At 70.1% G+C, this 223,481-nt stretch carries 229 protein-coding genes and 1 pseudogene (1 of these 230 running past the window's edge); 130 read left to right on the top strand and 100 right to left on the bottom strand.

Translation table 11 applies throughout. The features are described from left to right. The 8 genes from eccCb to AU196_RS22925 form a co-directional block, all read left to right on the top strand. Positions 1–1,767: the 3' portion of a type VII secretion protein EccCb gene (eccCb, locus tag AU196_RS22960; RefSeq protein ID WP_059097369.1), read on the top strand. Its footprint begins 24 nt before the window's first position; the window shows 1,767 of its 1,791 coding nt (coding positions 25–1,791); the start codon falls outside the window, past its left edge; the stop codon is at positions 1,765–1,767. 147 nt (positions 1,768–1,914) lie between these two features. After that, on the top strand, positions 1,915–2,208 hold the full coding sequence (locus AU196_RS22955; protein ID WP_059097368.1) for a PE domain-containing protein: 294 nt from the start codon (positions 1,915–1,917) through the stop codon (positions 2,206–2,208). Positions 2,209–2,259: 51 nt separating this feature from the next. Further along, complete coding sequence (locus AU196_RS22950; RefSeq protein WP_059097367.1) at positions 2,260–3,600, top strand: PPE family protein; 1,341 nt, start codon at positions 2,260–2,262, stop codon at positions 3,598–3,600. 91 nt (positions 3,601–3,691) lie between these two features. Continuing rightward, positions 3,692–3,991, top strand: coding sequence for a WXG100 family type VII secretion target (locus tag AU196_RS22945; RefSeq protein WP_059097366.1), 300 nt, complete (start codon positions 3,692–3,694; stop codon positions 3,989–3,991). A 30-nt stretch (positions 3,992–4,021) separates the two neighbouring features. After that, on the top strand, positions 4,022–4,309 hold the full coding sequence (locus AU196_RS22940) for a WXG100 family type VII secretion target (RefSeq protein ID WP_011557499.1): 288 nt from the start codon (positions 4,022–4,024) through the stop codon (positions 4,307–4,309). 105 nt (positions 4,310–4,414) lie between these two features. Next, positions 4,415–5,842 (top strand): ESX-1 associated ATP-binding protein EpsI N-terminal domain-containing protein, encoded by a 1,428-nt coding sequence (locus AU196_RS22935; protein ID WP_059097365.1) that lies wholly within the window; start codon positions 4,415–4,417, stop codon positions 5,840–5,842. Beyond that, positions 5,839–7,368, top strand: a complete 1,530-nt coding sequence (gene eccD / locus AU196_RS22930) for a type VII secretion integral membrane protein EccD (RefSeq protein WP_059097364.1) — start codon at positions 5,839–5,841, stop codon at positions 7,366–7,368. The genes AU196_RS22935 and eccD overlap by 4 nt, the downstream gene beginning before the upstream one ends. A gap of 9 nt (positions 7,369–7,377) precedes the next feature. Continuing rightward, on the top strand, positions 7,378–7,689 hold the full coding sequence (locus tag AU196_RS22925) for a type VII secretion target (RefSeq protein WP_059097363.1): 312 nt from the start codon (positions 7,378–7,380) through the stop codon (positions 7,687–7,689). Positions 7,690–7,694: 5 nt separating this feature from the next. Here AU196_RS22925 and AU196_RS22920 read toward each other — a convergent pair whose 3' ends face one another. From AU196_RS22920 to AU196_RS22885, 8 genes are all read right to left on the bottom strand, one after another. Beyond that, entirely contained in the window at positions 7,695–8,015 is a 321-nt protein-coding gene (locus tag AU196_RS22920) for a YbaB/EbfC family nucleoid-associated protein (protein WP_059097400.1), read from the bottom strand. A gap of 8 nt (positions 8,016–8,023) precedes the next feature. Beyond that, the gene (locus AU196_RS22915; RefSeq protein WP_059097362.1) at positions 8,024–9,628 is read right to left on the bottom strand and encodes a PPE domain-containing protein; all 1,605 of its coding nucleotides are present in this window, start codon (positions 9,626–9,628) and stop codon (positions 8,024–8,026) included. 50 nt (positions 9,629–9,678) lie between these two features. Further along, the gene (eccE, locus tag AU196_RS22910; RefSeq protein WP_059097361.1) at positions 9,679–11,076 is read right to left on the bottom strand and encodes a type VII secretion protein EccE; all 1,398 of its coding nucleotides are present in this window, start codon (positions 11,074–11,076) and stop codon (positions 9,679–9,681) included. Then, positions 11,073–12,419 carry a type VII secretion-associated serine protease mycosin gene (gene mycP, locus AU196_RS22905; RefSeq protein ID WP_059097399.1) on the bottom strand — a complete coding sequence of 449 codons (1,347 nt, stop codon included), beginning with the start codon at positions 12,417–12,419 and terminating at the stop codon, positions 11,073–11,075. The genes eccE and mycP overlap by 4 nt, the downstream gene beginning before the upstream one ends. 189 nt (positions 12,420–12,608) lie before the next feature. After that, on the bottom strand, positions 12,609–12,866 hold the full coding sequence (locus AU196_RS22900) for an HPr family phosphocarrier protein (protein WP_059097360.1): 258 nt from the start codon (positions 12,864–12,866) through the stop codon (positions 12,609–12,611). A gap of 29 nt (positions 12,867–12,895) precedes the next feature. Next, entirely contained in the window at positions 12,896–14,932 is a 2,037-nt protein-coding gene (locus tag AU196_RS22895) for a PTS fructose transporter subunit IIABC (RefSeq protein ID WP_059097359.1), read from the bottom strand. A 22-nt stretch (positions 14,933–14,954) separates the two neighbouring features. Then, positions 14,955–15,932, bottom strand: coding sequence for a 1-phosphofructokinase family hexose kinase (locus AU196_RS22890; RefSeq protein WP_059097358.1), 978 nt, complete (start codon positions 15,930–15,932; stop codon positions 14,955–14,957). After that, complete coding sequence (locus tag AU196_RS22885; RefSeq protein ID WP_059097357.1) at positions 15,929–16,696, bottom strand: DeoR/GlpR family DNA-binding transcription regulator; 768 nt, start codon at positions 16,694–16,696, stop codon at positions 15,929–15,931. Before AU196_RS22885 ends, AU196_RS22890 begins: the two co-directional genes overlap by 4 nt. 42 nt (positions 16,697–16,738) lie before the next feature. Here AU196_RS22885 and AU196_RS22880 point away from each other — a divergent pair, with 42 nt between their 5' ends. Together AU196_RS22880 and AU196_RS22875 are read left to right on the top strand one after the other, a co-directional pair. Beyond that, a complete protein-coding gene (locus AU196_RS22880) occupies positions 16,739–18,514 on the top strand; it encodes a phosphoenolpyruvate--protein phosphotransferase (protein WP_059097356.1) in 1,776 nt (591 codons plus the stop codon). Between the two features lie 45 nt (positions 18,515–18,559). Next, complete coding sequence (locus tag AU196_RS22875) at positions 18,560–19,534, top strand: pirin family protein (protein ID WP_059097355.1); 975 nt, start codon at positions 18,560–18,562, stop codon at positions 19,532–19,534. Between the two features lie 2 nt (positions 19,535–19,536). Here the strand turns inward: AU196_RS22875 and AU196_RS22870 are convergent, their stop codons facing one another. Next, positions 19,537–21,690 (bottom strand): FUSC family protein, encoded by a 2,154-nt coding sequence (locus AU196_RS22870; RefSeq protein ID WP_059097354.1) that lies wholly within the window; start codon positions 21,688–21,690, stop codon positions 19,537–19,539. A gap of 31 nt (positions 21,691–21,721) precedes the next feature. Next, positions 21,722–22,288 (bottom strand): TetR/AcrR family transcriptional regulator, encoded by a 567-nt coding sequence (locus AU196_RS22865; protein ID WP_059097353.1) that lies wholly within the window; start codon positions 22,286–22,288, stop codon positions 21,722–21,724. 165 nt (positions 22,289–22,453) lie between these two features. On the opposite strand from AU196_RS22865, the gene AU196_RS22860 reads away from it, so the two are divergent. From AU196_RS22860 to AU196_RS22820, 9 genes are all read left to right on the top strand, one after another. Continuing rightward, on the top strand, positions 22,454–23,089 hold the full coding sequence (locus AU196_RS22860; protein WP_059097352.1) for a TetR/AcrR family transcriptional regulator: 636 nt from the start codon (positions 22,454–22,456) through the stop codon (positions 23,087–23,089). A gap of 109 nt (positions 23,090–23,198) precedes the next feature. After that, positions 23,199–24,137, top strand: coding sequence for an SAM-dependent methyltransferase (locus tag AU196_RS22855; RefSeq protein ID WP_059097351.1), 939 nt, complete (start codon positions 23,199–23,201; stop codon positions 24,135–24,137). Beyond that, entirely contained in the window at positions 24,134–24,925 is a 792-nt protein-coding gene (locus AU196_RS22850) for an SAM-dependent methyltransferase (protein WP_059097350.1), read from the top strand. Before AU196_RS22855 ends, AU196_RS22850 begins: the two co-directional genes overlap by 4 nt. A gap of 60 nt (positions 24,926–24,985) precedes the next feature. Continuing rightward, positions 24,986–26,386, top strand: coding sequence for an aldehyde dehydrogenase family protein (locus AU196_RS22845; protein ID WP_059097349.1), 1,401 nt, complete (start codon positions 24,986–24,988; stop codon positions 26,384–26,386). A gap of 31 nt (positions 26,387–26,417) precedes the next feature. Continuing rightward, complete coding sequence (locus AU196_RS22840; protein WP_059097348.1) at positions 26,418–27,284, top strand: SDR family oxidoreductase; 867 nt, start codon at positions 26,418–26,420, stop codon at positions 27,282–27,284. Between the two features lie 6 nt (positions 27,285–27,290). Next, positions 27,291–28,256, top strand: coding sequence for an NADPH:quinone oxidoreductase family protein (locus tag AU196_RS22835; RefSeq protein WP_059097347.1), 966 nt, complete (start codon positions 27,291–27,293; stop codon positions 28,254–28,256). A 28-nt stretch (positions 28,257–28,284) separates the two neighbouring features. After that, positions 28,285–28,986, top strand: coding sequence for a haloacid dehalogenase type II (locus AU196_RS22830; RefSeq protein WP_059097346.1), 702 nt, complete (start codon positions 28,285–28,287; stop codon positions 28,984–28,986). Between the two features lie 22 nt (positions 28,987–29,008). Continuing rightward, positions 29,009–29,716 (top strand): methyltransferase domain-containing protein, encoded by a 708-nt coding sequence (locus tag AU196_RS22825; RefSeq protein ID WP_059097345.1) that lies wholly within the window; start codon positions 29,009–29,011, stop codon positions 29,714–29,716. Beyond that, the gene (locus AU196_RS22820; RefSeq protein ID WP_059097344.1) at positions 29,713–30,198 is read left to right on the top strand and encodes a DUF456 domain-containing protein; all 486 of its coding nucleotides are present in this window, start codon (positions 29,713–29,715) and stop codon (positions 30,196–30,198) included. The genes AU196_RS22825 and AU196_RS22820 overlap by 4 nt, the downstream gene beginning before the upstream one ends. A gap of 22 nt (positions 30,199–30,220) precedes the next feature. Here the strand turns inward: AU196_RS22820 and AU196_RS22815 are convergent, their stop codons facing one another. The 9 genes from AU196_RS22815 to AU196_RS22775 all read right to left on the bottom strand — a co-directional run bounded on the left by AU196_RS22815 (position 30,221) and on the right by AU196_RS22775 (position 40,840). Beyond that, positions 30,221–31,021 carry a tyrosine-protein phosphatase gene (locus tag AU196_RS22815; protein WP_059097343.1) on the bottom strand — a complete coding sequence of 267 codons (801 nt, stop codon included), beginning with the start codon at positions 31,019–31,021 and terminating at the stop codon, positions 30,221–30,223. Next, on the bottom strand, positions 31,021–32,235 hold the full coding sequence (locus tag AU196_RS22810) for an acyl-CoA dehydrogenase family protein (RefSeq protein WP_197415880.1): 1,215 nt from the start codon (positions 32,233–32,235) through the stop codon (positions 31,021–31,023). The genes AU196_RS22815 and AU196_RS22810 overlap by 1 nt, the downstream gene beginning before the upstream one ends. A 150-nt stretch (positions 32,236–32,385) precedes the next feature. Then, complete coding sequence (locus AU196_RS22805) at positions 32,386–33,525, bottom strand: acyl-CoA dehydrogenase family protein (protein WP_059097398.1); 1,140 nt, start codon at positions 33,523–33,525, stop codon at positions 32,386–32,388. A 47-nt stretch (positions 33,526–33,572) separates the two neighbouring features. Continuing rightward, complete coding sequence (locus AU196_RS22800) at positions 33,573–34,469, bottom strand: DUF4436 domain-containing protein (protein ID WP_197415875.1); 897 nt, start codon at positions 34,467–34,469, stop codon at positions 33,573–33,575. Positions 34,470–34,504: 35 nt separating this feature from the next. Continuing rightward, positions 34,505–35,926 (bottom strand): Re/Si-specific NAD(P)(+) transhydrogenase subunit beta, encoded by a 1,422-nt coding sequence (gene pntB / locus AU196_RS22795; RefSeq protein ID WP_059097340.1) that lies wholly within the window; start codon positions 35,924–35,926, stop codon positions 34,505–34,507. 38 nt (positions 35,927–35,964) lie between these two features. Beyond that, the gene (locus tag AU196_RS22790; protein WP_059097339.1) at positions 35,965–37,494 is read right to left on the bottom strand and encodes a Re/Si-specific NAD(P)(+) transhydrogenase subunit alpha; all 1,530 of its coding nucleotides are present in this window, start codon (positions 37,492–37,494) and stop codon (positions 35,965–35,967) included. A 42-nt stretch (positions 37,495–37,536) separates the two neighbouring features. Further along, positions 37,537–38,874 (bottom strand): glycosyltransferase, encoded by a 1,338-nt coding sequence (locus AU196_RS22785; RefSeq protein WP_059097338.1) that lies wholly within the window; start codon positions 38,872–38,874, stop codon positions 37,537–37,539. Beyond that, positions 38,871–39,887: a glycosyltransferase family protein gene (locus tag AU196_RS22780; protein WP_059097337.1), complete on the bottom strand. Its 1,017-nt coding sequence runs from the start codon at positions 39,885–39,887 to the stop codon at positions 38,871–38,873. Before AU196_RS22780 ends, AU196_RS22785 begins: the two co-directional genes overlap by 4 nt. Next, positions 39,884–40,840, bottom strand: a complete 957-nt coding sequence (locus tag AU196_RS22775) for a WcbI family polysaccharide biosynthesis putative acetyltransferase (RefSeq protein ID WP_231737683.1) — start codon at positions 40,838–40,840, stop codon at positions 39,884–39,886. The genes AU196_RS22780 and AU196_RS22775 overlap by 4 nt, the downstream gene beginning before the upstream one ends. A 141-nt stretch (positions 40,841–40,981) precedes the next feature. Here AU196_RS22775 and AU196_RS22770 point away from each other — a divergent pair, with 141 nt between their 5' ends. The 4 genes from AU196_RS22770 to AU196_RS22755 are packed head-to-tail and all read left to right on the top strand — an operon-like array spanning position 40,982 to position 44,914. Then, positions 40,982–42,001 carry a glycosyltransferase family protein gene (locus tag AU196_RS22770; protein WP_059097335.1) on the top strand — a complete coding sequence of 340 codons (1,020 nt, stop codon included), beginning with the start codon at positions 40,982–40,984 and terminating at the stop codon, positions 41,999–42,001. After that, positions 41,998–43,089 carry a glycosyltransferase gene (locus AU196_RS22765; RefSeq protein ID WP_059097334.1) on the top strand — a complete coding sequence of 364 codons (1,092 nt, stop codon included), beginning with the start codon at positions 41,998–42,000 and terminating at the stop codon, positions 43,087–43,089. The genes AU196_RS22770 and AU196_RS22765 overlap by 4 nt, the downstream gene beginning before the upstream one ends. Next, complete coding sequence (locus AU196_RS22760) at positions 43,086–44,066, top strand: glycosyltransferase (protein WP_059097333.1); 981 nt, start codon at positions 43,086–43,088, stop codon at positions 44,064–44,066. The genes AU196_RS22765 and AU196_RS22760 overlap by 4 nt, the downstream gene beginning before the upstream one ends. After that, on the top strand, positions 44,063–44,914 hold the full coding sequence (locus tag AU196_RS22755) for a glycosyltransferase family 2 protein (RefSeq protein ID WP_059097332.1): 852 nt from the start codon (positions 44,063–44,065) through the stop codon (positions 44,912–44,914). The genes AU196_RS22760 and AU196_RS22755 overlap by 4 nt, the downstream gene beginning before the upstream one ends. On the opposite strand, the gene AU196_RS22750 is transcribed toward AU196_RS22755, so the two are convergent. Next, positions 44,896–45,582, bottom strand: coding sequence for an SDR family oxidoreductase (locus tag AU196_RS22750; RefSeq protein ID WP_059097331.1), 687 nt, complete (start codon positions 45,580–45,582; stop codon positions 44,896–44,898). The genes AU196_RS22755 and AU196_RS22750 overlap by 19 nt on opposite strands. A 170-nt stretch (positions 45,583–45,752) precedes the next feature. Here AU196_RS22750 and AU196_RS22745 point away from each other — a divergent pair, with 170 nt between their 5' ends. The 5 genes from AU196_RS22745 to AU196_RS22725 all read left to right on the top strand — a co-directional run bounded on the left by AU196_RS22745 (position 45,753) and on the right by AU196_RS22725 (position 52,355). Beyond that, positions 45,753–47,312 (top strand): Na+/H+ antiporter, encoded by a 1,560-nt coding sequence (locus AU196_RS22745; RefSeq protein ID WP_059097330.1) that lies wholly within the window; start codon positions 45,753–45,755, stop codon positions 47,310–47,312. A 131-nt stretch (positions 47,313–47,443) separates the two neighbouring features. Then, the gene (locus tag AU196_RS22740; protein ID WP_059097329.1) at positions 47,444–48,304 is read left to right on the top strand and encodes an ABC transporter permease; all 861 of its coding nucleotides are present in this window, start codon (positions 47,444–47,446) and stop codon (positions 48,302–48,304) included. A 7-nt stretch (positions 48,305–48,311) separates the two neighbouring features. Then, on the top strand, positions 48,312–49,337 hold the full coding sequence (locus tag AU196_RS22735) for a taurine ABC transporter substrate-binding protein (RefSeq protein ID WP_059097328.1): 1,026 nt from the start codon (positions 48,312–48,314) through the stop codon (positions 49,335–49,337). After that, positions 49,294–50,097, top strand: a complete 804-nt coding sequence (locus tag AU196_RS22730; protein ID WP_157546602.1) for an ABC transporter ATP-binding protein — start codon at positions 49,294–49,296, stop codon at positions 50,095–50,097. Before AU196_RS22735 ends, AU196_RS22730 begins: the two co-directional genes overlap by 44 nt. Before the next feature lie 236 nt (positions 50,098–50,333). Then, positions 50,334–52,355: a cadherin-like domain-containing protein gene (locus tag AU196_RS22725; protein ID WP_157546600.1), complete on the top strand. Its 2,022-nt coding sequence runs from the start codon at positions 50,334–50,336 to the stop codon at positions 52,353–52,355. Between the two features lie 3 nt (positions 52,356–52,358). On the opposite strand, the gene AU196_RS25685 is transcribed toward AU196_RS22725, so the two are convergent. Then, positions 52,359–52,487 carry a hypothetical protein gene (locus AU196_RS25685; RefSeq protein WP_011557535.1) on the bottom strand — a complete coding sequence of 43 codons (129 nt, stop codon included), beginning with the start codon at positions 52,485–52,487 and terminating at the stop codon, positions 52,359–52,361. A 148-nt stretch (positions 52,488–52,635) separates the two neighbouring features. Between AU196_RS25685 and AU196_RS22720 the strand changes: the two genes are divergently transcribed. Genes AU196_RS22720 through AU196_RS22710 form a run of 3 tightly spaced genes read left to right on the top strand, consistent with a single transcriptional unit; the run spans position 52,636 to position 55,824 of the window. Then, entirely contained in the window at positions 52,636–53,295 is a 660-nt protein-coding gene (locus tag AU196_RS22720) for a TetR/AcrR family transcriptional regulator (protein WP_059097325.1), read from the top strand. Beyond that, complete coding sequence (locus AU196_RS22715; RefSeq protein WP_059097324.1) at positions 53,288–54,061, top strand: SDR family oxidoreductase; 774 nt, start codon at positions 53,288–53,290, stop codon at positions 54,059–54,061. The genes AU196_RS22720 and AU196_RS22715 overlap by 8 nt, the downstream gene beginning before the upstream one ends. Next, positions 54,058–55,824 (top strand): acyl-CoA dehydrogenase, encoded by a 1,767-nt coding sequence (locus AU196_RS22710; protein ID WP_059097323.1) that lies wholly within the window; start codon positions 54,058–54,060, stop codon positions 55,822–55,824. Before AU196_RS22715 ends, AU196_RS22710 begins: the two co-directional genes overlap by 4 nt. A gap of 9 nt (positions 55,825–55,833) precedes the next feature. On the opposite strand, the gene AU196_RS22705 is transcribed toward AU196_RS22710, so the two are convergent. Next, positions 55,834–56,946: an alcohol dehydrogenase catalytic domain-containing protein gene (locus tag AU196_RS22705; RefSeq protein WP_059097322.1), complete on the bottom strand. Its 1,113-nt coding sequence runs from the start codon at positions 56,944–56,946 to the stop codon at positions 55,834–55,836. 35 nt (positions 56,947–56,981) lie between these two features. On the opposite strand from AU196_RS22705, the gene AU196_RS22700 reads away from it, so the two are divergent. Both AU196_RS22700 and AU196_RS22695 read left to right on the top strand, forming a co-directional pair. Next, the gene (locus AU196_RS22700) at positions 56,982–57,413 is read left to right on the top strand and encodes an acyl-CoA thioesterase (protein WP_059097321.1); all 432 of its coding nucleotides are present in this window, start codon (positions 56,982–56,984) and stop codon (positions 57,411–57,413) included. A 16-nt stretch (positions 57,414–57,429) separates the two neighbouring features. Further along, on the top strand, positions 57,430–57,876 hold the full coding sequence (locus tag AU196_RS22695; protein ID WP_059097320.1) for an SRPBCC family protein: 447 nt from the start codon (positions 57,430–57,432) through the stop codon (positions 57,874–57,876). Between the two features lie 15 nt (positions 57,877–57,891). On the opposite strand, the gene AU196_RS22690 is transcribed toward AU196_RS22695, so the two are convergent. Next, a complete protein-coding gene (locus AU196_RS22690; RefSeq protein WP_059097319.1) occupies positions 57,892–58,581 on the bottom strand; it encodes a GntR family transcriptional regulator in 690 nt (229 codons plus the stop codon). A 134-nt stretch (positions 58,582–58,715) separates the two neighbouring features. On the opposite strand from AU196_RS22690, the gene fadD5 reads away from it, so the two are divergent. The 16 genes from fadD5 (at position 58,716) to AU196_RS22610 (ending at position 77,605) form a co-directional block, all read left to right on the top strand. Then, a complete protein-coding gene (fadD5, locus tag AU196_RS22685) occupies positions 58,716–60,395 on the top strand; it encodes a fatty-acid--CoA ligase FadD5 (protein ID WP_059097318.1) in 1,680 nt (559 codons plus the stop codon). A gap of 296 nt (positions 60,396–60,691) precedes the next feature. Then, positions 60,692–61,408: an MlaE family ABC transporter permease gene (locus tag AU196_RS22680; RefSeq protein ID WP_502687284.1), complete on the top strand. Its 717-nt coding sequence runs from the start codon at positions 60,692–60,694 to the stop codon at positions 61,406–61,408. 1 nt (position 61,409) lies between these two features. Then, positions 61,410–62,303, top strand: coding sequence for an MlaE family ABC transporter permease (locus tag AU196_RS22675; protein ID WP_011854201.1), 894 nt, complete (start codon positions 61,410–61,412; stop codon positions 62,301–62,303). A gap of 2 nt (positions 62,304–62,305) precedes the next feature. After that, the gene (locus AU196_RS22670; RefSeq protein WP_011854202.1) at positions 62,306–63,526 is read left to right on the top strand and encodes an MCE family protein; all 1,221 of its coding nucleotides are present in this window, start codon (positions 62,306–62,308) and stop codon (positions 63,524–63,526) included. Then, on the top strand, positions 63,523–64,554 hold the full coding sequence (locus tag AU196_RS22665; RefSeq protein WP_059097316.1) for a virulence factor Mce family protein: 1,032 nt from the start codon (positions 63,523–63,525) through the stop codon (positions 64,552–64,554). Before AU196_RS22670 ends, AU196_RS22665 begins: the two co-directional genes overlap by 4 nt. Next, positions 64,551–66,137, top strand: a complete 1,587-nt coding sequence (locus AU196_RS22660) for a virulence factor Mce family protein (RefSeq protein ID WP_059097315.1) — start codon at positions 64,551–64,553, stop codon at positions 66,135–66,137. The genes AU196_RS22665 and AU196_RS22660 overlap by 4 nt, the downstream gene beginning before the upstream one ends. Positions 66,138–66,151: 14 nt before the next feature. Then, positions 66,152–67,798, top strand: coding sequence for a virulence factor Mce family protein (locus tag AU196_RS22655; protein WP_011557548.1), 1,647 nt, complete (start codon positions 66,152–66,154; stop codon positions 67,796–67,798). Continuing rightward, on the top strand, positions 67,798–68,946 hold the full coding sequence (locus tag AU196_RS22650; protein ID WP_059097314.1) for a virulence factor Mce family protein: 1,149 nt from the start codon (positions 67,798–67,800) through the stop codon (positions 68,944–68,946). Before AU196_RS22655 ends, AU196_RS22650 begins: the two co-directional genes overlap by 1 nt. A 3-nt stretch (positions 68,947–68,949) precedes the next feature. After that, positions 68,950–70,509: a virulence factor Mce family protein gene (locus AU196_RS22645; protein ID WP_059097313.1), complete on the top strand. Its 1,560-nt coding sequence runs from the start codon at positions 68,950–68,952 to the stop codon at positions 70,507–70,509. Continuing rightward, positions 70,479–71,150: an Rv1363c family protein gene (locus AU196_RS22640; protein WP_059097312.1), complete on the top strand. Its 672-nt coding sequence runs from the start codon at positions 70,479–70,481 to the stop codon at positions 71,148–71,150. The genes AU196_RS22645 and AU196_RS22640 overlap by 31 nt, the downstream gene beginning before the upstream one ends. Then, a complete protein-coding gene (locus AU196_RS22635; protein ID WP_059097311.1) occupies positions 71,147–72,118 on the top strand; it encodes an RDD family protein in 972 nt (323 codons plus the stop codon). Before AU196_RS22640 ends, AU196_RS22635 begins: the two co-directional genes overlap by 4 nt. Then, complete coding sequence (locus AU196_RS22630) at positions 72,115–72,666, top strand: Rv1363c family protein (RefSeq protein WP_059097310.1); 552 nt, start codon at positions 72,115–72,117, stop codon at positions 72,664–72,666. The genes AU196_RS22635 and AU196_RS22630 overlap by 4 nt, the downstream gene beginning before the upstream one ends. Continuing rightward, a complete protein-coding gene (locus tag AU196_RS22625; RefSeq protein ID WP_059097309.1) occupies positions 72,633–73,523 on the top strand; it encodes a hypothetical protein in 891 nt (296 codons plus the stop codon). The genes AU196_RS22630 and AU196_RS22625 overlap by 34 nt, the downstream gene beginning before the upstream one ends. A gap of 17 nt (positions 73,524–73,540) precedes the next feature. Beyond that, complete coding sequence (locus AU196_RS22620; RefSeq protein ID WP_059097308.1) at positions 73,541–74,215, top strand: YoaK family protein; 675 nt, start codon at positions 73,541–73,543, stop codon at positions 74,213–74,215. Continuing rightward, positions 74,212–74,982 (top strand): fructosamine kinase family protein, encoded by a 771-nt coding sequence (locus tag AU196_RS22615; protein ID WP_059097307.1) that lies wholly within the window; start codon positions 74,212–74,214, stop codon positions 74,980–74,982. Before AU196_RS22620 ends, AU196_RS22615 begins: the two co-directional genes overlap by 4 nt. A 388-nt stretch (positions 74,983–75,370) precedes the next feature. Continuing rightward, a complete protein-coding gene (locus tag AU196_RS22610; protein WP_231737682.1) occupies positions 75,371–77,605 on the top strand; it encodes an alpha/beta hydrolase family protein in 2,235 nt (744 codons plus the stop codon). Between the two features lie 3 nt (positions 77,606–77,608). Here AU196_RS22610 and AU196_RS22605 read toward each other — a convergent pair whose 3' ends face one another. Beyond that, complete coding sequence (locus tag AU196_RS22605; RefSeq protein ID WP_059097306.1) at positions 77,609–79,792, bottom strand: acyltransferase family protein; 2,184 nt, start codon at positions 79,790–79,792, stop codon at positions 77,609–77,611. 59 nt (positions 79,793–79,851) lie between these two features. Continuing rightward, a complete protein-coding gene (locus tag AU196_RS22600; protein WP_197415874.1) occupies positions 79,852–80,931 on the bottom strand; it encodes a phosphodiester glycosidase family protein in 1,080 nt (359 codons plus the stop codon). A gap of 238 nt (positions 80,932–81,169) precedes the next feature. Between AU196_RS22600 and AU196_RS22595 the strand changes: the two genes are divergently transcribed. Then, positions 81,170–81,460, top strand: coding sequence for a GlsB/YeaQ/YmgE family stress response membrane protein (locus AU196_RS22595; RefSeq protein WP_059097305.1), 291 nt, complete (start codon positions 81,170–81,172; stop codon positions 81,458–81,460). 61 nt (positions 81,461–81,521) lie between these two features. Here AU196_RS22595 and AU196_RS22590 read toward each other — a convergent pair whose 3' ends face one another. Continuing rightward, on the bottom strand, positions 81,522–82,823 hold the full coding sequence (locus tag AU196_RS22590) for a PQQ-dependent sugar dehydrogenase (RefSeq protein WP_059097304.1): 1,302 nt from the start codon (positions 82,821–82,823) through the stop codon (positions 81,522–81,524). Beyond that, positions 82,801–83,565 carry a pirin family protein gene (locus AU196_RS22585; protein ID WP_082695838.1) on the bottom strand — a complete coding sequence of 255 codons (765 nt, stop codon included), beginning with the start codon at positions 83,563–83,565 and terminating at the stop codon, positions 82,801–82,803. The genes AU196_RS22590 and AU196_RS22585 overlap by 23 nt, the downstream gene beginning before the upstream one ends. A gap of 82 nt (positions 83,566–83,647) precedes the next feature. Between AU196_RS22585 and AU196_RS22580 the strand changes: the two genes are divergently transcribed. Continuing rightward, positions 83,648–84,103, top strand: coding sequence for a MarR family winged helix-turn-helix transcriptional regulator (locus AU196_RS22580; RefSeq protein ID WP_059097302.1), 456 nt, complete (start codon positions 83,648–83,650; stop codon positions 84,101–84,103). On the opposite strand, the gene AU196_RS22575 is transcribed toward AU196_RS22580, so the two are convergent. Next, complete coding sequence (locus AU196_RS22575) at positions 84,092–85,216, bottom strand: NDMA-dependent alcohol dehydrogenase (protein WP_059097301.1); 1,125 nt, start codon at positions 85,214–85,216, stop codon at positions 84,092–84,094. The two genes, AU196_RS22580 and AU196_RS22575, sit on opposite strands and share 12 nt — an antisense overlap. A 143-nt stretch (positions 85,217–85,359) precedes the next feature. Here AU196_RS22575 and AU196_RS22570 point away from each other — a divergent pair, with 143 nt between their 5' ends. Beyond that, positions 85,360–86,280: an SGNH/GDSL hydrolase family protein gene (locus tag AU196_RS22570; protein WP_157546598.1), complete on the top strand. Its 921-nt coding sequence runs from the start codon at positions 85,360–85,362 to the stop codon at positions 86,278–86,280. A 16-nt stretch (positions 86,281–86,296) separates the two neighbouring features. Here the strand turns inward: AU196_RS22570 and AU196_RS22565 are convergent, their stop codons facing one another. Continuing rightward, positions 86,297–87,322: a sigma-70 family RNA polymerase sigma factor gene (locus tag AU196_RS22565; RefSeq protein ID WP_059097299.1), complete on the bottom strand. Its 1,026-nt coding sequence runs from the start codon at positions 87,320–87,322 to the stop codon at positions 86,297–86,299. A 44-nt stretch (positions 87,323–87,366) separates the two neighbouring features. Between AU196_RS22565 and AU196_RS22560 the strand changes: the two genes are divergently transcribed. The 6 genes from AU196_RS22560 (at position 87,367) to AU196_RS22535 (ending at position 91,637) form a co-directional block, all read left to right on the top strand. Beyond that, positions 87,367–88,206, top strand: coding sequence for an alpha/beta hydrolase (locus AU196_RS22560; RefSeq protein ID WP_059097298.1), 840 nt, complete (start codon positions 87,367–87,369; stop codon positions 88,204–88,206). Beyond that, positions 88,203–89,219 carry an alpha/beta fold hydrolase gene (locus AU196_RS22555; protein WP_059097297.1) on the top strand — a complete coding sequence of 339 codons (1,017 nt, stop codon included), beginning with the start codon at positions 88,203–88,205 and terminating at the stop codon, positions 89,217–89,219. The genes AU196_RS22560 and AU196_RS22555 overlap by 4 nt, the downstream gene beginning before the upstream one ends. Before the next feature lie 62 nt (positions 89,220–89,281). Continuing rightward, complete coding sequence (locus AU196_RS22550) at positions 89,282–90,031, top strand: DUF2786 domain-containing protein (protein ID WP_059097296.1); 750 nt, start codon at positions 89,282–89,284, stop codon at positions 90,029–90,031. After that, positions 90,028–90,543, top strand: coding sequence for a TIGR04338 family metallohydrolase (locus tag AU196_RS22545; RefSeq protein WP_059097295.1), 516 nt, complete (start codon positions 90,028–90,030; stop codon positions 90,541–90,543). Before AU196_RS22550 ends, AU196_RS22545 begins: the two co-directional genes overlap by 4 nt. 10 nt (positions 90,544–90,553) lie before the next feature. Further along, on the top strand, positions 90,554–91,213 hold the full coding sequence (locus AU196_RS22540) for an O-methyltransferase (RefSeq protein ID WP_059097396.1): 660 nt from the start codon (positions 90,554–90,556) through the stop codon (positions 91,211–91,213). Between the two features lie 25 nt (positions 91,214–91,238). Then, positions 91,239–91,637: an SRPBCC family protein gene (locus tag AU196_RS22535; RefSeq protein WP_059097294.1), complete on the top strand. Its 399-nt coding sequence runs from the start codon at positions 91,239–91,241 to the stop codon at positions 91,635–91,637. Between the two features lie 75 nt (positions 91,638–91,712). Here AU196_RS22535 and ilvD read toward each other — a convergent pair whose 3' ends face one another. Continuing rightward, positions 91,713–93,443, bottom strand: a complete 1,731-nt coding sequence (gene ilvD, locus AU196_RS22530; protein WP_059097293.1) for a dihydroxy-acid dehydratase — start codon at positions 93,441–93,443, stop codon at positions 91,713–91,715. Positions 93,444–93,522: 79 nt separating this feature from the next. Here ilvD and AU196_RS22525 point away from each other — a divergent pair, with 79 nt between their 5' ends. The 10 genes from AU196_RS22525 (at position 93,523) to AU196_RS22480 (ending at position 101,413) form a co-directional block, all read left to right on the top strand. After that, on the top strand, positions 93,523–94,149 hold the full coding sequence (locus AU196_RS22525; RefSeq protein ID WP_059097292.1) for a DUF305 domain-containing protein: 627 nt from the start codon (positions 93,523–93,525) through the stop codon (positions 94,147–94,149). Positions 94,150–94,151: 2 nt separating this feature from the next. Then, entirely contained in the window at positions 94,152–94,463 is a 312-nt protein-coding gene (gene ricR, locus AU196_RS22520; protein WP_059097291.1) for a copper-sensing transcriptional repressor RicR, read from the top strand. A gap of 12 nt (positions 94,464–94,475) precedes the next feature. Then, complete coding sequence (locus AU196_RS22515; protein WP_231737681.1) at positions 94,476–94,997, top strand: GNAT family N-acetyltransferase; 522 nt, start codon at positions 94,476–94,478, stop codon at positions 94,995–94,997. A gap of 7 nt (positions 94,998–95,004) precedes the next feature. Then, complete coding sequence (locus AU196_RS22510; RefSeq protein WP_059097290.1) at positions 95,005–96,207, top strand: MFS transporter; 1,203 nt, start codon at positions 95,005–95,007, stop codon at positions 96,205–96,207. 76 nt (positions 96,208–96,283) lie between these two features. Further along, positions 96,284–97,273 (top strand): L,D-transpeptidase, encoded by a 990-nt coding sequence (locus tag AU196_RS22505; RefSeq protein ID WP_059097289.1) that lies wholly within the window; start codon positions 96,284–96,286, stop codon positions 97,271–97,273. Positions 97,274–97,371: 98 nt separating this feature from the next. Further along, on the top strand, positions 97,372–98,322 hold the full coding sequence (locus AU196_RS22500; protein ID WP_059097288.1) for a DUF4129 domain-containing protein: 951 nt from the start codon (positions 97,372–97,374) through the stop codon (positions 98,320–98,322). Then, the gene (locus tag AU196_RS22495) at positions 98,319–98,804 is read left to right on the top strand and encodes a hypothetical protein (protein WP_059097287.1); all 486 of its coding nucleotides are present in this window, start codon (positions 98,319–98,321) and stop codon (positions 98,802–98,804) included. Before AU196_RS22500 ends, AU196_RS22495 begins: the two co-directional genes overlap by 4 nt. 10 nt (positions 98,805–98,814) lie before the next feature. Next, on the top strand, positions 98,815–99,780 hold the full coding sequence (locus AU196_RS22490) for an AAA family ATPase (RefSeq protein WP_059097286.1): 966 nt from the start codon (positions 98,815–98,817) through the stop codon (positions 99,778–99,780). Then, positions 99,777–101,006, top strand: a complete 1,230-nt coding sequence (locus AU196_RS22485) for a DUF58 domain-containing protein (protein WP_059097285.1) — start codon at positions 99,777–99,779, stop codon at positions 101,004–101,006. Before AU196_RS22490 ends, AU196_RS22485 begins: the two co-directional genes overlap by 4 nt. Then, entirely contained in the window at positions 101,003–101,413 is a 411-nt protein-coding gene (locus AU196_RS22480) for a hypothetical protein (protein WP_059097284.1), read from the top strand. Before AU196_RS22485 ends, AU196_RS22480 begins: the two co-directional genes overlap by 4 nt. Positions 101,414–101,421: 8 nt before the next feature. Here AU196_RS22480 and AU196_RS22475 read toward each other — a convergent pair whose 3' ends face one another. Then, positions 101,422–103,479, bottom strand: a complete 2,058-nt coding sequence (locus AU196_RS22475; RefSeq protein ID WP_197415873.1) for a M13 family metallopeptidase — start codon at positions 103,477–103,479, stop codon at positions 101,422–101,424. On the opposite strand from AU196_RS22475, the gene AU196_RS22470 reads away from it, so the two are divergent. Both AU196_RS22470 and AU196_RS22465 read left to right on the top strand, forming a co-directional pair. Next, complete coding sequence (locus tag AU196_RS22470) at positions 103,478–104,092, top strand: hypothetical protein (RefSeq protein ID WP_059097283.1); 615 nt, start codon at positions 103,478–103,480, stop codon at positions 104,090–104,092. The genes AU196_RS22475 and AU196_RS22470 overlap by 2 nt on opposite strands. Next, a complete protein-coding gene (locus AU196_RS22465; protein ID WP_059097282.1) occupies positions 104,089–104,778 on the top strand; it encodes a hypothetical protein in 690 nt (229 codons plus the stop codon). The genes AU196_RS22470 and AU196_RS22465 overlap by 4 nt, the downstream gene beginning before the upstream one ends. Before the next feature lie 48 nt (positions 104,779–104,826). Here the strand turns inward: AU196_RS22465 and AU196_RS22460 are convergent, their stop codons facing one another. The 3 genes from AU196_RS22460 to AU196_RS22450 are packed head-to-tail and all read right to left on the bottom strand — an operon-like array spanning position 104,827 to position 108,753. After that, positions 104,827–105,255 (bottom strand): CoA-binding protein, encoded by a 429-nt coding sequence (locus AU196_RS22460; RefSeq protein ID WP_059097281.1) that lies wholly within the window; start codon positions 105,253–105,255, stop codon positions 104,827–104,829. 40 nt (positions 105,256–105,295) lie between these two features. After that, positions 105,296–105,826 carry an SDR family oxidoreductase gene (locus tag AU196_RS22455; protein ID WP_059097280.1) on the bottom strand — a complete coding sequence of 177 codons (531 nt, stop codon included), beginning with the start codon at positions 105,824–105,826 and terminating at the stop codon, positions 105,296–105,298. Beyond that, positions 105,823–108,753 carry an MMPL family transporter gene (locus tag AU196_RS22450; protein ID WP_059097279.1) on the bottom strand — a complete coding sequence of 977 codons (2,931 nt, stop codon included), beginning with the start codon at positions 108,751–108,753 and terminating at the stop codon, positions 105,823–105,825. The genes AU196_RS22455 and AU196_RS22450 overlap by 4 nt, the downstream gene beginning before the upstream one ends. Positions 108,754–109,066: 313 nt before the next feature. Between AU196_RS22450 and AU196_RS22445 the strand changes: the two genes are divergently transcribed. The 4 genes from AU196_RS22445 (at position 109,067) to AU196_RS22430 (ending at position 112,163) form a co-directional block, all read left to right on the top strand. After that, on the top strand, positions 109,067–109,546 hold the full coding sequence (locus tag AU196_RS22445) for a hemophore (RefSeq protein WP_059097278.1): 480 nt from the start codon (positions 109,067–109,069) through the stop codon (positions 109,544–109,546). A 136-nt stretch (positions 109,547–109,682) separates the two neighbouring features. Beyond that, positions 109,683–110,081, top strand: a complete 399-nt coding sequence (locus AU196_RS22440; RefSeq protein WP_059097393.1) for a heme-binding protein — start codon at positions 109,683–109,685, stop codon at positions 110,079–110,081. A 5-nt stretch (positions 110,082–110,086) separates the two neighbouring features. Beyond that, positions 110,087–110,821, top strand: a complete 735-nt coding sequence (locus AU196_RS22435; RefSeq protein WP_059097277.1) for a response regulator transcription factor — start codon at positions 110,087–110,089, stop codon at positions 110,819–110,821. 4 nt (positions 110,822–110,825) lie between these two features. Next, positions 110,826–112,163: a sensor histidine kinase gene (locus AU196_RS22430; RefSeq protein WP_059097276.1), complete on the top strand. Its 1,338-nt coding sequence runs from the start codon at positions 110,826–110,828 to the stop codon at positions 112,161–112,163. Here AU196_RS22430 and AU196_RS22425 read toward each other — a convergent pair. Together AU196_RS22425 and AU196_RS22420 are read right to left on the bottom strand one after the other, a co-directional pair. Continuing rightward, positions 112,151–112,534, bottom strand: coding sequence for a DUF3054 domain-containing protein (locus AU196_RS22425; RefSeq protein WP_059097275.1), 384 nt, complete (start codon positions 112,532–112,534; stop codon positions 112,151–112,153). The two genes, AU196_RS22430 and AU196_RS22425, sit on opposite strands and share 13 nt — an antisense overlap. Before the next feature lie 15 nt (positions 112,535–112,549). Next, complete coding sequence (locus AU196_RS22420; RefSeq protein ID WP_059097274.1) at positions 112,550–113,629, bottom strand: lysylphosphatidylglycerol synthase transmembrane domain-containing protein; 1,080 nt, start codon at positions 113,627–113,629, stop codon at positions 112,550–112,552. A 96-nt stretch (positions 113,630–113,725) separates the two neighbouring features. On the opposite strand from AU196_RS22420, the gene AU196_RS22415 reads away from it, so the two are divergent. Further along, positions 113,726–114,871 carry an AI-2E family transporter gene (locus tag AU196_RS22415; RefSeq protein WP_059097273.1) on the top strand — a complete coding sequence of 382 codons (1,146 nt, stop codon included), beginning with the start codon at positions 113,726–113,728 and terminating at the stop codon, positions 114,869–114,871. On the opposite strand, the gene AU196_RS22410 is transcribed toward AU196_RS22415, so the two are convergent. After that, on the bottom strand, positions 114,868–116,220 hold the full coding sequence (locus AU196_RS22410; RefSeq protein WP_231737680.1) for a DUF222 domain-containing protein: 1,353 nt from the start codon (positions 116,218–116,220) through the stop codon (positions 114,868–114,870). The two genes, AU196_RS22415 and AU196_RS22410, sit on opposite strands and share 4 nt — an antisense overlap. A gap of 178 nt (positions 116,221–116,398) precedes the next feature. Between AU196_RS22410 and dapB the strand changes: the two genes are divergently transcribed. The 5 genes from dapB (at position 116,399) to AU196_RS22385 (ending at position 119,448) form a co-directional block, all read left to right on the top strand. Continuing rightward, positions 116,399–117,136 (top strand): 4-hydroxy-tetrahydrodipicolinate reductase, encoded by a 738-nt coding sequence (dapB, locus tag AU196_RS22405; RefSeq protein WP_059097272.1) that lies wholly within the window; start codon positions 116,399–116,401, stop codon positions 117,134–117,136. Beyond that, positions 117,133–117,597, top strand: coding sequence for a hypothetical protein (locus tag AU196_RS22400; protein WP_059097271.1), 465 nt, complete (start codon positions 117,133–117,135; stop codon positions 117,595–117,597). The genes dapB and AU196_RS22400 overlap by 4 nt, the downstream gene beginning before the upstream one ends. A gap of 59 nt (positions 117,598–117,656) precedes the next feature. Beyond that, positions 117,657–118,058 carry a flavodoxin family protein gene (locus tag AU196_RS22395; RefSeq protein ID WP_059097392.1) on the top strand — a complete coding sequence of 134 codons (402 nt, stop codon included), beginning with the start codon at positions 117,657–117,659 and terminating at the stop codon, positions 118,056–118,058. 75 nt (positions 118,059–118,133) lie between these two features. Beyond that, positions 118,134–118,907 carry an SDR family NAD(P)-dependent oxidoreductase gene (locus AU196_RS22390; protein WP_059097270.1) on the top strand — a complete coding sequence of 258 codons (774 nt, stop codon included), beginning with the start codon at positions 118,134–118,136 and terminating at the stop codon, positions 118,905–118,907. Between the two features lie 82 nt (positions 118,908–118,989). Further along, positions 118,990–119,448, top strand: a complete 459-nt coding sequence (locus AU196_RS22385) for a hypothetical protein (protein WP_059097269.1) — start codon at positions 118,990–118,992, stop codon at positions 119,446–119,448. Here AU196_RS22385 and AU196_RS22380 read toward each other — a convergent pair. Further along, the gene (locus AU196_RS22380; RefSeq protein ID WP_059097268.1) at positions 119,445–120,185 is read right to left on the bottom strand and encodes a dienelactone hydrolase family protein; all 741 of its coding nucleotides are present in this window, start codon (positions 120,183–120,185) and stop codon (positions 119,445–119,447) included. The genes AU196_RS22385 and AU196_RS22380 overlap by 4 nt on opposite strands. 42 nt (positions 120,186–120,227) lie before the next feature. Between AU196_RS22380 and AU196_RS22375 the strand changes: the two genes are divergently transcribed. The 7 genes from AU196_RS22375 to AU196_RS22345 all read left to right on the top strand — a co-directional run bounded on the left by AU196_RS22375 (position 120,228) and on the right by AU196_RS22345 (position 126,569). Beyond that, positions 120,228–121,028 (top strand): thymidylate synthase, encoded by an 801-nt coding sequence (locus tag AU196_RS22375; protein ID WP_059097267.1) that lies wholly within the window; start codon positions 120,228–120,230, stop codon positions 121,026–121,028. After that, positions 121,025–121,516: a dihydrofolate reductase gene (locus AU196_RS22370; protein ID WP_059097266.1), complete on the top strand. Its 492-nt coding sequence runs from the start codon at positions 121,025–121,027 to the stop codon at positions 121,514–121,516. Before AU196_RS22375 ends, AU196_RS22370 begins: the two co-directional genes overlap by 4 nt. A 49-nt stretch (positions 121,517–121,565) precedes the next feature. After that, positions 121,566–122,786 carry a winged helix-turn-helix domain-containing protein gene (locus tag AU196_RS22365; protein WP_059097391.1) on the top strand — a complete coding sequence of 407 codons (1,221 nt, stop codon included), beginning with the start codon at positions 121,566–121,568 and terminating at the stop codon, positions 122,784–122,786. Positions 122,787–122,790: 4 nt separating this feature from the next. Continuing rightward, on the top strand, positions 122,791–123,555 hold the full coding sequence (thyX, locus tag AU196_RS22360; RefSeq protein ID WP_059097265.1) for an FAD-dependent thymidylate synthase: 765 nt from the start codon (positions 122,791–122,793) through the stop codon (positions 123,553–123,555). Between the two features lie 25 nt (positions 123,556–123,580). After that, a complete protein-coding gene (gene dapA, locus AU196_RS22355; RefSeq protein WP_059097264.1) occupies positions 123,581–124,483 on the top strand; it encodes a 4-hydroxy-tetrahydrodipicolinate synthase in 903 nt (300 codons plus the stop codon). Between the two features lie 4 nt (positions 124,484–124,487). After that, positions 124,488–126,164, top strand: a complete 1,677-nt coding sequence (locus AU196_RS22350; RefSeq protein WP_059097263.1) for a ribonuclease J — start codon at positions 124,488–124,490, stop codon at positions 126,162–126,164. 129 nt (positions 126,165–126,293) lie between these two features. Further along, positions 126,294–126,569 carry a hypothetical protein gene (locus AU196_RS22345; protein WP_059097262.1) on the top strand — a complete coding sequence of 92 codons (276 nt, stop codon included), beginning with the start codon at positions 126,294–126,296 and terminating at the stop codon, positions 126,567–126,569. A 15-nt stretch (positions 126,570–126,584) separates the two neighbouring features. On the opposite strand, the gene AU196_RS22340 is transcribed toward AU196_RS22345, so the two are convergent. Genes AU196_RS22340 through AU196_RS22330 form a run of 3 tightly spaced genes read right to left on the bottom strand, consistent with a single transcriptional unit; the run spans position 126,585 to position 128,071 of the window. After that, positions 126,585–126,869 (bottom strand): hypothetical protein, encoded by a 285-nt coding sequence (locus tag AU196_RS22340; RefSeq protein WP_059097261.1) that lies wholly within the window; start codon positions 126,867–126,869, stop codon positions 126,585–126,587. A gap of 43 nt (positions 126,870–126,912) precedes the next feature. Continuing rightward, positions 126,913–127,743 (bottom strand): mycofactocin-coupled SDR family oxidoreductase, encoded by an 831-nt coding sequence (locus AU196_RS22335; RefSeq protein ID WP_059097260.1) that lies wholly within the window; start codon positions 127,741–127,743, stop codon positions 126,913–126,915. A 13-nt stretch (positions 127,744–127,756) separates the two neighbouring features. Continuing rightward, the gene (locus tag AU196_RS22330; RefSeq protein ID WP_059097259.1) at positions 127,757–128,071 is read right to left on the bottom strand and encodes a putative quinol monooxygenase; all 315 of its coding nucleotides are present in this window, start codon (positions 128,069–128,071) and stop codon (positions 127,757–127,759) included. Between the two features lie 149 nt (positions 128,072–128,220). On the opposite strand from AU196_RS22330, the gene AU196_RS22325 reads away from it, so the two are divergent. Next, positions 128,221–130,773 (top strand): DNA translocase FtsK, encoded by a 2,553-nt coding sequence (locus AU196_RS22325; RefSeq protein ID WP_197415872.1) that lies wholly within the window; start codon positions 128,221–128,223, stop codon positions 130,771–130,773. A gap of 7 nt (positions 130,774–130,780) precedes the next feature. Here AU196_RS22325 and AU196_RS22320 read toward each other — a convergent pair whose 3' ends face one another. Continuing rightward, positions 130,781–131,302, bottom strand: coding sequence for an amino-acid N-acetyltransferase (locus AU196_RS22320; protein WP_197415871.1), 522 nt, complete (start codon positions 131,300–131,302; stop codon positions 130,781–130,783). Positions 131,303–131,343: 41 nt separating this feature from the next. Between AU196_RS22320 and pgsA the strand changes: the two genes are divergently transcribed. The 5 genes from pgsA to pspM all read left to right on the top strand — a co-directional run bounded on the left by pgsA (position 131,344) and on the right by pspM (position 134,588). Next, complete coding sequence (gene pgsA, locus AU196_RS22315) at positions 131,344–131,949, top strand: CDP-diacylglycerol--glycerol-3-phosphate 3-phosphatidyltransferase (RefSeq protein ID WP_059097257.1); 606 nt, start codon at positions 131,344–131,346, stop codon at positions 131,947–131,949. Next, positions 131,927–132,415, top strand: coding sequence for a CinA family protein (locus tag AU196_RS22310; protein ID WP_059097256.1), 489 nt, complete (start codon positions 131,927–131,929; stop codon positions 132,413–132,415). Before pgsA ends, AU196_RS22310 begins: the two co-directional genes overlap by 23 nt. Before the next feature lie 83 nt (positions 132,416–132,498). Then, positions 132,499–132,816: a transcriptional regulator ClgR gene (gene clgR / locus AU196_RS22305; RefSeq protein ID WP_059097255.1), complete on the top strand. Its 318-nt coding sequence runs from the start codon at positions 132,499–132,501 to the stop codon at positions 132,814–132,816. Between the two features lie 98 nt (positions 132,817–132,914). After that, positions 132,915–133,733, top strand: coding sequence for a phage shock protein PspA (gene pspA / locus AU196_RS22300; protein ID WP_059097254.1), 819 nt, complete (start codon positions 132,915–132,917; stop codon positions 133,731–133,733). Between the two features lie 18 nt (positions 133,734–133,751). Next, entirely contained in the window at positions 133,752–134,588 is an 837-nt protein-coding gene (gene pspM, locus AU196_RS22295; RefSeq protein ID WP_059097253.1) for a phage shock envelope stress response protein PspM, read from the top strand. A 3-nt stretch (positions 134,589–134,591) separates the two neighbouring features. On the opposite strand, the gene AU196_RS22290 is transcribed toward pspM, so the two are convergent. Then, a complete protein-coding gene (locus AU196_RS22290) occupies positions 134,592–135,041 on the bottom strand; it encodes a limonene-1,2-epoxide hydrolase family protein (RefSeq protein WP_059097252.1) in 450 nt (149 codons plus the stop codon). Between the two features lie 65 nt (positions 135,042–135,106). Here AU196_RS22290 and AU196_RS22285 point away from each other — a divergent pair, with 65 nt between their 5' ends. Together AU196_RS22285 and AU196_RS22280 are read left to right on the top strand one after the other, a co-directional pair. Then, on the top strand, positions 135,107–136,270 hold the full coding sequence (locus tag AU196_RS22285; protein WP_059097251.1) for a glycosyltransferase: 1,164 nt from the start codon (positions 135,107–135,109) through the stop codon (positions 136,268–136,270). Positions 136,271–136,279: 9 nt separating this feature from the next. Beyond that, positions 136,280–136,474, top strand: a complete 195-nt coding sequence (locus AU196_RS22280) for a DUF3046 domain-containing protein (RefSeq protein ID WP_059097250.1) — start codon at positions 136,280–136,282, stop codon at positions 136,472–136,474. 7 nt (positions 136,475–136,481) lie between these two features. Here AU196_RS22280 and AU196_RS22275 read toward each other — a convergent pair whose 3' ends face one another. From AU196_RS22275 to AU196_RS22200, 17 genes are all read right to left on the bottom strand, one after another. After that, a complete protein-coding gene (locus AU196_RS22275) occupies positions 136,482–136,814 on the bottom strand; it encodes a hypothetical protein (RefSeq protein WP_059097389.1) in 333 nt (110 codons plus the stop codon). 39 nt (positions 136,815–136,853) lie between these two features. Beyond that, entirely contained in the window at positions 136,854–137,600 is a 747-nt protein-coding gene (locus AU196_RS22270) for a DUF6390 family protein (RefSeq protein WP_059097249.1), read from the bottom strand. A 1-nt stretch (position 137,601) separates the two neighbouring features. Further along, positions 137,602–138,714: a hydrogenase expression/formation protein HypE gene (hypE, locus tag AU196_RS22265; protein ID WP_059097248.1), complete on the bottom strand. Its 1,113-nt coding sequence runs from the start codon at positions 138,712–138,714 to the stop codon at positions 137,602–137,604. Further along, the gene (gene hypD / locus AU196_RS22260) at positions 138,707–139,807 is read right to left on the bottom strand and encodes a hydrogenase formation protein HypD (protein ID WP_059097247.1); all 1,101 of its coding nucleotides are present in this window, start codon (positions 139,805–139,807) and stop codon (positions 138,707–138,709) included. The genes hypE and hypD overlap by 8 nt, the downstream gene beginning before the upstream one ends. Continuing rightward, on the bottom strand, positions 139,804–140,112 hold the full coding sequence (locus AU196_RS22255; protein WP_059097388.1) for a HypC/HybG/HupF family hydrogenase formation chaperone: 309 nt from the start codon (positions 140,110–140,112) through the stop codon (positions 139,804–139,806). Before AU196_RS22255 ends, hypD begins: the two co-directional genes overlap by 4 nt. A gap of 26 nt (positions 140,113–140,138) precedes the next feature. After that, the gene (gene hypF, locus AU196_RS22250; RefSeq protein WP_502687283.1) at positions 140,139–142,412 is read right to left on the bottom strand and encodes a carbamoyltransferase HypF; all 2,274 of its coding nucleotides are present in this window, start codon (positions 142,410–142,412) and stop codon (positions 140,139–140,141) included. Continuing rightward, the gene (locus AU196_RS22245; RefSeq protein WP_059097246.1) at positions 142,409–142,669 is read right to left on the bottom strand and encodes a HypC/HybG/HupF family hydrogenase formation chaperone; all 261 of its coding nucleotides are present in this window, start codon (positions 142,667–142,669) and stop codon (positions 142,409–142,411) included. Before AU196_RS22245 ends, hypF begins: the two co-directional genes overlap by 4 nt. 4 nt (positions 142,670–142,673) lie before the next feature. Next, on the bottom strand, positions 142,674–143,156 hold the full coding sequence (locus tag AU196_RS22240; RefSeq protein ID WP_082695837.1) for a hydrogenase maturation protease: 483 nt from the start codon (positions 143,154–143,156) through the stop codon (positions 142,674–142,676). 10 nt (positions 143,157–143,166) lie between these two features. Then, positions 143,167–143,286 carry a DUF6893 family small protein gene (locus AU196_RS26445; protein WP_502687282.1) on the bottom strand — a complete coding sequence of 40 codons (120 nt, stop codon included), beginning with the start codon at positions 143,284–143,286 and terminating at the stop codon, positions 143,167–143,169. Continuing rightward, entirely contained in the window at positions 143,277–144,611 is a 1,335-nt protein-coding gene (locus AU196_RS22235; protein ID WP_059097244.1) for a hypothetical protein, read from the bottom strand. The genes AU196_RS26445 and AU196_RS22235 overlap by 10 nt, the downstream gene beginning before the upstream one ends. After that, on the bottom strand, positions 144,608–145,252 hold the full coding sequence (locus AU196_RS22230; RefSeq protein WP_059097243.1) for a DUF6084 family protein: 645 nt from the start codon (positions 145,250–145,252) through the stop codon (positions 144,608–144,610). Before AU196_RS22230 ends, AU196_RS22235 begins: the two co-directional genes overlap by 4 nt. Then, positions 145,249–145,890 carry a DUF5947 family protein gene (locus AU196_RS22225; RefSeq protein ID WP_059097242.1) on the bottom strand — a complete coding sequence of 214 codons (642 nt, stop codon included), beginning with the start codon at positions 145,888–145,890 and terminating at the stop codon, positions 145,249–145,251. The genes AU196_RS22230 and AU196_RS22225 overlap by 4 nt, the downstream gene beginning before the upstream one ends. Then, positions 145,890–146,768 carry a NifU family protein gene (locus AU196_RS22220; protein WP_059097241.1) on the bottom strand — a complete coding sequence of 293 codons (879 nt, stop codon included), beginning with the start codon at positions 146,766–146,768 and terminating at the stop codon, positions 145,890–145,892. Before AU196_RS22220 ends, AU196_RS22225 begins: the two co-directional genes overlap by 1 nt. A 3-nt stretch (positions 146,769–146,771) precedes the next feature. Further along, the gene (locus AU196_RS22215; protein ID WP_059097240.1) at positions 146,772–148,568 is read right to left on the bottom strand and encodes a nickel-dependent hydrogenase large subunit; all 1,797 of its coding nucleotides are present in this window, start codon (positions 148,566–148,568) and stop codon (positions 146,772–146,774) included. An 82-nt stretch (positions 148,569–148,650) separates the two neighbouring features. Further along, on the bottom strand, positions 148,651–149,706 hold the full coding sequence (locus AU196_RS22210) for an NADH-quinone oxidoreductase subunit B family protein (protein WP_059097386.1): 1,056 nt from the start codon (positions 149,704–149,706) through the stop codon (positions 148,651–148,653). A gap of 119 nt (positions 149,707–149,825) precedes the next feature. After that, positions 149,826–150,596 carry a hydrogenase nickel incorporation protein HypB gene (gene hypB / locus AU196_RS22205; RefSeq protein WP_059097239.1) on the bottom strand — a complete coding sequence of 257 codons (771 nt, stop codon included), beginning with the start codon at positions 150,594–150,596 and terminating at the stop codon, positions 149,826–149,828. A gap of 2 nt (positions 150,597–150,598) precedes the next feature. Next, positions 150,599–150,928: a hydrogenase maturation nickel metallochaperone HypA/HybF gene (locus AU196_RS22200; RefSeq protein ID WP_059097385.1), complete on the bottom strand. Its 330-nt coding sequence runs from the start codon at positions 150,926–150,928 to the stop codon at positions 150,599–150,601. A gap of 275 nt (positions 150,929–151,203) precedes the next feature. On the opposite strand from AU196_RS22200, the gene recA reads away from it, so the two are divergent. Next, positions 151,204–152,247, top strand: coding sequence for a recombinase RecA (gene recA / locus AU196_RS22195; RefSeq protein WP_059097384.1), 1,044 nt, complete (start codon positions 151,204–151,206; stop codon positions 152,245–152,247). Next, positions 152,216–152,761, top strand: a complete 546-nt coding sequence (gene recX, locus AU196_RS22190; protein ID WP_059097238.1) for a recombination regulator RecX — start codon at positions 152,216–152,218, stop codon at positions 152,759–152,761. Before recA ends, recX begins: the two co-directional genes overlap by 32 nt. A 16-nt stretch (positions 152,762–152,777) precedes the next feature. Here recX and AU196_RS22185 read toward each other — a convergent pair whose 3' ends face one another. From AU196_RS22185 to AU196_RS22170, 4 genes are read right to left on the bottom strand one after another with little or no spacing between them, the layout of a single operon-like run. Further along, entirely contained in the window at positions 152,778–153,656 is an 879-nt protein-coding gene (locus AU196_RS22185; RefSeq protein ID WP_059097237.1) for an amino acid ABC transporter permease, read from the bottom strand. A 19-nt stretch (positions 153,657–153,675) separates the two neighbouring features. After that, positions 153,676–154,356: an amino acid ABC transporter permease gene (locus tag AU196_RS22180; RefSeq protein WP_059097236.1), complete on the bottom strand. Its 681-nt coding sequence runs from the start codon at positions 154,354–154,356 to the stop codon at positions 153,676–153,678. A 21-nt stretch (positions 154,357–154,377) separates the two neighbouring features. After that, the gene (locus tag AU196_RS22175; RefSeq protein WP_059097235.1) at positions 154,378–155,208 is read right to left on the bottom strand and encodes a glutamate ABC transporter substrate-binding protein; all 831 of its coding nucleotides are present in this window, start codon (positions 155,206–155,208) and stop codon (positions 154,378–154,380) included. 24 nt (positions 155,209–155,232) lie between these two features. Next, a complete protein-coding gene (locus AU196_RS22170) occupies positions 155,233–155,961 on the bottom strand; it encodes an amino acid ABC transporter ATP-binding protein (protein WP_059097383.1) in 729 nt (242 codons plus the stop codon). Positions 155,962–156,103: 142 nt separating this feature from the next. Here AU196_RS22170 and miaB point away from each other — a divergent pair, with 142 nt between their 5' ends. Together miaB and AU196_RS22160 are read left to right on the top strand one after the other, a co-directional pair. Then, positions 156,104–157,627, top strand: a complete 1,524-nt coding sequence (gene miaB, locus AU196_RS22165; RefSeq protein ID WP_059097234.1) for a tRNA (N6-isopentenyl adenosine(37)-C2)-methylthiotransferase MiaB — start codon at positions 156,104–156,106, stop codon at positions 157,625–157,627. Beyond that, entirely contained in the window at positions 157,624–158,217 is a 594-nt protein-coding gene (locus tag AU196_RS22160) for an Rv2732c family membrane protein (protein WP_197415870.1), read from the top strand. The genes miaB and AU196_RS22160 overlap by 4 nt, the downstream gene beginning before the upstream one ends. A 12-nt stretch (positions 158,218–158,229) precedes the next feature. Here the strand turns inward: AU196_RS22160 and AU196_RS22155 are convergent, their stop codons facing one another. Next, positions 158,230–159,606: a DUF349 domain-containing protein gene (locus tag AU196_RS22155; RefSeq protein ID WP_059097232.1), complete on the bottom strand. Its 1,377-nt coding sequence runs from the start codon at positions 159,604–159,606 to the stop codon at positions 158,230–158,232. A gap of 222 nt (positions 159,607–159,828) precedes the next feature. Between AU196_RS22155 and AU196_RS22150 the strand changes: the two genes are divergently transcribed. The 6 genes from AU196_RS22150 to AU196_RS22125 all read left to right on the top strand — a co-directional run bounded on the left by AU196_RS22150 (position 159,829) and on the right by AU196_RS22125 (position 166,263). Continuing rightward, on the top strand, positions 159,829–160,707 hold the full coding sequence (locus AU196_RS22150) for a DMT family transporter (protein WP_059097231.1): 879 nt from the start codon (positions 159,829–159,831) through the stop codon (positions 160,705–160,707). 9 nt (positions 160,708–160,716) lie between these two features. After that, positions 160,717–161,403: a class III extradiol ring-cleavage dioxygenase family protein gene (locus AU196_RS22145; RefSeq protein ID WP_059097230.1), complete on the top strand. Its 687-nt coding sequence runs from the start codon at positions 160,717–160,719 to the stop codon at positions 161,401–161,403. Continuing rightward, positions 161,400–162,317 (top strand): tRNA (adenosine(37)-N6)-dimethylallyltransferase MiaA, encoded by a 918-nt coding sequence (gene miaA, locus AU196_RS22140; RefSeq protein ID WP_059097229.1) that lies wholly within the window; start codon positions 161,400–161,402, stop codon positions 162,315–162,317. The genes AU196_RS22145 and miaA overlap by 4 nt, the downstream gene beginning before the upstream one ends. Before the next feature lie 4 nt (positions 162,318–162,321). Next, positions 162,322–163,203 carry a diaminopimelate epimerase gene (gene dapF / locus AU196_RS22135; RefSeq protein ID WP_059097228.1) on the top strand — a complete coding sequence of 294 codons (882 nt, stop codon included), beginning with the start codon at positions 162,322–162,324 and terminating at the stop codon, positions 163,201–163,203. A gap of 45 nt (positions 163,204–163,248) precedes the next feature. Next, complete coding sequence (hflX, locus tag AU196_RS22130; RefSeq protein ID WP_157546594.1) at positions 163,249–164,694, top strand: GTPase HflX; 1,446 nt, start codon at positions 163,249–163,251, stop codon at positions 164,692–164,694. A 234-nt stretch (positions 164,695–164,928) separates the two neighbouring features. Next, a complete protein-coding gene (locus AU196_RS22125) occupies positions 164,929–166,263 on the top strand; it encodes a DEAD/DEAH box helicase (protein WP_059097226.1) in 1,335 nt (444 codons plus the stop codon). 4 nt (positions 166,264–166,267) lie between these two features. Here the strand turns inward: AU196_RS22125 and AU196_RS22120 are convergent, their stop codons facing one another. Beyond that, complete coding sequence (locus tag AU196_RS22120) at positions 166,268–168,556, bottom strand: molybdopterin-dependent oxidoreductase (RefSeq protein ID WP_059097225.1); 2,289 nt, start codon at positions 168,554–168,556, stop codon at positions 166,268–166,270. Between the two features lie 139 nt (positions 168,557–168,695). Between AU196_RS22120 and AU196_RS22115 the strand changes: the two genes are divergently transcribed. Then, positions 168,696–170,750, top strand: coding sequence for a sunset domain-containing protein (locus tag AU196_RS22115; protein WP_059097224.1), 2,055 nt, complete (start codon positions 168,696–168,698; stop codon positions 170,748–170,750). A gap of 7 nt (positions 170,751–170,757) precedes the next feature. Here AU196_RS22115 and lexA read toward each other — a convergent pair whose 3' ends face one another. Continuing rightward, positions 170,758–171,450, bottom strand: a complete 693-nt coding sequence (gene lexA, locus AU196_RS22110; protein WP_059097223.1) for a transcriptional repressor LexA — start codon at positions 171,448–171,450, stop codon at positions 170,758–170,760. A gap of 206 nt (positions 171,451–171,656) precedes the next feature. Between lexA and AU196_RS22105 the strand changes: the two genes are divergently transcribed. Together AU196_RS22105 and nrdR are read left to right on the top strand one after the other, a co-directional pair. Next, the gene (locus tag AU196_RS22105) at positions 171,657–172,103 is read left to right on the top strand and encodes a LysM peptidoglycan-binding domain-containing protein (RefSeq protein ID WP_059097222.1); all 447 of its coding nucleotides are present in this window, start codon (positions 171,657–171,659) and stop codon (positions 172,101–172,103) included. Between the two features lie 161 nt (positions 172,104–172,264). Then, positions 172,265–172,729: a transcriptional regulator NrdR gene (gene nrdR / locus AU196_RS22100; protein ID WP_059097221.1), complete on the top strand. Its 465-nt coding sequence runs from the start codon at positions 172,265–172,267 to the stop codon at positions 172,727–172,729. A gap of 7 nt (positions 172,730–172,736) precedes the next feature. On the opposite strand, the gene AU196_RS22095 is transcribed toward nrdR, so the two are convergent. Genes AU196_RS22095 through AU196_RS22085 form a run of 3 tightly spaced genes read right to left on the bottom strand, consistent with a single transcriptional unit; the run spans position 172,737 to position 175,530 of the window. After that, positions 172,737–173,423 (bottom strand): PhzF family phenazine biosynthesis protein, encoded by a 687-nt coding sequence (locus tag AU196_RS22095; RefSeq protein WP_059097220.1) that lies wholly within the window; start codon positions 173,421–173,423, stop codon positions 172,737–172,739. 31 nt (positions 173,424–173,454) lie between these two features. Further along, on the bottom strand, positions 173,455–174,477 hold the full coding sequence (locus AU196_RS22090; RefSeq protein WP_059097219.1) for an alpha/beta fold hydrolase: 1,023 nt from the start codon (positions 174,475–174,477) through the stop codon (positions 173,455–173,457). A 48-nt stretch (positions 174,478–174,525) separates the two neighbouring features. Continuing rightward, positions 174,526–175,530 (bottom strand): proteasome assembly chaperone family protein, encoded by a 1,005-nt coding sequence (locus AU196_RS22085; RefSeq protein ID WP_059097218.1) that lies wholly within the window; start codon positions 175,528–175,530, stop codon positions 174,526–174,528. Positions 175,531–175,762: 232 nt separating this feature from the next. Here AU196_RS22085 and AU196_RS22080 point away from each other — a divergent pair, with 232 nt between their 5' ends. Next, positions 175,763–176,458, top strand: a complete 696-nt coding sequence (locus AU196_RS22080) for a DUF5642 family protein (protein WP_059097217.1) — start codon at positions 175,763–175,765, stop codon at positions 176,456–176,458. 96 nt (positions 176,459–176,554) lie between these two features. Continuing rightward, a complete protein-coding gene (locus AU196_RS22075; protein ID WP_059097216.1) occupies positions 176,555–177,601 on the top strand; it encodes a DUF4192 domain-containing protein in 1,047 nt (348 codons plus the stop codon). Here AU196_RS22075 and AU196_RS22070 read toward each other — a convergent pair. The 3 genes from AU196_RS22070 to AU196_RS22060 form a co-directional block, all read right to left on the bottom strand. Continuing rightward, a complete protein-coding gene (locus AU196_RS22070) occupies positions 177,598–178,290 on the bottom strand; it encodes an iron-dependent transcriptional repressor DtxR (protein WP_059097215.1) in 693 nt (230 codons plus the stop codon). The two genes, AU196_RS22075 and AU196_RS22070, sit on opposite strands and share 4 nt — an antisense overlap. A gap of 160 nt (positions 178,291–178,450) precedes the next feature. Further along, positions 178,451–179,440: a sigma-70 family RNA polymerase sigma factor SigB gene (gene sigB / locus AU196_RS22065; RefSeq protein ID WP_286141255.1), complete on the bottom strand. Its 990-nt coding sequence runs from the start codon at positions 179,438–179,440 to the stop codon at positions 178,451–178,453. Between the two features lie 117 nt (positions 179,441–179,557). Further along, entirely contained in the window at positions 179,558–179,974 is a 417-nt protein-coding gene (locus tag AU196_RS22060; RefSeq protein WP_059097382.1) for a DUF3099 domain-containing protein, read from the bottom strand. 59 nt (positions 179,975–180,033) lie between these two features. Here AU196_RS22060 and AU196_RS22055 point away from each other — a divergent pair, with 59 nt between their 5' ends. Continuing rightward, positions 180,034–180,270, top strand: a complete 237-nt coding sequence (locus AU196_RS22055) for a DUF3039 domain-containing protein (protein WP_059097213.1) — start codon at positions 180,034–180,036, stop codon at positions 180,268–180,270. Here AU196_RS22055 and AU196_RS22050 read toward each other — a convergent pair. Together AU196_RS22050 and AU196_RS25340 are read right to left on the bottom strand one after the other, a co-directional pair. Further along, entirely contained in the window at positions 180,260–181,222 is a 963-nt protein-coding gene (locus AU196_RS22050; protein WP_059097212.1) for a YihY/virulence factor BrkB family protein, read from the bottom strand. The two genes, AU196_RS22055 and AU196_RS22050, sit on opposite strands and share 11 nt — an antisense overlap. 77 nt (positions 181,223–181,299) lie before the next feature. After that, positions 181,300–181,491: a DUF7455 domain-containing protein gene (locus tag AU196_RS25340; RefSeq protein ID WP_082695836.1), complete on the bottom strand. Its 192-nt coding sequence runs from the start codon at positions 181,489–181,491 to the stop codon at positions 181,300–181,302. Positions 181,492–181,645: 154 nt separating this feature from the next. On the opposite strand from AU196_RS25340, the gene AU196_RS22040 reads away from it, so the two are divergent. Then, a complete protein-coding gene (locus AU196_RS22040) occupies positions 181,646–182,023 on the top strand; it encodes a DUF952 domain-containing protein (RefSeq protein ID WP_059097211.1) in 378 nt (125 codons plus the stop codon). On the opposite strand, the gene AU196_RS22035 is transcribed toward AU196_RS22040, so the two are convergent. The 4 genes from AU196_RS22035 to ppgK form a co-directional block, all read right to left on the bottom strand. After that, on the bottom strand, positions 182,011–182,379 hold the full coding sequence (locus AU196_RS22035; protein ID WP_059097210.1) for a RidA family protein: 369 nt from the start codon (positions 182,377–182,379) through the stop codon (positions 182,011–182,013). The genes AU196_RS22040 and AU196_RS22035 overlap by 13 nt on opposite strands. Then, the gene (locus AU196_RS22030) at positions 182,379–183,470 is read right to left on the bottom strand and encodes a methyltransferase (RefSeq protein WP_059097209.1); all 1,092 of its coding nucleotides are present in this window, start codon (positions 183,468–183,470) and stop codon (positions 182,379–182,381) included. The genes AU196_RS22035 and AU196_RS22030 overlap by 1 nt, the downstream gene beginning before the upstream one ends. Positions 183,471–183,472: 2 nt before the next feature. Then, positions 183,473–184,993, bottom strand: a complete 1,521-nt coding sequence (locus AU196_RS22025) for an RNA polymerase sigma factor (RefSeq protein ID WP_059097380.1) — start codon at positions 184,991–184,993, stop codon at positions 183,473–183,475. Positions 184,994–185,218: 225 nt separating this feature from the next. Further along, positions 185,219–186,028, bottom strand: a complete 810-nt coding sequence (ppgK, locus tag AU196_RS22020) for a polyphosphate--glucose phosphotransferase (protein WP_059097208.1) — start codon at positions 186,026–186,028, stop codon at positions 185,219–185,221. A 126-nt stretch (positions 186,029–186,154) separates the two neighbouring features. Between ppgK and AU196_RS22015 the strand changes: the two genes are divergently transcribed. Next, positions 186,155–187,015: an inositol monophosphatase family protein gene (locus tag AU196_RS22015; RefSeq protein ID WP_059097207.1), complete on the top strand. Its 861-nt coding sequence runs from the start codon at positions 186,155–186,157 to the stop codon at positions 187,013–187,015. A 4-nt stretch (positions 187,016–187,019) separates the two neighbouring features. On the opposite strand, the gene cei is transcribed toward AU196_RS22015, so the two are convergent. Then, positions 187,020–187,676: an envelope integrity protein Cei gene (cei, locus tag AU196_RS22010; protein ID WP_059097206.1), complete on the bottom strand. Its 657-nt coding sequence runs from the start codon at positions 187,674–187,676 to the stop codon at positions 187,020–187,022. A gap of 176 nt (positions 187,677–187,852) precedes the next feature. Here cei and AU196_RS22005 point away from each other — a divergent pair, with 176 nt between their 5' ends. Then, positions 187,853–188,155 (top strand): DUF4193 domain-containing protein, encoded by a 303-nt coding sequence (locus tag AU196_RS22005; RefSeq protein ID WP_041309620.1) that lies wholly within the window; start codon positions 187,853–187,855, stop codon positions 188,153–188,155. Positions 188,156–188,159: 4 nt separating this feature from the next. Here AU196_RS22005 and AU196_RS22000 read toward each other — a convergent pair whose 3' ends face one another. Continuing rightward, positions 188,160–188,639, bottom strand: coding sequence for a DUF3093 domain-containing protein (locus tag AU196_RS22000; protein ID WP_059097205.1), 480 nt, complete (start codon positions 188,637–188,639; stop codon positions 188,160–188,162). Between the two features lie 25 nt (positions 188,640–188,664). On the opposite strand from AU196_RS22000, the gene dut reads away from it, so the two are divergent. Further along, positions 188,665–189,129 carry a dUTP diphosphatase gene (gene dut, locus AU196_RS21995; protein WP_059097204.1) on the top strand — a complete coding sequence of 155 codons (465 nt, stop codon included), beginning with the start codon at positions 188,665–188,667 and terminating at the stop codon, positions 189,127–189,129. Then, a complete protein-coding gene (locus AU196_RS21990; RefSeq protein WP_059097203.1) occupies positions 189,129–189,878 on the top strand; it encodes a DUF3710 domain-containing protein in 750 nt (249 codons plus the stop codon). Before dut ends, AU196_RS21990 begins: the two co-directional genes overlap by 1 nt. A gap of 20 nt (positions 189,879–189,898) precedes the next feature. On the opposite strand, the gene AU196_RS21985 is transcribed toward AU196_RS21990, so the two are convergent. Next, a complete protein-coding gene (locus AU196_RS21985) occupies positions 189,899–190,609 on the bottom strand; it encodes a hypothetical protein (protein ID WP_059097202.1) in 711 nt (236 codons plus the stop codon). Between the two features lie 148 nt (positions 190,610–190,757). Here AU196_RS21985 and AU196_RS21980 point away from each other — a divergent pair, with 148 nt between their 5' ends. Then, positions 190,758–191,129, top strand: coding sequence for an OB-fold nucleic acid binding domain-containing protein (locus tag AU196_RS21980; protein WP_059097201.1), 372 nt, complete (start codon positions 190,758–190,760; stop codon positions 191,127–191,129). Then, the gene (locus tag AU196_RS21975; RefSeq protein ID WP_059097200.1) at positions 191,126–191,818 is read left to right on the top strand and encodes a DUF3159 domain-containing protein; all 693 of its coding nucleotides are present in this window, start codon (positions 191,126–191,128) and stop codon (positions 191,816–191,818) included. The genes AU196_RS21980 and AU196_RS21975 overlap by 4 nt, the downstream gene beginning before the upstream one ends. 3 nt (positions 191,819–191,821) lie before the next feature. Here AU196_RS21975 and AU196_RS21970 read toward each other — a convergent pair whose 3' ends face one another. Both AU196_RS21970 and AU196_RS21965 read right to left on the bottom strand, forming a co-directional pair. After that, positions 191,822–192,490 (bottom strand): potassium channel family protein, encoded by a 669-nt coding sequence (locus AU196_RS21970; RefSeq protein ID WP_059097199.1) that lies wholly within the window; start codon positions 192,488–192,490, stop codon positions 191,822–191,824. After that, the gene (locus AU196_RS21965) at positions 192,487–193,155 is read right to left on the bottom strand and encodes a potassium channel family protein (RefSeq protein WP_197415868.1); all 669 of its coding nucleotides are present in this window, start codon (positions 193,153–193,155) and stop codon (positions 192,487–192,489) included. The genes AU196_RS21970 and AU196_RS21965 overlap by 4 nt, the downstream gene beginning before the upstream one ends. 97 nt (positions 193,156–193,252) lie before the next feature. Between AU196_RS21965 and AU196_RS21960 the strand changes: the two genes are divergently transcribed. The 3 genes from AU196_RS21960 to AU196_RS21950 are packed head-to-tail and all read left to right on the top strand — an operon-like array spanning position 193,253 to position 197,015. Then, a complete protein-coding gene (locus tag AU196_RS21960; protein ID WP_059097378.1) occupies positions 193,253–195,250 on the top strand; it encodes an APC family permease in 1,998 nt (665 codons plus the stop codon). Continuing rightward, on the top strand, positions 195,247–196,461 hold the full coding sequence (locus AU196_RS21955; RefSeq protein WP_059097198.1) for a class I SAM-dependent RNA methyltransferase: 1,215 nt from the start codon (positions 195,247–195,249) through the stop codon (positions 196,459–196,461). Before AU196_RS21960 ends, AU196_RS21955 begins: the two co-directional genes overlap by 4 nt. Then, positions 196,458–197,015, top strand: a complete 558-nt coding sequence (locus AU196_RS21950) for a hypothetical protein (protein WP_059097377.1) — start codon at positions 196,458–196,460, stop codon at positions 197,013–197,015. Before AU196_RS21955 ends, AU196_RS21950 begins: the two co-directional genes overlap by 4 nt. Positions 197,016–197,030: 15 nt before the next feature. On the opposite strand, the gene AU196_RS21945 is transcribed toward AU196_RS21950, so the two are convergent. Genes AU196_RS21945 through AU196_RS21935 form a run of 3 tightly spaced genes read right to left on the bottom strand, consistent with a single transcriptional unit; the run spans position 197,031 to position 200,862 of the window. Further along, positions 197,031–198,317 (bottom strand): polysaccharide pyruvyl transferase family protein, encoded by a 1,287-nt coding sequence (locus AU196_RS21945; RefSeq protein ID WP_059097197.1) that lies wholly within the window; start codon positions 198,315–198,317, stop codon positions 197,031–197,033. Beyond that, entirely contained in the window at positions 198,314–199,942 is a 1,629-nt protein-coding gene (locus AU196_RS21940; protein ID WP_059097196.1) for an ABC transporter permease, read from the bottom strand. Before AU196_RS21940 ends, AU196_RS21945 begins: the two co-directional genes overlap by 4 nt. Further along, the gene (locus AU196_RS21935) at positions 199,939–200,862 is read right to left on the bottom strand and encodes an ABC transporter ATP-binding protein (protein WP_059097195.1); all 924 of its coding nucleotides are present in this window, start codon (positions 200,860–200,862) and stop codon (positions 199,939–199,941) included. Before AU196_RS21935 ends, AU196_RS21940 begins: the two co-directional genes overlap by 4 nt. 150 nt (positions 200,863–201,012) lie before the next feature. Between AU196_RS21935 and nhaA the strand changes: the two genes are divergently transcribed. Continuing rightward, the gene (nhaA, locus tag AU196_RS21930) at positions 201,013–202,365 is read left to right on the top strand and encodes a Na+/H+ antiporter NhaA (protein ID WP_059097194.1); all 1,353 of its coding nucleotides are present in this window, start codon (positions 201,013–201,015) and stop codon (positions 202,363–202,365) included. A 28-nt stretch (positions 202,366–202,393) separates the two neighbouring features. After that, positions 202,394–204,307, top strand: a complete 1,914-nt coding sequence (dxs, locus tag AU196_RS21925) for a 1-deoxy-D-xylulose-5-phosphate synthase (RefSeq protein ID WP_059097193.1) — start codon at positions 202,394–202,396, stop codon at positions 204,305–204,307. Here dxs and AU196_RS21920 read toward each other — a convergent pair. The 3 genes from AU196_RS21920 to AU196_RS21910 are packed head-to-tail and all read right to left on the bottom strand — an operon-like array spanning position 204,288 to position 207,941. Then, entirely contained in the window at positions 204,288–205,997 is a 1,710-nt protein-coding gene (locus tag AU196_RS21920; protein WP_059097192.1) for an alkaline phosphatase D family protein, read from the bottom strand. The genes dxs and AU196_RS21920 overlap by 20 nt on opposite strands. 44 nt (positions 205,998–206,041) lie before the next feature. Further along, entirely contained in the window at positions 206,042–207,319 is a 1,278-nt protein-coding gene (locus AU196_RS21915; protein WP_059097191.1) for an HRDC domain-containing protein, read from the bottom strand. 1 nt (position 207,320) lies between these two features. Continuing rightward, the gene (locus AU196_RS21910) at positions 207,321–207,941 is read right to left on the bottom strand and encodes a DUF3000 domain-containing protein (RefSeq protein ID WP_197415876.1); all 621 of its coding nucleotides are present in this window, start codon (positions 207,939–207,941) and stop codon (positions 207,321–207,323) included. Between the two features lie 73 nt (positions 207,942–208,014). Here AU196_RS21910 and hemE point away from each other — a divergent pair, with 73 nt between their 5' ends. From hemE to AU196_RS21890, 4 genes are all read left to right on the top strand, one after another. Beyond that, positions 208,015–209,079 (top strand): uroporphyrinogen decarboxylase, encoded by a 1,065-nt coding sequence (gene hemE / locus AU196_RS21905; protein WP_059097189.1) that lies wholly within the window; start codon positions 208,015–208,017, stop codon positions 209,077–209,079. Further along, entirely contained in the window at positions 209,076–210,431 is a 1,356-nt protein-coding gene (locus AU196_RS21900; RefSeq protein WP_059097188.1) for a protoporphyrinogen oxidase, read from the top strand. Before hemE ends, AU196_RS21900 begins: the two co-directional genes overlap by 4 nt. A 5-nt stretch (positions 210,432–210,436) precedes the next feature. After that, on the top strand, positions 210,437–211,141 hold the full coding sequence (gene hemQ, locus AU196_RS21895; RefSeq protein WP_059097187.1) for a hydrogen peroxide-dependent heme synthase: 705 nt from the start codon (positions 210,437–210,439) through the stop codon (positions 211,139–211,141). A 141-nt stretch (positions 211,142–211,282) separates the two neighbouring features. Continuing rightward, a complete protein-coding gene (locus AU196_RS21890; protein ID WP_059097376.1) occupies positions 211,283–213,613 on the top strand; it encodes a putative bifunctional diguanylate cyclase/phosphodiesterase in 2,331 nt (776 codons plus the stop codon). Here AU196_RS21890 and msrB read toward each other — a convergent pair. The 4 genes from msrB to AU196_RS21870 are packed head-to-tail and all read right to left on the bottom strand — an operon-like array spanning position 213,573 to position 217,703. Then, on the bottom strand, positions 213,573–213,983 hold the full coding sequence (gene msrB, locus AU196_RS21885; RefSeq protein ID WP_059097186.1) for a peptide-methionine (R)-S-oxide reductase MsrB: 411 nt from the start codon (positions 213,981–213,983) through the stop codon (positions 213,573–213,575). The two genes, AU196_RS21890 and msrB, sit on opposite strands and share 41 nt — an antisense overlap. 23 nt (positions 213,984–214,006) lie before the next feature. After that, positions 214,007–215,323 (bottom strand): arabinofuranan 3-O-arabinosyltransferase, encoded by a 1,317-nt coding sequence (gene aftC / locus AU196_RS21880; RefSeq protein WP_059097185.1) that lies wholly within the window; start codon positions 215,321–215,323, stop codon positions 214,007–214,009. A gap of 21 nt (positions 215,324–215,344) precedes the next feature. Continuing rightward, entirely contained in the window at positions 215,345–216,907 is a 1,563-nt protein-coding gene (locus tag AU196_RS21875) for an alpha/beta hydrolase (RefSeq protein WP_059097375.1), read from the bottom strand. Between the two features lie 22 nt (positions 216,908–216,929). Beyond that, complete coding sequence (locus AU196_RS21870) at positions 216,930–217,703, bottom strand: pyrimidine reductase family protein (protein ID WP_059097184.1); 774 nt, start codon at positions 217,701–217,703, stop codon at positions 216,930–216,932. On the opposite strand from AU196_RS21870, the pseudogene zapE reads away from it, so the two are divergent. Continuing rightward, positions 217,702–218,785 (top strand): annotated as a pseudogene (gene zapE, locus AU196_RS21865) (cell division protein ZapE). The gene AU196_RS21870 and the pseudogene zapE sit on opposite strands and share 2 nt — an antisense overlap. Positions 218,786–218,799: 14 nt before the next feature. Here zapE and AU196_RS21860 read toward each other — a convergent pair. From AU196_RS21860 to AU196_RS21835, 6 genes are all read right to left on the bottom strand, one after another. Continuing rightward, entirely contained in the window at positions 218,800–219,348 is a 549-nt protein-coding gene (locus AU196_RS21860) for a GNAT family N-acetyltransferase (protein WP_059097182.1), read from the bottom strand. Next, the gene (locus tag AU196_RS21855; RefSeq protein WP_059097181.1) at positions 219,336–219,824 is read right to left on the bottom strand and encodes a hypothetical protein; all 489 of its coding nucleotides are present in this window, start codon (positions 219,822–219,824) and stop codon (positions 219,336–219,338) included. Before AU196_RS21855 ends, AU196_RS21860 begins: the two co-directional genes overlap by 13 nt. Positions 219,825–219,890: 66 nt before the next feature. Beyond that, on the bottom strand, positions 219,891–220,493 hold the full coding sequence (locus AU196_RS21850; protein ID WP_059097180.1) for a methylated-DNA--[protein]-cysteine S-methyltransferase: 603 nt from the start codon (positions 220,491–220,493) through the stop codon (positions 219,891–219,893). Beyond that, positions 220,490–220,966, bottom strand: a complete 477-nt coding sequence (locus AU196_RS21845) for an RNA polymerase sigma factor (RefSeq protein ID WP_059097374.1) — start codon at positions 220,964–220,966, stop codon at positions 220,490–220,492. Before AU196_RS21845 ends, AU196_RS21850 begins: the two co-directional genes overlap by 4 nt. A gap of 41 nt (positions 220,967–221,007) precedes the next feature. Beyond that, positions 221,008–221,724 (bottom strand): Clp protease N-terminal domain-containing protein, encoded by a 717-nt coding sequence (locus AU196_RS21840; RefSeq protein ID WP_059097179.1) that lies wholly within the window; start codon positions 221,722–221,724, stop codon positions 221,008–221,010. A gap of 62 nt (positions 221,725–221,786) precedes the next feature. Continuing rightward, a complete protein-coding gene (locus tag AU196_RS21835) occupies positions 221,787–222,263 on the bottom strand; it encodes an SRPBCC family protein (protein ID WP_059097178.1) in 477 nt (158 codons plus the stop codon). Positions 222,264–222,337: 74 nt separating this feature from the next. Here AU196_RS21835 and AU196_RS21830 point away from each other — a divergent pair, with 74 nt between their 5' ends. Both AU196_RS21830 and AU196_RS21825 read left to right on the top strand, forming a co-directional pair. Next, the gene (locus AU196_RS21830; RefSeq protein WP_059097177.1) at positions 222,338–222,730 is read left to right on the top strand and encodes a helix-turn-helix transcriptional regulator; all 393 of its coding nucleotides are present in this window, start codon (positions 222,338–222,340) and stop codon (positions 222,728–222,730) included. A gap of 217 nt (positions 222,731–222,947) precedes the next feature. Then, on the top strand, positions 222,948–223,325 hold the full coding sequence (locus tag AU196_RS21825; RefSeq protein ID WP_059097176.1) for a hypothetical protein: 378 nt from the start codon (positions 222,948–222,950) through the stop codon (positions 223,323–223,325). Positions 223,326–223,481 lie beyond the last annotated feature (156 nt).

Below are 223,481 nucleotides of genomic sequence, written 5' to 3'. Positions count from 1 at the left end.
GAACAGAAGGTCCTGCGGGAGGTCGTACTCGACCAGCTGACGACGGGTGAGATCCGCGCCTACCGGATGTGGCTGCCGCCGCTGACCGATCCGACGCCGGTCGACGAACTCGTCTCGCGGGACCATCAGCGCCGGCCGCTGCGGTTCGGGCTGGGCATCATGGACGAACCCCGCAGGCACCGCCAGGACATCTGGGGGGTGGACGTGTCGGCCGCCGGCGGCAACATCGCGGTCGGCGGGGCCCCGCAGACCGGCAAGTCGACGTTCCTGCAGACCCTGATCCTGTCGGCCGCGGCCACCCACTCACCGCGGGACGTGCAGTTCTACTGTGTCGATCTCGGCGGCGGCGGTCTGATGTACCTCGAGGACCTCCCGCATGTGGGCGGCGTCGCCACCCGTGCCGAACCCGACCGCGTCAACCGCGTGGTGGCGGAGGTCAAAGCCGTTCAGCGGCAACGGGAACGGACGTTCAAAGAGTTGCGGGTCGGTTCCATCGCGGGATACCGGCAGATGCGAGAGGACCCGAACAACCCGGCGGCCGCCGATCCGTTCGGCGACGTCTTCCTGGTGATCGACGGGTGGCCGGCGTTCGTCGCGGAGTTCCCGGACCTGGAACCGGTCGTCCAGGATCTCGCCGGCCAGGGCCTGGCGTTCGGGGTGCACGTGATCATCTCGACGCCGCGCTGGACGGAGCTGAAGTCGCGCGTCCGGGACTACCTCGGCACGAAGATCGAGTTCCGCCTCGGCGATGTGAACGAGACACAGATCGACCGCATCACCCGCGAGATCCCGGCCAACCGGCCGGGCCGGGCGATCTCGATGGAGAAGCACCACCTGATGATGGGGGTGCCCCGCCTCGACGGGCGGCACAGCACGGCCGACCTCGTCCCGGCGATCACGTCGGCCGTCGCCCGGATCGCCGCCCAGCACACGGCCCGGGCGCCGCAGGTGCGGGTGCTCCCGGAGCGGATCCATCTGAACGAGCTCGACCCCACCCCACCGGGACCCGATTCCGACTACCGCACCCGGTGGCGCATCCCGATCGGCGTGCGGGAGTCCGATCTGAGCGTCGCCTACAACCAGATGCAGATGACGCCGCACCTGTTGATCTTCGGTGCGCCCAAGTCCGGCAAAACGACGATCGCCCACGCGGTGGCCCAGGCGATCTGCCGCCGCAACAGCCCCCAGCAAGTGCGCTTCATGCTGGCCGATTACCGGTCGGCGTTGCTGGACGCGGTGCCGCAGAGCCATCTGCTCGACGCCGGCGCAGTCAACCGCAACCACGCATCACTGGAGGCGGCAATCAAGGCGCTGGCGACCAACCTGCAGAAACGGCTGCCACCGCCCGACCTGACCACCGCCCAGCTGCGGTCGCGGTCGTGGTGGAGCGGACCCGACGTGGTGCTGCTCGTCGACGACTGGCACATGATCGTCGCGGCCTCCGGCATGGTGCCGCCGATGGCGCCGCTCGCGCCGCTGCTCCCCGCGGCGGCCGACATCGGCCTGCACATCATCGTGACCTGCCAGATGAGCCAGGCGCATCGCGCCACGATGGACAAATTCGTGGGGGCGGCCTACGGCGCGGGGACCCCGACGCTGTTCCTGTCGGGGGAGAAGACGGAGTTCCCGTCGAGCGAGATCAAACTGCGAAAACGGCCGCCTGGCCAGGCGCTTCTGGTGTCTCCGGACGGTAAGGAGGTGGTCCAGGCGGCCTACGTGGATCCCCCGGAAGAAGAAGTGTTAGCACCACCCCCACAGGGCGGTTAGTATCTACCGAGAGCGTCACAGCAACGTTGGCGGTAAACAGCCAGCAAATAAGTCGGGGGATGAGTACGGAGACGACGAGGCACCAGTGCCCGAGCCGTTCGCCATCGCTTGTCCTGCTTACGGGGAACCAGTAAAGGAGATGCGCAAATGCAACCTCTCGAGCACAATCCGGGCGCGGCGGGCATCGGAGGCCAGGTCGTCGCAAATGGTGCACGGGGTCTGGCGGGTGGTACGGCGGCGACGGCGGCGGTGACCGCGCTGGTTCCCGCCGGCGCCGACGAGGTGTCGGCGATGGCCGCCGCCACCTTCGCCGCCGAGGGTGCCGAGACCCTGGCGCTGAACACCTTCGCGCAGGAGGAGCTCTCCCGGGCGGGTGCGGCGTTCATGGAGATCTCCGGCATCTACGCCGCCGTCGACGCCGCCAACGCCGGCACGTTCTAGCAGGCGCGGCGGAAGACCCAGCGGATCTCCTAGCGGAGCCGATCACACACCATGGCACTGACGGGCATACCTCTCCCACCGACCTGGACGGCGCTGCCGCCCGAGGTCAACACCGGCCGTCTGATGGCCGGAGCCGGCCCCGCGCCGATGCTCCAGGCCGCGGCCGGGTGGGAGGCGTTGGCCCTGCTGCTGGAGACCCAGGCCGACGAGCTCGCGGCCAGCCTGGCGAACCTGTCGTCGGTGTGGACGGGCGGCGCGAGTGAGCGGGCCGTGGCCGCGACCATGCCGATGGTCGTCTGGTTGCGGACCACCTCGGCGCAGGCCATGAAGCGGGCGCTCCAGGCGACGAACCAGGCAAACTCCTATTCCCTTGCATTGGCAACTACTCCGCCGATCCCGGAGATCGAACAGAACCACATCACGCACGCCGTGCTCGAGGCCACGAACTTCCTGGGCGTCAACACCGTGCCGATCGGGGTCAACGAGTTCGACTACTTCGTGCGGATGTGGAACCAGGCCGCGGGGGCGATGGACGTGTACCAGGCCGAGACGCAGCTGAACCTGCTGTTCGAACCGATCCCGCCGATGACGCCGATCGTCATCCCGGGTGTCGGGGAGGCCACCGGTGCCGCCGCGGTCGCCCAGGCGGGCGCGCGCGCGCCGATGGGGGCGGCCCGCAACGGGCTCGTCGCCAAGGCCAGCGCCACCGCCAAGATGGAGTCCGTCGGCCTCAACGCCGGCAGGGCGATGGCGCAGGGGAACATGGCCGCCCAGCGCGCCCAGGGTGCCGTGCAGAAGGGCGAGAACGCGGCCCAGCAGGCCGGGCAGCAACCGCAGGACCAGATGCTGCAGCAGGGCGTGCAGATGGGCGTGCAGATGGCCGGCCAGGCGGGCTCGATGGTTGCCCAGGTGCCGCAGCAGTTCGGGCAGATGGTGCAGACCCCGATGCAGATGCTGACCCAACCGCTGCAGCAGGTGTCGTCGATCTTCGGGCAGATGGGCGGCGGGTTCGGTGGCGAGAAGGCACAGGTCGGTCTCATCGGCGCCGCGCCGTTCTCCAACCACCCGCTCGCGGGCGGCTCCGGTGCGAGCTCGGGTGCCGGACTGGTGCGGGCGGCGTCGCTGCCCGGTGCCGGCGGGACCGCACCGCGCACCCCGCTGATGGCCAACCTGGTCGGCGACAAGATGGGTGCCGCCCCGGTTCCCGTCGGTGCCGGCGCCGCGGCCGGGGCGACCGTGGGCGGGCTGGCGCCGATCGGCGGCGCGGGCGGCGGGATGGGCCCGATGGGGATGGCCGGACAGCAGGGCAAGAGCGGCGGCTCGAAGCCGGGACTGACCGCGCCCGCACCACTCGCACACGACCTCGACGAGGACGACGGCGACGACTGGTGAGTCGTCGCCGACACAGACTTCCCGGTCACCTGACCGGAAGACTCGCCATTTCCGGTGGTGAGGACACAGGAAAAGAAGGATGTATCCAACAATGGCAATGAATACCGATATTGCTGTCCTCGCCAAGGAGGCCAGCAACTTCGAGCGGATCTCGGGCGAGCTGCAGGGCGTGATGCGGTCGGTGGACGCCACCGCCAACAGCCTGCTCCCGCAGTGGCGGGGGCAGGCCGGCGAGGCGGCCCAGGCGGCGCTGCTGCGCTACCAGGAGGCCGCTCAGGCGCAGATCCAGACCCTGACCGAGATCTCCTCCAACATCCACACCTCGGGCACCCAGTACGGCTCGACCGACGAGGATCAGGCCGGCACGCTCGCGTCGTCCATGAACCTCTGACCACCCACAGACCAACTCAAGGAGAAATCAATGTCGGAACAGGTATGGAACTTCGCGGGCATCGAGGGCGGCGCCGGCGAGATCAACGGCGCGGTCAGCACCACCCAGGGCTTGCTCGACGAGGGCAAGGCGTCGCTGGGCGCGCTGGCGGCGGTGTGGGGCGGCTCGGGTTCGGAGGCCTACCAGGCCGTGCAGGCCCGCTGGGACAACACCTCGGCGGAGCTGAACGCGGCCCTGCAGAACCTCGCGCAGACCATCAGCGAGGCCGGCTCCACCATGGCTCAGACCGAAGCCGGCGTCACCGGCATGTTCGCCTGACAGACAGCCGCATGAAGGTGGGCGGGCCGGCCGGCCCTCACGGAACCGGCCGAACTCGCCCACCTCCTGCGCTACGGCGCGATCCCACCATCGAGAGGCACCCCCATGTCGGCCGACTATGACCGGCTCTTCCACTCCCCAGACGCCGCTCAGACGCCTGACGAGGCGACCGTGCACGTCGACCGCGACGCCCTGATGCAGGGCAGCGCCGCGGCGCAGGCACCGGCAGGCGGTTCGACCCACGCCGACGGCGCTGCGCCGCCGCCGCTGCCGATCACCCCGCCGCGCACCCAGACCGCACCGGCACCGCCCCCGCGGCACGCCGAGATCACCACCCAGATGCCGCCCACCACGTCTGCGCCGCCGGCGCAGAGCCCGGCGCCGCAGCGGCCCCCGAACGGCATGATGCGCACCCCGCAGACCAACCTGCCGGGCGGCGCCCGCTTCGAGGCGCCGCGGCAGGCGGTCGCCCCGGCCCCGCGGCCCGCCCCGGCGCCGCCGCCGTCGGCGCACTTCGCCGACGCCGCTGCCGCCGAGGCGCCGTGGCAGCAGGGACAGCCACCCGCGCAGCCGGCCCCGACGTCCGCGGCGGCGATGGGCAACCACCGCGCCATCGACGCGCTGTCGCACGTGGGCGTCAAGTCGGCGGTCAAGATGCCGTCGCAACGCGGTTGGCGCCACGTGCTCTACCTGCTCACCCGGATCAACCTCGGTCTCTCGCCGGACGAGCTGTATGAGATGGACATGCATGCGCGGATCCGCCGCAACGCCCGCGACTCGTACCAGATCGGCGTCCTGGGCCTCAAGGGCGGCGTGGGCAAGACCGCCGTCACCGTGGCGCTGGGGTCGACGCTGGCCAAGGTGCGCGGCGACCGCATCCTGGCCATCGACGCCGACCCCGACGCGGGCAACCTCGCCGACCGGGCGGGGCGTCAGTCCGCGGCGACGATCGCCGATCTGCTCTCGGATCAGGAACTGGCCCGCTACAACGACATTCGCGCGTACACGAGCATGAACGGCGCTAACCTCGAGGTGCTGTCGTCGGAGGAGTACAGCCAGGCCCGCCGCGAATTCAACGACGACGACTGGAAGGGCGCGACGGAGGTCGTGTCGCGGTACTACAACCTCGTGCTCGCCGACTGCGGGGCCGGACTGTTCCAGCCCGCCGCGCGTGCGGTGCTGTCGACGGTGTCCGGGTTGGTGATCGTCGCCAGCGCATCGATCGACGGGGCCCGCCAGGCCGCGGTGACGATGGACTGGATGCGCCAGAACGGCTACCAGGATCTGCTGGGCCGGTCCTGCGTCGTCATCAACCACGTGGTGCCGGGCAAACCCAACATCGACGTCGCCGATCTTGTTCAGCAATTCGAGCGACACGTGGCGCCGGGCCGTGTCATCGTGCTGCCGTGGGACAAGCACATCGCGGCGGGCACGGAGATCCAGCTGGAACTGCTCGACAAGGTCTTCCAGCGACGGATCACCGAGTTGGCGGCCGCCTTGTCTGACGACTTCGACAGGCTCGAACGGCGTTGACCACCACCGCCGCGGCCTCCGCCGCCTCGAGCGTCACGCCCGGGCGGCCGTCGACCACCCGGGTCACGATCCTGACCGGCCGGCGCATGACCGATCTCGTGCTGCCCGCGGCGGCACCCGTCGAGACCTACATCGACGAGACCGTCGCGGTGCTCGCGGAGATCCTCGAGGACACCCCGAAGGACGTGTTGGCGGGGTTCGACTTCGCCGCGCAGGGGGTGTGGGCGTTCGCGCGTCCCGGCGCGCCGCCGTTGAAGGCCGACGAATCCCTCGACGACGCCGGGGTGGTCGACGGGTCGTTGCTGACGCTGGTGTCGGTGAGCCGGACGGAACGCTACCGTCCGCTGGTCGAAGACGTGATCGACGCGATCGCGGTGCTCGACGAGTCGCCCGAATTCGACCGCAACGCGCTGAACCGCTTCGTCGGTGTGGCGATTCCCCTTGTGTCCGTGGCGATCACACTGATGTCGCTGATCTCGTGGGACCGCACCGGGCAGAGCCTGTGGTGGGCGCCGGCCTTGGCGGTGCTCGGACTCGGCCTGCTCGGCGGCAGCATGCTGGCGCAGAACCGGTACGCCAACCTGGACATGGCCGAGAGCCTGCTGATCGCCGCGCTGCCCGCGCTCGCCGGTGCCGCGGCGCTGGCCGTGCCGCTGCCCAACGGCGTCGGATCGCTGGGCGCGCCGCAACTGGCGGGCGCAGGAGCGGTGGTGCTGCTGTTGACCCTGGCGACCAGGGGCGGACCGCGCAAGCGCGCCGAGATCGCGGCGTTCCTGGCGGTCGCGACCGCGGCGCTGACGGCGGCAGCCGTCGCCTACGGCTACGGCTGGCAGTACTGGGTGCCCGCGGGTGCGGTGGCGTTCGGCCTGATCGTGCTCACCAACGCGGCGAAGCTGACGGTGGCGGTGGCCCGGATCGCCCTGCCCCCGATCCCCGCACCCGGTGAGACCGTCACCAACGACGAACTCCTCGACCCCGTCACGTCCCGCGAGGGCGCCGACGAGGAATCGCCGACCTGGCAGGCCATCATCGCGTCGGTGCCCGAATCGGCGGCCCGGTTGCAGGAACGCAGCGTGCTGGCCAAGAAACTGTTGATCGGCTTCCTGACCGCGGGTGCGCTGATCCTGGCGGTCGGTGCGATCGCGGTGGTCGTGCAGGGGCACTTCTTCGTCCACAGCCTGATCGTCGCCGGACTGGTCGCCGCGATCTGCGGCTTCCGGTCCCGGCTGTACGCGGAGCGCTGGTGTGCCTGGGCACTGTTGGCGGTCACCGTGATCGTCCCGACGGGCGTGATGGTCCGGCTGTGCCAGTGGTATCCCGACGACGCGTGGCTGGTGCTCGCGCTCTACACCGCGCTGGGCGCGGTGGCGCTGGTGATCATCGGAGCGACTGACGGCGTGCGCCGGGTGTCGCCGGTGACCAAACGGATCCTCGAGCTGGTCGACGGCGCGGCGATCGCGGCGGTCATCCCGCTGCTGCTCTGGATCGCCAGCGTGTACGACGTGCTGCGCAACCTGCGCTTCTAGGAGGGATCGATGAGCAGCGTTGTGCTGCAGGTGAATCCGCCCGCACTGACCGGTGCCGCGACGGCCTTCGCACAGGCCGCGGCCGGGATCGCGGGCCTGCGGGCCGATGCGCCACTGGGCGAGGCGGCGAACGCGGCGGTGGCGCTGCAGACCGCGGCGGCCTGCCGGCGGGCGCAGTCCGGCATCGGTGCGCTGACGGCCGCGGCGGCGGGCGGGGCGGACGAGTACGGCCGCACCCTGCGCAGCGCCGCCGCGCGCTACGAGGCAGGCGACCGGGCGGCACGCGACGCCATCGCCGGCGTCGTGCTACCCGGCGACTGACCCGCTCAGGTCTTCCACGACTCGGTCAGCTCGGCGACCTGGGCGTCGATTCGCTCGCGGTCGGCGTCGATCGCGGCAGACGCCGCCTCGGTGGCGTTCTGCAGCGCCTCGTTCAACCGGTGCTCGACGACATGCACACCCTGGCGTAGCAGACCCTCCTCCAGGTGCACGCCGGTCAACTGCTGATGGCCGTCGAGCGTCACCTCGACGGTCTCGGTCTCGTCGCACGCGGTGAACGTCTGGTGCTTCATCTTGTGCAGCTGCTCGTCCATGATCGACTGCAACTGCTGCGCCTGCGCCAACACCGCCGCCACCTGGGGGTGCATCTCGCCGGTCACTGCGGATCCTTCCGATCCCTCGGCGGCTTGGGCTGATAGCCGATGACGGATTCGGTGAACGGCCGATCCTCGACGTAGAGGTCCTCGTCGGGCGAAAGTCCGGGTGTGCGCTTCCTCTCCCCACCGCCCTGACCGCGGCCGGCGCCGTGGCCGCCCATCGGCATACCGCCCATACCGCCCATCGCTCCCATGGCACCGGCCGGCCCGGCCGCGGCGGCCCCGCCACCACGGCCCGCGCCTGCCGGACCGGGTGCGACGGTCTCCGCACCGACGGCGGGCTGCAGCGGAGAGGGCGGGACCCCGCCGCCTGCTCCGCCACCCGCGCCACCGCCGGCGCCGCCACCGCCGGCGGCGGCCGGCTTCAGTGCCGGATCCTCGAGTGGGGGCAGCCCTTCCGGCCCGCCGGTGGGAAGCCCGCCGGGCAGGCCACCCGGCAGGCCACCGCCGGAGGGTGCGCCACCACCGGCCGGGGCACCGCCGCCACCGGAGGGTGCCCCGCCTCCCGCGGAGGGTGAGCCGCCACCGGACTGCGCGGCTGCGGGCTGCGGTGAGCCCTGTCCGCCCGGTGCGCCGGCGCCCGTCGCGGCCGCCCGCTGCGCCCCGGCTTGGCCGCCGGGTTGACCGTCGCCGGGGTGTCCGCCGCGCGCGCCACCCGGTGTGCCCTCGCCCGCTGGGTTGCCCTTACCTTGGCGTGGGTCGCCGTTACTGCTGATCGGAGGCACCGGCGCCGCTCCCTGCGGCGGGTCGACGACCGCGGGCAGGCTCTTGCCCGCGACGTCGGCGCTGTAACTCGTCCGGACCTCCTCGGACTTTCGCTGCAGCGCAAGGTAATCCGTCATCGCCGCCGCGAGCGCGTTCTTGTCGCCCGCCTGGCCGGCCTGCGCCACCCGGGCCTCGACCGCCTCGACCTCGGCGACCGTCGGATGCTGACCCGCCCACCTGTCGTGGGCGTCGGCCATGTCGATGGCCTCGTCGCCGAGGAACTGGTAACTCTCGGCCAGCTTCTCCAGCCACTCCTTGTGCTGACGGACCGCGTCACCGGCCTTCTCCGCAGAGGTGCCCTCCCAGTTGACGCCCTCGAGGTTGAAGGACGCGGCCCTCTCGCGGAGTGTGCCGGCGAACTTCTTGGCCTGCTCGCCGTACGTCCGCATCGGGCCCGAGTTCCCGGAGTGGATGATCTGCGCGGCCGCCTTGACGTCCAAGAAGCCCGCGTCGGTCTGGCCGCCCGGCATGGCGGGCACGGTGGAGGGAAACTCGACCGCCGGGACCGACGGCGGCAGGGTCGGGTTGACCGCGACGGGTGCCACCGAGCGCGGACCGCCGGGGTACTCGAGTGCCTGGGCGGCGCGGTTGTCGATCTGCTGGTAGACGTCGGCCGCCTCGGACAGCACCGCGGCGAGCCGTTCGGCTTCGCGGTTCCCGGCGATCAGATGGCTGCGCAGAGTGTCCGAACCCGCCGCGATGCCCGCCGCCGACGCGGTGACGAACGGGAGCCCGCACGGCGGCGTGGGGCGCTGCGATTCGTCGAGGATCTCCTCGTCCAGCGCGGTCGCACGCGCCCGCAGATCCGCCGGCTCGACTCGGACTTCGTCGCCCGCCATGTCTTCCTCCTCAGGTCACCGCGGCATCTCGGCGGCCGGCACCCGGTCGGTCACTGCTCGAGGGCCATCTGGTAGCGGCTTTCCTCGCGCGGGTTGATCAACCGGATGGGCAGCTGCCGATGCCTCGGGGTGTCGATGAAGTTGTGTCGCAGGATGACTCGGCCGACGCCGGGGTGTGGACTCAGATAGGTGGTGGCGTTCGGCCACGACAGTTTGGCCTCCTGGCCGATCCGTCCGTTGACGAAGCCGGCGAACTCGCCGAACTGGGGCCCCAGCGTCACCACCGCGCCCGCCGCCGCCGACCGGACCACGAACTGGGTGAACAGCCGCGCGTCGCCGAGGTTGATGCTGACGTCGACGTCGTCGAACGGCATGTACACCGGATACCGGTCGGCGGTCTCGCCGATGAGGATCCCCGCCGATCCGATCGGCAGCTCGTAGTGCTTGTCCGTCACCGGGCTGATGCCCTGCAGGGCGGCGCGCTGGCCGCCGAACAGACACGAGAACCCGCGTGGCGTCGACGGATTCGCCAACGTCGTCAGCAACACGGTGGTCGTCGGGGCGGTGCCGGGGCGGATCCGCATCCGGGTGATGGTGTGGTCGGCGCGCGCCGACCACCATACGTCCGGTCCGCCGGGCGCACTGTAGGCCGCGGTGAAGGTGCTGCGGCCCTTGATCGCCGACCAGGTCTCCCGCTCGAAGCTGACCTCGGTCGCCCGGTCGAAGTCGTCGAAGCTGCGGCTGGGGCGGGCGTCGATCCCGTTGCCGGCCAACTGATCCGCCAGCCGGGTCGTCGAGGCCACCAGATACCGCGCCAGCCCCGCCACCCCGGTGTCGCGGCGCTGTGCGGGTTTGCGGGTCAGCTCGGGGTCCGCCCGCAGCACGATCCAGGTCCGGCGGCTCGCGGGCGCCGGATACGGTCCGACGACCTGTTCGTACAGCGCCACCAGGCTGGCCGGCGCCGTCTTGCCGACCCGGTATCCCGCCGCCACCACGTCGGCTTCCAGTTCCGGGCAGTGCGCGGCGATCAGCTTCTCGACCAGCGCACTGTCGAGTACGTCGTCGGTGAAGGACTGCCCGTTGACCACCACGGTCGGGGTGAACGGCCGTGGCACGAGTTCGATCGCCGACATCAGGTGGTCGCCCTGCCAGCGCACGGCGACGTGGTCGCCGGGCATGACCGTCGCACCCACCGCGGGCTCCGACGGGGCGCGCGGGGTGCTGCGGTGTCTGCGTCGCCACGAGAACAGCGCCGCCACCCAGCCCGTCAGCCGGCGTCCGCGGATCGTCACGACCGCGATCAGCGCGATCAACACGGACACCGCGACACCGACCCACAGCAGGTTCATCGGGATGAAGAGCGCGACGCAGGCCGGGATCAACACTGCAGCCCAGATCAGGTGGCCGGTGGTCAGGCGCAGCCCGAACTGCGCGAGGAACGATCTCATCGGCGCCTCAACGCCCGCCGGGTCAGCGCGGCGATGCCGAGGACCAGGGCCAGACCCGCGCCGATCACGACGACCCAGGTGATCGGCCCGCGGTCGGGCGGCGGGACGTACACCGGGGGCGGTAGCTGCTTGACGCGGTAGGGGATGTCGGTGGGTCCCTCGGGGACCTCCCACGTCAGCGCGGCCACCGGGTCGATCACGCCCGCCCCGACGTAGTTGTCGACGCCGCCGCCGGGGTGACGGGCGGTGGCGGTGATGCGGTTCATGATCTGTGCCGGGGTCAGGGCGGGGAAACGCTGCTTGAGCAGCGCGGCCAGCCCGGAGACGTACGCCGCCGAGAACGACGTGCCACCGATCGGGATGGGCCCGTCCTGACCCTGCAGCGCGTTGACGGGCTGACCGTCGTAGCCGAGCGCGGTGATGTTCGCGCCGGGGGCGGCCGCGCCCACCCAGGGGCCGGACATCGAGAAGTTGCTGGGCTGACCGTTGTCGTTGATGCTGCCTACGGTCAGCACCAGCGGCGAGTACCAGGCCGGGCTGACGACGGTCTGCACCTGCTGCCAGCCGCGCGGATCGGCCGGGATCGCCGGGTCCGGCGGCGGGTTCTGGGTGCAGTCCTGCCCGGTGTTGCCCGCCGCGACGACGACCACCGCGTTCTTCACGTTGACGGCGTAGTTGATCGCCGCGCCCAACCCGGTCTCGTCGATGGGGCGGGTGATCTTGTAGCAGGCGGCTTCGCTGATGTTGATCACCTGCGCGCCCAGGTTCGCGGCGTGCACGACGGCACGGGCGAGGCTGCGCAGCGATCCCGCGGTCTGCGTGGTGTTGGGGTCGTTGGGATCCTGGCGTGCGCCGACCGGCTGGAACGCCTCCGAGGTCTGGCGCAGCGACAGGACGCGGGCGTCCGGGGCGACCCCGATGAACCCGTCGGTCGGCGATCCACGTCCGGCGATGATCGACGCCGTCAGCGTCCCGTGCGAATCGCAGTCCGACATGCCGTTGCCGGCCTGGTCGACGAAGTCCCCGCCCGGTTCGGCGGGCACGCGCGGTGAACCGTTCACACCGGTGTCGATCACGGCGACGGTGACGCCGGCGCCGGTCGCGAACTTCTGGGCCTCGGCCAGTTGGAGATAGTCGTTCGGCCAGGGCTTGTCGGCAAAGGTCGAGTTCGGCAGCACGGTCGGGGCCGAACACACCCGGCGCTGCTCCGTCGGCGAATCGGGTCCGGTCTGGTCGGGCGGCAGCGCCGCGGGGTCGATGCTCGGTGGTTCGACGGCCCCCCCAGCCGGCGCGCTGACCAGCGCCAACAGCAGGGCCACGAGGATTACGCACACCCGCTGCACCGTGCTCAGCACCCCCCGTGTCGACCCGCCGACGGCTTCGCGCCTCAGTGTAGACAGCAAACCCGGAACCGCCTCGCGGGCGGCCCCTCCCATCACGCCGCGCGGACCGGTCGAATGCACGGAGCAATCCTAAGGGCACCGCGAGGGGGGTAGCTGCGGTTTCTTGTCGGAGGAACTACGGGTGGGAGATCAGGCGTCGAGGTCCTGTTCGACGAGCCCGGCGACGGTGTCGAGCGCGGCCGCATCGTCGGACTCCACGGTGACCTCGGCGCCGTTTCCCGCACCCAGCGTCATGATCATCAGGGCGGACCCGGCGTCGACGGGCTCACCACCGGCGACCGAGAGCGTGACCGGGACGCCTGCGGTGACGACGGCTTCGGCGATGATCGCGGCGGGGCGGGCGTGCAGGCCGATGGCCGAGCCGACGGTGACGGTTCGTGCGGGCATGGTGGAGATCTCCTTCTTCTTGGGTGGGGTCAGGCGTTGGCGAGTGCGGGAACGGTGTCCGCGGACGTTTCGGGTTTGGCGAACTGTTTGGCGGCGACGACCGCGGCGGCGCCTGCCGCCGTGCCCACCGCGAGCGCGACCAGGAACCACACCAGGTTGCCGATCGCGAAGAACACGAAGATCCCGCCGTGCGGCGCCTTGGACGTGACGTCGAAGGCCATCACCATCGCCCCGGTGATCGCACCGCCGAACATCATCGACGGGATGACCCGCAGCGGGTCGGCCGCCGCGAAGGGGATCGCGCCTTCGGAGATGAACGACGCCCCGAGTAGCCAAGCGGCCCTGCCGTTCTCGCGTTCCGGTTCGGTGAACAGGCCGGGCCGCACGGTCGAGGCGAGCGCCATCGCCAGCGGCGGGACCATCCCGGCGGCCATCACCGCCGCCATGATCCGCAGCGAGGCCGGGTCGGCGACGTTGAGCCCGGTGGTCGCGAACGCGTAGGCCGCCTTGTTCACCGGGCCGCCGAGGTCGAAGCACATCATCAGGCCGAGGATGACCCCGAGCACGATCACCGAACTGCCGGACAACCCGTTGAGCCAGTCGGTCAGGCTGGAGGTGAGCCAGGCCAGCGGGCGGCCGAGCAGCAGGAACATCAGCAGGCCGACGACCATCGACGCGAACAGCGGGATGATCACCACCGGCATCAGCCCGCGGGCCCACTGCGGGACGCCGATGCGGCTGATCCACAGCGCGGCGAAGCCGGCGATCAGGCCGCCGACGATGCCGCCGATGAAACCGGCGCCCACCGTCGTGGCGATGTAACCGGCCACGAATCCCGGTGCGATACCCGGCCGATCGGCGATCGCGAACGCGATGTAACCGGCCAGCGCGGGCACCAGGAAGAAGAACGCGAGGTTGCCGATCGTGAACAGCACCGCGCCGAGGTACTGGATCAGCCCGCCCGGCGGCAGGTCGGTCAGCGAGTTCGTGGTGGCGATGATCTTGCCGAGCGAATCCGTCTCGCCGTCAGGGGTATTGGCGATGTCGTACCCCGCGAACAGGAAGCCCAGCGCGATCAGCAGACCGCCCGCGGCGACGAACGGGATCATGTAGCTCACACCGGTCAACAGGATCTGCCGGGTGCGGGTGCCCCAGCCGACGTCACCCGAGGCGGCGGCGGCCGCCGGTGCGCCCGCGGCGACGCCCTCGACGCGGGCCGCGTTCGGATCGTCGGCGGCGGCCAGCGCCTCGGCGACCATCTTGTCGGGTTCGTTGATCGCCCGTTTGACCCCGGAGGCGACGACGGGTTTGCCCGCGAAGCGCTGCCGGTCCTTGACCCCGACGTCGGTGGCGAACAGGACCGCGTCCGCCGCGGCGATCGTCGCCGCCGACAGCGGTGTGCTGCCCGAGGACCCCTGGGTCTCCACCTGCAGCGTGACGCCGGCCTTCTCGGCGGCGGCCACCAGGGAGTCGGCCGCCATGTAGGTGTGCGCGATCCCCGTGGGGCAGGCGGTCACCGCGACCAGGGTCCGCTGCCGCGCCGGTTCGGGTTCGGGTTCCGGTTTCGGCTGCGCGGTGGGCGTCGGTGCCGCGGCCGGTTGCGGATTCACCACACCCTCGACCAGCGAGACGGCCTCGTCGGGGGTGCCCGCCGCCCGCAGCGAGGCGACGAAGTCCTTGCGCACCAGGGCGCGGGCGAGGCTCGACAGCAGTTTCATGTGCTCGGCGCCGCCGGATTCCGGCGCGGCGATCAGGAACACGAGGTCGGCCGGACCGTCAGGAGCGCCGAAGTCGACGCCGGGCGCCAGCCGGGCGAATCCGATGGTGGGCGTGTCGACGTACGGCGAGCGGCAGTGCGGGATCGCGATCCCGCCGGGCAGGCCGGTCGCCGACTGTCCCTCGCGGGCCAGCGCGGCCGAGACCAGGCCGTCGGTGTCGCTGGTGCGCCCGGCGTCGGCGAGCCGGGTGACGAGGCGCCCGATCACGGCTTCCTTGTCTGCGCCGGCGTCGACGTCGAGCAGCACGAGATCGGTGGTGATGATCGGCGATGCGGTGGGACTGGACATCACTGGCTCTTTCGGTCGGGTGTCAGGAGCTGGCGGGGGTCGGGGCGATGGCGCTGACGGAAACGCCGTCGAGATCGAGCTGGGCAGGTGCGGGGAGTGCGGAGCCGGGCAGAGCCGCGGCGGCGCTGCCGTAGGCGACGGCCATGCGCAAGCGGTGGGGGGCCTCGGCACCGCCCACGGCCGCGCGGACGTAGCCGGCCAAGGACGAGTCGCCGGCTCCGACGGTGCTGCGCGGGACGATAGGCGGGGGTGTCGCCGTCCACGCGCCGGTCCGGTCGACGAGGACGGCGCCCGCCGCGCCCAGCGTGGCGAGCACGGTACCGACCCCGCGGTCGACGAGTTGGCGGGCGGCGGCCGCGACCGGCCCCGGATCACCCTGCGCGGCAGCGCTTTCCAACACCTCGGCGGATGCGCCCACGAGGCCGGCCAGCTCCTCGGCATTCGGTTTGACGACATCGGGCGCCGCAGCGCCGAACCCTGCGGCCAGCGCGGCGAGCGGGCCTTCGGAGGTGTCGACGGCGACCCGGCAGGGCAGGGGGGCCAGCCGCGCGACCACCTCGGCGTACCAGTCGTCGGGCAGGCCGGGCGGCAGCGAGCCCGACAGCACCACCCAGGCGGCGCGCTCGGCGGCCGCGACGAGGCTTCGGGTCAACGCGTCGCGCGCGGCCGCGTCGAGCGTCGCGCCGCGCTCGTTGAGTTTCGTCGTGGTGCCGTCGGGTTCGGTGATGGCCAGGTTGGTGCGGACCGGTTCGGCGATCGGCACGCAGCGGAACTGCACACCGGTCGCGCGCAGTGCGGTGACGATCGGGTCGCCGTCGGCGGCGGGCAGCAGGGCGACGGCCTCCACGCCCGCGAGGGTCAGCGCGCGGGCGACGTTCACGCCCTTGCCGCCCGGCTCGCTGGTGACCGACGTGACCCGCTGCACCGCGCCGCGGGTCAGCGGCGTGGGCAGCGCGACCGTGCGGTCGACGCTGGGGTTGGGGGTGACGGTGACGATCACGCGATCACCACCTCGACGCCGCGCTCGGTGAACTGCCTGCGGTAGTTGTCGCTGATCTCCCCGTCGGTGACCAGGGTGTCGACGCTGCTGAGCGACGCGAAGCTGACGAACTCCTCGCGGCCGACCTTCGACGAATCGGCCGCCACCACCACGTAATTGGCGGCCTGCACCATCGCGCGTTTGACGGCGGCCTCCTCGCTGTCGGGGGTCGAGAGGCCGTGGCGCAGGCTGATGCCGTTGGTGCCGATGAACGCGACGTCGACGCGCATGCTGTCGAGAACCCGCAGGGTCTGCTCGCCGACGGCGGCCTGGGTCAGCCCGCGCACCCGGCCGCCGAGGAGTTGCAGCTCCACCATCGGCATGCCGGCCAGCCGGGCGGCGATCGGCACGGAGTTCGTGACGACGACGAGCTCACGTTCGGCGGGCAGCTGGGCGGCGATCCGCGCGGTCGTCGTGCCGGCATCGAGCAGCACGCTGGCGCCGCCGACGGGCAGGCAGTCGAGGGCCGCCGCGGCGATGGCGTCCTTGTAGCCGGCCCGCGTCGCGTCCCGCTCCGCGACGTCGGCCTCGACGAGGTGCAACGCCCGTGCGGGCACCGCACCGCCGTGGACCCGGCGCAGCAGCCCGGCGCGGTCGAGGGCCGCCAGATCACGCCGGACGGTCTCGGTGGTGACGTCGTAGGCCTCGGCCAGCTCCGCCACCGAGGCGCGCCCTCTCTGCATCACCAGAGAGGCGATGGCCTGCTGCCGTTCTTCGGCGTACATGATGCTCCGTATGTGTGGGAAACAACCCCAATGCAGTTGGTTATGTTTTGTTTTACCCCCGTTCGTGTTGACTTGTCAATGGTTTTGAGTAACCTGGTTCACATGACCGCTTCATCAGCGCCCACGTCACACGGGTCCGCGGACACGGTCGGCGCGCCGGCCGGCACCGTGCTGCGCGGCGTCCCGGTGGTGCCCGGGGTCCAGTACGCCCCGGTGATCCGCCCCGGTCGGCTGCCCGTCGTCGACGACACCGCCACCGACCTCGCGGAGTCCGACCGACCGGCCGAGGCCGCCCGGTTCAGCGCCGCGGCCACCGCCGTCGCCACCCGTCTGCGGGACCGCGCCGCGCACGCGACCGGCGCGGCCTCCGAGGTGCTCGCCGCCACCGCGACGCTCGCACAGGACCGGGCGTGGTTGGGCGCCGCGGAGAAACGCATCGCCGCCGGCACCCCGGCCGTCCGCGCGGTCCGCGAGGCCGTCGCGCAGTTCGTCGACCTGTTCACGAAGATGGGTGGGCTGATGGCGGAGCGGGTCACCGACCTGCAGGACATCCGCGACCGCGTCGTGGCCGAGCTCAGCGGGCTGCCCGAACCCGGTGTCCCGCTGCCGAAGGTCGCGTCGATCCTGTGCGCCGAGGATCTCGCGCCCGCCGACACCGCGGGTCTCGACCCGACGCTCGTCGTCGCGCTGGCGACCACGCTGGGTGGCCCGACCAGCCACACCGCCATCATCGCCCGTCAGCTCGGCATCCCGTGCGTGGTCGCCGTCGACGGCCTCGATGCGGTGCCCGCCGGGTCGCTCGTGCTGGTCGACGGCACGGCCGGCACGGTGACCGTCGGCCCCGACGAGGTGGCCGCAGCCGAAGCGGTCGCCACGGCCCGTCGCGAGGCCGAGCGCGCCGCGCACTGGACCGGGCCAGGGGCGACCGCCGACGGGCATCCGGTCGCGATCCTGGCCAATGTGCAGGACGGCGCCGCGGCGCGGTCGGCCCGCGAGACCCCGGCCGAGGGCGTGGGCCTGTTCCGCACCGAACTGTGTTTCCTCAACCGCGACACCGAGCCGACCGTCGACGAGCAGGCCGCGATCTACGGTGAGGTGCTCGACGCGTTCGCCGGGCACAAGGTCGTGGTCCGCACGCTCGACGCCGGGTCGGACAAACCGCTCAGATTCGCCGGACACCACGACGAGGCGAACCCGGCGCTCGGCGTCCGGGGCATCCGCATCGCGCACGGCAACCCGGGCCTCCTCGAGCGCCAGCTCGCAGGCATCGCGGCCGCGGCGGAGCGGACCGGCAACAAGCCTTGGGTGATGGCGCCGATGATCGCGACCGCCGAGGAGGCGCGGGACTTCGCCGCGGCCGTCCGCCGCCACGGGCTGACGCCCGGGGTGATGATCGAGGTGCCCGCCGCCGCCCTGCTGGCCGACCGCATCCTCGAACACGTCGACTTCCTGTCGATCGGCACGAACGACCTCGCCCAGTACACGATGGCCGCCGACCGGATGTCCGCCGACCTGGCCGCGCTCACCGACCCGTGGCAGCCGGCCGTGCTCGCGCTCGTCGCGATGGCCGTTCGGGCGGGCGCCGCGGCGGGCAAGCCCGTCGGCGTGTGCGGTGAAGCCGCGGCCGACCCGACGCTCGCCTGTGTCCTGGCCGGTCTCGGGGTGACGTCGCTGTCCGCGGCGGCCGCGGCGGTGCCCGGCGTGGGAGCCAGACTCGCCCGGGTCACCCTGCAGCAGTGTCGCGACGCGGCCGAGGCCGTGCTGACCACCGCGACCGCCGCCGAGGCGCGCGCCGCCGCGCTCGGCGCGCTGTCCTGATCGCTGCCGAGGAATGATTCGGACCGCGGTCCGGTTGTACGCGACATGCCTGCCATCACCGCCGACACCCTGACTCTGCCCCGCCTGACGTCACCTGCTCCCGCCGACACCGAGCGCCCCGTCCGCTCGATCACCACCGGTCCCCGCGGCTACGAGGGCGAGGGTTTCCCCGTCGTCCGCGCGTTCGCCGGTGTCAGCGCCGCCGACCTCGACCCCTTCATCCACATGGACCAGATGGGCGAGGTGGAATACGAGCCGGGTGAACCCCGCGGCACCGACTGGCACCCGCACCGCGGCTTCGAGACCGTCACCTACATGATCGACGGCCGCTTCGCGCACCAGGACTCCCATGGCGGGGGCGGGTTGATCACCGACGGCGCCACCCAGTGGATGACGGCCGGTTCCGGCATCCTGCACATCGAGACCCCGCCGGCCGAACTCGTCGAGAGCGGCGGGCTGTTCCACGGCATCCAGCTGTGGGTGAACCTGCCGCGCCGCGACAAGTTCGCCGCGCCGCGGTATCAGGCCATCGAGGGCGCCCAGGTCGGTCTGGTGGCGTCCGAGGACGGCGGCGCACTGGTCCGGATCATCGCCGGCGAGATCGACGGAAGGCAGGGGCCCGGTGCGACGCACACGCCGATCACGATGGCGCACGCGACCGTGGAACCCGGTGCGCGGCTCAACATTCCGTGGAACCGGGACTTCAACGCGCTGATGTACGTGCTGTCCGGACGCGGTACGGTCGGACCGGTCGGCCATCCGATCCAGCAGGGTCAGCTCGCGGTGTTCGGCCCCGGTGACCGGCTGAGCGTCGCGGCCGCCCCCGCCCAGGACTCCCACCGCCCCGCCCTCGAGGTGCTGATCCTCGGCGGCAGGCCGATCCGGGAGCCGGTCTTCCACTACGGCCCGTTTGTGATGAACTCGAAGTCCGAGCTGATCCAGGCGGTCGAGGACTACCAGGCCGGCAGGTTCGGCTCCATCCCGCCGGACGCGCTGATGCCGCACACGGCCGGCCGCTGACGTCAGCGCGCGACGGTCAGCGGTTCGGCACGGGGATAGAGCAGCTCGAGTTCGCCCAGGTTCGCCGCCACGGTGACCAGCGGCAGCGCCGCGGAGACGGCCAGGTCGTCGTCACCGGCCTCGGGGCGCAGCGCCAGGGCGAAGTCGTCGCTGATCGGCGGCCTGCGGTCGGTGTCGGGTGCAGGCCCGACCAGCCGCAGGCAGACCAGCTCGGCATGGGCTTCGAGCACCCTGCGGGTCTGCGCGTACACGCCCAGCGGCGGCGGGACCACGTCGGCGATCAGTTCGGCGGCGGCACGCAACCGCACCGCCCGGTTCGCGGCCCGCACCACGGGCGCCCGCACGTCGGTCTTCCCGCCGTTCTCCGAAAGATATTGGCGTACCGCGTCATCGAGAGTCCGGGAGGCCTCCAGGGCGGCGTGGCTGAGCGCGGTCACGCGGTCCGCGGCCTGCTCCGACGAACCGCGGGTGACGCGCAGCACCGCCGCCCGCAACAACGCCGCACCCACCTCGCAGGCGTCGCGCACCGCGGCCGCGACCGTCGCCGACGCGCCGCGCGGCCACATGAGCAGTGAGACCGTCGCGCCCACCAGGGCGCCGAGCACCACGTCCTCCACCCGGATCAGCCCGACGGACCACCCCGTCGGCTGGATGACATTGAAGATGATGAGCACCATCATCGTGAACGCCGCCTGGCCCGCGATGAACGAGGCGATCTCGGGGACGTAGGCCGACCCGAACGCCACCACCGGCAGCAGCAGCCACATCACCGTCGGTTCGACGCCGACGACCTCGATGAGCGCCACCCCGAGCAGGAAGCCGATCGCGGTGCCCGCCACCGCGCGCAGCACCCGTGTCCCGGTGGTCAGCGCGCTGCTCCGGAGCACCGACATCGCGCCGAGCACCACCCAGAAGCCGTGCTCGACGGGGAACACCTGGGTGACCGTGACGGCCAGGGCCAACCCGAGGCCGGTGCGCAGGCTGTTGCGCAGGACGACCGCCCGGGTCGCGACGAAACCCTTCGTGATGGCCGCGACCGCGGTGGTCTCGGGCATCACCCAGTCCGCCGCGCCGGTGCGCGGAAGCCGCCGTCCCAGCACCCGCGCCCAGACCGGCCGGGCGTCGGCCAGCGCGGCGTTGCGGATGATCCGGCCGGTGACACCGACCGTCGCGGAGAACGTGCGACGCCCCAGCAGCGTGCGGGAGACCGCGGCGGCGGTGGCGTCGTCGGGCACCGCGAGGATCTGTTCGATGTCCTCGCGGTAGCGGCCGTGTGCGATCGACCGCAGTTCGTCCAGTGCGGCGTCCAGGTCGGCGTTGCGCGCCGCGCGCTCCTGCCGGTCGTGGGTCCGCAGGACGGCCGCGGAATCACGCAGCACGCGCACGATCGGCGGCTTCATGTCACCGAGCAGCGCCGCGGTGTCGTCGGTGACGCGGTCGGACAGCCAGCCGAGGTCGTCGACCACCCGGACCAGCGCACGGCTGCCCGCCGTCAGCGCGACGGGGCGGAAGTCGGCGTTGACGAAGTTCTCCCACAGCGCGTTCATCGCCCGGTGCACCTCTCGCGTCGATGCGTCGCCCTCCAGGCAGTCCGCCAGTGACCGGCACACCGTCGCCGCGTGGCGCCGCAGGTCGTCGTGATGGCGGGGCGGGAACAGGAACAGCGCGGCGGGCACACACACGGCCAGGGCGATGAGCCATCCGGTGAGCCGCTCGTCGATCGGGCCGGGCGCGGTGCACGCGGGAAGGACGAAGGTCATCAGCGTGGCGCGCTGCCCGGCGGCGATGACCTCGCTGAGCACACCGGAGAACGTCACCGCGACGCCGAGCACGAACATCAGCGCGACGCCGAGCCAGGGGTGGGGCGCGGTGAGGGTGCCCAGGGTGATGAGCACCGCGCCGTTGAACCCGAGCCCGGCGTACGCCAGCGCCCGCGCGGGCCGGTTCCCGGGGAAGTCGGCCAGGATCAGCAGCGCCACCGACCCGAAGATCGTGAACATCGGCGCCTGGGTACCGCCGGCCAGTGCGAAGCTCGCCGCCGCGGCCACCGGCAGCACGATGCCCGCCCGCGCCGCGCGGCGCAGCGCGTCGTGTTCGGGGTCGCGGCGCTCGATCCGCTCGGCCGCCCGGCGCCACAGGACGGCCGGGGTCAGCATGACCGCTGATGGTAGACCGCCGGGGCGACGCTCAGCGGTCGTCGGACACCGTGCTGAAGCGGCCGGAGTCCAGCGTGTGCAGGATCTCGGCGGCGATCCACCGCAGCGCATCCTCGTCCGCGGGGATGGTGGCCTGCTCGTATCCGACGAGGATGTAGACACACCACGCCGCGAAGACCTCCGCCTGCCTCTCGTCGCCGATGACCTCGAGCGAGGACTCGCGCATGATGTCGTACCGCTGCCGGTCGACCCCGGCCTGAACGGCGTGGACGTCGCGATCGATCGAGCTCCACAACCGGATCGCGGCCTCGGCGCCGTGCGGGAGTGCCAGAGCCTCCTCGATCAGCGTCTCGATGCGGCGGTGGGGATCGCTCACCGCGCGGACCGCCTCGATGATCCGCACCGTGCGCTGCTGGCGCCAGTACTCCACGAGCTCGCGGGTGTAGGCCGACCAGTTCGCGAAGTAGTGGTAGAACGACCCCGTCGTCACCCCGAGACGGTTACAGACCTCGGCGAGTTTCAGCCCGCCGTAGCCCTGGTCGGCGAGTACGGCGAGTCCGGTCTCGAAGTACCCCTCCCGAGTGACCACGGCCCCCATGGTCCGACACAGTAGTGGTTGAGGCTGATTTTTTGGCCGACGGCGCCATATGGCTCGCCGTGACGATTCGCCGGTTCGCCGCCGCAATTTGCTGGAAATGCACCCGCGGGTGCGGGGCCGACACCACGTGCAGGTCCCCGACGTTACCTATGGCACAATTTGACTGTGCCGCATACTGCCAGCCGAGGGCCGGGACGACCGCCCGCAGCGAAGGCCGCAGAGACACGTGAGCGCATTCTGCGTGCTGCGAGAGAGGTCTTCAGCGAACTCGGTTACGACGCTGCGACTTTCCAGGCAATTGCGATACGCGCCGATCTGACCCGTCCCGCGATCAACCATTACTTCGCGAGCAAACGCGTCCTCTATCGCGAGGTCGTCGAACAGACCAATGCGTGGGTTATTAGCGCGGGCATGGAACGTGCCCACGGTGAGAGCACGCTGCTGGGCCGACTGTCGGCGTTCTTCTCGGCCGCCATGCACGCCGAGTCCGAAGACCGTTCGGCCGCCGCGTTTCTCGTCACCTCGGTGCTCGAATCGCAGCGGCATCCCGATCTGCGCAGCGACGAACACGACGCGCTGCGGATGTCACGGTCGTTCGTGTCCTGGGCCGTCAACGACGCCATCGAACGCGGTGAACTCCAGACCGACACCGACATCCCGTCGCTCGTCGAGATGCTGGTCGCGGTGATGTGGGGGATGGGTTTCTACGCCGGGTACGTGGGCGGTCAACACGAACTCGCCGTCATCGTCGAGAAGTTCGAGTTGCTCATGGCCAACAAGTTGTGGCAGCTCAGCGTCTGACCGGGTGAGATCAGACACAATCAAATAGCTTGCCTAAGCTATTTCGGTAACATCGGAGTCCAATCCGTCTGTCACCGAGCGCCGCCCTGTGCGCGGCGAAAGGACCCCGATGAGCTCTTTGCGCACCGACGACGACACGTGGGACATCGCGACGAGCGTCGGGTCCACCGCGGTGATGGTGGCCGCCTCGCGCGCCGCCGAGACCGAACGCGATGAGGCGCTCATCCGGGATCCGTACGCGAGATTGCTGGTCAGTGGGGCGGGCACCGGCATCTGGGAGTCGGTCCTCGACGCGGACTTCGTCGCGAAGGTCGCCCAGGCCGACACCGAGGCCGCCGCGATCTTCGAGCACATGAACAGCTACCAGGCCGTGCGCACGCACTTCTTCGACGCCTTCTTCACCGCGGCCGGCGCGGCGGGCATCCGGCAGATCGTCATCCTCGCCTCCGGTCTGGACTCGCGTGCCTACCGCCTCGACTGGCCGTCGGGCACCACGGTGTACGAGATCGACCAGCCCAAGGTGCTCGAGTACAAGGCCGCCACCCTCGCCGAACACGGCGTCGAGCCCGTCGCCACCCGTCGCGAGGTGGCGATGGACCTGCGCTACGACTGGCCCGCCGCACTGCGCGGTGCGGGGTTCGACCCCGCCCAGCCGACCGCCTGGCTGGCCGAGGGACTGCTGATGTACCTGCCCGCCGACGCCCAGGACCGGCTGTTCGAGCAGATCACCGACCTGTCGGCGCCGGGCAGCCGCATCGCCGCCGAGACGGCGGGGGTGCAGGCCGACGACCGGCGCCAGGAGATGAGGGAGAGGTTCGAGCGCATCGCCGAGAAGTTCGAGATGACCGCCACCCTCGACATCCAGCAGCTCATCTACGAGGACCCCGACCGCGCCGACGTCGCGGACTGGCTCGACGCGCACGGCTGGACGGCCACCGCGGTCAGCTCGCAACAGGAGATGCGCCGGCTGGACCGGTGGGCCCTGCCCGCCGACCTGACCGACGACGAGGCGTTCTCGAACTTCGTCACCGCCGAGAGGCTGTCGTGAGACGGCACGCCACCGGCGTGTCGAACCTGGCGACGCGCGTCGGCCCCGAGGTGCTCACCACCGCGGCCGTCGCGAGCGTCACCGGGTGTGACGACCCCCTGGCCGCCGTGCTGCTCGACCGGCCCAAGGTCGTCGAGGTGCTGCAGCGGTCCGCGGAGCTCATCGACCGGGTGCCCGCGCTGGCCGCCGCCCACCACCAGATCGCCGACTACCACGCGACGCGCAGCCGCTTCTTCGACGCGGTCCTCGCCGAGGCCGCCGGATCGGGCATCCGTCAGTGCGTGGTGCTGGCGGCCGGGCTGGACACCCGGGCGTTCCGGCTGGCCTGGCCGGACGGCATGACGGTCTACGAGATCGACCAGCCGACGGTGCTGCGGTACAAGGAGAACGCGCTGACCGCACACGGCGCCCGGCCCGCCGCGGACTGGCACCCGGTGGGCGTCGAATTCGACGTGCCGTGGCCGACCCGGCTCTGGGAGTCGGGCTTCAACCACAACGAACCGACGATCTGGCTGGCCGAGGGCCTGCTCCCGCTGCCGGACGCCACGCAGGACGCGGTGATCTCAGAGATCGACGGGCTCAGCGCGGCAGGCAGCCGGATCGCATTCGACGACGTGCTCGGGATGTGCCCGGGCCGATCGGATGCGCCGGGCTGGCTGACGTCGCGGGGTTGGTGGACCGACGTCGTCGAGGCGCGGCACCTGCCGGAACTCTCGGGACGTCCCGACGACGACGCACAGTCCTACACCGCGCACGCGGTGCTGGTGACCGCCGAGAAAGTGGCGTAGCTCTCAGAGCCCCCAACCGGTTGGTTAGGATCGGGTCATCTCGGTCAGGAAGGACCAGCCATGACCACTGATTCCGCCCAGGCCACCCGGGCCACCACCGATATCCCCGCGGCCGTCGACCGTCTCCGCCGGACCTTCGCGACCGGCCGCACCCGCGACCTCGAATGGCGCCGACGCCAGCTGCGCGCGTTGGAGCGGCTCATGGTCGACAACGAGACGGCCATCGCCGCCGCGCTCGAAAAGGACCTCGGCCGCAAACCCTTCGAGGCATGGCTTGCCGACATCGCCAGCGTCGCCGGCGAGGCCAAGGACGCCGCCAAGAACCTGCGCACGTGGACCCGGCGCCGCTACCGAATGCTGGAGCTGTCACAGCTGCCCGGCCTCGGGTGGGTCGAGTACGAACCCTTCGGCACCGTGCTGATCATCGGCGCGTGGAACTTCCCGTTCGCGCTGACGCTCGGACCCGCCGTCGGGGCGATCGCCGCGGGCAACACCGTCGTGCTCAAACCCTCCGAGGTGGCGCCTGCCTGTTCGGCGTTGATGGCCGAGTTGGTGCCGCGCTACCTCGACACCGAGGCGATCACGGTGATCGAGGGCGACGGTTCGGTCAGCCAGGAACTCATCGCGCAGGGTTTCGACTACCTGCTCTACACCGGCGGCACCGAGATCGGCCGCAAGGTCTACGAGGGGGCCGCCCCGCACCTGACCCCCGTCACGCTGGAACTGGGCGGCAAGAGCCCGGTGATCGTGAGCGCCGACGCCGACCTCGACGTGGCCGCCAAACGCATCGCCTGGACGAAGCTGATCAACTCGGGGCAGATCTGCATCGCCCCCGATTACGTGCTGGCCGAGGCGCCGATCCGCGACCAGCTGGTCGACAAGATCAAGGCGGCGGTCGAGACCTTCGAGTCCGAGAACCCCGACGGCAAACGCATCGTCAACGAGCGGCACTTCGACCGGCTCACCACCGCGCTGGCCGCGACCAAGGGTGACGTGGTGATCGGCGGTGGCTCGGACGCGTCGAGGATCAGCATCCAGCCGACCGTCGTCGTGGATCCCGATCCCGCCGAGCCGCTGATGACCGACGAGATCTTCGGACCGATCCTGCCGATCGTGACGGTCCAAACCCTCGACGACGCAATCGCTTTCGTCAACGCGCGCCCGAAGCCGCTGGCCGCGTACCTGTTCACCAAGACCAAGGCGATCCGCGAGCGGGTGGTCAAGGACGTGTCGTCAGGGGGCATGGTGGTCAACCACCTGCTGTTCCACTTCGCCACGCACAAGCTGCCGTTCGGCGGTGTCGGGCCGTCCGGGATGGGCGCCTACCACGGTCGCTTCGGCTTCGAGACGTTCAGTCACAAGAAGTCCGTCATGACCAAACCCACCCGACCCGACGTGGGTGCCTTCATCTACCCGCCGTATACAGAGAAGGCATGGAAGCTCGCCCGTCGTCTCTTCTAGCGACATCACAGCTGAACCCGAAAGGAAAGCAATGCCAGGAGTGCAGGATCGCGTCATCGTCGTCACCGGAGCCGGCGGAGGGCTGGGCCGGGAGTACGCGCTGACGCTGGCCCGCGAGGGCGCCGCCGTCGTCGTCAACGACCTGGGCGGTGCGCGCGACGGCACCGGTGCGGGCTCGGCGATGGCCGATCAGGTCGTCGACGAGATCAAGGCCGCGGGCGGACGCGCCGCGGCCAACTACGACTCCGTCGCCGAACCCGAGGGCGCCGAGAACATCATCAAGACCGCGATCGACGAGTTCGGCAAGGTCGACGGTGTGGTCAGCAACGCGGGCATCCTGCGCGACGGCACGTTCCACAAGATGACGTACGAGAACTGGGACGCCGTGCTCAAGGTGCACCTGTACGGCGGGTATAACGTGATCCGCGCGGCGTGGCCGCACTTCCGTGAACAGAGCTTCGGTCGCGTCGTCGTCGCCACCTCGACCAGCGGGCTGTTCGGCAACTTCGGTCAGGCCAACTACGGCGCCGCGAAACTCGGCCTCGTCGGCCTGATCAACACGCTCGCCCAGGAGGGCGCGAAGTACAACATCAAGACCAACGCGGTCGCGCCGATCGCGGCGACCCGGATGACGCAGGACATCCTGCCGCCCGAGGTCTTCGAGAAGCTGACGCCGGAGTACGTGGCGCCGATCGTCGCCCACCTCATGACCGAGGAACTGACCGACACCGATTCGGTCTTCATCGTCGGCGGCGGCAAGGTGCAGCGGACCGCGCTGTTCCAGAACGAGGGTGTCACGTTCACCGAAGGGGTGCCGACCCTCGACGACGTCGCCGCCAAGTGGGGCGAGATCACCGATCTGTCGGCTGCGCAGCAGGCCAGCTTCAAGCTCGGCTGAGCGGGCATGAAAGCGCTTCTGGCGCAGGAACTCTCCGGACCCGCCGGGCTGGTCTACACCGACGTCGATGATCCCGTCCCGGGCGAGGCGGTGATCATCGACGTCGGCGCGGCCGGGGTCTGCTTCCCGGATCTGTTGCTGCTGCGCGGTGAGTACCAGCTCAAGCTGGACCCGCCGTTCATCCCCGGTATGGAGGTCGCCGGGACGGTCCGGTCTGCGCCTGAGTCGTCCGGACTGCAACCGGGACAACGGGTTTCGGCGTTCACGATGATGGGTGGGTTCGCCCAACGTGTGGCGGCGCTGCCCGACAGCGTGATCCCCACGCCCGACGGCGTCGACGACGCGTCGGCGGCGGCGCTGCTCGGGAACTACTACACGATGCAGTTCGCCCTGGCCCGCCGCGGCGGGCTGACGCCGGGCGAGACGGTGCTGGTGCTCGGGTCGGCCGGGGGCATCGGGACGGCGGCCATCCAGCTCGCGAAGGCGCAGGGCGCCACGGTGATCGCGATGGTGCACCGGTCCGGTGCCGAGGACTTCCTCCGTGGTGTCGGGGCGGATGTGGTGTTGCCGCTGGCCGACGGGTGGAAGCAGGCGGTCATGGACGCCACCGGCGGTCAGGGGGTCGACATCGTGGTCGACCCGATCGGTGGGCCCGCCTTCGACGACGCGGTGCGGGTGCTGGCGCCGGAGGGACGGCTGCTGGTCATCGGATTCGCCGCGGGCGGCGGGATTCCCACCGTCAAGGTGAACCGGCTGCTGCTGCGCAACGTGAGCGTCGTCGGGGTCGGGTGGGGCGAGTTCGTCCGGCGCAAGCCGAGCGCGCAGGCCGCCGTCGGCGCCGAGCTGGGCAGGCTGGTCGACGCGGGACTGCGCCCGCCGCCGCCGGTACGTTACGCGCTGTCGGACGGGCCGGCGGCGCTGCAGGCGCTGGCGGACCGCGAGATCAAGGGCAAGCTGGTCCTCGAACCGTGATGACGCTTCGCGCGAAGGACCGACGACGATGACGGTGCGTGCGTTGGCGTTCGACGTCTTCGGCACCGTCGTCGACTGGCGGTCCAGCGTCATCCGGGAACTCGAGGCGTTCGGGCGTGCGCACGCGGTGTCCGCCGACTGGCCGGCGTTCGCCGACGGCTGGCGGGCGGGGTACGTCCCGTCGATGGACCGGGTGCGCCGCGGCGAGTTGCCCTGGACGAAGCTCGACGACCTGCACCGGATGACGCTCGTCGATCTCCTTGGCGCCGAGGGCATTTCGGTCAGCGACGAGTCCGTCGACGAGCTCAACCGGGCGTGGCACCGGCTCGACCCGTGGCCGGACGCTGTCGAGGGGCTGACGCGGCTCAAGCGGCGGTTCGTGATCGCCACGCTCTCCAACGGCAACGTATCGCTGCTGACCAACATGGCGAAGCGGGCCGGGCTGCCGTGGGACGCCGTGATCTCGGCCGAGCTGTTCCGGCACTACAAGCCGGACGCCGAGGCCTATCGCGGCTGCGCCGACCTGCTCGGCATCGCCCCGCACGAGTTGATGCTCGTCGCCGCGCATTCGTCGGACCTGCGGGCCGCACGCGAGGCCGGGCTGCGGACCGGATTCGTGTTCCGCCCGCTCGAATACGGCCCGGACCGGCAGCGCCGGATGCCGGCGGAGGGCGAATTCGACCTGCTGGCAAGAGATTTTCTCGATCTGGCCGAGCAGCTCGGAGCCTGACCGGGCGGCGTACCGTGGGACCGTGGACACCGCGCTGACCAGGGCCCAACGGCTGCTCGTCGACCCGCCCGAACGCCCAGACGTCGGCAAGGGGTATCTCGACCTGCTGACCGACGGCGGCGACCGCAACACCGGGACCATCCAGGCGGTGTGGTCGTCGCGGCTCGGGTCGCTGGTCTACGACGGTTCCCAGACCCTGCTCCGACGGGTGTCGGCGGCGTGGCAGCTGCCGATCGAGTGGCTGAGCGTGCCGGTCGGGGGAGTGGCCCTCGACGTCGGCAGCGGTCCGGGCAACGTCACCGCGGCGCTGGGCCGCGCGGTTGGGCCGGGCGGGCTGGCGCTGGGCGTCGACATCTCCGAGCCGATGCTCGCCCGCGCGGTGCGTGCGGAGGCGGGCCCGAATGTCGGGTTCATGCGGGCCGATGCGCAGCGCTTGCCGCTCCGGGACGAATCCGTCGACGCGGTCGTCTCGGTGGCGATGCTGCAGCTGATCCCCGACCCGGCGGTCGCGCTCGCCGAGATGGTGCGGGTGCTGCGGCCCGGCCGGCGGATGGCGGTCATGGTGCCGACCGCGGGACAGTTGGCCCGTCTGATCAACCTGCTGCCCAACGCCGGTGCCCGGGTGTTCGACGAGGACGAACTGGGCGACACGCTCGAGAAGTTCGGTGTGGTCGGGGTGCGCACGAAGATGATGGGCACCGTGCAGTGGGTCCGGGGGCAACGCCGGTGAGCGCCGGTGGCATCCTCCTCGTCGCACTGGCGATCGCGGTCGGCATGGTCGGCATCGTGCTGCCGATCCTGCCCGGCACCCTGCTGGTGTTCGGCGCCATCGCGGTGTGGGCCGTCGTCGAGCAGAACCTGATCGCGTGGGTGACGCTCGGCGTGGTCACCGCGATCCTCGGCGCGGCGCTGCTGATCAAGTACCTGTGGCCGATGCGGCGGATGCGCGCCGCCGACGTCCGCACGATGAGCCTGGTGGCCGGCGGTGTGCTGGGGGTGATCGGGTTCTTCGTGATCCCTGTGCTGGGACTGGTGATCGGCTTCGTCGGCGGGGTGTACGTGGCCGAACTCGGCGTGCGCCGCGACCAACGGGTGGCGTGGGCGTCGACGGTGCACGCGGTCAAGGGTGTCGCGCTGTCGATGGGCGTCGAGCTGCTCGGGGCGCTGCTCGCGACGGTGGCATGGGTGGTGGGGGTCTACCTCACGTCGTAGGGACCGCCCTGGCGCGACACGATCACCCGCGGAGCGTCGACCGCAGCCGCGCGAGCTCCTCGTCCGTCACGCCCGCCGCCGACAGATATCCGTGAAGCGAGCCGTAGGACTCGACGATGGTGCGGCGCGCCGCGTCGAGATACTCCTCCCGCACGCCCAGAACGGATTCCGTCAACCGGGCTTCCGCCAGCTCCATGATCTCCGGGTTGTCGGCGGCGCGCTCCCGCATGGTGGCCAGGATGCTCTCCCGCAGCCGCGGGACGGCGTCGTTGCTGCGCAGGTAGTCGGCCAGCACCGCGTCGCGGTCCACGCCGGCTGCCTCGAGGACCACCGCGACGGTGAACCCCGTGCGGTCCTTGCCCGCGAAGCAGTGCGCCAGCACCCGGCGCCCCGAGCCCAGCAGCGCCACCACCTGCCGCACGGCGCGCTGGGCCAGCGGTGCGCCGGCGATGCGGCCGTACTCCTCGGTCATGTAGCGCGCGGCGGCGGCAGCGACCGACTCGCCGTCGGGTTTGTCGGTCATCATCCGTTGGAAGGCGTGCTCGTGCGGGGCCTCCCCGTCCGAGGCGACGGTCTCGATGAACGGCAGATGGTGTATGTCGACCCCGGCGGGCACCAGGCCGGGGCCGTGCCGCTCCAGTTCGCGCAGCGTGCGCAGATCGGCGACGTCGGTGACGCCGTAGCCGGTCAGCGCGGAGCGGCCGTCGTCGTCGAGTTTCGACAACTCGCTGGCGCGGAAGAACACGCCGGGGGCGACGCCCGTCCGCTCGGAGACGTCGCGGAAGTTCCACGCCCCCGAGAGTTCGTCGCCGGCCGAGGCCACTAGCGGCACACCGCTGCGGCGAACGGTGACTTCTCGCGGCCCAGTTCCGCGCGGGCGATCGTGCGCATGTGCACCTCGTCCGGACCGTCGAACAGCCGCATCGCCCGGTGCCAGGCGTACAGGCGCGCCAGCGGGAAGTCGTCGGACACCCCGGCGCCGCCGTGCACCTGGATCGCACGGTCGATGACGTCGCACGCCACCTGCGGCGCAACGGCCTTGATCTGGCTCACCAGCACGTGGGCGGCCTTGTTGCCCTGCTGGTCGATGGTCCACGCCGCCTTGTGGCACAGCAGCCGCGCTTGGTCGATCTCATTGCGGGACTTCGCAATAGCCTCACGCACCACGCCCTGCTCGGCCAGCGGCTTGCCGAACGCGACACGCTTCTGCACCCGGTCGATCATCAGCGCCAGCGCCCGCTCGGCCGCACCGAGCGCCCGCATGCAGTGGTGGATGCGGCCGGGCCCGAGCCGGGCCTGGGCGATCGCGAACCCGCTGCCCTCCTCGTGGAGCAGGTTCTCGACGGGCACGCGCACGTTGTCGAACACGATCTCGCAGTGCCCGTGCTGGTCCTGCCAGCCGAACACCGGAAGCGACCGCTGGATGTCGACGCCGGGCGTGTCGGCGGGCACCAGGATCATCGACTGCTGCTGATGCGATGCGGCGTCGCGGTTGGTGCGGCCCATCACGATCAGAATCTTGCAGCGCGGATCGGCGGCGCCGGTGATCCACCACTTGCGGCCGTTGATCACGTAATCCGAGCCGTCGCGCAGCATCGTCGTCTCGATGTTGCGGGCGTCGGAGGAGGCGACGGCCGGTTCGGTCATCGCGAAGGCGCTGCGGATCTCACCGTTCAGCAGCGGCTCCAGCCACTGCTTGTTCTGCTGCTCGTTGCCGAACAGGTGCAGGGTCTCCATGTTGCCGGTATCGGGGGCGGCGCAGTTGATCACCTCCGGGGCGATCTCCATGCTCCACCCCGACAGTTCGGCGAGCTCGGCGTACTCGAGGTTCGACAGCCCCGAGACCGACGGCAGGAACAGGTTCCACAGCCCGCGTTCCTTGGCCAGCTTCTTGAGGTCCTCGACGACCGGCGGGACGGTGTGGTCCTTCGGTCCGGCCTCCTCGCGGTAGCGGTGGTAGTCCGCCTCGGCGGGGAAGACGTACTCGGTCATGAAATCGGTGAGCCGCTCGTGGTAATCCTGCGCCTTGGCCGACATCGCGAAGTCCATGCCGTCACGATATGACGATGCATGCGGGCACCGTTCGTCGGGCCTCGTGCACGAGGCGTTCGGCCGCTACGCGAACGTGAAGTCGTGTGCGACAAACCGCCGGAAAGTCGAGCACAAGCTCACGTTCGGCGGGCGTCCTCAGTCGCTGAGCGACCGCGAGATCACCAGGCGTTGAATCTGATTGGTGCCCTCGAAGATCTGGGTGATCTTCGCTTCGCGCATATAGCGCTCGACGCGGAAGTCCCGGGTGTAGCCGACGCCGCCGAGCACCTGCACAGCATCGGTGGTCACCTTCATCGCGGCGTCGGTCGCCACCAGCTTCGCGACGCTGGCCTGCGTCGAGTACGGCAGGCCGAGGTCACGCCGCCGTGCCGCGTCCAGATAGGTGGCCCGCGCGCTCACCACGGCGGCGGCCATGTCGGCGAGCAGGAAGCCCAGGCCCTGGTGGTCGATGATCTTGCGGCCGAACGTCGTCCGCTCGTTGGCATACGCCGTCGCCTCGTCGAGTGCGGCCTGCGCCAGGCCGACGGCGACCGCCGCGATGCCGAGCCGACCGGAGTCCAGCGCGGAGAACGCGATCTGCAGTCCCTGACCCTCCGCGCCGATACGACGCGCGGCGTCGACGCGGGCCTGGTCGTAGTGTGCGGTGGTCGTCGGGACGGCGTGCAGCCCCATCTTCTCCTCCGGCTTGCCGAAGGACAGCCCCTGCTGATCACCCGGAATCAGGAAACAGCTGATCCCGCGCGACCCCTCGCCGGTCCGCGCGAACAGCGTGTAGAAGTCGGCCTTCCCGCCGTGGGTGATCCACGACTTCTCGCCGGTGATCACATAACCACCCTCGGAAGGCCTTGCCGCACAACGCAATGCCGCCGCATCGGAGCCGGCCTGCGGCTCGGACAGGCTGTACGCCCCGATCTGCGAACCGCTGAGCATCCCAGGCAGCCAGCGCTGCTTCTGCTCGTCGGTGCCGAACGCCAGCAGCGGGTGCGACGACAGGCTGTGCACGCTGACCGCCACGGCGACGGCCGCCCACCGCGCGGCGATCTCCTCGAGCACCTGCAGGTACACCTCGTAGGGCTGTCCGCCGCCGCCCCACTCCTCGGGCTGGGGCAGGCTCAACAGGCCCGCGGCGCCGAGTTGCGCGAAGACCCCGTCCGGATAGGTCTCGGACTTCTCGTGGGCGTCGACGATCGGGTCGAGCACATGAGCGGCGATATCACGGGTCAGCGCGATCAGGTCTTCGGCGTCGCCGGTGGGGAGCAGCCGCTCGACGGGCATCGGATGGCCTCCGGTGTTGTGCTGGACGGTTGTCACCTTACGGTCGGTCAGTCCGAGCGCCGATGCCAGGCGACGAAGTACAGCACCATCGCCGCGGTCAGCGACAGCAGAACCCACAGCACGAGGATCTGGTCGATCCACGCGCCGGGTGGCGGGGCGCCGGGCATGAAGTTGCGGATCGGCACGATCGCGAACAGGACCGCGGCGTACCAGGTCCCGAAGGGCGGCATGAACTTCCTTCGTCCGCGCAGCATCTCGATCGACACGAACAGCGCCAGGGCGGGCAGCGTGATCAGCACCAGGCACAACCCCAGGTCGAAGGCGAGCGCGCCGCGGCCCCGGGTCAACGTGATCGTCTGATAGTCGCCGTCGGTGGACGACTGGGTGGCCGGACCGCTGCGCTCGCTGGTGATGTCCCAGCCGTCCAGGCCGCCGGTCACCTCGAGGCGGGCCGGTTCGAACCGCCGGTCGTCACCGGTGCCGACCAGCACATCGGCCCCGAGCGCGCCGACCGTGTACTCGTCGAACGGCCACGCGTCCGGATCGCCGGTGACCTCGATCGTCGCCTGGGTCTCGGCGGGAAGCTCACCCTTCGGGGTCCGCAGATCCTCGATGCGCAGGTTGACCTCGTTCATGAACAGCCGCACCGCGATGTCGGTGTCGGCGACGTTGAGGTCGGTGTTCATGTGGTCGTCGGCCGGGAACACCACCACGTTGACGTCGAGTTTCTTCTCGACGGTGTGCAACGCCTCCAGGGTCACCTGGACGACGGTGTCGCTGCTTTCGCCGAGATCGGGCGGTCCGAGCGTCTCGGTCGATCCCGAGAGGTAGCGGTAGCCGAGCAGCGACGCCGCGTAGACGATCAGGATGATCAGTATCGTGCCGAGGCTCGCCAGCCGTACGCGCATCCTGTGGTGATCGTTCGACGGTTCATCGGTTGGCACGCGCACCGATGCTAGTGGTCCCGGACCCGTTCGGATCAGAGCGCCGCGAGGATGTCGTTGACCCGGTCGCGGGCGTCGCCGAACAGCATCTGGGTGTTCTGCCGGAAGAACAGCGGGTTCTGCACACCGGCGTATCCCGAGGCCATGGACCGTTTGAACACGACGACGTTGTCGGCGTTCCACACCGTCAGCACGGGCATGCCGGCGATGGGGCTGCCCGGGTCCTCGGACGCGGCGGGGTTGACGGTGTCGTTGGCGCCGATCACGAGGACGACCGCGGTGTCGTCGAAGTCGTCGTTGATCTCGTCCATCTCGAGCACGATGTCGTAGGGCACCTTGGCCTCGGCCAGCAGCACGTTCATGTGTCCGGGCAGCCGCCCGGCGACGGGGTGGATGCCGAACCGCACGTCGACCCCGCGTTCGCGCAGTTTGCGGGTCAGATCGGCGACACCGTACTGCGCTTGGGCGACGGCCATGCCGTAGCCCGGCGTGATGATCACCGAGTCGGCCCCCGCCAGCAGTTCGGCGACACCTTCCGCGGTGATCTCGCGGTGTTCGCCGTAGTCCTTGTCCTCGGCCGGGCCGGCTTCGATCCCGAAGCCGCCGGCGATGACCGAGATGAACGAGCGGTTCATCGCCTTGCACATGATGTAGGACAGGTAGGCACCGGAGGAGCCCACCAGGGCGCCGGTGACGATGAGCAGGTCGTTGGACAGCAGGAAGCCCGATGCGGCCGCGGCCCAGCCCGAATAGCTGTTGAGCATCGACACCACGACCGGCATGTCGCCGCCGCCGATCGAGGCGACCAGGTGCCAGCCCAGCAGCAGTGCGAGCACCGTCACGGCGATGAGCAACCACAGTTGCGGGTCGATGACGAACCACACCGTGAGCACGGCGAACAGGACCAGGGCGCCGATGTTGAGGATGTTCTTGCCGGGCAGCATCAGGGGTGCGGACTTCATCCGCGCCGAGAGCTTCAGGTTGGCCACGATCGAACCGGTGAACGTCACCGCGCCGATGAAGACGCCGACGAACACCTCGGCGGAGTGGATGCCGAGCATGCCTTCGGCGCCGAGCGCGGCGGCCTCGGCGCCGTCGGGCTCGCCCTCGACGTGCAGGTAGCCGTTCCAGCCGACCAACACCGCCGCCAGACCGACGAAGCTGTGCAGCAGCGCGATGAGTTCGGGCATGCCGGTCATCTCGACGATGCGTGCCCGCCACAGGCCGATCGCCGCGCCGACGGCCATGGCGCCGATCAGCAGCCCGGCGCCCAGCGTCCCGATGCCGTGATCGAAGGCGAGCACGACGGTCGCGACCAGCGCCACGGCCATGCCCGCCATCCCGAAGGTGTTGCCTGCCTTCGACGTCTCGTGTTTGGACAATCCGGCCAGCGCCAGGATGAACAGCAGGGCCGCGACGACGTAGGCCGATGTGGCGGCAGTCTCTACCGTGAACATGGGATCCGTTTCAGGGTCTCGAGGGAGGGATGCGCAGGCTAGCTGCGGGAGAACATGGCGAGCATGCGGCGCGTCACCGCGAATCCACCGAAGACGTTGATGCTGGCGACCAGGATCGCGACGGAGGCGAGCGCGGTGATCGCGACATCGTCGTGCCCGATCTGCAGCAGCGCGCCGACGACGATGATCCCGGAGATCGCGTTGGTCACCGACATCAGCGGGGTGTGCAGCGCGTGGTGCACGTTGCCGATCACGTAGTACCCGATCACGATCGCCAGCGCGAAGACCGTCAGGTGGACCTGCAACGCGGCCGGGGACGCCGCGATCAGCGCGAACAGGGCGGCCGCAGCGGCGAAGGTGATGCCCAGGCGGCGTCCCGTCGACATCGGTTGCCTGGCCGGCTTCGCTTCGGCCGGGGCGACGGGAGCCGCCGCGGCGACCGGGGCGGCGGACACCTGCACCGGTGGCGGCGGCCAGGTGATCTCGCCGTCGCGGACGACGGTCACCGAGCGCTGCACCACGTCGTCCCAGTCGAGCGTGAGTTGCCCGTCCTTCTCCGGCGTCAGCAGTTTCAGCAGGTTGACCAGGTTGGTCGCGTAGAGCTGGGACGCCGTCGCGGGCAGCCGCCCGGCCAGGTCGGTGTAGCCGATGATCGTCACCCCGTTGTCGGTGACGATCGCCTGATCCTTGACGGTGCCCTCGACGTTGCCTCCGTTGGCGGCCGCCATGTCGACGATCACGCTGCCCGGCTTCATCGACGCGACCATCTCCGCGGTGATGATCCGCGGCGCGGGACGGCCCGGGATCAACGCGGTGGTGACGATGATGTCGACGTCCTTGCACTGCTCGGCGTACAGGGCCGCCTCGCGAGCCTTGTAGTCCTCGCCCATCTCCTTGGCGTAGCCGGTGGTCGACACCTCGGCCGCCGCCGGATCGACCGCCAGGTACTCCCCGCCCAGCGAGGCGACCTGATCGGCGACCTCCGGCCGCGGATCGGTGGCCCGGACGACGGCGCCGAGGCTGCCGGCGGCCCCGATGGCCGCCAGGCCCGCGACGCCGGCGCCGACCACCAGCACCTTGGCGGGCGGCACCTTGCCCGCGGCGGTCACCTGGCCGGTGAAGAACCGGCCGAACGCGTGCGCGGCCTCCACCACCGCGCGGTAGCCGGCGATGTTGGCCATCGACGACAGCACGTCCAGGGACTGCGCCCGGGAGATCCGCGGTACGGCGTCCATGGCCAGCACCGTGATCCGGCGGGCCGAGAGCTTCTCGACGAGGTCGGGGTTCAGCGCCGGCGAGATCACCCCGACCAGCGTCGAGCCGTCCTTGAGCGCGGCGATCTCGGCGTCGGTCGGGGCGTTGACCTTGAGGACCACATCGGCGGACCAGGGATCGCCGATCTCGGCGCCGGCCTCGACGTAGGCGGCGTCGGAGAAACTGGAGGCGGCGCCTGCGCCGGATTCGACGACGACCGAGTAACCGAGCTTGATGATCTGCCCGACCGTCTGCGGTGTGGCGGCGACGCGGGTCTCACCCGGCTGAGATTCGCGTGGTATCGCGATGAGCATCGGCACAGTTTGGCATCCTTCCGGGCCGACTGCGTGGCCGCCCTACCAGGACAGGTCGGGTTCCTCCGGCCCGCACCGGAGATTTATCGACCCGGCGTCGACGCTCGTCGTCACGCTCACCCTGTCCGCGTCGGTGGGGTCGGCGAAGCGCACCGTTCCGGTGGTCCATCGGCGTACCCGATTGAGGGCCCAGGTGGCTCGGCAGGTCACCGCAACACCTGGTGCGCTCGCTGTAACGGTGCCCGTGTTCTCCTCGGAGCAGATCCGCAGCAGCGACGCCACACCGGCACGGGACAACACGGCGCGTCCGTCGGTGGTGACGACGAACCGGCACCGCCGCAGCACGTCAGGGGGAACCGGCCCGGCGTGGAGGCGATCGTCGGCGGCGCCGACGGCGGCCAGCAGCCGGGCGGCGTGTTCGCCGCGCACCCAGACGCCGACGTCCTCGGCGAGGAAGCAGCTGATCGTGGCGATCAGGGAGCCGACCGTGTGACCGGTGCCGTCGATGTCGACGGCGATGTCGGGCAGCGCGTAGCGCAATCCGCTGCGGCGGGCGTCCGGGTCGGTGATGCGGCGCGACAGCGCGACGGCCTCGGCGTTCTTGACCGCGGCCCGGTCGGGGACGTCGCGGCCCGCCCAGTCCGGCCCGTGGTGCCAGGCGACCGCGTCGGGGGCGTGGTGCAGCACCGCTCCGTTGGCCAGCGCGCGGTGCGCGAACTCCCAGTCCTCGCCGCCGTAGCCGACGAACGACGCGTCGAAGCCGCCGGTGTCGGTGAAGAGGTCGGCACTGCAGGACATGACCGAGCTGATCACGTAGCGGTAGGACCGGTGGTCGAGGTGGAGCAGGTCCGCGGTGGCCGTGTAGGCGTCGCTGAGCCAGCGCGGCTCCGGCAGCGGCCGCGGCGCCGTATCGGAGGCGGGGGCGTCGAGGTCCGCGTAGCGTCGCCGGCCCACCACCAACGCGTCCGGCAGCTGGGCCGGCAGCCGGGTGGCGGCGCGCAGGTAGTCGGGTTCGGGAACGGTGTCGGCGTCGAGGAAGCACAGCACGGCCGCATCCGCCGCCGCGGCGCCGAGATTGCGCGCCGCTGCCGCCCGGAATCCGCGATCCTCCTGCCGGACCACCCGGATGTCGAGCGGCGACCGGGGCAGCGAGGGCGCCCGGGCCGAGCCGTCGTCGGCGACGACCACCTGGACGAGGTGGGCGGGGTAGGTCTGCCGCGTGAGCGCCTCCAGTGTCCGGTCGAGTTCGCGGTGCTGGTTGTAGAAGGGGATGACGACGGCCACCGCGACGTCGGGGGTGGCGCGGCCCGCCATCAGGTCCCACCGATTGCCCGGGACCGTGAATCGGCCGTCGCTCAGCGGGATCGGCCGGGCGGTCATGAGTGCCACCGCTGCAGCAGCACGGCGTACTGCCGTGCGGCCGCGGCCGGGGACGGCCGGCAGTGCGTGCCGGGTGGCAGCCACGTCACCGCGGGACTGTCGAGGGCGCTCTCGAGCGCGTCACGCAGCCCGGCGGGGGTGTCCGGGTACAGCAGGACCGCACCGGGGTTGCGCGCCTCGAACTCCCGGGTGTAGCGGTTGGCGGGTGCGAGCGGACGCCGCCCGGCGCTGATCCAGGAGTTGAGCGACCCGGATGCCGACATGTGGCGGTGCGGGGCGACCGGCACCGTCACGGCGCGCAGCGCGGAGCAGACGTCGGCGTCGGCGAGGTGGCCGGTGACGTGGAAACGCCTTCCGCTGCGGGCACATTCACGGGTCAGCGCGTCGGCGAGGTCGGCGTGTCCCGCCGATGGGGCGCCCAGCGCGTGGATCTCGACGTCCGGTGCGGCGCCGGCCAGCGAGGCGATCACCTCGGCGTGTCCCTTGCCCGGGTAGAGGAAGCCGAAGACGCCGACAGTCCGCGCCTGGCCGGGGCGCGGTGGCTCGGCGCGGACCGGGCCCGCGGCGGACACGGGCAGCGGAACCACGGCGACCCGGCGCGCACGCAGGCCGCCCTCGACCATCAGCGCGCGCTCGTGCTCGCTGCTGACGACGACGCCGTCGACGAGGGCGGCCACCTCGGCGTACGCGGCGCACCGCCGGCCGTGGTGTGTTCCGTCCGACGGTTGCGGGAGGTCGTGCAGGGTCACGGTGATCCGCCCACCGCACCGGCGGATGTCGTGGACGAGCGCGCGCACCGCCTCGGCTGCCTGCTCCGGCGTGCCCCCGAAGAGGCGGTCGGTGAACTGCAGGTGCACCCCGCCGGGCGCCGCCACCCGCAGCGCGGCGTGGGCGGTGTGCACCATCGGGGCCTCGAATCCGTTGTTCCGCAGCGCGCGGACGAGCTCCCTGCCGAACCTGGTGACTCCGTGCGCGCCGGGTCCGGCGACCAGGTGGGTGACGGGCGCGTTCACCGGACCGGACCCGTCGCGGCCAGCCCGAGCAGATCCAGCGTCGCGGCGTGGCGTTCCAGCGCCAAGCCGATGTAGTCGGGATTAGCCTGATACCAGCGCATCTGGATGGCATGCACCTCCTGCGGCGTCCAGGTACGTTGCCCCTCTTGCCAATTCGGCCGAGGATCGGCATCGAAGCCGAGTGCCGCCGGCACCCGGGCCTCCAGGGGCGCGCGGATCGAGCCGAGCAGCGTCCGGGTCGGCGGCTCGACCGGAAGTGTGACATTTTGGTGACGCAGAATTCGCCGGGCCAGCTCGGTCAGCACGCCGTTACCGGGATGGTTGATGGTGTGTGCGGCGTCCGCACCCTGGCGGGCCAACACGTCGGACACCCCCACATCGGTGTGCGCGCGTTCCCGGCGGGCGAGTTCCTCGCGGCTGGCGCCGGCGACCGCCCGCACCTGCTCCGCCGACACCTCGACGTCCCACACGGCGTCGGCGGACCGGCGGTCGCGGGCGGCCACGATCGTGCGCAGATCGTGGTACGGCACCGGGGGAGGCGTCACCGACCGATCGGCCGGATGGCGCACGATGACCTGGAACGGGTACAGGCCCGCGTAGCGAATGACCGGCCACCGCAAGCCTTTTGCGCCGGCCGGGAGCCGCTCGGTCAACTGCGACGTGCCGAGCGGCAGGTCGCGGTAGTCGTCGCGGATGGGCTGACAGATGAGCAGCGCGGTCTCACTCAGCAGGTCGTCGAGGTGACGCAGATCGGACCGCTGCAGTTCGTGTACCGGCGGGATGCGGGCGGTGCGGTACGGCCGCTGGGGGACGCCGTCGAGGATCACCCGCAGCGCCTCGGCCTGACAGTTGCCGACGACCAGCCAGAGCGGCGACGACGGCGACGGCGGCGAACCGGGCGGCCGGTAGAAGTCCCGGTAGTGCCTTCTGCGGCCTGCGTCGTGGTCGTTCACCACATCGAGGGTAGGCCCGGATCCGTGGTACAAATTCGTTGGCGCAATCGTCTAGCAAGCGGCGAGGGTGTGCCTCCCCTGCTTGCTCGACAGGTTGTGTGATTGATCGCTGTTGCCTCGGTCCCTGCTGCGCATCCCTACGTGCGCTCCATTACCGACCCCGAAACCGTTCTGCTGCTGGATGATCCACGCCCGGCCGGTGCGACGTCGCCTGATCAGTGGTGGCCGCCGCGGTTCCTCGAACCCGGGTATGTCGCCGAGAATTCCGGGTACTTCGACGTCATGCATGTGCACTTCGGCTACGACGCGACCCCGCCGGCGGTGCTGCGCGACGTCGCAGCTCTCCTGACCTCGCGCCGGAAGCCGTTGGTGGTGACCGTCCACGATCTGCACAACCCGCACTTCGCGGATCCCCGAGACCATCTGGCGCGGTTGGACGTGCTGATCCCCGCCGCGGACGCCGTGGTGACGCTCACGACGGGAGCCGCCGACGTCATCGCCGAGCGGTGGGGCAGGCGGGCGGGCGTGCTGCCGCACCCGTGTGTCCTGCCGCCGGCCGCCGTCGGGGCGCAGCGCGCGGTACGGGCCCGACCGGTGGTCGCCGTCCATGCGAAATCGTTGCGCGCCAACATCGATCCCTTCCCGGTGATCAACGCGCTGCTGGCCGCCGGCGAATCCGCGTGGCAACTGCGCCTCGACGTCGACGACGACGTCCACCGCTCACCACGGGCGGGCGAACTGACCGCCGTCCGGCTCGACGAGCTGAGCCGGCGCGGTGTCGATGTGCGGGTGCACGCCCGGTTCACCGACCGGGAACTGCAGCAGTACCTCGGCGAGATCGACGCGCTCGTGCTGCCCTACCGGTTCGGGACGCATTCGGGCTGGGTGGAGGCGTGCTACGACGCCGGCGTCGCGGCGGTTGTCCCCGACTGCGGGCACTTCCGCCACCAGCACGGCGATCCGGCCTTCGACCACCGTGCGGTGGGCACGGGGCTGGTGGAGAGCCTGCGGCACGCGGTCCGCGAGGGGCTGGCGCTCGCCGGACACCGGCGGTCGACCGGCGACGACCGGCGCGCGCAACGGAGACGGCAACTGCGAGAGGTCCGGCGGGAGATGAGCGACCTCTACCGCACCGTCCTCGCGGATGCGGACGCGGCGTGACCCCTCCGATCCGGGTGGCCATGATCGCCTCGGCGCGGTACCCCGTGCGCCAGCCGTTCGCCGGCGGCCTCGAAGCGTTCGTCTACCAGTTCGCGCACGCCCTCACCGCGGCGGGCCATTCCGTGACGATGTTCGCGGCTCCGGGTTCCGCGGTCGACCTGCCCTGGGACGTGGTTCCGGTGCACACCCTGGAGCTGACCGACGCCTCTCGTCAGGACACCACGGTGCCCGACTGGGTGGTCCACGAAACGCACGCCTACCTGTCGGTGATGATGAATCTGGCTGACCGGCTGAAGGATTCGTTCGACGTCGTGCACAACCACAGCCTCCACTACCTTCCGTTGGCCATGGCGCGCACGCTTCCGGTGCCGATGCTGACCACGCTGCACACCCCGCCGCTGAAGTGGCTGGAACAGGCCGTGGCGCTTCCCGGCGGGGTGGCCAGTGCGTTCACCGCGGTGAGTGCGTTCACCGCACGGCAGTGGGAACCGGTCAACGGGCCGGTGCCGGTCATCTCCAATGGCATCGACCTCGACGAATGGCGTCCTGGGCCGGGGGGCGACTACGCGGTCTGGAGCGGGCGCCTGGTGCCGGAGAAGGGTCTGCCCGACGCGATCGCCGCGGCCAGGGCGGCGGGGTGGCCGCTGCGGATCGCGGGCCCGGTGGGTGACCCCGCGTACTTCGACGAGGCGGTCCGGCCGGAGCTCGGCGGTGCGGTGAGCTACGAGGGACACCTGCGCCGCGACGAACTCAACGAGCTGGTGGGCGGTGCGGCCGTCGCGCTGGTGACGCCTCGCTGGGAGGAGCCCTACGGTCTCGTGACCGCCGAGGCACTGGCCAGCGGCACACCGGTCGCGGCCTTCGCGCGCGGCGGCATCCCCGAGACCATCGACGCCTCCAGCGGCCGGCTGGCCCCGCCCGGCGACGTCGACGCACTCAGCCGGGCGCTGGTCGCGGCGGCGCAACTGCCGCGCGGCCCGGTCCGGGCGCGTGCGGAATCGCACTGCTCGCAGACCGTGATGGTCGAGCGCTACCTCGCGCGGTACGTGGACCTGATGGCCGTCGAGGACGAGCGGGTCTCGGCGTGATCGGTTACTACGTGCACCATCACGGACGCGGGCACGCATCGCGGGCACTGGCCATCAGCAGGCACCTCACCGAGGAGGTGGTGTTCTTCTCCTCGGCGCCGCGCCCGCGTGAACTCGGCTCCGAATTCGACTGGGTGCGACTGCCTCTCGACGTAGCGGGTCAGGACACCGAGGCCGCCGATCCGACGGCCAACGGCCGGCTGCACTGGGTCCCGCTGAACGTGGGCGGGCTCGCCGACCGATCCGCGGCGCTGGTCAACGCCATCACGGACTTGCGGCCGCGCCGCATGGTCGTCGACGTCTCCGTCGAGGTGACCCTGCTGTGCCGGCTGGCCGGTGTGCCGGTGACGGTGATGGCGATGCCGGGCGAGCGCGGCGACGCCGTGCACGCGCTCGGATACGACATCGCCGACCGGATCGTGGCGCCCTGGTCGGAGGAGGTGTACCGGCCCGGTTGGCTGGCCCGCCACGCCCCGCGCACCCACTACGTGGGGGTGATCAGCCGTTTCGAGGGTGCCGCGCCGACCCCCGCGCCGGCCGGCCCGACCGGACTGCTGCTGGCGGGGGCGGGTGGGTCGGCAACGCCCGATGACGCGCTCGACCAGCTGCGGCGCGCGGCGCCCGACTGCCGCTGGGTGGCCGCCGGTGGTGACGCAGGCTGGGTGGACGAGCTGTGGCCGCTGCTCAGCGCCGCCGACGTCGTCGTGACCCACGCCGGACAGAGCGCCATCGCCGACATCGCGACGGCAGGCGTTCCCGCCGTCGTCATCCCGCAGCGGCGGCCCTTCGACGAGCAGTGCGCCACAGCGGCGGCGCTGGCCGACGCGGGCGTCGTGGTCAGCGCGCCGGTGTGGCCGCACCCCGACGAGTGGGCGGGGCTGCTGTCGGCGGCCCGGGCCCGCAACGCCGCCGATCGGTGGCAGCGGTTGCGTGGTGCGGGTGCCGCGGCGCGCGCCGCATCGGTGATCGCCGCGTGAGCCGCCCGGGGGTCGCCGTGGTGACGGTCGCGCACGGCCGCCACGAGCACCTCCGTCGGCAGAGCGCCGGATTCGACCGCTCGCGGGTGCGGCCGGACCTGCGTGTGGTGGTGGCGATGGACGACCCCGGGATCGCCGGCGCGGCGGGCGGCGCGGTGGAGGTCGTCGACTGCCCGGCGGCGTCGGGGCCATTCTCCGGCCTACCCCTGGCGCGGGCGCGGAACACGGGCGCCGAGCACGCGTTGCGGCGCGGCGCGGACGTGCTGATCTTCCTCGACGTCGACTGCATACCCGGCGACGAGCTGGTCGGCCGGTACGTCCGGGCGTGCGCGGAGACCGAATCCGTCGCGCTGTTCAGCGGACCGGTCACCTACCTGCCGCCGCCACCGCCGGCCGGCTACCCGATCGACGCCCTCGACACCATGACCGCACCGCACCCGGCGCGCCCCGATCCCCCCGCCGGCCGGCTCGTCACCGCCGACGACCACGACCTGTTCTGGTCGCTGTCCTTCGCGGTCACCGCGCGGACGTGGCGGGTCCTGGGCGGTTTCTGCGAGGCGTACACCGGCTACGGCGGCGAGGACACCGACTTCGGCGCCGTCGCGCGCGAGCACGGTGTCCCGCTCGTCTGGGTGGGCGGCGCGCACGCCTACCACCAGCATCATCCGGTGTCGGATCCGCCGGTCGAGCACCTTCACCAGATCGTCGCGAACGCCAGGATCTTCCGGCGCCGCTGGAACCGATGGCCGATGCCGGGCTGGCTCGACGCCTTCGAACGCGACGGGCTGATCTCCCGTCGTGGCGAAGAGATCGAGGTGACCGCGGGCGGTCAGGCGGTCATCAGATAGTCGGCCCGGCCGACGTAGGCGATGCTCGGCGGGTGCGGCGTCGTGGTCGCCGTGACGATCGCCTCGGCGAACTCGTCGGCCGTCGGCAGCGGGCGCATGGTCGGACCGTCGACCCGGTCTCCGGAGACCACGGTGAGGTGGACGCCGGCGTGGGCGAGGACCGTACGCATCCCGTACAGGGCGGTCTCCCCGGCGCGCTTGCTCGCGGCGACGGCCACATAACCCTTCGGCACGGCCTTGTTCGGGAAGAAGTGCGCCTGATGGCTGGTGACGAACACGATGCGGCCGCCCACCGGCATCAGGGGCACGGCCAGTTGCGCGAGACGACGCTGCGCATCCCGGTTGAGTCGCATGGCGTACCGGGGGTCGGCGCCGAGTTCCGGTCGGCTCGCGGTGTTGAGGACCAGTGCGTCGAGACGTCCGAACCGCGCCGCGACGGAATTCATCAGCGTCGCCGCCTCCGCTTCGTCGGAGATGTCCGCGGCCAGCGTGGACGCGTGACCGCCCGCCTGGCGGATCGCGTCCGCCACCGCGTCCGCGCCGCTGAAGTTCTCGCGGTAGTGGACGACGACGTGGGTGTCGGGGCCGGCGAGGTGCCGCGCGACCTCGGCGCCGACGCCCCCCGAGGCGCCCGTGATCAGGACGATCCGTTCGGGTCCATGGTGCATGTCTGGCTCCTTCCTCGACCGGACGATGCATGCCACCGTACACCCGAATTAAGGAAGTTAAGGGAAAGATAAGGTAACGGTAAGGCAGCTTATGTCACCGGCCATTCCTGGGTGCGGCGGGGCCGGAGCGGGTACAAGTTCTCGTCCGTTCCCCCGGAAGGATCACCCGCTTGGCCGCTCTCACCCTGTGCCTGGCGCTGCTGGCGGCGACCGTCGTCCTCGCCCCCGTGGCACAGCGCCTGTCCGTGCCGTATCCGGCCGTCCTATTGGCGGTCGGGTTGGCGCTGGCGTTCATCCCGGGGGTGCCGGTGCTCACCCCGAATCCCGAGCTGATCCTTCCGCTGGTGCTGCCCCCGCTGCTGTTCGCCGCCGCCCGACGCACGTCCTGGCGGGAGTTCCTCGACAACCGGCGCCCCATCACGCTGCTGGCCGTCGCGCTGGTCGGCGTCACCGCCGTCGCCGTCGGCGCGACGCTGCACGCGCTGGTGCCGACCGTCCCGCTGATCGCCGCGATCGCGCTCGGCGCGGCGGTCGCCCCGCCGGACGCCGTGGCCGCCACCGCGGTGGCCCAGAAGCTGGGCATTCCGCGGCGGTTGCGCACCATCCTTGAGGGGGAGGGGCTGTCCAACGACGCGACCTCCCTGGTGCTCTACGAGGTGGCGGTCGCAGGCACGATGACGGGCGCGTTCTCCGCCTGGGGGGCGGGTGAGGCACTCGGGCTCGCCGTCGTCCTCGGGGTGCTGGTCGGCCTGGCCATCGCCTTCGCCACCCGCTGGTTGATCAACAAGCTGCCACCGCACCCGGCGGGCAGCGGGCTCGTCCTGGTCGTCCCGTTCGCGGCCTACGCGGCGGCCGACGCCGTGCACGGCAGCGGCGTACTTGCCGTGGTGACCGTGGCGCTGGCGATGAGCCGCTACGGCGACACCCAGTCGTCGCAGACCCGGCTGGCCACCGGAACGACATGGGAGATCGTCGAACTGCTGTTGACCGGCTCCGCATTCGCCTTCGTCGGCCTGCAGATGCGCGCCGTCGCCGACAGCATCGACGCGCCGCTGCAGGAGCTGGTCGTCCAGGGACTGGTCATCACACTGGTGGTGATCGTCGTGCGGTTCCTGTGGATCTTCCCGGTGGCGACCATCGACGAGCGGCTCCACCGGCGCAAGTCGTATGTGGCGGAGCCGATCGGGTGGCGGGAGATGGCCGTCTCGTCCTGGGCCGGGATGCGTGGCGTGGTGACACTCGCCGCCGTCCTCGCGCTGCCGCCGGAGTTCCCCGAGCGCGAGCGCCTGGTGTTCTTCGCGTTCGTGGTCATCGTGGTGACCCTGCTGCTGCAGGGCCTGACGTTGCCGACGCTCGTCCGCAGGCTCGGGGTGCGGGCCTCGCCCCACGAGGAGGACGACGCGGTACAGGCGCTGATCCGTCGTGCCCGCGAGGCCGGTTTCGCCCGGCTCGACGAACTCCAGGAGCGGGAGGAAGCCGACCCGGAGGTCATCGAACACGCGCGCGACAATGCCGAACGCATGTGGCACTCGGTCGGATTCGCCCCGCCCGACGCCGAATCCCACGACGCCCACGCCGACCACGCGATGACGGTCAACGCGCTCAAGGACGAGATGTTGGCGGCCGCCCGCGAGGCCGTGGTCGAGGCGCGCTCCGAATCGGGCACCGACCCGACGATCGTCGACCGCGTCCTGCGCCGCCTCGACGCCCGCGGCAGCCAGCCCGAATAAATCACGCGGATCGCAAGTCTTCTCGCTGTCCGGTGCTGCCGGTAGCAATATGCCGGTGAACCGCGCGCTGTCCGACCACTGCTGTCGCTGAAGCCTTTTCGCCCCCTCTTCAGCCACAGAAAGTCACCACAGTGTCGGTCTTCGTCGATGTCACGCCGGACGAATCTCAACTCGACTCGCCCGCCGCCCCGCCCCGCGGACCCTGGGGGGCCCGTCTCACCCGTGCTGCGCTGCCGCTGATCTCGCTGGCGGTGTTCTTCGGGCTGTGGCAGCTCGCGGCCTCGAGCGGCGTCTGGAACCAGACCTTCGTGCCGTACCCGGCCGCCGTGTGGCAGGCCTTCATCGATGTGTCCACCACGCACGACGGGGTTCGCGGCTACGGGGGTTATCTACTGGCCGAGCACCTGTACATGACCTTGCGCCGGGTCCTGGCAGGGGTGGTCATCGGGGTGGCGCTCGGGGTGCTGCTCGGCCTGGTCATGGGTTCGGTCAGCTGGGTGCGCAGCGTGCTGGAGCCGTGGTTGACCTTCTTGCGCGCCCTGCCGCCGCTGGCCTACTTCTTCCTGCTCGTCATCTGGCTGGGCATCGACGAGGCGCCGAAGATCACGCTGCTGGCGCTCGCGGCGCTGCCCCCGGCGGCGGTCGCGACGACGGCGGCCGTGCTCGCCGCCCCCGTCGGGCTGACCGAGGCCGCCCGAGCGCTGGGCGCCTCCCGCGCCGAGGTGATCCGCGACGTCGTGGTGCCGTCGGCGCTGCCGGAGACGTTCACCGGCATCCGGCTCGCGGTGGGGATGGCGTACTCGTCGGTGGTCGCCGCCGAACTGTTCAACGGGTTGCCCGGCGTCGGCGGGCTGGTCAAGGACGCCAGCAACTACAACAACACCCCCGTCGTGCTGGTGGGCATCTTCGCCATCGGCATCTCGGGCCTGGTCATCGACGGTCTCCTGCGCACGATCGAACGTCGCGCCGTCCCCTGGAGAGGAAAGGTCTAGGAAGAATATGAGACTCAAAGCCCTTGCCGCCGTGGCGGTCGCGATGCTGGCGCTGGCCGGCTGCTCGGTCGACAAGTCCGGTCAGGACTCCCAGAAGCAGACGATTCGCATTGCGTATCAGAGCTTTCCGAGTGGCGATCTGATCGTGAAGAACAACGGCTGGCTCGAAGAAGCGCTGCCCGACTACACCGTCACGTGGACGAAGTTCGACTCCGGCGCCGACGTCAACACCGCGTTCATCGCCGAGGAGGTCGACTTCGGCGCGTTGGGCTCGAGCCCGGTGGCGCGCGGGCTCTCGGCGCCGCTGAACATCCCCTACAAGGTGGCGTTCGTCCTCGACGTCGCCGGCGACAACGAGGCGCTGGTGGCGCGAAACGGCAGCGGTGTCAACACGATCGCCGACCTGCGGGGTAAGCGGGTCGGCACGCCGTTCGCCTCCACCGCGCACTACAGCCTGCTCGCCGCTCTGGACCGGAACGGGTTGTCGCCCAGGGACGTTGCGCTCGTCGACCTGCAACCGCAGGCCATCCTCGCGGCGTTCGACCGCGGCGACATCGACGCCGGGTACTCCTGGCTGCCGACCCTGGACCAGCTGCGCCGCAACGGCAGGGATCTGATCACCAGCCGCCAGCTGGCCCGTGACGGCAAGCCCACGCTGGACCTCGGGGTGGTCTCCGACGCATTCGCCGGCGCCCACCCGGATGTGGTCGACGTCTGGCGTCAGCAGCAGGCCCGCGCGCTCGAGGTCATCAAGAACGATCCCGACGCCGCGGCCGAGGCCATCGCGGCCGAGATCGGACTGCGCCCCGACGAGGTCGCCGGCCAACTCGAGCAGGGCGTGTACCTGACCCCGGCCGAGGTGGCCTCGGCGGAGTGGCTGGGCTCCGAGGGCGCGCCGGGCAACCTCGCGGCGAATCTGGAGAGCGCCTCGCAGTTCCTCGCCGAGCAGAAGCAGATCCCCTCTGCCGCACCGTTGAAGACCTTCCAGGATGCGATCTACGCCAAGGGTCTGCCCGGTGCCATCACGCAGTGACGGCGTCCGGATCAGCGGTGTCGAACACCGCTACGGGGACGTCACCGCGGTCGGGCCCGTCGACCTGACGGTCGAACCCGGGGCGTTCCTCGTCCTGGTCGGCGCTTCCGGGTGCGGGAAGAGCACGCTGCTGCGACTGCTCGCCGGGTTCGAGACACCCACCGAGGGAACGGTGGCGGTGGCGGGCGTACCGCCCACCCCGGGTGTGACGGCGGGTGTGGTGTTCCAGCAGCCCCGGCTCTTTCCGTGGCGCACGGTCGGCGGCAACGTCGACCTCGCACTGAAGTACGCGCGGGTGCCGCGCGAGCGGCGGGCCGAGCGGCGGCAGCAGTTGCTGGAGCGGGTCGGTCTCGAGGGCACCGCCGACCGGCGGGTCTGGGAGATCAGCGGGGGGCAGCAGCAGCGGGTCGCGATCGCACGGGCGCTGGCGGCGGAGACGCCGCTGTTCTTGCTCGACGAACCGTTCGCCGCGCTCGATGCGCTCACCCGGGAACGGTTGCAGGAGGACGTGCGGCAGGTCAGCGCGGAGTCGGCCCGCACCACGGTGTTCGTCACGCACAGTGCCGACGAGGCGGCGTTCCTCGGATCGCGGATCGTGGTGCTCACGCGCAGGCCGGGCCGGGTGGCGCTCGACCTACCCGTCGACCTGCCGCGCACCGGCGTCGATCCCGACGAACTGCGGCGTTCGCCGGAGTACGCGGAGTTGCGCGCCGAGGTGGGACGCGCCGTCAAGGCGGCCGCGGCGGCCACAGCGGCGTAGCCGCGAACGCTCCCGGGGAACCAGCAACGCACGTCGGTATCGCTGAGCGCACGGCACCGACCGAGGAACACGGTGCCGGGCACAATCAGACGTCGTAGGCGAGAGGGAAACTGTGTCGAAGTCCGTTTCTAACACAAAGAGGGAGGCGACTTTCAGCAAATTGACGGAATGGTAGACAGCTACCGGATCTCCATGCCAAGCTCGGCGTGCTGTATTTCCATGGGCAAGGAGGCCGGATGCCGTCAGCGAATCATGCGTCACGGGTGAGCGCGTTGCTCTTCTCGATCGGGCTGGGCGTCGCGGTGGCCTCCACCGGAGGGATGGCCACGGCGACCGCGGCGACGGGCGAGGGCGCGGAGACGACCGTCTCGACGGGCGATTCGCCGGCGGAGAAGGCGGAACCGTCGTCACCGGCGCAGGACGGCGCGGAGTCGCAGGCCGATGAGGACAACGCGGAGGACACCGCCGACGACACCGCCGAGGAAGGCCCGGACGAGGAGGATCTCCCCGACGAGATCGATCTCCCGGAAGGGCAGGAACCCGATTCCGACGTCGTGTTGGAGCCCACGGACGACGACATCGAGTCCACCGACGGCGACACTCCGGTCCTGGAGGGGAACGAGCAGCCCGCAGCGCAACCGCCGGCCGAGCAACCGCGTGACGGGATCGAGCAGCGCAGCGCCGAGGTGAACGACGTTGCGCCGGTGGCCGCACCGCTCGTCGATGACGACGACATCTCGCCTCCCACAACAGAACTGACGCCGACCACGGAGGCCGCCGACCCGCCGCCGAGCGCCGAGACGGTGGTCCCGCAGACAGCTCCCGAGACGTCGGCGCCCTCTGCGGCGGGCCAGTCGGTGGCGGCGACCTTCGTAGCGCCAAGCGCTCCGACCGCCCGGGGTGTCGTATCCCGGCTGCTGGCGATGGTCGGCCTCGCCCTTCCGCCGTCGTTGTCGTACGGCCCCATCGCACCGACCTGGCCCTCGGTTCTGATCGGTGCGCTGGAGGCGGTGCGCCGGGAGATCGACCGGTTCTTCTTCAACGACGCGCCCGTCGTCGATCCCCGCCAGATCGTCGCGGCCCCGGAGAGCGGCGTGGTGATCGGCACGCTCAACGTGGTCGACGCCGAGAACGACCGCCTGCGCTACATCGTGGTCAAACAACCCACCTATGGCCAGGTCACGATCCATCCGGACGGCACATACATCTACCGGCCTCACGACGACGTGCCGGGCACCGTGCGCTTCGAGGGGTACGACGACGCCTTCACCGTCCGCGTCGTCGACCGCGGCATCACGATGCGCTCGATCCTCGACCGGCTGACCGGCGCCGAGCCCGGATCGGCGATGCGTGTCGCCGTCGAGGTTCCGCCTCAACCCGGCTTCGGCGGTGGCCCCATCGTGACCGTGCGGTTCCACGTCGTCAACGCCAGCAGCAAGCCGGTCACCCTGGAGAAGTACCGGGAGCATGGCATCGGCCAGGTGACACTGGCGCCGCCGGTCGCCGCGGTCCTGCAACCCGGCGAGACGCACCACTTCGAGGTGGTCTACTACTTCCTCGGGTTCGGCCAGGCCAACCCGACGTATGTGAGCGCGAACGGACTGAAGTGGGACATCCACCTCGGCGTCGACGGTGTGGCCAATCCCAAGACCTCGTGCGCCCCGGACGGCGGCGCGCAGTGCACCCCGCCCCAGTGGACGGACTGGAACCAGGAGGTGGTGCTCCTGGACGTCGCAGGCACCACGGTCGACATCCCGTCGGGCCAGGGGCAGGCCCAGGCCGAGGTGCTGAATCGGCTCTGCGCCGGCGGCCGTATCGCGACATGTTCCTTCGTCTCCAAAAAGCAGGCGTCCACCTACGCCAAGGACCGTCTGATCTGGGACTACACGACTCAGGAAAGTGCGGCCAAACTGTCGGAGACGATCGAGTCGGTGAACAGCAGTTCGCAGAGCGTCGAGGTCGGAGCCTCCGCCGGACTCAACATCAAGAAGATCGTCTCGGTCGAACTCAGCACCAAGTACTCACAAGAGTGGACCGAGAGCCTCAAGGTGAGCCGGAAGATCGAGATGACCGTCCCGCCGTGGACGCAGAAGCAGCTCTACGCCGAGCATCCGGTGACCCGCTACACCGGGGACTTCACCGTCACGATGGGGAACACGACCTGGGTTCTGCGAGACGTCTACTTCGACCAGCCGGATGCCAACCGCGCGACCCGGTACCGCGAGGTGTCCGTGCCGGTGCCGCCCAGGACCGCGTAGGGGTCAGACCGGGGGGTAGGCCGGCGGCGGGTAGCCGCCGCCGGGGCCGGAGACCCCGCGCAATCCCCAGAAGAAGTAATTGAAGAAGTACTCGATCTCGTCGCTCGCGTCGTAATCGGGATTCGGGTCCATCTCGATACCTCCGGGTGAGACGCGGGCTTTCGGTGCAGTCTAGACCAGCGGGACCGGACCTAAACAGGCTCCGGCCACATTGCCATACACTGGTCAACCACCCGGTTGATAGATGCCCGTTCGACGGGCCCGTCGATAGTGAGTCGCCATGCCTGCCGAACCCTCGCCGAACGGGTCCACTCGGCGTGAAGAACTGCTGCGGGTCGCCACCAAATTGTTCGCCGCGCGCGGCTACCACGGCACCCGGATGGACGACGTCGCCGACGCCGTCGGCCTGAACAAGGCCACGGTCTACCACTACTACGCCAGCAAGTCGCTGATCCTCTACGACATCTACAAGGGTGCCGCCGACTTCACCGTCGACGCGCTGCACGACGATCCGAGCGCGTCGGCCCGCGAGACGATCTACCACTTCACCCGCCGGCTGCTGGTCGGCATCGCCAGCGACATCGAACGCGCCGCGGTGTACTTCCAGGAGGGCCCCTACATCGGCGAGTGGTTCACCGAGGAGCAGGTGGAGTACATCCGCGCGAAGGAGGCCCAGGTCTACGAGCACGTCCGGGACGTGATCGACCGGGGGATCGCGAGCGGCGAGTTCCACGACTGCGACTCACACGTGCTCGCGCTGGGATACATCGGGATGACGCTGGGCGCCTACCGCTGGCTGCGTCCGCAGGGGCGGCGCACCGCGCAGGAGATCGCCGAGGAGTTCAGCACCGCACTGCTACGCGGGCTGATCCGCGACGAGACGGTGCGCACCGAGTCGCCGCTGGGTGTCGACGTCCGGGCCGGAGCCGCACATGACTGACCTGTTCTCCCTCGACGGCAAGGTCGCGGTGGTCACCGGCGGCGGACGCGGGATCGGCGTGATGATCGCCCGCGGGCTGCTGCAGGCCGGTGCGTCGGTCTATCTGTCGAGCCGCAAGGAGGCGGAACTGTCCGCCGCGGTGGAGGAACTCTCGCCGCTGGGGCGCGTCGAGGCGGTGCCCGCCGACCTCGGCACCGCCGAGGGTGTGCAGACGCTGTCCGACGCGCTCGCCACCCGTGAGGACCGCATCCACGCGCTGTTCAACAACGCCGGCGCCAACTGGGGCGCCCCGTTCGACGAGTTCCCCGAGTCGGGTTTCGACCGGGTCTTCGACGTCAACGTCAAAGGCGTCTTCCTGCTGACCCGCGCCCTGGTGCCGATGCTGGAAGCCGCTGCGACCGAACAGGATCCGGCCCGCGTGGTCAACACCGGCAGCGTCGACGGCTTCCACACGCCGGAGAAGGGCCGCAACAACTTCTCCTACGCCGCCAGCAAGGCCGCCGTGCACATGCTGACCGTTCACCTGGCCACCGAGCTGGCGCCGAAGATCCTCGTCAACGCGATCGCGCCCGGTCTGTTCCCGTCGCGGATGACCAAGGTGCTGCTCGCCGCGGGCGAGGAGGCCGTCGGCGCCGCGCTACCGCTCGGGCGCGTGGGCATGCCCGACGACATGGCCGGTATCGCGGTGTTCCTCGCCGGCCGTGCCAGCGCTTACGTGACCGGCACCGTGATCCCCGTCGACGGTGGCGTGAGCACGATCCGATGAAGTCGACGCTGCTGTCGCGCCGCGACCTGGACTTCCTGCTCTTCGAGTGGCTACGGGTCGACGAACTGACACAGCGGCCCCGGTTCGCCGACCATTCGCACGAGACCTTCACCGGCGTGCTCGACCTGTGCGAACAGCTCGCCGAGCGGTACTTCGCCCCGCACAACAAGAAGAGCGACGCCCACGAACCGACGTTCGACGGCTCGACGGTCACGCTGATTCCCGAGGTCAAAGAGGCCTGGGATGCGTTCGCCCAGGCCGACCTGCTGGGTATGGGGATGGACGCCGAACTCGGTGGCGCCCAACTCCCGGCGACGGTGGCGCAGGCGGCGTTCGCGTGGATCTCGGCGGCCAACCTGGCCACATCGGGCTACGTCATGTTGACGATCGCGAACGCCAACCTGCTCGCGGAATGCGGAACAGCGGAACAGATCGACAGGTTCGTCCGCCCGATGCTCGCCGGGCGCTTCTCCGGGACGATGGCGCTGTCCGAGACGCAGGCCGGGTCGTCGCTGGCGGACATCACCACCCGCGCCGAACCCCGGCCCGACGGCACCTATCGGTTGTTCGGGTCGAAGATGTGGATCTCGGGCGCCGAACACGAGATCACCGAGAACATCGTGAACCTCGTGCTGGCCAAGATCCCCGGCGGTCCGCCGGGCACCAAGGGCATCTCGCTGTTCATCGTGCCGAAGTACCTCGTCGGCGCCGACGGTGCGGTGGGGGAGCGTAACGACGTGGTGCTGGCCGGGCTGAACCACAAGATGGGTCAGCGCGGCATCACCAACACCGTGCTCAATCTCGGGGAGGGTGTCTTCACGCCGGGCGGGGAGCCGGGCGCGGTCGGCTACCTGGTCGGTGAACCGCACCGCGGCATCACCTACATGTTCCGCATGATGAACGAGGCCCGGCTGGGCGTCGGCATGGGTGCGGTGGCGCTCGGCTACACCGGCTACCTGAAATCGCTGAAATACGCCCGCGAACGCCCACAGGGCCGGCCGGTCACCGCCAAGGACCCGGCCACGCCGCAGGTGCCGATCATCGAGCACGCCGACGTCAAGCGAATGTTGTTGGCGCAGAAGTCCTATGTCGAGGGCGCCCTGGCGCTGGCGCTGTACTGCGCGCGGCTGGTCGACCGGGGCGACAACCAGGATCTGCTCGACATCCTGACTCCCATCGCCAAGAGCTGGCCGTCGCAGTGGTGTCTGGAGGCCAACAGCCTGGCCATCCAGGTCCACGGCGGCTACGGCTACACCCGCGAGTACGACGTCGAACAGCACTACCGCGACAACCGGCTCAACCCGATTCACGAGGGCACCCACGGCATCCAGAGCCTGGACCTGCTCGGCCGCAAGGTGACCCAGCGCGGCGGGGCGAGCCTGCGGGCGGCCGGCGAGGCGCTGGCGGCGACGGTGGCGGCCGCCGGCCGGTGCGGTGGGGAGGCCGCCGACCTGGCCGCGTGCCTCGACGCGCAGTGGCAGCGGCTCGTCGCCGTCACCACCGCGATGTTCGCCTCCGGCGACGTCGAGGCGGCGATGGCCAACAGCGTGGTCTATCTCGAGGCGTTCGGCCACATCGTGATCGCCTGGATGTGGCTGGAGCAGTTCGTCGCCGCCGAGGGTGACACGGGCGATTTCTACGACGGCAAACGGCAGGCGGCGCGGTTCTTCTATCGCTACGAACTGCCCAAGGTCGGCCCGCAACTCGACCTGCTCGAGAGCCTGGACCGCACCACGCTCGAGATGCGCGACGGCTGGTTCTGACCCTGCGGGTCAATCGAATTCGATCACCTGGCGGACGGCCTTGCCCTCGGCGAGGCGGTCCATCGCGGTGTTGATGTCGTCGAGTGGGATCGTCGACGACACAAGGGTTTCCACCGGGAGGCGACCGGAGCGCCACAACTCGACGAACCGCGGGATGTCCCGGGCCGGCACCGCCGAACCGAGATAACTGCCGATCAGCGAGCGACCCTCGGCGACGAGACCCAACGGCGACACCGAGACCCGCGCGTCCGGGCGGGGCAGGCCGACGGTGATCGTGCGGCCGCCCGGAGCGGTGTGCGCGATCGCTGTCTCGAGCGCGGCGGGGTGGCCGACGGCCTCGATGACCACCTCGGCCTTGAGGGTGCGTTCGGCGGCCTCCTCCGGGGTGTAGGCGGCGTTGACGCCCATCGACCGGGCGCGGTCGAGTTTGTCCTCCAGCTGGTCGATGCCGACCACGTCGACGCCGTCGTGGGCCATCGCGGTGATGATCGCCGCCATCCCGACTCCGCCCAGGCCGACGACGACGACCGTCTGGCCAGGTTGCGGTCTGCCCACGTTGAGCACCGCGCCGCCGCCGGTGAGCACCGCGCAGCCCAGCAGGGACGCCACCACCGGCGGGACCTCGGCGTCGACCGGCACCACCGAATGGCGGTCCACCACAGCGTGAGTCGCGAACCCCGAGACGCCGAGGTGGTGGTGTACCGGTCGGCCGTCGCGGTGCAGGCGGATGTCGCCGTGCATGAGCGTGCCCGCGGTGTTGGCGGCGGTGCCCGGTTCGCAGGGTGTCAGACCGTCGGTGGCACAGGCGGTGCAGTGGCCGCACCGAGGCAGGAACGTCATGACCACCCGCTGACCCTCGTGCAGATCGGATCCGCCGGGACCGACCTCCTCGACGACCCCGGCGGCCTCGTGGCCGAGCAGCATCGGAACCGGCCGCACGCGATTGCCGTCGACGACGGAGAGGTCCGAATGGCACAGACCCGCGGCCTCGATCCGGACCAGCAGTTCGTCGGGGCCGGGCGGGTCGAGTTGCAGTTCGGAGACCGTCAGGGGAACGGATTCGGCGAAGGGTCTCGGCCGGCCGATCTCTTCGAGGACGGCGCCGCGGATGGTGATCGTCATGCCCTCCAGACTGCCCCTACTGCGACACTGCAACCATGCCCAGCGAATTCAGCAGCGCCGATTTCCCGGTGCAGTGGCCGGTGACGACGCGGTGGACCGACAACGACATGTTCGGTCATCTCAACAACGCCGTGTATTACGCCCTGTTCGACACCGCGATCAACGGGTGGATCAACACCACGGTGGGTGTCGACCCGGTGGGTGCGCCGTGGTTGGGAGTGGTCGCCGAATCGGGCTGCCGGTACTTCGCGGAGCTGAGGTTCCCGGACCCGTTGGTGGTCGGTGTGGCGGTGACGCGGCTGGGCACCAGCAGCGTCACCTACCGCCTGGCACTGTTCGAACGCGACGCGGTGCAGGTCGCGGCGGTGGGGCATTGGGTGCACGTGTACGTCGACCGCGCGACCCGTCGCCCGGTGCCGATCCCGGAGACGGTCAGGTCGCTGCTGGAGACGGCGCGGGTCGAGTAGTCGATATGCTCGCCCCATGCCGCTCGTGAGCAAGACCGTCGAGGTCGAGGCGCCCGCCGAGGCCATCATGGCGATCGTCGCCGACTTCGAGAGGTTCCCGGAATGGAACCCGGAGATCAAGGGGTGCTGGATCCTCGCGCGCTATGACGACGGCCGACCCAGCCAGCTGCGGCTCGACGTCGAGGTGCAGGGGCAGGCCGGCACGTTCATCACCGCGGTGTACTACCCCGGGGAGAACCAGATCTTCACGCTGCTGCAGCAGGGCGACCACTTCGACAAGCACGAGCAGCGGTTCTCGGTCGTGTCGATCGGGGCGTCGTCGCTGCTGACGGTCGACATGGACGTGGAGACCAAGCTCCCCATCCCGAAACCCATGGTGAAGAAGGCGGTCGGTGAGACCCTCGACTACCTGGCCGACAACCTGAAGGCCCGGGCCGAACACCTGGGCGCGGGAAGCGCCTGACCTCAGGCCGCTCCGCTACCCCCAGAGCCCGATCTGCTCCAACCGGACGATCAACCGCTTCGCTCCGTCGGTGAACTGCCCCGTCGTCAACCGCACCACGGTCTCCGCGTCGCGTCTGCGCAGGGCGTCGATCAGCTCCCGGTGACTGGCCACCGCCTCCGCACCCCAACTCGGATCCGTCGCGTACAGCTGCGGAGGCAGATACCGCGCCACGTGCAGCAGGAACCACGCCAGCTTGATCCGCCCGGAGGCGTGGTTGAACGCCCGGTGGAACGCGAACTCCGCGAACGCCACCTCCTCGGCGTCCTCGTGCTCGACCGCGTCGGCCAGTGCGGAGTTGAGTTGGTCGAGCTCCTCGATCTGCGCTTCGCTGATCCGCGCGGTGGCCGCCTCCGCCAATTTCTCCGCGATGGTCGCCTGCAGCCAGAAGATGTCCTCGATGTCCCCACGCGTCAACGGCACCACCACGTGGCCGCGGTGCGGCTCCAGCCGGACCATGCCCTCGCCGCGCAGTGTCCGAAGCGCCTCCCGCACCGGGGTGATGCTCACGCCGAGCTCCGCGGCCGTCTCGTCCAGCCGGATGAACGTGCCCGGCCGCAGCGATCCGGTCATGATCGCCGCACGAAGGTGCCCGGCTACCTCGTCGGAGAGCTGTTCGCGGCGGCTGGCGCGCCGCCTCGCCGGTCGACGGACGGGGGCGTTCACGGTGCTCTCCGGTTCTTCGGCGGGATCGGACGGGCTTGTCCACGAAGCGCCTTGGCCATAGTGTGACCGGGGCCATCCAATGTTTGATCAAATATCAACGACACGCAACCCCGAGACGATGGAGCCGACCGCCGTTGACCCCCGAGCCCGACGCCTCGACGCACGCCGAGCCCTCACACACCGAGCAGCCGTATCTCGCCCGCAGGCAGAACTGGACCAATCAGCTCGCCCGGCACGCCCTCATGCAGCCCGCCGACACTGCGCTGCGGTTCATGGGTCGCACCATCACCTGGGGTGAACTCGACGAGCGCGTCACGAAGCTGGCCGGCGCCCTGAGTCGTCGCGGCGTCGGCTTCGGCGACCGCGTGCTCATCCTCATGCTCAACCGCACGGAGTTCATCGAGTCGTTCCTGGCCGTCAACAAGCTCGGCGGGATCGCCGTCCCGGTGAACTTCCGCATGACGCCGCCCGAGATCGCGTTCCTCGTCGGCGACTGCGCCGCGAAGGTCGTCATCACCGAGTCCGTGCTGGCCCCCGTGGCCACCGCGGTCCGCGACCTCGACGCCACGCTCGAGACGGTGATCGTCGCAGGCGGCGCCACCGAGGACGGGATCCTGGGCTACGACGATCTGATCGCCGAGCCCGGCGAGGCGCCCGCCCCGGTGGACATCCCGAACGACGCACCCGCCCTGATCATGTACACGTCGGGGACCACCGGCCGCCCCAAGGGCGCCGTGCTCACCCACGTCAACATCGCCGGACAGGCCATGACGTTCCTGTTCACCAACGGTGTCGACCTCAACCACGACGTGGGCTTCATCGGGGTGCCGCTGTTCCACATCGCCGGCATCGGCAACACCATCGTCGGCCTGCTGCTCGGCCGACCGACCGTCCTCTACCCGCTCGGGGCGTTCGACCCCGGCGCCCTGCTCGACGTGCTCGCCGAAGAGAAGGTCACCGGCATCTTCCTGGTGCCGGCGCAGTGGCAGGCGGTGTGCGCGGCGCAACGGGCCAATCCCCGTGACCTCAAGCTGCGGGTGCTGTCCTGGGGCGCGGCGCCGGCGTCCGACACCCTGCTGCGCGACATGGCCGAGACCTTCCCCGGCGCGCAGATCCTCGCCGCCTTCGGCCAGACGGAGATGTCGCCGGTGACCTGCATGCTGTTGGGCGAGGACGCGCTGCGCAAGCTCGGCTCCGTCGGCAAGGTCATCCCCACCGTCGCCGCCCGCATCGTCGACGAAGACATGAACGACGTCCCGGTCGGCCAGGTCGGCGAGATCGTGTACCGGGCGCCCACCCTGATGGCCGGCTACTGGAACAACCCGAAGGCCACGGCCGAGGCGTTCGCGGGCGGCTGGTTTCATTCCGGCGATCTGGTCCGTCAGGACGAGGACGGCTACATCTGGGTCGTCGACCGCAAGAAGGACATGATCATCTCGGGGGGCGAGAACATCTACTGCGCCGAGGTCGAGAACGTGTTGGCCGCCCACCCCGCGATCGCGGAGGTGGCCGTCATCGGACGCAGCCACGAGAAGTGGGGCGAGGTCCCGGTGGCCATCGCCGCGGTGCGGGGCGCAGGGGACGCCGGCAGGCAGCCGGCGCTGTCGCTGGCGGATCTGGACGCGTTCCTGACCGAACGGTTGGCCCGGTACAAGCACCCCAAGGCGCTCGAGATCGTCGACGCGCTGCCCCGCAACCCCGCCGGCAAGGTTCTCAAGACAGAGCTGCGCCAGCGGTACGCAGGCCCGCAACCGATTGACGCCGACGAAAGTTCCAGTGCGCCAACGGGTTCGGCCACAGGTTCCGGCGGTTAGCGAATGGGGGTGGGTTTGCTAACGGTTGGGTGCTCAATCCTGCCGATGCGGTGCACGGCCGGAGAACGATCGGGTACAGTCCTGTGGTCTCACTTACTACTAATGAGTAGGGAGACGGTCGTCACTAGGGTCGGGATGGGGCAAGGAGGCGGCGTGCGACAGGTTCTGCCGTTGCGCCACGGGGTCGTTGGTTCCGGCACGGGAGTGCGCGCGTGACCGCCTCCAGCGGCGGGCTGACGGGATACGTACGCGATCAGGTGAGGCCGGGGCTCGAAGCCGTCGGCGGCTTCGTCCGGATGTGCGTACTGACCGGCAAGGCGTTGTTCCGTCCGCCCTTCCAGTGGCGCGAGTTCATCCTCCAGGCCTGGTTCCTGTTCCGGGTGTCCTTCCTGCCCACCGTCGCGGTGTCGGTGCCGCTCACGGTGCTCATCATCTTCACGCTGAACATCCTGCTCGCGGAGTTCGGCGCCGCCGACGTCTCGGGCGCAGGCGCGGCGCTCGGCGCGGTCACCCAGCTCGGGCCGTTGGTCACGGTGCTGGTGGTGGCCGGTGCGGGTTCCACCGCGATCTGCGCCGACCTCGGCGCCCGCACCATCCGCGAGGAGATCGACGCCCTCGAGGTGCTCGGCATCGATCCGATCCAGCGCCTGGTGGTGCCGCGCGTCCTCGCCTCGACCTTCGTCGCGCTGCTGCTCAACGGCGCGGTGATCACCATCGGTCTGGTCGGCGGCTTCATCTTCGGCGTGTACATCCAGAACGTCTCGGCGGGCGCCTACGTCTCCACGCTCACGCTGGTGACCGGTCTGCCCGAGGTGCTGATCTCCGTGGTCAAGGCCACCACGTTCGGCCTGATCGCGGGGCTGGTCGGCTGCTACCGGGGACTCACCGTGGGCGGCGGCGCCAAGGGCGTCGGCACCGGCGTGAACGAGACCCTGGTGCTCTGCGTGGTCGCGCTGTTCGCGGTCAACGTGGTGCTCACGACCATCGGCGTGCGGTTCGGAACGGGGCGCTGACATGGCAACCACATCGGAGTCGAACGCCAAGACCGGGACAGTCCTGCGACAGCGCTTCCCCCGCGGTTATGCCCGCGCGGAGAAGCTCGTCGCGGCGCCGTCACGAGGTCTGGACAGCGTCGGCCACGTCGCGTGGTTCGTCGTCACCGCCGTCGGCTCGATCGGCCACGCCCTGCGGTACTACCGCAAGGAGGTGCTGCGGCTGATCGCCGAGATCGGGATGGGCACAGGCGCGATGGCCGTCATCGGCGGCACCGTCGCGATCGTCGGGTTCGTCACCCTCTCGGGCGGTTCGCTGATCGCGATCCAGGGGTTCGCCTCGCTCGGCAACATCGGCGTCGAGGCGTTCACCGGATTCTTCGCCGCACTGGTCAACGTGCGCATCGCCGCCCCGGTGGTGTCCGGTCAGGCCCTGGCCGCGACCGTGGGCGCCGGCGCCACCGCCGAACTCGGCGCCATGCGCATCAGCGAGGAGATCGACGCCCTCGAGGTGATGGGCATCAAGTCGATCTCCTACCTGGTGTCGACGCGCATCATGGCCGGCTTCATCGTCATCATCCCGCTCTACGCAATGGCGATCATCATGAGCTTCCTATCGGCGCAGGTGACCACGACGCTGTTCTACGGGCAGTCGACCGGCACCTATGAGCACTACTTCCGTACGTTCCTGCGACCCGACGACGTCGCATGGTCGTTCGTGCAGGCGATCATCATCTCGATCATCGTCATGCTCAACCACTGCTACTACGGCTACTACGCCAGTGGTGGTCCGGTGGGCGTCGGTGAGGCGGTCGGCCGCTCGATGCGGGCCTCGCTCATCGCGATCGTGCTGGTTGTCCTGTTGGCCTCGTTGGCGCTGTACGGCACCGACCCGAACTTCAACCTCACGGTGTAGCCATGGCCGAGCCGAACTCACCCGTCAACAAGCCGCGTACGCCGCCGTACAAGATCGCGGGCCTCGTCCTGCTGGTGATCTTCGCGGTGGTCGCCACGCTGGTCGCGTTTCAGTTCCGCGGCGACTTCGCTTCGCGCGAGAAGCTGACCATGATGGCCGCCCGCGCCGGCCTGAACCTCGACCCCGGCACCAAGGTCACCTACAACGGTGTGGAGATCGGCCGCGTCGCCGAGGTCAACGCGGTCAGCGTCGGCAACGATCCCCGGGCCAGGATCACGCTCGAGGTCGACACGAAGTACATGCAGCTGATCCCGGCGAACGTGCTTGCGGACATCTCGGCGACCACGGTGTTCGGCAACAAGTACGTCTCGTTCACCACGCCGCCCGACCCGGTCCCGCAGCGGATCAAGTCCACCGACGTCATCGACGTGACCAGCGTGACGACGGAGTTCAACACGCTGTTCGAGACCGTCGTGTCGGTGGCGGAGAAGGTGGACCCGGTCAAGCTGAACCAGACCCTGACCGCGACCGCGCAGGCCCTGGACGGCCTCGGCGACCGCTTCGGCGAGTCGATCGTCAACGGCAACGCGATCCTGGCCGACCTCAACCCGCAGATGCCGCAGATCCGACGGGACGTCCGCGGGCTGGCCGACCTCGGCGAGGTGTACGCCAACGCCGCCCCCGATCTGTTCGACGGGCTGGAGAATGCGGTGACCACGGCCCGCACGCTCAACGAACAGCGCGGCAACCTCGATCAGGCGCTCATCGCGGCGGTCGGCTTCGGCAACACCGGCGGTGAGGTGTTCGAACGTGGTGGTCCCTACCTGGTCCGCGGTGCGGAGGACCTCATCCCGACGAGTGCGCTGCTCGACGAGTACAGCCCCGCGCTGTTCTGCACGATCCGCAACTTCCACGACGTGGAGCCGAAGATCTCGTCGTCGCTGGGCGGGAACGGCTATTCGCTCAACACCCACTCCGAGGCCCTCGGCGCGGGCAACCCGTACGTGTACCCGGACAACCTGCCGCGCGTGAACGCCAAGGGTGGTCCGGAGGGGCGGCCCGGCTGCTGGCAGCCCATCACCCGGGATCTGTGGCCCGCGCCGTACCTGGTCCTCGACACAGGCGCCTCCCTTGCGCCGTACAACCATCTCGAACTCGGTCAACCGATCGCCATCGAATACGTCTGGGGACGCCAGATCGGGGAGAACACGATCAACCCATGAAAATCACCGGTACCGCACTCAAACTCGGCGCCTTCTCGCTGGTGCTGCTGCTGTTCACCGCGATCATCATCGTGGTGTTCGGTCAGATGCGTTTCGATCGCACCACCGGCTACTCGGCGATCTTCACCAATGTCAGCGGCCTGCGGCCCGGCCAGTTCGTCCGCGCCTCCGGCGTCGAGGTCGGCAAGGTCTCCAAGATCGAGCTGATCGAAGGGGGCAGCCGGGTCAAGGTCGACTTCAAGGTCGACCGGTCCCTGCCCCTGTTCGACGAGTCCACCGCGTCGGTGCGCTACCTGAACCTGATCGGCGACCGCTACCTCGAACTCAAGCGCGGCGACAGCGATCGGAAGATGCCCTCCGGCGGCACCATCCCGGTCGAGCGCACCGAACCCGCGCTGGACCTCGACGCGCTCATCGGCGGTTTCCGCCCGCTGTTCCGGGCGCTCGACCCGGAGAAGGTCAACAACATCGCCAGGTCGATCATCACGGTATTCCAGGGGCAGGGCGGCACCATCAACGACATCCTCGACCAGACCGCGTCGCTGACGTCGGCGCTGGCCGATCGAGACCAGGCGATCGGTGAGGTGATCCGCAACCTCAACACCGTGCTCGACACCACCGTCAGGCACCAGGAGCAGTTCGACGAAACGCTGGTGAACTTCGAGCGGCTCATCACCGGTTTGAAGAACCGCGCCGACCCGATCGCGTCGTCGGTCGCCGACATCAGCGACGCCGCGGGCACCGTGGCCGACCTGCTCGCCGAGAACCGGCCGCTGCTGCAGGACACGGTCGGCTACCTGGAGGCCACCCAGCAGCCGCTGGTCGAGCAGAAGGGTCAGCTCAATGACATCCTCGTCCGGTTGCCGAACGCGTTGAAGATCATCGGCCGCGCCGGCGGCGTGTACGGCGACTTCTTCAACTTCTACGCCTGCGACGTGACGCTCAAGCTCAATGGCCTGCAGCCGGGCGGGCCGGTGCGCACCGTCAAGGTGTGGGGTCAGCCCACGGGTAGGTGCACTCCGCAATGAGAACGCTCGAGGGATCGAACCGCCTCCGCGGCGGGTTGATGGGCATCATCATCCTGGTGCTCGTCGTCGGGGTCGGACAGAGCTTCGCCAGCGTGCCTATGCTGTTCGCCAAGCCGAGGTACTTCGCGCAGTTCGGCGACACCGGCGGCATCAACCCCGGCGACAAGGTCCGCATCGCCGGCGTCGACGTCGGCGAGGTGCTCAAGACCGAGATCGAGGGCGACAAGGTCGTCGTCGGCTTCACGCTGGGCGGTACGCAGATCGGCAGTGACAGCCGCGCGGCGATTCGCACGGATACGATTCTGGGCCGCAAGAACATCGAGATCGAGCCGCGTGGGTCGACTGCGCTGGAGGCGAACGGAATTCTGCCGCTGGGGCAGACGACCACGCCGTACCAGATCTACGACGCGTTCTTCGACCTCACCAAGTCGGCATCCGGCTGGGACACCACATCGGTGCGCGAGTCGCTCAATGTGCTGTCGGAGACGATCGACCAGACCTATCCGCACCTGAGCGCGGCGCTCGACGGGGTGGCCCGCTTCTCCGACACCATCGGTAAGCGCGACGAGCAGCTCAAACAGCTGCTGGCCAATGCCAACAAGATCGCCGGGGTGCTGGGTGAGCGCAGCGGTCAGGTGAATGCGCTGCTGGTCAACGCGCAGACCCTGCTGGCCGCGATCAACGAGCGCAGCTACGCCGTCGGCCAGCTGCTGGAGCGGGTGTCGGCGTTCTCGGAGCAGGTCGAGGGCTTCATCGACGACAACCCGAACCTCAACAGGGTGCTCGAGCAGCTGCGCGTGATCAGCGACATCCTCGTCGAGCGCAAATTCGACCTGGTCGACGTGCTGACCACGCTGAGCAAGTTCACCGCATCGCTGGCCGAGGCCTTCGCGTCCGGCCCGTACTTCAAGGTCATGCTGGTCAACCTGGCGCCCTACTGGATCCTGCAGCCGTACGTCGACGCGGCGTTCAAGAAGCGCGGCATCGACCCGCAGAAGTTCTGGCGTGACGCCGGTCTGCCGGCCTACCAGTTCCCGGATCCGAACGGGGTGCGTCAGCCCAACGGTGCGCCGCCGCCTGCGCCGGCGACCCTGCAGGGCACTCCGGAGTACCCGAATCCCGCGGTGCCGAGGGGCGACCCATGTTCCTACACCCCGCCGGCCGACGGCCTGCCCACACCGGGCAATCCGCTGCCGTGTGCGGACCTGAGCGTCGGCCCGTTCGGCGACAATCCCTACGGTCCGAACTACCACGGCCGGCCCAACGTGGCGACGTCGGAGCCGAACCCGAACGGCATGTTGCCCACTCCCGGCGTCGCCAGTTCCGGGGTGCCGGGTCAGCAGGCGCCCGTGGTGCCGGGTACGCCCGTGCCGCTGCCGCCGGCCCCGCCGGGTGCGCGCAACGAGCCGCCGGGACCGTTCCCCGGTCCGACGGCCGTAGGCGGTCAGGTGAACAACGTGCCGCCGCCGCCCCCGCTGCCGGGTCCGCCGCCGCCGCCGGGGCCGGGCCAGCAGCTGTCGCCCGCCCAGACGGGTCCGCTGCCGGGCAATCCACCGTTCCTCCCGCCGGGATCTCAACAATGACGGGGGCCTGATCAATGTCAACGATCTTCAACGTGCGGAACATGAAGATGCCGACGTTGTCACGCGCTTCGGTGATCATCGGCACGCTTGTCGTGGTGCTGGCGCTGGTGGCCGCGTTCGCGGGCTGGCAGCTGTACAAGAGGCTGTCCACGAACACCGTCGTGGCGTACTTCTCCGACACCCTGGCGCTGTACCCCGGCGACAAGGTGCAGATCATGGGTGTGCGGGTCGGCACGATCGACAAGATCGAACCGGCGGGCGACAAGATGAAGGTGACCTTCAGCTACGAGTCGAAGTACAAGGTGCCCGCGAACGCCACCGCGTCGATCCTCAACCCGAGCCTGGTGGCCTCGCGCACCATTCAGCTGGCCCCGCCGTACACCGGCGGCCCGGTCATGGAGGATGACGCGGTCATCCCGATCGACCGCACCCAGGTGCCCGTCGAGTACGACGAGCTGCGTGACTCGCTCGACCGCATCCTCACCGACCTCGGCCCCACGCCGGACCAGCCCAAGGGTCCGTTCGGTGACGTGATCGAGTCCTTCGCCGACGGTCTGTCCGGCAAGGGAAAGCAGATCAACACGACGTTGAACAGCCTCTCGGAGGCGCTGACCACCCTCAACGAGGGCCGCGGTGACTTCTTCAGCGTGGTCAAGAGCCTCGCGTTGTTCGTCAACGCGCTCTACCGCAGCGATCAGCAGTTCGTCGCCCTCAATGACGACCTGGCGCAGTTCACCAACTCGTTCACCAACACCGACCGCGAGCTGGCGACCGCGCTGCAGGACCTCAACGAGCTGCTCACCACCACGCGCGGGTTCCTCGACGAGAACAGTGAGGTCCTGACCAAGGACATCAACAACCTCGCCGACGTGACCAACGCGATCCTGCAGCCCGAACCGCTCGACGGTCTGGAAACGGGTCTGCACGTGTTACCGAACCTGGGCGGCAACATCCTCAACATCAGCTCACCGGTCAACGGCGGCATCGTCGGTGTGCCGGTCATCAACGGCATGGCCAACCCGATGCAGTTCATCTGCAGTTCGATCCAGGCGGGCAGCCGGCTGGGCTACCAGGAGTCGGCGGAACTGTGCGCGCAGTACCTGGCGCCGATCCTCGATGCGCTGAAGTTCAACTTCCCGCCGTTCGGGTTGAACCAGATCAGCACGGCCATGACGTTGCCGAAGATGATCGCCTACTCCGAGGACCGGCTGCGCCCGCCGCCGGGATACAAGGACACCACGGTGCCCGGCATCTTCTCCCGCGACACGTTGTTCTCCCACGGCAACCACGAGCCCGGCTGGGTCGTCGCCCCGGGGATGCAGGGCGTCGACGTGCAGCCGTTCACCGCGAACATGCTGACGCCGCAGTCGCTGGCCGCGCTGCTCGGCGGACCCGACGCGCCGATCCCGGGTGCACCGCCCGCGTTCGGCACCACGCGCGACGGCAACCTGCCCGGCCCGCCGAACGCCTTCGACGAACGCAATCCGTTGCCGCCGCCGTGGTACCCGCAACCCGGCCCGCCGCCCGCACCCGCCCCGGGTGTCATCCCGGGCGACCCCGGGGGCTCCCCGCTGTCGGGTCCGGCGCCAGGACCCGCGCCCGCCGCGCAGGCACCCGCACCGGCAGGCCCGCCGTTGCCCGCTGAAGCAGGAGCGCCGTGATGAAGCACAGGATCCGTCGTCTCGCCACCCGCACGGTCGCGCTCGCCGTGGCCGCGGTGGTGCTGACGTCGTGCGGTTCGTGGAAGGGCATCGCGAACGTGCCGTTGCCCGGCGGTCCGGGCACCGGCGGCGATGCCATGACGGTGTACGTCCAGATGCCGGACACGTTGGCGCTCAACGTCAACAGCCGGGTCCGGGTGGCCGACGTCTTCGTCGGGACCGTCCGCGCGATCGAGCTGAAGAACTGGGTCGCAACCCTCAAGCTGGGCATCCAGCCGGGTGTCGAACTGCCGTCCAACGCGCTGGCCAAGATCGGTCAGACCAGCCTCCTGGGGTCCCAGCACGTCGAGCTGGAGGCACCACCGGATCCGTCGTCGGAGCCGCTTCGCGACGGGGACACCATCCCGCTGAAGAACGCCTCGGCGTTCCCCACCACCGAGCGGGTGCTCGCCAGCATCGCGACGATCCTGCGCGGCGGAGGCATCCCCAACCTCGAGGTGATCCAGACCGAGGTGAACAACCTGCTGACCGGGCGGGCGGAGCAGATCCGCGAGTTCCTCGGCCGGCTCGACGTGTTCACCGACGAGCTCAACCAGCAGCGTGAAGACCTCACCCGCGCCATCGACTCGACGAACCGGTTGCTCAACATCGTGGCGAGCCGCAACGACACCCTCGACCGTGTGCTCACCGAGTTCCCGCCGCTGATCGAGCACTTCGCCGAGACGCGGGATCTGTTCGCCGACGCCGTGATCGCGGTGGGCCGCATCAGCCGCGCGGCCGACACCTACCTCGGCCAGGCCCAGGACCCCCTGAACACCAACCTGCAGAACCTGCAGCGTCCGCTCAAGCAGTTGGCCAGGTCGTCGCCGTACCTGATCGGTGCGCTCAAGCTGATGCTGACCGCCCCGTTCAGCATCGAGAACATCCCGAAGGTGGTGCGCGGGGACTACATCAACGTGTCGCTGAACGTGGACCTGACGTTGTCGGCCCTCGATAACGCTTTCCTGTCCGGCACCGGTGTGTCGGGTATGGCCCGCGCGCTCGAACAGTCGTGGGGCCGCGACCCGGCGACAATGATCCCGGACGTGCGCTTCACGCCGAACGCGCACAGCGCACCGAACGGACCGCTGGTCGAAAGGGGTGAGTGAGCGGTGCTGACTCGCTTCATCAAGATCCAGCTGATCATCTTCACGGTGCTGACGGTGATCGCGCTCGCGGTGCTCGGCTGGTATTACCTGCGGGTGCCCAGCCTGGTCGGGATCGGGCAGTACACGCTGCACGCCGAACTGCCGAGGTCGGGCGGCCTCTACTCAACCGCCAACGTCACCTACCGCGGCACGACGATCGGCAAGGTCACCGCGGTCGAGCCCACCGAGCGCGCCGCCAAGGCGACCATGAGCATCGACAACCGGTACAGGATCCCGGTCGATGCGAGCGCCAACGTGCACTCGGTCTCGGCCATCGGTGAGCAGTACCTCGACCTGGTGTCGACCGGCAACCCGGGCCAGTACTTCAGCGACGGGCAGACCATCACCAAGAGCACGGTGCCCAGCGAGGTGGGACCCGCACTCGATGCGGCCAACGAGGGCCTTGCCGTGCTGCCCAGGGAGAAGATCGACGCGCTGCTCACCGAGACCGCGGACGCGGTCGGCGGCCTCGGCCCGTCGTTGCAGCGGCTGGTGGACTCCACCACGTTGATCGCCCAGGACTTCAAGGACAACCTGGGTCCGGTCAACGACATCATCGCGAATTCGGCGCCGATCCTGGAGAGCCAGGTGAACTCCGGCGACAACATCGCGCAGTGGTCGCGCAACCTGAACATCCTGGCGGCCCAGTCGGCCGAACAGGACGCCGCACTGCGCAGCGGGCTGCAGCAGGCCGCGCCGACCGCCGACCAGCTCAACGCGGTGTTCAGCGGCGTGCGGGACTCGTTGCCGCAGACGCTGGCCAATCTGGCCGTGGTCATCGACATGCTCAAGCGCTACAACAAGGGCCTGGAACAGGCCCTGGTGGTGCTGCCGCAGGGCGCGTCGGTCGCGCAGGCGGGCACGATCTTCGAGGGCGAGGGCCTGCTGCACTTCGGTCTGTCGATCAACCAGCCGCCGCCGTGTCTGACCGGGTTCCTGCCCGCATCGGAGTGGCGTGCGCCGGCCGACACCAGCATGAAAGAGCTGCCGTCGGGCACCTACTGCAAGATCCCGAAGGACTTCCAGGCCAACGTCGTCCGCGGTGCGCGCAACTATCCGTGCGCCGACGTGCCGGGTAAGCGGGCGGCGACGCCGAAGGAGTGCCGCAGCGACGAACCGTACGTGCCGCTGGGCACCAACCCCTGGTACGGCGATCCGAATCAGATCCGCGACTGCCCGGCCGCCGGTGCCCGCTGCAACCAGCCGGTGCACCCGGGCCGCAACGGCGTGATCCCCGCCCCGTCGATCAACAACGGGATGAACCCGCTGCCCGCCGATCAGCTCCCGCAGCCGCCGTCGCCGGTCAGCGACCCGTTGAGCCCGCCGGGGCAGGGCCGCGTCCAGTGCAGTGGACAGCAGCCCAACCCCTGCATCTACACTCCGGCACCAGGACCACCGGGAACCGCTGTGTACAACCCAGCCAGTGGCGAGGTGGTCGGACCTGACGGCGTCAAGTACAACGTCAGCAATTCGAGCAACCCAGGAGACGACGGATGGAAGGAGATGCTGGCACCCGCCAGCTGAACCCCACCGATGCTGAGGAAACGCCGGACCAGTCGGTAGCAGTATCTTCAGACGACCCAGCCAACCCCACAACCGAATCCCCCGTCGAGGACAGCCCCGAGGCGCACACCGGTGTGCTGACCGGGGACGACGGGCGGCGCCCGCCGCGCCTGGGCCGCGGATGGCTGGCGGCGATCTGCCTCGTGCTCCTGCTGCTCGGCGCCGGTGCCGGCGTCGGCGGATACCTGGCGATGCGGTCGCACCAGGACAGCGCGGAACTCGCGTCGAACGAGGCCGCCGCCCTGGCGGCCGCGCGGGACTGCGTGGCAGCCACCCACGCTCCGGACGCGGCGGCGATGACCGAGAGCCAGGCCAAGATCCTCGAGTGCTCGACGGGCGACTTCGGCGTACAGGCCGGGTTGTACGGCGGGCTGCTCGTCGACGCCTACCGTGCCGCCAACGTGCAGGTGCAGGTGTCCGACATGCGCGCGGCGGTGGAGAAGCACAACGACGACGGGTCCATCGACGTGCTGGTCGCGGTGCGGGTCAAGGTGACCAACTCCGAGGCCGCCGACCAGGAGCAGGGATATCGCCTCCGGGTCCAGATGGCTCCCGACGAAGGCGCGTACAAAGTCGCCAAACTCGACCAGGTGACCTCATGACGGCGGTCGTCGACGCGCCGCCGGAGGCCCCGATCGCCGAGACGGTGCCCGCCGAGCCGCTCGCCAGGTGGCACGTGCGGGCGGGCGCGCTCGCGGTCGACGTGCTGCCCGGTGTGGCCGTCGTCGCGACCACCGCGCCGTGGTTCCTGGCGGGCTCGCGAATCGGGTGGTCGTGGTGGGTGCTGACGGCGGTGGCCGTGGTGGCGCTCCTCGCGGTGATCGTCAACCGGGTGTTGGTGCCCTCGCTGACCGGCTGGACGCTCGGCCGGGCGCTGTTCGGGATCCGCGTGGTGCGACGCGACGGCGGTGAGGCCGGGCTGGGCCGGCTGGTGCTTCGGGAGCTGGCCCACCTCCTCGACACCGCGGCGCTCTTCGTCGGATGGCTGTGGCCGCTGTGGGACCGGCGCAACCGGACGTTCGCGGACCTGCTGGTGCGCACCGAGGCGCGCCCCGTCGCACGCCCGGAGCGCGATATGCGCCGGTTCACCGCCAAGGTGCTGATCGGCGCGGTCGTGGTGGCCGCCGTCGCGGTGGCCGTGACCTACCTGGCGGTGTACCGCCAGGAGCAGGCTCTCGACCGCGCACGGACGCAGATCGCCGATCAGGGGCCGCGGATCGTCGAGCAGATGCTGAGCTTCGGCGTGGAGACCATGGACGAGGACTTCAGCCGGGCGCAGTCGCTGACGACCGACGCCTACCGGCCGCAGTTGGTGGCCCAGCAGGACGCCGTCCGCGAGACGGGTGCGACCACCAACGAGTACTGGGCGGTGAGCAGTGCGGTGCTGTCGTCGTCGATGGACGAGGCGGCGATGTTGTTGGCGATGCAGGGACAACGCGGCACCAAGGCCGAGGACCTCAAGTTCATCACCGCCACGGTGCGGGTGGACTTCGAGAAGATCGGCGAGAACTGGCGGGTCGACAACCTGACGGTGCTCAAGGCGCCGCTCATGCAAGGGGCCGGTCAGTGAGCCCGCGCCGCAGAGTCGCGGGCGACGAACCCGACTTCTTCGCGACGACGCCGAGGACCCCCCGGCGGTGGGGGCTTCCGGTGCTCGCGACGCTGGCAGGTCTGCTGCTCGCCGCGGCCGTGACGGCCAGCATGCTGATGCTGGTGTCGCACGAAAGCGACCGCCGTGCCGAACTGCGCGACGCGGCCGCCCTGGATTACGTGCGGAGCTTCATGACGACCTACACCACCCTGGACCCGTTCAACGCCAACGCCTACGCCGACCGCGTCCTCGCCCAGGGCACCGGGGACTTCGCGAAGACGTTCAAAGAGAAGATGAACGAGATCGTCATCCAGGTGGCCCGCGCCGAACCCACCGAGGGCAACGTGGTCGAGGCCGGGGTGCAGCGGTTGAACGACAACGGCAGTGTCGACGTGCTGGTGGCCACCACGACGACCACCAAGACGCCGGACGGCAAATCGACGATCGAGAGCGGAAACCGTTGGGTGGCGACCACGACCCAGGAGGGACAGCAGTGGAAGATCAGCCAGCTGATTCAGGTGATCTGACCACGGACCCCGCCGGGACGGGGTCTGCAGAACCGAAGCGCGGACGTAGGCGGCTGCCGTGGCGGCGAACCAAAAAGGCGTCGGCGCAACCTGATTCGCCGACCGGCGACGTCGTCGACGAACTGGCGCCTGCCGACGAACCGGCGACGGCCGAAGAGCCGGCGCCTCGGAAGCCGACCGGCAAGACGCGCAGGACGGCGGCCGCTCCGGTCACGCCCGAGGTCGCACCCGAGCCCGACGCCGACGCCGACGCCGAGGCCGAGGTCCCCGAGGCCGCGGACGCGCCTGACGGCGAATCGGTGGGTGACCCCGACCCGGAGCCCGTCCTGGTCCCCCACCGTCCCGCCGGCAAGCGCCTGCTGATCGCCGCCGCGGTGGCGTCGGCCGTGTTCGTCGCCGCGAGCGCGTTCGCCGGTGCGATGCTCCAGCCGTACCTGGCCGACCGGGCCGCGGTGGACACCAAACTCGCCATCGCCCGTACGGCGACCGAGGCGATCACCACGCTGTGGAGTTACACACCCGAGGACATGGCAACGCTGCCGGACCGCTCGTCTCGTTATCTCGCAGGCGAATTCGCGAGCGAGTACCGGCGCTACATCGACGCCATCGTCTCGACGAACGAACAGGCGAAGGTGACCAACACGACCCAGGTCATGGGCACCGCCGTCGAGAGCCTCACCCCGACGGAGGCCTCCGCCCTCGTGTACACCAACTCGGTGTCGACGAGTCCGGTCAGCAAGAACGTCCCGTCGCTGCGCTACCTGTCGTACCGGCTGACGATGGAGCGTGACGGCGCCGACTGGTTGATCACGGGTATGACCGCGGTGACCAAGCTGGACCTCACCCCGCAACTCTGACCCGGACAGACCGGGCCATGACCGTTCGCTCACCGGTCTCGAACCGGTTGACCGTCACCGCATTACTGATGCTGACGTTCGCGACGGGGTTGGTCGACGCGATCAGCGTGCTCGTCCTCGGGCACGTGTTCGTGGCCAACATGACCGGGAACGTGATCTTCCTCGGGTTCTGGTTCGTCCCCCACTCCGGCGTGGATCTGACCGCGGCGTTGATCGCCTTCGTCAGCTTCGTCCTCGGTGCGGTGGTCGGGGGCCGGCTCGCCCGTCACCTCGGATCGCGTCCCCGCCGCTGGCTCACCGTCGCGCTCGGTGTCGAGGTGGTGGCACTGACGGTGCTGTCCGTGCTGGCCGGGACCGGGGTGCTCGACTACCACGACAACCGGAAGCTGGTCCTGATCGCGGGCCTCGCAGTGGTTTTCGGCATCCAGAACGCGACCGCGCGGCAGTTCGGCGTTCAGGAGCTCAGCACCACGGTGCTCACGCAGACGATCGTCGGCATCGGCTTCGACAGCAGGCTGGCCGGCGGCAGCGGCGACCGGGAGAAGCTGCGCTACGGGGTGGTGGCGACCATGTGCGCGGGGGCGGCCGTCGGCGCCACCCTGACCCTGGTGGCGGTCGCGCCGGTGATCGCGCTCGCCGGTGCCGTGGTGGCCACCGCGGCGGCGATCTTCTGCCTCGGACCCGCGGCGTGACCGGGTTCGTGAAGCGCAATCCGGCCGCACCGCCCGGATTCTTCGCCTGCGAGGCGGCCGGACTGCGCTGGCTCGCCGCTGCCGGCGGCGCGGCCTGCGTGCCGGTGATCGCTTGTGACGCAACGTCGCTGACACTCGAGCGGTTGGCTCCAGTGACGCCGTCCCGGCGGGCTGCCGCTGATTTCGGGGCCCGGCTCGCCGCAACGCACGACGCGGGCGCCGACGGGTTCGGCGCGGGACCGCACGGCTGGGATGGACCCGGGTTCTTCGGGCCGCTGCACGACCCGCTGCCGATGTCGTTGACGCCGCACCCCAGGTGGGGCGAGTTCTACGCCGACGAGCGGCTCGGACCGATGGGGGAGCGGGCTGCCGCGCGGCTCAGCGCCGCTGGACGCGAAGCCGTCGCGTCGATCCGGGAACTGTGTCGGGACGGCAGATTCGACGACGACGACGGACCAGCGCGTCTGCACGGTGACCTGTGGAGTGGAAACCTGATGTGGACGCCGGACGGTGTGGTGCTGATCGATCCGGCCGCGCACGGCGGGCACCGCGAGACCGATCTGGCGATGCTCGCGCTCTTCGGCTGCCCGCACCTCGATGACGTCGTCGCGGGTTACGAGTCGGTGCGGCCGTTGCGCGAGGGTTGGCAAGAGCGCATCGCCCTCCACCAGCCGTATCCGTTGCTCGCCCACGTGGTGCTGTTCGGCGGCGGATACGCCCGCCAGACGGAGTCGGCGTTGACCGATGTGCTCCGCGGCGTCGGCTGAATAATTTCTTACGCAACGACAGCGAACGTGGCGGCGCGCGGAAACGAGCTTGCCGGAAGCCGGTGTAGTGCATGAATACGCAAGATTCGGAAGTTTTGGGGCAGGAGATCGCGCGCGTCGGCTAACCCCTGCCCCTTTGCGATCATCGCACTGACGTCAGCAAACGTTCAGCGACACCAGTCAAACCCGCGTGGGCGCGCGCCGCGACTCCGCGAGAACGCCTTCAACAGCGTGGAAGCGTGACAAGTTGGCGAGGACACGTGTCGGGGTTTTTATCCGATGCCGGTCATCAGCAATTTGACGTGCTCGCCGGTATCCGGTGCTACGGTGCCTGAGACCAACCTCAGAACCTGCGGGAGGATCCAGTCACGTGGCCAGGCATCGCGGTGTGAAGCGGCGTTCGAAGAAGATTGCTGTCCTCGGGGCGGCCACCGTCACCGCGACCGCGCTGACCGTTGGCGTCACGCCGGTCCCGAAGGCTTCGGCGGCCGCCGTCAGGTCGACCGACGCCGTGGACCTGACGGCCGACTTCCGGCTCTTTTCGCCGCCACAGGCGATCCCGGACCTCACTTTCGGCGCGGGCGAAGCCGCCTACGACCTCAAGAACGAGTTCGCCGATTTCGTGTTCCGGTCGATCTTCGAGAACCTCAACCTCGCCGCATTCGCCCAGGCGGCCGGGGTCGACCCGCAGAGCATCCTGGAACGGGTGCTGGAGAACCTGCCGCTGGCGCTGCTGACCGACCCGATCTTCGTCGACCTGCTCGGTGGCATCACGCTGCCCCTCGCCGCGGCGCTCGGCGCGCTGCCGATCCTCAACGAGATCCCGCTGTTGAGGGACCTGCTGACCCAGGGCCTCAATGCCGCCGGGCTCAACAGCATCGCGGGTCTGCTCGACATCGTCGGCCTCGATCTCAGCAATCTGACCGACCTCACCGGGCTCGGCGAGCGGGTGGGCGTGAACCTCGTGACGTCCGGCGACGTCTTCACGTTGCTCAAGGTGCTCGGCACCGACCTCGGCTGGGTGCCGACGCTGCCGAACTCGGTGGCCGACGACGTCGATGAGACCGAATACCTCGGCATCGGCGTCGACGGGCTGCTCGACCTGGTGGACACCGGCGTGATCAACGTCCCGGGCCTTCTCACCCAGCTTCTCGACCGGCTCGGTCTTTTCGACCTCGACCAGATCCCGGACGTCCTCAAGGTGCGCGTGCCGATCGTCGTCGGTGAGGGGGTGGGGGCCTTCGCGGCCGGGATGGCCTATCAGGACATCGTCGCCCAGCTGCCGAATCAGCCGGGTGGCACGAACTACAACGGCGTTGAGGCCAACCCGCTGCTGGGCAGCGTGACGGTGATGCCGATGTTGTTGCTGCGCAACCCCGGTCGTGCCAACGGCGGTCTGTTCGCCCGGTTGTACCCGCTGGCCGGGCTGTTCGGGATCGACACTGTCACCCCCGAGACCGAGGTGAGCAACAGCGGTGGGCTCCAGGTGCCCGGCGGCCTGTATGTCGGTGGGGCGACGCTGATTCCGGTCAAGATCGACGCCACGCTGCAGCACGACTGGCTCTCCGACGTCCCGGCGTGGCCGAACCCGTTCTCGCTGCTGAACACCCTCTCGGCGGTGGTTGCGCCGACCTACATCCTGCGGGGACTGGACACCGCCCTGGTGGCGGGCGCGGTGGGTGAGCAACTTGCGCCCCAGATCGGGGAGGTCGTCGGCGGCCTGGCCGACGATGACCCGTTGGCGCTCAACCTCTATGTCACCGTCCCGATCGACGCGCTCCCGCTGCTCGAGCCGACCTATCTCTTCTTCGATGCGATCAACCTGTTGACCGGCGCCAACCTGAACAATCCGATCGGCACCGCGCTCGGACCGGCCCTGACCAGCCTGGTCAACCTCGGTTACACCGACGTCGTGCGGCAGTGGAACGACGACGGCGACTACTGGGAGTACGTGCGCACCTTCGACGACAGCGATGTGCCGACGGCGTTCGGATCCTTCCCCGACATCAACTGGATGAACGTGCCGGGCGACATCGTCGGCGCCTTCGCCGCGGGAGTCCGCCAGGCCTTCGAGGACGGCCTCGTCAATCGCGACGGTCCGGTGAAGAATGCGCTGGCCTCACTGCTGAACCTGCTGGGTCTCGATCGGGGCCTCCCCGGCGGGATCGGGGGTCTCGGACTCGATGGTGTCCTCGATCAGATCCGCGACAGCATCGACGGCGTGCTCGACAACCTGGACGTGCCCCGCCCCTCGACGGCGGCCGTCGACTCCGTACCCGACGACTCCTCGCCGCGCATCGCGTTGCGGACCGTCGCGGACGACGAGGCGCCGGCCGAGAATTCCGACACCGAGCCCGTCGAGGAGGAGCCTGTCGACGAACCTGTTGACGAGGAGCCTGTCGACGAACCTGTTGACGAGGAGCCTGTCGACGACGAACCTGTTGACGAAGAGCCTGTCGACGACACCGATGTCGAGGACGCCGATGTCGTGGACGAGCCTGTCGATGAGGCGGAGGGCGATGAGGCGGCCGAGGCCGCGGCGCCCGAGGCCGACGCTTCGAACGACGACGCTTCGAACGACGACGCATCGAACGACGACGCTCCGGCCGACAAGGCGGCCTGACGATCAGTCGGGTGCGATTGCGCCCGAGGCGATCTCGCCGATCACCGGCGCCAGCCACCGCGCGTACTCGCCGGTGATGTGGTTGTCGTCGCGGTACACCAACGTGTTGCCGACGATGACGGGACAGCGGACCGCCGTGCAGAACAGGTCGCCGAGGTCGGCGTAACCGCCCCCGGCGGCCTGTACGGCGGCGGCCTCGGCGGCGATCCCACCGGCGTTGAGCGCCGCCGGCCGCGCGGGTGAACACGCCACCACGTCGTCCATGTGGTCGGAGACGCAGGACGGCACTGTCGACAACGGATCCGGTGCGGGGCCGAGCACGAGCACGGCCGCACCGGTCGCGCGCAGCCGCGACACCAGCCGCCCGAGCCCGTCCACCCAGGCCGGGTCGTAGCTGACGAACCCGAAGTCGCCGCCGTAGCGTCGGGACATGTCGACGACGATCAGCTGCGGGCGTTCGGCTTCCAGCCGGGCCAGCACATCGCCGCGCCACTGCTCGCACTCGCTGAAGGTGCGGCCCAGATACGGGCTGGTGATCGGCAGCTCCATCAGCGGGCAGGTCACTTTACTCATGGTGTCGAGTCGCCAGTGGTGCTGCTCGGCAACGGTTTCCAGTGCGGGTTGCCACATCGCGGCGTGCGAGTCACCGACCAGCGCGACGCGCACGGGTGAGGCCGCGTCGCCGGTCACGCATTCGGGCTGGTCGACGTCGCGCCACGACAGCACGCAGCCGTTGACGAACACCTCCGGCTTCGCGACATCGCCCAGCGGCGGCGACAGATCGGCGGGCACGCTGCGCATCTCCGCGGATGCGGCGACGGCGGCCTGCACCTGCTGACGAGGAGTGGGTGCGGCCGGGGCGCCGGACGGAGCGGCGGCACCGGAGCCCACGGCTCGGGGCGCCGGTGCGGTGAGCGCCGCCGGCGCTGCAGCGGGTCCGTCGCCCGTGGGCACCGGACGCATGACCAGCAGCACGATCGCCGCGCACACCGCGGTGGCTGTGGCGACCCCGCCGACGGCCAGGCTGCGGACCGCCGATCCCCGCAGCGCGGCGGCGAACCGGGCCGGATTCTCCACCAGGTGCAGCGTCAGGATCGCCAGGCCGAGGGCGATGACGACCATCGCGAGCCGGCTCGCCAGCCCGAGGTCCGTCCCGAACACCGCAGGCGCGAGGATCAGCACCGGCCAGTGCCACAGGTACCACGAGTAGGACACTCGCCCGATGGCGCGCGGTACCGGTTTCGACAGCAGTCTGCCGACGCCGAGATTCGGTGTGGCGCAACCGGCGGCGATGACCAGGGCCGTACCGGCGACCGGCAGCAGCGCGGCCGTGCCGGGGAACGGTGTGGCCGCATCGACCCGCGTGCAGGCCGCCACGATCAACGCGAGGCCGGTCCATCCGACCGCGGCGGCCGCGACCGGCGGCAGGCGCCGCCACCAGCCGACGCTGAGCGTGATCAGTCCGCCCGCCGCCAGTTCCCACGCTCGGGTCGGCAGGGAGAAGAACGCCCACGACGGCCAATTGCCGGTCCAGGCAAGCGACACCGCGTACGACGCCGCCGCCACCGCGGTCAGCACCGCCGCGTACGGCAGCACCGAGCGGGTGGCGGCCGTGCCGAACCGGCGGCCCACCACGAAGGCGGTCCCGACGATCAGCACCGGCCATATGAGGTAGAACTGCTCCTCGACGCCGAGTGACCAGAAGTGCTGCAGCGGTGAGGGATCTGTCGCGGTGAGGTAGTCGGTGCCCTGGATCGCGAAGCGGTAGTTGCCGACGTAGAGCGCGTTGGCGATCGCGTCGGCGAGGACGCCGCGGGCCTGCAGCGGCGGCAGCAGCAGCACCGCCCCCACGGCGGTGACCACCAGCACGAGCGCGGCGGCGGGCAGCAACCGGCGGGCGCGGGCGGCGTAGAACGCGCCGAGGCGGACGCCGCCGGCGGTGATCTCACGCCACAGCAACCCGGTGATGAGGAATCCGGAGACGACGAAGAAGACGTCGACGCCGACGAAACCGCCGCCGAGGCCCGGCACGCCGGCGTGGTAGAGCACCACGGCGAGCACCGCGACCGCGCGCAACCCCTCGATGTCGGCGCGGAAGGTCCGGGACGGCGCACTGGACCGGCCGCCTGCGGTGGCGCCGCGGCGGGGGAGGGGGCGGGATGCCCGGGGTATCGTCACATCAGTCACTTGGACCCCGATGGTCCCACGGGTGACCCGTGGAACCCGGTATTGACGTGCGCGACGTGCTAGTTGAACGCGAGCCAGCTGGGCAGCGCGCGCTCGCGCGAATCGCACAGCACCTGGCGGGTGTCGCAGCTGCCGCGCGGTGACCCGGCCCCACTCCACATTCCGCCGGTGTCGCGGCGCAGCACGATCGCCGACGACCCACCGCCGTCGAGCAGTACCGCGTGTTCGGCGCCGAGACCGCGGAACAGGTCCTGCATGTTGTCGGGGGTGTAGTTGCCGCCCTGGAAGACGTAGAGGTGGTCGGCCGCGCTGCTGTAGCCGATCGCCGTGCGCGCCGCGCTGGGGCCGGGGTCGTTGAGTTGGCCTGTCGCACCCGGGGCGAGCAGGCCGAGGCCGGCCACGGCGACGAACCGGGCGTTGCGGTCCATCAACTTCTGGATCTCCGGGGAGGCGGCGTCGAAATCCTGTGTCCCCTTGGGCATCACGACATACGGCGCACCGCCCACCGGCAGGATCATCGTCGCCAGCGCCGACCAGGTCTCGTCACCGCCGGACAGGCCCTGCTTGCCCGCGTACGCGATGGTGCCCGTGATCGGCGCGTTGGCGCGGCCCTGTCCGCGGGTGTTGTCGACGTAGGCGCCCAGCGGGGAACTGCATCCGGTGTCGCGCCAGGACCCGCCCTTCTGACCCCGGACGTCGAAGAAGTTGGCGTTGACCGCGATGGTCGGCTGCCCGAGCGCCTGCCAGGCCTGAATTGGGGTGAACGTCTCCGAGGCCTGCCAGAGCCCCTCACCGGTGCGCGCCCTGGGATCGCGTTCGCAGCGGGCCTGGTAGCCCTGATGGGTGTCGACCAGCAACCGCGGGTTGAGCCGTGACGACGCGTTTTTGATCGTCATCAGGTGGCCGCCGTTGTTCAGTGTGTACTCGCGTCCGTCGGCGGCGCGGAACGGGGCGGCGAACTCCCCGCCGAAGTTGTAGACGAGGTAGGCGCCCTTGGTGTTGGCGATGGCCCCGAGAAGCAACGCTCTGGGGTCGCTCGCCCTCGCGTGCGGTTGGCCCGTCGTGCCCAGTGCCGCACAGAGAGCGAACACGGCGACACCCGCCGTGAACCGCCGCAGGGCGTTTGCTGAGATGGGCACGGTCGCCTTTCGACAGAGGTCACCTAGCCCTAACGATATTCACAGCCGTCACTCTGTCAACTTTGATAACAGCCAGGTCGCGACCGTGCAACGGCGGGATCGCCGTTGGGGATCTTTCGGACGTGTTTGCGTGAATCGCTCCCGGGTGGGGTAACCGGGCCACGTGCCCGTCGACGACCCGACGCCGTCAGGCATCCGGACGCGTGCGTCCATGGAGATCGAGATCTAAGGAGCAGAAATGATCGGAACCATCCTCGGCGCATTGATCGTCGGCCTGATCGTCGGCGCGCTGGCGCGGTTGATCATGCCGGGTAAGCAGAACATCGGCGTCATCATGACCGTCGCGTTGGGCGCCCTCGGCGCGTTCATCGGCAGCTGGCTGACCTATCAGCTCGGGTACAGCAATTCCAACGGCGGCTTCGAGATCATCCCGTTCCTCGTCGGGATCATCGTCGCGATCGTGCTGATCGCGATCTACGTCGGGATCACCGGCAAACGCGGGTCGCGTCCCGGTACCGCCGTCCGCTAGGAACCCTTCCGGAAGGGGTGGGCTCGGGCGTCCTGCGCCTCGAGCCCACCTTGGCGTGGGGTCATCGTCCGGGCGGCGCCAATCGGTAGACCGCGCCCGCGTCGTCGTCGGTGATGTAGACCGCGCCGTCCGGACCGGCCACGGCGTCCACCGGCCGGCCCCACCGCGAACCGTCGTCGGCCTGGAAACCGCCGACCAGAGTCTGCTGATCGCCGAGGTCCCCGGCACGGAACGGATAGAACGACACTTCTGGTGCGCGGGGTGGCCGCCGGTTCCACGAGCCGTGGATGCCGACCAGGGCGCCGCGGGCGTAGGGCTCGGGGAGTTCACCGTCGACGAAGCTCAGGCCCAGCGGCGCCGAATGCGCCCCGAAACTCTGCTCGACCGGCGGCAGCGCGGCGCAGTCGAGCCGGCTGCCGTCGGCGTTCGTCTGCACGTCCCGGATGAACGGCACGTCGGCCGGTCCGCCGTCGATGTTGCAGTACGGCCATCCCAGTTCGCGCCCCGGTGTGAGCTTCGCGAGTTGCTCGGGCGGGTGGTCGTTGACGTAGGACGGGTCCACCTCGCCGGTCGCTGGGTTCGCGACGTTGTCCCTGCCGTTCACCGCCGTCCAGATCGCGCCGTCGGGGGCGGTTGCCAGACCCGTCCCGTTGCGGACCCCGGTGGCGAACGGTTCGGCCGAACCCCCGCCGGGCGGCACCCGCATGATGGTGGCCCGCGGCGGGGTGGCCTCCCGGTCCTCTTCGGAGATGTTTCCCGTGGAACCGATCGAGAAGTACACCGCCCCGTCCGGTCCGACCGTGACGCTCTTGAGGGCGTGCGCGTACGCCCCCCGCAGGTCCGGGCTCTCGGCGTCGGGCAGTCCGGCGGCCACGGTGCGACGGTTGCTCGCCCGGCCCTCGGCGTAGTCGTAGGCGGCGATCTCGTCGCTTTCGGCGATGTAGAGCGTCGACCCGGCGAACGCCATGCCGTGCGGTTGGGTCAGTCCCGTCAGCAGCGGCGACGACCGGGGACCGCTTTCGGCAGGCTCCAGTCTGACGATCTCACCGGTGCTGGGCACCGACACCAGCAGCGCACCGTCAGGCGCCCACCGCGCGAGCCGGGGCTCCGGAACCCGGGCCCACACCGAGATCGTCCAGCCGGCGGGGATCGACGCGCGGCGCGGTTCGTCGAAGGGGGCCGCGTCCAGACCGGCGGGAACCGCGACGGTGACCGAGGCGACCCCCGCTGCCTGCGGCGTCGTCGAGGGGGGTTGCGCAGCCGGCGGCGCAACGGGCTCCTCCGGAGTGCTTGTGGCACATCCGGCGAGCACCGCAATGGCGGTGAGGGCTCCGAAGGTGCTATGCGGCAGCGAGATTCGCATGCATTTCCCAGACCAGGATCTCGGCCGGTTCGACTGCCGTGACGCGCTGGCCACCGGATGACGTGAAGCGCACCGCGTCGCCTTCGTGTAGCGCACCGGCGCCCTCGAGTGACACCTGACCGCGCGGAACGAACAGGTGCAGATACGGCGCCTGGGGCAGTTCGACGCTGTCGCCGGGCTGCAGCCGCGCCCCGTGCAGCGCGGCATACCGGTTGCGGATCGAGATGGCGGTATCGCCGCGATGTTCGGGCATCCCCGACGCGATCGTGACGAGCTTGCCGTGCAGGAGTTCGTCGTCGATCTCGAGCTGCTGGTAACCCGGGTCGGAGCCGGACTCGTCGGGCACCACCCACATCTGCACGAAGTGGACGGGCTCGCGGTGGCTGTCGCCACCGGTGAGACGCCACGAGTCGTTCTTCTCCGAGTGCAGGATGCCGCGGCCGGCCGACATCCGTTGCGCCAAACCGGGATAGATCACGCCGGAGTGGCCGGTGGAGTCCTGGTGCACCAGCGATCCGCGAAGCACCCAGGTGACGATCTCCATGTCGCGGTGCGGGTGCGTCTCGAAACCCGCACCCGGAGTGACGATGTCGTCGTTGTTGACCAGCAGGAGGCCGTGGTGGGTGTTGGCCGGGTCGTAGTGGTCGGCGAAGGAGAAGGAGTGCTTGGAGTCCAGCCAGGAGATCGTCGTCTTGGCGCGGTCGTCGGCGCGCCGGATGTCGATGCGTTCGGCTTCTCTCATGCCCTCGGTCATGGTCGCTTCCCCTTGGATCCTGCGCCAGCCTAGGTGGCGGCTCTGGACACGACAACTCACATGATGTGTCATGTATTCCGTGTGGCTGTCGGCGGAGGAGCAACGGGTGTGGCGCGGCTACCTCGCGATGGTGGCCGAACTGCAGGTCGCGATGAACCGGCAGTTACAGCGCGACTGCGGCCTCTCGCTCGCCGATTACGAGGTGCTGGTGGCGCTGTCCGAGCGGGGCGCCCGACGCGTGAACGAACTGGGCCAGGCGCTGGCCTGGGAGCAGAGCCGGCTGTCCCACCAGCTGCGCCGAATGCGTGACCGTGGTCTGGTGTCGAGGCGCGACGCCGCCGACGACCGGCGCGGCGCCACCGTCGCGCTCACCGAGGCCGGGGCGGCGGCGCTGAGGGCGGCGGCGCCGGGACACGCCGCGTTGGTGCGGCGGGTGCTCTTCGACGGTATGCCGACGGCGAGGCGCACGGCGTTCAGCGACGTGATCGACACCGTCCGGGAACGCCTGCGCGGCTCACCAGTCTGATTCGTCGAAGGTGATGACGCCGCGGATGTTCTTGCCGTCGAGCATGTCCTGATAGCCCTGGTTGATGTCCTCGAGGCGGTAGGTGTTGGTGACCATCTCGTCGACCTTGAGCAGACCGGACTTGTACAGCCCGATCAGCCGGGGCGTCTCGACGTGGCTGCTGCCACCGCCGAAGATGTTGCCCTTCAACGTCTTCTGCAACATCGTGAACAGGAACAGGTTGAGCTTGACGTCGGCCTCGAACATCGAACCCATACCGGTGACGACGCAGGTGCCGGTCTTGGCCGTCAACGTCATCGCCTCTTCGACGTACTCACCGCGCATCTCGCCCACGGCGATGATCGTCTTCTCGGCCATGAAGCCGTGAGTCAGTTCGAGCACCGGGTTGATCGCCTCGGCCATCGACGAGAAGACGTGGGTGGCGCCGAACTTGACGGCCTGGTCGCGTTTGAACTCGACCGGGTCGATGGCGACGATGTTGCGCGCCCCGGCGATGACCGCCCCCTGCAGCGCTGAGAGACCGATACCCCCGACACCGACGATCACGACCGTCTCGCCCGGTTGCACCTCGGCGACGTTGGTCGCCGACCCGAAGCCGGTCGGCACCGCGCACCCCATGATGGCCGCCGTCTCGAACGGCACGTCGTGGTCGATCTTGACGACGGAGTCCTTGTGGACGGTCATGTACGGGGCGAAGGTGCCGAGCAGGTTCATCGGCGACACCTCGGTGCTGCCTGCGTGCACCCGTGACGTGCCGTCGGCGATCGCCTTCCCCCCGAGCAGCAGGGCGCCGCGGTCACACAGCGAGCGGTAGCCCCGCAGGCAGGGCTGACACTGGCCGCAGGCGGGGATGAACGCGAGGATGACGTGGTCGCCCTCCTCGATGCCGGTGACGTTGCGACCGACCTTGGTGACGACGCCCGCGCCCTCGTGGCCGCCGAGCGCGGGCAGGCCGATCGGGGTCGCGCCCGTGGTCAGGTGGTAGTCGGAATGACACATCCCGGCGGCGTGCATGCGGATCTGCACCTCGTCGTCGACCGGGTCGCCGATCTCGATCTCGTCGACGCGGAACGGCGCATTCACTTCCCAGAGCAGAGCACCCTTGGTCTTCATGGGTGGCGATCATAGAACACGTTCCAGTTCGCGGGATAACGACGCCTGTGAGCTGGGCATTGAGTGGACAGACGCCGTCCGGCGACTGTGCCTTCCGGGCGGCGACTGTGACGCGGTGGCGGATTTTCACTCGATTTCCCGCCATGGCGGCACTTTCGGCGGCGAATGTTTTCGGCATGAATGAGAAAACTGCTACGAGTCAGCTTGCCCGCGGTCGTGAAAGTGCCCGGGAATTGCTTGACGAACGGTCAAGATACCGAGCGAGCGGCGCCGGTCTGATGCCGCTGTCCGTGTCGCGGCGGGGGATCGTCATCGCCGAAGGCGACTCCTGGTTCCATTATCCGGGTCGAGACGTCCTTGCGGTACTGCAGGATGACTTTCGATGGGAAGTCTCGTCGGTCGCTCACTTCGGCGACAATCTCGAGGACATGGCTTACGCAGAATCGCAGATGGCCGACCTGTGCCGGCAGCTCGAGTGGATCGCTCAGCGTGACGAGGTACCGTCGGCGGTGCTGCTCTCCGGTGGCGGGAACGATCTGGCGGGACCGGAATTCGCGATGCTGCTCGAGCACGACAAGAGTTCGAAGCCCGGCCTCAACTCAGTGATAAGCAATGAATTGATCAACGTCCGTCTCCGCGACTCGCTGCTGTATCTGGTCGGGGCGATCCAGGAATGCTCAAGGGAGACGTTCGGTACCGGGATTCCGATCTACGTCCACGGCTATGGCCACCCCGTACCTGACGACAGGGGATTCATGGGCGGATGGGGACCTCTGCCCGGGCCATGGTTGGGCCCGGCGTTCGCCCGAAAAGGCGTGCACAAGCACGACATGGACCGGCGCAAGGAGATCGCTCGGGAGCTGATCGACGAATTCAACGTCATGCTGAGTGAGACCGCATCACTGCCCGAGGCCGTCGACCTCAACTACGTCGATGTCCGCACCGCGCTCGACAGCGGGTCCGATTACCGCCAGTCGTGGTCGAATGAACTGCATCCGACAGATGCCGGTTTCCGCGAAGTGGCGCGCCTGCTCGACGAGGCCATCACTGCGCAGCCGAACTGACCCGACGCTCGGCGACCTACAGCGTGTCCGCCAACCCGAACGGCGCGAACGTGGTCGCATGGAAAGCCACGACGTGCGACACCCCGTCGGGCGTCACGTCGAGGACATGCAGCTGAAAGGCCTCGTGCCTGCCGCTCTCCGGGTTGCGCATGTACAGCGCCGCCGCGGTCTGCCCGTTGGCCGTGGTGGGGATCAACCGCATGTCACCGGCCCGTTCGGCCGGGCAGTGCGTTTTCGACAGCAGCACGATGTCGCGCGGGCCCTGGTACCAGCCGTCGAACGGCGGCATCTCCCACACGGCGTCGGCGGTGAACAGGTCGACCAGTTTGTCGATGTCGTAGGTCTCGAACGCCGCGATGTAGCGCGTCAACAGATCCTGCGCCTCCGGCGAGTCCGGGGGACGGAGCACGTCGTCCTCACTCGGCCCGATGGCGTCGAGCTGGGCCCGCGCCCGCTGCAGCAGGCTGTTCACCGCCGCGGTCGACGTGCCGAGGGCGTCGGCCACCTCCGCGGCCTTCCACTGCAGCACCTCCCGCAACACCAGCACCGCCCGCTGCCTCGGGGACAGGTGCTGCAGCGCCGCGATGAAGGCCAACCGCACCGACTCCCGCGAGCCGACGATGCTCGACGGATCGCCGGCGTCGTCGGGCAGCGGCTGCAGCCACGGCACCTCGGCGCGCTCGTGGATGTCGTCGACCGGGTCGGAACTGGGGGCGCCGAGACCCGTCGGCAGCGGGCGCCGCGACCGGCCGTCGAGCGCGGTCAACGAGGTGTTGGTCGCGATCCGGTAGAGCCAGGTGCGCACCGACGACTTGCCCTGAAACCCCTTGTAGGACTTCCACGCCCGTAGGTACGTCTCCTGGACGAGGTCCTCGGCGTCGTGCAGCGACCCGGTCATCCGGTAGCAGTGCGCGAGCAGTTCCCGCCGATACTTCTGCGCATCGGCGAGGAACGCGTCTTCGGCGCGGCTGTCGTCACGGCCGTCATCGACGGTGCGAGCCAGGACGGTCACGGTCGCGAGCTTACGCACGATGGCCGACATCCGGCACCCCGTCATACCTGCCGCGACCGATAGTCTTTCCAGCCATGGCCAGCACCCGTAGCGAGCGACATTTCGACGGCGTCGGCGGGGTACGGATCGTCTACGACACCTGGACGCCCGACGTGCCCGCGCGCGGCGTGGTCGTGCTCTCCCACGGCTACGCCGAACACGCCCGCCGCTACGACCACGTCGCCCAGCGATTCGGCGACGCCGGGCTCGTCGTCTACGCCCTCGACCACCGCGGCCACGGCCGCTCCGGCGGCAAGCGCGTCTACCTCCGCGACATCTCCGAGTACACCAGCGACTTCCACACCCTCGTCGGTATCGCGGCCCGTGAGCACCCGGACCTGCCCCGCGTCGTCCTCGGACACAGCATGGGCGGTGGCGTGGTGTTCGCCTACGGCGCCGAGCACCCGGGCGACTACGCGGCGATGGTGCTGTCCGGGCCCGCGGTCTACGCGCAGTCGGCGGTCAAGCCGTGGCTGGTGACCGTCGCGAAGCTGCTCGGCCGGGTCGCCCCCGGGGTGCCGGTCGAGGAACTCGACGCCGACGCGGTGTCCCGCGATCCGGAGGTGGTGGCCGCCTACAAGGCCGATCCGCTCGTGCACCACGGCAAGCTGCCCGCAGGCGTCGCGCGCGGACTGTTCACCGTGGGCGAGACCATGCCGCAGCGTGCGGGCGCGGTGACCGCACCGCTGCTGGTCGTGCACGGCGAGAAGGACCGACTGATCCCGGTCGAGGGGAGCCACCGGCTGGTCGAGTGCGTGGGCGCCCGGGACGTGCACCTGAAGGTGTACCCGGACCTGTTCCATGAGGTGTTCAACGAACCGGAGCAGGCGCTGGTTCTCGACGACGTCACCTCGTGGATCGAGGTACGCCTGTGAAACGTGTTGTCCGGCAGTTTGTTTGGTGCGTAGCGGCGGTGCTGCTGGTGGCCGGGTGCGGCTCGGGTGGCGGGGACGGCAACGCGGCTCCGGCAGGGCAGACGACTGCGACCGGCTGGACCGACGACGAGGTCGCCTTCACCGCCGACGGCCTGACCATCCACGGCACGTACCGCCACGGGGCCGCCCCCGGCCCCGCCGCGCTGCTGATCTCCGAGAGCGGGCAGACCGACCGCAACGGCGACAACGCGGTGGCGGGCGCGATAGGCAACATGCGCCAGCTCGCCGAACTGCTCTCCGAACGCGACGTCGCCAGCCTGCGCTACGACAAAGTGGGCACCGGACGGACCGGCCTGGGACCGTACGCCACCAGGCCCGCCGACGTCGGCACCGCCGTCTACACCGCGGGCGCGGCCGCCGGGCTGCGGTTCCTCGCCGACCAGCCGGACACCGCACGCGACCGGATCTCGATCTACGCGCTCGGCGAAGGGACCGTCCACGCCATGTCGCTGGCCGCAGCAGGTAAACCGAAGGTCCACTCGCTGGCGCTGCTGCAGCCGCTGGCCGCCCGCTACCTCGACATCATCACCGAACGGGTGCGCGGCGAGGCCGACCCGACGGTCCTGCAGAACTGGCTGGCCGCGGTCGAGGAGATCCGCAGCAGGGGCACCGTGCCGGCGCAACTGCCCGAAGGCCTCGGCGCGATCGTCAACCCCGGGAACATCAAGGCCGTCATCGAGGCCGACAAGGTGGATCCGCTCGCGCTGGCCGCGAAGGTGCCCGCGGGTACGCCGGTGCTGCTGACGTGTTCGAACTCCGACGGGCAGGCCAAGTGCGATGCGCTGCGGCCGTTGACCGACGCGCTGCGGCACACCGCGTTGACCGTCGTCGAACTCGACGGGGTCAACCACGTGCTGCGCGACGATCCGACCGACAACGTCGCGAACTACGCTCAACAGGGTCCACTTTCTCCACAGGTGGTGGAGGCGCTGGACAGGTTCGTCACCGAGTGATGTCGGGTGAGTCGCTTAGGTTCGTGGCATGAGGGACAAGCAAGAAGCGCAGCGGATTGCGCATGAGTGACGACAAGATGCTGGCGCGCATCGCGGCCCTGCTGCGCCAGGCCGAGGGCACCGACAACGTGCACGAGGCCGAAGCGTTCATGGCCGCCGCGCAGCGCCTGGCCACCGCGACGTCGATCGACCTCGCGGTGGCGCGTTCACACACCGATCAGCGCACCAAGGCGCAGATGCCCGTGCAGCGCACCATCACGATCGGCGCGGCGGGCACCCGCGGCCTCCGGACGTATGTGCAGTTGTTCGTGGTCATCGCCGCCGCGAACGACGTCAAATGCGACGTCGCGTCCAACTCGACCTTCGTGCACGCCTACGGTTTCGCCGAGGACATCGACGCCAGTCACGCGCTGTACGCCGGCCTGGTGACGCAGATGGTCAAGGCGTCGGAGGCCTACATCGCCTCGGGCGCGCACCGGCCCACCCCGACCATCACGGCGCGGCTGAACTTCCAGTTGGCGTTCGGCGCGCGGATCGGTCTGCGGCTCGGCGAGGCCCGCGAGGAGGCGCTGGCCGCCGCGGCCAAGCAGGAGAACAGCCGGCCGGGCACCGCAATCGCGCTGCGGGACAAGGACCTCGAGCTCAAGGACTTCTACCGGGAGGCGTCGCAGGCGCGTGGCACCTGGCGCGCGACGAGTGCGACGGCCGGGTACTCGTCGGCGGCGCGGCGCGCCGGGGACCGCGCCGGGCGGCGGGCGCGGCTGGGTCCGAACCCGGAACTGGCCGGTGCCCGCCCGGCGCTGGAGACGTGACCGGCCGCGACACCCAACGCGCGAAGGTCTACGGCGCGGAGCAGTTCGTCCGGACGCTGTTCGACCGGGCGGCCGAGCGCGGCAACCGGGTGGTCGAGTTCTTCGGCACCCAGCTGACGCTGCCGCCCGAGGCGCGCTTCGGGTCGGTGGCCTCGGTGCAGGCCTACGTCGACCGCGTCCTCGCCCACCCGCGGATCCGGCACGACTGGCCCGGGGCCGGTCCGCTCACGGTGCGGGCCCGCCGGGGCGTGACGGCCGCGCACTACGAGGTCGCCGACGGCAGGGCCGTCATCGCCGTCCCCGAGCGGCAGACCACCTGGGCGCTGCGCGAACTGGTCGTCCTGCACGAGATCACCCACCATCTGTCCCGCGCGGAACCCGCGCACGGCCCCGCGTTCGCGTCCACGTTGTGCGAGGTCGCCGAGGCCGTGATGGGCCCGGAGGTGGCCCACGTCCTGCGGGTGGTGTACGCCCAGGAGGGGGTCCGGCTGGGTGGGCCTTCCACGGGCTAACGTGTGCGGCGTGAGCGAGCCCAATCCGCAGGTGGTCGACCAGCTCTTCGACCGTGTGCTGCACACCGAGGACGAGGCGCTGATCGCGGCCAGGGAGTCGGCCGCGGCGGCGGGGATGCCGCAGATCGAGGTGTCCGCGCAGCACGGCAGGCTGTTGTCGATCCTCGCCGCCGTCACCGGTGCGCGTCAGGTGCTGGAGATCGGCACCCTCGCCGGCTACAGCACGATCAACCTGGCCCGTGGCGCCGGGCCGGACGGGCACGTCGTCACCCTCGAGTTCGACCCCCGCCACGCCGAGGTGGCCCGGGCCAACCTGGCCCGCGCGGGTGTCGCCGACCGGGTCGAGGTGCTGGTCGGGGCGGCGCTCGACACCCTGCCGACCCTGCAGCACGGCGCGCCGTTCGACCTGGTGTTCATCGACGCCGACAAGGAGAACAACGTCGCCTACGTCGAGTGGGCGATCAAGCTCGGCAGGCCGGGCACGGTGATCGTCGTCGACAACGTCACCCGCATGGGCCGGATCTACGACCCGGCGCCCGACGACCTGCAGGCTCAAGCCGTGCGCGAGATGCTCGAGATGATGGGTGGCCACCCGAGGTTGAGCACCGCGGCGATCCAGACCGTCGGCGCCAAGAACTGGGACGGTTTCGCGGTCGCCGTCGTGACCTAGCCGCGAATCTGGGTATCACAGCGGCATGGGGATCTGTTTCCGAAACGGCATGCTGACCGTCGACCGGGTGGTCCACGCCTCGCCGGCGGCGGTGTGGTCGGTGCTCGTCGACCTCGACGCCTGGCCGAAGTGGGGCCCGACCGTGGCGGGCGCCGAACTGCTCGACGGCACCGAACTCGGCCTCGGCGAACGCGGGAAGGTCTACACGCCGGTGGGTATCCCGCTGCCGTTCACGATCACCGAATTCGAGCCGGTCCGACGCTGGGCGTGGCAGGTCGCGGGCGTACCCGCCACCGCACACGGCGTCGAACCGACCGAAGCAGGCACCCGCCTGTACATGAGCGCACCCGTGTGGGCGGGCGCCTATCTGCCGGTGCTGGCCGTCGCGCTGCAACGCATCGACCGGATGGTCAGCGTCGGCTGACGCCGAAAGTACGGTTGTTGCACTGCTTACGCGAGTAACCGGGTCAACAACCGTACTGTCGGTGCAACCGAAGGCCTAGCCGCAGACCGCGCCGACCGCCGCCGACCCGACCAGCTTCGTGTATTTGGCCAGCACGCCGGTGGTGTACACCGGGGGCAACGGCTCGAAACCGGCCTTGCGAGAGGCGAATTCGTCCTCGTCGACCAGTAGGTCCAGGGTGCCGTTGGCGACGTCGAGCCGGATCCGGTCGCCGTCGCGCACGAACGCGATGGGTCCGCCGTCGACCGCCTCCGGCGCGATGTGGCCGACGCACAGACCGGTCGTACCGCCGGAGAACCGGCCGTCGGTCATCAGCAGCACGTCCTTGCCCAGACCCGCGCCCTTGATCGCACCGGTGATGGCCAGCATCTCGCGCATCCCCGGCCCGCCCTTGGGGCCTTCGTAGCGGATGACGACGACGTCGCCGTGCGTGATCGTGCCGTCCTCGAGCGCATCGAGCGCGGCCCGCTCCCGCTCGAAAACCCGTGCGGTGCCCTCGAACACGTCGGAGTCGAAGCCCGCTGACTTCACGACCGCGCCCTCCGGCGCCAGCGATCCGTGCAGGATCGTGATGCCGCCGGTGGGGTGGATGGGGTTGTTCATCGCGCGCAGCACCTTGCCGTCGGGGTCCGGCGGCTCGATGTGGGCGAGGTTCTCGGCCATGGTCTGGCCGGTGACGGTCAGGCAGTCGCCGTGCAGCAGACCGGCGTCCAGCAGCGCCTTCATCACCACCGGCACGCCGCCGATCTCGTCGACGTGCTTCATGACGTGACGCCCGAACGGTTTGACGTCCGCGAGGTGCGGCACCCTCTGCCCCACCCGCGTGAAGTCCTCCAGCGAGAGCTTGACGTTGGCCTCCCACGCGATGGCCAGCAGATGCAGCACGGCGTTGGTGGATCCGCCGAACGCCATGACGACGGCGATCGCGTTCTCGAACGCCTCCTTGGTGAGGATGTCGCGGGCGGTGATGCCGCGGCGCAGCATCTCGACGACCGCCTCACCCGACCGGCGCGCATACTCGTCGCGCCGCTTGTCGATGGCCACCGGAGATGCACTGCCCGGCAACGACATACCGAGCGCCTCAGCCGCTGACGCCATGGTGTTGGCGGTGTACATCCCGCCGCATGCGCCTTCACCGGGACAGATCGCGCGCTCGATGATGTCGACGTCCTCGCGCGACATCAGCCCGCGGGCACACGCCCCGACCGCCTCGAAGGCGTCGATGATCGTGACTTCCTTCTCGGAGCCGTCGGTGAGCTTGGCCACGCCCGGCATGATCGAGCCGTTGTACAGGAACACCGAGGCCAGATCGAGCCTGGCGGCGGCCATCAGCATGCCGGGGATCGACTTGTCGCAGCCGGCCAGCAGCACCGTGCCGTCGAGGCGCTCGGCCTGCACGACGGTCTCGACGCTGTCGGCGATCACCTCGCGCGAGACCAGCGAGAAGTGCATACCCTCGTGGCCCATCGAGATGCCGTCGGACACCGAGATGGTGCCGAACTCGAGTGGGTAGCCGCCGCCGGAGTGGACGCCGCCCTTGACCGCCTGCGCCAACCGCTGCAGCGACATGTTGCACGGCGTGATCTCGTTCCACGACGAGCCCACCCCGATCTGCGGCTTGACCCAGTCGTCGTCGCCCATGCCGACCGCGCGGAGCATCCCGCGGGCGGCGGTCTTCTCGAGACCGTCGGTGACGTCGCGGCTGCGGGGTTTGATGTCGGGCTCCGCCGGACGCGGGGCTCCGGTCTCTGAACTTCCTGAGGGCATCTATCGATTATGCCTCCGGCGTTTCACCCGGCCAAACCAATTCTGATACCCCCTTGGGGTATGCGGGTAGGGTGGTGTCATGACGTCACGAACCCTCCGGCCGCTCGCCCTGTTCGCCGCGCCCCTCGTTGCCCTGTTCCTGTCCTCGTGTACCAGCACCGAACCGCAGCAGGCGGACGGCCACACCGACCACGGTCAGCACTCCGAGGCCGGCCACGACCAGGCCGCAGGCCACGACCAAGGGCCCCACAACGCCGACGACGTCACCTTCGCTCGGGACATGATGCCGCACCACGAGCAGGCGCTGCAGCTGGTCGACCTGGCGCGGGACCGCTCCAGCGACCCGGCGCTGCTCGAACTCGCCTCGGCGATCGCCGCCGCGCAGGGGCCCGAGATGGACCAGCTGGCGGGGATGCTGCGCAGCTGGGGCCAGGACCCCGAGGCCGGAATGCACCACGGCGGCCACGGCATGACGATGCCCGGCATGGTCGACGACGCCACCATGAAGCGGCTCGAGTCGCTGCGCGGCGCCGAGTTCGACACACTGTGGCTGGAATCGATGATCAGCCACCACCAGGGTGCCGTGGAGATGGCCAAGGCCGAGATCGCCAACGGCGACAACGCCGACGCCAAGTCGATGGCCGAGCACATCGTCGAGACCCAACAGGCCGAGATCGCCCAGATGAAGCAGATGCTGGAGGGTTAGCGATGTCCACAGGTGATCCCGACGACGTTGCGGTGCACGGCTATTCGGCGCAGAAAGCGAACTACGCCAAACGGCTCCGCCGCATCGAGGGGCAGGTCCGCGGCATCGCCAAGATGATCGAGGACGACAAGTACTGCATCGACGTCCTCACCCAGATCAGCGCTGTCAACAGTGCGCTGCAGTCCGTCGCGCTGGGCCTGCTCGACGAGCATCTCGGCCACTGCGTCAGCCAGGCCGTGGCCGAGGGCGGTGAACAGGCCGACGCCAAACTCGCCGAGGCGAGCGCGGCGATCGCGCGGCTCGTGCGGTCCTGACACACTGCTGAGGTGACCGATGTCGTCGATGTCGTCGTGCTGCCCGCCACCGTCGAGCACCTGACCGCGCTGCGCAGCGACAGGACGGCATTCGGTGAACTCCTCGGATGCGCCGTGCCCGACGGCTGGCCGGAGTTCCCGGAGGCGATCGAATTCACGCTCGGGAAGCTGACCGACCATCCGCACGAGGCGGGGTGGTGGATGCACTTCTTCCTCGCCGACGGGGGCTCGCTGCTGGTCGGGTCGGGGGGCTTCGTCGGGCCACCGCGCAACGGTGTGGTCGAGATCGGTTACGAGATCGCCCCGGAGTTCCGCAACCGCGGCTACGCCACCGCCGCCGCCAGGGCGATGATCGGCAAGGCGATGTCCGCGACGGGCCGGCTGAGAACCGTCGTGGCCCACACCCGGGCGCACGAGAACCCGTCGACGGGGGTGCTGCGCCGGCTCGGCTTCCAGCGGGTCGCCGAGGTCGAGGATCCCGACGAGGGACCGGTGTGGCGCTGGGAGGTCGCCGTGCCGGCCGGAGTGCGATGACGGTCGATTGACCCGGGCGTGGACGCCGCGGGTCGCCCGGCAGCTCACGGTGCTGGCGGCGGCCGCGTTCGTGTACGTGACCGCGGAGGTCCTGCCGATCGGCGCGCTGCCGGCGATCGCCGCCGACCTGCGTGTCAGCGAGGCCTTGGTCGGCACTTTGCTCGCCGGATACGCGCTGATCGCCGCGGTGGCGACGATGCCGCTGGTGCGGCTGACCGCGTCGTGGCCGCGGCGGCGCACGCTGCTGCTGACACTGGTGTGCCTGACCGGATCGCAGGCCGTCTGCGCGCTCGCCCCGAACTTCGCGGTGCTCGCCTCGGGCCGGGTGCTGTGCGCGCTGACCCACGGCCTGATGTGGTCGGTCATCGCCCCGATCGGGGTGCGCCTGGTGCCGGCCGGCCACGCCGCCCGCGCCACCACCGCGGTCTACGCCGGTACCGGACTGGCCCTGGTCGTGGGCAATCCGCTCACCGCGGCGATGAGCCAGCTGTGGGGGTGGCGGACGGCGGTCGTCGTCGTCACCGCCGCCGCCGCGACGGTCACGATCGGGGCTTGGCGGGCGCTGCCGCCGATGCGGTCAGAGGCGAGCGTTGCCGGCAGGAGAATCCCGAGGCCCCGCAACCCCCGGCTGACCACCCTGGCGGTGCTGACGTTGCTGGGCGTGACCGGGCACTTCCTGGCGTACACGTTCGTCCTCGTCGTCATCCAGGACGTGGTGGGCGTGCCCGGCGCGCGCTCGGCTTGGCTGCTGGCCGCGTTCGGGACCGCCGGCCTGATCGGGATGGCGGCGCTGGCCCGGCCGGGGGACCGCAGGCCGCACCTGGCGGTGGTCGGCTGTCTCGGGGTGATGGTGGTGGCCTTCGGCGTGCTGACCGCCCTGGCGTTCGGGCACCACAGCGGGCGGCTCCTCCTCGTTGTGGGCGCGGTCGCGGTCGTGGCCTGGGGTGCGGCGTCGACGGCGGTACCGCCGATGTTGCAGGCGGCGGTCATGCGGACAGCTCCGGAGAACCCCGACGGGGCGTCCGGGGTGTACGTGGCGGCGTTTCAGGTCGGCATCGTCGCAGGCGCCCTCGGCGGCGGCCTGCTCTACGAGTGGGCCGGTGCGGGCCCGGTGCTGGCCGGTTCCACCGCCGTCACCGCGGTGGTGCTGGCCTGCGCGGTGGGCCGGTCCGACCTTTTCAGGAGCCCTGCGGCGGCCCGGAGCCGGTGATCGTGAACCCCGACCGGGGGTGGCGGGCCCGCGTCCTGTGCGACACTGGACCTTGATCTGTGACTGGAGGTATCGGATGCCGCAGCGGACTGTGCGGAAGCTGACCACCGCGATCTTCGCGGCCGGATTGTTCGGAGGCCTGGTGCTGAGCGCCGCGCCTGCGCTGGCGCAACCGGCGCCGCCACACCCACCGCCGCCGGCACCGGTCGATCCGATCGCCCCGCCGCCGGCGCCGGCCAACCCGTTCGCGTTCCCGGCGCCCGCCGCGGCGGACCCCTACGCGGCCACCGCGCAGCCGCTGCCGATTCCCGAGGGCACCCCGGCCGGCCAGAACCCGACCCCCTACGTCGGCAAGCCGGTGTTCGCGCCGCCGACGTTCAACCCGGTCAACGGGTCGATCGCCGGCGCGGCCAAACCGATCTACATCGACTTCCAGCGCCCGATCGCCAACCGGGCCCTGGCCGAACAGGCCATCCACATCTCGTCGAACCCGCCGGTGCCGGGCCGCTTCTACTGGACCAGTGACACCCAGGTGCGCTGGCGCCCGCAGGACTTCTGGCCGGCCGGCACGGTGGTGAACATCGACGCCTCAGGCACCAAGTCGAGCTTCACCGTCCCCGAACAACTGGTCGCCACCATCGACAACAAGTCGTTGCAGATGGAGATCCACCGCAACGGCGAGCTGGTGAAGACCTTCCCCGTCTCGATGGGCAAGAAGGGCTACGACACCAAGAACGGCACCTACTACGTGTTGGAGAAATTCGCCGACATCGTGATGGACTCCTCCACCTACGGCGTGCCGGTCGACGACCCGTCCGGTGAGGGCTACAAGCTCAAGGTCCAGGACGCCGTGCGCATCGACAACAGCGGAGTCTTCGTGCACAGCGCGCCGTGGTCGGTGGGCTCCCAGGGCGAGAGCAACGTCAGCCACGGCTGCATCAACCTCAGCCCGGCCAACGCGCAGTGGTTCTTCGACAACTTCGGCAGCGGCGACGCGGTCGTGATCAAGAACTCGACCGGCATCTACAACCAGCCCGACGGTGCGTCGGACTGGCAGATGTTCTGACCTGACTCCCGTTCGGCGCCGCCCGCGCGGCACCCCGTGTCAGGATGAGGTCGGCCGGCCGTCGCACCGGCGGCCGGCCTTCTGCCGAGGGTTAGCCGATGCCGGGTGCCGACAAGGCCACAGCACGCACGGTCGCGGTGATCGTGCTGATCCTGCTCGCCGGGGTCGCCCTGCGGGGCGCACTGCCCGGCGCTGACGAACCCGCCGCTGACGAACCCGCCGACGGCGGTCCGGCACCGCTGGTCGCCGTCCTGGTGATGCTCGGTCTGTCGATGGCGGTCATCGCGATCTCGGTGCTCAGTCAGGCACGCCACCCCGTCGCGCGCCCGGGCGGCGCGGGCGAGCTGCCCCGCGACCGCGGTGGCGAGGGCAGGCGGTTCACGTGGCGGATGGCGCTCGTGATGGTCGGCGCCCTGCTGCTGTGGCTGTTGGTGGTGCTGACGCTGATGCGGATCAGCGGCTGGCTGGACGTGACGGTCGACCCACCGGACGCGCCGCCGCCCGATTCGGAGCCGGCGACCGGATCCGGGGGGGCCGAGCCTCCACCGCCCCCTCCCGAGGTGCCGGACTCCACCGCCGTGTTGGGCTACTTCGCCGCCGCGACAGCGCTTTTCGTCGTGCTGTCGGTGGTCGGCGCGATGGCGGGCCGCAGTGCGCGGCGCCGTCCCGCCGCGGAGGTGTCCGCCGCGGTCGACGACGACGCACCGGTGGTCAGTGGGACACAGTCACTGGCGCGCGCGGCCGAGCGCGGGCTGATCGAGATCGGTGATCTCAGCCGCGAACCGCGGGAGGCGATCATCGCCTGCTATGCGGCGATGGAGCGCGAACTGGGCAAGTCACCGGGCGCCGTGCCCCAGGACTCCGACACCCCCACCGAGGTGCTGGCCCGCGCCGTCGACCGCCGCCTGCTGCACGGGGAGAGCGCCGCCGAACTCGTCGACCTGTTCGAGGAAGCCCGGTTCAGCACCCACGTGATGGGGGAGGACCACCGCGATGCCGCGGTCCGGGTGCTGCGGCTGGTGCTGCGCGAACTGCAGGACGCGGCGTGACCCGCGCCGTCGCCGCCGCGCTGGTCCTGCTCCTCGTCGTGGAGATCTACGCCGTCGCGCGGCTCGACCGCGACGACGTGCTGACGGTCTCGGGTGTCGCGCTGGCCGGTGCGCTGGTCGCCGCGCGTTTCGCGTTGGCGGGCGACGACACCCGGGCGCCGACCGCCACCGACGCCGACGAGCGCGGTGCGGCACTGCGCCGGTGGGTGGACCGGACCGAGACCATGGTCGGCTGGGCGGAGGCCAGCCGCGCGGACTGGGACCGACGGCTGCGCCCGATGCTGGCACGCCAGTTCGAGCTGGCCACCGGTCAACGAAAAGCACGCGACGTCAAGGCCTTTCACGCGACGGGCCAGATGCTGTTCGGCGCCGAGCTGTGGCAGTGGGTGGATCCGGAGAACGTCTCCCGCACCGGGGCACACGAACCCGGTCCGGGCCGGGAGGCGCTCGACGAGATCCTGCGACGACTGGAACGGGTGTGACAGGGGAGCCATGAACATGCCGGCAGCGACAACCACGGCCAACTGCGAGGCCGTCCTCGACGAGATCGGGGCGGTGGTCGTCGGCAAGCGCCGCGCGCTGGCGCTGATCCTGACCGCCGTGCTGGCCCGCGGCCACATCCTGATCGAGGATCTGCCCGGGCTGGGCAAGACGTTGATCGCCCGGTCCTTCGCCGCCGCGCTCGGCCTGCAGTTCACCCGCGTGCAGTTCACCCCGGACCTGCTGCCCGCCGACCTGCTCGGCTCCACCATCTACGACATGCATTCCGGCCGTTTCGAATTCCGGAAAGGGCCGATCTTCACCAACCTGCTGCTCGCCGACGAGATCAACCGGACGCCGCCGAAGACCCAGGCCGCCCTGCTCGAGGCGATGGCCGAACGCCAGGTCAGCATCGACGGTGTCACCCACCCGCTGCCCGCGCCGTTCCTGGTTCTGGCCACCGACAACCCGATCGAATACGAGGGCACCTACCCGCTGCCCGAGGCGCAACTGGACCGCTTCGCCGTCCGCCTCGAACTGCGCTACCTGTCCGGGCCCGACGAGGTGACGATGTTGCGGCGCAGGCTCGACCGCGGATCGGCGGAGCCGACGGTGCAGCGCGTGGTCGACGGGTCCGAGCTGCTGGCCATGCAGGAGTCGGTGGAGCAGGTGACGGTGCATGAGGACGTGCTCCAGTACGTCGTGTCGCTGGCCACGGCCTCGCGTCAGCACCCCCAGGTCGCGGTCGGGGTGAGTCCGCGCGCGGAACTCGACCTCGTCCAGCTCGCCCGGGCCCGTGCGTTGCTGGCGGGCCGCGACTTCGTGATCCCCGAGGACGTCAAGTCGCTGGCCGTGCCGGTGCTGGCCCACCGGATCAGCCTGCGCCCGGAGATGTGGGTCCGGCGGGTGCAGGGCGCCGACGTGGTCGAGGAACTGCTGCGCCGCCTGCCGGTGCCGCGCACCGGGAACACCTCGTGAGCGATACCGTCGAACTGCGCTGGCGGGCATCGGCTTTGACGCGGGCGCTGGCGACATGCGCGGCGGTCGGGCTGATGGCGGCACTGTTCGCGGTGCGGTGGGAGCTGGTGGCGTTCGTCGCGCCGCTGCTCGGCGTGCTGTGCTCGATCGGCTGGCAGCCCCGCCCGCCGGAAGTCCGGGTGTCCAGCAGTTCGCCGTTGCAGCGGTGCTTCGAGGGCGAGCCCTCCGCGGTCGAGATCTCGGCGACCGCCGACGACGGCAGCCCCGTCGCGCTGACCCCGTCCACCGTCGACGGGGCGGACCTCACCACCACGGCCGACGGCGCGCGGACGACGGTGACGCTGACGGCCTCGCGGTGGGGCCGTTATCCGGTGCGCGCGCAGGTCCGCGTGGCGGCTCGCGGCGGACTGCTCGAGGGGACGGGGTCCGTCGACGCCGCGCACGTGTGCGTGTTCCCGCTCGCACCACCGCAATCGGTCACCGTCCCCCGCACCGATCTGCTCGACCGGCTGGGCACCCACCTCACCCGCCACCTCGGTCCGGGCGTCGAGTACGCCGACATCCGCGGATACGTACCGGGCGATCAGCTCCGCACGGTGAACTGGCCGGTCAGCGCACGCCGCCGGAATCTGCATGTCACCCAGCGGTTGACCGACCGGTCGGCCGACGTCGTCGTTCTCGCCGACACCTACCCGCAGCCACCGGGACCGGCCACCGCCGCCACCGAGCGGACCGCCCGCGGCGCCGTCCAGGTGGTGCAGAGCGCGCTGCGGTACGGTGACCGCGCCGGACTGGTCACCCTCGGCAGCCGCAACACCCGGTGGCTCGCCGCCGACATCGGCCAGCGGCAGTTCTACCGCATCCTCGACGTCCTGCTGGCGGCGGGCGAATCCGATGCCACCACAGGCTCTCTCGCGCCCCAGGCCGCCGTGCCACCGGGAGCGATCGTGGTGGCGTTCTCCACGATGCTGGAGACCGAGTTCGCGCTCGCGCTGATCGACCTCCGCAAACGGGGACACACCGTGATCGCCGTCGACGTCCTCGAGGGCAGTCCCCTCGAGGGTGAGCGAGATCCGCTGATCGACCGGATGTGGGCGCTGCAGCGCTCCTTCATGTACCGCGACATGGGGACCATCGGCGTGGACGTGGTGTCCTGGCCCGCCGACGCCACCCTTGACCAGGCGATGGCCCTGACCCGCCACCGGCGCACGGGGGTACGACGGTGAAGGCGTTGCCTGCCTTCGTGTTCGGCGTCGTGATGGTGGCGGCGGTGGCGTACCGCGCCGACGGCGCCGCACTCGTCGCCGCGGTGGCGGCCCTGGTCGCGGTGGCCGCTTCGGTGCGGTGGCCGGTGGCAGCGGTCGGCGCGGTGCTGCTCACGGTGTCGGCGGTTGTGCTCGCGCCCAGTGCCCCGATGTCGACCGCGCTGGCCGGACTGGCCGCGGCGGCCTACCTCGTGTTGCGGCACAACGACGGCCGCGCCACCCCGCCGACGATGGTCGCCGCCGTCGGGTTCGCGCTCACCGCCACCGCGGTGGTGGCGCTGCCGGCGTACATCCCGTGGCTACCGCTCGCGGCGCCCGTCGCCCTGCTGGCCGGCTACGTGCTGACCTTGCGGCCCTACCACCGGTGAGCGGCCGGCTAGTTCCAGATGCGGACGCGGCGATCGGGCTCCAGGTACAGCGCATCGCCCTCGTCGACCTCGAACGCCTCGTAGAACGCGTCGATGTTGCGGACGACCCCGTTGCAGCGGAACTCCGGCGGTGAGTGCGGATCGGTGGCGAGTCGCCGGATCGCCTCTGCCGAACGGTATTTCGTGCGCCACACCTGTGCCCAGCCGAAGAACACCCGCTGCACGCCGGTCAGCCCGTCGATCACCGGCGCCGGTTCGCCCTTGAGCGACAGCTCGTAGGCCAGCAGCGCGATCGACAGACCACCGAGGTCGCCGATGTTCTCGCCGACGGTGAACGCGCCGTTGACATGCGCGTCATGGTGGCCGTCGGTGTCGGCCAGCTCGCGCGGCGTGTACTGCTCGTACTGTTCGATCAGCGCCTTGGTGCGGGCGCCGAACTCGGTGCGGTCGGCGTCGGTCCACCAGTCGACCAGGTTGCCGTCCCCGTCGTACTTGGCGCCCTGATCGTCGAAACCGTGCCCGATCTCGTGGCCGATGACCGCACCGATGCCGCCGTAGTTGGCGGCGTCGTCGGCGTCCGCGTCGAAGAACGGCGGCTGCAGAATGGCTGCGGGGAAGACGATCTCGTTCATCCCGGGGTTGTAGTAGGCGTTGACCGTCTGCGGTGTCATGAACCACTCGTCGCGGTCCACCGGGCCACCGAGCTTCTGCACCTCACGGTCGGAGGCCAGCTGGTAGCCGCGCAGGTAGTTGCCGTAGAGGTCGTCGCGGCGGATGACCAGCTGCGAGTAGTCCTTCCAGCGGGCCGGGTAGCCGATCTTCGGGGTGAACTTGTCCAGCTTGGCGAGTGCCTTCTCGCGGGTCTCGGGCGTCATCCACTCGAGCCGGTTGATGCTCACCCGGTAGGCCTCGCGCAGGTTGGCGACCAGCTCGTCCATGCGCGCCTTGGCATTCGGCGGGAAGTGGCGCTGTACGTAGAGCTTGCCGAGCGCCTCGCCCATCAGGTTCTCCACCACCGAGACCCCGCGCTTCCACCGGTCGCGGATCTGTTCGGTGCCCGACAGCAGGCGTCCGTAGAACGCGAAGTCCTCGGCCACCAGTTCGTCGGTGAGCAGGAAGGCGCGGGCATGGACGAGGCGCCACCGCGCCCACTGCTTCCAGTCCTCGAGCGGTTCACTCGACCAGGCCGCGGCGAATTCGGTGAGATAGTCGGGTTGGCGCACCACGACCTCGGCCACGGCCTCCGGGCGTTCCGGCGTGGACGCGCCCAGCGCCGTCAGCCAGCCGCCCCAGTCGAAGCCGGGCGCCTCGGCCGACAGATCGGCGAACGTGCGCAGGTTGTAGGTCAGGTCGGCGTCGCGGCGTTTGACCACATCCCAGTGCGCGGCGGCCAGCTTGCGCTCCAACGCCACGACGCGCTCCGCCGCCTCGGCGTGGTCCTGGGTGGCGTCGCCGCCGTAGACCAGGGAGAACATCGCCGCGATGTGCCGCGGGTAGGCGGCGAGGATCTCGGCGTGCTGCTCGTCGCGGAAATACGACTCGTCGGGCAACCCGATCCCGGATTGGCTGAAGTGCAACAGGTAGCGGGTCGAGTTCTTGGAGTCGGTGTCGACGTACACCCCGGCGCCACCGCCGACGCCGGTGCGCTGCAGGCCGCCCAGGACCGCCGCGAGCGCGTCGGGGCTGTCGGCGGCGTCGACGAGCGCGAGTTCGTCGAGCAGGGGCTGGACACCGATCCGCGCCACCGTCGCCTCGTCGAGGAAGCTGGCGTACAGGTCGCCGATGCGCTGTTCGTCGGTGCCCTCGTCGGCGTTCGACTCCGCCGCCTCGGTGATCAGATCGCGGATCTGCTCCTCGGCGCGGTCGTAGAGCGTGCGGAACGCGCCGTCGGCGGCCCGGTCGGCCGGGATCTCGTACTCGGCCAGCCAGCGGCCGTTGACGTGCCCGAACAGGTCGTCCTGCGCGCGGGCCGCGGTGTCGAGGTAACTGAGGTCGATGCCTGATCTGATCGCTTCTACCGTCACCCCCACATGCTGCCAGAAACGCACCGGTACCCTCACGGCCATGCCCGACGAGCTCACCGACGAGCGTGCCGACGTGGCCGAATCCGCCGATGACCGGGTGTTCACCGGATTCGGTGTCGCCTCGGCCGTGCTGGCCGCCCTCTCGGTGGCCGCGGTGGTGCTGGCCGCGATGATCTGGTCGGGGCACCGCGAGGACTCCGCGGAACGCGCCTACCAGACCCGCGTGCTGCAGGCCGCCGCCGACTGGACCAGCGTGCTGGTCAACATGAACAAGGACACCGTCGACGCCAGCATGCAGCGGCTGCACGAGAACACCATCGGCGATCTGAACGCCGACTTCGACTCCGCGGTGGAGCCGTACCGTCAGCTCGTGCAGCGGCTGCAGACCCGCACGACCGGTCAGGTCGACTCGGTCTCGATCGAATCGCTGCACCACCCGGCGCCCGGTCCCGACGGCGGGCCCGCGCTCGCGCCCCCGCCGGATCCGCAGCTGTCCGCGTTCGCCTCCCGCACCGACACCGTTCTGGTGGTCGCGACGTCGATCAGCGAGAACGTCGGCAACAAGGAGCCGCAGACCGTGCGCTGGACCCTGCGCGTCGACGTCTCCGACGTCGACGGGAAGCTGATGATCTCCCGGCTGGAGCCGATCCGATGAGGAACCGGTTGCGCGTCCTGGTCTTCGACGTCCTGGTGCCCGTCGCCGCGATCGCGGGGCTGCTGTACATCGGGCTCACCCTCGGCTGGCCGCTGTGGTGGGTGTCGGTGTGTTCGGTGCTGTGCCTGCTGATCGTGCAGGCCGTGATCGTCAATGTCGTGCTGGCGCGGCGCGACGGCGTCACCGTCGGCACCGACGACGACGGGCCCGGTCTGCGGTTGGCGGTGATGGGTCTGGCGACGGTCGCGGTGGTGGCCGCCGTCGCTCTGGGCTACCAGCGCTGGACGGTGCCCGACCGCGCGTTCACCGCGGACAGCGCCGAGGTGGTGCGCATCGCCAGCAGCGTCTCGGAGGCGACCGCGACGTTCTCGCCGCAGAGCCCGACCGCCTCCATCGACCGCGCGGCGGCGCAGATGGTGCCCGAGCGGGCCCAGGCGTTCAAGGACGAGTTCGCCGGGGTGGCCAAGGAGCTGACGAGCAAGAACGTCTCCGCCCAGGCCAGCACGGTGTCGGCGGGAGTGGAGGCGATCGGCCCGCAGGTCGCGAGCGTGGCGGTGGTGCTGCGCGGAACCCAGAGCGTTCCGGGTCAGCCGGTGGACAACGCGGTGCTCGCGCTACGGGTCACGCTGTCCAAGACCGACGGGCGCTGGATGGTCGACGACGTCACGCCGATCCACGCCCGGTGATTTCGGTGTAGTTGGTCGCGCTCAGCGCAACGAACCACACCGAAATCCCTAGAGCAGGCGGGCGTAGTCGACCTTGAGGCAGCGGTCCATCACGACCTGAAGACCCGCGGCGACGCCGTCGCGCGCGACGTCCTCGTCCCACAGGCCCTGCTGCAGCCACAGCGTCTTCGCCCCGACCGCGATGGTCTCGCGCAGCACCCCGGGCAGTTCGCTGCTGCGCCGGAACACGTCGACCATGTCGGGCACGACGGGGAGATCGGCCAATGACGGATACACCGGCGTCCCGTCGATCTCGCTGACCGTCGGGTTCACCAGGTACAGCTCGAAGTGGCTGGCCGAGCGCAGGTAGTCCCACACCCCGTAGCTCGGGCGCATCGGATTCGCCGACGCGCCCACCACCGCGACCGTGCGGGTCTCGCGCATGATGCGCCGCAGGTCGTCGTGCTCCGGTTCGATCCACTCAGCGGTTTCGCTCATACCTCGAGCATTCCCTGTCACCGCCGCCGCGACGCACGCCTCAGCGCGGGTTGTTGGCGCGCTGCGCGCGGATCTTGGCGAACCGCTCCGACAGCCGGCCCATCCGGATCATCAACGAGGCCGACGGGCTGACCTCACCGTCGATGTAGCTCTGGAACTCGTCGACCGCGACACCGATGCGCGACGCGAATTCCGGAGCGCCGAGTCCCGACCGGTTGAGCAGCAGCTGCACATGGTGGCCGACCTCGGCGCGCTCGGCGGCCGCCATCTGCTCACGGGTCCGCACCAGCACCTCCGCCAGCGCCTTGGACACCCCGTAGGGCTTCGCCTTGTCGAGGACCTCCTCGACCTGGCGTGCGGTGCGGCCGTACGGATCCCGCTTGATCGCGGTGACGATCCGCTGCCACACCGTGAGGTCGTCGGTCTCGAGGGCGTCGCGGATGGCCGCCGTGGACCAGAACTCCACCGGCCTGTCGTCGATCGACGCGCGCCGGGACGCCGCCGTGAGCGGACGGGTCTCGTCGGAAGCAGCGTCGCGGCGGGTCCCCCGCGCGTCGCTCGTCAACGTCACCTCGCCTCCTCGAGCATTGCCACGGCCACCGACAGGCATCGCTGCCGCACCAGTGCCCAGTCGGACTCCGCGTCCGGGTCCGAGATCGCGGCGTCGTGCTCATCGGACGGCTGCGGATCGGCCAGGCGGCGCACCAGCTGGGTGGCCACCCACTGCTTTTTCGGCTGCTGCCCACAGTAATACCGGTCCATTCCGGACAGCACGATTGCGGCGGTCTGCGTTTCCATCGACTCCACCAGATCGGCGAATTCCGCGTAGTCGCGGCTGCTGTTGCGGCACATGATGAGGTAGCTCTTCAGGCGCAGGGTCTCCGCGCCCGTCGGGATCTGCAGCCGGTCGCCGGTCGGCAGCTGCACGTTCGTGGTCTCCACCGGGCCGCGCCGCTCCACCGGCGCCCGCTCGGTGTCCGCCTCGGTCTCCAGCGCGTCGAGCGCCACCGACAGCCGCCCGCGCCACAGCGTGACGGGGTGCACCGGCAGCGTCGTGCGCACGGTCGACCCGTTGCCGTCGGGGTGGCCGTTTCGGCCGCGGCGCCCCGGGGTGCGCAACCGGACCGTCTGGTCGCCGCCGTTGCGGGCCACCACCCGCTGTTTGATCGGCTGGCAGCCGCTGAACGCGAGGGGGTCGGCCACGGTGACGGTCTCCGGCGCCAGGTTCTTCATCCGCGCGGCGGACTTCACCATGCCCCGCAGGTCGGCGCCGGACGGGCCGAGCGCGGAGATGTCGTCGGGGATGATGACCAGATCGTCGATCTGCACCTTGGGCAGCGGCTTCTCGAAGTCCACCGAGGGCAGCAGCCGGTCCAGCCATCTGGGCAGCCACCAGTTCCACCGGTCGAACATCGCCATCAGCGCGGGCACGAGGATCAACCGCACGATCGTGGCGTCGACGGCGATCGCCACCGCGCACGCCACGCCCAGCTGGGCGACGAGCGGCATACCGGCGAACGCGAAACCGATGAACACCGCGATCATGATCAGCGCCGCGCTGGTGATGGTGCGGGCGCTGGTGCTGACGCCGTAGGCCACGGCGTCGCGGGTGTTACCGGTCTGCAGGAAGCGTTCGCGGATGCGGGTCAGCAGGAAGATCTCGTAGTCCATCGACAGGCCGAACGTCATCGCCAGCACCAGCGGGGGAATCGTGCTGTCCAGCGACGGGATCGGCTCGAAGCCCAGCGGTTCGAGCCACCCCCACTGGAACACGGCGACCAGGCTGCCGTAGGCGGCGGCGACCGACAGCACGGTCATCAGCACACCCTTGAGGGCCAGCACCACCGACCGGATCGAGATCAGCAGCATCAGGAACGCGATCAGCGCGACGAACCCGAACACCAGCGTCTGTGTCTGGGAGACCCGGTCGTCGAAGTCCTTGATCAGCGCGGTGGGCCCGCCCACGTCGACGGAGACATTCGGCCCGGCCGTCGAGGGCAGGTTGGCCCGCATCCAGTCGACGGTCTCGCGGGCACCCTTGTCCTCGGGGTCGACGGTCAGCACGGCCGACAGCAGCGCGCTGCGGTAGTCGTCGCCGAACTCCGCAGGCGACACCGTGGCGACGTTGGGCGCCTCGGTCATCTTCGCCCGCACCGCGTCGAGGGTGGGGTCCTTGGCGGCGGCCGATGCGGGGTTGCCGTCGGGGAAGGTGACCAACACCCGCACGGGCCCGAGGGCGCCGGGGCCCAGCGCCTCGGCCGCGGCGTTGACGCCGCCGCGCACCTCGTGGGTGGGCTCGAACTGGCGCTGCATGCTGTTGCCGAGCTCCATCATGAACGCCGGCGCCGCCATGCTGAGCAGGACCACGGTGGCCGCCGTCGCCGCCACCCACGGCCTGCGCATCACCCATCCGGTCCAGCGCGTCCAGAACCGGGACTGGGTGGTGTCGGGACGGCGCGAGAAATGCAGATAGGACGAGCGTTTGGCGGCGGCCCGGCCGAACGTCGCGAGGACCGCGGGGGTGAGCGTCGTCGAGGTGAGGACCGCGACCGCCACCGCGAGGATGGCGCCGGTCGCCATCGACGTCAGCACGGGCGTGTTGATCAGGTAGATGCCGGTGACCGAGGCGATCACGGTCATCCCGGACAGCAGCACCGCCAGCCCCGAGGTCGCCATCGCCGCGTCGGCGGCCTGTTGGGCGTCGCGGCCCGCGCGCAGCTCCTCCCGGAACCGCATCAGGATGAACAGCGAGTAGTCGACGGCCAGCGCGATCCCGAACATCGACACCGTCGAGGCGACGAACACCGACATCGTCGTGATCGTCGACAGCAGATAGACCAGGCCCATCGTCACGGCGACCGTGCACACGCCGAGCAGCAGCGGCATCGCGGCGGCGGCGAACGACCCGAACACGGCGAGCAGCACGATCAACACGATCGGCAGGTTCCACTGTTCGGCCTGGGCGATGTCGGTCTTGATCGCGCCCGACGCCGCCGCGCCGAGCGCGCCTTGGCCGATCACGTACATCTTGACCTTGCCGTCGCGGAACTCGCCGGGTTCCTCGCCGTCGATGCCGACCCTGGTGCGCAGGTCCTTGGCCACGTCGGTGGCGCCGGTGTTGTTGAAGTCCAGCGACAGGGTGATCACGTACGGCCGATCGGGCTGCGGCGCCGGCTGCTGCGGATTGGGCGAGATCTTGACGCTGGGCACCTCGCCCGCGATCTGTTCGAGGTGCGCGACGGCGGCGGTCATGTCGTCGTAGGAGGCGTCGGCGCGGGGCGCGGCCACCAGCGCCAGCGGTGACGCGCCCTGACCGGGGAAGTGGTCCTCGAGTTCGTACTGCACATGCAGCGACTGCGACCCCTCGACCTCGAAACCTCCGCCGGTGAGGTTCGACGAGTGGTTGAGCGCGAGATAGATCGAGGGCAGCAGCAGGAGCACCCAGGCGCCGAAGACCGCCCAGCGGAATCTGCGCAGGGTGCCGCTCAAGCGCATCATGAACTGCTGGATGGTGTCTCCTGAGTACTTTCCCGGCGTTTCGCGGCCTGCTGAGCGAGAGCGTACCGCAGCGTGCGGTAAGGTACCGCGCCCTCAACCCAGCTGCGAGCAAGCTGTGACCAAGCCTTTAACCTGCCCTGATACCGATCTCGCGCGTCGCGTCGCAGGTGTTACACGGGCCGCGGGGGCGGGATCGGCGGCTCGTCGGATTGGCGAGGTCCCTCGGGCGGATGGCAGGATGGCCGTCGGCTGTCCAAGCGTCGGGGGACCTACAGCGATGTCCGGAGACGTCCGGACCTTCTCCAGGAGTGCCATGCCATCGATCAGCCTGCGCCGAACCGCCCTTGCCGCGTTCGCCGTCACCGCCGCGGGCGGTGTCGCCGCCGCCGCGTTGACCATGCCCGCGACACCGGCGACCGCGGCACCGGACCCGTGCGCGGCCAGCCAGGTCGCCAAGACCGTCGCCGCCGTGGCCACCAACACCTCCAATTACCTGGCCGCCAATCCGGAGACCGATCAGGCGCTGACGACCATCGCCCAGCAGCAGGCGGGTCCGGCGTCGCTCGCCTCGCTCAAGGCGTTCCTCGATGCCAACCCGCAGGTCGGGTCGGACATGCAGAAGCTGCAGCAACCGCTGACGAACCTGTCCGGGCGCTGCAAGCTTCCCGTCACCATCCCGCAGGTGCTCGGTCTCATGCAGGCCGCACAGCAGAGCGGCGCGGCCCAGCCCGCCGCGCCTGCCCCGGTGTCGCCGGCGGCGGGATCGCAGGCCGTCGCGACCAGCCAGCGTTGACCTCGGCGACCCAAGATCAGACTTTTTCCCTGCTCTTTACGTTAAGACAGGAAAGTCGGCCCGGATTCTGATTAGCTGTGCTGTGCCGTCAACCATCGTGGTTTCGGCCTCTCAGATCAGATGAAGGAGCATGTCCATGTTGCTTCCTGCCCGTACCGCACGACGTGTGGTAGCTGGTGCGGCCGGCATCGGCGCGATTGCCGGTGCGATGATGTTCGGCGCGGTGCCCGCGATGGCCCAGCCGGCGCCTCCTCCGCCGCTGCCGCCGAACTGCACCGCCGCCGATCTTGCGGGTGTCGCCTCCGGCGTCTCCGCGTCCACGTCGGCGTACCTGTTCACCCACCCGCCGGTGAACGACTTCTTCACCAGCCTCGAGGGCCAGTCGCGTGACCAGATCCGGCCCCAGGTGGAGGAGTACCTGAACGCCAACCCGCAGGTGAAGGCAGATCTGACCGGCATCCGCCAGCCGCTGGTCGACCTGAAGAACCGGTGCGGCACGGCGACTCCGCCCGAAGACGAGATCGACACGCCGTAGTCGGCGTGCGGGCTGAATCCGGGGAGCAGCCCGAACACGCAGCGCAGGACACCCCCGGTCGCACGGTGCTGATGGTCGACGACGACCCCGATGTCCGCACGTCCGTCGCGCGCGGACTGCGGCATTCGGGGTTCGACGTACGCGTCGCCGCGAACGGTAAGGAAGCGCTACGGCTGCTGTCGGCCGAATCGCACGACGCCTTGGTGCTCGACGTGCAGATGCCGGAACTCGACGGTGTGGCCGTGGTGACCGCGTTGCGCGCACTCGGCAACGACATCCCCATCTGCGTGCTGTCGGCGCGCGACACCGTCAACGACCGGATCGCCGGACTCGAGGCGGGCGCCGACGACTACCTCACCAAACCGTTCGACCTCGGCGAGTTGGTGGCCCGGCTGCATGCGCTGCTGCGCCGGGCCCACCACTCCGACCGTCCGTCGGACACCATGACGGTCGGGCCGTTGACCATCGACACCGCCCGCCGCCTGGTGTTCGTCGACGGGGAACGGGTCGATCTGACCAAACGCGAGTTCGACCTGCTCGCGGTGCTCGCCGAGAACAACGGCGTGGTGCTGTCGCGTCAGCGGCTGCTCGAGCTGGTGTGGGGTTACGACTTCGACGTCGACACCAACGTCGCCGACGTGTTCATCTCCTATCTGCGGCGCAAGCTCGAGCGCGACGGTCTGCCGCGGGTGATCCACACCGTCCGCGGGATCGGGTACGTGCTGCGGGACGAGCCCTGACGCCGTGTGGTTGCCCCGCGTCCTCCGTTCGACCTCGCTGCGCACCAGGGTCGCCGTGGCGTCCGCGGCCGCCGCGTCGGCCGTCGTGGCGGCGTTCACGATCCTGACCTCCGTGGTGCTGGCCAACAACGACGCCGCCCAGCTCGACCGCCGGCTCGACTCGATCGTCGACGCGAGCATGTACCCCGAGCAGCTGCAGGACCCCCGGCGCGGCGTGCTGACCACGGGGCGTGACCGGTCGACCGGGCAGGTGGTGTTCCAGCGCGGGTTCCAGCTGCCGAAGCTTCCGCCGGGCACCGAATCCGTCCAGGTCAACGGCGTGGAGTACCGGGTTCGCACCCTCGTCGTCGAGCAGGAGGGCGGCGTGCTGGTGTCGATCGGCATCCGCGCCGACAGCATCCTGCTCAGCCGTGGCCGCATCCCCGAGTACGTGCTGGTGGGTCTGGTGACGGTGCTCATCGCCGGCGGCCTGGGTTGGCTATTGGCCGGCCCCGCGATCCGCCCGTTGCGCAAACTCACCGAGCAGACCTCGATGCTGAGCACCGGCACCGACGAGATGCCCGAGGTGCGGGGCGCCCGGGAGGCCGAGGAACTGTCCGAGGCGATGTCGGCCATGCTGCGCCGGCTGGCCGCCGCCCAGCAGGCCACGACGAACTCACTGCAGGCGGCCCAGGACTTCGCCGCGAACGCCGCCCACGAGCTGCGGACGCCGCTCACCGCGATGCGCGCCGATCTGGACACGCTGCGGATCCACGACCTGCCCGACGACGAACGCGACGAGGTGGTCGCCGACCTGTCCCGCGCGCAGCGCCGGGTCGAGGCGATCATCACCGCCCTGGGACAGCTGGCGTCCGGTCAGCTGGCCCAGGCCGCGGACCGGGAGCAGATCGACATCACCGACACCCTCGACCGCGTCGCGCGGGAGAACATGCGCTCGGCCCCGCAGGTCGAGATCCTGGTCGACGCCGAGGATCTCGGCACGGTGTGGGGGTTCCCGGACGGGCTGCGTCTGGCCGTCGACAACCTGGTGCGCAATGCGATCACCCACGGCGGCGCCGGGCGCGTGGTGCTCACCGCGCGGCGTACCAACGGGTGGCTGACCATCGTCGTCGACGACGACGGACGGGGCCTGCCCGCCGAGGAACACCAGACGGTGCTCGGCCGATTCCGGCGGGGTAGCACCGCGGCACCCGGCGGATCTGGCCTGGGCCTCGCGCTCGTCGCGCAGCAGGCCGAATTGCACGGCGGCACAATCGAGTTGGAGGACAGCCCACTCGGCGGGTTACGCGCCACGCTGACGGTGTCCACCTCGCCCGAGGGTGTGGACCCTCAGCTGCGTTGAATCTGCCTGCGCCGCAACGCCATTGCCACGCCTCGCCAGCCGAGCAGCAGCAGCGCGGTGACCAGTGACGCCACGATGATGAAACTGACCGCGACGCCTTGACCGCTCAGCTTGCGCAGCACCATGCCGACCACGATCGTGCACACCCACACGATCACGCCGGTCGGAGCGAGCGAGAGCGGCTGTCGCCAGGCCCGGGCGGCCAGCCATCCGACGGCGGTGCCCGCCACGAACGGCCACGAGGTCTCGGCGATGCCCGCGACCGTCAGTCCCTCGGCGTGGCTGCGCCGCCCGATCGTGCAGAACACCACGACGCTGACCAGATCGGCCGACAGGGCGAGTGCGGTGGTGCGGCGGTCAACGGTCGGCATGGGTGTTCACGTTCATCACTTCGGGTCGGGGGATACGGCATCGGGGTCGATGTCCTTCTCCGTGCGGAACATGAAGAAGAACACCACCCAGCCGATGGCGGCCAGGAAGATCCAGCTGACCAGCCGGTAGATGAGCATGGCGGAGATGGCGCCGGCCAGCGTCATCCCGCTCGACACCAAGCCGGGCACCAGCACCGCCTCCACCACCAACAACCCGCCGGGCATCAGGGGAATGGTGCCGACGGCGCGCGCGGCGGCGTAGGCGACGGTCAGACCGGCCAGCGAGGGGTGACCGCCCGCGGCGTAACACGCGAACGCCAGGCAGGCGACGTCGGCGATCCAGTTGAACAGCGACCACCCGAAGGCCATGCCGAGGTCGCGGCGGCCCAACTGCACGGATTCCAACTGCTGCAGCAACTCTCGCCACTTCGCCAACCCGGTGTCGACGGGTTTGTTGCGCAGCGAGTTGAACCGGGCGAGCAGCCGCGCGCCGATGCCGTCGATCAGCTCCGGACGGCTCGCGACCGCCTGGGCGAGCACCAGCAGCGCGGCGAAGCCGCCCAGCGTGAAAATCAGCGACAGCGGGTTCTTGCTGGCGCCGAGCATGAACGCGCCGCCCAGGCCCAGCAGCGCGAGGCCCACGCCCTGCAACACCCCGGACATCACCAACTGCCACGAGGCCACCACCGGGCTGGCGCCCCACAGCCGCTGCTGCCGGTAGAGGAAGGTCGCCGACAGCACCGGGCCGCCGGGCATGGTGGTGCTCAGTGCGTTGCCCGCGTAGTACGCCGCCTCCGAGCGCCACTGCCGCAGGTGCACCCCGGCCGAGCGCAGCAGGGTGCGCTGGATCTGCGCGAAGCTGTGCATCGAGGCCAGCGACGCGACGACGGCGGCCAGCACCCACCACCAGTTCGCGGAGAGCAGGCTCTTCCAGGCCTTGGCCAGCTGATCCCACACCAGCACCACCTCGACGGTGAGCACGGCGACGGCGACGGTGATGATCGCCCAGCGGACCCACCAGTACTTTACGCGGGTGGATCCGTCGGGGTCGGCCCGTCCTCGCTTGGCGTCGTTCGCCGTCGCGTCGTGGGACACGCCCTACAGAGTAACGGTGTGCCTGCGCGGTTTCGCCTGCCTGCGCGGGCGCGCCGTCACCAGGGAGCGGGCAGTGACGACGGTTACGCTCGTCGCATGTCAGACGGTGTGTTCCTGGACGACCAGTCGGTGTCGCCGCTCGTCCGCAAGGCAGCCGCATGGTCGTGGCGACTGCTGATCATCTTCGGCGCGCTCGTCGCGGTGCTGTGGGTGATCAGGCAGTTGGAGATCATCGTCGTGCCGGTGGCGCGGGCCACCATGCTCGCCGCCCTGCTGATGCCGGCGGTCGACTTCCTCGACCGCCGCGGCGCCCCGCGGGGAGGGGCGGTCGCGTTGGTGCTTCTCAGCGGCATCGCAGTGGTCGGCGGCCTGCTCACGTTCGTCGTCAGCCAGTTCATCGAAGGCATGCCTGCGCTCGGGGAACAGGTCACCCGCAGCATCGACGGTCTGCGGGTGTGGCTCGTCGAGGGGCCGCTGAACCTGAGCCGCGACCAGATCGACAACGCGGGCAACGCGGCGATCGAGGCGGTGCAGAACAACCAGGAGCGGTTGACCAGCGGGGCGTTGTCCACCGCGGGAACCATCACCGAGATCGTCACCGGCGCGCTGCTGGTCCTGTTCACGCTGATCTTCCTGCTGCACGGCGGCCGCAACATCTTCAGTTTCGTCACCAAGGTCTTCCCGCCCGAGGTGCGCGAGCGGGTGCGCGGGGCCGGCCGCGCCGGGTTCCACTCGCTCATCGGATACGTGCGCGCGACGTTCCTGGTCGCACTCGTCGACGCGGTGGGAATCGGCACAGGTCTGGCGATCATGGGGGTGCCGTTGGCGTTGCCGTTGGCGTCGCTGGTGTTCCTCGGTGCGTTCGTCCCATTGGTCGGCGCGGTGGTCACCGGGTTCCTCGCGGTCATCGTCGCGCTGCTGACCAAGGGTCTGGTCTACGCGCTGATCACCCTCGGCCTGATCCTGGCCGTCCAGCAACTCGAGGGACACGTGCTGCAGCCGCTGGTGATGGGCCGCGCGGTGTCCATCCATCCGCTGGCCGTCGTGCTCGCGATCGCGGGCGGCGGCGTGCTCGCCGGAATCGTCGGGGCGCTGCTCGCGGTGCCCGCGGTCGCCTTCCTCAACAGCGCGATACGCGTGCTGCTCGCCCGCGACCAGCAGGCCGAGGTGCAGCAGCTCGAGGCCGACGACGGACCGCGTATCCAGGCGAAGCCGGACGACGTCGAGGAGAAGGTCGACTAGCTACGCGGCCTCTCCGTCGTCCCCGCTCTCGTCGTCGGGGTCGGTGAGGTAGCGCTGCGGGTGGAAGTGGTTGTTGATTCTCGGTTGGCCGGTGTCGTGGTGTTCGGGTGGGATCCAGTGGGTGCGGCCGTTGCCGGGGCGCACGGTGGTCCATCCGGTTTTCTCGATGAGCAGGTTGGCGGGTTGGCAGGCCAGGGTTTGGGTGTCGATGTCGGTGCGGCCGCCTTGGGAGTAGTCGTCGGTGTGGTGGGCTTCGGTCCAGTAGAACGGCACGGTGCAGTGGGGGTGGGTGCAGCCACGATCCCGGGCGAACAGGGCGAGGCGTTGGGCGTGGACGCGCAGCGTTTGGCGCGGCCGAGGTAGAGGATTTCTTCGGTGTGGTCGTCGAACACCGCCAAGTAGTGGCGGGAGTGGCCGGCCAGGCGGATGAGGTCGCGCATGGGGATCCGGTTGCCGCCGCCGGTGTGGGCCCAGCCGGCGGCGCGTTCGAGCTCGCTGAGCGTGGCGGTGGCCACGATGCCGGCCGGTACGCCGGCGACCTGGGCGAGAGTACCGGAGGCGATCGCGTCGCCCATCGCGCGGGTCAGCGCGTCGTGGTGGCGTTGGCCGGGGGTGCGGTCATCGCGGCCGGTGACCGCGTCGTCATGGGGCAAATTCTGGCCGGGGGCGGCGTATTTGGCGGCGATGACATCCCAGAGGGCGCGGGCTTCGGGGGTGAGCCAGCCTTCGATGCGGCTCATCCCGTCGGCCTGTTGGCGGCCCACCCGGAGGTGGCGGCGGCGTCGCAGGGTCTGGTGGTCGGGTTCGGTGCCGTCCTGGTCGATGAACCCCAACAGGGTGTCGGCGACCTGCTTGAACTGATCCGGGCGTAGCTGCAGGGCGTGGGTGACGAGGTCGCGTTCGTAGTCGTCGCGGCGGGTGGCTGACACCCAGACCGGCAGCTTCCGGATGAAGTCCTGGATGACCCGCACATGCGCGGCCCCGATGTCGCCGCGGGCGACCGCGTCGGCGGTATGCGCCAACTCGGTCTGCACGCGTTCCCCGTGAATCGTGTAGCGCGGGCCGAGTTGGGTGGCGTCGGTGATCCGGTTGCGGGCGTCGGTGGGGGTGATGCGCAGGTGGTTGGCCAACACTTCCCGGATGGAGGTGGCGCCCAAAGCGTGGGGGTCGGCGTCGATCAGGCGTGCGGTGAGCCGGTGCTCCACGGCCGGGACCGCCCAGACGGCGTGTTTGATGCGGTCGAGTTCGGCCACCACCTGCGGATCGGTCAGGTCGTCGAGGGGGGCGGTGTGCAGGTCGGCGACCGCCGCCCGCAGACGGTCGACCGCTGCGCTGAAGTCCCCATCCATGCCTCGAACACTAGTTCGAGGGTCCGACAAAACCCGCCGCGATGTGACAGCTGAAACCACTGTGGCGCAGGTTGTTTCGAGATTGCCGCGAGCGTGCGCACACTGCTGGGCAACCCACGGCGTATCGGGTGCAAACACGCACCTTCGCGGCGGAAGGGCGGCCTACTAGGGTGAGCGCATGCGGGTTGGCGTGCTGGGTTCGAAGGGCAAGGTCGGAGCGACGATGGTGCAGGCGGTCGAGGCCGCCGACGATCTCACGTTCACCGCGGGGGTCGACGCCGGTGATCCGCTCAGCGCGCTCGTCGACACCCGGACCGACGCCGTCATCGACTTCACCCACCCCAGTGTGGTGATGGACAACCTGAAGTTCCTGATCGACAACGGCATTCACGCGGTCGTCGGCACCACCGGCTTCACCGACGAGCGCATCGCGCAGGTGCAGGACTGGCTCGCGGACAAGCCCGAATCGGCCGTCCTGATCGCGCCCAACTTCGCGATCGGCGCCGTCCTGTCGATGCATTTCGCGCAGCAGGCGGCACGGTTCTTCGAGTCGGTCGAAGTCATCGAACTGCACCACCCGCACAAGGCCGACGCGCCGTCGGGCACCGCGGCACGCACCGCGAAGCTCATCGCCGCCGCACGAAAAGACATGCCGCCCAACCCGGATGCCACCAGCACCGGCATCGAGGGGGCGCGCGGTGCGGACGTCGACGGGATTCCCGTGCACTCGATCCGGCTCGCCGGCCTCGTCGCGCACCAGGAGGTCCTCTTCGGCACCCAGGGCGAGACGCTGACCATCCGGCACGACAGCATCGACCGCACGTCGTTCGTCCCCGGCGTGCTGCTCGCGGTGCGGAAGGTGTCCGAGCGTCCGGGCCTCACCATCGGCATCGAACCGCTGCTCGACCTGACATGACCGACGACCGTCGCGCGTTGCGCACCCAGGTGCTCATCGGCCTCATGTGCGTCGCGCTGGTCGTGTACTTCCTGCTGCTCGGCCGGATCGCGTTCGCGTTCATCGACACCGGCGAGCCGGCGGCCATCGGGCTGGGCGTCGCGCTGCTGGTCCTGCCGCTGATCGGCGTCTGGGTCATGGTCAGCACGCTGCAAGCCGGCTTCGCCCATCAACGCCTGGCGCGGATGGCGCGCGAACAGGACATGGATCTCGACGTCAGCGATCTGCCGCGCCGCCCATCCGGGCGTATCGAGCGAGACGCCGCCGACGCGCTGTTCGACTCCGTGCGCAACGAACTGCAGGAGGATCCGGACAACTGGATCCGCTGGTATCGCCTGGCCCGGGCCTACGACTACGCCGGTGACCGGGGCCGGGCGCGCGCCGCCATGCGCAGAGCCGTCGAACTGCAGGAGGGTGCGTGACCGCCACCCCGGCCCGCTTGCTGATCATCCACCACACCCCGTCGCCCCATTGCCAGGAGATGCTGGAGGCGGTCGTGGCCGGTGCCACCGATCCCGAGATCGAAGGCGTGGAGGTCGTCCGGCGGCAGGCTCTCATCGTCTCGCCGGTCGAGATGCTGGAGGCCGACGGTTACGTGCTCGGCACGCCGGTGAACCTGGGATACATGTCGGGGGCCCTCAAGCACGCGTTCGACCAGTCGTACTACCAGCTGCTCGACACCGCCGCCGGCCGACCGTTCGGGCTCTACCTTCACGGCAACCAGGGCACCGAGGGCGCCGAGCGTGCCCTCGACGGCATCACCGCCGGGCTGGGGTGGGAGCGGGTCGCCGAGACCGTCGTCGTATCGGGCAAACCGGCCAAAGCCGACGTCGAGGAGTGCTGGAACCTCGGCGCCACCGTCGCCGCTCGGCTGATGGGTTAGCCCCGGTCCGCGTCGCTCGACACGAATCAGCCGATTACCCCGGCCGAAGCGCTGTGTCACTGGCACTGTTCAGCTGTGACTCAAGGACCTGGACGTCTCCTCGGCAAGTCGACGGTGATCACCGGGGCGGCGATGGGCATCGGGCGGGCGACCGCCGAGGTCTTCGCCCGCGAGGGCGCACGTCTGATCGTGACCGACATTCAACGTGAACCGCTGCTCGGGTTGGCTGACGAATTGCGCCACAGCGGTGCCGACGTCGAGACGGTCGTCGGCGATGTCTCGGTCGAGGAGGATGCGCGCCGGATGATCGCGGCCGCAGTCGACCGGTTCGGACGGCTCGACGTGCTCGTCGCCAACGCCGGCATCATCCCGCTCGGCGACGCTACGGAGGTGACGGCCGCCGGCTGGGACGAAGTCATGGCGATCGACGGGCGCGGGATGTTCCTCACGTGCAAGTTCGCGATCGAAGCGATGGTGTCGACCGGTGGCGGCGCCGTCGTCTGTCTCTCCTCGATCTCGGGACTGGCCGGCCAGAAGCGCCAGGCCGCCTACGGACCGGCCAAGTTCGTCGCCACCGGCCTGACCAAGCACCTGGCGGTCGAGTGGGCTGACCGCGGCATCCGGGTGAACGCCGTTGCGCCGGGGACGATCCGGACAGAGCGGGTCAATCGGCTCCCGGAGGAGCCGGGCGGCTCGGAATACCTCGCCGACATCCAGCGCATGCACCCGATGGGCCGACTCGGTGAACCGGTCGAGGTCGCTCGCGCCATCGCCTTTCTGGCCTCCGACGACGCCTCGTTCGTCACCGGCGCCGTGTTGCCCGTCGACGGGGGATTCCTGGCGCAATAGCGTGCGGGAACCCGGCGGCCGCCGGGGCCGCGATCGATGGAAGGGTCTTGACCCATATCGACCGAAATGAAGGGATGAACGAATGCCGGGTATCGCCGAGATCGCCCTGGGCGCAGCCCCCGTCGCCGGTGGTGCACTGCTCGGTGTCGTCGCGGGCAACCTGCGGGGACCCGACTTCCGCGGCATGATCGCCAAGGACATGGAGCTGCTCGAACGCCTCCCGGCCGAACAGGTCGAACTCCGTGAACGCCTCAAGCGCAGCATCGACCAGCGCATCGAGGACCTCGTCACCACGACCGAGCGCAGCCGTGAACTGCGCATGGCGGCCATGTCCTATGAGGGCAACTGGCGCGACATCGTGGTGTTCATCTGCGCGGTCCTGTTCACGATCGTGTGGTGGAACGTCAACCACGACCGCAGCAACTGGCTGGTGATGTTCATCGTGCTGATCGTGTTGTCGATCGTCGCCGGGGTGTACGCGGCGCGCGGTCTGCTGCGGGCGCTGGGCAGGACGTCGCGCACCCGCCGCGGCCGCGCCTAACTCGGCAGCGAACCGGCGAACAACTCCTGCAGCGCGATCCAGTGCCGCTGCGCCGCCTCCTCGTCGTACGGCGCGTTGTCCGGGACGGCGAAACCGTGACCGGCCGGATAGATCTCCACCGTGTGCTGCACACCCGCCGCGGCGAGCGCCTTGTCGAGCGTCTCGGCCTGTTCGGCGGTGAACGAGTTGTCGTTCTCGGCGCCGGCCACGTAGACCGTGCCCGTGATGCGGTCGGCCAGCAGGTGGGGGCTCGTGTCGTCGTCGGTGACCAGCCCCCCGCCGTGGAACGATCCGGCAGCCGCCACTCGCTCGGGGACCCGCCCCGCCACGATCAGCGACGTCCGACCGCCCATGCAGTACCCGCACACCCCGAACCTGTCGCCGCGCACCTCGGGCCGCCCGGCGAGGAAGTCGAAGAACGCGGTGGCGTCGGTGGCCATCTTGTCGGGGGTGACGGAGCCGATCATCCCGAACAGCCGTCGGCGTTCGGCCTGGTCGCCGAACACCGTGCGCATGTCGAACGGCGCCCATTCGCCGCTGCGGTAGTACACGTCCGGCAGCAGGACCGCGTGACCGAATGCGGCCAGCCGGTCGGCCATCTCGTGGAACGTGGGACGGACACCGCCGGCGTCGGGATACATCACCACACCCGACCACGGACCGGGTCCGTTCGGCGTGTGCAGGGTCACGGGGCAGTCGCCGTCCGGCGTCGTCACGGTCGCGGTGATACTCGGCATGCCATCCGTTCTACTCGCCGCCCTGGACGTAAGCTGGCCGACGTGCCGATCCCCACGCCCTACGAGGATCTGCTGCGTCTCGTGTTCGAGCGCGGCACCCCCAAATCGGACCGCACCGGAACCGGCACCCGCAGCCTGTTCGGGCACCAGATGCGCTACGACCTGGGCGCCGGTTTCCCGCTGATCACCACCAAGAAGGTGCACCTCAAATCGGTGGTCTACGAGCTGCTGTGGTTCCTGCGCGGCGACTCCAACGTTCGCTGGCTGCAGGAGCACGGCGTCACGATCTGGGATGAATGGGCCAGCGAGACCGGTGAGCTCGGCCCCGTCTACGGCGTGCAGTGGCGGTCATGGCCGACCCCGTCGGGCGGGCACGTCGACCAGATCAGTGCGGCCATCGACCTGCTGCGGACCGATCCGGACTCGCGCCGCAACATCGTCTCGGCGTGGAATGTGGGAGAGATCCCCCAGATGGCGCTGCCGCCGTGCCATGCCTTCTTCCAGTTCTATGTCGCCGAGGGCCGGCTCTCCTGCCAGCTGTACCAGCGCAGTGCTGACCTGTTCCTCGGCGTGCCGTTCAACATCGCGAGCTATGCGCTGCTCACGCACATGATGGCCGCGCAGGCCGGGCTCGGCGTCGGGGAGTTCGTGTGGACCGGCGGGGACTGTCACATCTACGACAACCACGTCGACCAGGTGACCGAACAGCTCGGTCGCGAACCGCGTCCTTATCCCGAACTTGTCCTCGCACAACGTGATTCGATCTTCGACTACACATACGAGGACATCGTCGTCAAAAACTATGACCCGCACCCGGCGATCAAAGCGCCGGTGGCGGTATGAGGTCTGTCGGACTCATCTGGGCGCAGTCGACCTCGGGCGTGATCGGACGCGACGGCGGGATCCCGTGGCGGCTGCCCGAGGATCTGGCCCGGTTCAAGGAGATCACGCTCGGCCACCCGGTGGTGATGGGCCGGCTCACCTGGGAGTCGTTGCCGCCGAAGGTGCGGCCGCTCCCCGGGCGCAAGAACGTCGTCCTCACCCGGCGGCCCGACTACCTGGCCGAGGGAGCGGAGGTCGTGACGAGCCTCGACGACGCGCTGGGAGACGAGGAGACCTGGGTGATCGGCGGCGAGCGCGTCTACGCGCTGGCCCTTACGCGGGCCACCCGGTGTGAGGTCACCGAGGTCGAGATCGAACTGCATCGTCAGGACGCGGACGCGGTGGCGCCCGTGCTGGGGGAAGCCTGGGTGGGCACCGCGGGGGACTGGCTGACCAGTGTCACCGGACTGCGCTACCGGTTCCACAGCTACCGGCGCGCCGACGCCTGAGGGCACTTCCGCGACACATGCTGTCGGTGCGGTGGGCGACGATGTGGTGATGGCTGCCTCCCTCACCGGCGCCCAGGCCCGCCGGATCGCCGTCGCCGCGCAGGGGTTCACCGAACCCAGACCGCGCGGTCCGGTCACGCGTGCGCATCTGCGCAGGCTGATCAACCGCATCCAGGTGCTGCAGCTCGACTCGGTGTCGGTGGCGGTCCGGGCACACTACGCACCGGTGTTCAGCCGGCTCGGCCCCTACGACAGCCGGGTGCTCGACGCCGCCGCCTGGTCGCACTCGGCTCGTGCGCCACGCCTGCTGGTCGAGTACTGGGCGCACGAGGCCGCGCTCATCGCCGTCGACGACTGGCCGTTGCTGCGGTGGCGGATGCGCGAGTACACCCACGGCCGGTGGGGCACGCACATCGTCAAGGCCAACCCCCAGCTCGTCGAGGACGTCGTCGAGGCGGTCACCGCCCTCGGACCCGCCACCGCGGGTCAGATCGAGGAATACCTCGGCGCAGACCAACGCGGCCGCAAAGGGCCGTGGTGGGATCGCAGCGACACCAAGTGGGTGACCGAGGCGCTGTTCGCCTCGGGTGTGCTCACCACCGCGACGCGCGTCGGCTTCGCCCGACACTACGACCTGACCGAGCGGGTGCTGCCCGCGCAGGTGATGGCCCGTCGGGTCGACGACGACGAGGCGGTGCGCGAGCTGTGCCTGCGCGCAGCCGGGGCGCTGGGGGTGGCCACCGAGGCCGACATCCGCGACTATTTCCGGCTCTCCGCCAAACAGGTCAAACCGGCGATCGCGAGTCTGGTCGCCGCCGGTGAGCTCGAGCCGGTCGAGGTCGACGGCTGGCCGGCGCCGGCGTACCTGCGTGCCGGGCGGACCGTTCCGCGTGCCGACCGGGGAACGGCGCTGCTGTGTCCGTTCGATCCCCTGATCTTCTTCCGGCCGCGCGTCGAACGGCTCTTCGGCTTCCACTACCGCATCGAGATCTACACGCCCGCGGCCAAGCGGCAGTACGGCTACTACGTGTGGCCGTTCCTGCTCGACGGCCGGCTGGTCGGGCGTGTCGACCTCAAGGCCGAGCGGGCCCGTGACGCGCTGCACGTGGTGGGCGCGTTCGTCGAACCGGGGGAGGACCCGGTGCGGGTGGCCACCGCGTTGACGGCTGAGCTGAAGACCATGGCGGAGTGGCTGGGGCTGTCCGACGTCACGGTCGGGGAACGCGGCGACCTGGCCACGGTCCTGCGCCGGTCCGCCGCGTTAGGGTGACGCCGTGGCCGAGACCGCGCCGCTGCACGTGCAGCTGATCGCCAAGACCGAGTTCACGGCGCCACCCGGCGTGCCGTGGGACACCGACGCCGACGGGGGCTCCGCGCTGGTCGAGTTCGCCGGCCGCGCCTGCTACCAGAGCTGGTCCAAGCCCAACCCCCGCACGGCCACCAACGCCTCCTACCTGCGCCACATCATCGACGTCGGACACCTCTCGGTCCTCGAGCACGCGTCGGTGTCGTTCTACATCACGGGGCTCTCGCGGTCCTGCACCCACGAGCTGATCCGGCACCGGCACTTCTCGTACTCGCAGCTCTCGCAGCGTTACGTGCCCGAGAACGACGCGCAGGTCGTGGTGCCGCCCGGCATCGAGGGCGACGCCGAACTCGAGGAGATCTTCACCGCCGCGGCCGATGCGAGCCGCGCCGCCTACACCGAACTGCTGGCGAAGCTGGAGGCCAAGCTCATAGGCGACGAGCCCAGAGAGAAGCGGGCCACGCTGCGCCGCAAGCAGGCCAGGCAGGCGGCGCGATCGGTGCTGCCGAACGCCACCGAGACCCGCATCGTCGTCACCGGCAACTACCGGGCCTGGCGTCATTTCATCGCGATGCGGGCCAGTGAGCACGCCGACCTCGAGATTCGCCGGCTGGCCATCGCCTGCCTGCGGGAACTGGTCACCGCCGCGCCCGCGGTGTTCGCCGACTTCGAGATCTACGCACTGTCCGACGGCACGGAGGTGGCGACCACCCCGCTCGTCACCGAGGCGTGAGGTCAAGCGGGTAATCTTGTCACCCGTGAGTATCAGCGGATTCGACGTGACGGCCCGGTTGGGCACCGTGCTCACCGCGATGGTCACTCCGTTCAAGCCCGACGGCTCGCTCGACACGGACGCCGCCGCGCGTCTGGCGAACCACCTCGTCGATTCCGGCTGCGACGGTCTGGTGCTGTCCGGTACCACCGGTGAGTCCCCGACCACCACCGACGACGAGAAGCTGACGCTGCTGCGTACCGTGCTGGAGGCCGTCGGCGACCGGGCTCGCATCATCGCCGGAGCGGGCACCTACGACACCGCGCACAGCATCCACCTGGCCAAGGCGTGCGCGGCCGAGGGTGCGCACGGCCTGCTCGTGGTCACGCCCTACTACTCCCGCCCGTCGCAGAACGGCCTGCTGGCGCATTTCACCGCCGTCGCCGACGCGACCGACAGGCCCGTCGTGCTGTACGACATCCCGCCGCGCTCGGTCGTCCCGATCGCCTGGGACACCATCCGGACGCTCGCCGAGCACCCGAACATCGTGGCGATCAAGGACGCGAAGGGCGACCTGCACGGCGGCGCGCAGATCATCGCCGAGACCGGTCTGGCGTACTACAGCGGCGACGACGCGCTGAACCTGCCGTGGCTGGCCATGGGCGCCGTCGGGTTCATCAGCGTGTGGGGCCACTTCGCGGCCGGTCAGCTGCGAGAGATGCTGTCCGCGTTCAACTCCGGAGACGTGGCCACCGCCCGCAAGATCAGCGTCGTGCTGGGCCGGCTGAGCGACGCGCAGGCGCGTCTGGGTGGCGTGACGATGTCGAAGGCCGGTCTCGGGTTGCTGGGCTTCGACGTCGGGCAGCCGCGGCTGCCGCAGATCCCGCCCACAGTCGACGAATTGGCCGCGCTGGCCGAGGACATGCGCGCCGCGGCGGTGCTGCGGTGACGCTGTGAACAACGACCTGATCGCACCCGGCCCGCTGGCGGTCGGCGGCCTGCGGGTGACGGCTCTCGGCGGGATCAGCGAGATCGGTCGCAACATGACCGTCTTCGAACACCTCGGCCGGCTGCTCGTCATCGACTGCGGTGTGCTGTTCCCCGGTCACGACGAACCCGGTGTGGACCTGATCCTGCCGGACCTGCGCCACATCGAGGACCGCCTCGACGACGTCGAGGCGCTGGTGCTCACCCATGCGCACGAAGACCACATCGGTGCCGTGCCGTTCCTGCTCAAACTGCGCCCCGACATCCCCGTCGTCGGATCGCGGTTCACCCTCGCACTCGTCCGCGAGAAGTGCCGCGAACACCGGATCAAACCGCATTTCGTCGAGGTCGCCGAAGGGCAGCGCAGCACCCACGGCGTCTTCGAATGCCAGTACTTCGCCGTCAACCACTCGGTGCCGGGCTGCCTGGCCGTCGCGCTCCACACCGGCGCGGGCACCGTCCTGCACACCGGTGACATCAAACTCGATCAGCTCCCGCTCGACGGGCGGCCCACCGACCTGCCGGGGATGTCACGCCTCGGCGATGCCGGCGTGGACCTGTTCCTGTGCGATTCGACCAACGCCGACCGCCCGGGCGTCGGGCCGTCGGAGAGCGAGATCGGCCCCACCCTGCACCGGCTGATCCGGGGGGCCGACGGCCGGGTGATCGTCGCGTGCTTCGCCTCCAACGTCGACCGCGTGCAGCAGATCATCGACGCGGCCGTGGCGCTGGGCCGCCGGGTCTCCTTCGTGGGCCGGTCGATGGTGCGCAACATGGGCATCGCCCGCGAGCTGGGTTACCTCAAGGTGGACGACGGCGATCTGCTCGACATCGGCGCCGCCGAGATGATGCCCGCGGAGAAGGTCGTGTTGATCACCACCGGAACGCAGGGCGAACCCATGTCGGCGCTGTCGCGGATGTCGCGCGGTGAGCACCGCAGCATCACGCTGACCGCAGGCGACCTGATCATCCTGTCCTCGTCGCTGATCCCGGGCAACGAGGAGGCCGTCTACGGCGTCATCGACTCGCTGTCCAAGATCGGCGCCCGGGTGGTCACGAACGCTCATGCGCGCGTGCATGTCTCGGGTCACGCCTACGCCGGGGAGCTGTTGTTCCTCTACAACGGTGTCAAACCGCGCAACGTGATGCCGGTGCACGGCACGTGGCGGCATCTGCGCGCCAACGCCGCGCTGGCCGCCCGCACCGGGGTCCCGCCCGAGTCGATCGTGTTGGCGGAGAACGGCGTCAGCGTCGACCTGGTGGCCGGGAAGGCGAGCATCGCCGGTGCGGTCGGCGTCGGGAAGATGTTCGTCGACGGGCTGGTCACCGGAGACGTCGGCGAGACCACGCTGGGCGAACGCCTCGTTCTGTCTTCGGGTTTCGTCGCGGTCACGGTCGTCGTGCACCGGGGGACGGGCCGGCCGGCGGGACCCGCGCACCTGATGTCGCGCGGGTTCTCCGAGGATCCGAAGGCGCTCGAACCGGCCGCGCGCAAGGTCGAGGACGAGTTGGAGAGGCTGGCCGCCGACACGGTCACCGATCCGGCGCGGATCGCCCAGGCGGTGCGACGCACCGTCGGCAAGTGGGTGGGCGAGACGTACCGCCGCCAGCCCATGATCGTGCCGACGGTCATCGAGATCTGACGCCTCGATTCCGCCGGTCACCGGCAATTTCACCCGTTCGGACGAGGTTCTCCGAGCTCGCGAGTGATTTGATCAGACGACAGCGTCAATAAGTCGTCGCTGGTCGAGGCGTCGAGCGAGAGGACCGCCATGAATGCTCACCAACTCATCCATGTCTGGCAGCGTCCCGCGAAGGCCGGCGCGCACCGGCGCGCGGCCGTGGTCGTCACCGTCGACGCGCCGATCGCCGCGCAGCCGTCGGTGCGCTGGTGGACCGCCCCGACCGGACGATTCACCGCCGCCGCCCACCACGTGTTCGCGCTGCCGCAGCCGCACACGCTCCCGGACAACCGGTCGCACTACTATCCCTCGCGGTGCGTGTACCTGGAGAGTTCGGAACTCGCCCGAATGATGGATCACCTCTGAGCCGCGGTCGTCGGCTCACATCGGTCGGCCGGGTGGGGCCGTGCAGGTGAACCCCGACCCGTCGCGCTGCGGCACGTACGCCCCGCCTGCGACGTCGCAGCACGTGCGGTACGCGGTGTGCATCGCCGGGGTGTCCATCCGGCCCTTCGGCGTGAAGTCGCCGCCGACGAACGCGTACTTCAACTGCTCGGTGCAGACGACGTAAGCGTTGATGTCCCATCCCGCCGGCTCGGCGGACGCGACGGCGGGACCCCCGACGGATGCGGCGATCGCGAAGACCCCGGCGATGAACGGCTTCATGACACCAAGCGTCGTTGTTGTAACGCGATAACGCAAGGGTCCGTCAGCGCTTGTTGACGAAGCCCGCGTCCACGGGGAGCGCGACACCGGTGATGTAGCGCGCCTCGTCGGACGCCAGGAAGGCGACCGCGGCGGCGATGTCCTCGGCGTCGAGTGCCTGGACCGGCAGGGCGTTCGTCATATCGGGCGCCATGCCGCCCCTGCCCTGCGTCTCCTGCGCGAGGCCCTCGAGCCAGCTGCGGGTGAACTCGTTGTCGATCATCGGCGTGTTCACCCCCGCGGGATGGACCGAGTTCACCCGGATGCTGTGTGTCGCAAGGATGTTCGCGTACACCCGCATGATGCCGACGATGCCGTGCTTGGCGGCGGCATAGCCGATCGAGCCGGCCATCGGCGATGCCAGACCGACGAGGCCGGCCACCGAACTGGTCAACACGATCGAGCCGCCGTTGCCCGCCTTGATCATCGGCCGCATCGCGACGTCGACGGTGTGGAAGACCCCGGTCAGGTTGACGTCGATGACGTCCTGCCACGCGTCCTCGCCGGCCATCGGCGCGATCCCGGCGTTGGCGACGACGACGTCGAGTCGGCCGCCGAGGCGCTCCACACCGTCGATCAGCGCGGCCTTGAGCGCGGCGCGGTCCCGGACGTCGGCCGGCGAGGCCACGATCCGGGCGCCGGTGTCCTCGACGAGCTTGACCGTGGCCGCCAGGTCGTCCGGGGTGGCCAGGGGATAGGGCACCGAGGCGATCTGGTCGCAGATGTCGACCGCGATGATGTCGGCGCCGTCGGAGGCGAGCCGGACCGCGTGCGCACGGCCCTGCCCGCGCGCCGCGCCTGTGATGAAGGCGACCTTGCCCTCGAGTGGACGCATCGCTGTCCTCCCGTCAGGGCCGCAGCTGACCCTTGGCCGGATCGCCGGCCGGGATCGGCTCGAGCATCTTGATGTCGGGGGCGCCGTCGAGGTGTTCGCCCACCTCGGCGAACAGTGTGGTGATGCCCGGCGCGGTGCCGTGGGCTTTCAGCGCCTCCGCGTCGGCCCACTGCTCGACGAACACGAAGGTGCCATTGGCCTCGTGCAGTGAGTAGAGCTCGCAGCCCGGTTCGGAGTGCACCGTCTCGATGGCTTTCTTGCAGGCCTCGCGCACGGTGTCGACGGACTCGGGTTTGGCGGTCATGGTGGCGACGACGACGACGGGCATGGGTGGTGAACTCCTCGATGAGTGACGGGGGCCAGACCGGACAGGTGTCCAGCCTACCCACGGCGACTCCGCTGAGACGCAGGTGAAACCATTCTGTGACCCGTGTGGCTGATGGTGATTGTGGGGCCAGTGCGACTAGGCTGGAGCCCATGGCTGGTAAGACCGTCACCCGCTCCGGCGCCCGTACGAGCAGGTCAAAGGCCGGAACGCGGAGCGGGGCCCGGCCGGGTCGGCCCGCGAAGCCCGCACCCCGGCGTAAACCCGCGCCGCGACGCCATCCGTCGCCCGTCGGCGCGGCGGGCGCCGCGGTCGGCCGCGGGGCGCGGGCCGGCTGGCTGATGCTGGCGCGTGGGGCGGGCAGTACGGCGCGTTCGGTCGGCCGCGCCCGCGAGATCGAACCCGGGCACCGCCGCGACGGGATCGCCCTCGCGCTGCTCGGGATCGCGGTCGTGGTGGCCGCCGGGTCGTGGTTCGACGCCGCCCGTCCCGTCGGTCAGTGGATCGACACGGTGCTGCGCACCCTCGTCGGCGGCGCGGTGGTGCTCGTTCCCGTCGTGCTCGCCGCCGTCGCCGTCGCGCTCATGCGCAGCGAGCCCGACCCCGAGGCCCGCCCGCGCCTGATCCTGGGCACGGCGATGATCACCTTGCCCGCGCTGGGACTCTGGCATCTGTGGTCGGGCTCGCCGCAGGCTCCGGGGGAGCGACAGCACGCCGCCGGCTTCACCGGCTTCGCGATCGGGGGTCCGCTGGCTGACGGTCTCACCGCGTGGATCGCCGCACCGCTGCTGTTCATCGGGGTGCTGTTCGGTCTGCTCCTGGTCACCGGAACGACGATCAGGGAGGTGCCGGAGACGGTACGGGCGATGTTCTCCACGCGCGGATACCGCGACGACGAGTACGACGACGAGTACGACGAGTACGACGAGTACGACGAATACTACGAAGCCGATCCTGGTGCGGCCGAGGACTTCTCGGACGGCTACTACGACGATCCGTCGATGTCGCGCGACGAGCAGCTCTGGCCGTCGGGTTCGCCGATGGACAACTATCCGCTCGATCCGCAGGACGCCGACGCACCGACGCTGCCCGAGGTTCCCGCGCTGCCCGCCGCGCCTGCGGCCGAGGCGAAACCCAAGCGCAAGAAGGCCGCCCCGGAGAAGAAGCCGGTCGAGGACCAGGACACGCTGTCGCTCGACCGTGTCGTCGAAGGGCCCTACACACTGCCCTCGCTGGACCTGCTGGTCGCCGGCGATCCACCCAAGCTGCGCAGTTCGGCGAATGACCGGATGATCGAGGCGATCAACTCGGTGCTGCAGCAGTTCAAGGTCGACGCCGCGGTCACCGGCTGCACCCGCGGACCCACGGTCACCCGCTACGAGGTCGAGCTCGGGCCCGGTGTGAAGGTCGAGAAGATCACCGCGCTGCAGCGCAACATCGCCTACGCGGTGGCCACCGAGAGCGTCCGCATGCTGGCGCCCATCCCGGGCAAGTCGGCCGTCGGCATCGAGGTGCCGAACACCGACCGCGAGATGGTGCGTCTGGCCGACGTGCTCACCGCACCGTCGACCCGCCGCGACCACCACCCGTTGGTGATCGGATTGGGCAAGGACATCGAGGGTGACTTCATCTCCGCCAACCTGGCGAAGATGCCGCACCTGCTGGTCGCCGGCTCGACGGGTTCGGGTAAGTCGAGCTTCGTCAACTCGATGCTGGTGTCGTTGCTGGCGCGCGCCACACCGGACGAGGTCCGGATGATCCTGATCGACCCGAAGATGGTGGAATTGACACCCTACGAGGGCATCCCGCACCTGATCACGCCGATCATCACCGAACCGAAGAAGGCCGCCGCCGCGCTGGCCTGGCTCGTCGAGGAGATGGAGCAGCGCTACCAGGACATGCAGGCCTCGCGGGTGCGTCACATCGACGTGTTCAACGAGAAGGTGCGGTCCGGTGAGATCACCGCGCCGCTGGGCAGCGAGCGGGTGTACAAGCCGTACCCCTACATCCTCGCGATCGTCGACGAGCTGGCGGACCTGATGATGACCGCACCGCGCGACGTCGAGGACGCGATCGTCCGGATCACCCAGAAGGCGCGGGCAGCCGGTATTCATCTGGTCTTGGCCACGCAGAGGCCGTCGGTCGACGTCGTCACCGGCCTGATCAAGACCAACGTGCCGTCGCGGCTGGCGTTCGCCACCTCGTCGCTGACCGACAGCCGCGTCATCCTCGACCAGCCCGGTGCGGAGAAGCTGATCGGCATGGGCGACGGGCTGTTCCTGCCGATGGGTGCCGGGAAGCCGATCCGCCTCCAAGGCGCGTTCATCACCGACGAGGAGATCCAGGCCGTCGTCTCGGCGACCAAGGACCAGGCCGAGCCCGAGTTCATCGAGGGCGTCACCGCGGCCAAGGCCGGTGAGCGCAAGGACGTCGACCCCGACATCGGCGACGACATGGACGTGTTCCTGCAGGCCGTCGAGCTCGTGGTGTCGTCGCAGTTCGGCTCCACGTCGATGTTGCAGCGCAAGCTGCGGGTGGGCTTCGCCAAGGCGGGTCGTCTGATGGACCTCATGGAGACCCGTCAGATCGTGGGCCCCTCCGAGGGCTCCAAGGCGCGCGAGGTGCTGGTCAAACCCGACGAGCTGGCGGGCACGCTGGCGCTGATCCGCGGCGGGGCCGACGCGAACGGCGCCGACACCGAGTGACAAACAGCTAGAGCGTGAGCAACATTCGGGTGTTGCCGAGGATGTTGGGCTTCACGTACGACAGGTCGAGGAACTCCGCGACGCCGGTGTCGTATGAGCGGCACATCTCCTCGTACACCTCAGCGGTGACCGGGGTGCCGTCGATCTCGGCGAATCCGTGCCGGGCGAAGAACTCCACCTCGAAGGTCAGCACGAAGATCCGCTCCAGACGCAGTTCGCGCGCCACGTCGAGCAGCCGCTCGACGATGAGGTGCCCGACGCCGCGGCCCCGGACCTTGGGGTGCACCGCCACCGTGCGCACCTCGCCGAGGTCGGCCCACAGCACGTGCAGCGCGCCGCAGCCGATCAGTTCGTCGTGCAGCTCGGCGACCCAGAACTCCTGCACCGCCTCGTAGATGTTGACCAGGTTCTTCTCGAGCAGGATCTTGCCGGCGTAGATGTCGACGAGCCCTTTGATCGCCGGGACGTCCGAGGTGCGCGCCCGGCGCACGACGACGTCGTCCGCCGGGTTCTGGTCCGCTGCGCTCACGCTGCGACAATATCGCCAGAGGCAACCGATATTCTGTTGCGGTGTCGGGCCCGTCTCCTACTGATCCGGTGGTGCCGCGCGCCCGAGTGGCGAACATCGCCAATGTGCTGACCGGCGTGCGCTTCCTCCTCGTACCGGTGTTCCTCGCCGCGCTGTTCGTCGGCGACGGTCATGAAACGTATTGGCGCGTGGTCGCTTTCGTGGTGTTCGCGGTGGCGGTGATCACGGACCGCTTCGACGGTGCGCTGGCCCGCAGCTACGGCATGGTCACCGAATTCGGCACGCTCGCCGACCCGATCGCCGACAAGGCGCTCATCGGCGCCGCGCTGATCGGACTGTCGGTGCTGGGAGACCTGCCCTGGTGGGTGACCGTCGTCATCCTCGCCCGCGAACTCGGGGTCACGGTGCTGCGCTTCGCGGTGCTGCGCCACGGGGTGATCCCCGCCAGCCGCGGCGGCAAGCTCAAGACGCTCGTCCAGGCGGTCGCGATCGGGCTGTTCGTGCTGCCTCTGGCGGCCTGGCCCGGACCGTGGCTCGCGGTGGCCTGGGTGACGATGGTGGCCGCCGTCGTGCTGACCCTGCTGACCGGTCTGGACTATGTGGTGTCGGCGATCCGGGACTCCCGTGAACGACCCGCTGCTCACTGACGACGCCCGCGCACTGGTCGCCGACCTGACCGTGCGCCATCAGAGCGTCGCGACCGCCGAGTCGCTGACCGCCGGTCTGCTCAGCGCGACGCTGGCCGGTGTCCCCGGCTCCAGTGCCGTGCTTCGCGGCGGTCTGGTCACCTATGTCGAGGACACCAAGATCGCCCTCGCCGGGGTGGCCCCGCAGGTCCTCGACGCCGTGGGACCCGTCGCCGCCCCCACCGCGCGGGCGCTCGCGGTCGGCGCGCGGCAGCGGTGCGGGGCGACCTGGGGCGTGGGGCTGACCGGGGTGGCCGGACCCGAACCGCACGGCGGCCATCCGGTGGGCACGGTGTTCCTCGGCCTGGCCGGGCCGGTCGACACCGAGGTGGTCGAACTGCGGTTGAGCGGTTCGCGCTGGGACATCCGCAAGGCGGCGGTCGACGCGGCGATCACCCACCTGCGCGCGCGCGTCGAAGCGCAGTGATCTGAAACTCTTTCGCGGCCGGGAACCGCGTCGGTGTCCGGGGCGTTGTGCAGGTAGCAACCCAGCCGACGAAGGAGGGCACGATGGCGGCATTGTTGCGCGAGGTGATCGGCGACGTGCTGCGCCGCGCCCGTACGTCGCAGGGCCGCACCCTGCGGGAAGTCTCCGACACCGCCCGGGTCAGCCTGGGGTATCTCTCCGAGGTCGAACGCGGCCGCAAGGAAGCGTCGAGCGAACTGCTCAGCGCGATCTGCGGGGCTCTCGACGTACCGCTGTCGCGGGTGCTCTCCGACGCGGGCGAGGAACTGGCCCATCAGGAACTCGCCGCCGCGCGCGTCCCGAACATCGACGTGACGACGAAGGTCGTGATTCCGCAGGCCGTGTCGATGGCGGTGGCCTGACACGTCCCCCATATCTCGACGGGGCTGTGGCGCCGTCCGCAGAACCGATAAGTTGGCACCAGAACACAGTCGACAAGATCCGAAGGCGGAGTGAAGCGATGGCCAACCCGTTCGTCAAGGCGTGGAAATATGTGATGGCGCTGTTCAGCTCGAAGGTCGACGAGTACGCCGATCCGAAGGTGCAGATCCAGCAGGCGATCGAGGAGGCGCAGCGCCAGCATCAGGCATTGACCCAGCAGGCCGCCCAGGTCATCGGCAACCAGCGCCAGCTGGAGATGCGGCTGAACCGGCAGCTCGCCGACATCGAGAAACTGCAGGTCAACGTCCGTCAGGCACTGACGCTCGCCGATCAGGCCGTGGCGAACGGCGACACCGCCAAGGCCACCGAGTACAACAATGCGGCCGAGGCGTTCGCCGCACAGCTGGTGACCGCCGAACAGAGCGTCGAGGACCTCAAGGGGCTGCACGACCAGGCCCTGCAGGCCGCCGGTCAGGCCAAGAAGGCCGTCGAGCAGAACGCGATGATGCTGCAGCAGAAGATCGCCGAGCGCACCAAGCTGCTCAGTCAGCTCGAGCAGGCGAAGATGCAGGAGCAGGTCAGCTCGTCGCTGCGGTCGATGAGCGAGCTGGCGGCCCCGGGCACCACGCCGAGCCTCGACGAGGTGCGCCAGAAGATCGAGCGGCGCTACGCCAACGCGATGGGCGAGGCCGAGCTGGCGCAGAACTCCGTGCAGGGCCGCATGCTCGAGGTCCAGCAGGCCAGCGTGCAGATGGCCGGCCACTCCCGCCTGGAACAGATCCGCGCGTCGATGCGCGGCGAGGCACTGCCGTCCGGTGGCGCGACCCCGGCGGCGAATCCGGCCACCCCGGCCGCCAACCCGGCTGCGCCGACGCCGGAAAATCCGTTGTCACAGTAGTTCTCGCGAGGTGAGGCAGTGAAGACGCAGACCAGACAGGCCCCGACGGCGTGGCGCTCGATGCTGCAGCGCGGGGTGGACACCGCTGCCGAACTGTCCGATGTGGTGGCCGACAGACTGCACGCCGCCGCCGACCCGCGCGCCAAGCTGCTCCGTAAGCGGCGCTGGGCGCTGCGGTTCGGGGTGTTCTTCGCGGTCACCAGCGTGTTCTGGATCCTGGTCACCGCCGTGCTGGCCGCCTGGAGCACGCCGTTCTGGGTCTTCATCATCACCGGGGCGATCGCGGCCGGCGCCATGTTCCCCGCCACCCTGCTGCTGCTGCGGTACCGCTGGCTGCGTGCCGAACCGCTGCCGCCCGCGCGGGTGCGCGGGTCGCGTCGGCTACCCCCGTACAACTCGGCCGCCCGGGCGCCGATGGCGGCGCTGACGTCCGCCGAGCGGGGCTTGTTCTCGCTGCTCGGGGTGATGGAGCGGGGTCGGATGCTGCCCCAGGACGAGCTGCGGGAGTTGACGACGGCGGCTCGCCAGAGTGCGGCGACCATGGCCGCCACCGCGGCCGAGGTGGTGTCGATGGAACGCGCCATGGCATCGACGCCGCAGTCGCGCGCCCACCTGCAGTCGACGGTGTGGGCGTTCGCCGCCCAGATGGATCAGGGTGTGCGCCAGTACCACGAGATGGTCGACGCCGCAGCGCAACTCGTCTCGGCGGCGAACAACGGCCCGATGTCGAGTTCGCCGATGCACGGCAGGCGCTACCGCGACGAACTGGTCAACGCCACCGACCGGCTGCAGGGCTGGGCGCAGGCGTTCGACGAGCTGGGAGCGGCCACGCCGCATCGATTCAGGTCAGCCTGACCCCTAGAGGGTGGTGCGCAGCGCCGGGAACGGCACGGCCAGCACACCGCGAAGCACCGCCCCCAGGAACCCCAGCTTGTCGAAGTAGTCCCGCCACAGGGTGATCTGACCGGCGTGCACCTCGAAGACGCCGCAGACCCAGAACTGCGCCCGCACCGGCCCGAACACCAGGACGTCGGTGCGTTCGGTGAGCACGGTGTCACCTTCGGCGGCGATGCGGTGGATCTTCACGCCGAACTGCATGCGTCCCTGCCCGCTGCGGAACAGCTTGCTGATGCGCCGGCGACCGCGGATGGTGGGGAAGCCGACGTTCTGCCAGGCGATGTGGTCGGCCATCATCGAGTCCGCGGTGTCGAAATCGTCGTCCTGCAGGGCGTACAGGAAGTTCTCGACCGTGCGCGCAGTGGTCGTGCTCTGCAGAGCAGAGGTGGAGCCGTTGCTCGAGTCCGTCATGCTGGTCAAGGGTAGTCCCTCGACTGCCTCCGCCCACCGGATCGCCGCTGTGGCAGGGTGGGCGGGTGCGTGTCGCCGTCGTCGCCGGTCCCGACCCTGGTCACGCGTTTCCCGCGATCGCGCTGTGTCGCAGGTTCGCAGATGCCGGTGACGAGCCGACGCTGCTCACCGGGGTCGAGTGGCTCGACACCGCGCGGGCGGCCGGACTGGCGGCCGAGGAACTGCTCGGGCTCGATCCGACCACGGTCGACGACGATTCCGACGCCGGCGCCAAGATCCACCGGCGGGCCGCGCGGATGGCGGTGCTCAACGCCCCGGTGATCGAGGCGCTCGCGCCGGACCTCGTGGTCTCCGACGTGATCACCGCCTGTGGGGGCCTGGCCGCGGAACTGCTCGGCCTGCCGTGGGTCGAACTCAACCCGCACCCCCTCTACCGGCCGTCGAAGGGACTGCCTCCGCTGGGCAGCGGACTCGCACCCGGGGTGGGGGTGCGCGGCCGGTTGCGCGACACCGTGATGCGGGCGCTGACCGCGCGGTCGTGGCGGGAGGGGTTGCGGCAGCGCGCCGAGGCGCGGGCCGGTATCGGCCTGCCCGCCGACGACGCCGGCCCGGTGCGGCGGCTGATCGCGACGCTGCCCGCGCTCGAGGTGCCCCGCCCGGATTGGCCCGCGGAGGCGGTGCTGGTGGGTCCGTTGCATTTCGAGCCGACCTCCCAGGTGCTGGCCGTGCCGCCCGGCGACGGTCCGGTGGTGCTGGTCGCGCCGTCGACGGCGAGTACGGGGGAGCGGGGCGTCGCCGAGGTCGCGTTGGAGGCGCTGACGCCGGGCGAGGTCCTGCCGGCCGGTGCCCGGGTCGTGGTCTCGCGCCTGTCGGGTCCCGACGGTGCCGTGCCACCATGGGCGGTCGTCGGGCTGGGTCGTCAGGACGAACTGCTCACCCACGCCGACGTGGTGATCTGCGGGGGCGGGCACGGCATGGTGGCCAAGACGCTGCTGGCCGGGGTGCCGATGGTGGTCGTGCCGGGTGGCGGTGACCAGTGGGAGATCGCCAATCGGGTTGTGCGTCAAGGCAGTGCGCGGCTGGTCCGGCCGCTGAGCGGGGACGCGCTGGCGACCGCCGTTCGCGGGGTGCTGGCGGATCCCGGTCACCGGGCGGCGGCCCGGGCAGCGGCGGCGACCGCGGGCCAGGTCGCCGATCCGGTGCGCGTGTGTCACGGCGCGCTCGCGTAATTTGGTGTCGTGCGACTGACGGAATTCCGCGAACTCGTCGACGGCCAGTTCGGCACCATCCGTGGCCGGTCGCTGCTCGTCGACCACGTGCTGACCGGACTCGGCGGGCGCACCGCGGCGCAGGCCATCGAGGACGGCGTCGAACCCCGCGACGTGTGGCGGGCGCTGTGCGCCGACTTCGACGTCCCGCGCGATCAGTGGTGAGGCGGGCTCAGTCCGCGTCGGTTACCGGCTTGACCGCGCCTCCGGTGCGCGCGTCTCCGCCGTCATCGAGCCCGGTGTCCGGTTTCGCGGTCGTCTGGCGACCCTCGTAGGGCGGTACGGCGGGTTCGGCGTCCGACGGCGGCGCCTCGGTCTTGTCCCCTCCGGTCTGCCCCGGGGCGCCCTCCTCGGCATAGGCCGGCACCGTCTCGTCCCCGCGATAGGTGTCCGACGGGCGGTCCGCGGGTCCGCCCGACGGCACGTCCGAGCCGGTGTCACGTGAGCCCGGCGCGCCCCGCTGCTCCTGTGACTCTTCGGATACATGTTCGTTCGAGGTGCTCATCTCCACTCCTCTCGAGCGGCCGCGGCACCGCGGCCGCGATCATCTGCTGCGTGTGGGCGCTCGGGCGTCCACGGCGGTGCGTAGGTCGTTGACGAGGTCGAGCGTGGCGCGGGTGGCGGCGGTGAGCGCGGCGACGTCCTCGTCGGACAGGGTGTCGCACACCCAGTCCCAATGGGCGGCGACCCGGTCGCCCGGGTGCGGTGCCGCGGTCAGCGACGTGCCGTTCCTGCGCCACCGCAGCCGCTCGACGACAGCCGGGCCGAGGCTCAGCACGCCGCTTCGCAGAGTCAGCGGGTGCGTGCTGACCACGGCGTGATCACCGTCGACGGATTCGACCGTGCCCGAACGGATCCGGCACTGCTGCATGACCCGCAGCGGGGTGGCCGGGTCCCGGTCGAGGAAGCGCGCCCACGGATAGACCACGAACACGTGAAAGCTGTGGTGGGCCAGCGCTTTCCCGGCGGGCACCGCATCGAGCAGACCGGTCACCTGTCCGGTGAACGCGCGCCGCAGCGCGGCCAGCAGCAGGTCCGGATCCACCGAACCGAGCAGGCCCCCGCCGACCCAGTAGCTCCGCACCACCTCGTCGTCGAGGGGTTCGACGCCGCCGACGGCCGACAGCACCTCCAGATAAGGCCAGGCGCCGTCGAATTCGCGCGCCCGGTTCTCCAGGGTGGCGCCCGCGGACAGTCCGGCGTCCCCGGGTCCGCAGTACCCGAGTTCGTTGGGCGGGTAGGCGTACCGCGCGAAGAGGGTGCGGCCGCCGCGGCGGGTCCGGAGGGGCATGTCAGCAGATCCGGGGAAGCTGTTCGCCGATCGGTAGGTCCACCACGCGCGTTCCGCCCAGTGCGGTGCGGGCGACGACCATCCCGGGGTGGTCGGTGACGCAGGTGCCGATGACGGCGGCGCGGGCGCCGAGCGGATGCGCCCGCATCGCCTCGAGCACGCGGTCGGCGTCGCCGGCCGGGACGAAGGCCACCAGCTTGCCCTCGTTGGCCACGTACATCGGGTCCAGGCCCAGCAGGCCGCACGCGTCGCGGACCTGCGGCGGCACCGGAATCGCTCGTTCGTCGAGCACGATGCCCACCCCCGCGGCCTTCGCGATCTCGTTGAGCGTGGCGGCCATTCCGCCGCGGGTGGGATCGCGCAATGCATGGATGTCGGTGCCGGTGTCGATCATGGCCGCGACCAGACCGTGCAGTGGCGCGGTGTCGCTGGCGACGCTGGTCGCGAACTCCAGACCTTCGCGGCAGCTCATCACCGCGACCCCGTGGACACCGATGTCGCCGCTGACGATGACCACGTCGCCCTCGGTGGCGCGTTGCGGACGGATGTCCACACGCGGGTCGACCAACCCGATTCCGCTGGTGTTGACGTAGATCCCGTCGCCGTGCCCGGAGTCGACGACCTTGGTGTCGCCGGTGACCAGTTTCACCCCGGCGGCCAACGCCGCGGTGCCGACCGCATGGGCGACCCGGGCCAGATCGTCGAGCGCGGTGCCCTCCTCGAGGATGAACGCCGTCGACAGCGCCAACGGCGCCGCGCCGGCCATCGCGAGGTCGTTGACCGTGCCGTTGACCGCGAGGTCGCCGATCGTGCCGCCCGGGAAGACGATCGGCTTGACGACGAACGAATCAGTGGAGAACGCCAGCCGGGTGCCGCCGACGGTGACGACGGCAGAGTCGCCCATCGCCGCGTCGGCGGCCGGGCCGAACGCGGGCAGGAACAGATGCTCGATCAGCTCACCCGACATCGCGCCCCCACCGCCGTGACCCATGACGATGTTCGGCGCGTCCCGCAGCGGTGCCGGGCACACCCAGCTCTCCATGTCGATGGCCGCCTCCGGCGGCGTGTCGATGGCCGCCGCCGGGTCGACGGTGGCGCCCTGCTCGTCACGCATGGCTGACCTCGAGGCGCCGGTAGAGATAGTAGGCCGCGCAGGCGCCCTCTGACGAGACCATCGTGGCCCCCAACGGATTACGCGGTGTGCACACCGTGCCGAACGCGGCGCACTCGTGCGGTTTGATCAGGCCCTGCAACACTTCCCCCGATCGGCACAGCGTGGACTCGTCGGTGTGGATGCCGGTCACCGCGAAGCGGTGCTCCGCGTCGAACTCCCGGTAGGCGGGGGACAGCCGCCAGCCACTGCGCGGGATCATCCCGATGCCGCGCCAGCTGCGGTCGGTGATCTCGAAGACGTCGGTCAGCATCGCCTTGGCCGCCGGGTTCCCCTCGGCGCGCACCGCGCGCGGGTAGGCGTTCTCCAGTTCGTGGCGGCCCGCCTCGAGCTGCACGACCGTGCGGCGGATGCCTTCGAGGATGTCGAGCGGTTCGAAACCGGTGACGACGATCGGGATCCGGTACTTCTCACACAGCGGCGGGTACTCGTCGGTGCCCATCACCGAGCAGACGTGGCCGGCGGCGAGGAACGCCTGGACGCGGCAGGTGGGGGACTGCATGATCGCCGAGATCGCCGGCGGGACGAGCACGTGCGACACCAGGAGCGAGAAATTCGGGATGCCCTGTCTCTTGGCCTGGTAGACGGTCATCGCGTTCGCCGGTGCGGTGGTCTCGAAGCCGATGCCGAAGAACACCACCTGGCGGTCCGGGTTGTCCTTGGCCACCGCGAGCGCGTCGAGTGGCGAGTACACCACCCGCACGTCGCCGCCGCGGCTCTTGATCCGGAAGAGATCGCTGTCACTGCCGGGCACGCGCAGCATGTCGCCGAAGGAGCAGAAGATAACCTCGGGACGCGACGCGATCTCGAGCGCCTTGTCGATGATCTCCAGCGGGGTGACGCACACCGGGCAGCCCGGTCCGTGGATCATCTCGATCTGATCGGGGAGCAGCTGGTCGATCCCGTGCCGGATGATCGAATGCGTCTGGCCCCCGCAGACTTCCATGATCGACCAGCGCCGCGTCGTGACGGCCTTGATCTGCTCGATGAGCTTGCCCGCGAGCTGCGGGTCACTGAATTCGTCGAGATACTTCATTGCTGTGCCCTCTCACCATTCGGGTTGGCCAGACCGGCTTGTCGCGCGGCGAGTTCGAAGCCGTCACCGAACTCCTCGGCGAGCACACCGAGGTGTTCGAACTCCCGCAGCGTGCGCATCGCCGATTCCTCGTCGAGACGCTGGATCGCGAACCCGACGTGCACCACGACGTACTGCCCGACCTGTGCATCCGGGATGTACTGCAGGCACACGTCCTTCTTGACACCACCGAAGTCCACGACGGCCATCAGCGTGCCGTCGCGGTCGGTGACACTGTCGATCTTTCCCGGTACCGCAAGACACATGCGCATCTCCTCCTCTACTTCGGCCGTCACCCTGCGTTGGCCACCATCAGCTGACCGAGTGCGATGCCGCCGTCGTTCGGCGGTACCCGGCGGTGGGTCAGCGCCTCGATGCCATGGACAGCCAGTCCGTGCAACGTCATTCGCAGCAGCAGCGGGTTCTGGAACACTCCGCCGGACAGCGCCACGGGACCGTCGGCGCGCTCGGCGAGCCGCACCACGAGGTCGGCCACCGCCCGGTGGAACCGCCAGGCGATCACCGCGGGCGGGGTGTCGCGCCGGTGGTCGGCGACGATCGCCGCGATCACCGCGCCGGCGTCGATCAGCGCCGGACACGACGCGTCGGCGACGGTGAACGCGTACGGCGCGGCATCGTGGTCGACCGTGCGCGCGAGCGCCTCGAGTTCGATCGCCGCCTGCGCCTCGTAGTCAATGGTCTGCCGGACGCCCGCGAGCGCGGCGACGCAGTCGAACAACCGCCCCATGCTGGACGTGGGCACGCAGTTGAGGCCGGTCTCGAGCTGGTGGCGCAGTACGCGCCGCTCGTCGGTGGGACAGGCCCGCACCGGCGGCAGGTCCTCGGCCCACGGCGTCCCGGCCGCCCACAGGTGTGCGAGCGCCATCCGATAGGGCCGCAGCACGCTGATGTCGCCGCCGGCCAGCGGGACGTATCCCAGCGCCGCGATCCGGCGGTAGCCCTTGTAGTCGGCGAGCAGCACCTCACCGCCCCACACCGCGCCGTCGGGCCCGTATCCGGTTCCGTCGAAGGCGAATCCGAGGACGGGCGCCGAACCGTCGAGGCCGTGCTCGGCCATCACCGCGGCGATGTGGGCGTGGTGGTGCTGCACCGTCCGCAGCGGCCGGTCGCCGGCGTTCCTCCCGGCCCACTGGCTCGACCGGTACCGCGGATGGGCGTCGGCGGCCACGATCTGCGGCGCCACGCCGGTCAGTGCGCGAAGATGCCGTTCGGCGGTGCCGAACGCCGACAGGGTCGCGACGTCGTCCATGTCGCCGATGTGCTGGCTGAGCCACGCGTAGCGGCCGTCGGCGACGGCCATGGTGTTCTTGAGGTCGGCGCCGCAGGCCAGCGTCGGGGCCACCGCGACAGGCAGCGCGACCGGGAGCGGGGCGTAACCGCGGGACCGGCGGATGGGCAGTTCGGCGCCGTCGACCATCCGGACCACCGAATCGTCGCAGGGGACCAGGATCTCGCGGTCGTGCATCAGCCAGCCGTCGGCGAGTCCGGCAAGCCGCGCGACCGCGTCGCCGTCGGTGTGGCAGAGCGGTTCCCCGGACAGGTTGCCCGACGTCATCACCAGGACCTGTGGGCCCGGTTCGTCGCCGGGCAGCCCGAACAGCAGGGCGTGCAGCGGCGAATACGCCAGCAGCACACCCAGGTCCGGATTTCCCGGCGCCACCGCGGCCGACACCGGCGTCGGTGTCCGGCGCGGCGCGAGCACGATCGGCCGCTGCGGTCCGCTCAACAGCCGCTGCGCCGCGTCGTCGAGCGTCGCGATCCGGCACGCGGTGGCCAGGTCCGGCACCATGACCGCGAAGGGCTTGTCGCCGCGTCGTTTCCGGCGTCGCAGCTCGGTCACCGCGGTGTCGCTCCGCGCATCGCAGGCCAGGTGGTACCCGCCGATGCCCTTGACCGCGACCACGCCTCCGTCGCGCAGGAGCCGCCGGGCCCGGCGCAGGCCGTCCTCACCCGGGGTCTGGTGTCCGCCGGCGTCGCGGAAGGTCAATGTCGGGCCGCACTCCGGGCAGCACACGGGCTGCGCGTGGAACCGGCGGTCGGTCGGGTCGGCGTATTCGCGGGCGCAGTCCGCGCACATCGGGAAGCCGGCCATCGAGGTGGCGGCACGGTCGTAGGGCAGTGAGGCGATGATGGTGAACCGGGGTCCACAGTCGGTGCAGTTGACGAAGGGGTGCCGGTGGCGACGGTCGCCGGGGTCGCGTTGCTCGGCGGCGCACCGGTCGCACATCGCGACATCAGGGGACGCCAGGGTGCGGCCACCTCCGCGCGAGGTGTCGGCGATGAAGAACCCGGTGCCGCCCGTCGGTGAAATGTCCTCGGCGTCAATGGTTTCGACGACGGCCAGCGGTGGCGGTCGGGTGCGCAGCCGCTCGAGGAAGGAGGCCACGGCGTCGGGCGCCCCTTCGATCTCGACGATCGCGCCCGCGCTGTCGTTGCGCACCGATCCGGTCAGTCCGAGCGCCGTCGCCGTGGTGTACACGAAGGGCCGGAAACCGACCCCCTGCACCACGCCGCGCACGCACAGTCGCAGTCTTCGGCGGTTCACGGCGCGGTCTCCGCATCCGGTGGCGCTCCGCGTCCCATCAGTTCGAGCCCGGCCATGGCGGCGTCGGCGCCGGTGCGGTCGGTCTTCTCGACGACGAATCCCATGTGGATGATCACCCAGTCACCGGGGGCGAACGTCTCCTCCGGCAGCATGCCGACGTTCACCCTGCGGTGTTCGCCCGCGACGTCGACGAGCGCGAGTTGGCCGCCGTAGCCGTCCAGCATCCCGACGACCTGTCCGGGGATCCCGAGGCACACGGCGTCACCCCCGTCCCGCCTGCGCCGGCCGCCCGGACGCCACTGCGCCGACGGCCCGGACCGCTTCGGGCACCGCCGCCGCGACGGGGGTGGACAGCCCGATCCCCTCGGCGACGTCGGCGACTTCACATCCGATCACCACCGTGGGCGGTGGAGTGCCGCCGAGTGCGGTGAGGCCGGCGAAGACCGCCGCAGGGTCCATCGCGTGGGCGTCGAGACCCGCTGCGGTGCGCAGCCCGGCGTGATCGGCCTCGAAGACGTGCAGGGTCCCGGGGGCCCCGCGGTTCGGCAGGGCGTCGACGAGCACGAGCAACTCCCAGTGCTCGAGCAGGTCGTAAGCCAGGTGCATACCGCGGATGCCGTAGTCGACCGCACGGACGCGGGGATCGGTGATCAGCGGCGCGGCGCGGCGGAGCACCTCCGGACCGAAGCCGTCGTCCCCGAGGAAGATGTTGCCGATGCCGGCGATCAGGATGTCGGACGTGATGTCACCCCGGTCACATCCGGCGGATCTTCAGATAGCGCTTGGCGTCCGGTATGGAACGCAGGCCCAGCGTCGCCGCGAACAGCGCGACGATCGCCGCGACGATGACGGCGATCCAGCCGACTACGTACATGACGGGCTCCCATCGTTGATCGGTTCCACTTCGTCGGGTGCGAAGTACAGGTAGCGGCCGTACCAGTCGTGCAGGTCGGCGGCGGGGTCGTCGTCGAGCACGACACCGATCTGCGCGTCGCCGTCGACGGTCTCGTGCACGGACGTGACCCGTGCGGACCGCCCGGTGTAGAACAGGTCCTGGGCGTCGGCGCGCCGGGTGGGGTGCAGCCGCACCCGAGTGCCCCGGCTGACCCGGACGCCACCGACCAGCACGGCATCGCGGTCGGGTGCGACGGCCTCGTCGGCGAGCGGATCCCACCAGTCGACGCCGTCGGGGACCTCGGGAACGAGGCCGGGTGGCTGCGCGGCGCGCGGATCGCGTAACACGCCGTGCAGGTTGAGCATCGCCTCGGCCGACATGGTCTCGCAGCGGTCGACGATCGCCGCCGCCCGTGGGTCGGTCGCGCGCGCCTGTGCCTTCTCCTCGTCGGTCATGGTCATCACGCGCAGGGTCAGGATCTCGTCGATCTCCGTGGAGTCGAACAGGTCGCCCTCGCTCTGTTCGGCGATCTCCGGGTGGTCGTAGAGGATGATCGGGGAGACCAGCACCAAACGCCGGTCACCGGGCGGGCCTGCCAGGACGGGGAAGCAGCGGTGGTGGTGGCATCGGGCGCTCGCGTCGGCGGCCTCGGCCGGCGGGTCGAGCAGGGAGACGAAGTCGCCGTCGTGGACTTCGGCGATCAGGTGTGTGCCGATCAGCGATCGGGCGATCGCCCCATCCTTGTCACGGGCGGCCGCACCCGTGTTCCGCACGGTGACCGTCACCCCGGTCAGGGCGCCCTCGGGCTGCGCGTGGACCGTGAGCTCGGCGTGCAGTTCACAGCGCGTCCGCACGAGGCGGCCCCTCTCGAGGTGTTCGATGTCGCGGCCGGATCCGACGTTGATCGGCAGCGTCAGCGTGATGCCGGCCAGCGGTATCGGGTCGACCGCGACCTCACGGGCGACGGCCTCGTCCCAGGTCACCCAGGAGCCCTCGGTGGTGCACAGTTCGTCGACCGGAACGAAGGCGCCGCCGGGAGCCGAACTCTCCGCGCGTCGGTGCTGCAGCTGCAGGAAGCGGACCACCATCGAGATCGTGGCGGCACCGGTGTGCTCGACGAGCAACTGGGCCGAGAGTCGATCGTCCTCGCCGATCCCGGCAGCGGCGGCTCCCGGCGGGCCCAGCACCCCGAACTGCCAGCGCGCCTGGTTCTTTCGCGAGGTCGCCCGGTAGGGGTACAGGAGGTAACCCTCGTACAGCACCGCGTCGGCGACGGCGCGCGCCCGGTCCCAGTCGACGGTCACGGCACCTCCTGCCTGGCCTGTGACAGCAGCGCGGTCACGGCGTCGTCGCAGGACAGCAGTCCGTGTGCGGACCGGTATGCGGTGAGCGCGGTGATCGTGTCGTGCGACAGCCGCAGCCACCCGGTGTTCGGATAGTGCAGCGCGATCAGATCGCGCCACACCGTGACCGGGAGCCGGTAGGAGTCCTCGCGGTCCCACGGGATCTGCGTCACGGCGAAACCCCGTGCGCCGCGGGTGAACAGTGTTCCGCTGAACAGGAACTGCAGCGGTACGACACCGTCGCGCAGGGCGTGCAGGTACTTGGCGGCGGCGACCTCGACGTCGTAGGTGCACTCCAGGGGCAGGTCGACATGGGTGATCTCGGAGAATCCGGGCACCATCGTCGCGCTGTGCTGCCACAGGAACGTGTGTTGCGTCGTGCCCCACCGCTCGCGCGGACCGAACAGGTCGGCGAGGCCTTCGGCCTCGGCGTCGGTGTAACCGCGCCGGAGCGGGTCGATGCGGACCTGGCAGCGCAGGGCGATGGCGTGCACCGGGTCGTCACCGGTCGTGGTGATCTCGATGCGTGCCGTCAGCACCGGTGTGACGGCGTAGCGTTCGGGCGTCACGCTCTGCACCGAGAACGTCAGGTCGCCGGTCATCGCGGTACCACCCTGCCGCGTTCGGCGATCCGGTCGAAGAAGCCACTCAGGTACTCCTCGACCTCCGCGCCACCGTCGAAACCACGCCACAGCAATCGGAGTCGGCCCACGAGCTCGTAGCAGGCGTCGATCGGAAGCAGGTAGCACTGCGGTGACGTCTGCGCGTCGGCGCGCGCCGGTATCCGCACCAGCAGCGCCTCGGTGTCGTCCGCGGGCAGGTCTGCGCGCGGATCCGACGCCCGGATGCTCTGCCACGCGTCCAGATCGAGTTCGGACTCGGTGGCTCCGGCCGGCCCCGGATAGAGGGCGACCACCCGTCCGAGTGCCGAGTTGCGGAAGAAGAACGCGAGACCCACGGGGATCTGCAGCGCCTCCCACCGGGCGCGGTCGAGCGCGAAGTCCTCGAGCACGAGGTACCGGTCGGGCACCGCGCGGTAGCGCAGCGTCGCCTGGGTGTCGGTGAACAGCAGATAGCAGCCGCGGCAGACGCACATCAGTTGGCGGCCCTCGACGTTGACGACGTGCTGGTGCTCGTCGGCGATCGGTTCCGCGCACATCTCGCAGCGTTCACCCGCGGGCCGGGGTGCGGTGCGGGAGGCCCGGATACGGGCCAGGACGTCGTACGCGGAGGTCGTCATCAGGCCACGCTCTCGGCGATCGCGACCGCCCAGACGCCCTGGCGGCGCAGGACGGGGACGGGTTCGAGGCGTTCGGCGCCGCCGAGACCCGCGCCGGCGTGCACCACGTCGAACCCCGCTCCGCACCGGGGGCAGTGCAGCGCGGTGCCGAGCAGGGCGGCGCCGGCCATCGACGCGCCGCACCGCCCGCAGTGATCGTGATACGCGTAGAGGGTGTCGCCGAGCCGGCAGACCAGGACCGTCGCACCCGCGAGGGCGAACCCACCGACCTCTCCGGGTGCGAGGTCGGCCAGCCCTGGCACCGGTAGCCAGGACGCCGGGCCGTGCACCCGGGTGAACAGCGACTCGGCCGGGATCACCGTGTCCGGCGAATCGTGTTCGCCCGCAACGACGTCGATGGTGTCGATCTCGGGTGCAGCGGCCCGGACGGCGTCCTCGACGGCCAGCTCGAGGGTCACCGCCGAAGACGGGCAGCTCTTGCAGCTCCCGGTGAAGCGCAACCGCGCGGTGTTGCCGTCGACCTCGATCAGGTGGACGTCGCCGCCGTGCGAGCCGAGGTAGGGGCGCACGGTGTCGAGCGCATCGGTGATCCGCCGCTCGACGCTGTGCGGGTGCAGGCCGTGTACCAGCAGCAGGCTGGCGACCAGCGGATCGGCCGCGACGACGTCGGCCAGACCGCAGTCGGCGTCCACCGCGAGGCGCAGCATGCGGCCCAGCGCCGCCCCGTACAGGTCGGTGACCTCGCCCACCAGTTGTTCGGCGCGTTCGCGCGCCGCGGCGCCGCCCGCCGAACTGGCGTCCAGCAGCGTCTGGATCCGCTCACCCGCTGTGCGCCAACGCGTGTCCGCGTCCGCGTCGCGCTCGCCCGGCGAGCTCATACCCTATTCCCCGGTGACGGACTGGGTGGGGGAGTGCAGCAGATCCAGCGACTCCCCGCCGCCGAGGTACATGTGCACCCCGCAGGGCAGGCACGGGTCGAAGCTGCGCACCGTCCGCATGATGTCGATGCCCTTGAACTTCTCCCGCCCGTTCTCCTCGAAGATCGGCTGCCCCTGGACGGCGTCCTCATAGGGGCCCGGCGTGCCGTAGCTGTCGCGCGGGTTGGCGTTCCACGGGGTCGGCGGATACGGGTGGTAGTTCGCGATCTTGCCGTCGCGAATGACCATGTGGTGGCTGAGCACCCCGCGCACCGCCTCGGTGAACCCGCAACCGATGCCTTCGTCCGGCACCTCGAAGCGCTCCCACGTCTTGGTGCGGCCGGCGCGGATCTCGGTCAGCGCCTTCTCCGCGAAGTGCAGTGCACACGCCGCCGCGTAGGCCTGGAAGTACGTGCGGGCCCGATTGCGTTCCAGCGTGTTGCTGCCGTACTGCGGGATCTTCCACTCCAGTTCGACGGGACCCTTCAACGCGGTCTTCGGCAGATTGATCTGGACACTGTGACCGGTCGACTTCACGTATCCGATGTCGACGAGATTGGCCAGCGCCGTCGACCACAACCGGGCCAGCGGCCCGCCGCCGGTGTCGAGCGCGAGGTGATCGGTCCCGTCGAACCAGCGCGGTGACATGACCCAGCTGTAGTTCTCGTCGAAGTCACGCTTCTGCGGTTTGGGGTTCGTGTGCTGGTTCCACGGGTGCCGCCGGTCGACCGGGTTGCCCAGCGGATCGGTCTTGACGAACATCTCCTGATCGGTCCAGTCGTCGTAGTAACTGTGTCCCAACAGGATTCGGATACCGAGGTTGATGTCCACCAGCGATGTGGTGACGAGTTTGCCGTCGACCACCACACCGGGGGTGACGAACATCTTGCGCCCCCAGTTCTCCATGTCCTGGTAGCTGAAGTTGCAGTGCTCGGGATCCTGGAACGACCCCCAGCAGCCGAGCAGCGTGCGGCGCAGACCCACCTGGTCGTATCCGGGCAATGCCTCGTAGAAGAAGTCGAACAGGTCGTCGTGCATCGGCACGACCTTCTTCATGAACTCCACATAGCGCATCAGCCGGGTCATGTAGTCGGTCATCAGCTGGACGGTCGCCGTGGTGCCGATGCCCCCGGGGTACAGGGTCGACGGGTGGACGTGACGACCCTCCATGAGGCAGAACATCTCTCGTGTCCACCGGCTGACCTGCAGTGCCTCCCGGTAGAACTCGCCGGTGAACGGGTTGAGCGCGCGCATGATGTCGGCGACCGTACGGTGACCGTGCATGTCGGCGTGCGGCGCCGCGGTGTTCTCGGCCTTCGCCAGCACCGACGGGTTCGTCTCGGCGACCATCTTCTCGCAGTAGTCCACGCCGACGAGGTTCTCCTGGAAGATGTTGTGGTCGAACATGTATTCCGCGGCCTCGCCGAGGTTGACCAGCCACTCCGCCAGGTGCGGCGGCTGCACGCCGTAGGCCATGTTCTGCGTGTAGCACGAGCAGGTCGCGTGGTTGTCACCGCAGATACCGCAGATGCGGCTGGTGATGAAGTGGGCGTCGCGGGGATCCTTGCCCTTCATGAAGATGGAGTAGCCGCGGAAGATCGACGACGTGCTGTGGCACTCCACGACTTCGCGGTTGTCGAAGTCGACCTTCGTGTAGATGCCGAGGCTGCCGACGATGCGGGTGATGGGGTCCCAGGCCATCTCCACCAGCTGGCCGGGTTCCCGCTTGACATGCGAGGGGTCTGGGATAGTCGTGGTCATCGAATTCTTCTCTCGTGCTGTGCGGCCCGCGCGCCGGGCACCGTCATCCGGTGCCGGCGACACGGGCACGGACGGCGCGCACCTACCAGGTGCGCGTCGCGCCCGTTTCGAGTTCGGCGCCGGGGTGGCGCCACTTCGGCTCTTTGTCGACGGTGCGACCGGTGACGTGGCGCAGGCTGCGGATGACCGACCCGTACAGGGTGGACGCGGTGGTCGAGACCTTGCCGCCCGGTGGCTCGTCCATGAACGGCATGAACTTGTCCGGGAAGCCGGGCATGGTGCACCCGATGCAGATGCCACCCACGTTGGGACACCCCCCGATACCGTTGATCCACCCGCGCTTGGGCACGTTGCACTTCACCACGGGACCCCAACAACCCAGCTTGACAATGCATTTCGGTGACCCATACTCCGTGGCGAAGTCACCCTGCTCGTAGTACCCCGCGCGGTCACACCCCTCGTGTACTGACTGACCGAACAGCCACTGCGGCCGCAGTGCATCGTCGAGCGGGATCATCGGCGCCTGGTCGGTCGCCATGTAGAGCAGGTAGGTGAGTGTCTCCGCCAGATTGTCCGGATGGATCGGACACCCCGGTACGCAGACGATCGGTATGCCTGCCTTGCTCTTCCAGTCCCAACCGAGATAGTCGGGCACACCCATGGCTCCGGTCGGATTACCCGCCATCGCGTGGATGCCGCCGTAGGTCGCGCAGGTGCCGACCGCAACCACCGCGGTCGCCTTGGGGGTCAACCGGTCGAGCCACTCGCTGGTGGTCATCGGTTGACCGGTCGCCGGGTTGTTGCCGAACCCGCACCAGTAACCCTCGCTCTTGATCGCCTCGTTCGGGATCGATCCCTCGACGACCAACACGAACGGTTCCAATTCGCCTCTGTCCGCTTTGAAGAACCATTCGAGAAAGTCGTCGGCGCCCCCGTTCGGTCCGCATTCGAAGTCGATCAGGGGCCAGTGGACGGCGATCTTGGGCAGTCCCGGGAGGGCGCCGAGCGCGATCTCCTCGATACTGGGCTGGGTGGCGGCAGTCAGCGCCACAGAATCACCGTCGCAACTCAATCCGGCATTGATCCACAGAACGTGGATCAGTGCCTCTTCCGCTTTGACTGCTGCCTCAGTAGGCATCGCCACAGCTTTCCGGGGCCGGGGCTGGCGACCCCTGCGCCGCCGGAGTCGACCCTCGGCCCACTTGCGCGGCGCTAAGTTCTGGGTCTACTCCGGCGGTTCGGTTCTGTCAACGGTCGTCACGACATGACCCGGTACCGGGACGGGTTTGCCGAGAGGTCGATCCAGGCGTACCACTGTTCTGCGCCGTCGCCCGTCGTCGCGGACACCGGCAAGACGCCGACACCCGGGTTCAGCGACCGGGCGTGGCGGGCGCACGCCTCGAGGTCGAAGTCCACGTACGGCAGGAGGTCGGTCTTGTTGACGATGATCAGGCCGGCGGCGGCAAACATGTGGGGGTACTTCAAGGGTTTGTCGGTGCCCTCGGTCACGGAGATGATCACGACCTTGCTGTGTTCGCCGAGGTCGAACAGTGCGGGGCAGACGAGGTTGCCGACGTTCTCGATGAACAGCAGTGTGCCGGGTGCGGGGTCGAGTTCCTCGAGCGCTCGCCGCACCATCATCGCGTCGAGGTGGCAACCGGCGCCGGTGTTGACCTGCACGGCCCGGGCGCCCGCCGCGCGGATGCGTTCGGCGTCGAGTGCCGTCTCCTGATCGCCCTCGATCACGGCGATGGGCCGGTGCGCGCCGAGCTCGCGGATGGTCCGTTCGAGCAGGGTGGTCTTGCCCGCCCCCGGCGAGCTGGTGAGGTTGAGCGCGAGGATGTCGCGTTCGGCGAACCAGCGGCGATTCTGCGCGGCGAGGTCGTCGTTGCGGGCGAGCACCTTCTGCTCCAGGGTCACGGTCTCGGTGTGCGGATGCTCGTGCGTAAGGGGGTGGTCGTGGGCGTGGTCGTGGGTGTGGGTGTGGTCGTGGGTGTGGTCGTCGCCGCAGCCGCAGGTCGCGCACATGGTCAGCTCACTTCCATCGAGAGGATCCGCAGTTCGCGCCCGGCGCGCACGTCGACGTCGGCGCTTCCGCACGGGCACAACAGGATCAGATCGGTCAGTTCGAAGTCGGCATCGCAGGTCCGGCACCGCGCCAGCCCGGGCCGCACGTCCAGGTCGAGACGGGCGCCGCCGCCGGCGGTGCCCTCGGTGGCCAACTCGAAGCAGAACTGCATCGCGGCGGGCACCACCGCGCACAGCGCTCCGACCTCGAGGCGCACACTGTGCACGCGCCGGCCTGCGGCGTGATCGCAGACCGCGTCGACAATGCTCTGGGTGATCGCCATCTCGTGCATCGCTCGGATCCCGTGCATCGCGTTCGTACGTCGCCGTGCCGTCCTGTAGGCAGCCGGTGTCCTCACGATAGGCCGGTGCCGGGCCGAGCGGACGGAATCGCCGATCGGTCCGGCCGCCCATCGGCGTGTCAACTTGAGTCGAACAGGTGTTCGTCTATGGTGGGTGGTGTTCGACGGCTAGACGACTGCTTCCGCCGACTTGTCGGTGGGTCCCTCTAGCGTCACGGCCAACTGATCGACACCGGTCACCGAACATCACGAGGATGGAGACAGACATGGCACCGCAGGCACCCGATCGCGAGAAGGCCCTCGAGCTGGCGCTCGCGCAGATCGAGAAGAGTCACGGTAAAGGCTCGGTGATGCGGCTCGGCGACGAGGTCCGCGCGCCGATCTCGGTCATCCCGACCGGCTCCATCGCCCTGGACGTGGCGCTGGGCATCGGCGGCCTGCCGCGCGGGCGCGTCATCGAGATCTACGGTCCGGAGTCCTCGGGTAAGACCACTGTCGCGTTGCACGCGGTGGCCAACGCCCAGGCCGCCGGCGGCATCGCGGCGTTCATCGACGCCGAGCACGCGCTGGATCCCGACTACGCCAAGAAACTCGGGGTGGACACCGACTCGCTGCTGGTTTCCCAGCCCGACACCGGTGAGCAGGCCCTCGAGATCGCCGACATGCTGATCCGCTCGGGTGCGCTGGACATCCTGGTCATCGACTCGGTCGCCGCACTGGTGCCGCGCGCCGAGATCGAGGGTGAGATGGGCGACAGCCACGTCGGTCTGCAGGCCCGGTTGATGAGCCAGGCGCTGCGCAAGATCACCGGTGCGCTGAGCAATTCGGGCACCACCGCGATCTTCATCAACCAGCTCCGCGAGAAGATCGGCGTGATGTTCGGCTCGCCCGAGACGACCACGGGTGGCAAGGCGCTGAAGTTCTACGCCTCGGTCCGCATGGATGTCCGCCGTATCGAGACGCTCAAGGACGGCACCGACGCGGTGGGCAACCGCACCCGGGTCAAGATCGTCAAGAACAAGGTGTCGCCGCCGTTCAAGCAGGCCGAGTTCGACATCCTCTACGGCAAGGGCATCAGCAAGGAGGGCTCGCTCATCGACATGGGCGTGGAACACGGCTTCATCCGCAAGTCCGGGTCCTGGTTCACCTATGAGGGTGAGCAGTTGGGCCAGGGTAAGGAGAACGCCCGTAAGTTCCTGCTGGAGAACGCCGATGTGGCCAACGAGATCGAGAAGAAGATCAAAGAGAAGCTCAACATCGGTGCCGTGGTGACCGCTGATGACGTCCTTCCCGCGCCCGTCGACTTCTGAGTCCGATCCCGACGAGGAGCCGAACCGCGAGGAGCAGGCGCACGCGTACTGTCTGCGCCTGCTCACCGCGCGGGCCCGCACCAGAGCGGAGTTGGCCGGCAAGCTGAGTCAGCGCGGGTATGACGAACCGGTCGCGGCGCGGGTGCTCGACCGGTTGGCCGATGTCGGGCTCGTCGACGACGAGGACTTCGCCGAGCAGTGGGTGCGCTCCCGCCACCTCCACGCCGGAAAAGGCAAGCGCGCGTTGGCCTCCGAACTGCGCCGCAAGGGCGTCGACGACGAGGTGATCAACTCCTCGCTCGCCGACATCGACGCCGGTGCCGAACGCGACCGGGCCGAGCGACTCGTCCGCGACCGGCTGCGCCGCGAGAAACTCGACGACGAACCGGGTTCGGACCTGAAGGTGAAGCGGCGGCTGGCCGGCATGCTGGCCCGCCGCGGCTACAGCCAGTCGATGGCGCTCGACGTGGTCACCGTCGAGCTCGCCAGTGAGCGGGAGCGCCGGCGGGTGTAGCGGCCGATCGGGCTGGTCACACCGCTTTCGCGCCCGGCGCGCCCTCCTGTTCGACGGCCTCGGTGTCCAGCGGCGCCGGTCCGCGCCGGGATCGCCGCATCCGGCGTTCCAGCCTGGTCGCCAGGGCGGACAACGCGAAGTTCACGCTGATCATCAGCACGGCGATGACGATGAGGGCGGGGATGTAGTTGCCGTAGGACGATCCGACGACGGTGCCCTGGCGCACCATCTCGACGAACGTGATCTGGTAGCCGATCGCGGTGTCCTTGAGCACCACCACGAGCTGGGAGACCAGCACCGGCAACATCGACGTGATGGCCTGCGGCAGCAGGATCGAGCGCATGGTCTGTCCCCAGCGCAGGCCCAGCGCCGAGGCCGCCTCGGCCTGTCCTCGTGGCAGCGCGTGCACCCCGGCCCGGACGATCTCGGCGATGACCGCACCGTTGTAGAGCGTCAGGCCGGTGATGACGCCGGCCAGCGCGAGGTGTTTGGAGGGGAAGACGTCGTAGAACGCGTACAGGAAGTACGCGAAGATCATCATGATCAGCACCGGGACGGCACGGAAGAACTCCACGATCACCGCGCAGACCCAGCGGATCGGGGTGATCACCGACAGTCGGCCCACACCGAGCCCGAACCCCAGGATCAGCGCCAGCACGATCGACAACGCGGCCGCCGTCAACGTGCCCTGCACGCCGGGCAGCACGTAGGTGGTCCACAGGTCCGACGTGAGGAACGGCTCCCACTTGGCGGCGGTGAGCTGTCCTTTCGACTCCAGTCGCGAGTACACGACCCAGACGATCAGCGCGGTGATCGCCAACGTGATGACGGTGACGACGATGTTGCGTCGCCGGGCGCGCGGTCCCGGCGCGTCGAACAGGACGGTCCCGCTCATCGGATCACCACCGTGCTCATCACCGGGCCACCGCCAAACGCTTGCCGAGCCAACCGAACAGCAGGCCCAGCGGCAACGTCAGGATGAGGAACCCCAGGGCGAAGATCGACCCGACCACGAGCAGCGCCGCGGTGTTCTCGATCATCTCCTTCATCAGCAGGGCCGCCTCGGCCACGCCGATCGCCGAGGCGATCGTGGTGTTCTTCGTCAAGGCGATCAGCACCGAGCCCAGCGGAATGATCACCGCTCGAAAAGCCTGTGGCAGCAGGATCATCCGCAGGTTCTGCCCGAAGGTCAGGCCGAGTGAGCGCGCCGCCTCGGCCTGGCCGAGCGGCACCGTGTTGACCCCGGAGCGCACCGTCTCGCACACGAACGACGCGGTGTAGACGGTCAACCCGAGCACCGCCAACCGGAAGTTGCTGTCCTCGATCGACGTGCTCGACTGCGGGTCGACCAGCGTGATGCCGAGGGTCTGGGACACCCCGAACGAACAGAACAGGATGATCAGCGTCAACGGCGTGTTGCGGACGACGTTGACGTAGGCGGTGCCGAGCCAGGCCAGCATGGGCACCGGCGACAGCCGCATCGCGGCCAGCACCGTGCCCAGGACGAGCGCTCCGACCGCGGAGTAGACCGTCAGCTGGACCGTCGTCCAGAACGCCTCGAAGATCTCTGCGCGGTACTCGGTGAATATCTCCACGGCCGGAGCCAGACCCCCGGCTCAGTAGCGGTCGACCTGCGGCGGGGCGGGTGCCGTGATGCCCGCCGGGCCGAGGTTCTTGTCGAAGGCTTCCTTCCAGGCGCCGCTGGACTCCATCTTCTCGATCGCGTCGTTGATCTTGGTACGCATCTCGGTGTCGTCCTTCTTCAGCCCGATGCCGTAGCGCTCCTCGGAGAAGGTGTCGCCCACGATCTTGAACGCACCCGGGGTCTGGGCGGCGTACCCGGCCAGGATCACCTCGTCGGTGGTGACCGCGTCGATGGCGCCGTTCTTCAGCGCCTCGATGCACGCCGAGTAGGTGTCGTACTGCTGCAGCTGCACACCCGGGTACTCGTCCTTGATCTTCTGCGCGGGAGTCGAACCCGACACCGAGCACAGTCGCTTGTTGTTCTGCAGCGACGCGGCGCCGGTGATGTCGGTGTTGTCCTCACGCACCAGCAGGCTCTGACCGGTGACCAGGTACGGCCCGGCGAAGTCCACCTTCTCCTTGCGGGAGTCGGTGATCGAGTACGTGGCGACGATGTAGTCGACCTGGCCGTTCTGGATCAACGTCTCACGCTGTCCGGACGGCGATTCCTTCCACTCGATCTGCTCGGGGGTGTAGCCCAGTTCGCCCGCCACGTAGGTGGCGACGTCGACGTCGAACCCGCTCATCGACCCGTCGGGGTTGCGCAGGCCCAGCCCCGGCTGGTCGAACTTCGTGCCGATGACGATGGTGTTCTCGTCACCGCCGCCCCCACCTCCACAGGCGGTGGCCGCGAACGGCACGGCGACGGCCAGCGCGAGGGCGGCCGTGACGCGCCTGCGAGACATCATCGAGAAGGACGGCATGGGTGATTTTCCTTTCGCCGAGCGTTAGTGGTGGAGGATCTTGCCGAGGAAGTCCTTGGCGCGGTCGGTCTGCGGGTTGTCGAAGAACTGGGCCGGTTCAGCGTCCTCGACGATCGCCCCGTCGGACATGAACACGACGCGGTCGGAGGCGCGGCGCGCGAAACCCATCTCATGGGTCACCACCAGCATGGTCATGCCCTCGCTCGCCAGCGACGCCATCACGGCCAGCACCTCGTTGATCATCTCGGGGTCCAGCGCGCTGGTCGGCTCGTCGAAGAGCATCACCTTCGGGTTCATCGCGAGCGAGCGGGCGATCGCGACACGTTGCTGCTGGCCGCCGGACAACTGTGCGGGGTACTTGTCGGCCTGGTTGGCGACCCCGACCCGCTCGAGCAGCGCCATCGCGGCCTCGCGTGCCGCGTCCTTGCCGAGTCCGCGCACCTTCATCGGCGCCAGCGTGACGTTGTCGACGATCGTCTTGTGCGCGAACAGGTTGAAGGACTGGAACACCATGCCGACGTCGGATCGCAGCTGCGCGAGTTTGCGCCCCTCCTCGGGCAGCACGTGCCCGTCGATCGCGATCGTGCCGGAGTCGATGGTCTCGAGCCGGTTGATCGTGCGGCACAGCGTGGATTTGCCGGACCCCGAGGGACCGAGCACGACCACGACCTGGCCCCGCCCGACGGTGAGGTTGATGTCCTTGAGGACGTGCAGATCGCCGAAGTGCTTGTTGACCCCTTGCATCGAGATCATCGGCACCGCCCGAGAGTCCGGATCGACCGACCGCGCATCGGGCCCGGTGGGGTGTCCGGCCGTTTCCATGGGTGCTGACCTTACCCACGGAACGCCTGATGTGCCCGGAACTGATCAATCCCGGCCCCCGTACCATGGGGCCGTGACTTCGACGGTGACCCAGCAGGCGGCGAGCGCGCTGCCGCCGGTGGCGCGCACCTATCAGGTCCGCACCTACGGCTGTCAGATGAACGTGCACGACTCGGAGCGGCTGGCGGGTCTGCTGGAGGCCGCGGGCTACCGGCGCGCCGCGGACGGCTCCGACGCCGATGTGGTCGTCTTCAACACCTGTGCGGTGCGCGAGAACGCCGACAACAAGCTGTACGGCAACCTGTCCCACCTCGCGCCGCGCAAACAGTCCGACCCGCAGATGCAGATCGCCGTCGGCGGCTGCCTCGCCCAGAAGGACCGCGACGCCGTGCTGCGCCGCGCCCCGTGGGTGGACGTCGTGTTCGGCACCCACAACATCGGCGCACTGCCCGCGTTGCTCGAACGCGCCCGCCACAACCGCGCCGCGCAGGTCGAGATCGCCGAGGCCTTAGAGGAGTTCCCGTCGGCGCTGCCCGCCGCACGCGAATCGGCGTACGCCGGGTGGGTGTCGATCTCGGTGGGCTGCAACAACACCTGCACGTTCTGCATCGTCCCGTCGCTGCGCGGCAGGGAGGTCGACCGGCGCCCCGGCGACGTCCTCGCCGAGATCCAGACGCTGGTCGACCAGGGCGTGCTCGAGGTGACGCTGCTGGGCCAGAACGTCAACGCCTACGGCGTGTCCTTCGCTGACCCGTCGGTTCCCCGCGACCGCGGCGCGTTCGCCGAACTGTTGCGCGCGTGCGGGCGGATCCACGGGCTCGAACGCGTACGGTTCACTTCGCCGCATCCGGCCGAGTTCACCGACGATGTGATCGAGGCGATGGCCGAGACGCCGAATGTCTGCCCCGCACTGCACATGCCGCTGCAGTCCGGATCCGACCGGATCCTGCGCGCCATGCGCCGGTCCTACCGCGCGGAGAAGTATCTCGGGATCATCGACCGGGTGCGTGCGGCGATCCCCGACGCGGCGATCACCACCGACCTGATCGTCGGTTTCCCGGGCGAGACGGAGGAGGACTTCCAGGCCACGCTCGACGTGGTGGCCGCCTCGCGGTTCTCCAGCGCGTTCACGTTCCAGTACTCCAAGCGACCCGGGACGCCCGCCGCCGACATGCCCGGACAACTCCCGAAAGCCGTTGTGAGCGAACGGTATCAACGTCTGATCGACCTGCAGGAGAAGATCTCGCTCGACGAGAACCTGGCCCAGGTCGGCCGCACGCTCGAGCTGCTGGTGGCCACGGGCGAGGGCCGCAAGGACGCGGCCACCGCCCGCATGTCCGGGCGCGCCCGCGACGGCAGGCTGGTGCACTTCGCCCCCGGCGGCGCCGACATCCGGCCCGGTGACGTCGTCACCACCACGGTGACCGGTGCGGCGCCGCACCACCTCATCGCCGACGGCGCCCTGCTGACACACCGACGCACCCGCGCCGGTGACGCCCACGCCGCGGGCCTGCGGCCTCGCACCGGGGTCGGATTGGGCATCCCGGGCATCGGCGCGCCCGCACCCACCCCGGCGGCGACGGGGTGCGCGCGATGAGCGGCCCGGACGGGCCCGACGAATTCGAGTCGTACAAGGGCGATATCGAGGACGCGGAGCGCCGGGTGGCGGGGGAGTTCGACCCGGGCGCCCGCGCCCTGGTGGTCGCCGTCCTGGTGTTCGTCGTGCTGCTGTCGTTCGTGCTGCCGCACGCCGGCGGCGCCAGGGGTTTCGACGTGCTGGCCGGCACCGACGCGGCCGCCGCTGCGGGGATCTCTCTGCCGTCGCGGGTGTTCGCCGTGCTGGCGATCGTGTTCTCCGTCGGGTTCTCCATCCTCGCGCTGCTCACCCGGCGCTGGGCGATCGCGTGGGTGGCGCTGGCAGGTTCGGCGGTGGCCAGCGCGATCGGCATGCTCGCGGTGTGGTCCCGGCAGACCGCGGCCGAGCCGTATCCGGGGCCGGGCATCGGCCTGGTCGTCGGCTGGCTGGCGGTGATCGTGCTCACCTTCCACTGGGCCAGGGTGGTCTGGACCCGCACCGCGGTGCAGTTGGCCGCCGAGGAGGAGCGCCGCCGCCGCGCCAGGGAGAACCAGGGCAAGGGTCTGCTGGACTTCGGCAACGGCGACGACCCGGACAACCCGACCGGCTGATCCGCGCCCCGGTCAGGTGCGGCGCTTGCCCAACGCCTCGACCGCCGCGTCGGCCCACTGCCGCCACTGCTGGGCATTCGCCCGGGCCTGCTCGGCATCCTTGGTGCGGCCCGCGGCCTCGGCCTTCTGGGCCTGGCGCTCGTACTGTTCGGCACGCACCCGGAACTGGTCGGCGCGGGCCTGCGCCTCCGGATCGGTCCAGTTCGACGAGGCGGCGTCGCGGACCTTCTTCTCCACCGCGCGCAGGCGCCGTTCGAATTCCGCGGCCCGCTCGCGGGGCACCTTGCCGATGGCGTCCCACTTGTCGCCGATCGCGCGGAACGCCGCGCGGGCGGCGTCCGGGTTGGAGGTGTCGATCTGCTCGGCCTGGGCGAGCAGCGTCTCCTTGGCGGCGGCGTTCGCCTTGAACTCCGCGTCCCGTTCGGCGGTCGCGGCGTTGCGGGCGGAGAAGAACACGTCCTGGGCGGCCTTGAACCGCTGCCACAGCGCGTCGTCGACGTCCTTGGCGGCCCGGCCCGCGGCCTTCCACTCCGCCAGCAGGTCACGGAACGCGGCGCTCGTCGCACCCCACTCCCTGGAGCCGGACAGTTCCTCGGCGCGTTCGCAGAGCGCCTCCTTGGCCTGCCGCGCACCCGCACGGCCCCGGTCGAGCTCGGCGAAGTGCGAACCGCGCCGCCGGTTGAACGTCTCGCGGGCGGCCGAATAGCGCTTCCACAGCGCGTCGTCGGTCTTGCGGTCCAGGCCCGTGATCGTGCGCCACTCGTCGAGGATCTCCCGCAGCCGGTCACCTGCGGTCTTCCACTGCGTGGAGTTCGCCGCGATGTCCTCGGCCTCGACGGCCAGCGCCTCCTTGCGCGCCAGCTGCGCGGCACGCTGCTCGTCGCGGCGGGCCCGCTCGGCCTGGGCCTCCTCGTCGGCGTGCTCCACGATCGCGGTCAGTCGCGCGGCCAGCGAGTCCACGTCACCGAGGACATGGGCCTCCGGCAGGCTCTCGGCCAGTGTGGCGGCCGCGGACTTGATCTTGCGGGCATCGCCTGCGTGGGTGACCAGCCGCTGCTCGAGCAGCACCACCTCGGTCTGCAGATCGTCGAAGCGGCGCCCGAAGTGGGCATACGCCGCCTCGGGCTCACCGGCCTGCCACGACCCGATGACGCGCTCACCGGATCCGGTGATCAGCCACACCGTGCCGTCGGGGTCCACCCGGCCGAAGCGGTGCGGATCGCTGGCCGGTGGCGCCGCCACCGCGGGCGTCGGCCGGCCCGGCCGGGGGACGGGCCGCGGCGGCCCCGGTCGGGGTGAGGGACCGGGCCGGGGTGCGGGCCCCGGCGCCGGACGTGGCGTCGCCTCGTTGTTGGCCTCCGAGGTCGCACCCGGCTCGCTGGTCGTCATCTTTCGTTCCTCGCACCCTCCGCGCGGTGGACCGCGCACTGCCGCGCAACGCGGCGCCTTCGCCTGTCGATATGAGCCTGTTCTTCCGGATCGGTGTGGCCGGCTGTCGAAGGCTATTCAAACAGGTCGGCCATGGGTGTGCGCACACCTTCGGCGCGCCGGTTTGCGGGACGGACCGCCATCCGGGCACGCTCATGCCCGCTACCACGACGAGGAGATGCGATGGCCAGGGCGGATATCGCCGCGCTGCTGGCGCTGGGCGCCGCGCTGTTCATCGCGATCGGCGATGTCATCCACCAGCGCTCCGCGCACGAGGTGACCGACGAGGCGGTCGGGCACCTCGAGTTGTTCCTGCGGCTGTTGCGCGACCGGCAGTGGTGGCTGGGCAGCACCGTCGCCGCCGTGGGTTTCGGCCTGCAGGCCGCCGCGCTCGGGCTGGGGTCGGTGCTGCTGGTGCAGGCGCTGCTGGTGACGTCGCTGCTGTTTGCGCTGCCGATCAACGCCCGCCTGACCGGCCGGCGGGTCACGCGCTGGGAGTGGCTCTGGGCGGCGCTGCTGGCCGGTGCGGTGGCGGTGATCGTGACCGTGGGCAACCCGACCGCCGGGCAGGCCCGCGCCTCGTGGGAGACCTGGGCCGTCGTGATCGCGGTGCTGGTCCCGATGCTGGTGCTCTGCGTCGTCGGGGCGCGGATCTGGTCGGGCACGCCCAGCGCGGTGCTGCTGGCGCTGGTGTCCGGCGCGCTGTGGGGCGTCTTCGCCGTGCTGACCAAGGGCGTCGTCGACCGGCTCGACGACGGTCTGTGGGCGGTGCTGCAGATGCCCGAGCTCTACGCGCTGGCGGCCGTGGCCGTCGCCGGGACGGCCTGGCAGCAGGCCTCGTTCCGGTCCGGTGCGCTGACCGCGTCGCTGCCGACGATGACCGTGGCCGAACCGGTGGTGGGATCGGTGCTCGGCGTGGTGGTGCTGGGGGAGACGATGCGCCCCGGTGAGGCCGGATGGACGACGCTGGTCGTCGCGGCCGCGGTGATGGTGCTGGCCACCGCCGCGCTGGCCCGCGGCGAAGCGGCCGGCGCCGAGGCCCAGGCCTCCCTCGCGCACTAGTTTGGTGGCGTGCTCACCGCGATCGCCCTTGTGCCGTCCGCTCCGGTGATGGTGCCGCAACTGGCAGGCGCAGCGGCCGGTGAACTGTCCGAGCTGCGCGCGGCGGTGGCGCGGTCTGTCGGCGGACTGCCCGACCGCTGGGTGGCGATCGGCGTCGGCTCCGGCGACGAGGTGCTCACCCCGCCGACCGCGGGCACCTTCGCCGGCTACGGCGTCGACGTGCGGGTGAGGCTGTCGCCGGACGGCGCCGCCACACCCGTCGACCTGCCCCTCTGCGCGCTGATCGCCGGGTGGGTCCGGGGTGAACACGCCCCGCACGCCGCGGCGGAGGTCCGAGTCCACGCCGGCGACCTCGACGCCGACACCGCGATGGCGCGGGGCCGGGCGTTGCGCGCCCACATCGACGACGCGGACGGTGAGATCGGGGTGCTGGTCGTCGCCGACGGCTGCCACACCCTCACCCCACCGGCGCCCGGCGGGTACGACCCCGACGCGGTGCCCGTCCAAGCGGTGCTCGACGACGCGCTGGCCGCCGGGGACACCGCCGCGCTGAGCCGGCTGCCGGGCTCCGTCGTCGGCCGGGTCGCCTACCAGGTGCTGGCGGGGCTGACCGGATCCGCGCCCGGTTCGGCCGAGGAGTTCTACCGGGGCGCCCCCTACGGCGTCGGCTACTTCGCCGGCCGCTGGACACCATGAGGCCGCTGGCGATCATCGGGCCGACCGGGACGGGGAAGTCGGCGCTGGCCCTGGACGTGGCCGAACGGCTCAGCGGTGAGGCCGCCGCGGAGATCGTCAACGCCGACGCCATGCAGCTCTACCACGGGATGGACATCGGCACCGCGAAGCTGCCGGTCGCGCAGCGCCGCGGTGTCCCGCACCACCAACTCGACGTCCTCGACGTCACCGAGACCGCGTCGGTGGCGCGCTACCAGGCCGACGCCGCCCGCGACGTCGAGGCCATCGCCGCCCGTGGTGCGCTGCCGATCATCGTCGGCGGATCGATGATGTACGTCCAGGCGCTGCTCGACGACTGGGCGTTCCCCGCCACCGACCCCGCCGTGCGCGCCAGATGGGAGGCGCGGCTCGCCGAGGTCGGGGTCGCGGCGTTGCACGGTGAGCTAGCCACCGTGGACCCGGATGCCGCGGCCTCGATCCTGCCCACCGACGGCCGCCGCATCGTCCGCGCGCTGGAGGTGGTGGAACTGACCGGCCGGCCGTTCGCAGCCTCGGCGCCCACCATCGGCGCGCCTCGCTGGGATACGGCGATCGTCGGGTTGGACTGGGCCACAGACGTTCTCGATGAACGGTTGGCGGAGCGCACCGACACGATGTTCGCCGAAGGGCTGGTCGTCGAGGTGGCCGGCCTGGTGCGTCGCGGCCTGCGTGACGGGGTGACGGCGTCGCGGGCGCTGGGGTACGCCCAGGTGCTCGCCGATCTCGACGCCGGCGGCGACGGGTCGGCCGCGCGCGAACCGACGTACGTCGGCACCCGGCGCTACGTGCGCAGGCAGCGGTCGTGGTTCCGCCGCGACCACCGGGTGTGCTGGCTCGACGGCGCGTCGCCGGACAACGTCGACCGCACGCTGCGTGCCTGGCGCGCCGTATCCTGAGCAAGTGCAGTTCGCCAAGGGTCACGGGACGCAGAACGACTTCGTGCTGCTGCCTGACCTCGACGCGCGGCGCGCGCTGACGCCGGCCGTCGTCTCCGCGCTGTGTGACCGGCGTCGCGGGCTCGGCGCCGACGGGGTGCTGCGCGTCACCACCGCAGGCGCGGCCATGGCGGCGGGGGTGTTCGAGCGGCTGCCCGAGGGTGTCGCGGCCGGTGACTGGTACATGGACTACCGCAACGCCGACGGGTCGATCGCCCAGATGTGCGGTAACGGCGTACGGGTGTTCGCGCACTATCTGCGGGCTACGGACCTGGAATCGCGCGACGAGTTCGTGGTCGGGTCGTTGGCCGGGCCGCGGCCCGTCGTCCTGCACGGCTTCGACCCGGCGCACCGCTGGCGGGCCGAGGTGACCGTCGAGATGGGCAAGGTCAACCTGCTGGGCACCGGGTCGGCCGTGGTCGGCGGGCGCCGCTTCACCGGACTGGGGGTCGACGTCGGCAATCCGCACCTGGCCTGCGTCGACGCATCGCTCACCGAGGCCGAGCTCGCGGCGCTCGACGTGGCCGCCCCGGTCGAGTTCGACGACGCCCAGTTCCCCGACGGCGTCAACGTCGAGGTCCTCACCGCGGTACGTGATGGGTCGGTGTCGATGCGGGTACACGAGCGGGGTGTCGGCGAGACGCGTTCGTGCGGTACCGGGACCGTCGCCGCGGCCGTCGCGGCGCTGTCAGAGGCCGGACAGGCGCTGGGCACGCTCGACGTCCGCATCCCCGGCGGCGTGGTCACGGTGTCGGTCACCGAGACCACGAGTTTTCTGCGCGGACCCTCCGAACTGGTCGCCACCGGCGAACTCGCCGGGGAATGGTGGCACTCTCATCGTCGTTAATTGGGGTGCATGAAAAGTGATCTCCGTGCGAACCTTGATTCGCTCATGACATTTCCCGAATTTTCTTCACACGAGACTCCCAGTGCCGGTGAACTGGCGCTCGAGGACCGCTCCGCGCTGCGCCGCGTCGCCGGTCTGTCCACCGAACTGGCCGACATCTCCGAGGTCGAATACCGCCAGCTGCGGCTCGAACGCGTCGTGCTGGTGGGCGTGTGGACCGAGGGCAGCGCGGCCGACGCCGAGGCCGGCCTCGCCGAACTCGCCGCGCTCGCCGAGACCGCGGGCTCCGAGGTGCTCGAAGGCGTCGTCCAGCGGCGCGACAAGCCCGACGCCTCGACCTACATCGGCTCGGGCAAGGCCGCCGAACTGCGCGAGATCGTGCTCGCGACCGGCGCGGACACGGTGATCTGCGACGGTGAGCTCAGCCCTGCGCAGCTGACCGCGCTGGAGAGGATCGTCAAGGTCAAGGTGATCGACCGCACCGCCCTGATCCTCGACATCTTCGCCCAGCACGCCACCAGCCGCGAAGGCAAGGCCCAGGTCTCCCTGGCGCAGATGGAGTACATGCTTCCGCGGCTGCGCGGTTGGGGTGAATCGATGTCGCGGCAGGCCGGTGGGCGTGCCGGCGGCGCCGGTGGCGGTGTCGGCACGCGCGGTCCCGGTGAGACGAAGATCGAGACCGACCGGCGTCGCATCCGCGAGCGGATGTCCAAGCTGCGCCGCGAGATCAAGGACATGAAGAAGATCCGCGACACCCAGCGCAGTGGGCGCCGCCGCACCGAGGTGCCCTCGGTGGCGATCGTCGGCTACACCAACGCGGGGAAGTCCAGTCTGCTCAACGCGCTCACCGGCGCCGGGGTGCTGGTCGAGAACGCACTGTTCGCGACGCTCGAACCCACCACCCGCCGAGGTGAATTCGACGACGGCCGGCCGTTCGTCCTCACCGACACCGTCGGTTTCGTACGACATCTTCCGACGCAGTTGGTCGAGGCGTTCCGCTCGACGCTCGAAGAGGTCGCCGACGCCGACCTCCTCGTCCACGTCGTCGACGGCTCGGATGCCAACCCGCTGGCGCAGATCAGCGCGGTCCGCGAGGTGATCAACGAGGTCATCGCCGGAGCCGCCCCGGCGACATCGAGCCCCGAACGGCACGCCAAGCCCGCGCCGGAACTGTTGGTGGTCAACAAGATCGACGCCGCCGACGGGCTCTCGCTGGCGCATCTGCGCGGTGCGCTGCCCGACGCGGTGTTCGTGTCGGCGCGTACGGGGCAAGGGCTGGACCGGCTTTCGGCCCGGATGTCGGAGCTGGTCGAGTCCACCGACGTCACCGTCGACGTGACCATTCCCTACGACCGCGGCGATCTCGTGGCCCGGGTGCACAGCGAGGGGCGCATCGACGCCACCGAGCACACCACGGACGGCACACGGGTCAAGGCGCGGGTGCCGGTGGCGCTCGCCGCGGGCCTGCAGGAGTTCTCGACATTCTCCTGACGAGGGCTCGCCCGAGGAACCGAAGACCCATGCGCTAGACTGTCCTCAACGCCGACGTCACCGAAACCGACGACGGCTCGTCGTGGAACGCTTACCATCGCGTCCGGCTCAAGCTCTTCTCGCGGCGATCGATGTTGCCGACCGGCAATCTCGCCACTTGCGTACCCATCACCTGCGCCGTGCAACAGCGCTGCCCGGGGGTGCGCGACACTGCCCTGAAAGGCACACACCTGCATGACAACTGCACAATCCTTCGCCGACCTCGGCGTGCGGGGACCCCTGCGCCGCGTTCTGGAGAACCGTGGCATCGACAGCCCGTTCCCGATCCAGGCCGCGACGTTGCCCGACAGCCTGGCCGGCCGTGACGTGCTCGGCCGCGGTAAGACCGGCAGCGGCAAGACGCTGGCGTTCTCCCTGCCGCTGGTGAGCCGGCTCGCCGACGCCAAACGGCGGTCGGCGCGCCCGTCGGGCCTGGTGCTCGCGCCGACGCGCGAACTGGCGACCCAGATCACCGCGGTCCTCGAACCCCTCGCCGCCGCATACGATCTGAAGGTGGCCACCATCTTCGGTGGCGTCTCCCAGAACCCGCAGGCCGCGGCGTTGCGGGCCGGTGTCGACATCGTCGTCGCCTGCCCCGGTCGGCTCGAAGACCTGATGCGCCAACGGATCATCTCGCTGGACAGCGTGGAGATCACCGTGCTCGACGAGGCCGACCACATGGCCGATCTCGGCTTCCTGCCCGGCGTCACCCGCATCCTGGCCGCCACGCCCGCGGGCGGTCAGCGGCTGCTGTTCTCGGCGACCCTGGACAACGGCGTCGACAAGCTGGTGCGCCGCTTCCTGCGCGAGCCCGTCACCCACTCGGTCGACGAGGTCAACGCGCCGCCGCCGGCGATGACCCACCACGTGTTCCACGTGGCCGGAGCGCACGAGAAGAAGGCGCTGGTGCACACGCTCGCCGCGGGCACCGGACGCCGAATCCTGTTTATGCGCACCAAACATCAGGCCCGCAAGCTGGCCCGTCAGCTCACCGAGGCCGGCGTGCCGTCGGTCGACCTGCACGGGAACCTGTCCCAGAACGCCCGTGAGCGCAATCTCGCCGCGTTCTCGACCGGAGACGCCAAGGTGCTGGTCGCCACCGACATCGCGGCCCGTGGTGTGCACGTCGACGAGGTCGAGCTCGTGGTGCACGTCGACCCCCCTGTCGAACACAAGGCCTATCTGCACCGTTCGGGCCGCACCGCACGCGCCGGCAGCGCGGGCGACGTCGTCACCGTCGTGCTGCCCGAGGAGCGGCGCGACACCGCCGCGCTGTTGCGGCGCGCCGGCATCAACGTCGCGCCCCAGCAGGTCGGTGCCGATTCGCCGTCGGTGACCGCACTGGTCGGCGAGGTTGCGCCGTATCGCGCGCCTGCGCCGAAGGTCGTGAAGCAGCCCCGCACCGCCTCCGACCGTCCCCGCAGGCGTTCCACGCCGCAGGGTCACGGCGAGCGGCAGGGCCGGCCCCAGGGCGGCGACACCGCATCCCGCTCGCGGCGCCCCCGCCGGCGTCCGCAGGCCGCCCGCTGACCGCTCACCGCTGCCGGATCACCGGAGGTTCGTGCGCCCGCACCGGCGGTAGCGGACCGGTGAACCTCTCCACCTGAACCAGCACGTGGGCGCCGGTGCTGCCGCGTGCCAGCGACGAGGTGCCGACGTCGTCGGTGAGCACGTTGGGGTTCCCGTGCACGCACATCGCGTCGTGGTCGGCGGGGTCGGCGGGATCGAACCAGGCGCCCGTCGGAAGGTGGACGACGTCGCGCCGGACGCGGTCGTCGAGCACCACACCGGCCAGGCAGGCGCCGCGGTCGTTGAACACCCGGACCACGTCGCCGTCGGCCACACCGCGGTCGGCGGCGTCTGCGGGGTGCATCCGGATCGCCTCGCGGCCACGAACTTTCGCGGCCTGGCTGGTGGCGCCACCGTCGAGTTGGCCGTGCAGCCGGGTGGCCGGCTGGTTGGCGATCAGATGCAGCGGATAAGTGGCGGCGCGTTCGCCACCGAGCCATTCGGTGGGTTCGAACCACGCGGGATGTCCGATGCAGTCGGCGTAGCCGAATCCGGCGATGTCGGAGGAGAAGATCTCGATGCGGCCGCTCGGCGTGCCGAGGCGGTGCGCAACGGGGTCGGCGCGGAAGTCGGCGAGCAGCGTCAGGCCCGGTTCGACGGGCAGCCGGAGGCTGCCGGCGCGCCAGAACTCCTCGAAAACCGGCACCGCGAAATCGAGTCCCGCCGACCACTTCTCGTAGAGATGGGCGAGCCACTGCCGGGCGGTGCGTCCCTCGGTGAACTGCTCGCCGAAGCCGAGGCGGTCGGCCAGCGCGGCGAACGTCGAGTAGTCGTCGCGGCTGTCCGCATATGGGTCGACCAGTTTCGGCATCGCCATCAACACGGGATCGTTCTTCGACCCCGAGTAGTCGTCGCGTTCGAACGCGGTGGTGGACGGCACCACGATGTCGGCGTGCCTGGCCATCGCGGTCCAGTACGGATCGTGCACCACGACGGTCTCCACGCGGGCCAGTGCCCGCCGCAACCGGGGGAGGTTCTGATGGTGGTGGAACGGGTTGCCGCCGGCCCAGTACACGCAGCGGATGTCGGGATAGGTCAGCCGCATCCCGTTGTAGTCGTACGGCTCGCCGGGGTGCAGCAGCATATCGCTGACCGCCGCGACCGGGATGAACGTGCGTACCGGGTTGACGCCCTGCGGCAGCCGGGGCAGACCGCACCGTAGCGGCGGCAGACCCGGTTCGTTCATCGACCCGTAACCGTGTCCGAAACCTTCTCCGGGAACACCGATCTGACCCAGCATCGCCGCGAGCGTCAGGCCCATCCACGGCGCCTGCTCGCCGTGCCGGACCCGTTGCAGTGACCAGCTGACGGTGACGATGGTGCGCTGCGCGGCCATTCTCCGTGCCAGTGTGGCGATCTCGGCGGCCGGCAGACCGCAGATCGCCGCCGCCCATCGGGGGGTCTTCGCGACGCCGTCGTCGGCGCCGAGCAGGTAGCGCTCGAAACGCTCGTAGCCGACGCAGTGCGACGCGAGGAATCCGCGGTCGGCGAGCCCCTCGGTGGCCAGGACATGGGCCATCGCCAGCATGATCGCCACATCGGTGCCCGGTACCGGTGCGTGCCATTCACACTCACCGTCCACATCGTCGCGCAGCGGTGAGAACGACACGATCCGGCCGCCCCGTTCGCGGAACCTGCGCAGCGCGTCACGGGCCGGGTGTGCCGTCGTGCCACCGTGATTGGTGCCCGTGTTCTTCATCGCGAGCCCGCCGAAGCACACCAGCAGATCGGTGTGGGCGGCGATGACGTCCCAGTCGGTGGAGCGCTTGAACAGATCGTCGTGGGTGCCGACGACACGGGGCATGATCACACCGGTGGCGCCGAGGCTGTAGGAGTGACGCGAAAAGGTGTAACCGCCAAGCAGTTTGAGGAAGCGGTGCACCTGGCTCTGGGCATGATGGAACCGGCCGGCGCTGGCCCACCCGTAGGAGCCGCCGTAGATCGCCTCGTTGCCGTGTGTGTCGACCACCCGGCGCAGCTCGGCCGAGAGCAGTTCGGTCAGCTCGTCCCACGACACTGCGACGAATTCGTCCGCACCGCGGCGCCTGCTGGCGCCGGGCCCGTCGTCGAGCCAGCCGCGCCGGACCGCCGGACCCGCGATGCGGGAGCGGTGCCGCACCGAACCGGGCAGATTGCCCAGCAGGGGAGAAGGATCCTGATCACCGGGCAGCGGCGCGACGGAGGCGATGTCACCGGACGCGACCTCGGCGGAGAAGCCGCCCCAATGGGTGAGGCTGGTCGGGCGGGTGGGCATGGCGGAAAGTCTAGGTCCACGGATTCGCACATATCTCGGCGAAAATCGCCTGTCGTGCCCGCGAAAAGGACGTCGGCTGTCACAAGATTGGCTGGCGCGATACTTTCGAGTCACTTTCGCGCCGAATACGGGAGGTTCGATGAGCGGGCGGCGACCCCTGCTGCACACGGCGCTGGCGCGTGTGACGATCGGTCTGGCGGTGGCAGCGGCGGGTCTGTTCTCGGCGCCCCTGGCGGCGGCGGATCCGGCCACCGAGGCCAACGACGCCATCACCGCGGCTTACGACGGCAGCGGCGGCCCCACCGGTCCGCTCGGCGTGCGTGAGGGCGGCGTCTACCCCGTCGGTGACGGATTCGGCCAGAACTTCGCGGCGGGCAAGATGTTCTTCACCCCCGCCACCGGCGCGCACTGGATGCAGGGCGCGGTCCTGGAGAAGTACGAGTCGCTCGGCGGGCCCGCCGACAGTGACCTGGGCTTTCCCACGATCGACGAGGGGCCGGGACGGGTCGGCCCGGACAGCCGCAACGCCACGTTCTCCGCCACGGACAAACCGGTGATCTTCTGGACACCGGCGACCGGCGCACGCGTCGTGCGCGGCGCGATCAACGCCGCGTGGGACCGGCTCGGCGGATCGGCGGGGGTGCTCGGGGTACCCGCCGAGGACGAGGTCTACCGCGGCGACGTGGCCTCCCAGAAGTTCACCGGCGGGCAGCTGTCGTGGAACCGCAAGGACAAGACGTTCACCACGGTTCCGCCCGATCTCGCCGGTCAGCTCAAGGACCTGTCGGTCCCGCAGGACGCCACGTCGGCCATTGCGGCCGCGCGGCGCGCGGCCGGCGGCGCGCTGGGCCCGCTGGGCGCCAAGGACGGCGACCAGTACGAGATCGGCGACGACGGGGTCGGTCAGAACTACGCCGGCGGCAAGATCTTTTACACCCCGCAGACCGGGGCGAACGTCGTCACCGGTCAGGTCCTCGAGAAGTACGAGAGCGTGGGCGGGCCTGCCGGCGATCTGGGCTTCCCGACGAACAGCGAAGCAGACGGAGGGCTGGGCTCGAACAGCCGCATCAGCACGTTCGCGGCGGAGGACAAGCCGGTCATCTTCTGGACCCCGGACTACGGCGCCGTGATCGTCCGGGGCGCCATGAACGCGGGATGGTCGAAGCTCGACGGGGCGAAGGGGCCGCTGGGCGCACCCACCGCCGATCAGACCGAGAACGGTGACGTCGTCACCCAGCGGTTCAGCGACGGTGTGCTGTCCTACGACCGGTCGACCGGCAGGTTCAGCACCGAGCCGGCGAATCTCGCCCCGCGGCTCGCCGGCCTCGAGGTGCCCGGTGAGGAGGTGCCGAAGTCTCCCGCGCAGCCGGAGTCCTCGGCCGCCGAGGACGACGGCAAGTGGTTGAGCTGGCGCTGGAACTGGTGGTGGCTGCTGGCGCTGATCCCGGTGCTGCTCGTGGTCGGGCTGGTCGCCGGCGCGGTGCTGTGGAGGCGCCGGCGGGGCGACCGCGAGGACCAGTTCCGCGACGACCAGTTCCGCGACGACCGGGACGTCTTCGCCGACGCCGCCCGCTACCGGCCCGACGGTGGACCGGCCGCGTCGGCGGGCCCGTGGGGCCCGCCTGACGATTCGGGCGACGAGGCACTCGCGGCGGAGCGGTCTCCGGGCCCGGATGGTCTCTTCGGCGGACAGGACGACCCCGACTCGATCGACACCGCGCCGACGCGCATCGAAGCGCCGGTGACCGACGAGGCCCGGGCCCAGTCCGCCCTCGAGGAGCCCTCCCTGCCCGCACCCGCGCTCGCGGAGTCGGCTGCCGGTGGTGCGACCGCACCGGAGCCGGCGGGCGACGAGTGGATCGACGAGACACCCGAGAACGAGACACCCGAGGCCGAGCAACCTGAGGCCGGGGAATCCGCGATGCCCGCCGCGTTCATGGCGCCCTTCGTGGACGACGCGCCCAGCGGCAGGCACGCGGCGATCGACATCGAGGAGCCGACCCCCGGCCGCACCGCCATCCAGTTGGCCGGCGACGCCTCCGGCGCTCCGCCGCCGGGTTACCCGGTGAAGGCGGACACCAAGACCGGCCTGTACTGGGCGCCGTTCAGCCCCGGTTACGACCAGGCGATTGCCGAAATCTATTTCGCCAGCGAGGAATTCGCGCGTACCAACGGATTCGTCCGCGGCGACTGAGCGGCCGTCAGATCTTGCGGATGACGGTCACGACCTTGCCCAGCACGGCGGCGTCGTTGCCCGGGATCGGCTCGAAGGCGGGATTGTGCGGCATCAGCCACACCTGGCCGCGGCTGCGCTTGAAGGTCTTGACCGTGGCTTCGCCGTCGATCATGGCCGCGACGATGTCACCGTTGTCGGCGACCGCCTGTTGCCGGACCACGACCCAGTCGCCGTCGCAGATCGCGGCGTCGACCATCGATTCGCCGACCACCTTGAGCAGGAACAGCGACCCTTCGCCGACGAGTTCGCGCGGCAGCGGGAACACGTCCTCGACCGCTTCCTCCGCCAGGATCGGCCCACCGGCGGCGATCCTGCCGAGCACCGGCACGAAGGTGGGTTCCGGTAGCGCGTCGCTGCCCGCGACATCGGTGGTGACCACCGGCGTCGCCTGCTCCTCGGAGAGGCGGACGTCGACGGCACGGGGCCGGTTGGGGTCACGCCGCAGGTAGCCCTTGCGCTCGAGCGTGCGCAGTTGGTGCGCCACCGAGGATGTCGACGTGAGGCCGACGGCATCGCCGATCTCCCGGATGCTCGGGGGATAGCCGCGGCTGGTCACCGAGGCACGGATCACCTCGAGGATGGTGCGTTGTCGTTCGGTCAGGCCGGCGTCTGCCCCGCGGCGCCCGCCGGCCCGGGTCTCGCTGCTGTCGTCGCTCATGGGGCCGAATCTAGTCGCCCGGAGCCCGATGATCAAACATGTGTTCGACGCGTGTCGCGTTCCGCCGGGGTCGTCGGCCGCTCGGACGGACTTGTCGGACCCCTCATTTATCGTCTGCAACAGTTCGATCACACGTTCTATTCATCGAACACACGATCGACTACATTCGAACACACAGGCGAACATCCACCGGGAAGGGCACCCACATGACGATCCTCGAAGTGAGGCAGATCCAGCAGCAACCGGCCGCGGGCGGGGTGCGTCGCCCGTCCGACGCCCGGCGGCCACGTGCGGGGCGTCCCGCCGGTGCGGCAATCCGCCACCGGGGCAACGGGGTGCTGGTGTCGCGCGCCTCGCACCGCCGCCGCCCCATCACACCCGCGACGACCGTGCTGCTCGCCCTCGTGGCCGCCGGAATCACGGTCTGGCTCGGCCTGGTCGCCAACCTGGGCGGCGTGGCGGGCCAGCAGGCGTCGGTGCCCGCCGAACTGGCGGTGGTTCAGGTCCAGACCGGGGAGAGCCTGCACCAGGTCGCGCAGCGCGTCGCCCCCGACGCCCCGGTCGGCGCGGTGGTGGAGCGGATCCGTGAGCTCAACCAGCTGGATTCGGCGGCGATCGATGCCGGGCAGACGCTGATCGCCCCTGTCGGCTGACGCGCCTCGTGGACAGTGAATCGTGGTGCGGGGCACCGGCGCTGCTCACCGCGCCGCACGTGGCGTGGCCACCGACCCGCGCCCTCGGCGGCGGTGTGGGCACCCGGGTAGGCTCGCAAGGGTTCGAAGGGCGTACCCGGTGGTCTGGCGAAGGAGCGGTGATGCACTGTCCGTTCTGTCGTCATCCCGATTCGCGCGTCGTGGACACCCGGGAGACCGACGAAGGTCAGGCGATCCGGCGCCGCCGGTCCTGTCCGGAGTGCGGCCGGCGGTTCACCACGGTGGAGACCGCGGTGCTCGCCGTCGTCAAGCGCAGCGGAGTGACGGAACCGTTCAGCCGGGAGAAGGTCATCAAGGGCGTGCGCCGGGCGTGCCAGGGCCGCCAGGTCGACGACGACGCCCTCAACCTGCTCGCCCAGCAGGTCGAGGACGCGGTCCGGGCGACCGGTTCTCCTGAGGTCCCTAGCCACGAGGTCGGTCTGGCGATCCTCGGGCCGCTCCGTGATCTCGACGAGGTCGCCTACCTGCGCTTCGCCTCGGTCTACCGATCCTTCGAGTCCGCAGCCGATTTCGAGCGCGAGATCGAAGCCCTGCGCGCGCACCAGGACGTCACGCGGTCGGGCTGACCGCGGATCAGTCGAGACGGCGCCCGCTGTCGGCGACGACCCGGCCGGCGATGCTGACCCATCCGTCGGCACTCCACACGGTGTGGATCACCGAGCCCTTCCCCTGCACAATCGTCAGGTCGCGGCTGAGGTAATCCGTGATGCGCACCGCCGCGGCGCCGGTCGCTTCGTCCTCGGGCACACCGAGATCCGGGGCGAACATGCGCGCCCGGATGTGTCCGGCCTCGCGGTCGGTCCACGTCCACAGGTAGTGGTGGGCGTCGTCGGAGTAGTCCGCGGGGTCCGCGGCGGCGAGGGCGTCGGTCGACGCCAGGTCGTGGATGGCGAATTCCGGCGCCCAGTCGGACCGTGCCCTGACCACGGTCAGGTCGTCGTCGTAGCGGACCTGCACGATGCCGGCCGGCACCTGCAGGGTCCGCACCGGCTGGCCGTTCTCGCGCAGCCACCACGACGCACCGACGGTGGGATGCCCGGCGAAGGGGAGTTCGGTGGCGGGGGTGAAGATCCTGATGTGCGCGGTCGTCGCACCGGCCTGCGGGATGTCGACGAAAATCGTTTCGCTGTAACCGAGTTCGCGGGCGATGCGCTGCCGGTCGGCGGGGTCGACGGTGGCCGCGTCGACGACGCCGAGTGGGTTGCCGTGGTTTCCGTCGGGGTCGGTGAAGACGCGCAACACTTGGACATCGATGGCCATGGGCCGATGCTACGTGTTCGGCGCGCGACGTTCAGGTGGCGCTGCGTTCGTCGCTGCCCATCGCGTCGAGCACGGCGACGCGGGTGTCGACGGAGCCGCTGATCGCCGATTCGCTCAGACCGGCGCGCAGCAACCGGCGCAGCAGTTCCTGGTCATGGGTCGCCGGCTCGGTCGAGTCGATGAAGCGCTCCACGGTCTCGACGAACCGGTCCGGATCGTCGTGGAACGGGAAGTGCCCGGCGCCCTCGAAGACCTCCAGCCGCGAGCCGGGCATCGCCGCGTGCGCAAGCCGGGCGTGGCTGACCGGGATCACCGAATCATGGGTGCCCCAGATGAGCTGCACCGGAACGGATTCGGTGAGATAACAGCGGTCGAGCATCGTGACCACCTGACCACGCCAGTCGACCACGGCGCGCAGTGTCCTGGCGAACGCCGACGACGCCGTCGGTTCGGGCAGATCGGCGAGGATTCGCATCATCTCGGCGAGGTCGCGGCCCATCTTGGTGGTGCCCAGCACCCTGCCCGCGACGTGTCCGGCGACCTGCAGCGTCGGCAACACCAGCGGCAGCCGCAGCAGCGCGAGCGCCTCGCTTCCCATCGGCAGTGAGGCCACACGCAGCGCGATGTTGACGTCCTTGGTGACCCCACCGGCGCCGACGAGGATGAGGCGGTCGACGAACTGCGGGAACTGGTAGGCGAACTGCATCGCCACCCCGCCGCCCAGCGAATGACCGACGACGGTCACCCGGTCCACGCCGAGCACGCTGAGCAGATCCCGCATGCCGTTGGCGTAGGCGGCCACCGAGTAGTCCGCGCGGGGTTTGTCCGACTTGCCGTGCCCGAGCAGATCCGGCGCGATCACCGTGAAACGCTGCGCGAGTTTCGTCTGCACGGTGCTCCATGTCGTGGAGTTGTCGCCGATGCCGTGGATCAGCAGGATCGCCGGGCCGTCGCCGGCGATCCGGAACGCCCGGCGGTACCCGTGGATGGTGCGGTAGTGCAGTGTCGGTGTGACATCGCGGACCGGGCGCAGGTTGGGTGTTCGGTCAGTCATCGCGCCAACCTCGTCATCGGGCCGGAGTGGCTCCGGCGTGCGGTGTGCTCAGCTACGGTCCTCGCCGTCGGAGAAGCCGTCCCGGTACCGGTCCTCTTTGTCCTTCTCGCCGGTCTGCTGCGCGAGGAACCGTTCGAACTCGGCGCCGAGTTCGTCACCGCTGGGCAGGTCTTCGTCGTGCGCGAGCAGCGAACGATTCTCCTGGGCGGCGACGAACGCATCGTACTGGCGCTCCAGTGCGGTCACCACCTGAGCAACTTCGACGCTGGCCTCAACCTGTTCGTTGATCTTGGTGTAGACCTCCGCGCCGGCTTCCCCGAGCGCGGCCAGCGGGATCTGCAGCGCCGCGGTCTTGGCGACCTCGGCGAGCAACGCCTCGGCGGCCGGGGGGTACGCCGTCTGGGACAGGTAGTGCGGCACGTACACGGTGTAGCCGACCACCTCGTGACCGTGCTGGGCCATCCGGAACTCGAGCAGGTTGGACACGCTCGCCGGCACCTGCACCTCGCCGACCCACGGGGTGTGCTCGGCGATCAGCTCCTTGTTGTTGGAGTGCGCGGTCATCGTCACCGGCCGGGTGTGCGGCACCGCCATCGGGATCGAGCCCAGCCCGATCGTCTGGCGCACACCGAGCTGCTCGGCCAGCAGGCGGACCGCGGTGATGAAGCGCTCCCAGCGCAGGTCGGGTTCCATCCCCGCCAGGAGCAGGAAAGGCGTGCCGACGCTGTCGTGCATGGCATAGAGGTTCAGCTCGGGCTCCTCGTAGCCCGAGAAGTGGTCGGCCTTGAACGTCATCAGCGGCCGCCGCGAGCGGTAGTCGAGGAGTTCGTCGATGGCGAACGACGCGACCAGTTCGGTGTCGAGGCTGTTCTTGAGGTGCGCGGTGGTCAGCCGGACCACGTGACCCGCGTCGGAGAAGCCTTCCAGCGCATGGAGCAACACCGGGCCGCGCCCGTCGGCGGCGGACAGCTGCGGAGCGGGGAACTCTAACTCGTACATCCCGGTCTGCTCGGGCTGGTACTGCTGCTCTGGGATGTCTGGATGGTCTGCCATCTCGATTCGCCTCCTCGCCGCGGTGTCAACGCCTCTGCAACGTCGCGCCGTGACCATAAGTGTCCCGCATTTTGCGGCGCCCACTGCCGCGGGTACCGGCACCCGGGGCAACACGGTACGGGTGGTACCGCATTCCGCGCAGGATGCCCGGACCAGTGGGGGCTGAACCGGCGTTGCTGGCCGGCTGCCTCCGCGGTGCGCCTGACCCCGTCGGCGGCGGGGCGGTGAGACGATGACCGCGATGAACGGCGTGCTCGTGCGGGGTCTCGGCGCACCGGGTGCGGTGGTGCTCACGTGCGCGGTGCTGTGCGGATGCGTGCGGACGACCGACGGCGCGCCCTCGCTGGAGGCCGACGCGAGGCCCGTTGTGCTTGCCGAGGCGCTCATCGAACCGTCCCGCTTCCCGCCGGCCTATCAGGCGGCCGTTCTGGACCCACAGGCGGCCGGCGAAGCCGTCGCCGCCGTCGACGGTGTACCGACCGGCGCCACCGTCGAGCCGCCCGGTTGCGCACCGCCACGCGTCGGACCGGATCCGCGGCAGACGGTGGCCGCACAGGGCGTCGACCCCTCGACCGGCGCCGCGCTGACCGTGATCCTCACCCGCGCCGACGCCGCGCTCTCGTCCCGGCGCGACCAACTCGCCCGCTGCGCATCAGTGACCGCCACCGCGGGAGAGGTGGTCAGCACCGTGGACACCGTGCTGGTGGCCCCGCCGCCGGTGGATGCCGACGACACGCTGGCGAGCGAGGCCACGATCGAGCGGTCCACCGAACCCGCCGTGCGGGTGCTCGCGCTGAGCGCCCAGGTCAACGAGGTGTGGCTGACGGTCGCGTGGCTCAACAACGACCCCGGCACCCAACCCGACACCTCGGCGCTCGACACCCTGTTCACCGACGCGCTGCTGACACTGCGGCGCGCAGCCCCGTGACGGCCGTTCTCCCCAGCGGCGGGTTCATCCACAGATGAGGCCGGCGCAGCGGCCGCCGCGGCCGGACTGACGGCAGGGGCGGCCACTGTTCGAGGCATGACGACATCGCATACCCCCGATTTCGAACTCGACCGTCCCGGCACGCTGATCGCCGCCGTGCCCGCCGTCTTGGGCTTCGTACCCGAGATGTCCCTCGTGCTGGTGACCGTGGACCGCGGTGACCTCGGGTGCGTCCTGCGTCTCGACCTCGACGACGACATGGACGAACAGATCGCCCACCTCGCCGAGGTGGCGGCGGCCGGCCGGCCCGACCGCGGCGGGGCCGTGATCGTCGACGAGCACGGGGCGGGTTGCCACCCCTGCAACGACGACTACCGGGAACTCGCCGACCGGCTGGCCGAACAGCTGGCCTCCTGGGATATCACGCTGCTCGGCGCGCACGTGGTCGACCGCGTCGCCACGGGCGGGCGCTGGCACTGCGCCGACGGGTGCGGCCGCGGCGGCGTGATCGAGGATCCTTCGGCGTCGCCGCTGGCGGTGGCGGCGGTGCTCGACGGCCGCAGGCTGTACACCCGCCGGGCCGAACTGCAGGCGGTGGTGGCCGCCGACCCGGTGCGCAGCGCGGAACTGGCCGACGTGATCGCCGCGGACTCCGACAGCCCGGGCGAGATGTCCGCGGGGCAGGCCCGCGCGGTGATCGACGAAGCCCGGGCTGCGGCCGCCCACGTGGCCGACGGTGGTGTGTTGTCCGACGAGGTGGCCGCACGGCTGGGCCGCGCGCTGCGCGACGTGCGGGTGCGCGACACCCTGTTCGCACTCGCGGTGGGGGAGGACGCCGACCGGGCCGAGGCGCTGTGGGTGTCGCTGGCGCGCATCCTGCCGGCCCCGTGGCGCACCGAGGCGCTCGTGCTGCTGGCGTTCTCCGCGTACGCGCGGGGTGACGGGCCACTGGCCGGTGTCTCGCTGGACGCCGCGCTGCGGCTCGACCCCGTTCACCGGATGGCGGGCATGCTCGATCAGGCGCTGCAATCGGGCTTGCGCCCGGAAAGGATCCGCGACCTGGCGGTCACGGGCTACCGGCTGGCCGAGCAGTTGGGCGTGCGGTTGCCGCCGCGTCAGCGGAACCGGCGGCGTGCGGGTTAGACCTTCTCGACCTTGACGGCGTGAGCCATGTGGTGCGGCAACTCGACCTGTTCGTGGCCGGGGATGACGATGTTCACTCCGCCGTGGTCGGCGGACTCGACGGTGACGCGCGCGTTGGGCACCACGCCGGCGTCCTTGAGGCGCGCGATGAGCTCGGCGTCGCCCTGCACGTGCTCGGTCAGCTGGCGGACCACGACCGCACCGGCACCGCCGGCCGGCAGCTCGGTGAGCCGGACGAGGTTGCCGGCCTCCGCGCGGGACAGCGGGTCGAGCCCGAGTTCGGACAACCCGGGGATCGGGTTGCCGAACGGGGAGGTGGTGGGGTTGTCGAGCACCTGCACGAGGCGCCGCTCGACGTCCTCGCTCATCACGTGCTCCCAGCGGCAGGCCTCGGCGTGGACTTCCTCCCACGGCAGACCGATCACGTCGACCAGCAGCCGCTCGGCGAGCCGGTGCTTGCGCATCACGGCGATGGCGAGGGCGCGGCCCTTCTCGGTGAGTTCCAGATGCCGGTCCCCGGCGACCTGGAGCAGCCCGTCGCGCTCCATACGCGAGACGGTCTGGCTGACCGTCGGACCGCTCTGGTCGAGGCGCTCGGCGATGCGCGCGCGCAGCGGCACCACGCCCTCTTCCTCGAGGTCGTAAATGGTGCGCAGGTACATCTCAGTGGTATCGACCAAGTCGTTCATTCGGCGCCTCTCAAGACCCTCTGTCGTGTCGAGTCTACCGGTTGGCCCGCCTCATCTGCGGTCTTCGTCGGTCACGACACACGCGGTCGGCTGTGGGGTTGACGACAGCGTGCCCGCCGGGGTGATCCGGCGGGCACGCTGGTCGTTCGGGGTTGTGCGGTCAGCTCGCGTAGGAGCGCAGCCGGTCGGCCCGCTCGCCGTTGCGCAGCTTGGCCATCACCTCGCGCTCGATCTGGCGGACCCGCTCGCGGGACAACCCGAAGAGCTTGCCGATCTGGTCGAGTGTGCGCGGCTGCCCGTCGTCGAGACCGAACCGCAGCCGGATCACCTGCTGCTCCCGCTCGTCGAGCGTGGCCAGCACGTGCCGGATGTCGGTGTGCAGGAGCTCGGAGATCACCGCGTTCTCGGCCGACATCGCCTCGGCGTCCTCGATGAAGTCGCCCAGCGGGGCCTCTTCGTCGCTGCCGACCGGCATGTCGAGACTCACCGGGTCGCGGCTGTGCTCCAGCAGGTCGGCGATCTTCTCCGCGGGGATGCCGGACTCCTCGGCGAGTTCCTCGTCGGTGGCTTCCCGGCCGAGGTTCTGGTGCATCTCACGCTTGATCCGGGCCAGCTTGTTGACCTGCTCGACGAGGTGCACAGGGAGCCGGATGGTGCGGCTCTGATCGGCCATGCCGCGGGTGATGGCCTGACGGATCCACCACGTCGCATACGTCGAGAACTTGAAGCCCTTGGTGTAGTCGAACTTCTCCATGGCGCGGATCAACCCGAGGTTGCCCTCCTGGATCAGATCGAGCAGCGGCATGCCCCGGCCGGTGTAGCGCTTGGCCAGCGACACCACCAGGCGCAGGTTGGCTTCGAGCAGGTGCCGCCGGGCGGCCTCGCCGTCGCGGACGACCGCGGCCAGATCGCGCTTGCGGCTCTCTCCGAGCCGCTTCTTGGTGTTCAGCACGTGCTGGGCGTACAGCCCGGCCTCGATGCGCTTGGCCAGCTCGACTTCGTCGGCGGCGTTCAGCAGGGCCGTTTTGCCGATGCCGTTCAGATACACGCGCACGAGGTCAGCGGCCGGGCTCTGGGCGTCCAGATCGCTATCGACGCGGCTTGTGGTGGCATTTGCCATGACGGCCTCCTGATCAGCTCGGTCTGTCATGAGCTTCAACGTTCAAGTGCCGTCAGTAGTTCCCGGGTATCGCGTGCTTCACACGTGTTGATCAGCGGTTTCTCGCAGACGGCCTGAGAATGTGCTGAGAATGGCCGGTCGGGCCCGTCAGCGGCCGACGTCGGGATCGTCGCCCGCGATGTCCGGTTGCGGTGCGGTCCGGGTTGGCTGGTCGAGCGCGGGCCGTTCCGCGGTGGGGAACAACGGGATCCGCCTGTTGTCGAAGCGGCGGGGCTCCTCGGCGCGCCGCGGCGGCCGGTCGTTGGCGATCAGGACGGCCATCCACGGCAGCGGGATCGACAGGACCACGATGCCCAGCGAGATGAGACCGTTCTCCCAGACGCTGTAGGCGACCGCGGCCAGGATGAGGGCGGGGATGCGGAACGACATCAGCGTGAGGTATTTGCGGACGCGGGCACGATGCTGCTCCTCGTACGCGGGTGCGGCACGAGTGATCAGAACTGGCCGACCCTCATCGTCGAAACTCAGCTCGGAGCCGTGTTTCATACCTCCACTGTTCCACACCACCCACCCCCCGCGCCCGTCGCATTTCTTACCGAATACTTGCCGGGCACAATGTGTGTATGCAGACGCAGACGATCGAGCGCACCGACACCGACGAACGTCTCGACGACGGGACGGACAGCGACACCCCGAAGTACTTCCACTACGTCAAGAAGGACAAGATCGCCGAGAGCGCGGTGATGGGAACCCATGTCGTCGCGCTGTGCGGTGAGGTGTTCCCGGTGACGAAGTCGGCCAAGCCCGGTTCGCCGGTGTGCCCGGACTGCAAACGGATCTACGAGTCGCTCAAGAAGTAGCGGGCTCGTCGGGTGTGACCGGCGCGGGCCGGTCGGATGCGGCGCGTTCCTCCAGCCAGCCCCTCATCCGGCGGGCGTGGGTGGTCGGCGCCGGCCACTGTTCCTCGACCGCGGCGTTGAGCTCCGCGCCGATCATGATGGCGAAGCCGAGGAAGAACGCGAACAGCAGGAACGCGATCGGTGTCGCCAGCGCACCGTAGGTGTAGCCGGTGCTGGTGATCCACCCGAGGTACACCCGCAGCCCGAGCGTGGTGACCAGGAACACCACCGTGGCCAGTATCGATCCGAGAATCAGGCGGTGTGACGGAAGCGGTTTCGGCAGCGACACCCGGTAGAGGATGTTGACGGCGATCATCAGGCCGATGAACAGCGTCGGCCAGTAGCCGAACCGCAGTACGGCGTCCCAGTCGTCGGGGATGAACTCCGCGACCTTGCGCGGGCCCAGCGCCAGCAGGGGAGCGGCGCCGATCGCGAACAGCAGCATCACCACGTAGAGGCCCAGCGCGTAGAAGCGCTGCCGGACCGGATGCCGCAGGGGAGTCTGATCATGGGCCTCGACGATCGAGTCGACGAACGCCGAGATCGCCGACGACCCCGCCCACAGTGAGATGACGAAGCCCACCGACACCACCTCGCCGCGCGCGCCCTTGACGATGTCGCGCACCGTTGGCTCGATGATCTCGTTGACGACGTTGGACGAGAAGAAGCTGTCCGCGGTGTTGATCAGCTGGTTCTCGATCGTCGGGAGGACATCGGGCCCGAAGAGCGGGGCGATGTAGGCCAGGCTGCCGAGCATCCCCAGCAGCAGCGGGGGCAACGACAGCGCACACCAGAACGCCGCCTGGGCCGACTCCGAGAAGATGGAGTCGTCCCAGCTCTTCGACAGGGTGCGAACGAGGGCGCGGCGAACGTGGTGTCGGGTTGTTGTTACCGGCGGGGGCTGGTCTGTCATGACCAGACCAGCATTACTGACAACGGGTGGTTACACCCACAATGGCGCTGGCCGTGTTGGCGGGCCGTGGTCCTGACTTACGCCTCGACGGGGCTCACTTCGAGAATTGCTGCGAGTTCGACGAGCTTCGCTTCGTGCTCATTGGCATGGTGCTGGCAGAACAGCAATTCCGCGCCGGAGGGCAGCTTCGCACGCACGCGCGCCGCGGCACCGCAGCGATCGCAGCGATCAGCCCGCGTGAGTTCGGGGCTGGTCAGAGTTGCGGTCATGGCTCCTCCGTTTCCTTCTCTGCGATCGGGCGGTGCACCCTCTCGCGTATCTCCACTCTGTCAGACGTATTCAGTTCCGGCCTTGTTCCCTAGGGGTTCACCGGTGTGTCGTGTCTCACGTCAACCCGGGTTGCCGGCCAGGCAGGCTAGACGTATGTACCCACATTCGACCCCGAAACCACCTGTCCTCGTGCACTTGTGCAGTGCGGCCGATTGGCAGGCGATTTCAGCCGAGGGCGAACACCGGCCGGACTCGCTCGGACGTGTCGGCTTCGTGCATCTGTCGACACCCCAGCAGGTGCACCTGCCGGCCAACCGGCTCTTCGCCGGCCGCACCGATCTGGTGCTGCTCCACATCGATCCGGACCGGCTGACCGACCCGGTGCGCTGGGAGCCCGGTCTTCCAACGGATCCCGAGGCCATGGTGTTCCCGCACCTGTACGGTCCACTGCCCGCGCAGGCCGTGACCGACGTCACGCCCTACCGGCCGGGGCCCGACGGCACGTTCCCCCCGCTCGATCAGCGGACGTGAGCGTCGGCCTCGATCTCGACGTGGAGGCCCGGGGCGATCAGCGCCGAGACCTCGACCATCGTCGAAACCGGACGCACCTGCCCGAACACCTCCGCGTGCACGGCGCCGACCTCCCGCCAGCGCGAGATGTCCGTGACGTAGATCCGCGTCCGCACCACATCCGACATCGACGCCCCAGCTTCTGTGAGCGCGGATTCGATGCGGCGCAAGGCGTCTCGCGTCTGCGCGACGACGTCGTCGCCCGCGCCGGTGGTGCCGGCCACCGCGATGTGATCGCCGACCCGCACCACGCGCGAATATCCCACCAGCGCTTCGAACTCCGAACCGGACCCGATGTGGGTCCGGTCACCCGCCATCAGACCGGCTCGGCTTCGACGATCGACAGCGGAGTCACGGTGTCGATGACTCGAGTGAGTCGAAAACCAGTGCGTGACAACAGGTTCGCGTACTCGCCGCGGGTCCGTTCCCGGCCGCCGGCGGTGACCAGCATCTCGAGGTCGAGCATCAGACCGATGAATGCGTCGGCACGTTCGGGCAGCACCATCTCGAGCAGCACCAGCTTGCCGCCGGGCGCCATGGCCGTGCGGATGTTGCGCAGGATCGTCGCCGCGTCGTCGTCGGACCAGTCGTGGATGATGTTCTTCATCACATAGGCGTCGCCGCCCTCGGGCACCGACTCCATGAAAGATCCACCTGCGACCCGGGTGCGATCCGCGACGCCTGCGGCCTCCAGCGTCGGACCGGCGTTCTCGACGACCGAAGGCTGATCGAAGAGCACGCCCCGGGCCTGCGGCGCACTGCGCAGCATCGTCGAGAGCAGCGCACCGTGTCCGCCGCCCACATCGACGATCAACCGGAACCCGGAGAAATCGTAGGCGCTCAACGCGGCCTCGTCGGCCAGGCCGCTGGTCGCGGTCATCGCCCGGTTGAACACCTCGGCGAACTCGGGATCGCTGGCGAGGTAGTCCCAGACCGGCATGCCGCGCAACATCTCGGTGGCGGTCCCGCCGGTGCGCACCGAATGCTCGAGGTTGCCCCAGTCCGCCCAGCGGATCGGGTGCCCGATGAACAGCACCATGTCGCGCAACGAGCCCGGCGAATCCGAGCGCAGTGCGTGGCCGACGCGGGTCAGGGCGAACGACCCGTCGGCACGCTGGGTGAACACGCCGCGGCTGGCCAGGGCCCGCATCAGCCGGTGCACTCCGTCGGGACTGGCGCCGACGCGGTGGGCGACGTCGTTGGAGTGTTTCGGCCCTGCCGCCAACTGGTCGGCGATCCCCAGCTTGGCCGCGGTGTAGAGCGCCGCCGTCGTCCAGGCGCCGGTCGCCAGTTCGAGCAGGGCGATGTTGCCCGGCGCGGTCGTGCGATGCAGGCGCTGCAGACCGGCGCGAACGCGGTCGATCGCGCGCACCACCCGCTGGGGTGGAACCCTCGGAGGTTTCGGCACGGTCAGTCGAGGTAGTCGCGCAGCACCTGGGACCGGCTGGGGTGCCGGAGCTTGCTCATCGTCTTCGACTCGATCTGGCGGATCCGCTCGCGGGTGACGCCGTAGACCTGGCCGATCTCGTCGAGCGTGCGCGGCTGGCCGTCGGTGAGGCCGAACCGCAACCGCACCACGCCGGCTTCGCGCTCCGACAGCGTCTCCAGCACAGACTGCAGCTGATCCTGCAGCAGCGTGAAGGAGACGGCGTCGACCGCCACGACGGCCTCGGAGTCCTCGATGAAGTCGCCGAGCTGGCTGTCGCCCTCGTCACCGATCGTCTGGTCCAGGGAGATCGGCTCACGGGCGTACTGCTGGATCTCCAGCACCTTCTCCGGCGTGATGTCCATCTCCTTGGCGAGCTCCTCGGGCGTGGGTTCGCGACCCAGGTCCTGGAGCAGCTCGCGCTGGATGCGGCCCAGCTTGTTGATGACCTCGACCATGTGCACCGGGATGCGGATGGTGCGGGCCTGGTCGGCCATGGCGCGCGTGATGGCCTGACGGATCCACCAGGTGGCGTAGGTGGAGAACTTGTAGCCCTTGGTGTAGTCGAACTTCTCGACCGCGCGGATCAGACCGAGGTTGCCCTCCTGGATGAGGTCGAGGAACGCCATCCCGCGGCCGGTGTAGCGCTTGGCCAGCGATACGACCAGACGCAGGTTCGCCTCGAGCAGGTGGTTCTTGGCACGGTCGCCGTCGCGGCAGATCCACTGCATGTCGCGGCGCTGCTGCACCGGCAGCTTCTCGCCCTTCTCGGCGAGCTCGGCCAGCTTCTGCGTCGCGAACAGGCCGGCCTCGATCCGCTTGGCGAGCTCGACCTCCTCCTCGGCGTTGAGCAGCGCCACCTTGCCGATCTGCTTGAGGTAGGCGCGCACCGAGTCCGCGGAGGCGGTGAGTTCGGCGTCCTTGCGGGCCTGGCGCAGCGCCTCGGACTCCTCCTCGTCCCAGACGAAGTCGCCGGAGGCCTTGTCCTTCTCGGAGGGTTCGGCGATCTCTTCGTCCTCGGTGGCGGGCGCGGCGGGCACCGCTCCGCCCTTCGGGGCGGCCTTGGCCTCGGCGCCGGCGGTCTCGGCCGCGTCGCCGTCGTCCTCGGAGTCGTCGGCGTCATCCGACGCGTCGTCCGTCGAGTCGTCCGACGAGTCGTCGTCGGTGTCGAGATCCTCGAGGTCCAGATCGGCGTCGTCGACGTCGATGTCCGGTTCGGCGTCGAGGGTGTCGGTGCTGTCGAGATCGTCGTCGGCGAGGGCGTCGGTGGCGCCGGCCTCGGGCGCGGTGGACTTCTTGGCGCGACCGCGGGTGGCGGTGCCGTCCTTCTTCGCCGGGCCGCGGGTCTTCGTCGCGGTGCCCTTGGCGGCCCGCTTGGCCGGTGCGGTCCCATTCGCCGCCTTGGCCGCCGGGGCCTTCGCCGCGGCGGCCTTCTTCGCGGGGGTCTTGGTAGCGGTGCGCTTCACCGGCTCATCGGTTGCCGGGCTTGCCTTTGTCGCTGCCACGTACACCCTTTCGGTCTTACTCTCCCGGTGGGCACCGAGACCCCAACACATGTGGGAGCAGGCACCAACCCGAAATGTCGGCTATGTCGAATGTCGGCGTGATCTCAACTCGGATATCTGCCGCTATTCGGTTGGCGGCCGCCGACGTCCATTGTAACGACACTGCGGGGCGACGCCGTGCCGAGCGGCGAAAATCGACGACCCGGGCGAGCCGGGACGACGTGGTTACCGGTTGGTAGCTGTGACGTCCACCTCAGCGGCCATCGCCGCGCCGACGATTCCGGCGGAGTTCTGCAGCGCGGCGGCCACCACCGGCGTGCGGTTCTTGAGCAGCGGCACCCACTTGTCGGCCTTGCGGCTGATCCCGCCGCCGGCGATGAACAGATCGGGCCAGATCGCGTTCTCGATCGCCACGAGCACCTTGGTGACCTCTTCGGTCCAGCGGTCGTAGCTCCAGCCCTTGCGCTCCTTGACCGACGAGGCCGCGCGGTGCTCGGCTTCCTTGCCGCCCACCTCCAGGTGACCGAATTCGGTGTTGGGCAGCAGGATGCCGTTGTGGATGACCGCCGAGCCGATCCCGGTGCCGAAGGTCAGCAGCACGATGACGCCGGTGTTGTCCCGGCCCGCCCCGAAACGCTCCTCGGCCAGCCCCGCGGCGTCGGCGTCGTTGAGCACGGTCACCGGCTGCCCGTCCAGGGCGGCGCTGTAGATCTCCTGGGCGTTGACCCCCAGCCACGACTTGTCGACGTTGGCGGCGGTGTGCACGACGCCGCTGGTGACCACGCCGGGGTAGGTCACGCCCAGCCTGCCGGTCCAGCCGAATTCCTTGACCACGGCGGCGATCGTCTTGGCGACCGCGTCGGGCGTGGCGGGCTGCGGGGTGGGCAGTTTGAACCGCTCGCCGATCAGCTGACCGGTGCCCAGGTCGACGACACCGCCCTTGACGCCGCTGCCCCCCACGTCGATGCCGAATCCGCGCCGCGCGTCCCCGCCGGCGGCGTCCGGATCTGCGACGGGCGAATCGGTGGCGGTCATCAGCGCTCCTCACAGTGGCGGCCCGGCGGTACGCGTCCCAACACCCTAGTGGCAACCGGTGGGGCACGGGCGGCGGTCCGGGCAACCGGCGCAGACAATCGCGCGCCGACGTGATGCGATGTCGGGATGGACGCCGCTGAAGGAAAAGACGATCCGGTGGTGTTGCGTGAGGTGGCCGAGCAGTTGGCCGCGGAGGCAGCCGCATTCGTGCGGACCCGGCGCGGCGAGGTGTTCGGCGCCGAGTCCGGTGGCGCCCCCGCAGGCGCGGTGGCCGCCAAGAGCACACCGACCGACCCGGTGACGGTCGTCGACACCGAGACCGAACGGCTGCTGCGCGACCGGCTCGCCGAGTACCGCCCCGGCGACCACATCCTCGGCGAGGAGGAGGGCGGTGCCGCCGACGCGGGCGCCGGCCAGCTGACGTGGGTGCTCGACCCGATCGACGGCACGGTCAACTTCGTCTACGGCATCGAGGCGTACGCGGTGTCGGTCGCGGTGCAGCGGGACGGCGAATCGGTGGCCGGTGCGGTCGCCGACGTCGCCGCAGGCGCGCTGTACTCCGCCGCGCGCGGACAGGGCGCACAGCTGCGCCGCGACGGCACGGTGCGCCCGTTGCGCTGCAATACGCCCGAGCGGCTCGCGATGGCGCTGATGGGCACCGGGTTCGCCTATGCCCCCGACCGCCGGCGCAGGCAGGCCGAACTGCTCGTCGACCTGATGCCCCGCGTGCGCGACGTCCGCCGAATCGGGTCGTGCGCGCTGGACCTGTGCATGGTCGCGGCCGGACAGCTGGACGTCTATTACGAGGACGGCGTCAACGTGTGGGACTGGGCGGCCGGGGCGCTGATCGCCGCCGAGGCCGGAGCGACGGTGTCCTTGCCGACACCGGCAGGGGCGGTCGGCGGGGCCGGGCTGGTCGTCGCCGCGGCTCCCGGGATCGCCGGCGAGTTCGACGAAGCGCTGCGCCGGGCCGGGGTGCGGCGCTGACCTCTCAGCAGGTGCCGGTGTGGATCCGCTTGAGCAGTTCGGGATCGGCCGGGGCGGTGGCGTCGGGGCGCAGGCTCGCCAGCACCGCGTCGATGTCGTCGCTGGCGGCCAGCTCGGCGAAGTCGGTCCCGATCGCCAGGTCGACCGTGGGGTCGGGGCGCTGGTCTTCGAACAGTTCGGTGCACGGCGCCACCAGCCACACCGCGGCGGCCGCGGCGCGCCCGGACGGGCCGAACCGGATCTGTCCCTGACACTGCAGGCGCGCGCTCACGTAGATCGGGTCGTTGGCCGCTTCCGGCTGGGCGAACCCCAGATCGCGCAGTTCGCCGGCGATCTCACCGGCCTGGCCGCCCATACCGCTCGCGTTGAGCACCCGGATCCTGGTGTCGGCCAGTTTCGCCGGGCTGACGTCGATCATGTCGGTGCGCGCCACCGGCTTACCGAGCACCGGCGGCGGCGGCTCGGTGGCCGGTGCCGGCGGGGGCGGGTTGCAGATCGCGGCCTCACGCACGTCGGTCGGCTGGTTCAGGGCCATCACCCACACCACCAGCGCGACGACCGCGAGTGCGCCGATCATGAGGAGGCCGGGCACGTAGTTACGCCGGCGGAAGGGGCGACCGTGCCTGTCGAACGCGGTGCCTTCGGTGATGCTCGAGACCACCCATGCACTGTAGAGCCCCCCGCGCCGCTGGTCACTTGCGGTCGGTCGAGTGCGGGCGAGACAATGTGATGTAAATCACAGCAGTCTCGGGGTGGTAACGGGCACGAATCATTTGGGGAATGCGTTCGACGCTGGTACAAAGCACTGCTGCAAGGCTCACCGGAGGGGACAAGACGATGGCTACCGACTACGACGCCCCACGGCGTACCGAAACCGACGATGTCTCCGAAGACTCGCTCGAAGAACTGAAGGCCCGGCGGAACGAGGCGCAGTCGGCGGTCGTCGACGTCGACGAATCGGAGACCGCCGAGAATTTCGAGCTGCCCGGCGCCGACCTGTCCGGAGAGGAGCTCTCCGTCCGGGTGATCCCCAAGCAGGCCGACGAGTTCACCTGCTCCAGCTGCTTCCTGGTGCACCACCGCAGCCGTCTCGCCAGCGAGAAGAACGGCGTGATGATCTGCTCGGACTGCGCGGCCTGACGCCTCAGCGGCCGAGCGCGGACAGCACCCGATCGGGGTGGCGGGTGCTCACCAGCCAGTAGGGCGTGGGGTCCTCGGGGTCGTCGAGCACCAGCAGCACCATCGGGCCCACCCAGGCCCGGTGCACGACATAGGCGGCCGGATCGAGTTGGCGCCCGAGCGCCGCGCTCTTCGCCGTCTTGGGCACGTCCGCCGATTTTGCCACGACGCTGACCGGCAGGTGCGCGTCGGCGACCCACAGTTCGGTATCGCCCTCGGGGCCGGCGACCACGCGGATCTCGGCTCGGCCGAACCACGCCAGGATGACGGCGGCCACCGGGAGAAGCACCGCGTACGGCACCCAGTCCGGCAGGGCTTCGACACCCAGGTTGACCTCGTAGGCGATCAGTGCCGCCAGCCCGAGTCCGGGCAGCCACCACCACCACGGCACCGAGAGCCGTTCGCGGTAGCGCACCGTTTGGGTGGTTGCGCGCGTGTCGGACACGCGCCTCAGAGTAATCTGTGACGTCGTGTCCACCTCTCTGGCGGTCCTGCGTCTGGACCGCGAGCTACCGATGCCCGCCAGGGCCCACGACGGTGACGCGGGCGTCGACCTCTTCAGCGCCCGCGATGTCGAACTGGGCCCCGGGCAGCGAGACCTGGTGCCGACGGGGATCGCCGTGGCGATCCCGCACGGCATGGTGGGCCTGGTTCATCCGCGGTCGGGTTTGGCTGCGCGCGTGGGGCTTTCGATCGTCAACAGCCCGGGGACGATCGACGCCGGCTATCGAGGGGAGATCAAGGTGTCGCTGATCAACCTCGATCCGCACGCGCCGATCGTCATCCGGCGCGGAGACCGCATCGCCCAGCTGCTGGTGCAGCGGGTCGAACTACCCGAGCTGGTCGAGGTGACGTCGTTCGACGAAGCCGGACTGGCCGAGACCACCCGTGGCGAAGGCGGCCACGGATCCTCCGGCGGACATGCGAGTTTGTGATGGCATTCGGAAAACGCAAGAGCAGCGACAAGATCGGTGAGCCGGCCGCGGAGCCGACCGCCGGACCCTCCGTCGAACCGACGGGCGAGGAGGACCTCGACGGTCCGTTCGACATCGACGACTTCGACGATCCCGAGGTGGCCGTGCAGGGCCGGCTGGACCTCGGTTCGGTGCTGGTGCCGATGCCGGCCGCCGGTCAGGTCCAGGTCGAGCTCAACGAGGCCGGCGTGCCGAGCGCGGTGTGGGTGGTCACACCCCACGGCCGGTTCACCATCGCCGCCTACGCGGCGCCGAAGTCCGCGGGATTGTGGCGCGAGGTGGCCGGCGAACTGGCCGACTCGCTGCGCAGAGACGGCGCGGCGGTGAGCATCCAGGACGGTCCGTGGGGCCGCGAGGTGGTCGGCACGGCGACCGGCATGGTCCGGTTCATCGGTGTCGACGGCTACCGCTGGATGATCCGCTGTGTCGTCAACGGGGTCGCCGAGAACATCGACGCCCTCACTGCCGAGGCGCGGGAAGCCCTGCGCGACACCGTCGTCCGACGCGGCGACACCCCCCTGCCGGTGCGCACGCCGCTGGCGGTTCAGCTGCCCGAGCCGATGGCCGAACAGCTGAGAGCCGCTGCCGCCGCGCAGCAGGGCCAGCAGCCCGACCCGCAGCAGGCGCCGCCGCAGCCACCGCAGCCCGCGGCACGGCGCAGCGCCCAGGGTTCGGCGATGCAGCAGTTGCGCACCATCACCGGCGGCTAGCAGGCACTCCCGTCGGGCGGCTACGGACGGTCGCAGGCCTCGGCGAGGGCCGCCAGGCAGGCGACGCCGAGGACGGCGGGTTCGGCGCCCATCTCGTCGAGGGTGACGGTCCGCAGCGCGGCGCACGGCGCGGCGGACACCCACTCCATCCCGACCTCGAGCGGGTGCACCGGATCGTCGATCGCCGCGGCCACGCCCATCGGCACCGCGAGTGCCTCCAGTTGCGCGCACGTCGGCGCGACGTAGCCGGCCGCCTCGTCCATCGCGTCCGGCAGCGCAGGCCACTGGGCGACCCACGAGCGGGTCAGCTCCTCGCCGAGCCAGCGCGGGCTCGATGCGCGCATCTGCGACGTCGCCGCCACCAGCCCGTCGCGACGCAGGCTGTGCGCCGAGTACCGCGCCATCACCGCGGCGGGCGCCGTCACCGGCGAACCGGTCCACGCGGGCAGCGCCGCCAGCACGGCGACCGCGGCACCCGGATGCGCCAGCGCCCACTCGACCGCGACCGCCGCGCCGATCGACACGCCGCCGACCGCCACCGGACCCGCGGCAGCGGCCTCGTCGAGCGCGTCGCGGTACCCCTCGACCAGCCGGTGGGGCTGCGGGGGCGGGGTGACGACGACCGCGCCGGCCTCGTGCAGCGCGGGGGAGAACGCCCGGTAGGCGTAGTCGTCGTCGGACCCCGTTCCGGGCAGCAGCACCGTCGTCACACCCCGCAGATCGACCGTCATCACACGATCGTGCACTGCCCGCGGATCACGCACGGTTAGAACCGCCCGGCGCGGTCAACCCCGCATGGCATAAGGGAACCAACGGGTCTACCGTGGCGTTGGATTGAGTGCGGGTCCACGGTGGATCTGCGATAGGTCAGGAGAGGCCATGGCTACGGCCGAAGGGTATCTGCGTCGGCTGACCCGACGTCTGACGGAGGACCCGGAGCAACTCGACGTCGAGGAGCTCAGCGACGAAGCCGCGCACACCGGCGCCCAGAAGGCGATCGACTGTCAGCGCGGCCAGGAAGTCACGATGGTCGGCACGCTGCGCAGCGTGGAGACGAACTCCAAGGGCTGCGCGGGCGGTGTCCGCGCCGAACTGTTCGACGGCACCGATTCGGTGATGCTGGTGTGGCTCGGACAGCGACGTATCGCCGGGATCGAATCCGGCCGGACCCTGCGGGTGCACGGCCGGGTCGGCAAGCTCGAGAACGGGACGAAGGCGATCTACAACCCGCACTACGAAATCCAGAAGTGAGCGACCCGGTCACCGGATCAGACGAGGCCTCCGAACCGGACAAGCCGACCGGCGCGCAGGCGATCCTCGCCCAGATGGGCGGCGTCAGCGGCCTGATCTACTCCTCGCTGCCCATCGTCGTGTTCGTACCCGTCTCCTCCATCGCCGGGCTGGTCCCCGCGATCGCGGCCGCGCTCGGTGTCGCCGCGGTGATCCTGGTGTGGCGTCTGGTGCGCCGGGAGACCGTGCAGCCCGCGATCTCCGGATTCATCGGCGTGGGAATCAGCGCGCTCATCGCCTACCTGGTCGGCGAGTCCAAGGGTTACTTCCTGCTGGGGATCTGGATGTCCCTGTTCTGGGCGAGCGTCTTCGCCCTGTCGGTGGTGATCAGGCGTCCCGTCGTCGGCTACGTCTGGGGCTGGATCAACGGCCACAGCGACGACTGGCGCCGAATCCCCACGGCGGTGCGGGCTTTCGACCTCGCCACGGCGACCTGGGTGGCGGTGTTCCTGTCCCGCTTCATCGTCCAGCACCACCTCTACGACGCCGACCGGACGGGGTGGCTGGGGGTCGCGCGGATCGCGATGGGCTGGCCGCTGACCGCTCTGGCCGCCCTGGTGACCTACTTCGCCATCCGCAGCGCGCAGCGCGCCCTGCACGCCCCGGTGCCGCCGCAGGAACACCGCAGCGCCGAGACCCGGACCGAGTGACCCTCAGCGCGATCTGGGGTTGAGGACCAGGCGGCTCAGCTCGTCCTCGACCTCCGCGGACGCGACGAACAGCAACTCGTCGCCGCCTTCGAGCGGTTCGTCGGCCTCCGGGACGATGACCCGGGCACCGCGAAGGATCGTGACGAGCGCCGAATCCCGCGGCAATTCGAGGCGTTTGACGGGTTTGCCGCCCCACGGCGTGTCGTCGGGCAGCGTGATCTCGACGAGGTTGGCCTGACCCTTGCGAAACTCGATGAGCCGCACCAGGTCACCCACGGCGACCGCCTCCTCGACCAGCGACGCCAGCATCCGCGGTGTCGACACCGCGACGTCGACGCCCCAGTTCTCGTCGAACAGCCACTCGTTGCGCGGGTCGTTGACCCGGGCGACCACCCGCGACACCCCGAATTCGGTCTTGGCCAGCAGGCTCACCACCACGTTGACCTTGTCGTCGCCGGTCGCGCCGATCACCACGTCGAATTCCTCGAGATGCACCGACTCCAGCACGGAGATCTCACAGGCGTCCCCGAGCCGCCAGTGCGCGGCGGGGATGGCGTCGACGTCGATGTGGTCGGGGTTGCGTTCGAGCAGAGTCACCTCGTGGTTGCTCTCGAGGAGTTCCCGGGCGATGGACCGGCCGACCGCGCCGGCCCCGGCGATGGCGACCTTCACGACTCGTCCTCACCGGGCGGCAGCGCGCTGATCGCCATGGCCTCGGCGATGTGGCCGGCGACGGCGGCGATGTACACCTGATCGCCGGCCTGCAGGACTGTCTTGGGGTCGGGCAGCACGCCGCTGCCGAACCGGATGAGGAACGCCACCCGGCCTCCGGTCGCCGTCTCCAGTTCCGTCACGCGGTGGCCCGCCCAATCCTCGTGCAGCGGAAGCTCGGCCACCCCCACGTTGCCCGACGGGTCGCGCCACTTGGTGGTCTCGGTCTCGCGGGTCAGCACGTTGAGCAGCCGGTCGGTGGTCCACGGCACCGTGGCGACGGTGGGGATCCCGAGGCGTTCGTACACGGCGGCGCGTTTCGCGTCGTAGATCCGGGCCACCACGCGTTCCACACCGAACGTCTCCCGGGCGACCCGCGCCGAGATGATGTTGGAGTTGTCCCCCGAGGACACCGCCGCGAACGCGCTGGCATCCTCGATGCCGGCGCGCAGCAGCACGTCCCGGTCGAAGCCCATGCCCAGCACCCGCTCGCCCGCGAACTCGGGACTGAGCCGGTGGAAGGCGGTGGGGTCCCGGTCGATGACGGCCACGTCGTGACCGATCCGCGACAAGCTGTCGGACAGGGAGGCCCCCACCCGACCGCATCCCATCACCACTACATGCACGTGCGGTTCCTTTCGGCTCAGCCACTGCCGGGACAGGGGCGAAACTCCGCAACCGGAACGCTACAGCCCTGCGTCACTGGGCATACCCTTGGACCTCGTGTCCAAGCTTTCTACCGCGGCGCGGCGGCTGGTTCTCGGGCGGCCGTTCCGCTCCGACCGGCTGTCCCACACACTGCTGCCGAAGCGGATCGCGCTGCCGGTCTTCGCGTCCGACGCCATGTCGTCAGTGGCCTACGCGCCGGAGGAGATCTTCCTGGTCCTGTCGGTGGCGGGTCTGACCTCGTACACCATGTCGCCGTGGATCGGGCTCGCGGTGGCCGGTGTCATGTTGATCGTCATCGCCAGTTACCGGCAGAACGTGCACGCCTATCCGTCCGGTGGCGGGGACTACGAGGTGGTCACCACGAATCTCGGCCCCACCGCGGGGCTGACGGTGGCCAGCGCGCTGTTGGTCGACTATGTGCTGACGGTGGCCGTGTCGATGTCCTCGGCGATGTCGAACATCGGCTCGGCGATCCCGTTCGTCGGCGAACACAAGGTGCTCTTCGCCGTCATCGCGGTGCTGCTGTTGGCGTCGGCCAACCTGCGTGGCATCCGCGAATCCGGCACCGCCTTCGCGATCCCCACCTATCTGTTCATGCTGGGCATCTTCGCCATGCTGGGCTGGGGGTTCTTCCAGATCTATGTGTTGGGCGAACCGCTGCAGGCCGAGTCGGCGGGATTCGAGCTGCACGCCGAACACGAGGACATCGCCGGATTCGCCCTGATCTTTCTCGTCGCGCGTGCCTTCTCGTCGGGATGTGCGGCGCTGACCGGTGTAGAGGCCATCAGCAACGGGGTGCCCGCCTTCCGGAAACCCAAGTCACGCAATGCGGCCACGACGCTGGCCCTGCTCGGGCTGATCGCGATCAGCCTGTTCATGGGCATCATCATGCTGGCCAAGGCGACCGGTGCGAAGATCGCCGAGCGTCCCGCCGAACAACTCGTCGGGGCGCCTCCGGGTTATCAACAGAAGACGTTGATCACCCAGCTGGCGGACGCGGTGTTCCACGGGTCGTCGGTCGGCCTGCTGCTGATCGCCGGCGTGACAGCGCTGATCCTGGTTCTCGCCGCCAACACGGCGTTCAACGGCTTTCCCGTTCTCGGTTCGATTCTGGCGCAGGACCGGTTCCTGCCCCGTCAGCTGCACACCCGCGGTGACCGGTTGGCGTTCTCCAACGGAATTCTGTTTCTGGCGTTCGCCGCGGTTGCGTTCATCGTCGCGTTCGGGGCCGAGGTCACTGCGCTGATCCAGCTCTACATCGTCGGCGTATTCGTCTCGTTCACGCTCAGCCAGATCGGCATGGTGCGGCACTGGACCAGGCTGCTGCGCACCGAGACCGATCCGGCCGTGCGCAACAAGATGATCCGGTCCCGTCTGATCAACGGAATCGGATTGAGCTGCACCGGGTCGGTGTTGGTCATCGTGGTCGCGACGAAGTTCCTGGCCGGCGCGTGGATCGCCATCCTGGCGATGGGAAGCCTCTTCCTCATCATGAAGTCGATCCGCAGGCACTACGACACGGTGTCGCGGGAACTCGAGGAGCAGGAGGCCGCCGAGGGCGGGGACATCGTGCTGCCCAGCCGCAACCACGCCATCATCCTGGTGTCCAAACTGCACCTGCCGACCCTGCGGGCCCTGGCGTACGCCCGCGCCACCCGCCCCGACGTGCTCGAGGCCATCACCGTCAGCGTCGACGACGCCGAGACCCGCGCACTGGTGCACCAGTGGGAGGACAGCGACGTCACTGTGCCGCTCAAGGTGATCGCCTCGCCCTACCGCGAGATCACCCGCCCGGTGCTCGACTACGTCAAGCGGGTGACCAAGGAGTCGCCCCGCACGGTCGTCACCGTGTTCATCCCCGAGTACGTCGTCGGGCACTGGTGGGAACAGCTGCTGCACAACCAGAGTGCGCTGCGGCTCAAGGGCAGGCTGCTGTTCATGCCCAACGTGATGGTGACGTCGGTTCCGTGGCAGCTGAGCTCGTCCGAACGGCTCAAGACCCTGCAGCCGCAGTCGGCGCCGGGAGATGCCCGAAGGGGCTTCCTGGAGTGAGCGGATCCGACGGTGCGCCAGCCGAACTCGTCCTCGTGGCCGGTGCTCCCGCCAACGGCGGCAGCTGCGTTGCGCGCCACGACGGCCGGGTGGTGTTCGTCCGGCACGCGCTGCCGGGGGAGACCGTGCGGGTCCGCGTGCAGTCCGACCGCGGATCGTACTGGCACGCCGACGTCGTCGAGGTCATCGAACCCTCGCCCGATCGGATCGCCTCGCTGTGCCCGATCGCCGGTGTCGACGGAGCCGGCTGCTGCGATCTGGCGTTCGTCACGCCGGAGGGCGCGCGACGGCTCAAGGGCGCCGTGGTGGCCAACCAACTGGCCCGGCTGGGCGGATACCGGTGGTGTGACGAAGACCAGGCGAGCGCCGAGGCGATCGGCGACGGCGCCGCGACGCAGTGGCGCACCAGGGTCCGGCTGGACACCGGCGCCGACGGCGCACCGGGGTTCCACCGCTATCACAGCGCCGAACTGGTCACCGATCTGCGATGCGCGCAGTTGCCGCCGGAGCTGCTCGACGACGTGCACCTGCTGCGATTCCCACCGGGGGCGCACGTCCACGTCGCCCTCGACGACGACGGGGCCCGCCACATCGTGCAGAGCGGGCCCCGCGCGGGCCGCCACACGCCGACGACGGTGGTGTCCGGCGACTACGAGGCCACCCAGCGCGTCGGCGGACGGGCGTGGCGGGTGCCGGTGACCGCGTTCTGGCAGGCCCACCGGGACGCCGCGCGCCGGTACAGCGAACTCGTCGCGGGGTGGGCGGCATTGAGTCCCGGGCAGACGGCGTGGGATCTCTACGGTGGCGCAGGGGTTTTCGCCGCGGCGCTGGCCGAACAGGTCGGCGACGGCGGCCGGGTGCTGACCGTGGACACCTCGCGGGCGGCGGGCCGGTCGGCGCGCGCCGCGCTGGCCGACCTGCCCCAGGTGTCGGTGGTCACCGATTCGGTGCGCCGGGCGCTCGCGGCGCAGCGCGGCGCTGCCGACGTGGCGGTGCTAGATCCGCCGCGCGCCGGCGCCGGACGCGAGATCATCGACGCGGTCAGCGCCGCCGGGGTGCCGCGCGTCATCCACATCGGCTGCGAGGCAGCGTCTTTCGCGCGCGATGTCGGCTTGTACCTGCGTTCCGGCTACACGGTCGAGGAGGTGCGGGTGTTCGACTCGTTCCCGCTCACCCACCACGTCGAATGCGTGGCGGTGCTGACCAGGTGAACGCTCTGCGCTCAGCGTGGCTCGAGTTCGTCGGTGAGGAGACCACACCGGCGGGGACGGCAACCATCCTCGGCGTCGCCGCGCTCGGCGGATACCTGGCACCCCGGGTCGCCGGTGACCGGCTCGACACCGCGAAACGCACCCTTCTGGTGGTGGCGGCCGTCGACCTGTGGGGTGGCGCGTGGGCCAACAACACCGTGGCGTGTGCGCGCTGGTACGAGCGGCCCGGCCAGACCGACGCCGACCATCTCCGGTTCGCGCTCGCCCATGTGCATCCGCTGGTGCTGGCCTGGATCGACGGGGGCGGCCGCAGGCGGTGGCGCTGGGCCCTGGCCGACTACGGCTACCTGCTCGCGGCGACGGTCCTCGTCCGGTACGCGCGACGCCACCGCCGCGCGGCCGGGATCGCGACGACGCTGGGCGGCATCTGGCTGGACCGGGCGCTCGGACCGTCCCGCACCGCGCCGTGGTTCGGGCCGGTGTTCTACGCCAAGCTGCTGATGGGGCACGCGTCGGCGGCGCTGTGGTCGGATGCGACGCTCACGCGACGCTGAGGAGATCGGATGCGTCTACGGGCGGGAGCGGCCCACCCGTCCCAGCGCGAGGGCGGCGCGCCGCAGCGCGGACGGTGCCTCCCGTGGGTACAACCGGGCGGCCAGAGCGTCCTTGCCCGCGTGTGCACCGGCCACCGCATCGCGGGGGAGTCCGCCGTTGCGCACCGGCGCCGCGGGCAGGTCGGCGTAGTCGTCGGTGACGTGCCACCGTGAGCCGATGTCCAGCAGCGAGCGGTGTTTGACCGGGTAGTAGTCCCGGCGGCCGGCCAGTGCGACACCGCTCGACCCCGCGGCGGAAGCCATCAGGTGGTGGTGGAAGCGGGTCGTGATCCACGTCTGCCCCGCCCGTGCAGGCAGGCCGTGCGCCCAGACGCCGGTGAAAGGTACGAAGAGCACGCCGGGCAGGAGGTGTTCGACCCGGTCGAACACCACTCGGTCCGCGCCGGGAATGCCTTCGACGAACGCGACGTCCGGACCCTCGACCCGCCAGTGTTCGACCACACGCCTGACCACTTCGGCCAGACCCTCCAGGCCCTGACCGCCGGCGAAGTCGTCCATCAGGTCGGACTGGAGGCAGAAGACGAATCTGCGCTGTGCCGCCTCCGAATCCGCGTCGTACACGTCGTCTGAGCCGATGGCGAGCCAGACGTCGTCGCCGGTGTGCGACAGGTTCGCCGCCGAGCCGGCCATGGCCTCCCACGACGGCCGGTCGCGGACGTCGACGTGCCAGAACCCATCGAGCGTCTCGCGCAGCAGACGGAGGCGCTCGCAGTCGCCGACCGGAAGCAGTCCCTGGCCGGTGGCGACCGCGCGGCCCCCGGACCGCCGCGCTGCGGCGACGACCGTCGCAGGCAGTGCGACGTGGTGCGCCCAGACCGTGTTGAGGTAACCACCGCCGACCATGTGCACCGTGTCCGCGCGGGCGAGCAGGTCGATGCCGGATGCGATCGTGGGCATCCGACCGGGATCCTCGACGACCCCGGCGGCGAAAGCGATCGCCTCGGCAGCGTCGGAGGCGGCGGTCCGGAAGCAGATCCGCCAGACCGTGTCGACGAACGTCACCCGTGGATGACAGCCACCCAGGAGCACCGCGGCCTGCCCGGGCGTGTGGCAGTCGACCGCCACGTCCGCCTCCGGACGTGCCCGGGCCAGATAGCGCAACCACGTCCGCAGGATCAGCTCGTCGCCGTAGTTCGGATGCCCGGCGGGCGCAACCAGATACACGAGTTCTCGGGGTGCGGTCGCGCGACCTCGCCGGGCGTCGGTGCCGGACGGCGCGAACAGTCCACCAAGGGGTTTCACGACGTCAGATCCCGCCTCCGGTAGCCCAGCACGCCCGCGGTCGACAACGCGGCCCCGATGGCCAGGAACGCCACGATCGCACCGCTGTTGGGCGGTTCGGCGGGCACCGCCGCGACGTGAGGGAACGGCGACACCTGCTGGAGCCGGCGCGGCGCCGTCAGGCTGTCGGCCAGAACCTCGAGCAGGAATCCGCCGGCCACCGGGACGGCCCCCACCGCCGTCACGGCCTGGGGCAACCAGCCCACCGCCAGCGCGCCCGCGCCCAGCGCCAGCAGGGCGACGGGAGCGGGGTTCGGCGCGCCGGCGAGTGCGGAGCCCCACCGCAGCGGTCCACCGGTGGCCACCGACCCGGCCCACATCGCCAGCGCGGCGACCGCGTGCAGCACCAGCACACCGGCGGCAGTCACGGCGATCTCCGCAGCGGCGAGGCGCGCCCGCGGCACCGGCGCGGCGAGCACTGTCGTCCACCGGCGCGCTTTCTCGTCGGCGACCAGTGCGGCCAACCTGGTTGCCGCGAACATGCCGGTGGCAATGGCGAGCAGACGGAACAGCGCCGCGGCGAATCCGTCGGCAGAGCTCAGCCCCGCGAGGCCCGCCGCGGCGGCCAGTTCGGCGAACCGTGGATTCTCCGTGAGGAATTCGAGGATCGAGGTGAGCATGGCCCCGAGTAGCAGGAAGTACGTCCCGATCCCGACTGCCCAGCCGGCAGCCGGGCGCAGCGCGCGTCGGAGCGCGAATCCGCCGACCGATCCCAACAGGGACGTTCGGGGCCGGCGACGGGTCGACACGCTCACCAACCCGGTCCCCATGTCGCGACGGCGTGCCATCGCCAGCGCGGCCACGCCGATCAGCGGCGGCACCGCGACCAGCACCACCAGGGGGCCGATGTGGTTGTCGGCGTACGGCGCGGCCCGTCCCAGCAGCCCGAACGGGCTGAGCCATGCCGTCCACGCCAGCGACGGCACGCCGTCGGAGAGCATGCGCACCAGCAGTGCGGCGCCGAGCATGGCGACGGACGCGCCGACCGCCGCGGATCTGGTGGGCAACACCTGTGCGGCAAGGACGCCGGCTGTGGCGAACCACGCCGTGGTGCCCAGGACGCCGGTCGCGTAGAGCGCCGCGCCGCGCGGATCCGTCCCCGCGGCCACCATGGCGAGTCCGACCGCCGCGCCGATCGCCACCGCGGCGCCGATGGCCGCGAGCAGGCAGCGCGCGACGGCGTCCACCGTGCGCAGAGGTCCGGCCAGCAGCAGATCCCAGCGGCCGGCGTCCTCCTCGCCGCGGGTGATCCGGGTGACCGCGAGCAGCGCCCACACCGCGGCGATGACGAGCACCGGTGTGCCGGTCCGCCACACCGTGAAGCCTCCGGGATCGTCGAGCGCGAGGGGCGGGCCGAACAACACCCGCACCGCCGGATTCTCGGCCAGCGCGCGCAGCGCCCCCTGGTCGAGCTCACCGGAGAAGGTGCTCTGGTATTGGGCGGCCACCAGGGCCGACATACCGGCGGCGACGGACGCAACGATCAACGCGCCCCGGCGCACCTGACGCACCGCGAGCCGGCCGACGGTCTTGGTGGCGGCGGGCGTCGACGCGGTACGGGCGGCCGGCATCGTCGCGGTGCTCATCGGGAAGCCTCGCCGTAGTAGTCGAGGAAGATCTCCTCGAGCGTGGGTTCGTGCATGCGCAGCGAGGTCACGTCCACCGTCGACAGCGCCCGCAGGATCAGGGCCGGCGGCCCCGACATCGTGAACCGCAACCGGCGGCCCTCGAGCCGTTCGATGTCGGAGACGCCTGCCACGCCGGCCAACTGCGGTGCGGCGTCGTGGTACCCGACCTCCACCACGGTGCGGCGCAGCCGTCGGAGGTCAGCGATGTTGTCGATCTCGACCAGCTTGCCGGACCGCAGTATCCCCACCCTGTCGCAGACGGCCTCCACCTCGGCGAGCTGATGCGAGCTCAGGAAGACCGTCTGGCCGCGGTCGCGCGCCTCGTGGATGCAGCGGCGGAACTCCCGCTCCATCAGCGGGTCGAGTCCGCTGGTCGGCTCGTCGAGCACGAGCAGCGGGGCCCGTGTGGCGAAGGCCGCGACCAGGGCGACCTTCTGGCGGTTGCCGGTGGAATACGCCTTCCCGGGCCGGTCGAGGTCGAGGTCGAAGCGCCGGATCAGCTCGGCGCGGTAGCCGGTGTCGACTCCAGGACCGATGTTGCCGAGCAGTTCGAGGGTCTCGGCGCCGGTCAGCGACGGCCACAGCGCGACGTCGGCCGGGACGTACGCCAGTAGGCGGTGGACACGGCGCACATCGCCGGCGTCGATCCCGAAGACGCGGGCCGACCCCTCACTGGGCCGCAGGAACCCCAGCAGCATCCGGATGGTCGTCGACTTGCCCGCGCCGTTGGGTCCGAGGAAGCCGAACACCTCACCCGGCGTCACGGCGAGGTCGAGCCCGTCGACGGCGAGGACCGGGCCGAACCGTTTGCCGAGTCCGTCGGTGTGGATGGCGAGTGGAGATTCGGCGCGCGCAGGCGCCGGCGGGATGGCATGCAACGGAAGCCCTTTCGTGAGTCGGGTCAACTGCCTGCCGACCAGACTTCCCGGCGCACCGAGGATGAATGTACTCCGTGGGTCGGCCCTGCGCGGCCGATCGCCTAGGGTGGTGTGCGACAGGTGTGCCGGGAAGTCTGGTCGGCGATTGTGATGACCCCTACCCATGGTGAGGCCGATTTGACGAACACACCTGTCCCGCAACCCCGACGTTCGGTGCTCTCCCGCGGATCCTGGTCGGAGACAACGCGTATCGCGGCGATCCTGCGCAAGGAGACCGTCGGCGGAGCGGTGCTGCTGGTGGCGTCGGCCGTCGCGCTGGTGTGGGCCAACTCCCCGTGGGCGGCGTCCTACTTCGCGTTGCGCGACCTCGAGATCGGGGCCGAGCCGTTCGGCCTGCACCTGAGCCTGACGCTGGGCACGTGGGCGGCCGACGGCCTGCTGGCGATCTTCTTCCTCGTGGTCGGGCTCGAACTCAAACGCGAGTTCGTCGCCGGCGACCTGCGCGACCCCGCCAGGGCGGCGCTGCCGATGGCCGCGGCGGTCGGCGGCATGGTGGTGCCCGCGTTGATCTTCCTGGCGGTCACGGCCCACGTCGGCGACGGCGCCACCCGTGGCTGGGCCATCCCCACGGCCACCGACATCGCGTTCGCGGTCGCCGTGCTGGCGGTGATCTCCACCCACCTGCCTGCCGCGCTGCGCACCTTCCTGCTGACGCTCGCGGTCGTCGACGATCTGCTCGCGGTGTCGGTCATCGCGGTCTTCTACACCGACGAGATCAATCTCACAGCGCTCGGTCTGTCGCTCGTCCCGCTGGCGCTGTTCGGCATCTGTGTGCAGCGACGGATCCGGTCCTTGTGGCTGCTGATGCCGCTCGGCGTGGCCACCTGGGTGCTGATCCACGAATCCGGCGTGCACGCCACCGTCGCCGGGGTCCTGCTCGGATTCACCGTTCCGGTCGTGCGGAGCGCCGCCGCGGGAGGCCCCGACGCCGGGCCCGGTCTGGCCGAACACTTCGAGCACCGCCTACGTCCGCTCTCGGCCGGGGTCGCGGTGCCGGTGTTCGCCTTCTTCGCCGCCGGGGTCGCCCTGGGCGGGTTGAGTGGCCTCACCACGGCATTGCGCGATCCGATCACCCTCGGGATCATCCTGGGCCTGGTGGTGGGCAAGCCCGTCGGTATCTTCCTGACGACCCGCCTGTTGACCGCGGTCACCCGGGCCAACCTCGATGCCGCGCTGCGCTGGATCGACGTGTTCGGCGTGGCGTTGCTGGCCGGTATCGGGTTCACCGTGTCCCTGCTCATCGGCGACCTCGCGTACGGTCTGGGGTCCGATCGTGACGATTTCGTGAAGGTCGGGGTGCTCACCGGATCCCTGGTCGCGGCGTTGGTCGCCGCGGTGCTTCTGAGGGTCCGCAACCGCCGCTACCGGGCAATACACGAGCAGGAGACCGCCGATCTGGACCGCGACGGAGTGCCCGACGTGTACCAGTCTCGACGCGACTGACGCGGGAGGCCGTGCGTAGACTGACGGAATGCTTGAACAGATCCGCGGTCCCGCCGATCTGCAGCACCTTTCGCAGTCTCAGCTCAGCGAATTGGCCGGGGAGATTCGCCAGTTCCTCATCCACAAGGTTGCTGCCACCGGCGGGCATCTGGGCCCGAACCTCGGCGTCGTCGAGTTGACGCTCGCCCTGCACCGGGTCTTCGACTCGCCGCACGATCCGCTCATCTTCGACACGGGTCACCAGGCCTACGTGCACAAGATGCTGACCGGACGCTCCCACGAGTTCGACTCGCTGCGGAAGAAGGACGGCCTCTCGGGCTATCCCTCGCGCAGCGAGAGCGAACACGACTGGGTCGAGTCCAGCCACGCCAGCGCCGCGCTGTCCTACGCCGACGGGCTGGCCAAGGCCTTCGAGCTGACCGGGCACCGCAATCGCCATGTGGTGGCGGTCGTCGGTGACGGCGCCCTGACCGGCGGCATGTGCTGGGAGGCGCTGAACAACATCGCCGCGGCGCGCCGTCCCGTGGTGATCGTCGTCAACGACAACGGCCGCAGTTACGCGCCCACCATCGGCGGGTTCGCCGACCACCTGGCCGCGCTGCGTCTGCAGCCCGGGTACGAACGTGTCCTCGAGGAGGGCCGCAAGGCCGTTCGCGGACTGCCGGTCATCGGTGAGTTCTGCTACCAGTGCATGCACAGCGTGAAGGCGGGCATCAAGGACGCCCTGTCGCCCCAGGTGATGTTCACCGACCTGGGCCTCAAGTACGTCGGGCCCATAGACGGCCACGACGAGCACGCCGTCGAGTCGGCGCTGCGCCATGCCCGCGGTTTCAATGCTCCGGTCATCGTGCACGTCGTGACCCGCAAGGGCATGGGTTATGCACCGGCCGAGAACGACGAGGCCGAGCAGATGCACGCGTGCGGCGTCATCGACGTCGCGACCGGACGTGCCACGAAGGTGGCCGCGCCGGGGTGGACGTCGTCGTTCTCCGAGGCGCTGATCGACTACGGCGCCAAACGCCGCGACGTGGTCGCGATCACCGCCGCCATGCCCGGCCCGACCGGCCTGTCCGCATTCCGTGACCGGTTCCCGGACCGCTTCTTCGACGTCGGCATCGCCGAACAGCACGCGATGACGTCCGCGGCGGGCCTGGCGATGGGCGGTCTGCACCCGGTGGTGGCGATCTACTCGACGTTCCTCAACCGCGCGTTCGATCAGCTGATGATGGACGTCGCCCTGCACAAACTGCCGGTCACGCTGGTGCTTGACCGCTCCGGGGTCACCGGCCCGGACGGCGCCAGCCACAACGGCATGTGGGATCTGTCGGTGCTGGGCATCGTGCCGGGGATGCGGGTGGCCGCCCCCCGCGACGGCGCGCGGCTGCGCGAGGAACTCGGCGAGGCGCTCGACGTCAACGACGGCCCCACCGCCATCCGGTTTCCCAAAGGTGATGTGGGCGAGGACATTCCGGCGCTGCGTCGGCACCGCGGGGTGGACGTGCTGGCCGAGCCCGCAGACGGCCTGTCCGACGACGTGCTGCTCGTGGCGATCGGCCCGTTCGCCTCGATGGCGCTCACCGTCGCCGAACGCCTGCGCAAGCAGGGCATCGGTGTCACCGTCGTCGACCCGCGCTGGGTGCTGCCGGTGCCGGCCGTGCTCACCGAACTGGCCGCCGCCCACAAGCTGGTGGTCACCGTCGAGGACAACGGCCTGCACGGCGGGATCGGCTCGTCGGTGTCGGCGGCGCTGCGTCACGCCGAGGTCGACGTGCCGTGCCGCGACGTGGGTCTGCCGCAGCGGTTCTACGACCACGCCTCGCGCGGCGAGGTCCTCTCCGACGTGGGCCTGACCGACCGCAACATCTCCCGGCAGATCACCGGTTGGGTGGCCGCCCTCGGCGCCACGCCGGCCGACGCGGAAGTCAGCGAGCGACTGGACTGACGGTCGGCCTGCGTCCCCCGAGCGGGACGCGGGCGACCTCGCGGAGTTCGGTCGAGGCGTCGGGCTGCTCGAAGAGCACCTCGGCCTGACGGCCCGAAAGCAGCAGTGTCGCAATGGTGTTGCCGAACACCGGCCCGGCGGTGTTGGTCCAGCTCACCGTCAGCTCCGGTGATCCGTGCCTGCGGGCCCACCGCCGCATGATCGGGGCGAGCCGCTTCGACCAGCCGAGCTTGAACGCCGGCTTCACATAGGACGGCACATAGTTGTGCACCGGTGAACACACCAACTGGTGGACGGTCGCCGCGTCGTCGCCGACGTCGGTGAGGGTGGCCTTCGCGGCGTAGCTGTGGTGCACGTCGCCGGAGAGCACCGTGACCGTCGCCGGACCGTCCGGATGCGTCGCGGCCCCACGGATCATCGTGGTCAGCCGCAGGAACGACTTCATGAAGGCCGGCCAGTGCTCGAGATCGGCGCCCTGGCGGATCTTCTCGGCGGGGACGCCGCGCCAGCCCGGGCGGTCGGCGGAGATCTCGTTGACGGTCTGCAGATCCGACAGCGCCGGCGGCATCAGCCACGGCACCGAGGATCCGAGCACCAGGTGGTCGATCTGGTCGATCCCGTCGGCGGCCTGTTGCTCCAGCCAGGTGAACTCCCGTTCGCCGATCATCATCCGCTCGCCGGAGTCGAGGATCCGGCCGTTGCGCGAGTCCATCATGATGAAGCGGTTGCGCCCGAAGTCCCATCGGTAGCTGAACCGCACACCCTTGTTGGCGTCCACTTCGGCGTCGGCGCGGTCGGCCATCTCGACCAGGGCGGGCCACACGTCGCCGTCGATGCGGCTCATCTTCTGGTAGTCCTCGTCGGCCTCCAGTTCGGCCGGGCTGAGATTGCCCATGTGCTGGTACACCCAGTAGGACGCCAGGCCCGCCCGGATGCGGTCGCGCCACCACGGTTCGGCGTTGATCTCGGCGCGCCAGGCCGCGGAGGTGTTCCAGTCGTCACGAATGTCGTGGTCGTCGAAGATCATCGCCGTCGGGACCGTGGACATGATCCAGCGGATCTCGGGGTCCGACCACGAATGCCGGTAGAGGCCTTCGTATTCGCCGAAGCTGACCACCTCGTCGGGCGGGCGCTGTCCGTGTTTGGCGCGTCGCCGGCGCCGTCCCGTCAGATGCCTGCGCGCTTCGGGGGTGAGTTCGTCGGCGTACACCTGATCGCCGAGCAGGATCAGCAGGTCCGGCCACTCACTGACCGGGAGTCTCGCCATCCGGTCGGCATACCGGTCCAGCGCGTCGGCGCCCAGTTTCTCGTCGATCTCCTCGACCCCGGTCTTGGGGTAGCGGCAGGAGCCGAACACCGCCCGCAACCGCTCGGTGCTCACCGGTCCGCGGGTGCGGATGACGCTGGGGGGGAACGGACTGTCCGGCAGCGGCCACACCAGTTCGCCGTCGATGTGCACCTGGTACTCGGTCGCCGAATCCGGCTCCAGGCCGGTGACGGTGACCAAGGCGTAGTGGTGTTCTTTCACTTGGAAAGTTCTTGTGCTGCAACCGAGTACGGTGACCGTCGCGGGGCAGTCGGTCTGAACCCAGAACACCGCGGTGGTCTCGCCGACGTGTCGTAGGGCGGGGCCGAGAAGCAGTGCGGCAGAGGTGCCGGGGGAGTCGGTCGGCGTTCCGGTGGTACTCACCCCTCGGCGGTTCCCTGTTCGTCAATTACTCAAACGCGATCGGGTCACTCGGCGGTGCCGGGTGCGAGCGCCGCGGTCAGCACCGGTACCACCAGGTCGCGTTGCCACGGGCGCACCGCGGCCGCCACGAGGAACTCCTCGACCGCGGTGGCGATGTCGGCGACCGGCTGCCAGTCCCAACACAGCCGGCGCACCACATCCGGGGTGACGAGGTTCTCCGACGGCACCGAGACCCGCTCCGACAGAGCGGACAGACCGGCGCGGGCGGCTTCCAGCCGTGCGGCCGCCTCGGGTTTGCGGCGCGCCCACCGTGACGGCGGGGGAGGACCGTTCGTGGGCTCCGCCGTATCGGGCGGATCGGGGTTGTGGCGCGCCCGGTCCAGCGCGTCCAGCCAGATCTGCGCGCTGCGGCGCTGTCGGGCGCCGCCGAACACCGGCAGCGCGGTCAGCTTCTCGACGCTGTCGGGGTCGGCCGTGGCGGCGCTGATGATTGCGGCGTCGGGCAGGATGCGGCCCGGCGCGATGTCGCGCCTGCGGGCGATGTGGTCGCGCGTCGTCCACAGCTCCCGCACGGCCGCCAGTGCCCGCGGGTTGCGCACCTTGTGGATACCGGAGGTGCGGCGCCACCGGTCGCGGCGCGTCGGCGTCGCCTCATAGGTGCGCAGATGTTCGAATTCCTGTGCGGCCCAATCGGTCTTGCCCTGGTCGTCGAGTACCGCGGCGACGGCGTCGCGCAGTTCGAGCAGCACCTCCACGTCGAGCGCGGCGTAGTTGAGCCACTCGTCGGGCAGCGGACGCTTGGACCAGTCGGCGGCGCCGTGCCCCTTCATCAGCTGCAGTCCCAGCAGTTCGGAGACCATCGTCGCGAGGTTGACGCGGGCGAAGCCGGCCAGCCGGCCGGCCAGTTCGGTGTCGTAGAGCTTCGGCGGCCGCATGCCCAGTTCGGCCAGGCACGGCAGATCCTGATCGGCGGCGTGCAGAACCCACTCGTCGGTGTCGAGGACGTCGGCGACGGGGGCCATCACCATGGTGGCGTCCTCGCCGTGGTTGACCGGGTCGATCAGGACCGTGCCGGCACCCTCGCGCCGGATCTGCACGAGGTAGGCGCGGTTGGAGTACCGGAAACCCGACGCGCGCTCGGCGTCGATCGCGAACGGGCCGTGTCCGCCGGCGAGCAGTTCGGCGGCGGCGAGGATCTCGTCGGTGGACACCGCGAGGTCGGGCACTCCGTCGGCCGGGGTGAGCAGCGGGGTGGCCGCCGGATCGGTGCCGGCGTCCTGCTCATCGGTGACCTCGAGGTCCGTGTTCGGCGTCTCGCTCATCTCACGCGCGGGTGCGGGAACTGAGGTCGGTGACCCCGGTGGGGGGCAGTCCCGCGGCGTGCTCGAGCACCTCGCAGAAGGCCTCCACGTGCGGACCGAGGTCCAGCGTGATCGCGGTCCAGGACGCCCGCAGTTCGAGCTGGTGGGCGCGCGGGGGACCGGAGATGTCGCCGTAGCGCACCGACGTGGTGGCGGTGACCGTTCCGCCCAGCGCGGTGACCTGCTCGGACCTGGAGTCCAGCGCCTCGACCAGCCAGCTCCAGGCCACCTCGGGCAGCAGCGGGTCGACCGCTTCGCTGGAGTCGAGGTCCGCCTGGATGTAGGCCACCAGACGCATGGTGCCGTCCCACGCCTCGGCGCCTTCGGGGTCGTGGAGCAGGATCAGCCGGCCGAAGGCGTCACCTTCGGACCGCTCGGGCACGATCGCGGTCTCGGGATGCCGGATCTCGGCGCCCAGCGCGTAGCTGTAGGGCGCCAGCCGCTGTGGTGGGCGGATCGGGCCCAGCTCGATCTCCGGCCGTACGGTGGTGGCATTCATCGCCGCCACCGCAGCACGGAACTGAGCCGGTTCGGCGGTGGTCACGCGGGTGACGCTAGACCATTGCGCCCCGCCTGCACGCAGGCGCGCCGAATCGACTCGTGATGGTGATCCGGGCATCCGCGGGCGGTTGCCGGTCGTGGCAGCATTGGGGGCGATGAACACCCGCCGTGAACTGCCCGACTCGCCCTATCTCGCCGCCGCCCGCGGCCGCAAGCCCGCCCGGGTGCCGGTGTGGTTCATGCGGCAGGCGGGCCGTTCGCTGCCCGAGTACCGGGCGCTGCGGGCGCGCAACACCATGATGCAGGCCTGTTTCGACGCCGAGCTGATCACCGAGATCACGCTGCAGCCGGTGCGCAGGCACGGCGTCGACGCCGCCATCCTGTTCTCCGACATCGTCGTCCCGCTGCGGGCCTCGGGGATCGCGCTCGACATCGTTCCCGACGTGGGGCCGGTGATCGACCATCCGGTGCGGACCGCCGCCGACGTCGCCGGGATCAGGCCGCTCGAGCGGCAGACGATCGAACCCGTCGAACAGGCGGTGCGGATGCTCACCGCGGCGCTCGGCGACGTCCCCCTGATCGGCTTCGCCGGCGCCCCCTTCACGCTGGCGTCCTATCTGGTGGAGGGCGGTCCGAGCAAGCACCACGAGCACACCAAGGCGATGATGCTCGGCGCGCCCGACACCTGGCATGCGCTGATGTCGGCGCTCACCGATGTGACGATCGCCTTCCTGCAGGCTCAGGTCGACGCCGGGGTCGACGCCCTGCAGGTGTTCGACTCGTGGGCGGGCACCCTGTCGCTGGCGGACTACCGGTCCTACGTGCTGCCGCACAGCACCCGCGTGTTCCAGGCGCTCGCGCCGGCCGGGGTGCCGATGACACACTTCGGCGTGGGCACCGCCGAACTGCTCGGCGCCATGTCGGAGGCCGTCGCGGCGTCCGGGGCGCCCGGGGTGGTGGGCGTGGACTGGCGCACCTCGCTGACCGACGCCGCGGCGCGGGTCGAACGGGGCAGCGCGCTGCAGGGCAACCTCGATCCGGTGGTGCTGCTGGCCGGCTGGCCGGTGGTCGAACCCGCGGTGCGGGCGGTCGTCGAGGACGGCCGGCGCGCGGTGGACGCCGGCGCGGCGGGGCACGTGTTCAACCTCGGGCACGGTGTGCTGCCCGCGACGGACCCCGAGATCGTGACGGCCACGGTGGAGCTGGTGCACTCGTTGTGAGCACGACGTACTGCGTTGTGGGAGGCGGGATCTCGGGCCTCGCGGCGGCCTATCGGCTGCGTGTCACCGCCGGGCCGGAGGCCGCGATCACCGTCTTCGACCCCGCCGACCGCCTCGGTGGCGTGCTGCGCACCGAACGCGTGGGCGGGCAGCTGCTCGACGTCGGCGCCGAAGCCTTCGTCGCGCGGCGGCCCGAGATACCGGCGCTGCTCGCCGAACTGGGGCTGGCGGACCGTCAGGTCGGGACCACCGGTGTGCGCCCGCTCATCCTCAGCCAGGCCACGCTGCACCCGATGCCCGAGCACACCCTGCAGGGCATCCCGTCCGGGGCGTTGTCGATGGCCGGGTTGGTCGACGATGCGACGATCGCCCGGATCACGGACGAACCGATGCGGCCGCTGCGCTGGCGCGCGGGCGCCGACCCGAGCGTGGGCGAGCTGGTCGCCGACCGGTTCGGCGAGCAGGTAGTGGCCCGTTCGGTCGATCCGCTGCTGGGCGGCGTCTACGCCGGGTCGGCCTCGTCGATCGGGTTGCGTGCGGCCGCGCCGACCCTGGCCGCGGCGCTGGACCGCGGCGCCCGGAACCTCACCGAGGCCGTGCGCGAGGCGCTTCCGCCGCCGGCGCCGGGATCGGTCTTCGGGGCGGTCGACGGCGGGTACGCGGTCCTGCTCGACGCGCTGCGTGCGAAGGGCGGCATCCACTGGGCCCAGGTGGGCGTCGACCGGGTCGAGCCGGTGGGCCGGGGTGTCGACGTCGTCGACGACGAAGGCAACCGCTGGCCGGCCGATGCGGTGGTGCTGGCGGTGCCCGCCCCGCGGCTGCCGCGGCTGGTCGAGCACTTCGCGCCGCGCACCGCGGCCGCCGCACGACGGATCCCGGTGGCCTCGGCCGCCGTGGTCGCGCTGGCGCTGCCCGGCGGCACCCCGCTGCCGCAGCAGTCCGGCGTGCTGGTCGCGACGGGCGAGCGACTCCGGGCGAAGGCGATCACGCTGTCGTCGCGGAAATGGGGCAGACGCGGGAACGCTGAACTCCTGCGGCTGTCCTACGGCCGGTTCGGTGACGATCTGGCGCGCAGCACCGGCGACGACGAGCTGCTGGCGTGGGCCACGGCCGACCTGGCGACGGTGTTCGGCATCGACGCCGAACCCGTCGACGCGCTGGTGCAGCGCTGGATCGACGCGATGCCGCAGTACGGTCCCGGCCACGCGGGTCTGGTGGCCGAACTGCGGGCCGGTCTGCCCCGGGGCGTCGCCGTGGCCGGCGGTTACCTGGACGGCATCGGGGTGCCCGCCTGCGTCGCGTCGGCGAACCGGGCGGTGGCATCGTTGGCCACCTCGGGCGTGGCACGATAGGGGCCATGGCCAAGCTCGACTTCGACGCGCTCAACTCCACCATCCGGTATCTGATGTTCTCGGTGTTCTCGGTACGGCCGGGGGAACTCGGGTACGACGAGCAGGCGCGCGCGGCGATCGTCGACGAGACCGCCACCTTCCTCAAACAACAGGAGGAACGCGGGGTCGTGGTCCGTGGGCTCTACGACATCGCGGGGATGCGGGCCGACGCCGACTTCATGATCTGGACCCACGCCGACAACGTCGAGGCGCTGCAGGCCACCTACTCGGACTTCCGCCGCGCCACCGCGCTGGGCCGGGCCAGCACACCGGTCTGGAGCAACGTCGCGCTACACCGCCCGGCGGAGTTCAACAAGAGCCACATCCCGGCCTTCCTCGCGGGGGAGGAGCCGGGCAACTACATCTGTGTGTACCCGTTCGTCCGGTCGCTGGAGTGGTACCTGCTGCCCGACGACGAGCGCCGTCGCATGCTGTCCGAGCACGGGATGGCCGCGCGCGGATACAAGGACGTCCGCGCCAACACGGTGCCGGCGTTCGCACTGGGCGACTACGAGTGGATCCTCGCCTTCGAGGCGCCCGAACTCCACCGCATCGTGGACCTGATGCGCGATCTGCGGGCGACCGATGCACGGCGCCACGTCCGCGAGGAGACCCCGTTCTTCACGGGCCCGCGGGTCGGTGTCGAGGAACTGGTCACGCGGCTGCCCTGAGCCGTCGCCCCGGGCGGGTGGTTGCTTTCGCAATTAGCTTCGACGGCCCCTGGCCCGGCTTGCTAGCCTCGCCTCACGTGCGTCACGGTCGGGGGGATCCGGCGCACTACGTCGAGCGGTGTGGGGGCGCGAGTGCCGAGCGTGCGTGCCAGACCCCGAGAAGCGACCGTCATCGCCGCGTCCGGCGCGGGCGCGGCGCTGCTGACGATCTGGCTGATCGGTGGGTTCCCGGGGGCGAAGGCGGCCGACAACGTCGGCGTCGCGGTGTTCGCCGGATATGCGGTGGTGTGCGCCGTGCTCGCCGCCCGCGCGTCGACCGGACGGTTCCGTAACGTCTGGATCTGCTTCGCGATCGCCTTCGGCGGCTGGACCGTGGGTGAGATCGTGTTCGGCTATCAGGATCTGGTGCTGGGCCACACGGCGTTCCCATCACTCGCCGACATCGGGTTCCTGCTGTGCCCGATCTTCAGCTGTCTGGCGCTGATGCAGTGGCCCAGCAGAACCGCGGGGCACTCCCGGGTGCGCCTGCTGCTCGACGGGCTGATCTTCGCGTTGTCGCTGTTCCTGCTCGCCTGGGTGCTCGTGCTGCGCAATGTGTACGAGAGCTTCCGCGAGGACAAGGTCGCGGTCAGCCTCGCGCTGGCCTACCCGCTCCTCGACGTGGTGGTGCTCGCCGTCGCGGGGTTCGTCCTGGTCCGCGCCGGTCCCTGGCGGCGGCTGCCGTTGTTGCTGCTCACCGCCTCCGCCGCGCTGCTCACCGTGTCCGACATCGCCTTCGCCTGGCTGACCGCGCAGGGCACCTACGCCGCCGTCTTCCCCATCGACGTGGGCTGGGTGGCCGGCACCGTGCTCTTCGGCGCGGCCGCCCTCCTGAGCCGGGGCGTGCCGCCCACCCCCGACACCGTCCCCCCGCTTCCCACCAGCATCTCGCTCTGGTTGCCCTACCTGCCCCTGCTGGTCGGGGGCACCGTCGCGACGGTGGTCGTGCTGGACGGTGTCCTGCGCGCCATCGTGATCGTCGTGATCGTCGCCATCTGCCTGCGCCAGTTCCTCGCCTCGTGGGAGAACCGCAGGCTCATGCGGATGGTCGCCGACCTCGCGCTGCGCGATCCCCTGACGGGCCTGGCGAATCTCGCGCTGTTCAACGACCGGTTGGCCCACGCCGTGCAACTGCGGGAGCGCGACCCCCGCGCCGTCGCGGTGCTCTCACTGGATCTCAACGACTTCAAGGTCGTCAACGACAGCCTCGGCCACTCGGCGGGCAACGCGATGCTCGTCCAGGTCGCCGACCGCCTGGTCGCGTGCGTCCGGCCCGGTGACACGGTGGCGCGCGTCGGGGGTGACGAGTTCGCGGTCCTCATCGAGGACCGGGTGGACCACTCCCTCGAGATCGCCCACCGCATCGTCGAATCCTTCGACACCCCGTTCAGCATCGACGGCGAGAGCCTGCTGATGCGGCCCAGCGTCGGCCTGGCCGTCGCCGCACCGGACGACGACCCCGATCCGTCGGGCGAGCAGCTGTTCAAACGGGCCGACGCGGCGATGTACGCCGCCAAGCGGTCCCGCACGGTCGGCGTGCACGTGTACACCCCCGAGATGACGCTGGTGTACCCGGAGCAGCCGGGACTGGTCCGGGTGGCCGACGCCTGCGTGCGGGGCCGCGGTGTGGCGGCGGTCCAGATGCTGGGCGAACTGCGCCAGGCCATCGACCGCCGCGAGTTGAGCGTGGTCTACCAGCCGCAGTACCACCTCGCCACCTCGCAGCTGGCGGGCCTGGAGGCGTTGGTGCGGTGGCCGCACCCCGTCCGAGGCACACTCGCCCCGGGCGACTTCCTGCCGATGGTGCGCAGCCACGGCATGATGGGGGCGCTCACCGACCTGGTGGTCGACAAGGCGCTCGACGACGCCGCGGAATGGGCGGCCGGCGGGACGCCCGTGCCTGTGGCGGTCAACCTCTTCGCGGCGACCGTCGCCGACACCGACCTGCCGGACAAGATCGCCTCGGCACTCGACGCGCGCGGGCTCCCGCCCGCCGCGCTGACCATCGAGCTCACCGAGGATCTGATCCTGCCCGACGTCAAACGGACCTGCGCGGTGCTGCGTGAACTGCGCAGCCATGGTGTCCGCGTCGCCATCGACGACTTCGGCAGCGGCTATTCGGCCCTGAGCTATCTGCGGGAACTGCCGATCGACGAGGTCAAGCTCGACCGCCGGTTCATCGGCCCGGTCATCTGGGACCCGAGAGCCGGCGAGGTGGTCCGTGCCGTCGTCAACCTGGCGCAGACGCTCGGACTGACGACGGTGGCGGAGGGCGTCGAGAACGCGGAGACCGCCGAGCGCCTGCGTGCCTACCGCTGCGATGTCGCCCAGGGCTTCTTCTACAGCCCGCCGTTGAGCCGGCCCGGCGTCGCGGCGTTGCTGCGCACGGAGACTATTCGCCCGCCGGCACCAGTCGCAGTGAAATGGAATTGATGCAGTACCGCTGATCGGTCGGCGTCGGGTAACCCTCGCCTTCGAAGACGTGGCCCAGGTGGCTGTGGCAGTTCGCGCACACCACCTCGACCCGTCGCATCCCGAGCGAGTCGTCGGGCCGCAGGATGACCGCGTCGGAGTCGGCGGGGTCGAAGAAAGACGGCCAGCCGCAATGGGATTCGAACTTCTCGCTGCTGCGGAAGAGTTGGGCGCCGCAGGCCCGGCACTGGTAGACACCCTCGGTCTTGGTGTCGGTGTACTCACCGGTGAACGGCCGCTCGGTACCGGCCCGGCGCAGCACCGCGAACTCCTCGGGGCTGAGCTTGCGGCGCCACTCGTCGTCGGTCAATTGCACCTTCGGGGCAGACATGACCCCAAGCTACCCTCGAGCCGTCACGCCGTCGGCGCGGCCCGCTTGACCTGCGGCGCACCCTCGGCGGGGTCGGTGAGCCACGGCGGGTCGATACCCCGGTCGAGGCGGCCGTCGGCCTTGGCGTCGAGGTAGCGGAAGTACAGCACGGCGAACACCACGACCAGCATCAGCGACCAGCCGTAGGTCACCTTCATGTACTCGAGGAACCGGCCGGTGGTGGGCCACCGCCACATCAGCCACTTGTCCATCGTCATGAAGCCGTACACCGCCAGCCACGCCGGCCAGTTGCGCAGCACCGAGTTGGGCAGCACCACCGTCATCAGGAACGGGAACAACATCATCGAGTAGTAGGCCTGCCCCAGCGACAGCACCAGGAACGACGCCGTCAGCAGCACACCCGAGGACGTCAGCAACCAGAAGCGCGGATCCCGGGTGCGGTAGAAGCGGTACAGCAGTACCAGGCTGCCGATCGTGAGCGCCAGGAACAGGATTCGGAGCGCAAGGATCAGCAGGGGCGGCAGACCGTAGTAGATGCCGTTGCCCTCGATCGAGCTGTTGAAGTAGTCCCGGGTGCCCATGATGTAGGGCAGCGTGCGGGTGACGAAGTTCATCGGGTCGGTCAGCAGTGGCCACGCGGCGAGGTTGAACACCAGCGGCACCGCCGCCGCCGTGACGAGCGGCCGCCACTGGCGGTTGAGCAGCGGCAGCAACAACAGCGGCGCCAGTGACGGTTTCACCACCAGCGCCAAGCCGATCGCCACACCGGCCCACCACTGGTGGCCGCGCTTACCGTCGAGCAGCCAGCGGAAGAACAGCACCTCGGCCAGCAGCATGAAGCCGTTGATGTTGGTGAAAACGAGTGTGTTGGTGACCGATTCGGTGCAGTACATCGCAAGCACCAGCGCGGGCGCCGCCACCGAGGCCAGCGTGTAGTCGAACAGTCGCAGCAGGAAGTACGCGGCGAGGAGGGTGGCGAGGCTGTTGAGCGTGAAGTACCAGTTGCGCGCCGCGAACTCCGGCAGGAAACCGAACGGCGCCAGCAGCAGGGTCCCGCCCGGGGGGTAGAGGTAGTGCGGGTCGACGTGGTCGAAGTGCTCGTTGTAGATGTCCAGGCCCAGGCGCATGTTCGACACCGCGCGGTAGACCGGCCCGAAGTCGTCGGTGATGTAGCCGTTGGTCGCCAGGACGTACGTGCGGTGGATGACCGTCATGATCGCCAACGGCCACAACACGTTGCGCAGGACCGTCGCCACGTCCGGAGGCGAGGTGCGCGGCCGGAAGGTGCTCATGAGGCCGGTGCGTAGAGAGTCTGCTGCCGCCACGAGCGAACCGTACACCGGCGGCGCGCCGCCGAGACGTCAGGCCGGACAGTACGTGTCGGTCGCCGGCGGGGCACCGGTGTCGACGTAGCCCACCAGCGGTGCCAGCGCGCAGGGGGAGTAGACGCTCGCCCCGTGGCCGATGCCCTGCCACATGACGCGCTTGTTGGACGCGCCGGCGTTGAGGATGGTCGCGGCGACCGCGGCGACGCCTTCGTTGCCGACGATGGGGTCGTTCTGCACCCCGAGCAGCAACACGGGCACCGGGAGGTCCTTGGGTTCGGCCGGGGCCGATCCGCTCGGCCAGTTGAGGCAGGTGACCAGGTCGAGCGCGCCGACGACGCCGAACTGCGGATACTGCTTGCCCCAGGCGACCACCAGTTCGCGCACCCGGTCGGGCGTCGGGCGGTTCAGCGCGTCGCTGCAGGAGTTGACGAACTGACCGTCGGTCTGGCGCAGCCCCTCGGCGTCGGCGATCAGCGCGGTGAGCCGGGCGGTGTCACCGGACCGGGCACCGGCCAGCGCCGCGCCGAGATCGTTGGTCGAGGCGACACCGTCGCCCTTCGGGAACGCCAGCGCGGTGCTGATCGCCTCGGCCACCGCGGCCACCGACGCCCCGCCCGGTCCGTCACCCGACCGCGCCGCCGACAGCAGCCCGTCCACGACACCCTTCGGGTCGGGGGCGGCCGGACAGCCGACGGCCACGCACTGGGCCGCCCACGCGTCGAGCGCGGCCTGTTCACCCTTGACGCGCTGCTCGGCGGCGGCCTCGGCGCCGATCGCCAGCGGCAGCGGCGAGTCGAGCGCCAACCGGGCCACCTTGTTGGGGTGCGATCCGGCATAGGCCAGCGCCACCTGGGCGCCGTTGCCGATCCCCAGCAGTGCCAGCGCGGGCACGTCCCAGGTGCTGCGCAACCGCTCGAGGTCTTCGGCGGCGTGGGCGTTGTCGTATGCCGAGTCGCCGGGGGCGATGGTGTCGGTGCAGCTGGTCGTCGCCGTCATCGTGATGGCGCCGAGGTTGGCGACCGGATCGTCGCCGTAGGCGAACTGGGCCTGCTCGATCATCTCCTGGCGGTCGTACAGGTCGCGGCACTCCAACGCCCCGGACATCCCGATACCGCGACGGTCGACGGCGACGATCGGGTGCTTGTCGAGCAGGGCCTGCGAGCGCGCCAGCCACACCGGCAGCTGCGCCGACGACGGCAGGTCGGAGCCGGTCGTCATCACCACCGGCCCGGCGTCGGCCGGTGTGCGCGCAGAGGTGGCCCGCACGACACCGATGGTGACCGTGCCGGTCGCGCCGTCGATCGGGTCGAGGTCGGCGTCGTAGGTGGCGCAGTCCAGCGTCACGTCGGGCACGGGGTCGACGGCCGCGTCGCCGAACACCTCGTCGGTGCACTCCCGCCACGACAGATCGTTCTTGGGCTTCTCGACCGGGGGCGGTCCGGCCTGCTGCTGGGTGGGCTGGGGCTGACCCTGCGGCCGCGCTCCGTCGTCGGTGGCGAACCGCGGGTTGGCCGCCAGGCCGGGGGCACAGCCGGCCAGCACCAGCGCGACCGTCGACAGGCTCACGGCCCGGAGCAGCAGGGGGTGCCGACGCATGCTGACCACAGTAGCGAGGGGGTCACCGGCTCCGGACGTACCGGCAGTACAGATAGCCGTCGTCGTCGGCGAGGACGTGGCTGCGGCGCAGCGGCGTGCGGACCTGACCCGGGCCGGTCACGATCCGCTGCGCCTCGCCGCCGACGAGCACCGGCGCGACCGTGACACACAGTTCGTCGAGCAGGTCGGCGGCGGTGAACAGGCCGAGGACGCCGGGGCCGCCTTCGGTGAGCACGCGCAACAACCCCCGCCGCGCGAGGACGTCGAGTGCGGTGGCCGGGTCCACCGAGTCGGGTTCGGAACCCGAGGCGTCGACGACCTCGGCGAGGCCGGCGAACCGCTCACGCGCCGTGCCGGCCGTGCGCGCGCTGGTCAGCAGGATCGGCGCCACGTCGGTGCGGTGGAAGAACTTGGCGTCGCGGTCCAGGTCGGCCGAGCGGGTGAGCACCGCGATGGGCGGGATCTCGCTCTGACCGCGGGCGGCCCGGTCCTGGCGCGCGGCGGCGCTGAGGTGGGCGCCGGAGTAGTCCTCCGTGCGGACCGTGGCGGCGCCGACGACGATCACGTCGGCCGCTTGGCGCATCCTGGCGAACAGTGCCCGGTCGCCGGCCGCGCCGAGGCCTCCCGACCTGCCCGCGACCGTGGCGCCGCCGTCCACGCTGGCGATCATGTTGCCGCGCACCCAGCAGCGCCGCAGGTCGTCGGGGTAGGCGTAGAAGTCGCCGATCCGGTCGTCGCCGACCGCCTCGACAGGTCCCAGCACTGTGAACTGTGTCCCAGCCGTGGCCTCGGGCATAGGAACGATTGCAGCACGTCGCTACGCTGCTTCGCATGCCTGGGTCCAGTGGTGCGCCGAATCGACCGGACCATCTCGTCGACCGCCATCCCAGCGTCACCCCGGAACGTCTCGTCGCCCAGTTGGTGCCGCCGCCGACGTTCACCCACGTCAGCTTCGACAACTACCGCCCCGATCCGGCCGAACCCTCACAGGCCGCGGCCGTCGACGCGTGCCGCGCGTTCTGCGCCGACGCCGTGGCGCGGCGCGCGGGCAAGAAGAAGCTGTTCGGCAAGCGTGAGGTGTTGCCGGGTGTCGGGGTGTACCTCGACGGCGGATTCGGGGTGGGCAAGACGCACCTGCTCGCCTCGTCGTACTACCAGTTGCCCGAACCGAAAGCGTTCGCGACGTTCGGGGAGCTGACCCAGCTGGCCGGGGTGTTCGGGTTCGTCGAGAGCGTGGAACTGCTCAGCGACTACGTCGTGGTGTGCATCGACGAGTTCGAACTCGACGATCCGGGCAACACGACGCTGATCTCGCGGCTGCTGTCACAGCTCGTCGAGCGGGGCGTGTCCATCGCGGCGACGTCGAACACCCTGCCCGAGCAGTTGGGGGAGGGCCGGTTCGCCGCGCAGGACTTCCTGCGGGAGATCCACACGCTCGCCTCGATCTTCACGACCGTGCGGATCGAGGGTCCGGACTACCGGCACCGCGACCTGCCGCCGGCGCCCGAGCCGCCCACCGACGCGGAGGTCACCGACCGTGCCGCGGGCACGGCGGGGGCCACCCTCGACGACTTCGATGCGTTGTGCAAGCACCTGGCGACCATGCATCCCTCGCGGTACCTGTCGCTGATCGAGGGCGTCACGCAGGTGTTCATCACCGGTGTGCACCCGCTCGACGATCAGAGCGTCGCGCTGCGCCTGGTGTCCCTGACCGACCGGCTCTACGACGCGGGCATCCCGGTGGTGGCCTCGGGCTCGAAACTGGACACCATCTTCAGCGAGGAGATGCTGGCCGGGGGGTTCCGCAAGAAGTACCTGCGGGCGACGTCGCGGCTGCTGGCGCTGACCGCGGCCGGACAGGAGGCGCGGGAGTCCTAGGCGTTGTCGGAGTCTCAGGCGTTCCCGAGCGGGCACACCATCACGAAGTCGTTCTCGACGCCCGCGCCGAGGCGGAACGTCTTCGTGCCCGTGACGGCGAAACCGTGTTTGGCGTAGAACCTCTGGGCCCGCCGGTTCTCCTGGTTGACGCCCAGCCACACGCAGCGGTACCCGGTCCGACGGGCCAGGGTGAGCGCCTCGTCCATCAGCGCCGACGAGGCGCCGGAGCCGTGGCTGTCGGGTAGGACGTACATCTTCGACACTTCGATCGCCGGGCGCGGGGACACCGCGCGCTGAACGTCATCATCATCGGGCACGCCGCGAATCAGCATGGCGTAGCCCACCATTCGCCCATCGGTGCGGGCGGCGAGCACGACGCGGTCCGGATCGGTGAGGTAGTCGGCGAACCGGTGCTGCGAGAGGTTCTCGGCGACGAACGCCGCGATGTTCTCCGCGGTCACCGACTCCGGACACGCCAGCGGGAAGGTGCGGGCCGCGACGTCGGCGAGTTCGGGCAGGTCGGCGTGGGTGGCCGGGAAGATCTGCGGGCCTAGATGTTCCACTGCGCGAGGTGCTCGCCGGTGATCTTGTCGATCAGCACGACGTTGGACACCAGATCGCGGTAGCAGTCCCACCACACGCCGCCGCTGACCGTCGAACCGGCCGGGGCGTTGGTGAGCGCGGCCTGCAGGGCGTCGGGTGCGTCGGTGTTGCGGGGTTCGTAGGCGTCGCCGGTCGGGGTGACGCCGCGGAACTGGAACGTGATGGCCATCGCGTAGGGCACCGGCACCCTGACCGGCTGGACCACGACGTTGGCGCGGTACACCTGGTTGCGCGGCGGGCGCGGCGGATATCCGAAGCCCGGCGGGATCGGCGACGGTTCGACGCTGAGGACCGTCACGTCGGCGACCAGGCCCTTGAAGTCCACGCGAAGCGGTTGACCGATGCGGCCGATGGGCGATCCCACCGCGCCGGCGGGCGCCGCGGTCAGCCCGGCCGCGACGATCAGGGCGGTCAGCAGCAACAGAAGCCGGCGCATGGTTTCCCTCCCTAGGTGTGCATCGCATGATGGCACACCGCGCCGGGGCGCCACAGTCGATCCGGGTCAGCGGGCCTCCAGCCGAAGCAGCGCCGCCTTGGCGGCCGGCCCGCCGACGTACTGGCCGGCCGTGCCGTCGGAGCGCACCACCCGGTGGCAGGGGATCACCACCGGCAGCGGATTGTGGGCGCACGCACTGCCGACGGCGCGCACCGCCTTCGGGTTCCCGACGGCGGCGGCCACCGCCGCGTAGCTGGCGCGCCGGCCGTAGCCGATGGCGCGCAGCTGTTCGACCACGGTGCGGCGGAACCCGTCGGCGAGGCGCAGGTCCACCGGCACGTCGAAGGTGGTGCGCCGCCCGGCGAAGTACTCGTCGAGCTGCCGCGCCACGGTGTCGAGCCGCTGCGGCGCCCGCAGGACGCGCGGGCTGATCCTGGCCGCGAGGGTCCCCAGCACCGCGGCGTGGTCCTCGATGTCGTAGGCCACCCGCACCAGGCCGGCGGGGGTGGCGGCCACCAGCAGCGTGCCGACCGGGGTGTCGACGGTCCGGTAGGCGACGTCGAGGAGTCCCGCGCGCTCGGCGTCGGCGCTCAGCGTGGCGCGCAGCCGGGCCAGCGTCGTCTCGTCGGTCGCATCGTCGGTCGGGGCGGCGAACATGTCGGCGGTCATCGGTGGGCCTCCTCGCGGTAGATCGAGCGCAGTGTCCGGAGGCCGTCCGCGCAGGCGCGGCGAGCGGCGTCGGGGGAGTTGCCGAGCAGTCCGGCGATCTCGGCGAACGGCAGGCCGGCGATGTGGTGATAGGCGACGGCCTGGCGTTGCTTGGCCGGCAGGGAGGCCAGCGCGGCCCACAGGTCGGGGTGTCGGTCGGCGGGGTCGCCGTGGCCGGACGCGCGGTCGGGAACGGTGTCGGTCGGCACCGCCCGGCGGGAGTTGGCGCGGCCGACGTCGAGCGCGCGCCGGTGCGCGATCGTCACCAGCCACGCTTCGACGTTGGCGCCGGCGGGCAGGTCCGGGTAGGCGCGCAGCGCGGACAGAAACGTCTCCGACCACGCGTCTTCGGCGTCGACGGGTCCGACGACGGCGCGGCACACCCGCAATACGGTGGACCCGTGTTCGGCCACCACATCCTCGAACGGTCGCATCCTCACATCTTGTAGACGCCGCGGCGCGCGGTGATGTGAGATCAGTCCTTCCCGGTGATCGAGTCGAGCAGGCCGATGAGGTCGGTCTGCGCGCGCTGCCGGTCGACGCCGAGCCGGTGCAGCGGTCCGTCGGCGTCCTCGGACTCGAGCAGCGCCAGCAGCAGATGTTCGGTGCCGATGTAGTTGTGCCCGAGTCGCAGCGCCTCGCGGAAGGTCAGCTCGAGCGCCTTCTTGGCGGGGCCGCTGAAGGGGACGAGGTCCAGGGCCGGACCGTCGGTGGACGGCGTCAGGGCCACCGCCGCCCGGACGTCCTCGGGCGTCAGGCCCTGAGCGGTGAGCAACGCGACTCCCAGTGACTCGGTGTCGACGAGCATGCCGAGCAGCAGATGGCCGGGCGTGATCTCGGCGTGGCGGGCGTTTCGGGCGGCGTCCTGGGCGTGCACCACCGCCGCGCGAGCGCGGGGCGTGAAGCGGGCGAATCCCTGGTTCGGATCGAGGGCTTCGGTGTCCGCCTTGGGGACGAACCGTTTCTGCGCCGCCTGTTTGGTCACACCCATGCACTTGCCGATGTCGGTCCACGACGCGCCGGAGCGGCGGGCCTGGTCGACGAAGTGCCCGATCAGGTGGTCGGCGACCTCGCCGAGGGCCTCCGCGGCCAGGACCGCGTCGGTGAGTTGGTCGAGTGGTTCGTCGTGGACGGTCTTGATGGCTTCGATGAGGTCGTCGAGGCGGACGGGGTGAGCGATGGGATCGGCCATGCGTCAACTGTAGGTTGACGCTTTATGCGCGTCAACCATCGGTTGACGACTCACCGGCGGGTTTAGCTGCGGACGTATCCGCGGCGCACCGCACGCTCGAGAATCCCCAGGGTTGCGCGCAGCGCTGCCTCGGAGATGACCGGGAAGATGCCCGCCTCACGCCACTTGTCGTCGATCTGCGACCAGTCGTAGAAGGAGGTGACGACGGTGCCATCGGCGGTGGGTTCCAGTGCGTAGCCGTAGACGTGCCCGATCTGCGGGCGGATCTGCCCGAGGATCGTCCAGGCGATGCGCCGGTTGGGCTCGAACTCGCGGATCTCCACCGTCACCTCGTATCTCCCCATCGGGAAGTCGTTGAGCGCTTCGCGGTCCATGTGGACGACGAAGGTGTCGCCGACCGCCGAGACCGGTTGGCCGTCCGCGCCCTGGAGCATCCCCGAGGAGTCGATCGCCACGTGTCCCTGCGGGTCGCAGAGCACTTCGAAGATCACCTCCGGCGAGGCGGGGATCATGCGCTGGACTTCGATGCGTTCGGTCATGGGCACGATGGTGTCAGCAGCGCCATACCCGAGGTCGGGTTTCTGGTGGTTTGCCGAAGGGTACGCGAATTACCATGACGAACCTTCACGAACTGCCGACCGGCGGTCATCGCCCGCCCGGTCTGCGACGCTCGGTAGCGTTCATCCACGAAAACGCCGACAGCGACATCGGGCTTGCCGAGATCGCGGCGGCGGCGAACCTCACCCCGCGGGCGGTGCAGTACATGTACCGCAGGCACCTCGGGGTGACGCCGCTCGAGTACCTCCGGCGCGTCCGCCTCGACCTCGCGCACCGCGATCTTCAAGCCGCCGACCCCGCCGTCGACACCGTCAACTCGATCGCCGGCCGGTGGGGCTTCTCGCATGCGGGCCGTTTCAGCGTCGCGTACCGACGCATGTACGGGACCCAACCGAGCGCGACACTGCGCACCACCGATCAATCCCGCGACCGCCAGCGCTACGCATAACGAAGGCTTCGCGAAGCGAAGATCGGACGCCGGCCGGCATCGTCGTCGAAAAATGGCCCGGCAGAGCAACTTCGGCTAACCCTGACGGCATTTCCCGCCAGGTGTAACGCCGCATGATCATGGTACGACAGTCCCTACGCGACGGTCCGTCGCTGATATCGTGCCTGGACCACGATCAAGATCGGGATGCGGATCCCGCCGGAGGAAAGGGAGGCCGATGGTGGGACGTGTCGATGCTCTCGGACGCAAGACCACGAAACTGGCTGTCGTCGGGGCGGGTGCGCTCGCGCTGGCGGGCGCCGTACTCGCGTTCGGCGCGGGCAGCGCGAACGCCGACGTGGTGGACATCGGCGGTAAGCCGAACCCGGTCTTCGACGCCAACCCGGCGGCCGAGGGCGGCGTTCGCACAAGCGGCAAGGGTGTCGCGAACGCCGGACCCTCGGACGTGCGCCGGTCACGCAAGGGTGCGCCGCTGGCCCCCTCGGGCGGTGAGGTGAAGGACAGCATCCGCGCCGTGCCCCCGATCACCGGCGGTATCGGGACGTACATCCGGACGGGGCCGGCGCGCAACGGGCCGGGCATGTCCGGTTGGTGATCTGACGAGAAACGCCGCTGCGCAACCGCGCAGCGGCGTTTTCGTCGTGCGGGGGGGGGGGGGGGGGGGGACCCGCGGGGAGCGGGGGCCGGGGGGGTGGGGCACCCGGGGCGGGGCGCCCGCAGGAGCCCCCCGGGCCCGGGGGGGGGGGCCGGG

This window comes from Mycobacterium sp. IS-1742 (assembly GCF_001500125.1).
Classification (GTDB): Bacteria; Actinomycetota; Actinomycetes; order Mycobacteriales; family Mycobacteriaceae; genus Mycobacterium.
The sequence above is the reverse complement of the archived record's forward strand: the minus strand, read 5'-3'. Positions and strand labels throughout refer to the sequence as shown.

What these genes read in the sequence shown, in the direction of transcription:
- AU196_RS22955 (WP_059097368.1), top strand. Translation starts at nt 1,915, where the DNA reads ATGCAACCTCTCGAGCACAATCCGGGCGCGGCGGGCATCGGAGGCCAG.
- AU196_RS22950 (WP_059097367.1), top strand. Translation starts at nt 2,260, where the DNA reads ATGGCACTGACGGGCATACCTCTCCCACCGACCTGGACGGCGCTGCCG.
- AU196_RS22945 (WP_059097366.1), top strand. Translation starts at nt 3,692, where the DNA reads ATGGCAATGAATACCGATATTGCTGTCCTCGCCAAGGAGGCCAGCAAC.
- AU196_RS22940 (WP_011557499.1), top strand. Translation starts at nt 4,022, where the DNA reads ATGTCGGAACAGGTATGGAACTTCGCGGGCATCGAGGGCGGCGCCGGC.
- AU196_RS22935 (WP_059097365.1), top strand. Translation starts at nt 4,415, where the DNA reads ATGTCGGCCGACTATGACCGGCTCTTCCACTCCCCAGACGCCGCTCAG.
- AU196_RS22925 (WP_059097363.1), top strand. Translation starts at nt 7,378, where the DNA reads ATGAGCAGCGTTGTGCTGCAGGTGAATCCGCCCGCACTGACCGGTGCC.
- AU196_RS22920 (WP_059097400.1), bottom strand. Translation starts at nt 8,015, where the DNA reads ATGCACCCCCAGGTGGCGGCGGTGTTGGCGCAGGCGCAGCAGTTGCAG.
- AU196_RS22915 (WP_059097362.1), bottom strand. Translation starts at nt 9,628, where the DNA reads ATGGCGGGCGACGAAGTCCGAGTCGAGCCGGCGGATCTGCGGGCGCGT.
- eccE (WP_059097361.1), bottom strand. Translation starts at nt 11,076, where the DNA reads ATGAGATCGTTCCTCGCGCAGTTCGGGCTGCGCCTGACCACCGGCCAC.
- AU196_RS22900 (WP_059097360.1), bottom strand. Translation starts at nt 12,866, where the DNA reads ATGCCCGCACGAACCGTCACCGTCGGCTCGGCCATCGGCCTGCACGCC.
- AU196_RS22895 (WP_059097359.1), bottom strand. Translation starts at nt 14,932, where the DNA reads ATGTCCAGTCCCACCGCATCGCCGATCATCACCACCGATCTCGTGCTG.
- AU196_RS22885 (WP_059097357.1), bottom strand. Translation starts at nt 16,696, where the DNA reads ATGTACGCCGAAGAACGGCAGCAGGCCATCGCCTCTCTGGTGATGCAG.
- AU196_RS22880 (WP_059097356.1), top strand. Translation starts at nt 16,739, where the DNA reads ATGTTTTGTTTTACCCCCGTTCGTGTTGACTTGTCAATGGTTTTGAGT.
- AU196_RS22875 (WP_059097355.1), top strand. Translation starts at nt 18,560, where the DNA reads ATGCCTGCCATCACCGCCGACACCCTGACTCTGCCCCGCCTGACGTCA.
- AU196_RS22870 (WP_059097354.1), bottom strand. Translation starts at nt 21,690, where the DNA reads ATGCTGACCCCGGCCGTCCTGTGGCGCCGGGCGGCCGAGCGGATCGAG.
- AU196_RS22865 (WP_059097353.1), bottom strand. Translation starts at nt 22,288, where the DNA reads ATGGGGGCCGTGGTCACTCGGGAGGGGTACTTCGAGACCGGACTCGCC.
- AU196_RS22855 (WP_059097351.1), top strand. Translation starts at nt 23,199, where the DNA reads ATGAGCTCTTTGCGCACCGACGACGACACGTGGGACATCGCGACGAGC.
- AU196_RS22845 (WP_059097349.1), top strand. Translation starts at nt 24,986, where the DNA reads ATGACCACTGATTCCGCCCAGGCCACCCGGGCCACCACCGATATCCCC.
- AU196_RS22840 (WP_059097348.1), top strand. Translation starts at nt 26,418, where the DNA reads ATGCCAGGAGTGCAGGATCGCGTCATCGTCGTCACCGGAGCCGGCGGA.
- AU196_RS22835 (WP_059097347.1), top strand. Translation starts at nt 27,291, where the DNA reads ATGAAAGCGCTTCTGGCGCAGGAACTCTCCGGACCCGCCGGGCTGGTC.
- AU196_RS22830 (WP_059097346.1), top strand. Translation starts at nt 28,285, where the DNA reads ATGACGGTGCGTGCGTTGGCGTTCGACGTCTTCGGCACCGTCGTCGAC.
- AU196_RS22810 (WP_197415880.1), bottom strand. Translation starts at nt 32,235, where the DNA reads ATGTCGGCCAAGGCGCAGGATTACCACGAGCGGCTCACCGATTTCATG.
- AU196_RS22805 (WP_059097398.1), bottom strand. Translation starts at nt 33,525, where the DNA reads ATGCCCGTCGAGCGGCTGCTCCCCACCGGCGACGCCGAAGACCTGATC.
- pntB (WP_059097340.1), bottom strand. Translation starts at nt 35,926, where the DNA reads ATGTTCACGGTAGAGACTGCCGCCACATCGGCCTACGTCGTCGCGGCC.
- AU196_RS22790 (WP_059097339.1), bottom strand. Translation starts at nt 37,494, where the DNA reads ATGCTCATCGCGATACCACGCGAATCTCAGCCGGGTGAGACCCGCGTC.
- AU196_RS22785 (WP_059097338.1), bottom strand. Translation starts at nt 38,874, where the DNA reads ATGACCGCCCGGCCGATCCCGCTGAGCGACGGCCGATTCACGGTCCCG.
- AU196_RS22750 (WP_059097331.1), bottom strand. Translation starts at nt 45,582, where the DNA reads ATGCACCATGGACCCGAACGGATCGTCCTGATCACGGGCGCCTCGGGG.
- AU196_RS22735 (WP_059097328.1), top strand. Translation starts at nt 48,312, where the DNA reads ATGAGACTCAAAGCCCTTGCCGCCGTGGCGGTCGCGATGCTGGCGCTG.
- AU196_RS22730 (WP_157546602.1), top strand. Translation starts at nt 49,294, where the DNA reads ATGCGATCTACGCCAAGGGTCTGCCCGGTGCCATCACGCAGTGACGGC.
- AU196_RS22725 (WP_157546600.1), top strand. Translation starts at nt 50,334, where the DNA reads ATGCCGTCAGCGAATCATGCGTCACGGGTGAGCGCGTTGCTCTTCTCG.
- AU196_RS25685 (WP_011557535.1), bottom strand. Translation starts at nt 52,487, where the DNA reads ATGGACCCGAATCCCGATTACGACGCGAGCGACGAGATCGAGTACTTC.
- AU196_RS22720 (WP_059097325.1), top strand. Translation starts at nt 52,636, where the DNA reads ATGCCTGCCGAACCCTCGCCGAACGGGTCCACTCGGCGTGAAGAACTG.
- AU196_RS22715 (WP_059097324.1), top strand. Translation starts at nt 53,288, where the DNA reads ATGACTGACCTGTTCTCCCTCGACGGCAAGGTCGCGGTGGTCACCGGC.
- AU196_RS22710 (WP_059097323.1), top strand. Translation starts at nt 54,058, where the DNA reads ATGAAGTCGACGCTGCTGTCGCGCCGCGACCTGGACTTCCTGCTCTTC.
- AU196_RS22705 (WP_059097322.1), bottom strand. Translation starts at nt 56,946, where the DNA reads ATGACGATCACCATCCGCGGCGCCGTCCTCGAAGAGATCGGCCGGCCG.
- AU196_RS22700 (WP_059097321.1), top strand. Translation starts at nt 56,982, where the DNA reads ATGCCCAGCGAATTCAGCAGCGCCGATTTCCCGGTGCAGTGGCCGGTG.
- AU196_RS22695 (WP_059097320.1), top strand. Translation starts at nt 57,430, where the DNA reads ATGCCGCTCGTGAGCAAGACCGTCGAGGTCGAGGCGCCCGCCGAGGCC.
- AU196_RS22680 (WP_502687284.1), top strand. Translation starts at nt 60,692, where the DNA reads ATGTGCGTACTGACCGGCAAGGCGTTGTTCCGTCCGCCCTTCCAGTGG.
- AU196_RS22675 (WP_011854201.1), top strand. Translation starts at nt 61,410, where the DNA reads ATGGCAACCACATCGGAGTCGAACGCCAAGACCGGGACAGTCCTGCGA.
- AU196_RS22670 (WP_011854202.1), top strand. Translation starts at nt 62,306, where the DNA reads ATGGCCGAGCCGAACTCACCCGTCAACAAGCCGCGTACGCCGCCGTAC.
- AU196_RS22665 (WP_059097316.1), top strand. Translation starts at nt 63,523, where the DNA reads ATGAAAATCACCGGTACCGCACTCAAACTCGGCGCCTTCTCGCTGGTG.
- AU196_RS22660 (WP_059097315.1), top strand. Translation starts at nt 64,551, where the DNA reads ATGAGAACGCTCGAGGGATCGAACCGCCTCCGCGGCGGGTTGATGGGC.
- AU196_RS22655 (WP_011557548.1), top strand. Translation starts at nt 66,152, where the DNA reads ATGTCAACGATCTTCAACGTGCGGAACATGAAGATGCCGACGTTGTCA.
- AU196_RS22650 (WP_059097314.1), top strand. Translation starts at nt 67,798, where the DNA reads ATGAAGCACAGGATCCGTCGTCTCGCCACCCGCACGGTCGCGCTCGCC.
- AU196_RS22640 (WP_059097312.1), top strand. Translation starts at nt 70,479, where the DNA reads ATGGAAGGAGATGCTGGCACCCGCCAGCTGAACCCCACCGATGCTGAG.
- AU196_RS22635 (WP_059097311.1), top strand. Translation starts at nt 71,147, where the DNA reads ATGACGGCGGTCGTCGACGCGCCGCCGGAGGCCCCGATCGCCGAGACG.
- AU196_RS22620 (WP_059097308.1), top strand. Translation starts at nt 73,541, where the DNA reads ATGACCGTTCGCTCACCGGTCTCGAACCGGTTGACCGTCACCGCATTA.
- AU196_RS22595 (WP_059097305.1), top strand. Translation starts at nt 81,170, where the DNA reads ATGATCGGAACCATCCTCGGCGCATTGATCGTCGGCCTGATCGTCGGC.
- AU196_RS22590 (WP_059097304.1), bottom strand. Translation starts at nt 82,823, where the DNA reads ATGCGAATCTCGCTGCCGCATAGCACCTTCGGAGCCCTCACCGCCATT.
- AU196_RS22585 (WP_082695838.1), bottom strand. Translation starts at nt 83,565, where the DNA reads ATGAGAGAAGCCGAACGCATCGACATCCGGCGCGCCGACGACCGCGCC.
- AU196_RS22580 (WP_059097302.1), top strand. Translation starts at nt 83,648, where the DNA reads ATGTATTCCGTGTGGCTGTCGGCGGAGGAGCAACGGGTGTGGCGCGGC.
- AU196_RS22575 (WP_059097301.1), bottom strand. Translation starts at nt 85,216, where the DNA reads ATGAAGACCAAGGGTGCTCTGCTCTGGGAAGTGAATGCGCCGTTCCGC.
- AU196_RS22570 (WP_157546598.1), top strand. Translation starts at nt 85,360, where the DNA reads ATGGCGGCACTTTCGGCGGCGAATGTTTTCGGCATGAATGAGAAAACT.
- AU196_RS22565 (WP_059097299.1), bottom strand. Translation starts at nt 87,322, where the DNA reads ATGTCGGCCATCGTGCGTAAGCTCGCGACCGTGACCGTCCTGGCTCGC.
- AU196_RS22560 (WP_059097298.1), top strand. Translation starts at nt 87,367, where the DNA reads ATGGCCAGCACCCGTAGCGAGCGACATTTCGACGGCGTCGGCGGGGTA.
- AU196_RS22550 (WP_059097296.1), top strand. Translation starts at nt 89,282, where the DNA reads ATGAGTGACGACAAGATGCTGGCGCGCATCGCGGCCCTGCTGCGCCAG.
- AU196_RS22535 (WP_059097294.1), top strand. Translation starts at nt 91,239, where the DNA reads ATGGGGATCTGTTTCCGAAACGGCATGCTGACCGTCGACCGGGTGGTC.
- ilvD (WP_059097293.1), bottom strand. Translation starts at nt 93,443, where the DNA reads ATGCCCTCAGGAAGTTCAGAGACCGGAGCCCCGCGTCCGGCGGAGCCC.
- AU196_RS22525 (WP_059097292.1), top strand. Translation starts at nt 93,523, where the DNA reads ATGACGTCACGAACCCTCCGGCCGCTCGCCCTGTTCGCCGCGCCCCTC.
- ricR (WP_059097291.1), top strand. Translation starts at nt 94,152, where the DNA reads ATGTCCACAGGTGATCCCGACGACGTTGCGGTGCACGGCTATTCGGCG.
- AU196_RS22505 (WP_059097289.1), top strand. Translation starts at nt 96,284, where the DNA reads ATGCCGCAGCGGACTGTGCGGAAGCTGACCACCGCGATCTTCGCGGCC.
- AU196_RS22500 (WP_059097288.1), top strand. Translation starts at nt 97,372, where the DNA reads ATGCCGGGTGCCGACAAGGCCACAGCACGCACGGTCGCGGTGATCGTG.
- AU196_RS22490 (WP_059097286.1), top strand. Translation starts at nt 98,815, where the DNA reads ATGAACATGCCGGCAGCGACAACCACGGCCAACTGCGAGGCCGTCCTC.
- AU196_RS22470 (WP_059097283.1), top strand. Translation starts at nt 103,478, where the DNA reads ATGCCCGACGAGCTCACCGACGAGCGTGCCGACGTGGCCGAATCCGCC.
- AU196_RS22475 (WP_197415873.1), bottom strand. Translation starts at nt 103,479, where the DNA reads ATGGCCGTGAGGGTACCGGTGCGTTTCTGGCAGCATGTGGGGGTGACG.
- AU196_RS22465 (WP_059097282.1), top strand. Translation starts at nt 104,089, where the DNA reads ATGAGGAACCGGTTGCGCGTCCTGGTCTTCGACGTCCTGGTGCCCGTC.
- AU196_RS22460 (WP_059097281.1), bottom strand. Translation starts at nt 105,255, where the DNA reads ATGAGCGAAACCGCTGAGTGGATCGAACCGGAGCACGACGACCTGCGG.
- AU196_RS22450 (WP_059097279.1), bottom strand. Translation starts at nt 108,753, where the DNA reads ATGATGCGCTTGAGCGGCACCCTGCGCAGATTCCGCTGGGCGGTCTTC.
- AU196_RS22445 (WP_059097278.1), top strand. Translation starts at nt 109,067, where the DNA reads ATGCCATCGATCAGCCTGCGCCGAACCGCCCTTGCCGCGTTCGCCGTC.
- AU196_RS22440 (WP_059097393.1), top strand. Translation starts at nt 109,683, where the DNA reads ATGTTGCTTCCTGCCCGTACCGCACGACGTGTGGTAGCTGGTGCGGCC.
- AU196_RS22425 (WP_059097275.1), bottom strand. Translation starts at nt 112,534, where the DNA reads ATGCCGACCGTTGACCGCCGCACCACCGCACTCGCCCTGTCGGCCGAT.
- AU196_RS22415 (WP_059097273.1), top strand. Translation starts at nt 113,726, where the DNA reads ATGTCAGACGGTGTGTTCCTGGACGACCAGTCGGTGTCGCCGCTCGTC.
- AU196_RS22410 (WP_231737680.1), bottom strand. Translation starts at nt 116,220, where the DNA reads ATGGATGGGGACTTCAGCGCAGCGGTCGACCGTCTGCGGGCGGCGGTC.
- dapB (WP_059097272.1), top strand. Translation starts at nt 116,399, where the DNA reads ATGCGGGTTGGCGTGCTGGGTTCGAAGGGCAAGGTCGGAGCGACGATG.
- AU196_RS22400 (WP_059097271.1), top strand. Translation starts at nt 117,133, where the DNA reads ATGACCGACGACCGTCGCGCGTTGCGCACCCAGGTGCTCATCGGCCTC.
- AU196_RS22395 (WP_059097392.1), top strand. Translation starts at nt 117,657, where the DNA reads ATGCTGGAGGCGGTCGTGGCCGGTGCCACCGATCCCGAGATCGAAGGC.
- AU196_RS22385 (WP_059097269.1), top strand. Translation starts at nt 118,990, where the DNA reads ATGCCGGGTATCGCCGAGATCGCCCTGGGCGCAGCCCCCGTCGCCGGT.
- AU196_RS22380 (WP_059097268.1), bottom strand. Translation starts at nt 120,185, where the DNA reads ATGCCGAGTATCACCGCGACCGTGACGACGCCGGACGGCGACTGCCCC.
- AU196_RS22370 (WP_059097266.1), top strand. Translation starts at nt 121,025, where the DNA reads ATGAGGTCTGTCGGACTCATCTGGGCGCAGTCGACCTCGGGCGTGATC.
- AU196_RS22365 (WP_059097391.1), top strand. Translation starts at nt 121,566, where the DNA reads ATGGCTGCCTCCCTCACCGGCGCCCAGGCCCGCCGGATCGCCGTCGCC.
- AU196_RS22345 (WP_059097262.1), top strand. Translation starts at nt 126,294, where the DNA reads ATGAATGCTCACCAACTCATCCATGTCTGGCAGCGTCCCGCGAAGGCC.
- AU196_RS22340 (WP_059097261.1), bottom strand. Translation starts at nt 126,869, where the DNA reads ATGAAGCCGTTCATCGCCGGGGTCTTCGCGATCGCCGCATCCGTCGGG.
- AU196_RS22335 (WP_059097260.1), bottom strand. Translation starts at nt 127,743, where the DNA reads ATGCGTCCACTCGAGGGCAAGGTCGCCTTCATCACAGGCGCGGCGCGC.
- AU196_RS22330 (WP_059097259.1), bottom strand. Translation starts at nt 128,071, where the DNA reads ATGCCCGTCGTCGTCGTCGCCACCATGACCGCCAAACCCGAGTCCGTC.
- AU196_RS22325 (WP_197415872.1), top strand. Translation starts at nt 128,221, where the DNA reads ATGGCTGGTAAGACCGTCACCCGCTCCGGCGCCCGTACGAGCAGGTCA.
- clgR (WP_059097255.1), top strand. Translation starts at nt 132,499, where the DNA reads ATGGCGGCATTGTTGCGCGAGGTGATCGGCGACGTGCTGCGCCGCGCC.
- pspA (WP_059097254.1), top strand. Translation starts at nt 132,915, where the DNA reads ATGGCCAACCCGTTCGTCAAGGCGTGGAAATATGTGATGGCGCTGTTC.
- AU196_RS22290 (WP_059097252.1), bottom strand. Translation starts at nt 135,041, where the DNA reads ATGACGGACTCGAGCAACGGCTCCACCTCTGCTCTGCAGAGCACGACC.
- AU196_RS22275 (WP_059097389.1), bottom strand. Translation starts at nt 136,814, where the DNA reads ATGAGCACCTCGAACGAACATGTATCCGAAGAGTCACAGGAGCAGCGG.
- AU196_RS22270 (WP_059097249.1), bottom strand. Translation starts at nt 137,600, where the DNA reads ATGCCCCTCCGGACCCGCCGCGGCGGCCGCACCCTCTTCGCGCGGTAC.
- hypE (WP_059097248.1), bottom strand. Translation starts at nt 138,714, where the DNA reads ATGCGTGACGAGCAGGGCGCCACCGTCGACCCGGCGGCGGCCATCGAC.
- hypD (WP_059097247.1), bottom strand. Translation starts at nt 139,807, where the DNA reads ATGAAGTATCTCGACGAATTCAGTGACCCGCAGCTCGCGGGCAAGCTC.
- AU196_RS22255 (WP_059097388.1), bottom strand. Translation starts at nt 140,112, where the DNA reads ATGTGTCTTGCGGTACCGGGAAAGATCGACAGTGTCACCGACCGCGAC.
- AU196_RS26445 (WP_502687282.1), bottom strand. Translation starts at nt 143,286, where the DNA reads ATGTACGTAGTCGGCTGGATCGCCGTCATCGTCGCGGCGATCGTCGCG.
- AU196_RS22230 (WP_059097243.1), bottom strand. Translation starts at nt 145,252, where the DNA reads ATGACCGGCGACCTGACGTTCTCGGTGCAGAGCGTGACGCCCGAACGC.
- AU196_RS22225 (WP_059097242.1), bottom strand. Translation starts at nt 145,890, where the DNA reads ATGACGACCTCCGCGTACGACGTCCTGGCCCGTATCCGGGCCTCCCGC.
- AU196_RS22220 (WP_059097241.1), bottom strand. Translation starts at nt 146,768, where the DNA reads ATGAGCTCGCCGGGCGAGCGCGACGCGGACGCGGACACGCGTTGGCGC.
- AU196_RS22215 (WP_059097240.1), bottom strand. Translation starts at nt 148,568, where the DNA reads ATGACCACGACTATCCCAGACCCCTCGCATGTCAAGCGGGAACCCGGC.
- AU196_RS22210 (WP_059097386.1), bottom strand. Translation starts at nt 149,706, where the DNA reads ATGCCTACTGAGGCAGCAGTCAAAGCGGAAGAGGCACTGATCCACGTT.
- hypB (WP_059097239.1), bottom strand. Translation starts at nt 150,596, where the DNA reads ATGTGCGCGACCTGCGGCTGCGGCGACGACCACACCCACGACCACACC.
- AU196_RS22200 (WP_059097385.1), bottom strand. Translation starts at nt 150,928, where the DNA reads ATGCACGAGATGGCGATCACCCAGAGCATTGTCGACGCGGTCTGCGAT.
- recA (WP_059097384.1), top strand. Translation starts at nt 151,204, where the DNA reads ATGGCACCGCAGGCACCCGATCGCGAGAAGGCCCTCGAGCTGGCGCTC.
- recX (WP_059097238.1), top strand. Translation starts at nt 152,216, where the DNA reads ATGACGTCCTTCCCGCGCCCGTCGACTTCTGAGTCCGATCCCGACGAG.
- AU196_RS22185 (WP_059097237.1), bottom strand. Translation starts at nt 153,656, where the DNA reads ATGAGCGGGACCGTCCTGTTCGACGCGCCGGGACCGCGCGCCCGGCGA.
- AU196_RS22175 (WP_059097235.1), bottom strand. Translation starts at nt 155,208, where the DNA reads ATGCCGTCCTTCTCGATGATGTCTCGCAGGCGCGTCACGGCCGCCCTC.
- AU196_RS22170 (WP_059097383.1), bottom strand. Translation starts at nt 155,961, where the DNA reads ATGATCTCGATGCAAGGGGTCAACAAGCACTTCGGCGATCTGCACGTC.
- AU196_RS22160 (WP_197415870.1), top strand. Translation starts at nt 157,624, where the DNA reads ATGAGCGGCCCGGACGGGCCCGACGAATTCGAGTCGTACAAGGGCGAT.
- AU196_RS22155 (WP_059097232.1), bottom strand. Translation starts at nt 159,606, where the DNA reads ATGACGACCAGCGAGCCGGGTGCGACCTCGGAGGCCAACAACGAGGCG.
- AU196_RS22150 (WP_059097231.1), top strand. Translation starts at nt 159,829, where the DNA reads ATGGCCAGGGCGGATATCGCCGCGCTGCTGGCGCTGGGCGCCGCGCTG.
- miaA (WP_059097229.1), top strand. Translation starts at nt 161,400, where the DNA reads ATGAGGCCGCTGGCGATCATCGGGCCGACCGGGACGGGGAAGTCGGCG.
- hflX (WP_157546594.1), top strand. Translation starts at nt 163,249, where the DNA reads ATGACATTTCCCGAATTTTCTTCACACGAGACTCCCAGTGCCGGTGAA.
- AU196_RS22125 (WP_059097226.1), top strand. Translation starts at nt 164,929, where the DNA reads ATGACAACTGCACAATCCTTCGCCGACCTCGGCGTGCGGGGACCCCTG.
- AU196_RS22120 (WP_059097225.1), bottom strand. Translation starts at nt 168,556, where the DNA reads ATGCCCACCCGCCCGACCAGCCTCACCCATTGGGGCGGCTTCTCCGCC.
- AU196_RS22115 (WP_059097224.1), top strand. Translation starts at nt 168,696, where the DNA reads ATGAGCGGGCGGCGACCCCTGCTGCACACGGCGCTGGCGCGTGTGACG.
- lexA (WP_059097223.1), bottom strand. Translation starts at nt 171,450, where the DNA reads ATGAGCGACGACAGCAGCGAGACCCGGGCCGGCGGGCGCCGCGGGGCA.
- AU196_RS22105 (WP_059097222.1), top strand. Translation starts at nt 171,657, where the DNA reads ATGACGATCCTCGAAGTGAGGCAGATCCAGCAGCAACCGGCCGCGGGC.
- nrdR (WP_059097221.1), top strand. Translation starts at nt 172,265, where the DNA reads ATGCACTGTCCGTTCTGTCGTCATCCCGATTCGCGCGTCGTGGACACC.
- AU196_RS22095 (WP_059097220.1), bottom strand. Translation starts at nt 173,423, where the DNA reads ATGGCCATCGATGTCCAAGTGTTGCGCGTCTTCACCGACCCCGACGGA.
- AU196_RS22090 (WP_059097219.1), bottom strand. Translation starts at nt 174,477, where the DNA reads ATGACTGACCGAACACCCAACCTGCGCCCGGTCCGCGATGTCACACCG.
- AU196_RS22085 (WP_059097218.1), bottom strand. Translation starts at nt 175,530, where the DNA reads ATGGCAGACCATCCAGACATCCCAGAGCAGCAGTACCAGCCCGAGCAG.
- AU196_RS22080 (WP_059097217.1), top strand. Translation starts at nt 175,763, where the DNA reads ATGACCGCGATGAACGGCGTGCTCGTGCGGGGTCTCGGCGCACCGGGT.
- AU196_RS22075 (WP_059097216.1), top strand. Translation starts at nt 176,555, where the DNA reads ATGACGACATCGCATACCCCCGATTTCGAACTCGACCGTCCCGGCACG.
- AU196_RS22070 (WP_059097215.1), bottom strand. Translation starts at nt 178,290, where the DNA reads ATGAACGACTTGGTCGATACCACTGAGATGTACCTGCGCACCATTTAC.
- sigB (WP_286141255.1), bottom strand. Translation starts at nt 179,440, where the DNA reads ATGACAGACCGAGCTGATCAGGAGGCCGTCATGGCAAATGCCACCACA.
- AU196_RS22055 (WP_059097213.1), top strand. Translation starts at nt 180,034, where the DNA reads ATGCAGACGCAGACGATCGAGCGCACCGACACCGACGAACGTCTCGAC.
- AU196_RS22050 (WP_059097212.1), bottom strand. Translation starts at nt 181,222, where the DNA reads ATGACAGACCAGCCCCCGCCGGTAACAACAACCCGACACCACGTTCGC.
- AU196_RS25340 (WP_082695836.1), bottom strand. Translation starts at nt 181,491, where the DNA reads ATGACCGCAACTCTGACCAGCCCCGAACTCACGCGGGCTGATCGCTGC.
- AU196_RS22040 (WP_059097211.1), top strand. Translation starts at nt 181,646, where the DNA reads ATGTACCCACATTCGACCCCGAAACCACCTGTCCTCGTGCACTTGTGC.
- AU196_RS22035 (WP_059097210.1), bottom strand. Translation starts at nt 182,379, where the DNA reads ATGGCGGGTGACCGGACCCACATCGGGTCCGGTTCGGAGTTCGAAGCG.
- ppgK (WP_059097208.1), bottom strand. Translation starts at nt 186,028, where the DNA reads ATGACCGCCACCGATTCGCCCGTCGCAGATCCGGACGCCGCCGGCGGG.
- AU196_RS22015 (WP_059097207.1), top strand. Translation starts at nt 186,155, where the DNA reads ATGGACGCCGCTGAAGGAAAAGACGATCCGGTGGTGTTGCGTGAGGTG.
- AU196_RS22005 (WP_041309620.1), top strand. Translation starts at nt 187,853, where the DNA reads ATGGCTACCGACTACGACGCCCCACGGCGTACCGAAACCGACGATGTC.
- AU196_RS21990 (WP_059097203.1), top strand. Translation starts at nt 189,129, where the DNA reads ATGGCATTCGGAAAACGCAAGAGCAGCGACAAGATCGGTGAGCCGGCC.
- AU196_RS21985 (WP_059097202.1), bottom strand. Translation starts at nt 190,609, where the DNA reads ATGACGGTCGATCTGCGGGGTGTGACGACGGTGCTGCTGCCCGGAACG.
- AU196_RS21980 (WP_059097201.1), top strand. Translation starts at nt 190,758, where the DNA reads ATGGCTACGGCCGAAGGGTATCTGCGTCGGCTGACCCGACGTCTGACG.
- AU196_RS21940 (WP_059097196.1), bottom strand. Translation starts at nt 199,942, where the DNA reads ATGAGCACCGCGACGATGCCGGCCGCCCGTACCGCGTCGACGCCCGCC.
- nhaA (WP_059097194.1), top strand. Translation starts at nt 201,013, where the DNA reads ATGACCCCTACCCATGGTGAGGCCGATTTGACGAACACACCTGTCCCG.
- dxs (WP_059097193.1), top strand. Translation starts at nt 202,394, where the DNA reads ATGCTTGAACAGATCCGCGGTCCCGCCGATCTGCAGCACCTTTCGCAG.
- AU196_RS21915 (WP_059097191.1), bottom strand. Translation starts at nt 207,319, where the DNA reads ATGAGCGAGACGCCGAACACGGACCTCGAGGTCACCGATGAGCAGGAC.
- hemE (WP_059097189.1), top strand. Translation starts at nt 208,015, where the DNA reads ATGAACACCCGCCGTGAACTGCCCGACTCGCCCTATCTCGCCGCCGCC.
- hemQ (WP_059097187.1), top strand. Translation starts at nt 210,437, where the DNA reads ATGGCCAAGCTCGACTTCGACGCGCTCAACTCCACCATCCGGTATCTG.
- msrB (WP_059097186.1), bottom strand. Translation starts at nt 213,983, where the DNA reads ATGTCTGCCCCGAAGGTGCAATTGACCGACGACGAGTGGCGCCGCAAG.
- AU196_RS21875 (WP_059097375.1), bottom strand. Translation starts at nt 216,907, where the DNA reads ATGCGTCGGCACCCCCTGCTGCTCCGGGCCGTGAGCCTGTCGACGGTC.
- AU196_RS21870 (WP_059097184.1), bottom strand. Translation starts at nt 217,703, where the DNA reads ATGCCCGAGGCCACGGCTGGGACACAGTTCACAGTGCTGGGACCTGTC.
- AU196_RS21855 (WP_059097181.1), bottom strand. Translation starts at nt 219,824, where the DNA reads ATGCGCCGGCTTCTGTTGCTGCTGACCGCCCTGATCGTCGCGGCCGGG.
- AU196_RS21850 (WP_059097180.1), bottom strand. Translation starts at nt 220,493, where the DNA reads ATGACCGCCGACATGTTCGCCGCCCCGACCGACGATGCGACCGACGAG.
- AU196_RS21845 (WP_059097374.1), bottom strand. Translation starts at nt 220,966, where the DNA reads ATGCGACCGTTCGAGGATGTGGTGGCCGAACACGGGTCCACCGTATTG.
- AU196_RS21840 (WP_059097179.1), bottom strand. Translation starts at nt 221,724, where the DNA reads ATGGCCGATCCCATCGCTCACCCCGTCCGCCTCGACGACCTCATCGAA.
- AU196_RS21835 (WP_059097178.1), bottom strand. Translation starts at nt 222,263, where the DNA reads ATGACCGAACGCATCGAAGTCCAGCGCATGATCCCCGCCTCGCCGGAG.
- AU196_RS21830 (WP_059097177.1), top strand. Translation starts at nt 222,338, where the DNA reads ATGACGAACCTTCACGAACTGCCGACCGGCGGTCATCGCCCGCCCGGT.
- AU196_RS21825 (WP_059097176.1), top strand. Translation starts at nt 222,948, where the DNA reads ATGGTGGGACGTGTCGATGCTCTCGGACGCAAGACCACGAAACTGGCT.